The organism is Marinobacter sp. (assembly GCF_965229985.1).
Lineage (GTDB): Bacteria > Pseudomonadota > Gammaproteobacteria > Pseudomonadales > Oleiphilaceae > Marinobacter.
Genome location: NZ_OZ245935.1, coordinates 2236168 through 2466853 on the forward strand (window position 1 = coordinate 2236168; position 230686 = coordinate 2466853).

Genomic DNA, 230686 nt, shown 5'->3' on the forward strand with positions numbered 1-230686 from the left:
GCACATTAAAGCTGGACCCGATGGTTACAGCGGGCATCGCGCACAAGAGCGAATACCACGTTATCACCGCGGAAGTGGACCTGACTAAAAAGGAAGCCTTTGGCTTTGAGGACGACACCCAGTGGGCAGCTCTTGGCGCCGAATTCGACGCCTTCCGTTACGCCCAGCTGCGGGTGGGTGTTCGCCACAACCTGGCCAGCAACGATGACAACGACGGCATTGAAGAGAAAACCCAGTTCACTGCAGGTCTTGGACTGAACATTGTCGGCGTCCGCCTCGATATCGGTGCCCTGTACAGCGATGCAGATGTAGGCGCGGCTCTGGAGCTTGGCACCGCGTTCTGACGCAAACCTCTGTTAAAGCCCGCCCGGGCAATCCCGGGCGGGCTTTTTTTATGGCAGGCGGCGTCAGAGGTTTGCCTGCCCTGCCCGGGAACCGGATAATCCACCGACACACTCCCGAAAGGAATCAGCGATCTCATGCAGGCCTATCTGGTTGGCGGTGCCGTTCGTGACGAATTACTCGGCCTTGAGGTCAAGGACCGGGATTGGGTGGTGGTCGGCGCAACTCCAAGGGAAATGCTAGCCAACGGCTTCAAGCAGGTGGGCGCGGACTTCCCGGTATTTCTGCATCCCCGAACCCGGGAAGAATATGCCCTGGCTCGCACCGAACGGAAACAGGGTCGCGGCTACCACGGCTTCACTGTTTACAGCGCGCCCGACGTCACCCTTGAGCAGGATTTGAAGCGCCGGGACCTGACCATCAATGCGATGGCAAAAGCTGAAAACGGCGATCTGGTCGACCCCTTTGAAGGCCTCAGAGATATTGAAGATCGCAAGCTTCGGCATGTCTCGGAGGCCTTCGCGGAGGACCCCCTGAGAATTCTGCGCACCGCCCGGTTCGCAGCCCGCTTTCAACCGCTGGGATTTTCCGTGTGCGACCAGACCATGGCCCTGATGACGCGCATGGTGGATAGCGGAGAGGTGGACCATCTGGTGCGCGAACGGGTCTGGCAGGAATTCCAGCGGGCGCTGAATGAACAGGCGCCCAAGGCCTTTTTTAAAGTTCTTCGTGACTGCGGCGCCCTTGCTGTTCTTATTCCGGAATTAGCTTCGGAAAACGTTTTTCAACTCGCGATGGCGGCACTGTGCTGCGTCCACGACCAGCCCCACGCCGAGACCGAGGAGCGTTTTGCGGCCCTGCTCTCCCCCCTGGATGCCCCTGTCGCAAAGGACAGGGCCAAAGCCCTGAAGGCACCCAATGACTGTCAGAATCTGGCGCGACTGGTTACTGCCTTCACACCCCAGATCCGGGACATTGATGCGCAACGCCCGGGAGCCGAAACGCTTCTGGACCTGCTCGACCAGGCGGACGTCTGGCGCCGCCCGGAACGTTTTTCGCAACTCCTGAAAGTGCTCGAGTGCGCCTTGCCGGGCTATTCCCGCACACTGGACCTGCTGCGAACCGCCTCGAAAGCGGCTACCGGCGTTGAGCCGAGAACCCTCCTGGCTCAAGGGTATAAAGGCAAGGAACTGGGCAGCGCAATCCGGACTGAACGCCTGAAACGCATCGGCGACGCCGTCGCCCCGACCAACCACTGAGGAGGCACCATGCCGTCCACAACGCCTGTTGCGCTGATCACCGGCGCAGCCCACCGTCTTGGCGCACAGACTGCCCGGACACTTCACGAAAGAGGGTGGAACCTGGTGATTCACTACCGAAGCCGGGAAGAGCAGGCGAACTCACTGATTGCGCAGATGAACCGCCAACGGCCCGACTCCGCCTGCGCCCTGCAGGCGGATTTGAGCCAGTTAGCTGGAGTGGACCGATTGGCCAATGACGCTGTCGCACCTTGGGGCCGACTGGACGCACTGGTGAACAATGCATCGGTCTTCTACCCAACCCCGACCGCAGACGCCACCGAAGACGACTGGGACACAATCCTGAACACCAACCTACGGGCCCCATTTTTCCTGCTCCAGGGATGCCTGGCCGAACTTCGGCGAAACCGCGGCAGCGTCGTAAATCTGATCGATATTTACAGCGAAAGACCCATCGATGATCACCCGCTGTACTGCGCCACCAAGGCCGGCCTGGCTGCCCTGACGCGCTCCTGGGCAAAAGACCTGGCGCCGGAAGTGCGGGTGAACGGCGTATCGCCAGGCGCAATCCTCTGGCCAGAGGGCGAAGCCGAGATGGACCAATCCGCCCAGCAGGCAATTCTCCAGAAGACGCCACTGGCCCGCACCGGCAACCCCGACGATATCTCCGAAACCATTGCGTTCCTGATCTGCGATGCGCCGTTCATCACCGGTCAGATCATCTCTGTTGATGGCGGCCGTAGCCTGAACATGTAGCTCACTCTGCTCGCTCAAGGCCTGTTCTTTGGCCGGGCACCGCTTTCCGGATACAATGCCGGCAGATTTCAATCCTGCGCGCGCCGGGCCTGATTCCGCGCGTGCCTCTGATCCGGAGAATTCCCATGCGTGATGTCGTTATTGTTGCCGCCCGCCGTACTGCTATCGGAACCTTTGGTGGAGGGCTTTCCAGCCTGAGCGCAGACCAGCTGGGAACCGCCGTTATCAAGGCATTAATGGAAGAAACCGGCGTCGCCGGCGATCAGATCAACGAGGTGGTTCTGGGCCAGGTTCTTACCGCCGGTGTTGGCCAGAACCCGGCTCGCCAGTCTGCCATCAATGCCGGCATTCCCGCGTCGGTGCCAGCCATGACGATCAACAAGGTCTGCGGCTCCGGTCTGAAAGCGGTTCACATGGCGGTGCAGGCCATCCGCTGTGGCGACGCCGAGATGATGATCGCCGGCGGTCAGGAAAGCATGAGCCAGGCGCCCCATGTGCTGCCCAACAGCCGCAACGGCCAACGCATGGGCAACTGGTCCATGGTGGACACCATGATCAAGGACGGCCTGTGGGATGCCTTCAACGATTACCACATGGGCATTACCGCCGAGAACATCGTCGAGAAATACGGCATCAGCCGTGACGAGCAGGACGAATTTGCAGCTGCGTCCCAGCAGAAGGCCGCCGCCGCTCGCGAGGCCGGTTACTTCGACGGCCAGATTGTCCCGGTCTCCATTCCCCAGCGTAAGGGTGACCCGATCGTCGTTGACCGCGATGAAGGCCCCCGCGACGGCGTCACTGCCGAGGGGCTTGGCAAACTCCGTGCGGCCTTCAAGAAAGACGGCACCGTTACCGCCGGCAACGCCTCATCCCTCAACGATGGCGCCGCAGCCGTGATGGTCTGCAGTGCCGAGAAAGCGAAAGAACTGGGGCTGACTCCGATCGCCACCATCAAGGCTTACGCTAACGCGGGCGTGGACCCGACGATCATGGGTACCGGCCCGATCCCGGCCAGCCAGCGCTGCCTGAAACTGGCCGGCTGGAGCACGGATGATCTGGACCTGGTGGAAGCCAACGAAGCCTTCGCCGCCCAGGCCATTTCCGTAAATCGGGACATGGGCTGGGACACCAGCAAGGTGAACGTGAACGGCGGTGCCATTGCCCTGGGCCACCCCATCGGCGCATCCGGCTGCCGCATTCTGGTTTCCCTGCTGCATGAAATGGTTCGCCGTGATGTTCACAAGGGCCTGGCCACGTTGTGCATCGGTGGCGGTATGGGCGTTGCCCTGGCCGTCGAGCGCTAAGCTTCATGCTCCACGTTGTGCTGTACGAGCCGGAGATACCGCCGAATACCGGCAATATCATCCGGCTGTGCGCCAACACCGGCTGCCAGCTGCATCTGATTGAACCGCTGGGCTTTAACCTGGAGGACAAACAGATGCGCCGGGCCGGGCTGGATTACAGCGAGTACGCCACGGTAAAGATCCACAGGAACTACCAGGACTTCCTAGCCAGCGAGCAACCCCCACGCCTGTTCGGGCTGACCACCAAAGGCAGCACCCACTACCATCAAGTGGACTATAAGGAAGGCGACTACCTGATGTTCGGCCCGGAAACCCGCGGCCTTCCCGCCGATGTTCGCGATGAGCTGCTCCCCGAACATCGCCTGCGGGTTCCAATGCAACCGGATAGCCGCAGCCTGAATCTCTCCAACACCGCAGCCCTGGTGGTTTACGAGGCCTGGCGGCAGCTGGGATTCACGGGCGCGGTATAAGCGCCGGATGGCCCTCTGCGCCGTGGCACCACCATCGGGTAGCCTTCCTCCAGCTCGACTACTCTCGCGGTGAAACCGTAGACGGTGTCCAGCAGTTCAGGCGTAAGTACCTCTCGCGCCGAGCCTTCGTGGACACGTCGGCCCGCCTTCATCACCAGCAGGCGATCCGCAAACTGGGCCGCCAGGTTCAGATCGTGCACAACCGCCAGAACCGCCATGCCCTCGGCCTTGGCCAGCCGGCGCACCAGATCCAGCACCATCTGCTGATGCGCCGGGTCCAGGGCGGATGTGCACTCGTCCAGCAGCAACAATCTGTCGCCCGGGCTGTCGATAATCTGGGCCAGCACCCGCGCCAGCTGTAACCGCTGCTGCTCACCACCGGACAAACCCGGCACCAGTCTGTGCCTCAGGTGACCGATATCCAGCTCGTTCATCAGCTCGTCGACCACCAGGTCGCTTCTGCCTGACGCCATTTTAGGCCGCCCCAGCTGTACGACCTCCTCGACCGTCAGTGGAAAATTCACCTCCACCCGCTGGGGCATTACCGCACGCTGACGGGCCAGCCGTTCCGGGCGCCATTGCCCGAGTTCCCGGCCGGAAAGCGTCACGCTGCCGCCATAGGGAAGGTCACCACTGATCGCCTTGAGCAAAGTCGACTTGCCAGCGCCGTTCGGGCCCAGGAGCATCAACAGCTCCCCTGCCTTCAGGTGGCAATCAATGCCATCGACAATCCGGGAACGCTCCAGGGAAACACTGACCTTGTTAACGGAAAGAACCATCAGATCACCTTTGTTCTCAACAGAAGCGCCAGGAAGAAGGGACCGCCGATCAGTGCCATCATCAGGCCAATAGGCAGTTCCGCCGGCGCTACCACCACCCTTGCCAGGGAATCCGCGGCCACCAGAAGTGTGCCGCCCACGAGGGCACTTAGCGGCAACAGCACCCGGTGACTGGCACCAAGCAACTGGCGCACGAGGTGGGGCACAACCAGGCCAACAAACCCGATCAGTCCGCTGACCGCAACGGCGGCTCCCACCCCCAGGCCAACCACCAGGATCGCGGCCTTCTTGACGGTATCGGTGCGATATCCCAGGTGTCCGACCACGGACTCGCCCAGCAGAAACGCATCCAGGGGACGGGCCAGCCAGGGGGCGGCCAGTAACGCCAGCAGCATGAACGGAGCCCCAACCAGCAGATCATCCCAGCCGGCGTGGCCGAGGCTGCCCATGGTCCAGAAGGTCAGCGAGCGCAGCTCTTCATCGTTGGCATAGAAGGTCAGCAACCCGGTGGCAGCGCCAGCCACGGCGTTGATCGCAATACCGGCGAGCAACAGGGTGGCCACGGCGGTCTGTCCCGATCGATTGGCAATGCGCCAGGCCAGCAGCACCGTGCAACTGCCTCCGAGAAAGGCGGCGATGGGCAAAGCCCATTCGCCGGTCATGGCCAGCCAGCCACCCAGCCAGGTATTGCCCAGCACGATCACCGCAATGGCAGCCAGGGAGGCGCCGGCGGAGACCCCGATAAGCCCCGGGTCGGCCAGTGGGTTGCGAAACAGCCCCTGCAACAGGGCCCCGGAGACTGCCAGCACCGCTCCAACCAGAAAGCCCAGCAGGAATCTCGGCATCCGCACTTCCAGCAGCACCATCGAAGCCACTGGATCGCTCGCTTCCCGGCCAATGATCACGCTCAGGATATCCCCAAGTGCCAGCGGGTAAGCGCCACTGGTGATAGACACCAGAGCAACAAGCGCGGCGGCCAATAACGCGACCACCAGTGACGGCGCAAAACCCAAGCGGCCCGCGGCGTCACGAACCATGGGCTGCCACGTTCGAAGCTGCAGGCAAGACTTCGTTTACCGCAGCCATGGCGTCGGGCAGCCGCGGGCCGAAACCGAGCAGCATCATGCCGTCTGCCACCAGCCGGTGCCCGCTCTGCCAGGCGTCGAGACGCTCCACCTCCGGCCAAGAACCGATCGCGAACTGCCCCGGCGTGGATTCGGCAATCACAATGGCATCCGGTCGGGAGGCCAGGATGGCTTCCCGGTTGGCCGGCTTATAGCCCTGGATCCCGGACACGGCATTGACCGCGCCGACAGCGTCCAGCAACGCTGAAGCGGAGGTTCCTTCCCCCGCCAGCATCACGGAGTGATTTCCGGCAGCGAGAATGAACAGCACCGTCGGCGGGTTTCCCCGGGTTGCCGATGCCTGCTGAATACGGTTGATCTTCGACCGGAGCTCGGAGGCCAGGACCTCTGCCTTTTCCTCCTCGCCAAGTAATCCACCCACAGTCACAATCCGCTCCAGCGCAGCCTCCGGCGTCCGTGCCGAAGACAGTTTTTCAACCTGAACACCGGCCCTGGTCAGGCGCTCCAGATTTTCTTCCGGGGCGGCCTGCTCCGAGGTAATCAGCAGATCCGGCTTGAGGGCCAGTACTCCTTCAAAAGGCAACGCCCGCAGGTAGCCAATCTTGGGCAGAGACTCGGTCTGTTCCGGATACCCGCTGGTGGTGTCCACACCTACCAGCAACGACTCCAGCCCAAGTCGGTATACGATCTCGGTGATCGCTCCATCCGCCGTCACAACCCGCGGCGAATCCCCCGCCTGGGCAGAAGACCCGAACGCGGTAGCCAACAGGAGCCACACAAGGACCCGGGATATCATGACAAAGCCTCCAGGGTCGCCGCCTGCTCCCGCCAGAGTCCGGATTCAGGGATGCCAGGTTTGCGTTCACCGAACACGGTCAGTACCAGCTCACCGTCGGCGTTGAATGCCTCCAACGAGGTGATGATGCCGTCTGCAGAGGGGCGCCGGACCAGCCACCAGCACCGGATTGATTCGGTGTTGGCATGGAGGTTGAACCCGCGATCCAGAACGTTCATCCAGGGACCGGTTCGGCGCAGATTCGCCACCTTGCCCGTGAAGATCTGCACGATCCCGGGATTGCCGACGAAGAACATGGCCGGGCACTGATTATCCCGAAGCAGCTCCAGCAACCGGTCCAGCACGTCTCCATCGGCACGCTCAAGCTCGGTAGCCCATTCGCCTCTCAAGAGTTCCAGCGCCGTCAGCCGATCAGTGCCGGCCCGCTTCAGAAGCGCACCGAAATGATGGACATCCTTGAGTTCCCGCCAGCCCTCGCGGAGAACCTCTGTGTTGACCGCTTCTGGCGCCACCCGTTGAGGAACCGGGCGCGCGCCCTGAGGTTTGAACGGCCTCAGCTCTTGATCTGCGAAGGAACGGACCAGGCGCTCCCATGCCTCACCATCGGTATCGGCAACCCGGTAGATTTTGTGGACCGCAGCCCCGTACTGGTCAAAGAACTGAAGACTCTCCCTCAACCCGGAGCGGACCTTTTCCTGCACCCGGTAGCCATAGGCCCAGTGTTTGAAAAAGACGCGGATGTCGATCTCACCAACGGCCAGACCCATGGCGCCGGACCTTCCGCTGGTGAAATCCTTGAAGGTGCCGGTAACCTCATGAACCACTTCATTGTTGCGGCTCAGAATCATGACCGGGCCGACGCTTTCAAGGGCTTTGAGAAGAGCCCCGAAACTGTCCTTGAGAGGAATCAGTGCGTCGCCGCCACGCAGCCGAACCAACTCCATTTCGCTGACGCCCAACCTATCCGCCATCTGACGGATCCTCATATTTGGCTCTGCTTCTTGCAGTGTCCGCCAGCGTGCTGCGAGCGAATCGGTTGCGGTGCCTGTTGCCATCGCTGTCTGTTGCATGGGATTACTCCTGCGCCTGCTGAAGTTCAACGGCCAGCCAACGCACCGTGGGCTGGCCACTGGTTCCGTTCTGGTCGTAGTAACCGACAATCTGCAGCGCCCAGACCGTTGACTCAGGATCATCGGCATCCGCCTTGATCAGGAAGGTCCGGAAGTTCGGCCAGATCTTGTGCTGATCGGTCAGGTTGTAGGCATACCAGGTGTTATCCGTGAATACCCCGCCGGTTGAGTCCGTGTTGTACAGCTGCGGAACACCCGGATCGCTGTCATTGGCGGCAAGTTCGCTCCAGGTCATCGGGTCCGAGGCCCCGCCACTGCCGTTGCCGGATACCCCGCTGTTGGATTTCAGGTACCAGTCGCGACCGGAGAAGCCGACCTGGACATCCCAGACTTCGCTGGTTTCACAATCGACAACGGAAGCCGAGTCAAAATCGAAACATGCGTCGCCACCTTCATAGCTTGCAGGGGAAGTGAAAGTAATTACCGTGTCACTGAATCCCAAAGCGCCGGAGGCCTGCACGTCAAACTCGAAGGTGAAGCCTTCAATCCCCTGCCCTTCGCGGGTCGGAAAATCGAAGTCGACAACCCGCATACGGGCATAGCTGTTTCCCTCAGCAGAGCGCACCAGGTAGCCAACATCTTCGGCCTCGCTGATCACACCCGTGGCAAAGTCGTATTGAGACCAGGTATCCGAAGATCCAAACGCACTGGCAAAGGCATCCTCCTGCCAGCTCCCCGGCTCTTCGAGAATGCCCAACAAATGTTCCTCCTCAGAGTTGGCGGCCGCGTTGGTGAACACATTGGCGTCGGGATCGCCATTACTGTCGTAGAAATCGTCCTGGGCAATTGCCAGCGCGCCGACCACACTGCCATTTCCGGAAGCACCACTGTTCACCTTGAAGTTCAAACGGTTGGCGGCAATGTGCCAGTCGTCGCTTTCTTCCACCATCGCTCCGGTTTCCAGATTCAGGTAGACGGTCTCAGTTGCCGCGGGCATCAACTGCTCGGAAAACCTGCTCACGTTATCCGCATCGTCCTCCGCGATAGAGTTGTCGCTGCCTCCGCCACAGGCCGTCAGAGCCAGGGCGGCCAGCACAATGGCCGGGGGTCTGGTATCGAAAAGATCCATGGATATCTCCTTCATATCGTTTTTTGGTGGTCAGGCATCATTCGCCAAAGGAAACCGTGAGCCCGGCGTAGAGGAAGCGCCCGGCAACGGGTCTGAAATCTTCACTGGCATTGGAAAAATCGCGCTGTTCGTCGGTGATGTTGTCGGCCCCGGCAAACAGTCGGAGCTGGTCTGAAAACCGGTAATTCAGTTTCAGGTCGGACGTTGTATACCCCGGGGACTCGGTTCCGGCGGCAGCATCCACGAACTCCTCACTCTGGTACCGAAGCCGCGCACTCCAGGACAGGCCTGGCAGCCCAAGCGGACCATCCAGCCCGAGACGGGCCTGGTGCCTCGGGCGGCGATTAAGCTCATTGCCTGTTGCACCATCTTCGGTTCGGGTCAGGGTATAGCCGGCGGTAAGCCGCCAGTGCTCGGAAGGTTCCCAGCCAGCCGTGGTCTCGAGCCCCCAGGTCCTTGCTTCAGCAATGTTTTCGTAGGAGAAAACCTGAACGCCGTCGTTCCGCGCCTGGGTAGCCTCGGCATCCGGTGAAGTCTGGATCAGTTGCTCGATGTCATTAAGGAAGGCGTTAGCTTCCAGCCATACGGACCGGTTCCAGGACAGCCCCCCTCCAAACTGATAGCTGACGGATTCCTCCGGTTGCAGATCCGGAGTTCCCTGAACGATGTAGCCAAGCTGGCTGTGATCAAAGGTGAAGTACCTTTCCTTCAGGTTCGGCACCCGGTATCCGGCGCCAACGCCAGCACGCAGGAAGCCGGTCAGTGAATCGGTCCGGACCAGGTCGTAACGTGTATTGATCTTGGGAGCCGTGTGGGTTCCAAAGTCGGAGTCATTCTGGAAACGAACGCCGGGCACCAGCTCAAGATGTTCAGTGGGCATCCAGGTGTCCTGAACCCAGGCCTCCTGGCTTTCACGCTGTCGGCGAGGTTCCGCACCGAGCTCGGAAGCGCCGTCCTTGGTCTGCTCGAGCGTTTCACGGTTGACATCGACACCGCCCTGCAGGTGGTGACTGAGCCCTACCGGCTTGCCCAGATGGGCCGAAAAACGGGACAGAGTGGATTCGGCACGACGGTCATCAAAGACCCCGCTGCCGGTATACTTCAGGGTATCGTCATCGAGAATCTCATGGACGGCGGACCAACCGGCACGCAGATCGGCGTTGCGTCCATGATCTCCAGACAGGGTATAGCGGGTACGGGTGACCGTTTCATCCTTACCCTGATTGATCACAAAAGGCGGGTTGCGCTCGGTGTAACGTGACCCGGACTCCTCCTCGAACCGGGCGACCGCAGCGCTCAGTCGGTGATTCCCGTTCGGAGACCAGTCGGTGCGGAAGCTGAGATCGGTGCGATCGTATTCATCACCCGGTCGGGCCCAGGTCTTCGGCTCCGGATCGATGCCATCGGAATGCTGGTGAGATGCGGACAGACGCAGGGCCAGCTGTTCACTACCTCCCTGGACCGTGGCTCGGGCGGAATATCGCGCGGGGTCGGCTTCATCGCCCGAGGGATTCTGGTCACCATAGGTACCGGCATCGGTGGTGAACTGGCCGGAGAGCCCGGAAGCCGGCGGACGGGTAATGACATTAACCACGCCACCGATACCGGAGCTGCCATACTGGGCAGAGACGGCGCCCTTGACCACTTCCACCCGCTCAATATCGAGCACGGCCAACTGGCTGACGTCCACCGTCGATCCGGTAGTGGCCGTCATTGGCATACCGTCGATCAGAACCAGCACACGATCGGATTCGATTCCCTGAAGCCAGACCTCGTAACCGGGCTTGCCGTGGATCTCCCGGAGCTGCAAACCCGGCACGTTTTCCAGAGCCTCTTTCAGATTGCGAGCGTGGGTTTTCTCAAGCTCTTCGGCGGTAACCACCTCGGTCCGCACCGGGGTATCCAGCAACTGACGCTCACTGCGGGTTCCGGTAACAACAAGCTCATCCAGGTAACCGGCAGGCCGGCTATCTGCGAGTGTTGCCGTAGAGACCATGGCGATGAGGGAAGCGCAGGACAAAGATAGATGTGATATTCGAGAATACATAAACCAACCAAACGACTCAGATCTTAGTACGAACGATTATCGTTTGATTTTGGATTTACATCAATGCCCGGGCTGGAATTTTTGTGTAGGCACAAAAAAACCGGCCGGAGCCGGTTTTTCTATTACTGCTTCATCTGCTGCAGATCAGTGAGTCTGCTGCTCTTCGTTTGCCTCTCCCGCAGCTTCTTCCTGCTTGCGCTTGAGCGCCTGGGCATAGATGGCATCGAAGTTCACCGGCGCCAGCATCAGGGCCGGGAAACTGCCCTTATTGACTATGCCGTCGATTGCTTCGCGAGCATACGGAAACAGGATGGTCGGGCAGTAGGCGCCGAGCATCTGGCCCAACTGCTGGCCTTCGATGCCCTGAACCAGGAACACACCGCCCTGCTGGATTTCGACGATGTAAGCCACCTTCTCACCCACTTTTGCGGTGACAGTCAGGGAAAGCACAACCTCATACTGGTTGTCGCTGACCTTGTTGTGGGAGGTGTTCAGATCCAGGTTAACCTGCGGCTTCCACTGCTCCTGAAACACAGTTGGAGAGTTGGGCGACTCGAAAGACAGGTCCTTCACATAGATGCGCTGAAGGGCAAACTGGGGTTGGTTCTGGTTGTCACTGCCTGCTGCGGCTTGCTGATTCTCAGCCATTTTCAGTCCTTTCGTTCTCGATCGTGGGCTCGGGGCCCGTTGTTATGGGATGCTTTAGAGCGTGCTGCCGGGACATTTTACGTTCAGGCCGGGCCGGCTTATGTGAAACAGTGCGGCAGAATGATCTTCAGATCAAGGGCCGCCCTATTTCTTCACCAGCGGAAGATTGCTGGCTTTCCAGTCAGCCACGCCACCGTTCAGGCGAACCACATTGCTGAAGCCTTCCGCGTTCAGCTGCTTGACCGCCATCGCGGAATGCTGGCCCATCTTGTCGGCAACGATGATCTGCTTGTCCTTGAACTTGCTCAGCTCGCCAACGCGGCTCTTGAGACTGTTCAGGGGAATGTTGATCGAGCCGGTAATGCGACCCTCACCAAACTCCTTGCGGTCCCGGATGTCGACTACAACGGCTTCATCCTTGTTGATCAGGTTGACCGCGCCCTGGGCCGAGATCTTGGCGCCGCCACGACGGGATTCCAGAATAAGGATAGCGACCAGGAATGCCACGAACAGCGACACAAGAATGTAGTGGTTAACGACAAATTCAAACAACCGGTCCATGAATTTACCCTGATAATGAGTTTGGCGCGATTATACACAGCCTGCTCCCCGGACAGAAGGTGACGAAACTGGCCAGTAAATGCGAAAATAGATAAACTCCATTTTCGTTTTAGTAAATTTACTAACATTTTACTTCCGGACTTAATGATGACTGCAATGCGCAAGCCGACTGCACTGATTATCCTGGACGGCTGGGGCCACCGCGACCCGGCTGAAGACAACGCCATCAGCAATGCCAGCACCCCGTTCTGGGACCAGCTTTGGCAGAACCAGCCCAAGACCCTGATCAACACCTCAGGCATGTTTGTAGGGCTGCCGCAGGGGCAAATGGGTAACTCGGAAGTTGGCCACATGAACCTGGGCGCAGGGCGCGTGGTCTATCAAAGCCTCACCCGTATCGACAAGGATCTGGAAGAAGGTACTTTCCAGCAGAACGAGGTTCTCTGTTCCGCGATTGATAAAGCCGTCCAGAGTGGCCGCGCCGTTCATCTCATGGGCCTGATGTCTCCCGGTGGCGTCCACAGCCACGAAGACCACATCATTGCCGCTGCCGAACTCGCCGCCGCCCGTGGCGCCAAGGAAGTCTATATTCACGCCTTCCTCGATGGCCGGGACATGCCACCCCGCAGCGCCAAACCGTCACTGGAGAAAGCCGCGGCCAGACTCAAGAGCCTCGGTGTCGGCCGCGTTGCCTCGATCGTGGGCCGCTACTTTGCCATGGATCGCGACAACCGCTGGGACCGCGTGGAAGCCGCCTACAACCTGATGACCCAGGGCACCGCAGAGTTCACCGCAGCCGATCCGGTATCCGGGCTGGAACAGGCTTACGAGCGCGGAGAGAACGACGAGTTTGTAGCACCAACCCGCATCCACGCCGCCGGGGAGCCGGAGGGAACCATCAACGATGGCGACACGGTGCTGTTCATGAATTTCCGTGCCGACCGCGCCCGGGAAATGACCCGTACCTTCGTGGAGAAGGACTTCGACGGTTTCGAGCGCAAGAAGCACCCGGAACTGGCGGATTTTGTGATGCTGACCGAGTACGCGGCCGACATTAAAACCTCCTGCGCCTACCCGCCGGAGCAGCTTACCAACGGCCTTGGCGAGTACATGGCGAAACAGGGCAAGACCCAGTTGCGCATTGCCGAAACCGAGAAGTACGCCCACGTTACCTTCTTCTTCAACGGCGGCCTGGAAACGCCGTTTGATGGCGAAGACCGGATCCTGGTGCCCTCTCCAAAAGTCGCGACCTACGATCTTCAGCCGGAGATGAGCGCGCCTGAGGTCACCGACAAGCTGGTGGAGGCCATCAAGAGTGGCAAATACGACCTGGTGGTCTGCAACTACGCCAACGGCGATATGGTCGGCCACACCGGCAAGCTGGATGCGGCTATCAAGGCAGCCGAATGCCTGGACGAATGCGTGAAGCGCGTTGTCGAGGCCCTGGATGAAGTCGGCGGCGAAGCTCTGATCACTGCCGACCACGGCAACTGCGAACAGATGACCGATCCCAACTCCGGCCAGGTTCACACCGCCCATACGATCGGGCCGGTGCCACTGGTGTACACCGGCCATCGCAAGGTTGTGCTGAAAGACGACGGCAGCCTGAGTGATGTTGCACCCTCTCTGCTCGCCCTGATGGGGCTGGAGCAACCAGAGGAAATGACCGGGCACAGCCTGGTCGAGATCGGCTGATCCGGGAACGGAACCAACCTTTGCGACTTACCGCAATTCTGGCGCTCACCCTCACTCTGGGTGCAGCGCCCGCACTCGCCCAGCAGGAGGTCACCCCGGCCCAGATCGAGGAACTCAAGGAACGCATTGAGGACATCGACGACTGGCTGGAGGATGCCGAAGATGACCGCTCCGCCCTGGAGCGGCAGCTTGCTGCGACCGAGAAGAACATCAGCCGACTGACCCGCGAACGCCGTTCCCTCCGCCAGCAGGCGGAGCAACAGCAGCAAAGACTCCGTGAACTGGAAAACGAGGCGCAGGAGCTCACCCGCACACTCGACCGCCAGCGGGACAGCCTCAAGAAGCAGATCCGCGCCGCCTGGATGGAAGGGGATGCCCCAGCAGTAAAGGTTCTGCTCAATGAAATTGATCCGGACCAGATTGCCCGGACCATGACCTACTACGAATACCTCAGCAAGGACACGGTCGATCGCCTTGAGGCATTCAGGCAAAGCCTGCAAGAGCTAAGAAACACCCAGGCTGCGGTGCAGTCAACCAGGGTTGAACTGGCCAGAACCGAAGAAAGCGTCGCCAGACGCCAGCAGGAACTGACGGAATCCAGACAGGAGCGCCAGCAGACACTGGCCGCCCTCAATGCGGATATCCAGAACCGTCGCAGCGAACGGGAAGAGCTGGAATCGGATCGCAAACGGCTGGAAAACCTGCTTGAAGAAGTGCAGCAGGCGATCAACAACATTCCCTCGCCCAATGAATCCCAGCCCTTCGCGTCATTGCGCAACAAGCTGCCATGGCCAGTGAAAGGCCAGGTGTTGAGCCGCTACGGCGACCGCTACGCCGACGGCAAACTCCGGCGCAATGGCCTGCTCATCGCCACCGGGGACGAAGCAGAGATTCGTGCCATCCACTACGGTCGGGTCGTGTTCGCCAACTGGCTTAGGGGGTTTGGCCTGATTACCATCATTGATCACGGCGATGGCTACATGACACTGTATGGCCACAGCAGCAGCCTGTTCACCAGCCCTGGAGACTGGGTTGCCGCTGGCGAACCCATTGCCCAGGCGGGCCGCACCGGTGGTACCGATTCCCCGGCCCTGTATTTTGAAGTCCGGCACAATGGCAAGCCCGACAATCCAGGCCGATGGCTGGCAAACTGAGACGCCCCGGGAGGGCTGACAAACGCCGCGGGTAACGCCATACTGTCCGGAGTCAGGGAATCCAGTCCAACTATCGGAATAAAAACGGGATATGTGAATGAAACGGGTCAGAAGTACACTCCACGCCTTTCCATTACGCAGCATTGCGCTCGCTACCTGTTTCGCAACCGCTTCCGGACTGGCCTGGGCCCAGGATGAAGACGCCGCCACCGAGCAGCTGCTGGAAGGTATCCAGAACGGCGAACGGGTGGAAATCAGCCTGCCCGATCCCGAGAAACAGCTGCCGCTGGAAGACCTCCGGAAGTTCACTGAGGTGTTCAGCCGCATAAAAGATGCCTACGTAGAGGAAGTAAGCGATCGCAAACTCCTCGAAAGCGCTATCAAGGGCATGCTGTCAGACCTCGATCCTCACTCCACCTACCTGGCACCCAAAGACTACGAAGAGCTGGAAGAAAGCACCTCCGGCGAGTTCGGCGGGCTGGGCATTGAAGTGGGCATGGAAAACGGCTTCGTTAAAGTGATTGCGCCCATAGACGACACGCCAGCACAGAAGGCGGGCGTTCAGGCCGGCGACCTGATCATCAAGCTTGATGAAAAGCCGGTTAAGGGCATGAGCCTGGAAGAAGCAGTACAGCTTATGCGGGGCAAGCCAGGCTCCATACTGACGCTCACCATTATGCGTGAGGGCGAAAGCGCGCCTATCGAAATCGAAGTCGAGCGCGACATCATTAAAGTGACCAGCGTGAAATCCCGCATGCTGGAGAATGGCTACGGCTATGTCCGCATCACCCAGTTCCAGGCTGATACCGGCTCACAGTTCAAGGATGCCCTCAACGGCCTGGAAGACGAACTCGGCCGGGACCTTGATGGGCTCATCATCGACTTGCGCAACAACCCCGGCGGCGTGCTGCAGGCGGCTGTAGAGTCTGCTGATGCCCTGCTTGATGAGGGGCTGATTGTCTATACCGAAGGTCGCATCCAGAGTTCCCGCCTGCGCTTCAGCGCACGTGCTGGCGACATCATGGAAGGCACACCCATTGTAGTTCTGATCAATGGCGGCTCCGCCTCCGCGTCGGAAATCCTGGCCGGCGCCCTCCAGGACCATGAACGGGCCGTGGTGATGGGCACCAAATCCTTCGGTAAGGGCAGTGTTCAGACAGTGATTCCGCTGGATGAGACTCATGCCATTAAAATGACCACCGCGCGCTACTACACACCGGATGGCCGCTCCATCCAGGCGACCGGAATCAAACCGGACATTGAAGTACGTCCTGCGGAACTGAAAGAACTCGACAGCAAACCCTTCTTCACCGAAGCGGATCTGAGCGGGCATCTTGAAGGCCAGAATGAGGGCCAGCAGCAGGAGGATGAAAACAGCGCAGAGGGAGAATCCGCCTCCATGGCAGACCGGGATTATCAGCTGCGCTCGGCACTGAACCTGCTTAAAGGCATCCGGATTCTGAACCCGAACAAGAAGGACAAGGCAGAAGGAAGCGATCAGTGAGAGTAACGAGTACTCTGCTGGCCCTGGTATTCTGCATTGTCGCCGGCGCGGTGTCGGCCGAGCCGGCAAGGAAGGCACTGCCACCAACCATTGCCATCATTATTGATGACATGGGCCACAGCCTTGCAGAAGGTGAGCGACTGGCCAATCTGGATCAGCCGCTCACCCTGGCATTCCTGCCCTATCGCAGGCACACGGACAGCCTCGCCCGGCTCGCCCACAAGCAGCACAAGGAAATCATGCTGCATGCCCCCATGGCCAATACCCGCAACTATGGACTTGGCCCAGGTGGCCTGACACCGGATATGGACGAACAGAGCATGGTGATCACCCTGCGCAGGGCACTCCAGTCCATCCCACACGTGCAGGGCGTCAACAACCACATGGGTAGCCTGCTGACCCAGCAGCTGCAGCCCATGGACTGGGTCATGAAAGAGTTGTTCCGCTACCCGGTGTACTTTATCGACAGCCGCACCATCGCCTCGTCTGTTGCCGGTGATGTCGCCGCGGCCTACCGGATTCCAACCATGACTCGGGACGTGTTTCTCGACCATGAGCAAACCGAGGAGTTTGTGGACCGCCAGTTCAAACTGCTGATCAAGCGCGCCCGGGAAAATGGAAGCGCCATCGGCATAGGCCATCCTCATAAGGTCACCGTGGATTATCTGGAGAAGCATCTGCCAAAACTGGATGAACAGGGTATCGCCATTGCCACCGTCAGCGGCCTGTGGGCCATGCGCAATGGCAATCGGGAGATGTTTGCGGAGGGAGAGAAGCAGGCCATTCGACCTGCTTTTGCACAGAAAAAGTAACCTGGGCTGTCAAATTAGACGCAGGCTGTCGGATTACGGCTGCGCCTAATCCGACCTACGGTAGGAATGCACGCGGATGACAGTAGGTCGGATTAGACGAAGTCGTAATCCGACAAACCACCAAACTCACTCCCGTACTTCTATACCCTGAGCCTTCATAAAGGCCTTCGCTTCTGGAATGGTGTGCTGTCCGAAGTGAAAGATAGACGCCGCCAGCACCGCATCGGCACCGCCCTGGGTGACGCCATCTGCCAGGTGCTGCAGCTCTCCAACCCCACCTGAGGCAATCACCGGCACAATCACCGCATCGCTGATCGCTTTGGTCAGCCCCAGATCGAATCCGATCTTGGTGCCATCCCGGTCCATACTGGTCAGCAGTAACTCACCAGCACCCATTTCCACCATCTTGCGTGCCCATTCAACAGCGTCCAGCCCCGTGGGCTTGCGACCACCATGGGTAAAGATCTCCCAACGGGGCTCCTCGCCCTCTTCACTGACCCGCTTGGCATCAATGGCCACCACAATGCACTGGCTGCCAAAGCGCTCCGCCGCTTCCCGGACAAATTCCGGATTGAACACGGCTGCGGTGTTGATCGATACCTTGTCTGCACCGGCATTCAGCAGTTTGCGAATGTCATCCACAGTACGCACACCTCCGCCAACCGTCAGCGGAATAAAGACTTCCGCCGCCATCCGCTCCACAGTTTCATAGGTGGTGTCACGGCTCTCATGACTGGCCGTGATATCGAGGAAGGTGATTTCGTCGGCACCCTGCTCGTTGTAACGACGGGCCACTTCCACCGGGTCGCCGGCATCGCGGATATCAACGAAATTGACGCCTTTCACCACGCGGCCTTTGTCGACATCAAGGCAGGGAATGATGCGTTTCGCCAGAGCCATAAGTCGTCCTTATCCCTTCAAACTGTCGCAGAAGGCCTGGGCTTCCGCCACATCCAGGGTACCCTCATAGATAGCCCGGCCGGTGATGGCACCGAGGATGCCCTTGTCTGCCACGGTTGCCAGACGCCTGAGGTCGTCCATGTTGGTCACGCCGCCGGAGGCGATAACGGGAATCCCGCCTTCTTCGGCCAGTGCAGCAGTAGCCTCCACATTGACGCCCTGCATCATGCCGTCCCGGCTGATGTCGGTGTAAACAATGGCGTCCACGCCGTCGTTGGCAAAGCGCCTGGCAAGATCGGTGGCCATCACTTCCGAGACCTCTGCCCAGCCATCTGTAGCCACACGGCCGTCTTTGGCATCCAAGCCAACGATGATGTGGCCGGGGAATTTCTTGCACATCTCTGTTACGAATTCCGGCTCTTTCACGGCCTTGGTACCAATGATGACCCACTGCACGCCGGCCTTAAGATAGGCCTCGATGGTTTCCGCTGAGCGGATGCCACCGCCGATCTGGATCGGCAGATCCGGGTATTTGCGGGCAATGGCCCGAACGATTTCCCCGTTGACCGGTTCGCCGGCAAAGGCGCCGTTCAGGTCAACCAGGTGCAGCCGGCGGGCGCCGGCTTCCACCCAACGGGTGGCCATATCGACAGGGTCGTCACCAAACACCGTGGAGTCGTCCATGCGGCCCTGACGAAGCCGTACGCACTTGCCGTCTTTCAGATCGATCGCGGGAATTATCAGCATTTTCCAGTCCAGTTCGTAAAATTCTCAAGCAACTGCAAGCCCGCCCGGGCACTTTTCTCCGGGTGGAATTGCACCGCAAAAATATTATCTCGTGCCACCGCTGCCGCAAGGTCTACACCATAGTGGGTGCGGCCCGCCATATCAGCGTTGCCCTCAGCCTCTGCGTAGTAACTGTGCACGAAGTAGAAACGGTCACCCTCGGGAATGTTATGCCAAAGGGGGTGATCAATGGTCTGCTGCACCTGGTTCCAGCCCATGTGGGGCACTTTCAGGCGCTCGCCGTTTTCTGTGAGGTGGTCACCGAAATAGCGCACTTCCGAAGGGAACAGGCCGATACAGTCGACGCCGCCGTTTTCCTCACTACGGGACATCAGGGCCTGCATGCCTACGCAGATGCCCAGGAACGGGCGGTCCTGAGAGACCTCACGGACCAGGTCCACCACTCCAAGGCGATGCATTTCTGCCATGCAGTCGCGGATGGCGCCAACGCCGGGGAGGATGACACGGTCTGCTTCGCGAATTTTTTCGGCGTTGTCGGTGACCAATACGGTGGTGTCCGGGGCAACGTGCTCTACCGCTTTTTTGGCAGAGTGAAGATTGCCCATGCCGTAGTCGATTATGGCAACGGTTTTCATGGTTGTTGCGGTGTCCTTGATTGACCGGTCACAAGTGACCGGTTAAAGCGAGCCTTCTGGCGACGTGTCTTTTACAGAGAACCTTTGGTGGACGGCGTAATGCCGGCCATGCGCTCGTCCATTTCAATCGCCATACGCAGGGCACGGCCAAAGGCCTTGAACACGGTTTCAATCTGGTGGTGGGTGTTCTTACCCTTCAGGTTGTCGATGTGCAGGGTCACCATGGAGTGATTCACGAAGCCGTGGAAGAACTCCTCGAACAGGTCAACATCAAAACCGCCCACGGCGCCGCGCGTATAAGGCACATCCATCATCAGGCCAGGGCGGCCGGACAGATCGATAACCACACGCGAGAGAGCTTCATCCAGCGGCACATAGGCATGGCCGTATCTACGAATGCCCTTTTTGTCGCCAACGGCCTGTTTGAAGGCCTGGCCAAGGGTGATACCGATGTCTTCCACAGTGTGGTGATCGTCGATGTGCAGATCGCCCCTGGAAACGATGTTCAGATCCACCAGACCATGACGGGCAATCTGATCCATCATGTGCTCCAGAAAGGGCACGCCGGTGTCGAAACTGGATTTACCGGTGCCGTCGAGATCAATCTCAACGGTGATCTGGGTTTCAAGGGTATTTCGTTCTACCCGAGCCTTACGTTCGGCCATGGGGACTCCGTGACAATTGAGCGGCATATCGCCGGAAAAATTCTATCCGGCGATTATACCTTTTATGTCCGCTGGAGTCCCACAACCGGTTTAATCGCTACGATAGCGAAGCGCGGGTGAACGGCAAGCAAGGCTTGGTCAGAAGGCCTTCTTGAGGTTGTTCATGTAAGTATCCACGAGGCTGTTGAACTCGTGCTTGATAACCGGGCTGATGGCCAGTTTGAGCAGGCTGGGCAGGGGCACAGTCAACTCGGCACTGGTCTGGAACTTCACGGCAGTGGCATTGTCACCTTTGGACTTGATCGTCCAGGAACCGCTCACAACCCCGTTGCCCTCGCCTTTTACCGGCTCCCAGGTAATCCGCCCGGCGTCTTTGTCCGAATGGTACTTGCAGGCGTAGACCGACTGGATCGCGTGCTTGTCGACGCCGACTTTTTCCATTTCCCAGCGGTAGGTATTGTCGCCGAGATCGGTCAGTTTGTGGACCTTGGGAAAGTGACTGGCTGAACGTGGCACATCCGCCAGCAGATCAAACACTTCATCATAACTTCCCGGAATCTCAAGTTCGCGGTTCAGCTCAATCGAAACGGTAATAGCCACGGCCAACTCCTTTTTATGTTTATAGGTATCAATGTAGTCATAAAATTAAGGGGATGTATTTTGGCCCAACACTACCGCATTGTCATACTCCTGCGCTGTTAATTTGTTAACCCTGCGTTATCCTTTGGGTCATTGGCGTCGGTATTCGCCGCGAATATTGCAAGCTCCCAACATTAGGAAGGAAGCCTGAATCATGAAAGCCGTCCGTTATGTGCTGATTGCCGTCGTTGCACTGATCATTCTCGCGGTGGCCGCTGTTGCCATCGCCATGGCCGTGATCAACCCCAACGACTACAAGCCTCAGATTGAACAAGCCGTTGAAGATGCAACGAATCTGGATCTGATCCTGGAAGGCGACATTGGCTGGTCTTTTATTCCACTTGGTCTGGAGCTGAATTCTGTCGAAGCCACGTTAGAAGGTAATCGTTTTGTGGCCCTGGAGCAGTTGGTTGCCCAGATAGATTTCTGGTCGCTTATTGCCATGTCACCAAGGGTAAACACCTTCGTGCTGGACGGACTGGACGCCCGTCTTGAAGTAAACGAACAGGGCGAGGGCAACTGGACCCGCATCATGCCCGAAAAGCCAGCCGGGGCGGCAACGGAGGAGACAGCCGGGACCCAGGATGAGCAGGCACAGGATAGCGAGGGCGCCGGCGGCGAACCTCTGAACTTCAACGTTGAAAACGTTCAGATCAGCAATGCCCAGGTGCACTACACCGACAAAAGCACCGGCCAGTCAGTGACCCTTGAGAACTTCACGGTCAACGCCAGCAACATTACCCTGGGCTCCGAGTTCCCGCTGGAAATCGGGTTCCGGGTTGCGACTAGCCAGCCCAGCTTTGAAGTGGATGGCAGCATCAGCGCCCGCCTTGCTGCCAACGAGGCGCTCAACGAGTTCGCCGTATCCGGCCTGAATGCCGTGTTCGACATGACCGGCGAGCCGTTTGGTGGCAAGGAGGTCACGGCTGAACTTGAGGGCTCGGCCAGGGCAAACCTGGAAAACGAAACCGCCAATCTGAGCGGCTTTACCGCCAGCCTTGCCAATCTGAACCTGTCTACCGATCTGAATATCAATGGTTTCGGCGACAAGCCAACCCTGAGTGGCGAATTGTCCATCGCCGAGTTCTCGCTGAAGGAGCTGTTGAACAACCTCGGCCAGCCCGCGGTTGAAACCAGCGATCCGGACGTGCTGGAAGCTATCGCGTTCTCCACCGGCATTGGCGGCCCGGCCGGAAAGGTGGAGCTTACCGACCTGACCATCAAACTGGATGACACCACCTTCAATGGCTCCGGTAGCTACAACCTAGCCGACTCAGGCATCGTCTTTAATCTGCAGGGCGACCAGTTGAATGCCGACCGTTACCTGCCACCCCAGGCAGAAGGAGAAGCAGAGGAAGCACCCGCATCCCAGGAAACCGCTGCAGCCGGCCCCGAGGGCGACCTGCTGCCCCTGGAGACCTTTCGCAGCCTGTTGCTGGATATTGATCTGGGCCTCGGCCAGCTGATCGTCAGCAACCTGACCATCAGCGAAATCAAGGCCAGCACCACGGCGAAAAACGGACTGCTAAAGGTTGACGAGTTCAGCGGCAAACTCTACGAGGGCGGCTTTGGCGCCAACGTGACCATCGACGCCCGCAGCGATAATCCGAAATGGACCGTGGGTTCAGACGTCACCAACGTACAGACCCTGCCCCTGCTCACCGACCTGGCGGAAGTGGATATGCTCGCCGGCGGCGCAAACCTCAAAGTGAACGCCACCACCACCGGCAATCGGATCTCGGCCCTGCGCAGCAATGCTGACGGACAGATCAGCTTCAACCTGGCAGAGGGCGAGTTCCGTCGCATGAACCTCACCCGCATGGCCTGCCAGGGCATCGCTCTGGTCAACCAGGATGAGCTGACGACGACAGACTGGGGCACTACCACACCGTTCAACGACATGCGTGGCACTCTCGACATCAACGGCAACACCCTCAACAACACCGATCTGGTGGCGGCACTGGCCGGCATGCGCCTTGAGGGCAATGGCACCGTCGATATGGCCCAGAGCCAGCTGGACTATGAGGTGGGCCTGAGAGTCGTCGGCGAGATCCACAGGGACAACGCCTGCCGTGTCACCGAATACGTACAAAATGCGGTAATTCCTGTGGAGTGCCGGGGCAACTTCGCCGAGGACCCGGCTGGCCTATGTTCTTTCGACGGATCCCGCTTCCGGGACACCCTGAAGACCATCGCCGAAAATGCCGCCAAGGCCAAAGCCCGAGAGGAAGTGGACAAGGCAAAAGCCAAGGCAGAGGAAAAGGTGAAAGAAAAGGTCCAGGAGCAGATCGGCGACAAGCTAAAGGGTCTGTTCAACTGATGCCCGACCGTTTCGCTGACAAACTGCTGCAATGGTACGACAGCCACGGCCGGCATGACCTGCCGTGGCACCACAACCGAAACGCCTACCGGGTGTGGGTATCGGAAATCATGTTACAGCAGACCCAGGTAACCACCGTTATCCCCTATTTTGAGGCCTTCATGGAACGTTTTCCCGACGTCCATGCCCTGGCCGAAGCCCCTGTGGATGATGTGCTCAGCCACTGGTCTGGCCTTGGTTACTACGCCCGGGCCCGCAACCTGCAAAAAGCCGCGCAAACGGTCGTTCGCGACTTCGGTGGGGAATTTCCACAAACCCAGGCAGAGCTTGAAACCCTTACCGGAATCGGCCGCTCCACAGCGGCAGCCATTCTGGCCCAAGCCTTCGGCATTCGCGCCGCCATACTGGACGGCAACGTGAAACGCGTGCTGGCCCGCTATCATGCCATCCCCGGCTGGCCGGGACAGACCGCCGTGCTCAACCAGCTTTGGCAACGGGCCGAGGAGCATACTCCGGAACAACGGGTGCGCGACTACACCCAGGGCATTATGGATCTGGGCGCCATGGTGTGTACCCGCAGCCGCCCGGCCTGCGAGAGCTGCCCGCTGAAAGAGGGCTGCAGAGCCTACGGCCAGGGTGAAACCTCACTCTACCCCGGCTCCAAACCGAAAAAGGCCAAGCCGGAGAAAACCACCTGGATGGTGATTCTTGAGGACGGCGAGGGGCGCATTCTGCTTGAGCGTCGCCCGCCCAGTGGCATCTGGGGCGGCCTCTGGAGCCTGCCGGAACTGGACCCGGCCTACGGAGCCGATGAGCTTCAGGAAGCCTGCGAACAGAGTCTGGGGCTGGAATGCGCAGAGCCGGAGCTGATCAGCGGCTTCCGACATACCTTCTCCCATTACCACCTGCACATTCAGCCGGCCCGCCTGAACGTCACCGGCGACGCCAACACCGTTGCAGACAGGGATCATCTGAAATGGCTCCACCGCCATGAAGCCCTGAACCTCGGTCTGCCAGCGCCGATCCGGTCGCTGCTTACCGAACCGGAGCAAGCCGCCCTGCTTTGATCCGGTCCGCTAGCGCCTTCAGCCGCAACGATCTGTTATCATCACCGCCAGCAACATTTGCCAACAGGAGCCACCATGAGCCGTACCGTTTTCTGCCGCAAATACCAGAAAGAACTGGAAGGCCTGGACTTCCCGCCCATGCCCGGCGCCAAAGGCCAGGATATTTTCGAGAATATTTCGAAGCAGGCCTGGGAAGAATGGCAGGCCCAGCAGACCATGCTGATCAACGAGAAACACCTGAGCCTGATGGACCCGAACACCCGCAAGTACCTTCAGGCGCAGATGGAACATTTCTTCAACAACGAACCGTTCGACAAGGCCGAAGGCTACGTTCCACCGGAACAATAACCCCGGATTGATCAAAGCCTGAGCATGCCTGAAAAGATTCAGAAATTTTTCCGGCTCAGCCTTGACTCAAAACATCGAAACCGGTTTAATAGCGCCCCGTTGCACAGCAGTAGCGCAACATGCCCGGATAGCTCAGTTGGTAGAGCAGGGGATTGAAAATCCCCGTGTCGGTGGTTCGATTCCGCCTCCGGGCACCAAGATTCAACGACTTAGCCCGCCTTGTGCGGGCTTTGTTGTTTCTGGTGTCCACGAACTGTCCACCGAGGAAAACCCCTCAACCACGAAAAGTGATTCAGAGGGCAAAGAAATGCGATACCCCTTCTCAAGGTTTGCCAACAAGACCCTGTCTCCCATGCCCTGGAACAAGATATCGCCATCCTTGAGGTAGCAATGGTTATCGACATACTTGAGATCAAATGCATCACCAAGTAAAGGGCAATACTTTTTCTCAACGAAAACATCCTGGTCAAGCGACATCACACCAGCTTGCTTCATAGTCGCAAAGAGAAACGCATCCGGCCCTCCCCAAACAACTAATGCAGAAAAAACACCCAGAATTAACCCACCGAAAAGACTGTAACTTGAAACCGGACTGGTGAACCCAGACAAACTGTCATTCCCGTCGAAGTGTACAACCTCACTTTTCAGCATCACGGAATGAACGATTAAGAGCGAAGCCAAAACCGAAACAACAACACCTAGTGCTAACTGAAGTGAGACCTCAACAAACCCAAGCACAAGGAAAAACGGAATTGAGGAAGCCCCTAACACAGGAAATATCCTAAGATCGGTAGACTCGATTGTCCGATAAAGGTGAGAACACTGATAACTCAACGAAGACGAGGATAGCCTCGTTGTACCACGTAAAATGAGCGTCAATGGCACAGCACCTAAGCAAAAGGTGTAAAGAGTGAGCATTGAAAATGTAAAGGCTCCCACTGCTGAAATTACCAGCAACTTCGCAATGTCACCGACACTCAACGATGGAGGGAAAAAACTAATCGTGGCAGACCAGTAGTAAATGAGCAGAGCTATACCGACAAAGACACTAATTTCTGCCAGCACTTTGATGCTCTTGATAAGGCGAGCAAAACCATCAAGCATTCTAATTCCCTTTAATGAGCAAGTGGATTGAAATCAATTACTGATTGAAGATGGCCAGGAGAGAGGTGCGAGTATCTCATGGTTAGCTTAATATCTGAATGTCCTAGGATTTTTTGAAGCGTAAGAATGTCACCTCCTTTCATAAGAAAGTGACTGGCGAAAGTGTGCCGGCAGATATGGGTGAGCTGCCCCCTAGGCAGATCTATTCCGGCCCTCTCGATCGCTTTCCGGAATGCCGCGCTGCAGCTAACAAAGGGCACTTCCTCTATTAGATCTTTATAGAGCTGCTTTGAAATCGGGACGCTCCTGGACTTACCCGACTTGGTGTAGTTGTAGGTCACCCGGTGAGGCGTGAAATTCGACCTGGTTACACCTTCAGCTTCCGACCACCTGGCGCCAGTGGCCAGGGCCAATCGAGTGACGTGATACAGACTCGGATTCGATGATGCCCTGCACTCTTCCAGGAGACGGCTTATCTGTTCCTGGGAAAGAAACGCCAGCTCTTGCTCATCCAGTTTGAACTTCCGCAGCTTCTTTAACGGGTTCTCGTGTGTCCACTCGCCTTGCCGGATTAGCTCGTTAAAGACTGCACTCAGATACGTGTGCTCGTGATTCAAGGTGTTCTCCCCTACCCCGTCGCTTTCCAGCCTGAGACGGCGATAGGTGGCGAAATCGGATACCTTGAAAGACGTTGCCCTGGGGTTGCGTAGGCGATCGGCTATAGCATCCAGTTTCCGCTTTCGTTTCTCTCCATCTTTCAGGGTGTGGCCGTGGGCGTCGTACCACTGCTGAATGAGATCTTTCAGGCGCCGGCGATCCTTTGAAGGATTCCACACCTGGTCCTCAGACTTCCGGAGCAACAGATGCTGTTCATAGCGCCTGGCTTCTGCCTTGCTATCGAAGCTTTTTCTAATGCGTTTAGAACCGCGTCCATCCTGGCGGATATCAACCTGCCATCGTCCCGACGGTAGCTTTTTGATCATGCGGCCACCTTTGTGAGTAGGCGTCGTTTTATCAGTCCATCCTGGACGAGCTGGAACAGCTCGTTTTCATAGATCTCCCGTCGTCGGTAGTAGGCGCAGAGATCCTCCCAGAGTCCGGATTTCTTGAGGCAGTCCCAGGCCTGGCGTGGGTTAAAACGGTTGCGTGCATAGATGGACAAGAGATTGCCAAAGGCCAGGGAGACGTTCTTTTCGTTGCCGCAACCGGGTTCCTTTTTTGCGCGTTTGTACATCAGATCCGGGGCGCTGTAGCCGAAACCGATGTCGTCTCTTAGTTTGGTCCAGATGGGGTGTACCCATTCTCGTTTGACCTCGTAGCGATTGCTTTGCAGGGCATAATTCCAGAGACCAGTCAGGTGCGGTACCGCGTCCATGTAGGTGTAAATGGGCTTCATGTTGGGCGTGCCCTGGGAGATCTCATTCACGATGCGGTGATGGAACCGGATTTCCAGGCGCCAGACCGGCTTGTCCGGGTCATAGCAGGTGTCCGGGAAGCACTCTTCGTTGCTGGCGCATTCCCAAATGCTCTCCATGAAGGCGCGCTTGTCGGAGACGTCGACCTCTTTGGATTTGTCGTAAAGGCACACCTGCAGGCTGTTGGCCTTGCCGAAGGTGTAGGTTTCACCTCTGCCGTTGACGGTGGAACCTTCCAGGCCCTGGAAGTGAAAGTCGCTCATGCCGTTGTGGACACTGATGGTTCGGGCCCTGGTCACGAAGTGCTGGGCAAAGTCTTGCGGGGGTTCCCAGCCCTGGAAGTCCACGGCCAGGTGTAGCGCGATGCCAACCGGCTTGATGTTAGTGAGGAAGTACATACCCCACTCGGCAAGCTCGTCGTGGATCTCCTGGCTAGAGCGCTCATAGAGCCACCTGGGGGAGGTTTCGATTTTGACGTGCGTGCCCAGGGTGTCAGCTTCGGCGTAGAAGTTCTGAAGCAGGATTGTCAGGCCGTATTCGCGGTTTTGCAGGATGTATTTGAAGCCCCCTCGCCTGCCGGACTGAAGACGGAACGGGATTTTCTTGATGGTGACGGTAGCGTCATACCCGGATTCGTATTCGGTGGCGATATCGGCGAGGATTTCCGGCTTCAGGCGTCCCTGGAAAAGTTGGCGCACGGTATCCGTGCCGGTCCAGAGGACGTTGACGTTTTTCAGGTTCACTTGCTGGCCTTCGGGACCGATAAACAGGTCCCCTTTGCCGATTTCCCCAGTGTGGATATCCAGTCGTTCGAAGTCTTTGATTTTCATCTGTGGCTCACTGTGGTTCTAAGTGGTTAAAAATCGACTACCGTCGTTTTCTATGAGACGTGTTACAGGGACGTCTCCGGGCTTCGCCCGCTCCCTGCCGCTCCTCGCCATCGTCGCGGCCGTCCGCGGGCTACGCCTCTTCTTTGACTTTCTGAAGCGGGTTGATCGCCTCCAGTGGCGAGGTGTCCGGCTCAATGTTGGGTCTGGGTTCCGGTGCCTGGATGCGGATTCGTTGGCAGTAAATGTCCTGGACCTTTTGGCCGTTCCACCAGAGCTGGGCGTGACAGGGGCGCAGGTACAGGATGCGGTAGCCGAAATGGAACAGGTCTTTCTGGGTTATTGAGAAGTCGCCCTGGCGATCCTGGCCGTGGAACAGGTAGGCGCGGTTGAAGTTGCCGGCGATTCTCAGTGCGGCATCCTGGAAGGGGTGTTTGAGTTGGTTGTTATTGGCTAGGCGACCGCCGTTCTCAGTACCAGCTTGAGGATTGCGGACATCAGAACCATCAGACAGAGCATCAGGGCCAGCCGCATCGATACTCTGAATATCCGTCGGATCAACCGCATCGAAAGTTCTTTCCCTTTCGAAGATGCCGACCGCAAGGTAGGCAAACACCAGTAGAGAAAGGACTGACAGCGAAAGATAACCCACAACGCGTTTATCTTTAAAAACGCTCTGGGGGCCTTGATTGGACTGATGGTCGCCGGTCTTTGTGCTCTGGTAGGTGGCGAAGATCGTCGGGTCCGATTTGTATTCTTTCGGGACTCCGTATGCATGGCTTTTGGCTTTACCATTGTTCTCTGGGTCATGTTCTACTTCCCTCCATTTGCCCTTTTTCCAAGGCAGTAGCTCGCCCATGGAGTAATGACGGAAGGCCACCTGGGCGGCCTGTCGGATGTCCATGTGGACTTTGGATATGTTCGGGGTGCACAGGAAGACGTCCCAGTTGTAGTGACGGTGCATGTCGTAGGCTTCGAACATGTCGGCGGGGCGTTCGTCTTCCTTGGCCTGGTCGGCGCCACCGGGGTAGTCGAGGTTTTCCGGTTTGAAGTCTTTGCGTTTGGCCGGGTAGATGGCCTGGGCTTCGTCGATGATGACCAGGGCGCCTTGCGGGGCCCAGTGGAACCACCTTGCCATGTAGGCTTTCTCGTCCCTGCCCTCGGTGTTGACGTTGAGAATGGCGGCGTCTTCGGGGAGGCTTTCGTTTAAGGCCTCCTCGACTTTTTCCAGGGAATCGAAGCCTCTTATGTTGGTGACGACCGTGCGCCCTTCTTTTAAGGCCGGGATGGCGTGGCGTTGGAGGACGCCGAAGGATTTATAGGAACCGGGGTGACCGTGGTGGATAACGATGCTCATGGATGCTTCCTTAACCTGGTGTCTTTTCTGTTTTTCCCTTTAATCACGTTGGGTTGCCGAACCGGGTTAGCCGATCACGTCCATGACGTAGCGGGTGACTCTGGCGTTGATGATCATGTTGAAGGCCTCCGGGAGCTTGAGGTAAGTCGCGACGCCTAAGACCTGGGAATCAAGCTGGCCCCAGTAGGTTTCGATGGTGTCGGAGACGTTGAGCTGGCTCAGCACTTCCTGGGCGACTTCCCAGCTGTAGCCAATGAAGGCGATCTTGGCTTTGGTGGCGGATATGACGATCCAGGCGCCGGCCTTGACCATCCAGTCGTCGATCAGGGCCGGGATGCTGTTGAAGAACTGCCAGATGGCATCGAAGAAGGTGGCGATGAATTCCATGGTGATTACCCCCTTGAGGTGAACAGGATGCCGGCGCTGATGAACGCGGCACAGAACAGGACGATGGCCCCGAGGATGTCGAGGCCGGCTAAGAAGCGGTTGAGGGAGAAATTGACGTCGACGCCCATGATGGTTTTGGTGTTGTCGTCGACGGAGCCGCCACCGCTCAGGTTGGTACTGAACATGGCTTGGACCTCCCCTTTGATTTCGTTGATCTTGGCTTTGTAGTCGGCCATGACCTGGTCGTAGTCTTCGGTGGGATCGGTGAGTTCGGTGTCGATGGGGTCACCGCTCCAGGTAACGGGCTCTTCCTGTTCTCCGTCGCCTTCTCCGTCTCCCGATCCATCGCCACCGGATCCGTTGCCACCGCCACCACCGCCGGGGATGTTGCCGATGGCGTCGGTGATGGCGCTGGTGCCGTCTTTGATGTTTTTACCGATGCCCTTGAGGGTCTCGTTGATGGCGTCGGTGTTGGTGTTGCCTTCGATCTGGTTCTTGATGATTTCCTGGATCTGTTTGGCCATGCCGTTGCTGTCGGCTTCGCCGTCTCCGTCGCTGTCACCGTTAGGGGTGTCTTCGTCGCCCTCTTCGGGGTTCAGGCCTTCGCAGGCAAAGCCGCCGTCGGTGATGATGAGGGCGCCTTCGAAGCCATTGGGACAGACGGGCGGGTTGCTGTCGTTGCTGATGCATTGGCCGGACCAGGAGCCTTCGGCGTTTTCGCGGAAGGCGTAGGTTTCGTTGTCCTGGCACTGGTTGTCGCCGCTGCAGACGTTACGGCGGTTGCTGCCCCAGCCGATGGTGCCTTCGTAGTCGGGTGAGCTTTCGTCGCACTCGTTTTCAGGTTCAGAGAGGCATTGGCTGTCCAGGTGGCCGCTGGGGCATTCGGTGACGCAGTGCTGGGTGCGCGGGTCGTACATGTGGCCGTTTTCCCGGCATTCTTCGGGCTGCTGTTCGGGAATCTGGCAGTCAAAGGCGGCCACGCCTGGGGCTTGGCCACTGGAGACCCAACCGGTGGCGCAGGAGCAGTCTTCTTCGTTGGTGGAGCCGACGTTGCCGGTGATGGGGTCGGGTTCGTGTGTGAGCGCAGCGCAGGAGGTTTCTTGGGCAACGACACGGGCGCCACCACGCCAGACGTAATAGGTGACCTCTCCGATCACATAGCGCACTTCTTTGGGATCGCTGTAGGACTGAATGACGCATTGCTTGCCAGGGTATTCCGCCTGGCAACTAGGGAGGTAATCGGCGGCCTGTTCGGCAATGGTGTCTCCGGGGGACGGATCGCAACCACCGGAGGAGGTGCAGTTTTTACTGGCTGTTTTGGACCAGTGGACGACGGCGCCGTCTGTAAGTGGGGGAAAACCGGCTGCGACAGGCAGCGATAAGATGCAGAGCCAAAGGATGAGGCTGTGTTGAATGAGTGTGCGCATTGAGGTTCCTTTGGTTGGCCCTGTACTGAAAAGGGCCGGATGTCCGGCCCTCTGGGTTTGCGTTAATTGCCGTTGTATCCGAGGGCAAACATCGAGGCCCAGAGGGCCCCGATTAGTACACCGGTGAACATTACCGGCGCAGGATGCTGACGATCATGCCCAGGCCGGTCACGATGGCGACCAGGGCAATCACGCCAGTCACGGCGGTGGTGACGTTGGTGGAACCGTCGGTGAAGGCGTCGTTGATCGCGGTGCTGTGATCAACGGCTGCAGCGGTACCGGCCACGAGGCCAGCGGAGACTGCAACGCCCAGTTTGGCGGCACGACGGCCCCAGCGAGCGCGGGCCATGGCCCAGGTTTTACCGTTGTTTTGCTTTTCCATTTCGATGAGTTGAGACATAACGTTTTCTCCGAGTGTGGTTTAAGTGACCTTCCGCATGACCTGGACAACCCGGCTTAGTCCGATTCCGATGGCCCAGAAGACCAGGGCCGAACCCATAACCAAGCCGATCATTTCAGGATCGGGCGAAAGGTATTCAGCAAACACCGTTTCGATGTCTTGTTGCTGAATCTCTTGAACCGTCCAGGTACCGCCGTTGCAGGCCATGACTGCGTTGCCGTTGATGGTTTCGCTGGTCAGGGTGCCGGTGCATTGGTAGTTCTGGACGGTGTTTGCCTGAGTCACGCATTGGCCCTCAAGCTGATGTTGGCGGGAAGGTGCAGCGGCAGTTTCATCCGTTGCACTTTCACCTGGTTGGCCTTCCGGGCTTTCCGGGAAGGCAGTTCGCAGTAACAGGCTTTGCAGGGCTGCTGGATCTTGCCTCCACTGGTGTAGAAGAATTCGGAGTCTTCGGGCCAGTACTCGTTGCACTTGGTGCAGCGGCGTTCTGTTCCCAGTTCGGTGCTGATGACTCGTTTAACCATGTTGGTGATCTCCTTTTCCGGCAGCCTTGCGTGTCCTGGTTAGGCGGTTTTCTTGATGGGTTCCTGGGGCTTGAGCTCCAGGGCCTTGAAGGTGATCTTGCCGCCCTGCCCGGCTTTCATTTGGGCCTTGACGGTGAACATGCTTGGCAGGTTGCCGGCGTGGTTGCGCAGCTGGTCGATGTGTTTCCAGTCGCAGGCGATTTTCATGACTTCGTTGCCGACTCGGTTGTCGTCATCTGCTTCAGCGGGTGAATAGGCCCACAGGGAACCGCCCCGGTTGCCGTCGATGTCGTAGCGGGTGGCGCCGATGATCATGAGGTTCAGGTAGTTTTCCATTGCGTGTGTCCTCTGGTTTCGTTGGGTGTTGCTGTTGCTTGGGTTGCTGTTGACCTTCCGTTTCCAGGTGGGAAATCAGGAAGGGTGTTGAATCTGGTTTGCGACCCCTTCGGGGCGGGCTCTACTCGCTCTGCTCCTGGCCCCTGAGGTGGCCACCCTTACGGGTAACGATCCCTGTCGCCTGCCGCACTCCGTTTGCCGCCTTTGCTCATGGTTCGGAATCAAGGGGCGGGCGTCCTCCCCCGACATCCTCACCACTCCGGACGCGCACTGTGGACCAGCCAGAGCCCGCCACAAGGCCAGGGGGCCGTTGGCCCTGGCGCTGCGCGCCAGCCTTGTAACGGTCACTGTCCGGCCCCCTTTTCGTGCGCGAGTGGTGACGATGACGGGGGCGGACTCGAAGGCTTTTCAGGGGGTTGGTCCTGAGTGCCAAAGGTCGGGCAGCCAGCCTCCAGCCACGCAGTCAGGACGGAACCGCCGAGGGTCCAAAGGTCTGTTCCGCGTTGGATGGCTTCCTGCTGGAGCTGGAGGTAGATGGAAGACGGGGCGCAGACGTAGAAACGGCGCTCTTTGTCTTCCACCTGGTCTTTTCGTGGTGGGATATGGCTCATGGTTGCGTCTCCGTGACGTTGGGAAGATCCAGGTGGCCACAGTCCCAGGCGTCCCGCAGTTGAATAAGACGGTCAAAGGCCGGGCTGTGATGGCCGCTGGCTTCCAGTTCGTGGATCAGGGCGTCGGTGAAGCCGGCTTTGCAGCGGGCCATGTAGTCGCACGGGTAGTCGGTGCGGACTTCCTGCAGGTGGCTCAGGCGCTGCAGGAGATTGTCAAAAAGGCCTTCCAGAGCCTGGGCAGTGAGCGCAGAGGACGGACGAGGGCCCTGGAAGGCAAAAGCGTTATTCCGGATCTCTTTGGCCAGAATCCTGTTTGTGAGCTGGCCATGAAGACGCTGGGCGGCCACTTGATAATGGAGGTTGCCCAATACGAACAGACGGGCAGCGGACTTGATGGCTGCGTCTACATCGTCGTTATCCAGAGCCTTCAAACCGGTTTGGAACACGTTGACCGGCTCGGGTTTCGGGCGCTGAAACGCGAAGCTGGTTAGCTTGCGGGCGACGTTTAGACGTGACGTTTTCATGCTGCAGCCCTCAGTGCGATACAGGCCTGCCCTACTGCCCAGGCGTTGAAGTCGCGGGTGTCGTCCTGGAGGAAAAATTCAGCCCAAGTGATGGTGAGGTTGAGGCCGAACCAGTAGAGGTCGGAATCAACCCCCATATAAGAAGACACCATCTGGTGGATCTGGCTGATGCGCAGGGCGGCTAGTTCGTAGTCACCCGCCTCGTGGGCTTCACAGGCTTGCTGGAAGCGCAGCCGCATGATGGTTTTCTTCTGGTTGCGAACATCCGGAGTCATTGCCAATCCTCCTGGTCCAGGGCCTGCTGAGAGAGCGCAGCGATGTTGACCATGCGCACCCGGCCGATTTTGAGTGAAGGCAGATGTCCTTTTTCGATCTGACCCCTGACCTGCCCTTCCGTTAAGCCCGTAAGTTGGGCGTAGCGGTCCTGGGTCATGACAGGGGTTGCGATCAGAATGATTTGCTTTTGCTCGTCCACTGTTTTGCACTCTGCTACACTGTTAAACACAAACTGCTTTAGATTATGTGCATTGCACTATTTACAATCTATAGCCTAATTGCACTATATACAAATGACATATTGCAATGATTAGAGAACGCCTGATTGATTTTTTTAATGTCAGCGAAGTTACCTCCAAAGACATGGAGCGACTGACAGGCATAGATCGTGATAAGTGGAATGCAGTTCGGGCTCGGAGACGAAGGGTTAACGAGGACGACATAGAGGCGTTTAACGAAGCGTTTCCGCAGTTCGCTTATTGGCTTACTACCGGGAAGACGATTCCGGAAGCTGGTCAAATCAGCCCGGAAATGGAAAAAGCACGGAAAGAGAACAGCCTGAAAACAGGATAGGTTTCAGCCTGGCGGCAAGAATCGCCAGTTCCTGGTATGGAAACCGACGAGGGGAACGACAAAAACAAAAGGGCTGGCCGTCGTAGTGTGTGGTGGCGGTTTCAGGCAGATAAACTGAAAAGATAGCTTTCGAATAAGTAAAAGTTACTGAAGTGGACGCATTACTTTTTTGCCCTTTACGACTACAGGTTTAATGTAAAATAAGTTGTTAGAGTTTACCCTACCCGCTCGACCATCAATATCGAGCAAAAATCCGTAATTACTAGATTTCAAACTAGCAATTCCCGATTTATAATCTCGTACTTGTGACCCACCATCATACAGGGCAGATAGAGATGCAAATAGGGCTAAAAAGTGCTCACCTGCAGCTGCACCGGTAATTGCGGTTGCAGCAGATAATGCCATTTTTACATAACCATCCGCCCTTCGCTTCCTCTTTAAATTTTTCATTTCATCTTCAAGACTTTTCTTCATCCCTTCCAGATACACATTTATTTTATTCTGAGCAAAATCTAAGCTAGAAGAGCCTGCAATTTCATTTACCTTCAACCTGAAGTCCTGGAAACAGTTGCTCTGTTGCTCACGCATATCCAAAAGCCGATCCAAAGGAATATCAGCCATGACAGGAACCCTAGATGGAACAATATTTTGAGTAGAACGAGAGTCAACAGCAAATATTTTTTGCACAATTCTTAAATCGGAAATCTGATGCAAAACTGGAGAAAATGATTGCTCATGAGATATAAAAGCCATTTCTGAAAGTGAGTACAGTTGATCTTTGACAATACGCTCAACAGCCGCCTTCCCTCTAGGCTCCTCTTGAAGAAGCTCGTTAATTGATGAGGGGCTCATATCTTGAAATAGAGAGAATTGCTCCTTATTTTTAGGACCCCTAACCTTTTTATAAAGAATATTAAAACCAATGTCGGTCGATACCCTAAAAAACCGCGTAAGGGTACCATTACGGTCCCCAGCATATGTTTTTTCAACCTTTACGGATTGATAAACCTCCGAAATCAAACCGTCAATCCCCGAAAGCTCATCATAAACTGCCTCCACATCAGCCTCTTTCGGAGCTGGCATGTACCCTTTACCCAAGATCAAATAGCCTTGCTCTATCAAATCCCGAAACTGATAAAGCCATTGCAAGGTATCACGAAGCATCCACTTTCGATCTTCTATATTTTCAGGATTTGCATCACTGAGAATATCGAACACTGGGTCAGCTACGACTATACGATCATAATACCAGATGGAGTTAATAGCAGTAATATAGGCTTTCTTTCCAGGAGGAATATAGCCCCAAATCTCTTCTCTAGAATTTTCAGCTAACCGATCAACGTATTTTTGAAATTCATCAAAGTAGTTTTTATATGAACTTCTAAAACTAACAAATTGATCATCGGTGATAGGCTGAATACCACCAAATACAAGAGAGATATCATGATCATTAGCCAAATCAAAAATATAAGAGAAAGAGATACATGACATAGTTAACCCACTTTTCTGAAATAATTAAAAGTATTTGGAATCTAAAAGATTTATAAATGTTTATTTCATCAATCTAATAGGGTAGACCAAAAGATACTCTATGAAAATGTAAATGGTGAAGGAAGGAACCGGATAATATAGAACCAGAGCTCTCTCTGGTGTCACACCACTTTGCAGGTGTCGCGCTTGCCAGGCATCCTTGCCGGCGGTGAGCCCTGGTCGTCCTGACCGAATGGCTCAGGCGCTAATGCAACTGCCGAGGGGATTGAAAACAGAGTACAAATCCCACCAAATCGAAGCTGGCGAGCAAGCCCATTTATATGTATTTTTAATCGTGACCGATAGTATATACTACTTGCTTATAGCGGAACGCTACTGCCAAGCCCGTCAGCTTGACCAACTAATACAAATCAAAACGCCTTAGTGAAAAATCGGGACAGATTTATTTTAAATCGCATGCGAATTAGGCCCTCTGCACATATGGGGTTTACCCCAAAGGCGCGAAATAACAATCTCTTTCAAAGCTCGAGAAGATTAACCGTAAGCCCTTTTCCCTTCGCCGTTATCAGGATCATGGTGCTCGTCGTCGTCCAGGGACCGCATATCAGACGATTTCTCACGCAAGATGCGTCGCTTTTCTGAATCGGCGAAACGCTTGAGCACCTGGCGAATCAGAGGCTGATAACCGATGCCGTTAATCTCCGCGATCATCTTGAAGTCTTCAATCAATGACTTCTGCAGTCGAATAGAAATCGGCTGCAGCCCGGCCGCTTCGTTCAATGCAGCATCATCTACGTTTTTTGAAACGCGAACGAACTCCTCTTCCCGGCCGAGGGAACCGTCTTCCCAGGCTTCCGGAGTACCTACAATTTTCTTTCCCATGATGCGTGCTCCCCGTCGCTGTCGTTCTTCTGTTTCTTTCTCTGCGACTTGTCTCAATTAAAATGCGTACTTGGTATAGATAGCTTCTTCTTTTGGGTTCGGACCATAGGAAGTTTTCAGCAGTATGTCGCCATTCTTGAGGATGAAAACCACCTTCAGGCGGCGACCGTAGTCAGTTTCGGCAATGAACCACTGGGTCGGAGGATCTGTCTTATGGTCCTCCCTGGCATCTTCCAGTAGGCCACCTTCACGGTTCGCAAAACACTGCTGAACCTCTTCCAGGCTGACACCGTGCTTTTCAGCAAGTTTCTGCTTCACTGCAGATGAACATTTCAGCGCCATCGTATTCCTCAAGCCTTTTGTATATACAAAGTATATACGCTGACAGATCACTATTCAACGGCGTTGACGTGTCAACGAAGTGACAACATGGGAGCGATTTTATGTGGTGGCCTGTGGATCTGAATTTCGGTAACTGTTTGTTTTTCTGACTATTGTGGTTTTATGTGGTGCTACGAAAACCCGCCACAAGGCTCTCATAAACCCCTGCTAAAGAAAGTTTGCGGCTCCGGGCTCAATTCCCGCGGGTTCGAAACACCAACTCAGAGAGCCCCACTCAAGGGGCTCTCTATGGTTATAGTTGCGGATAGGCTATTGCTCTTTATGTTTACGTCGCCCAACGGTCACCAGTCCACCAAGGCCAAGCGCCAGTAAAGCTAACGTTCCGGGCTCTGGAACTTGTGTAGCCTGACGGAATGCCACCTCACCTATTGCGCAGGAATCGAAATCCCCGGGTTGCTGCGGGCATCGACTCATATCCAATCTGACATACTGAAGGAGTGCAGCCCCGAAGCCGAAAACATCAGCACTATAGTCGTATGGATGAGTGGGATGATCGGTCGGAGTCAGCCCCCCTGAGAGCAGCGAAAAGTTTACACCGTCCGAGGAACCGTAAAGATCCAGTAGACCAATCCCAGCAGCCTCTTCATTCCAGAGCGCCAATGCATCTATGCTGTAAACTGCCCCCAAGTCATAGGTTACGCTCGCAGTATTGGAGCCTGAGTTACTAAACCACTCATTGCCGGCGAAGGTGGATGTATGTAATGGGTTTGTGCCTATATATGTGTCGAAATCCGTTACACCACTGGTATAGCCACTCAGAAGTCCCGACTGATCAAACGTATCCTGAAGGGAACCAAACCCGGGGCCACTACTGTTAATGGTTCCACCAACAGCGCTAAGAATGGCGCCCGCATTAGCTGCACCTGTAAAGGCCACCATCAAGCTACCACCTAGAACGATACTTTTAGCCAGATTCAGACTTCCTTTCTTTTTCATGTCATGCTGTTTCATGTCGCTCTCCCTATTTCTGCCCAATCGCGAGCATCAAGGGATTTTTTTGCATAAAACAAGCCAGCCAAATAGTTCTTATCGAAAATCTATAATTTACTCATCTATCTACATCCTCAAAGGAGAGCTGCCCCTGGAAAGTGTTTATTATCTCGACACACAACTTGCATCATAAAGCATGCAAAGGGTCGTGTTAGCGAGGGGAATACATCTATCTGTGAGAGAATTGAACGCGATATTTAGCTCTATCTTTGATCCACAAAAGACAGCCCGATGAGCCGATCCTCAGCCCTACCAAAGCTCTTCCTTTTTACCCACTCGGCCTGAAAAACGATTAAGAAGCTTTCCGTGACTTTTTGGAGTGTTACAACAAGATGGATGTCCTCAGAGTGTCCACCTAATTGCGCTTTTCAGTGGTGGTATGTGGGCCTGAACTTCAGTAACTGCCTGTTTGTGCAGCCATGTGGTTTATTGAGCAGGTCCCGCAAGGATTGAAAATCCCCGTGTCGGTGGTTCGATTCCGCCTCCGGGCACCATTAAGAATTCAGACAAAACCCGCCTTGTGCGGGTTTTGTTGTTTCTAGGCCGCCCCAAGGGACATCCGCCCCAAACACTTAGCAACTCTCCCTGCCAACCCCCTGGCCTCGCAGCCCCGAAGTTGCAGCACAGGAATTACTGGCGACCCTAGCGACATTGGCATATCCTTTGTTTTTGGCTCCCAAAACCAGTAATGCGACGTTTCTGAGGGCATTACCATGAGAAATCTCCACCTTACCGTCTCTTTAGCGGTTTCTCTTTTGGTAGTTGGATGCGTCAATAACAATGTCGAACCAACGCTTAAAACTTCCAGCGCATCTGTGAGCTCCAAAGGGCTGTTTGAATGCATTAACCGCAATGGTAACGGTTACATCGACCGCTCTGAACACGTATACCTGCGCCCATGTGGAATCACCGAGGACCTCGCCTGCGGTAATGTTCCAGACTCATTTGACGAAAGCTCTAACACTGACACCGTGCAATTCGGATCGAGATTGCTTCAACTTGCCGATGCAGATGGTGATGAGAGGATAAGCAGCCTGGAGCTCCGCGCCCACTGCAATAACATGCCCGTGAAGAAATAAATCCTGGGTTCACTGGGGCGCAATTTGATGAGAAAAGAAAATGGTGCCCTACGGGCACCATTAAGAATTCAGACAAAACCCGCCACGTGCGGGTTTTGTTGTTTCTGACGCCCGAGAAGGCCGACTCATGCTGAGATTCTTTGGGCATTGCTAGTCCTGGGATCAATGCGCTCTTCCATCAGCTGTCGCTCACACATGGCCCTTTTCAGTTCCGAGTAATTGGTGGGGCTCGGGTCTTCTTTGTAGCGCTCCTGGGCCAGTCTCGCCAGGTCACACTTATCAAGCCACTTCTCGATCAACTCTGCAGTCTTCATAGCCACCTCGTTTAGTTGAATTCACTCGGTCAGCATAAAAGCCTGGGCCCTGCGCTATCTCAGTTGTATTTCGCATGAATTGTGGCGAATCATGTATGGGAGAAAGGATCAGGAATGAAAAAGCCCGCTTGATGCGGGCTTTGGAGTGTCTACCGAGCTTTGCCGTTTACTCACTAACCACCGTTACCGGGCGGTGGGCATGCCTGACGACCTTCTCACTGACACTTCCAAGAGTGAGGCTTCTCAGCATTGAGTCGCCGCGCCGCCCCAGAAACAGGTGGGCGCCGGAATTCTCGTCGAGATATTCGACGATCTCCTTGGCGGGGTCTCCCTTAAGCAGAACTTCTTCAGCAGGCTCAACAAGTCCGCTTACAGCCTGTTTCGCGGCATCAAATGCTTTGCGACCATACTCATTGGCTTCTTCATCAATGTCGCTCTGCAACACACCACTTACAATCAGTCTCTCGACCCTGGTGCCCGGAAATACCGCTAACAGTTTGAGTGGTTGGCCGGTAGCTTTAGCAAGCTCGGCTGCCATTTTCGCTGCGTGTGACGAATGCTCTGACCCATCACAGGCAACAACGATGCTCTGAGTTCCTTGTGCCATGATCCCCCTCCTTCTCTGATCAATGTTTAACCAAACTAACATTGCAGCGCCCGTCGAAGGGTTGACTGAAATCAATTACCGCAGGATCGGTTTTATGATCGAAGCGCATTTGTACCTATTGCAGGAACCTGTGGCACCATCGATTCTTGCGCTGCCGAGACGGCAATTGACCACAAGGAGTGATTGAAATGCTGATGGCCATTGGGGCGATCATCGCGGGTCTGATTCTGTTGGTGTGGAGTGCGGACAAATTTGTGGAAGGCTCGGCCACCACTGCCAGCCATTTTGGTATGCCCCCACTGCTGATTGGCATGGTTGTGGTTGGTTTTGGCACGTCTGCGCCGGAGATGGCAGTTTCTGCCCTTGCCGCATCCCAGGGCAACCCGGGGCTGGCGTTGGGCAATGCTTACGGTTCGAACATCACAAACATTGCCCTGATTCTGGGTATCACAGCGCTGATGGCCCCAATCGCCGTGCATTCGCAGGTCATGCGCAAAGAGCTCCCCATTCTGATTCTGGTAACCGCCTTCGCCGGCTGGCAGCTTTGGGACGGTGACCTGAGCCGTATGGATGCAGTTGGCCTGATGCTGGTTTTTGTGTTGCTGATCGGCTGGAGTATCTACCAGGGCTTCCGTCAACCGGACGATGCGCTCGCGAAAGAGATGAACGAAGAAGTCCATGCCATGCCGTTGCGCAAAGCGCTTCTATGGCTTGTGGTCGGACTGCTGCTGTTGATTGTCAGCTCCCGCATTCTGGTATGGGGCGCCGTTGATCTGGCCACCATGTTCGGCATCAGCGATCTGGTTATCGGCCTCACCATAGTGGCCGTTGGAACATCACTCCCGGAACTGGCCTCATCCATCATTGCGGCCCGCAAGGGTGAGCACGACCTGGCCCTCGGCAATATTCTGGGCTCCAACCTGTTCAACACCCTGGCCGTTGTGGGCATTGCGGGGCTGATTGCGCCCATGTCGGTGGCGCCGGAAGTGCTCACCCGTGACCTCCCGGTTATGGCTGCCCTCACCCTGGTTCTGTTTGCAATGTGCTATGGCTTCCACGGGCCGGGGCGCATCAACCGTCTTGAGGGCGGCGCCCTGCTGCTTGCCTTCGTGGCCTATACGGTGTATCTCTTGGCTTTTTCAGGAGCGTAATTTATGTCACTTGCAGCCTGGCTGACCTTCCTAGTTGCGGCCGTACTGATCAGCGTTTCCCCGGGGGCCGGGGCGATCAATACCATGAGTAATGGCATGCGTTACGGTGTTCGCCGTTCGCTGCCGGCCATCATGGGGCTGCAACTTGGTTTTGGCATCCAGATTCTGCTGGTGGGTGCCGGGCTGGGCGCCATCATTGCCTCCTCGAACATCGCCCTGTCGGTCATCAAGTGGCTGGGCGTTGCCTACCTGATCTGGCTGGGCATTTCCAAATGGCGCGAGCCGGTGATGGAATCCATCGACGATGACCGCCAGCCCGTTAGCGGTCACAAAAGGTTCTGGAATGCGGTGTTCGTGAACCTGACCAACCCCAAGGCCACTGTATTTCTGGTGGCCCTGTTCCCGCAGTTTCTGGTGGCCGGAGCACCCCATGGCCCGCAGCTGATTACCATGGGCGCCACCCTGATCCTGGTCGACTGCCTGGTGATGCTGGGCTATGCCCTGCTCGCCAGCCAACTGTTCCGGTTCATGACCACCGCCCGCCGCCAGCGACAAATGAACCGGGTGTTTGGCGGGCTGTTCGTCACCGCCGCCGTCGCCCTCGCGAGCTTCAAGCGCGCCTGATATCGGGCTGAATCAACGCAGGATGCACTCACGGCTCAGCTTCTGGCTGAGCGTCCTGCGTTGCTGCCTGAGGGCATTCCCCCGGTCGTTGCTATAACCCGCCCGCAGTTTGGATTGAATCCGCTCCAGCTTGCTCCTGTAGGTTGCACAAGTTTTCTCACGCTCGGCATCAGCTTTCTCTTGGGCGCTCATGCCGGAACTTCCCGGACGACCCGAGGCAAGCAGGCCTTCAACGTCTTTGCGGATTCCGGACACACGCTTGCCTTGCCTGAGGTTCTCGGACATGGGCACGGTGACAGGCGCCTGTACCTGTAGCTGCTTATGGGGAATTTCACCCGGCGGGTAATCGGAGAAGTGCGCTACGCCACGGCCGTCGATCCAGGTATAGACCTCGGCATTAGCTACTGCGACAAGCGAAAAAGACAAAACAAGACCAGCCATCATCCTTGGCATACGGTTCCACTCCCTGTGGTTCGGTAATTTGGTAGGGCAGTATAACGAAAAAAACCGTGGCCTTGGGGTATATGAAAAAAGGGTCAGATGGGAACTTCATCTGACCCCGGTTTAAGCTCTACTGATCCAGAAGCTCAATCCAGTGCTGCACCGGCACCGGTGATTTGGTCTCCAGGTGCATCTGGCAACCAATGTTGGCAGTTACAATGCGATCCGGATTGTCGACGGTCAAAGCCTTCAGCTTATTGCCCAGCAGCTTCTGGCTCATCTCCGGCTGGGTCACCGAATAGGTGCCAGCAGAGCCACAGCAAAGATGCTTGTCCTTTGTTGCCGCAAGATTGACGCCGGCCCGCGTCAGTACCTGCTCAACAACGCCATTCTGCTTCATGGCGTGTTGCAAGGTGCAGGGGCAGTGGAACGCCACCTTGCCCGGATCCTGACGCACCTTGAGTTTCTCCAGGTCCTGTTTCAGCAGGAAAGCACCAAGATCCGTGCACAGCTCGCTCACCTTCTGCGCCTTGGCAGCGTAGACCGGGTCGTCTTTCAGAAGATGACCGTAATCCTGCACCATGGCGCCACAGCCGGAAGCCGTCATCACAATCGCTTCCGCGCCCGCTTCGATAGCAGGCCACCAGGCATCAATGTTCTGACGCATCCTTTCCAGGCCTTTCTCATGCTCGGAAAGATGGTAGTTCACGGCACCACAGCAGCCAGCCTCGGGAGCTTCCACCATGGTAATACCAAGGCGGTCCAGAACCCGGGCGGCGGCCGCATTGGTGTTCGGAGTGGCCGAAGGCTGCACGCAACCGGCCAGTGCCAGCACAATCCGGCTGTGACTGGCCGCCGGCCATGGGCTGGCCTGCTTTCTCGGCGGCACCTTGGTGCGTAGCTTCTCCGGCAACACCGGGCGGAAGATCTGCCCAAGGCGGAGCAGTAAACCGAACAGCTGGCGGTTCGGAATCACCCGGGCCAGAGCCCAGCGCAGCCACTTGTCTTTCGGCTCCCTGGGCATTTCCTTTTCCATCAGGCCACGGCTGATATCTACCAAACGGCCGTACTGAACCCCGGAAGGGCAGGTAGTCTCGCAGCTTCGGCAAGTCAGGCAGCGGTCCAGGTGCTCCCGGGTTTTCTCGGTGACTTCCGCCCCCTCCAGGAACATCTTCATCAGGTAGATCCGGCCCCGTGGGCCGTCTCGCTCGTCGTTCAGTTCCTGATAGGTCGGGCAGGTTGCGGTGCAGAAGCCACAATGCACACAGGCCCGCAGGATGGACTCGGCTTCCTGGCCTTCCTTGGTGTTGGCAAATTGTTGAACCAGATTCGTTTGCATAATTACAACCAGCTGTATAAACGTCCGGGATTGAAGATGTTGTCCGGATCAAAGGCATTCTTGATACGGCGCTGAATGCCCTTCAGGGCCTCCGGCTGGTGATGCATCACCTCTGCGGTGCGATCGCCACCACGGAACAGGCTGACCTGGCCACCGGCCGCACGGGCGGCAGGTTCCATATCCTTGAGCTCACCAGCGCCCCGGAACCAGCGCTGGGAACCGGCCCAGTCGATAAACCAGGTACCTTCCAGTTTCGGCGTGGCCGCCGTCGAACCGACCGAGAAGCGCCAGAGCGGTACGTCGTTACCGGCAAAAAACTCATGCTGCATGTCCTGCACCTGCCGCCAGAACTCATCGCCCTGCTCCATCACCTCTCCGGACCACTTTTCAGCCGTCGCCTCCACGCCGGATTTCGCACCAGCCAGGCGCAGATAAACCTTACCGTCCACCCAGCAGGCGGCGGTGATCGGCTTGGGCTCTGCCGCCCGGCTGTTCATGTAGTGAATCACCTCGTCCATGCCCATTTCCTGAACCAGGGTCAGGGAGGCGGCAGGCTTGGGCATTACTTTCATGCTGATTTCGGTGATCACGCCCAGGGTTCCGAGGGCACCGGCCTGGAGACGTGAAACGTCATAGCCAGCCACGTTTTTCATGACCTGGCCGCCGAAGCGAAGGTGTTCACCCTTGCCGTTGAGCAGCCGGATACCCAGTACCTGGTCCCGAACCGAGCCCGCCCAGGGGCGACCCGGCCCGGAAAGATTGCAGGCCAGGGTGCCACCGATGGTGGAGGCCGCACCAAAATGCGGTGGCTCGAAGTGCAGGCACTGGCCTTCCTCGGCCAGTGTGGCCTCGATCTCGCTCAGCGGCGTGCCGGCGCGAACGGTCAGAACCAGTTCCACCGGGTGGTAATCCACAATGCCGGTGTGCTCGCCCACGTTGAGGGTTCCGGCATCGACGTCGGCTTCACGGCCCATGAAGGCCTTGGTGCCACCGCCGACAATATTCAGTTTGTGCCCGCTGTCCCGGGCCTGGAGCACCTGCTCCTTCAGTTGTTGGGAAATATCAGCCATGGGCGGCTTCCGTATGCTCGTGCGTGTGTTGTTTGTGCTCCAGGGAGCGGTATTCTTGGCAGAACCGCAGGGCCGGAACGCCCTTGCCCGGATTCAGGATGCCGGCGGGATCAAATGCGGCCTTTACGTCGTGGAACTGCTGGAGTTCTTCATCGTTGAACTGAACGGCCATCTGGCGAATCTTCTCAACGCCAACGCCATGTTCACCGGTGATGCAGCCGCCCACCTCCACGCACATTTCCAGAATGCGTGAGCCGAAGGCCTCGGTGCGCTCGAATTCCCCGGGTACGTTGGCATCAAACAGGATCAGAGGGTGCAGGTTGCCGTCGCCGGCATGGAACACGTTTGCGACACGCAAGCCAAACTCCTCGGACATTTTCTCCATTTCCGTAAGAACGTAGGCGATATGACGGCGAGGAATGGTGCCGTCCATGCAGTAGTAATCCGGGGAAATCCGGCCCACGGCCGGGAAAGCAGATTTACGGCCTTTCCATAACAGCGCGCGCTCTTCTTCACTCTGGGAAGTCCGGACAGATGTCGCCCCGAGCTTGCGGAACACTTCCTCGGCCTCGGCGATATGCTCGTGGACTTCCTCTTCGGTACCGTCCACTTCACACAACAACAGGGCCTTGGCGTCCCGCGGGTATCCGGCCTGGGCAAAATCATCCGCTGCGATGATGGCGTGGCCATCCATCATTTCCAGACCACCGGGGATGATGCCGTGGGAGATAATTCCGCCCACGGCGTCACCGCCTTTCTGGACGTCATCAAAGCCGGCCATGACAACCTGGGCCACTTCCGGTTTCGGCAGCAGTTTTACTTTGACTTCGGTTACCACACCCAGCAGACCTTCAGAGCCGGTCATCAGTGCCAGCAGATCCATGCCGCAGCTGTCCAGGCCATCGCTGCCCACATTCAGCACATCACCCTCGGCAGTGACCATTTCCACGCTGAGGATGTTGTGAACGGTCAGACCGTACTTGAGACAGTGCACGCCGCCGGAGTTCTCCGCCACATTGCCGCCGATGGTGCAGGCAATCTGGGAGGAAGGATCCGGGCCGTAATAAAGGCCGAACTGTGCCGCCTCTTCACTGATAGCCAGGTTGCGAACGCCGGGCTGAAGCCTGGCCGTTCGCGCCAGCGGGTCAATGTCGATGATGCGATTGAACTTGGCCAGCGACAGCACCACGCCCTCCTTGTTGGGCATGGCACCGGCACTGAGCCCGGTTCCGGCACCACGGGCCACTACCGGCACTGCGTTCTCGTTACAGATACGCATCACCCGCTGCACCTGTTCAACGGTCTCCGGCAGCACCACCAGCAACGGCATCTCGCAATACATCGACATGCCGTCGCATTCGTAGGGCTTCATGGTTTCGTCATCAGTGATGACATAGTCCGGGTCGATAAACGCCCGGAACTGCTCCGCCAGCTCGGCTTTGCTGACTTTCGGCTTGGTAGTCATAGCACTCTCTGGGTGTGAATTACGTCTGTGTGACAGTCATCAACCGCGTTTTGTTTCAAAGTGGTCAAGACCGGCCTGGGCGCAGTCCATATCCTGCTGGGGGGTACCGGAACTGATTCCGATACCACCCACTACTTCGCCGTCAACGATCACCGGCAGGCCACCGCCAACAGAGCTGATGCGCCCGCCAACTTCGGTATGAATGCCGAAAGCCAGACTGCCGGGCACGTTCACCTTGTTGTAGTCATGGGTGGCTTTCTTGGCTGCAGCCGCCGTGAAGGCCTTGTCCTGGGCGATGGTTACGCTGGTAATCTTGCCACCGTCCATGCGCTCGAAGGCCACCAGGTTGCCGGATTCGTCCACCACAGCGATGCACATGGGCACGCCGATTTCGCGGGCCTTTTCCGCGGCGCCCTCAATGAGGATGCGCGCCTCGGCAAGATCCAGTCGTTTGATCGTCAACATAAAGCATTACTCCTTGATTTGATTAACCGTAAACCAGCCCTGGCAGCCAGGTTACGATGCCGGGGATCAGGACACACATGAACAGTCCGAACGCCTGAATCGCCAGGAACACCAGGGACGACTTGAAGATGGTACCCATGGAGATTTCCGGAGGACAAACGCCGCGGATGTAGAAAAGTGCGTAACCGAATGGCGGACTCAGGAACGACATCTGCATGTTCACCAGGTACAGCACACCGAACCAGAGCACGACGTCATCACCTGCAACTGGCGGGAAGCCGAACAGGCCAGGAAACTCCAGCGCTTTCACAATCGGTATGAAGATGGGTACCGCCAGCAACAGGATACCAACCCAGTCAAGGAACATACCCAGGACTACCAGCAAAACCATCAGCAGGAACAGGATTCCGTATGCCGACATGCCCGTGCCCAGAATGGCGTCGGTTACGAACTGCTGGCCGCCCTGGAGGATGTAGAAACCAACGAAAACCGACGCACCGAACATGATCCAGAGAACCATGGCAGAGGCCTTGGCTGTGGTCACAGACGCCTCGCGAAGCCCCGCGATCGAGAACTTCTTGTGCATCATCGCAACGATAATGGCACCGAAGGAACCGATACCTGCCGCCTCAACCGGCGTGGCGATACCACCAAACAGCAGCCCCAGAACCAGACCAACCAGCGCAAGGGGCGCAATCAGATTTCCCAGAAGTTTGAGTTTTTCTTTCAGGCTGATCCGGTCTTCCACCGGAATCGGCGGGCCCAGCTTCGGATTCAGCCAGCTGCGCACCAGAACGTAAGTCAGGTACAGGCCGGAGAGCATCAGACCGGGCAACAGAGAGCCCAGATAGAGCTCGCCCACGGACTGCTGTGCTACCACGGCGTACAGAATGGCCAGAATCGAAGGCGGAATGAGGATACCCAGGGTTCCACCCGCCATGATAGAGCCGATGGCAATCTTGTGATCGTAATGACGCTTCAACATGGCCGGCAGTGCGATGATGCCCATGGTGACAACGGCGGCGCCGATAACACCGACCATCGCAGCCAGAATCGTAGAGGCGACAATGGTTGCAGCGGCAAGACCACCACTGATACCGCCCATCCACTTGTAAACCACGCTGAACATTTCTTCGATCAGGCCCGCACGCTCAAGCATCGACGCCATGAAGATAAACAGAGGGATCGCAGCAATGTCCGGGTTCGCCATCAGCGGGAAGATCCGGCCGGGGACAATGTTCAACATCATGGCGTCACCCACCAGATAGATGAACATGACACCAAGGCCACCGGTCACGAAGGCAAGCGGCAGCCCCATCATCAGGACTACAGCCAGAGATCCAAACATCAGGTAGGTCAGCGGCCCGATTTCGACACCGGAAAGGCTACCCGAAAGCTTGAAAAGGAATTTCTCATCACTCCATGGGTCGTAAAAGAGAATGTTGATCAGTTCAACACAGATGACAAACGCCAGACCCACGGTGGCGATGATCATTAACCATGTACCCAGTTTCCCGGCCATGCCGTTGCTGGGCGCTGCAGTTGTTGTACTCATGATGTGCGCTCCTGACCGAGACGGATGAACAGTACGATGTCTTTAAGCAGCTTCGAAAAGCCGGCGAGCAGCAACAGGATTGCGCCCAAAAACATCACGCCTTTCACTGGGTAATACTGGATACCCCAGGTCTCGACCGTGGTCTCTTGCATCATCAGAGAGTCCTGGAAGAAGGTCCAGGATGTGGTCGCCAGAACGGCCGCAAATATGAAAAAGAACATGGACGTAAAAATATCCATGCCCACGCGCCCGCGAACCGGCAGAAAGTTGTAGACGACGTCCACCCGCACGTGAGCACCATGCAACAGCGCGAAGGCGCCAGCGAGAATGTACTGCATCCCGAAGATCAGGAAGCTGGCTTCATGCACCCAGATCGTTGGCATGTTGAAGATGTAGCGCATCACCACTTCGAAGAAATAGAAAAGCACTGCGTTGATCGTCCAGAACGCAACGAAAAGGCCTGACTTCTCGCACATCCAGTCAACGATTTTCGTAAACCAGTTACCCTCATATTCAAAATGAGCGAGCGGATCATCTTCTTCGGTCTGTAACTCGGAAACCGTTTTCTCGGGTTCGGCATCATCCCCGCCATGCTTACTGCTCCACTTATCCCAAGCCATCATGAGCAGTGGCATTACGGCAAGCCAACCCCAGTAGAACCAGTGCGGCATGACAAAGCCAAATGCACTCAGATCAGACATGTTGCTACCACCTAGATCAAAGAGCGGGGAAGGCAGGGTTAATCCTGTGTCGGCTAACCCTGCCTTCCCCGATTATCGTTTTTTGTTTGAGCTTTGGAACTTAGAAGCCCTTGATGTCTTCTTCGGTAATGTAACCAACCGTGTCGTTCATCATGTACTTCAGCTGGATATCCAGAATGGCGCGTGCGTCCTCATTCTTGTTGGCCCAGTTGAACCAGATGGGGATTGCCGCTTTACGCCAGGTTTCAAGATCTTCCTGGCTCAGACGCGTAACCGTGTCACCCTCTGCCTTGAACTTCTCCATAGCCGCTATGTTGCGCTCCTGGATGGCCAGGTAGTGCTTCTGGGAGTAGATACGCACTTCGTCCTCAACCAGCTGCTGTAGCTCGGGCGAGATGGAGTTCCAGGCACGCAGGCTAACGGTCAGGTCCATCAGGTCGACCGGCTGGTAGATAGACATGACGCCAGGAGGTCCGAAGATGATGTAGTCGGTCACCTGGGAGAAGCCCAGTTCGTAGTTAACCGCAGGGCCTACGTAGTCCGCTGCATCAATGGTGCCCTTCTCGAGCGCCGGGAAAATATCTGACCCCGGCAGGCTTACGGTAGAAACCCCGAACTGCTGGAATACCTCGGCCACCATACCGCCCGGGACACGAATCTTCATGCCCTTGAGATCTTCGAGGCTGTTAACCGGCTGCTTGGAGTGAATGATGTTGGCGTCGTGCTGGATGGGGCCAACATAGAACAGGCCAAACTTCTTGTAGATCTCCCGGGTCTTTTCCAGCATGCCCATGGAGTAGAACATGGTGTCCCACTGGTGGGGCTGATCAGGTCCGGCTGGATAGGAGGACAGGAAAACGGAAGCAGGGATCTTCCCTGACCAGTACAGAGTGAACGGATTCATACCCTGCAGAACACCGTTACGTACCGCGTCAAAGAGTGCGTTGTTGTCTGCAGCGACAGCCTTGGCCGGGAAGCACTGGAACTTCAGCTCTCCGCCAGACTTGGCTTCAATACTCTTACACCACTCCTCGAAGAGCGTGTAACCCACGGTGCCCGCGTCCCAGGTGGACTGGATTTTCCACGTAGTGGCAGCCTGGGCCTGACCTGCACCCATCAGCATTGCGCCTGCCAGAGTGGCGCCCATGGCGATTGTTTTAAGGAAACTTCTGCGAGGTGGGGTCTCGCCAGTGTCACAGCTATTTCGGATGTTATTCTTCGAATTCATCGAAACGTCTCCGTTGGCTTTGTTGTTATCAGCGTCTATGGCAACGCCGGCAAAGGCCGACATTAGAATGATATTCGTAGTCGCGCCGGGTTTAGTCCAGTTCGGAGACCACTGGTCTGACCAGTTTTTGAAGTATTAAAAATGGACGAAATCCTCTGAATCGGCCATATTTAACGGGCTCGGACGCACATCAGCTGACAACGGAAACACCAACAATCAAAAGCATTCACTGGTCAGACCAGAGAGCGTAAACAGGCAGCCAAATGGCAATCTCCCAGGAAATCTCATACCGGCTTGAGCGCCTTATCCTTGACGGTGGGCTCGCTCCGGAGCAGAAGATACCGTCCGAACGTCAGTTGGCAACGCGGCTGGGCGTGTCCCGTGCGGTCATTCGGGAAGCCCTCCATGAGCTCCAGGGGCGTGGCGTGATCGAAACCCGCCATGGCAAAGGCTCGTTTGTGGCCAGCATGGTGCCCGGAGCCAACGAACTCGGGGAACAGAGCCCGTTGATGCATCTTTTCGAGGGGCACCCGCGAACGCTGTTCGATCTTCTGGAAGTGCGAGAGCAACTGGAGGGCCAGGCTGCCTACCTGGCTGCACAGCGGGCAACACGGCTGGACCGGCATCGCATTACCAAGGCATTCCGCGCCCTGGAAGACACTGACCCGCTCAGCAATGCCCGGCTCGACCACGGTTTTCACCTGGCGATTGTTGAGGCATCTCACAATCCGGTTCTGGTGCATGTACTCAACAGTCTGAAAAACATGATGTTGTTGACCGTTCAGGCTTCGGTTGCCAACCTGAACCCGAGGGAAGAGATGCGCAAGAAAATCGTCCGCCAGCACCGGCAGCTTTATGAAGCCGTGATCGCCGGAAAACCGGCCAGCGCTCAAAAGGCCGCCACGGCCCATGTCCGCTTCGTCAGCGAAGCCATGCGAGATATGGAAAAAGATGGCGGCACACTGATCAGGCTGCCAGTCAATCAGGAGGCGGCCAATGAATATTCCCGGGCAGGCACCTGAGCATGGCAAAAAGCTTGCATTGAACAATCATTCGACCACAATGACATGCAGCGAACGGCGGTGAAATTCGGTAAAACGCTCCCTTCAAGGGATTGATTTCCGGGTCCACAGTCCGTAAAACATGCGCCTTTGAATTACAGCCCCAGGAGTCACCCATGGCGGACCAAGCGCCTTTGATCTGCAGGGACATTCACAAGACCTTTGACCAGCTTGAAGTGCTCAAAGGTATTTCACTGGAGACCCGCAAAGGCGACGTGGTTTCCCTGATCGGCAGCTCCGGCTCCGGCAAGAGTACCTTCCTGCGTTGCATAAACCTGCTGGAAACTCCCACCTCCGGCGACATTATCGTGCACGGCGACCCAATAAGGTTCACAACCAACCGCAAGGGCGAACGTATTCCGGCGGATAACAAACAGGTTGAATTGATCCGCGCCAAACTTTCCATGGTGTTTCAGAGCTTCAATCTCTGGTCCCACATGACCGTGCTGGAGAACATCATTGAAGCTCCGATTCACGTGCTCAAGGTACCCAAGAAGGAAGCCATCGAGCGTGCCGAGGCTTACCTGAACAAGGTGGGTATCTACGAGCGCAAGGACTACTACCCGGCCCAGATGTCCGGTGGTCAGCAGCAACGTGCAGCCATTGCCCGGGCCCTGGCCATGGAACCGGAAGTCATGCTGTTTGACGAACCGACGTCGGCGCTGGACCCTGAGCTGGTGGGCGAAGTACTGAAAGTTATGCAAAGCCTGGCCGAGGAAGGCCGAACCATGATCGTGGTTACCCACGAAATGGCATTCGCAAGGGATGTGTCGAGTCAGGTCCTGTTTTTGCATCAGGGCGTGATCGAGGAACAGGGTACCCCCGAGAAAGTGTTTGATCACCCGGATTCGGAACGCATGAAGCAGTTCCTGACTCCCAACTTCTGACACTCGGTGCTATCTTGAACCGGTGAAGAAATAAAATGTTGGAACCAAAAACTTCCATCAAAAATAAAGCCCAAAAGGCAAACCACTGGAGAAGTGACACATGAAAAAAATGATTTTTGCAGCAAGCTGCGCCCTCGCCCTGATTGCTGGTGGAGCACAAGCCCAGGAACGGGATCTCCGCATTGCATTCGACGTGCCCTACGAGCCGTTTGAGTACAAGGACGAGAATGGCGAACTGACCGGTTTCGAAGTTGAACTGGCAGAAGCCATGTGCGAAGAGATGAACGCCAACTGCGAATTCGTGATCCAGGCATGGGACGGCATGATCCCGGGCCTGCTGGCACGTAAATTCGATCTGATTATGTCTTCCATGTCCATCACACCAGAGCGCGCAGAGCGGGTTCTGTTCTCCGAGCCGTACTACAACACCCCGGGTGGCTGGTTCGGCCCTGAGAGCTTCAACACCGACGTCACTGACATGAGTGCGATGGAAGGCAAGACCGTAGGCGTTCAGCGCGGCACCACCATGGACACCTACGTGACGGAAAACATGGGCGGCGTTGTCACCATCAAGCGTTACACCACTGCCGACGATATGGTCCTGGACCTTGAAGGCCAGCGCCTGGACGTTGTGTTCGTAGATTACCCGGTAGGGGAGCAAACCGTTCTCTCCAAGGAAGGCTTCAAGGAAGTCGGTGAGCCGGTCAAGCTGGGCGAAGGCGTGGGTGTTGCCATGCGCCAACGCGACACCGAGCTTGCAGAGGAAGTGAACGCTGCCCTTCGCACCCTGAAGGAAGATGGTACCTACGACACCATCATGCAGAAGTACTTCGCCTACGACATCAAGATGTAAATCTGCCGAGGGGTGGCCCGTTGGGGCCGCCCCTGCTTACCGGACTTTCCCATGCTTGATCTGAAAGGCTATGGCCCGGCCCTGATGGATGGGGCAATAGTCACCATTGAACTGGCCTTCCTGTCTCTTGCTCTCTCGGTTGCCCTGGGACTGGTTGGCGCGTCTGCCAAACTGTCGCAAAGCCGGGTTGCCAAAGGTATCGCCACCACCTACACCACCCTGATCCGTGGCGTGCCCGATCTGGTCATGATGCTGCTGTTCTATTATGGCGGCCAGGTGGCAGTGAACATGCTCTCGGATTACATCTGGGAAGCTTACGAAATCGACTTTTTCTTTCAGTTCGATCCGTTTATCTCCGGCGTTGTAACGATCGGGCTGATTTTCGGCGCCTATATGACCGAAACCTTCCGGGGCGCGTTCCTGGCCGTTGAAACCGGCCAGATTGAGGCTGCCCGGGCCTATGGTTTTACCCGTTTCCATACCTTCCGCAGAATCATGCTGCCGCAGATGCTGCGCCATGCTCTGCCCGGTCTGGGCAACAACTGGCAGGTTCTGCTGAAGACCACCGCCCTGGTTTCGATCATTGGTTTGACGGACATGGTTCGTGTGGCCGAGGAAGCCGCCAAGGCGGAGCGCATGCCGTTCCACTTTTTCATTCCGGTGGCGTTTGTTTACCTGGCCCTCACGGCGGGGTCTGAATTGTTTATCAAGTGGCTCGACAAACGAGCCAATGTCGGCGTGGTTCAGGGGAGTTAACGGATGCCTGATTTCATTGCCGAGTGGCTGAACCAGAACGAAATCTTTACCGCCATGACCATCATGGAATACTGGGATGGCATGGTCACGACCGTGCATCTGGTGTTCCTGTCCCTGGTTATCGGCCTGCTGGTGGCGGTCCCGCTGGCTATCCTCCGGACGGTTCGCAATCCATTCGTGTCTGGCCCGGTGTGGCTTTACACCTATCTTTTCCGCGGCACGCCGTTGCTGATCCAGCTTTACATCATTTATTACGGGCTGGCCCAGATTGAGGGCATACAGGAAACCTTCTGGTGGGAGATTTTCCGGGAGCCTTTCTACCCTGCCCTGCTGGCGTTTACGCTGAACACGGCGGCCTATACCACGGAGATTATCCGCGGTGCGATTGTGTCGACGCCCAATGGTGAGATTGAGGCAGCCAAGGCCTACGGCATGAACTGGTTTATGCGTATGCGGCGGATTGTGTTGCCAAGTGCCGCGCGGCGGGCGGTGCAGGCCTACTCCAACGAGGTGATCTTCATGCTGCATGCCAGTGCCATTGCCAGTGTGGTGACCATCGTGGATCTGACCGGGGCGGCCCGTAATATTTACTCGCGGTTCTATGCGCCGTTTGATGCGTTTATCTTTGTGGCGCTTTGCTATATGGCGCTCACGTTTATTCTGGTGTTCGCCTTCCGCAAACTCGAAAATCATCTGCTGAAGCATCAACGGCCGGTGAACGGCTGACTTCAGTGCGTTTTACCTAAGTGCCCGGGCAGGCAGGGTATTGCCTCCCGGGAACCGCTACGAGCACATCCATGTGCGCTTGACTGAAGCCATCCTTGGCTTCAGACATTCCCGGGAGGCAATACCCTGCCCGCCCCCAGACCTATTTCGGGGCTTCTATGTCGGCAAAACAAGACCTGTTCGGAACGAACTCTGACTGGCTTTCCCATACCCTCGACAACGCGGATGCATCACTTCCAGAAACCAAAGCCTTCCTCCCTGACGGCACGCGTATCAGCCGCAAAGCCGTAGGCGTTCTGGACATTGTCCCCCCGGCGGCACGCAGCAATCCGAATGCCGAGGCGATCATTGTTTCTGCCGGGGTTCACGGTAACGAGACCGCGCCGATTGAGGTTCTGAACGGGCTGGTTTCCGAACTGATCGAGGGCAATTGGGAGCTTGCCTGTCCGGTGCTGCTGATTCTCGGGAGTCCACCAGCGATGGTGGCCGGGGAGCGGTTTATGGAGGTGAACCTGAACCGGCTTTTCGATGGCGCTCATGGGCGGAGCGAGTATAAAGGGCTGGCCGAGGCTGCGCGGGCGCAGGAGCTTGAGGAGGCTTGCCGGCAGTTTGCCATGGCCAATCCCCAGGCGCTTTCTCACTACGATCTGCACACGGCCATTCGCCCGTCTCATCGAGAGCGGTTTGCGCTGTATCCGTTTGTTGAAGCGCGGACGGTTCCGGTAGACCAGTGTGATTTTCTGCTGGAGGCGGAGGTGGAGACGCTTCTGCTGCAGCATAAAGCGGGCACGACGTTTTCGTCGTTTTCCGCGTCGCTGCTAAGGGCCGAGAGCTTTACCGTGGAGCTCGGTAAGGTGCGGCCGTTTGGGCAGAATGATCTGGGACGTTTCTCGGGTATCCGGGACGCGTTGCGGCGGCGGTTCCGGGGGCTTTCTGTTCCGTATCGTAAACCGCCGTTTGATCACCTGACGGTATTCGAGGTGGTGCATGAGATTCTGAACACCGGGAAGAACTTCCGGTTCCATATTCCCGACGATGTGGCCAATTTCACCGAGTACCAGCCCGGCACGGTGATCTGGGAGGATGATGAAACCAGCTACCGGGTGGGGCATTCGCCGGAGGCGATTGTGTTCCCCAATCCGGAGGTGCCCATCGGCCACAGAGTTGGACTGATGATCCGGCCAAGAACGGGGTCAGATGAAAGTTTCATCTGACCCCACTTTCAGCTATTCAGGCCGGGGCGTTTTCGGGTTCCGGCACGCTGACTTTGATCAGTTGGGTACAGACAGCCGGGATGACCAGCAGTGTGAGCACCGTTGAGGCCAGCAGGCCGGAGATGATGGCCCAGGCCATGGGCGGCCAGAGTGTCGAGCTGGAGAACGCTAGGGGCAGCAGGCCGGCCACGGTGGTTGCGGTGGTTAGCAGGATCGGGCGGGTACGCTGCTCTACCGCGTTGCGCATGGCATCGCGGATGTCTTTTCCTTTCTCCAGTTCCCGGTCCATCACATCCAGCAGAACGATGGCGTTGTTCACCACGATTCCCACGAGGGCGATCACGCCAAGCAGAGACTGGAAACCGAAGGGTGAGCCGGACAGCACCAATCCGGGGAAAATACCGACGGTAGCCAGCGGCACCGTCAGAAGGATAATGCCGACCCGGCGGAAGGAGTTGAACTGCAGCAGCAGGAAGAACAGCAGCAACAGCATCCCGATGGGGGCTGCGGTGAGCAATGCGGTGTTGGCTTCACCGGAACCCTCGGCATCACCGCCCATGGCCATGCGGGTACCCGGTGGTAACGGGTTTTTCTCAAGCCCTGCGTAAAGGCCGTCCAGAGCCTGGCTGAAGCTGTAACCGGTTTCGAGGTTAGCCGTGACGGTATTCATTCTTACGCCATCACGCAGGTATCGAGCCGCCGGTTCCCAGGTGGTATCCACCGTCGCCACTGCTGAGAGCGGCACGGCGTCGCCCCGGTCATTGTAGATGTTCACTGACAGCAACCGTGACAGCGAGAGGGCCGTGCCCTCGCGGGAACGCAGCACCAGGGGGATGGGATCCTCTTCCTGGCGATAGCGCTCAGCCACCACACCAAAGCTCTGGCCATAGAGACTCTGGGCCACATCGGCCCGGGTCAGGCCGTAGCGGGCCGCCGTGGCATCGTCGACGTTGATGGCAATACTGGGAACGCCAATATCCAGGTCATGGCGGACATCAACCGTGCCCTCAACGCCTCTCAGAATGCTGAAGATCCGCTCCACCGCTTCGATCCGGGCACCATCATTGGCATGGTAGACACGGATTTCCACCGGCGCAGCCCTGGGCGGCCCCTGCCCGAGGATACCCACGGTCACATCCAGTTCCGGCATCTGGTCTTTCACGTGCGCGCGAATCCAGCGGATCATGCCGGTAGTGTCTTCCAGTGTGGGTGTGGTAACCACCAGCCGTGCCCGGTTCGGTGCCTGTGGGGCGCGTTGGAGGTTGTAATAGAAAGACGGCCCTGTGAAGCCCACAAAACGGTGAACTTCAAGGGCATCAGGCTGTGATCGGATAATTCTTTCGAGGCTTTCCGTTGCTTCAGCGGTGCGGGCCTGGTCGGTGCCCTCGGGCATGAAGACTTCGACAATCACCCTCGGGCGATCGGCATTGGGAAAGAACTGCTGGGCCATAAACGGGGTCATGGCCAGACTGATTCCGACCAGTATGGCGCCGGCGGCAATCAGGCGGCCAGGGTAACGGGACACCAGGCCACCAAGGAATCGAGCCACACCGATCAACCGGTCCTGCCCGGCTTTGCGGCGGGGTTTCAGGAACCTGGCCGCCAGCAGGGGAACGGCGGAGATAGCAAGCAGGTAGCTGACGGACAGTGTCAGCATGATCATCACCGGTACGCCACGGGTGAAATCGGCGGCCCCACCCTTGGCCAGAAGCAGGGGCGCAAAGGCCGCCAGCGTGGTTCCCGTTGAGGCACCCAGCGGGCCTGCCAGCTCACTGACGGCCTTGCGCAGGGCGTCCAGCCGGCGCATGCCCTCATCCAGGTGACCCTGAATGTTTTCGACGATCACTATGGCGTTGTCGATCAGGATACCCAGCGAGATCACCATGCCGATCACCGCAATCTGGTGCAGCACACCGCCCCCCAGATCGTAGAGCCCGACACTGATCAGGGCGACCATGGGCAGGATCGAGGCCACCAGCAGGCCCATCCGGATCCCCATGCCGGTAAAGACCACCGCCACGATGATCAGAACTGACAGCACCAGGCTCCAGGCCAGGTTATCGAGCCGTTCCTGCACTTTGTCTGGCTGGAAGAACATTTCCCGGATCTCGTAGGGTTCAAAATCGCCCCGAATCTGGTCCATGCGTTCACGCACGCGCTCGCCGAAGCGGATCGCATCGGTGGTGCCCTCTTCCATGATGATGGATACCAGCACCACCCGTTCGCCGTCGTACCAGGTTTCCGGTTGCCTCGGTTCCACGGGCCCACGCCAGACATCCGCGGCCGCGGCCAGCGGTACCTGGGAGCCGTCGGGCAATTCAATGGGCGTGGCACGAATCGCGTCAATATCGGCAAATTCACTGTTGGGAAGCACTGAGAGGCGGCGGCCATCAACCACCACGAAGCCACCGGGGATGGTCTGGTTGCGCCGTGCCAGTGTGTCCAGCACCCGCGCCGGGGATATGCCCAGGCGGTAAAGCGCGGCATCGTCCAAGGCCAGGGTAATCTGCTCGTCGGCATCGCCTTCCAGCTCAATACGCGACACTCCCGGTAGATCCGAGAGGTTCTGCTTGAGCCGTTCGGCGATGTCGGTTAATTCGGTGACCGAGGGCGAACCACCCACGGCCATGACAATGGCGGGAATATCAATCAGCCGATCATCAAGTACCATCCTTCCCACATCATCCGGGAAGTCCTGCTTGGCCCGTTCCATGGCCTGACGTACCCGGTCCCAGGCCGGGTCGGTGTCATAAATATCATCGTTCAGACGCAGGCGGACAAGGGCCACGCCGGTGCGAGCCGTTGACTGGGTGAAGTCCACCTCTTCCACCTGGCGCAGCTCTTCCACCAGGGGCCGAAGCACCAGCCGTTCGACAGCCTCGGCGCTGGCGCCGGGATAATTGATGCTGATCAGGCCCGCCCGATAGGGAAACGACGGATCTTCCTGGCGCGGCATGGTGCTGTAAGCGGCGATACCAAGCAGGCAGAGCATGGTCACTACCATGCCGAGAAGGCGCTGGCAGTTCAGAAGCCGGCGGGTCATCACCGCACCTCCACGGCATCACCGTCCGCCAAACGCGTCATACCGGCATACACCACCTGATCACCCGGGGACAGATCACCGGAGGTAACCACTACCCGCTCGCCAACAACCCGGTCGACTTCCACCATAACCCTGTTGGCCACGTTATCCCGAACCCGGAACACGCTGACGCCCTCGGCATTGCGGATCACCGACAGCAGAGGCACCGTGAGAGCCGACTCCCGAACTGGCGTGATACCGACCTCCACGGGTGCTCCGGGCTCAAGTGTGTTGACCGGAAGGCTCACCAGAACCGGGTGCAGTTCGCCGCGAATGGCGCTGGCCTGGGCAATCTCGACCACCGAGCCGGTTTGGGGTGGCAGGCTGCGATCTTGCACTGACCAAACGGGCAAGGTCTGCTCAAGCGTCACATGATCCAGCAGATACGCTGGCACCCTCACCTCCACCTCGCGCCCTTCCGGAGAGGAAAGCCGCATCACCGGCTGACCGGCCGCGACGAATTCATCCCGCTCGACCAGCAGGGCTTCTACCCGGCCGGAAAACGGAGCCCGCAGCGTGCTTTCTTCAAGCAACTGGGTTGCCTCCGCCAGCGACGCCCGCGCCGTTGCCACGCTGGCATCCAGGGAATCCCTCCGCGCCGCAAGCTGCTCCAGGGTCTGCTCCGACACAACACCACGCTCATGCAAACGACTGGAGCGCTCCCACTCCCGCTGGGCCTGCTGATACTGCGTTCTCAACTCTTCGAGCCGGGCCCGGGCAGAATCGCGGGCCGGCTCCAGGCCGGGATTGTAGACGCGGGCGAGAACATCACCGGCCTGCACTGTCTGACCCAGCTCCACCGCCCGCTCCTTCAGGTTACCGCTCACCTGGAATGTCAGTGTGGCGCGCTGAGTGGCGCGAACAATACCCGAGAACCGTAGCGGCATATCCTGGCTTTCACCGCCGGTAACTTCTGACACACGCACTGAAACCTTCTGCGGCCCGGATTCCGGGGCTACGTCGCTGGCTTTACAGCCCGACAGAAACAGTGAGAAAACCGCAAGCGAAACGATGGCGATGGGGATTCGAAGTGGTGTCATGACTCTTCCTTTCATCCATGCTTGTGTAGTTGGCGGGGTCCTGTCCCTGGAGAAACCCGATGGTCGATTTAGACATCATGTCATTCTTTGACATTTTGTCAATAATCGGGTTTGATTCGTTTTCAGGTATCCTATGCCTGCTGTTGCCAACTGACCGGATGATTGAATGAGCGAACCGCTGAAAACCCGCCGCGAGCGAGAAAAACAGGCCCGTTACGACACCATTCTGGATGCCGCCGAACTGGTGTTCTCAGAAAAGGGCTACGAGCGCACGTCCATGGACGACATCGCCCGTACCGCCAGTCTCAGCCGGGCCTTGCTGTACGTGTACTTCAAGGACAAGGCGGCGATACAGCGGGGCATCATGCTCAGGGCGGGGCACGCCCTGTTCCGGCGATTCGAAGAGGCAAGGCAGACCGCCGACAACGGTCTGGCCCAGATACGGGCAATGGGGGAATCCTACTATCGCTTCTATCTGGAGGAACCGGATTATTTCTCGGCACTGACCAAGGCATCCACCGCCATGGCCGAGGCCGATGAAAGCCAGGCTGAGGAAATGCTGTGCTCCAAATCAGACCTGATGGAACTGATGGTGGGGGCTATCGAACTGGGGCTTGAGGACGGCACCATGAACCGGGAACGGATTACCAACCCCGTGCAGACAGCCCTGTACCTGCGCGGCGCCCTGCATGGGGTAATTCTGCTCTGCCAGTCGGAAATGGGCGAGGGAAACCCGGAGTTTCCGGCCGAGCAGTTGATCCGGCACACCATGGACATGCTGACGTCGTCGATTTCCGCCTGACGGCCTTGGGCTCAACAAGCGTCTAAAGCTGGAAATCGTAGATGGAACCCAGGCCCATGATCCCGGTGAGTTCATCCAGGGCTTTGCGCACTTCTTCCAGCAACATCGGGTCGCCCAGCTCATCCTGGCTCAGCTTGTCCCGATAATGGGCTTCCACCCAGGTGGTCAGGCGCGCATAGAGTTCATCCGTCAGCAGCACGCCCCGATTGATAGCCCTTAGCTCATCGTCATTCAACACCACTCGCAACCGCAGGCAGGCCGGGCCACCACCGTTACGCATGGACTGTTTGACGTCAAACACCTCTACCGAGGTAATAGGCCCGCCGGACTTCACAAGGCTATCCAGATAACGACTGACGGAAGCCACTTCCCGGCACTCGCCGGGCACCGCCAGCAACATGCCATCCGGCGTGTTCAGTAGTTGGCTGTTGAACAGATAGGAGGCCACCGCATCTTCCAGCGGCACATCGGCACTGCTGACCCGAACCGCTTCCAGCTCGGCACCGGTAAGGCGCTCCCGGATATCCACCAGCACCTGCTCTTCGTTGAGAAACGCCATGTCATGGTAGAACAGGGTATTGCCATTGCCGACGGCAATCACATCGTTGTGAAACACGCCGCCATCAATGGCTTCAGGGTTCTGCTGGGCAAAGACCGCATGCTGATCCTTGAGGCCATGCAGTCGCGCCACTGCCTGGGATGCCTCGAAGGTCTGTCGCGCCGGGTATTTTTTTGGTGCCGGTGCATGCTCGTTGAATGCAATCTGGCCGTACACAAAGAGCTCCACCCCGGGCTCGCCGTACCCGGCGCACAACCGGGTGTGGTTGGCGGCGCCCTCATCCCCGAAGTGGCTCACTGATGGCAGCGCCGGATGGTGGGCAAAGTAGCTTTCGTCAGCAAAGATGGCTTTCAGGGAGCGCCCGGTCACCGTGTGTTCGATGGAACGGTGGAACTTGGCGCTCAGGTTCGCAGGAGTGAAATGCACGCGGTGGTCTGAGGTATCAGCACTGGGCGACACCGTGGCCGCATTGGCCGTCCACATGGGCGACGCAGAGGAGACTGCCGCCAGTATGGACGGGCTGGATTTGGCCGCCTGCTCCAGCACACGGGCATCTGTCCCTTCAAACCCCAGGGCCCGAAGCGTAGGAATATGCGGGCGTTCATGGGGCGGCAGAATGCCCTGCACATAGCCCCGGTCCGCCAGCCGCTTCATCTTGGCCAGGCCCTGCAGTGCCGCCTCTTTCGGGTTGGAGACGGAACTGACATTGGACTTGGAAGCCACATTGCCCCAGGACAGCCCCGCGTAATTGTGGGTGGGGCCAACCAGGCCATCGAAGTTTGCTTCTACCGCGTGTTTCACCATGACACTGGGTCCCGTTAATCGAAATTGAGGCCGGGTGCCAGGGAGTCTGGCAGCTCACTCTTGCCGGCCTCCAGAGAAGCCATGGGCCAGGCGCAGTAGTCGGCAGCATAGTAGGCACTCGGGCGATGATTACCGCTGGCGCCAACCCCACCGAAGGGCGCGGCACTGCTGGCGCCGGTCAGTGGCCGGTTCCAGTTCACAATGCCCGCGCGAACCTCTTCTACCAGCCGCTCATAGAGTTTCCGGTCGTCTGTGAGAATGCCTGCTGAAAGCCCGTAATGCGTGTCATTGGCCAGCTCCAGAGCGTCATCAAAGCCCTTGTAGCGATAGACTGTCAGCAATGGACCGAAGAATTCCTCGTCGGTCACATCAAGCCCGGTGGCATCAATGATGCCGGGCGACAGCAGGCCGGTTCCCGGCTTCAGGGACTTCATTTCCAGCAGGGATTTGCCGCCCTTCTCCAGCAGGCTGGACTGGGCAGCCAGGAGTTTTTCGGCGGCTTCGGCAGAAATCACGGAACCCATAAACGGCTGCGGATCGGCGTCGAACTCGCCTACCTTGATGCGGGCAGAGACTTCCACCAGCCGGTCGATGAACGCGTCACCTTTCTTGCCTTTGGGCACCAGCAGGCGACGTGCACAGGTGCAGCGCTGGCCGGCCGACAGGAAGGCCGACTGCAGGGCATGATGCACTGCACCATCCACATCGGCCACGTCCTGCACGATCAGCGGGTTATTGCCCCCCATTTCCAGGGCCAGGATTTTCTCTGGCTGGCCGCCAAACTGCTTGTGCAGAAGATGCCCTACGGTAGAACTGCCGGTGAAGAACAGGCCATCAATCCCGGGGTGGCTGGCCAGGGATTTGCCGGTAGCCGAGGCGCCCTGCACCAGGTTGATCACTCCATCCGGAATACCGGCCTTTTCCCAGAGTTTTACCGTCAGCTCGGCAACCCCCGGAGTCAGCTCGCTCGGTTTGAATACTACCGTGTTGCCGGCCAGCAGAGCGGGCACTATGTGGCCATTCGGAAGGTGCCCCGGGAAGTTGTAGGGGCCGAACACCGCCACCACGCCATGGGGCCGATGCCTGAGCACGGCGTGCCCACCGGCAACATCGGATTCGGATGTGCCGGTGCGGTCGTTGTAGGCTTTCACAGAAATGCCGATCTTGCCGATCATTGCCGCCACTTCGGTGCGGGATTCCCACAGGGGTTTGCCGGTTTCCAGGCCAATCTGATGGGCCAACTCTTCTTTGTGAGCCTCAAGCAGCTCACCAAAGGCTTCGACAACAGCCTGACGCTCGGCAAAGCTCTTGCGCTGCCACTTCAGAAACGCGTTGCGGGCCTCACGAACGGCCGCATCAACATCCTCCAGGTTGGCGCTTTCGCCATCCCATATTGTCTCACCGGTCACCGGCTGGACAGATTCGAATATCGGCCCATGGCCCGGCAGCCAGAGCCCGTCGATAAACAGTTCACCTGTCAGCTTTGCCATTTCGATGCACCTCCCGGTACTGAGCTTCTATAACTATGTTTGGTCAGCATCCCCGAGTCTTTCAAGGGGGCCAGACGAACCGGATCACCAGATTCAATCTGCAATGCCTCGACCACTTCCGGCGGCAGGCTGACGGTATCCGGCCCGATGCAATCTATCGGCAGGGTGGTCACCCGGAAATCCCGGAATGAGCGGTTCGACACCATCACCCGCTCATCGGCAGGCACGTCGAGGTTCACTGGTTTTCGAGTCACCATGGCGTGCCGGTTCATGCCTTCCCGTACCGTGCGGATGTTGTGCACGAAGGCTTCAACCACAGGGCCACCATCAAAAATGTCCACCAGCCCGTTAAAGTTGAACCCCTCTGACTGGAGCATGCGAAGCGCTGGCGCGGTATTGTCGTGAACCCGGCCAATCACTGCCCGGGCCGAATCGGGCAGCATGGGCAGGTAGATCGGATACTTGGGCATCAGCTCGGCGATAAAGGATTTATTGCCCAGGCCAGACAGCATGTCAGCCTCGCTGAACTCCATATCAAAGAACTTGGTCCCCAGCGCATCCCATAACGGGCTTCGGCCCTGAGCATCAGACACGCCGCGCATTTCCGCGAATACTTTTTCCGAAAAATGCTTGCGGAATTCATCCAGATACATGAACCGGCACCGGGAGAGCAGCAGCCCGTTGCCCCCGCCCTTGTAATCATCGGACAGCAGCAGTGAGCAGATTTCGCTGGTGTCGGTCATGTCATTGGACAGGTGCAGCGTGGGCGTGCGTACGTGAACACCCAGCTCTTTAGAGGCATTCACTGTGACGCTAAGACGGTAGTTGTAGAACACCTCGTCCAGACCGACCCGGGCCTGAATACCACTGATTCCGACGGTCTTCTTGCGCTGAATATCCTCAAGGGCAAACAGATACAGCCCCGCTTCCGGCGCAATGCGCTGGTTGAAGGTTTCACGGGCGTGATTGATCTTCTTCTGCAGCAGCTCGCGATCCGCCGGCAAGGTGGTCAGCCCCTTCCCGGCGCTCTGGGCCATGGCGTACAGGTCATCCAGATCGTTTTCCTGTAACGGGCGAATTACCAACATGCTATCGCCTCCCTGAGCCCGCTGGCTGCACGCTTTGCCATTCTGAAACTTGTCATAGCGGCGCAATCCTTACCCGGTCGCCCGCGGTCCTGTTCAGCGTCTTCCAGGTGGCAACCGGAACCTTGAGTTTGTCGTCCAGTGTCTCGGCCACCGGTGTCAGGGTGCAGCGAAACTGTTCCCGCTCGCCGGCAGCGATCAGACAGGTTTCGCCCACATCCTCATTGGTGCCATGAAGCTCCTTGGGGTGGCTGGTCACCAGGGTTTTCAGGCTATCGGTGCGCCCCTCCAGGACCGGACCGGCATCAAAAATGTCCAGATAACTGCCCGGCTGGAATCCCTCCCTCTGAAGCAGCTCAAAGTTAGGCACGGTTATCTGGTGCGGCTGCCCCATCGCCTTCTGGGCCGCCTCGCTCAGCAGCGTGACATAGATGGGATTTGGAGGCATGAGTTCGGCTATAAAGGTCTTGCTCAGCTGGCCGGAGTACTGATCGGCCGTCTCGAAATCCATATCAAAAAAGTGCCGGCCAAGACTGTCCCAGAAAGGTACGCTGCCATCCTCCAGCTGCACGCCCTGGATTTCCACCGCCATCCGCGGAGTAAACCATTCCCGATGATCTGCAATGAACAGAATCCGGGCCCGGGATAGCAACTCAAACGCGTCGGTATTCTGGAGTTCGGGCCGGATGGAGAACGAACACAATAGCGAGACATCGGTGAGTGAATGGGAGGGATACAGCACCTCCACCCGGCGCGACACCCCCAGCTCATGGGATGCATGGATCAGGGCATCCCGCCGGTAACTGTAAAAGGGCTGACCATTACCGGCGCGGGCATCAATGCCTGCGGTGCCGGCAATGTCTCCGGTTTCGGTGTTTTCCAGCACGAACAGAAACCTGGGCGGATCATCTTCGGCGCTGATCCTGCCGGCAAAAGACGCCAGGGATTGCTCGATCTTGTAGGCCAGGGCATCGCCCTGCTTGGGCAGAGTGGAGGAAAGACGGGCACACTGGGTGCCCGCCATGGCGAGAATCTGGTCCAGATCATCCGGCTGAGCCGGACGTACCAGCCACATAAAATCTCCTTAGGCCGTCAGTTTTTTCACTGCCGCTTCGAAACGCTCGAGGGCTTCATCGATGTCCGATTCCGGGATGATCAGGGACGGTGCCAGACGAATCACATTCGCGCCGGCGACGAGAACCATCACGCCCTCTTCAAGGCCGGCGTTCAGGAAATCCTTGGCCTTGCCCTGCCATTTCTCGGTCAACACACAACCAAGCAGCAGACCGGCGCCGCGAACCTCACTGAACACACCATAGCGCTCACCGATATCCATCATGCCCTTGCGGAGCTTGTCAGAGCGGGCTTTCACACCCTTGAGAATCTCCGGTTGGCTAACGGTATCCACCACCTTCTGGGCCACTGCACAGGCCAGTGCGTTACCACCGTAGGTGCTTCCGTGGGTACCCACACCCAGGCTGGCGGCAACTTTGGCGGTGGTCAGCATGGCTGCAACCGGGAAGCCGCCGCCAAGCCCCTTGGCGCTGGAGAGAATATCCGGCACCACATCGTACATCTGGTAAGCGTAGAAATGGCCACTTCGACCAACCCCGGACTGAACCTCATCAAACACCAGCAATGCGTTATTTTCGTCGCACAGTTCACGAAGCCCCTGAAGGAACGCCTGATCGCCGGGCATAACACCGCCCTCCCCCTGGATCGGCTCAACCACGATGGCGCAGGTTTTCTCTTTGGAGATCAGTTTCTTCACCGACTCCAGGTCATTGAACTCGGCGTGGTGAATACCACCCGGCGCTGGCTCGAAACCTTCCAGGTATTTTGGCTGGCCGCCAACGCTCACGGTAAAAAGGGTTCGCCCGTGGAAGGAATTCTTGAACGAAATGATCTCGTTCTTCTCTTTGCCATAGTGCTCCCAGGCATAGCGACGAGCCAGCTTGAAGGCTGCCTCGTTGGCCTCAGCACCGGAATTGGCGAAGAACACGCGCTCGGCGAAGGTGAGGTCACACAGGGTCTTGGCCAGACGCAGGGCCGGCTCGTTTGTCATCACGTTGGACAGGTGCCAGATTTTCTCGGCCTGATCGTGCAACGCACCCACCAACCCCGGATGGGAATGGCCCAAGCAGGTCACTGCGATGCCACCCTGGAGATCAATAAACTCGCGGCCTTCCTGATCCCAGATCCGGGAGCCCTCCCCTCGCACCGGGATGATGGAACCGGGAGCGTAGTTGGGCACCATGACTTCATCGAACAGTTCGCGGCTGACGGGTTCTTTATTCATAGATCTCTCTCGGGAAAGCGGCTAAGCAATTAAAAATAGTAGAGTGACCGCGCCAGACAAGTACGTAGGTGTGCGGACTCTTGCACCATAATACGCCACTCACGGCATAAGAACATCCGGTTCCCCGATGGCGGGCAATTCAATCACCCGGTGCTGCATGCCCCTACCCTTGTTCCGATCCATCAGGGCGCCGATCAAAAGTTTGTAGGAATCCAGGTCAAAGGTGACTGCCTGGCCGCTGAGTGAGAGATCCGCCAGCGCCTCCTCTTCATGGAGGGTGGCTACATGCATCCAGTTATAAACCACCAGGATGTCCGTGCGCCCGGACCGCTCATCCCGCTCAACGATCCCGACCGGCCCTTTCCAGGGCCAGGTTTTCAGTCGCAGGCCGTGGAAGGCAATCTGCACCCTGAGGTTATAGCGCTCGACATTCTCGAGTTCCTCACAGGCGCCCTTGCAGCGCCCCAGCGCGCGCTGGAAACAAGGACCCTCGTGCTCGGGCTCCAGGCCGAGCAGCCGGTTGCACAGTTCATTCTTGGCCGCGACGCCGCTCAATGCCCGCTCGGCATCCCGTTTGCTGCGGAACAACCCGAAATAATCCCCCAACCGGTGGGGCTCGATTTCGCGAACCAGCCGCGCCTGCAGATACCCGGCCTCGTTTTTCGAGAGCTCAATGCTTACCAGATTCTTGGCGGCCCTCGAGCGACGATTGAACAGGGGCTTCAGGGTTTTGATCTGTTTGAGCTCCAGTAGCAGCGCGCCAAGCTCACCGGCCGTTTCCGTCCACTCGACGCGACGCAGGCTTTCGGACATGCGCACACCACGGGCAGAGTTATGATCACCGGAAAAGTGCGAAGCCACCCGCTGGGCAATGTTGGTGCTCTTGCCCACATATAAAAGAACATCGTTCTCGCCATAAAAGCGATACACCCCCGGCCCCCGGGGCAGATCCTGCAGGATATCCGTCGGCAGGTGAGAAGGAATGCTCGGGCGTTGCAGCAGCTCCCGCAGGGCACTCTCGAACTTCCCATCCCCCTTCTCGGCACGGGCATGCTCGAAGAACGACAGCATGGCGGATACATCCCCCATGGCCCGATGCCGCTGAACCCGGGCAAGGCCATGGCGGGCGATCAGCGCATCCATGTTGTGGCGCCGGAACTCCGGGTACAGCCGACGGGACAGCTTTACAGTGCACAGCACCTTCGCCGAAAACAGTCTCCCCAGCCGACGAAATTCTGCTTTGATAAAGCCGTAATCAAAACGGGCATTGTGGGCGACAAACACATTGCCCTTAAGCTGCGCCTCCAGCTCATCCGCCATCTCTTCAAACACAGGCGCATCCGCCACCATCTCATTGGAAATGCCGGTAAAGTTTTCGATAAACGGCGAAATCCGCGTTTCCGGATTCAGCAGAGTCTGCCACTCGCCCACCACCTCACCGGCCCGCCAGAAGCGGATACCAATCTCGGTAATCCGATCCCGGGCTGAATTGCCGCCGGTGGTTTCAATATCAAGAAACGCGAACGTGGCTGACTCTAGAACTGTACTTTCGGACGTCATGGAACAAGTTTACGCCTCGTTGGCAACTGCAGATGTCTGTATATGAACGAAAAGCTGTTATAGACATTCGTCTAATTTCTGCATGAATTTATTTGAATTGTCACGAATTCGTAACTACCTTGTTTTTGGGTCCAACAACAAAAATGTGTGGAGACAACAACGATGCAAAGCAACAAACTGAGATTGGCAATTCGTGCGACGGCAGCAACAGTAGTAATGGGGGTTGCCTCTCAAGCGAGCGCACTTACGCTGAACGTAGGTGACGATACCGAAGCGAGCCTGTATGGCTACGCTCGTCTGAACATGAGTTACGACCTGGACGCTGACAGAGCGGTTTCTACTCGCGCCGGTTCGTTTACCGGTGGTGATGAAGACATCACAGGTCACTTCGGCGCTGACGTTCAACAGAGCCGTCTGGGCGTTAAGGTTAAGCACGCGTCTGGCGTAGCCATCACCGTGGAAGGTGACTTCCGTGGTTCAGGCAATAGCGCAGGCAGTCTGCGTATGCGTCACGCATACGGTGAATACAACGGCTTCATGGCCGGTCGTAACTGGTCCAACTATACCAGCTTCGTAGGTAACACACCGACTCTGGACTTCGACAGCTTGGCAGGTACTGCGGGCAGCCAGGATCGTACCGAGCAGATCCGCTACACCACTGGCGCTCTGTCCTTCTCTCTTGAAGATCCGAGTTCACAGGGCGTTCTGGGCGCAGGCGGAAACACTCGCACTTCCGCTCCAGCGCTGACTGCTCGCATTCAGGATTCCGCTGACGCACTGTCATACTCAGCTGCCGCTCTGATCAGCCAAGTGACTGCCGATGACGGCACCAACGATGACAGCGCCATGGGCTTCGCGGTGTTTGGTGCGGCCAAGTTTGCTCTGAGCGACATGATCTCTATCCAAGGCGCGATCAACTATACTGACGGTGCCAACGGTTACCTGTGGCGCTCAGGCAGCAACTACTTCGGCCCCAGTGCCTACGTAGACGGCAACAGCCTTGAAACCATCGAAGGCGTCGGCGGTTCGATCGGCACAAGCGTATCGCTCGGCGGTGGTCGTAGCATCAACCTGGGCTACGGTACCACTATGCTGGACCTGGACGACGCGATTGCAGCGGGTGCTACCACCAATGCTGACGCGGAATCCAACCAGAACGTGTTCCTGAACTACATGTGGTCACCAGTACAGAACGTCATGTTCGGTGTTGAATACGGCTACTTCGATCAGGAAACTGTTGCCGGTGACTCCACCGACGCAAACCGTGTTCTGTTCGCAGCGCAGTACAGCTTCTAATACTTCCGTTAGAAGTTAGTTAACTCAGCAGAAACCCCGGCTCCGGCCGGGGTTTTTGTTTGTGCGGAAAAGCGATCAGGAAGGAGCTAAAACGAGAGAGGCGGGCAATACGATTCAGGACTGTAGAGGGCCAGGGATGGCCCGAAACAAGCGCACAGGGATGTGCTTGTAGCGTGTCCTGAATCGTATTGCCCGCCTCTCGCCGCCCCCAAACCTCAAAGGCTGGGAGCGGATCCAGCAGCTATCACAGCAGAAGGGTACGAATATCGCCAAGAAGCTGACTGAGCACCGAAGTAAATCGGGCCGCATCGGCCCCATTCACCGCGCGGTGATCGTAAGACAGCGACAACGGCAGCATTAACCGGGGCTGGAACTCCTTGCCATCCCAAACCGGCTTCATCGCCGCCTTGGACACCCCAAGAATCGCCACCTCCGGCGTATTCACAATCGGCGTAAATGCCGTGCCGCCAATACCACCCAGACTGGTGATGGTAAAACAGGCACCCTGCATCTCTGCCGGCTTAAGCTGCTTGTCCCGGGCCTTCTGGGCCAGCTCGGCGCTTTCCGCCGCCAGCTCCCACAAGCCCTTCTTGTCCACATCCCGGATCACCGGCACCATCAACCCATGGGGCGTATCCACCGCAATCCCGATGTGAATGTACTTCTTGCGAACCACCTCCTTACGCTCCATGTCCAGGGACACGTTGAACTGAGGCAGTTCCGCAAGCGCCGTGGCACAGGCCTTCAGCAGGAACGGCAGCGGCGTCATCTTCACGCCCTTCTTCTCGCCGGCCGCTTTCTGGGCCTTGCGGAAATCCTCCATATCGGTGATATCCGCATCCTCGAACTGGGTCACGTGGGGCACGTTCAACCAGCTGCGCTGCATGTTGTTGGCCGTGGCGAACATCATCCGCGACATGGCCTCACGCTTCACCTCACCAAACTGGCTGAAGTCCGGCAGCTTGACCCCGGGAATACCGGATCCGGTGGCAACACCACCGCCCTGCTGAGCCTGCTTGAGCTGGCTCTTCACATAGGCCTGGACATCGTCCTTGATAATCCGGCCCTTGGGGCCAGAGCCCTTGATGCGGGCCAGATCAGCACCCAGCTCCCGAGCCAGCTTGCGAACGGCCGGGCCAGCGTGAACCTTGGCGCCCGGCGTCGGCGGCTCGTAGGTTGCACCCTGGGGCTCAGGGGCGGACTCTGCTTGCTGCTTTGGCTTCTCTTCGGACTTCGATTCCGCCTTTTCTTCCTTGGCCGGTTCTTCAGACGCCGACTCAGAGGCTTCTTCCTCTTCGCCACCGCCTTCCTGAACGGTCATCTCCAGCAGCTCATCGCCCTCGGAGAGCTTGTCACCCTCGGACACCAGGATCTTGCCCACCTTGCCGGCATAGGGCGAAGGAATCTCCATGGTGGCCTTGTCGGATTCCACCGTTACCAGCGGATCGTCGGCTTCAATGGTGTCGCCTTCCGACACGTTGATTTCGATCACCGGGACATTATCAAAGCCATCCAGCGCGGGAACCTTGACGGTCTCCTTGCGGGAGCCACCGGAAGCCTTCTTCGGCGCCGGTTTGCTCTCTTCGGATTTCTCTTCTTGCTTGGCTTCGCTCTTTTCCTCGGCTTTCTCCTCCGGCTTTCCTTCGGAGTCATCACTGCCGGCATCGTCAGAGCCACCGCCGTCGGCGCTGGCTTCCATCATCCCGACAACGTCGCCTTCCTTGACCTTGTCACCCACCTTTACGGTGATCTTGGTGATCTTGCCGGCACCGGGCGACGGCAACTCAACAGACGCTTTGTCTGACTCTACGGTCAGAATCGGATCTTCTGCTTCAACGGAATCTCCTGCACTGACGGTGATTTCGATTACCTCGACCTCATCCGCGCCGCCGAGATCCGGAACCTTGATTTCCTGTTCACTCATGGCGGTCTCCTTAGCTCAGCACCGGGTTCGTTTTGTTGCGATCGATTCCGTACTTGCGCATGGCTTCGAGAACCACATCGTTCTTAACCTCCCCATCCTGAGCCAGGGCTGACAGCGCCGTGACTGTTACGTAGTAACGGTCCACTTCAAAGAAGCTGCGCAGCTTCTCCCGGGTATCGCTCCGGCCAAAGCCGTCGGTACCGAGAGTCAGGTAGGTTTTGGGAATGAACGCCCGGAGCTGCTCGGAGTGCAGCTTGATGTAATCAGTCGAAGACACCACTGGTCCGTCCTGCTTCTCCAGGCACTGGGTTACGTAGGCCTTCTTGGGCTTGTCGTCCGGGTGCAGACGGTTCCAGCGCTCAATGTGCTGGCCTTCACGGGCAAGCTCGTTGAAGCTGGTCACGCTCCACACGTCAGAGGCTACACCCCAGTCGTCTTTCAGCATCTGGGCTGCTGCGCGCACCTCGTTGAGAATCGCGCCAGCACCGAGCAGCTGAACCCGCGGGGTTTTCTTGCGCCCCTTGGTTTCAACAGACTCGAACTTGTACATGCCCTTGATGATGCCGTCTTCACAGTCCTTGGGCATTGCCGGCTGTTCGTAGTTCTCGTTTTCGATGGTCAGGTAGTAGAAGACGTTCTGGTTGTCCTCGAACATCTCTTTCATGCCCTTGCGGAGCACCACGGCCATTTCGTAGCCGTAGGCCGGATCGTAGGCCTTACAGTTCGGAATGGTGTTGGCCAGCACATGGCTGTGACCGTCCTGGTGCTGCAGACCTTCGCCGTTCAGGGTGGTCCGGCCAGCGGTACCACCGATCAGGAAGCCACGGGCCTGGATGTCACCGGAAGCCCACGCCAGGTCGCCTACCCGTTGGAAGCCGAACATGGAGTAGAAGATGTAGAACGGAATCAAAGGGAAGTTGTTGGTGCTGTATGACGTTGCCGCTGCCATCCAGGCCGCCATGGAGCCATCCTCGTTGATACCTTCCTCAAGGATCTGACCCTTTTTGTCTTCCCGGTAGTACATGATCTGATCACGATCTTCCGGCACGTACTTCTGTCCCTCGGCCGTGTAGATGCCGAGCTGACGGAACATGCCTTCCATACCGAAGGTCCGGGCTTCGTCCGGCACGATCGGGACAACCCGCTTGCCGATGCGCTTGTCTTTGGTCAGGGCCGTCAGGATGCGGACGAACGCCATAGTGGTGGAGATTTTCCGATCACCGGAACCGTCCAGCACCGCCTTGAAGATGTCCAGCTCCGGAATCTGCAGCGGCTGGCAGTCCTTGCGGCGCTTGGGATAGAAGCCACCGAGCTCCTGCCGACGCTTCTTCATATAGACAATTTCCGGACTATCCGGCGCTGGCCGGTAGTAGGGAACGTCCTTGAGCTCTTCGTCCTTCAGCGGCACCGCAAAGCGGTCGCGGAATGACTTCAGCTGCTCAATATCCAGCTTCTTCAGGGAATGGGCTGTATTCTGCGCCTCACCGGCTTCACCGAAGCCATAGCCCTTGATGGTGTGAGCCAGGATAACGGTTGGCCGGCCACCGTTGTTATGGATGGCGTGGTGGTATGCCGCGTAGATCTTGTATGGGTCGTGACCACCACGGTTAAGCTTGTTGATTTCCTCGTCAGAGAGGCCCTCAACAAGCTTGGCCGTTTCCGGATACTTACCGAAGAAGTGCTTGCGGGTGTAAGCCGGGCCGTTACTCTTGAAGTTCTGCAGCTCGCCGTCGCAGACCTCGTCCATGGCCCGTTGCATCTTGCCGTCCTTGTCCTTCTCGAACAGCGGATCCCAGTGGCGACCCCAGACGACTTTCAGCACGTTCCAACCAGCACCCCGGAAGACACCCTCAAGCTCTTGCATGATCTTGCCATTACCACGAACAGGACCATCCAGACGCTGCAGGTTGCAGTTAACAACGAAGATAAGGTTGCTGAGATTTTCCCGGCCGGCCATAGAGATGGAACCCAGGGTTTCCGGCTCGTCGCACTCGCCGTCGCCGACAAAACACCACACCTTGCGGTCGCCCATCTCGATGAGTTCACGGCTGTCCAGGTACTTCATTACGTGTGCCTGGTAGATCGCCTGAATCGGACCGAGGCCCATGGAAACCGTCGGGAACTGCCAGTATTCCGGCATCAGCCAGGGGTGCGGATAGGAAGAGAGGCCAGTGCCATCGACTTCCTCACGGTATTTGTCGAGATCTTTCTCGTCGAAGCGCCCCTCAAGGAAGGAGCGCGCATAAATGCCCGGTGAAGAGTGGCCCTGGAAGTAAACAAGGTCGGACTCGCGCTTTTCGTCGCCACCGTGGAAGAAGTAGTTGAAGCCAACATCGTAAAGCGTCGCCGCCGACGAGAACGATGAAACATGCCCGCCAAGGTCACCGGGACGCTGATTGGCACGCATAACCATGGCCATGGCATTCCAGCGGATCAGGGAACGGATACGGCGCTCCATAAAGAGGTCGCCGGGCATCGGCGCCTGCTGGGAAACCGGAATACTGTTCCGGAACGGCGTGGTTATGGAATACGGCAGCTCGGTTCCATCGCGGCTCGCCCGCTCGGAGAGCCTCTCAAGAATGTATTTGGCCCGGTCTACGCCTTCGTTCTCGATCAGAGATTCCAGCGCATCCAGCCATTCACTGGTTTCAATGGGATCATCGTCCTGGTACATCAAACCCTCCCCTTGGCATCAAAAAGTGCAGCGCCGCCACGATCAGCAGCCTGGCGCGTTGCGGTGTCGATAAGCTGCGATGGAATGCAGTGTTTTGTTGTGGGTATTTTCAGCCTGACAGGTGTACCGGCTCCCAGTACACAGAACCTGTACAAAGCATAGAACAGCTTTCACACTTTTCCTGTCTGATCGCCCCCGATTCACGGGCTTTTGGCCCAAAGGATGACCGGCTCGCCGGCGAAGTGCGTGGATTGGCCCACCTGATTACGTAGTATTTTTACTACATTTTAGCTATCAAGTTCAATCAAAGCCCTACGAACATCCTTTTCGAGCGGACTTCTTTCGGTTACTTACGGAAGAATGACCGTTTTTGGACCAACAGACAACCAGATTGCGACCAATGTCGTAGCATTCTTATCAACAGAAAAATTGATTACCACGCTAAACGATCCACTTACTGCAATTCGCCGCTTATTCGCTGCATTTGGCGATTTTTATTGAATTTTCCGCCCGATACTCTCCTGCATTTTCCTGATTTACCGGAACTTTTTGATTAGACCTGAAAATAATTCCCGATTTATGTATACTCGCCTGCCTGATTTTTAACCACCGAAAAAGTGGTCGGACCACTTTTTTGTCATTGGCACCAACAGAGGGCGATCTATGAACTCCATCGTCACCTTTCCGAACCGGATTCCCACTACGGAGTTCGAGGAACGGCGTTTCAAGGTCTACACGGACCGCCAGCTCGACAAGATTGAAGTCATTCAGAATCTCCCTGAAGAGACCCTGTTTGAAATGAAAGTGGTAGCCAGCGTGCTGCCATTTCGAGTCAACGAATATGTGATCAATGAACTGATCAACTGGGACAAGGTGCCCAACGACCCGATCTATCAGCTTGTCTTCCCCCAGAAAGGCATGTTGAAAGACGAGCATTACGAACGCATGGCAACAATGCACCGGGAAGGTGCCGACAAGAAAGAGATCCAGGCCGTCGCCAAGGAAATCCGGGATGAACTGAACCCGCACCCGGCCGGCCAGATGGAAATGAACATGCCGGAGCTGGACGGTGAAGTGCTGGACGGCGTTCAGCATAAGTACCGCGAGACGGTGCTGTTTTTCCCGGCCCAGGGTCAAACCTGCCACTCCTACTGCACCTTCTGTTTCCGCTGGGCGCAGTTTGTGGGTGACAAGGACCTGAAAATGGCCAGCACCGAAGCCGAGAAGCTTCACGGCTACCTGCAGGAGCACACCGAGGTAACCGACCTGCTGGTAACCGGCGGTGACCCGATGGTCATGAAGACCAAGAACCTGGTGCAGTATCTGGAACCGCTGTTGCAGCCGGAGTTCGATCACATCCAGACCATCCGCATCGGCACCAAGGCCCTCACCTTCTGGCCCTACCGCTTCGTGACCGACAAGGATGCCGACGAACTGATCGACCTGTTCGCCCGTCTCGTGGATGCCGGCAAACACGTGGCGATCATGGCCCACTACAACCACTGGCAGGAAATCACCACCGAGATTGCCGAAGAGGCCATCCGCCGCATTCGTGCCACCGGTGCCGAGATCCGCGCCCAGGGCCCGCTGATCAAGCACGTCAATGACGACGCCGACGCCTGGGCCAAACTGTGGAAGAAAGAAGTGCAGCTGGGCATCATCCCCTACTACATGTTTGTAGAACGGGACACCGGCGCCAAGAACTACTTTGAAGTGCCCCTGGTTGAGGCCTTCCACATTTATCGGGACGCCATGAAAAAGGTCAGCGGCCTGGCCCGCACCGCCCGCGGCCCCTCCATGAGCGCCGGCCCCGGGAAGGTAGAGGTTCAGGGTATTACCGAAATCCACGGCGAAAAGGTATTCGTGCTGCGCTTCCTGCAGGGCCGCAACCCGGACTGGGTACAACGCCCGTTCTTTGCCAAGTACAGCGAGACAGCCACCTGGTTGCATGAGCTGGAACCGGCCTTCGGAGAAGAGAAATTCTTCTTTGAGGATGAGTATGAAGAGATGAAGAAGGGCAACGGCTAAAAGCTCATTGCCTTTGTGCAAAGAGGGCCAGATGGGAGCTCCCATCTGGCCCTCTTTCGTTCAGCCCCTTCGAAACTTCGGCACAAACCCCTCCGGCTTGTCCTTGAGCCACTCAACAAACGTCCGCATTTCCTCCAGCTCCAACAGCTTTTCCCGGGTGTTGAAGTACAGACCCAACTCGTATTCCGAACGGGCTTTGTGAATAGCGTTGTGGCAGGGACGGCACACCCAGAGCGTTCGGGTGATGAGATCTTCCTTGGAGAACAGCTTCTGAAAGCGTTTTTTGCGGTGCAGGTGTTTGGGTATCAGGTGGTGCCGGGTGAGCCTGGCAACCGGGCGTTCGCAAAGTTCGCAGTTGTCGGGTTGGGGCGGGAGTATGAGCATTGCGGAAATACCAGTCGGGTTTCGCCTTGGGCTCCACCCGACCTACGTCGTGTTTGGCTAACGCCAAACGATCAGTGCATCAGGGTATAGAGCTTCCGGCGATAGGTCCGTACATCCGGGTTGTTGTTGCCCAGCTTGTCGAACAGCTCAATCAGCGTTGTCTTGGCCACTTCGTCCTTGTATTTGCTGTCTACCCGCATCAGGCGGATCAGCAGGTCCATGGCCTCGGCGTTATTTTCCTGTAATACGTGATGAAGCGCCAACTGGTGCAGTGCGTTCGGGTCTTTCGGATCCTGCTCAAGGGCCATCTCAAGATCCTTGATCGGTGGCAACTCGGCAGACTGCTTGAGAAACTTGATCCGGGCCGCCAGTTGCTTGGCCTGATGCTGCATCTTCTCTTCCGGCGGCAGGCTATCAAGCACCTGTTCAGCCGTCTCCAGGTCCCCCATTTCTGCCTTCAGCTGGGCCAGATCGATCAGGACCTTCAGATTTTCCGGATCCTCCTGATTCATCTGGGACAGGATGGCCAGCGCTCCCTCGACGTCCCCTTCTTCCCAGATCCGATGGGCCTTTTCGTAAGGGTCTTCCTTGGGAGCTTCCACATGCTTGTCCAGAACCTTACGGATTTCGCTCTCCGGCAGGGCGCCGTTGAAGCCATCCACGGCCTGGCCGTTCTTGACCAGGATGACGGTGGGCAGGCTGCGCACACCCAGGCTGGATGTGAGCTGTTCCTGCTCGTCGGCATTCACCTTGGCCAGCATGAACGCGCCCTGGTAATCGTCGGCAAGCTTTTCCAGTAGCGGCATCAACTGCTTGCAGGGAGCGCACCACTCGGCCCAGACATCCACCAGGATGGGCGTGCTGGCAGAGGCTTCCATAACCTTCTGCTGGAAGTTTTCCATGGTGGCTTCAAAGATGTAGGGAGAATTGCTCATGCAGGGCACCTGAAAAAGTCGAATGAATCGTTCGGAGTTGTCAGGGACATGGGGCCAAGTCGTGGAAATTCAAGCGCCAGGTAGTCAAGGCCAACTCCTTGAAATCACCGTATCTGCCGTTACATAGCTAGTAAGCAACGCTCCGGGACAACCACTCAGCAGCCCGTCCCGGGCGGATTCACAACCTTTCCGGATGGATGCTCGCGGCATGAATGATGACACGCAAAACGATTCACTTGAGGAATTCGAAGAGGACGTGACCGAATACATCGGCAAGGACGAGCATAGCAAAAGCCTCGCCCTTCCCCAGCAGATGATGCCCCGGCGCATGTATGTGCTGCCGGTTTCGAACCGGCCTTTCTTTCCGGCCCAGGTTCAGCCGGTCGTGGTGAACCAGAATCCGTGGCAGGAAACCCTGAAACGGGTCGGCGAGACCGATCACAAGGTCATGGGCATCTGTTTTGTGGAAGAGCAGGAAACGGAAGACGGCATCCCTGCCAGTGAACAGCTGGAGACGGTGGGCTGCGCCGTGCGCGTGCATCATGCCCAGAACGACAGTGGTAAGGTCCAGTTTATTGCTCAGGGTTTGCAGCGCTTCCGGATCGTCCAGTGGCTGCGTCGCAAGCCGCCCTACCTGGTGGAAGTTGAATACCCGACAGAACCGGAAGAAGACGCAGACGAGCTCAAGGCCTACACCCTGGCCATAATCAGCGCGATCAAGGAGCTGCTGCGCACCAACCCTCTCTATGGCGAAGAAGTAAAACAATACCTGTCCCGGTTCGGCCCGGACGACAGCTCCCCGCTTGCCGATTTCGGCGCCTCTATGACCAGTGCCCCGGGCAATGAACTGCAGGACGTGCTCGACACCGTGCCCCTGCTCCGCCGCATGGAGAAGGTCCTGTTGCTGATGCGTAAGGAGCAGGAAGTCGCCCGGCTGCAGTCGGAAATCAGCGAAGAGGTAAACGCCAAGGTCCAGAAGCACCAGCGGGAGTTCTTCCTGAAGGAACAACTGAAGGTGATCCAGCGCGAGCTGGGCATGGCCAAGGACGACAAGACAGCCGATGTGGAGCGTTTCCAGCAGCGCATGGATGAGCTCAACCCGCCCGAGGCTGTTCAGGAGCGCTTCAACGATGAAATCGAAAAACTGCAGGTGCTGGAACAGGGTTCGCCGGAATATGGTGTCACCCGTAATTATCTGGACTGGCTGACCCAGGTTCCCTGGGGCGTCCACTCGGAAGACCACTTCGATCTGGCCGAAGCCCGCCGGATCCTGGACCGGGATCACGACGGCCTGGACGATGTAAAAGATCGCATCATCGAGTTCCTGGCCGAAGGGACCTTCAAGGGCGAGGTCAGCGGCTCTATCCTCCTGTTGGTGGGCCCGCCCGGTGTTGGCAAGACATCAATCGGCCATTCCGTGGCGGATGCACTGGGCCGGAAATTCTACCGCTTCAGCGTTGGTGGCATGAGGGATGAAGCGGAAATCAAGGGCCACCGCCGCACCTACATTGGCGCCATGCCGGGCAAGTTTGTCCAGGCACTGAAAGATTCCAAGGTGGCGAATCCGGTCATCATGCTGGATGAAATCGACAAGATCGGTGCGTCTTTCCAGGGCGATCCTGCTTCAGCCCTGCTGGAGACCCTGGACCCGGAACAGAACCGTGACTTCCTGGACCACTATCTGGACGTCCGCATGGACCTGTCCAAGGTACTATTCATCTGCACCGCCAACCAGCTCGATACGATTCCGCGGCCACTGCTCGACCGAATGGACGTTATTCGCCTGTCCGGTTACATCGCGGAAGAAAAGCTGGCCATCGCCAAGCACTACCTGCTGCCCAGGCTGCTGAAGCGGGCCGGTCTGCTGAAAAAGCAGTTCAACATCACAGACGCCGCCATCAAGCAGGTTATTGAGGGCTATGCCCGCGAAGCTGGCGTGCGGAGCCTGGAAAAGCTGCTTCACAAGATACTGCGCAAGGGCATCGTGAAGCTGCTGGAGAACCCGGATCAGCCGGTGAAGGTGGGTGTTTCGGATCTGCAGAGTTACCTCGGGCAGCCATCGTTCAAGAAAGAGAGATCCCTCAAAGGCACCGGCGTCGTCACCGGCCTGGCCTGGACCGCCATGGGCGGGGCCACGCTGAGCATCGAGGCATCCAGAATCCACAGCTCTCAGCGCGGCTTCAAACTGACCGGTCAGTTGGGGGATGTGATGAAGGAGTCCGCCGAGATCGCCTACAGCTATGTGTCATCCAACCTAAGACGCTTCAAGGGCGACCCGACTTTCTTCGACAAATCCTTCGTGCACCTGCACGTACCCGAGGGAGCCACGCCCAAAGACGGCCCGAGCGCCGGAGTCACCATGGCCACCGCACTGCTGTCCATCGCCCGCAAAGAAGCGCCGCAGCAAAACATCGCCATGACCGGTGAGCTTACGCTGACCGGACAGGTGCTGCCGGTGGGCGGTATTCGGGAGAAGGTCATTGCGGCGCGCCGGCAGAAAATCAGCAACCTGATCTTGCCGGAAGCGAACCGTGGCGACTATGAAGAACTGCCGGAGTATCTTAAGGAAGGTCTGGTGGTGAACTTCGCCAAGCATTACAGCGATGTGTTCCAGGTGTGCTTTGGCAATAAGCCCAAGAGCGGGTCTTCGGTGCATTGATGGAAGCGGGTTTGTCGGATTACGCTTCGCTAATCCGACCTACGAGTTTGGATAGCTGAATTGTAGGTCGGATTAGACCCAACGGGTCGTAATCCGACACCATTGCTCAGGCTTTCTCTTTCCACCCGTCGTCCTTCAGAACCGACCCCACGGTCAGCACCGGCGACGCATCAATATCATCGGCATCCATCATATTGGCCACCCGCTGAAGTGAGGCCAGAATCATGGTCTGCTCCCACTCTGCCAGGCTCTGGAATTTCTTGATGAAATCCTCCTGCAGCGGATTCGGCGCCCGGGCCAGCAGATCCGCCCCTTCGTCGGTCAGGTGAGCATGCACCTTCCGCTTGTCCTGAGTGCTGCGTACCCGGTACACCAGATTCCGGTGCTCGAGCCGGTCCAGAATCGTCGTTACCGTTGCCTGGCTAAGACTGACCTTGTCGGCAATGGTGCCGATGGTCACTTCGCCAAGATCCCGAATCGTTCTCATGATCAGCAACTGTGGCCCGGTCAGCCCGGCATGCTTGCTCAGCCGCTTTGAGTGAAGGTCTGTCGCCCGGATGACACGTCTTAAAGCCACCAGCACATCTTCATAACTATTCACAGCAATACTCCGATTCGGTATTGGCAATTTATTTATACCCCTAACTATTAGAGGTCTTTGTACCGAGAATTGCAAGTCAGGGAGATTCCCGGCATTTTTTCGGCCAGCCACTATGCTAAGGTCACGACTTTATTTCTTTTCGACAGACAGACGGACGGATTGCGCCCGATGATCAAGTTTTTGCTGCCTTTTCTTTTCATGACGACATTCGCCGGCACCCTCTATGGCCAGGATGAGCTGGGACCTGAAAAAGAGCTCACCGCGGAAGACCTGGAAGAGAGCATCAAGACCCTGGAAAAGCCCATGTACACACCCTTCGTGGAGCTGTATTTGCTTGAGGAAAGCAAGGCACTTCGCAAGGAGATGCAAAACACCAGGGCGGAACTGATCGAAAAGGTGGTCGACAAGGAACTGTCGGTTGCCGACAAAACCATGTCCTACGCCACTGACACTGTTACCTACTTCTTTTACCTGATAGCGGGCGCAACCTCCATTCTCGTGGTTATCGGCTGGAATTCCATCCGGGATATGCGGAACCAGCTAACCAGCCTGGCGGAAAAGCGGGTTAACGAATTGGTGATTGAATACGAGAAGCGACTCGAATTCATCGAAGAACAGCTGAAGCAGAAATCCGACATTATCCACCAGAACCAGGCCGAGATTGAGCGCACTAACGAAGTGCATTCCCTTTGGCTCAAAGCCAGCCAGGAAACCTCACACCAGAACAAGATCGCTGCCTACGATCAGATTCTGGATCTTCGCCCGGATGATGTGGAGGCTTTGAGCTACAAGGCCGACGCCGTTCTGGAAATGCAGGAACCGCTGTGGGCCATCAGTCTCTGCCAGCGAGCACTGAAACTTGCACCGGATAATGGCCACGCGCACTATCAGCTGGCATGCGCCTATGCGGAAATCGGCCGCTGGGAGGACGCAGTCAGTACCTTGAAGAAAGCTATTGAAATTTCGGAGGCATACCGCGACGATGCTTCCGTAGACGTGAGTTTTGACCAGCTACGTGAACATGAGAGCTTCCGGGCGCTGGTCTCACAGGATGAAGAAGACGGCACGGATGCGTGACACCGCTCAGAGCGGCACGGGATTTGCCTTTGCAGACAGGCCCGTGTTCCGGAGCAAACGCCAGCCCCCTGGCTTGACAAGCAGTGAGGTGTGGTGTTTGTTTAACTCTCTGAGAAGACAAGAATAACCCTGAAATAAAACAGGACAGACTCAATGAGAACTTCAGTAAAAAAACTCGTAACCGCTGTTAGTACTTCCGTAGCCCTGATGGGCGCCGGCCACGCCGCTGCAGAAATCCAGATCGGTATTGCCGGCCCCATGACAGGTCCCGTTGCCCAGTATGGTGACATGCAATTCTCCGGTGCCCGCATGGCGATCGAGCAGATCAACGCCAACGGCGGTGTTATGGGTGAAGAGCTGGTTGCCGTGGAATACGACGACGTGTGTGATCCCAAGCAGGCCGTTACCGTTGCCAACAGTCTGGTCAACGACGGCGTACGCTTCGTGATCGGTCACCTGTGTTCAAGCTCCACCCAGCCGGCTTCCGACATCTACGAAGACGAAGGCATTCTGATGGTGACCCCGGCTTCCACCAGCCCGGAAATCACCGAGCGTGGCTATGAACTGGTGTTCCGTACCATCGGCCTGGACAGCATGCAGGGTCCGGTCGCGGCCCGTTACATTGCCTCCCAGAGCCCGGAGCGCGTTGCTATTGTCCACGACAAGCAGCAGTACGGTGAAGGTATTGCCACCGCCGTTCGTGACACCCTGAAGGACGCGGGCGTTGAAATCGCCATGTTCGAAGGTATCACCGCTGGTGACAAGGATTTCTCCTCACTGGTCACCAAACTCAAGCAGGCTGATGTGGACTACGTCTACTATGGCGGTTACCACCCGGAACTGGGTCTGATCCTGCGCCAGGCTGACTCCGCTGGCCTGGACGCCCGCTTCATGGGCCCCGAGGGCGTGGGTAACAAGGACATCAACACCATCGCCGGCGAAGCCGCCGAAGGCCTGCTGGTAACCCTGCCACCGGCGTTCGACCAGAAAGCCGAAAACCAGGCGCTGGTTAAAGCGTTCGAAGACAAAGGCGAGGATCCCTCCGGTCCGTTCGTTCTGACCTCCTACACTGCCGTGCAACTGGTTGCCGAAGGCATTGAAGCCGCGGGCTCCACCGATCCGTTTGATGTTGCTGCCGCCCTGCGCGAAGGCACCTTCCAGACTCCGATCGGCACCGTTGAATACGACAAAGCGGGCGACATGAAGTCGTTCGAGTTTGTTGTGTACGAATGGCATTCAGATGGAAGCAAAACTCCGGTAAACTGAGCCAAAATCGTTAACAAACGGTAATCATGAGAGCACCTTCTCACCGCGATCCGGGAGAAGGTGTTTTTCTAGGCTCCTGTTGATCCTCCCCCACTTCCTGCCCGGATATCCCGGGCATGGGGTGTGGTAGCGGAGGGAGCAGGCTTTCGGAGTCCCATAACAATGCAAGACCTCCTTTATTTCTCTCAGCAGCTCATCAACGGGCTGACGATCGGGAGCACCTACGCCCTGATCGCCATCGGCTACACGATGGTTTACGGCATCATCGGCATGATCAACTTTGCCCATGGTGAAATCTATATGATCGGTGCCTACACGGCGCTGATTGCCATTACCGGCCTCGCCGCTCTTGGTATTGCCTGGCTACCTCTGATACTGATCGTCGCGCTGCTCTGCGCCATGATCGTCTCCAGCTCCATGGGCTGGGCAGTGGAACGGGTGGCCTACAGGCCTGTGCGGGGGCGTCATCGCCTGATCCCGCTGATCTCCGCCATCGGCATGTCCATCTTCCTCCAGAACTACGTTCATCTGGCACAGGGCTCCCGGAACATCGGTTTTCCGGCGCTGATCGACGGCGGTTTCAACTTCGGTTCCGGTGACGGCTTCCAGATGTCCCTGTCCTATATGCAGATAACCATCTTCATCACCACGTTGATCTGTATGACAGCCCTGTCCCTGTTCATATCACGCTCACGGACTGGCCGTGCCTGCCGTGCGGTGTCACAGGACCTGGGCATGGCCAACCTGTTGGGCATCGACACCAACCGCATCATTTCCGCAACCTTTGTAATCGGTGCGGCACTTGCGGCGGTTGCCGGCCTGCTCCTGGGCATGTACTACGGTTCGGTCGATCCTCTGTTCGGCTTCATTGCCGGGCTGAAAGCCTTTACCGCAGCGGTACTTGGCGGCATTGGCAGCATCCCTGGTGCGATGCTGGGCGGATTGATACTGGGCGTGGCAGAGAGCATGACCTCCGGCTACCTCAGCGGTGAATACAAGGATGTGATCTCGTTCAGCCTGCTGATCCTGATTCTGCTGTTCAAACCCACCGGCCTGCTTGGCAAACCGGAGGTTGAGAAGATCTGATGGCTGCTAATAATTTCAGACACGCGCTCTTCTGCGCGATCATTACACTGATCATTTCCTACCCGATCATCGGCTTCAATCTTGAGGCCCAGGGCATCAACGTGACCCTGACCGGGGCCGATGCCAGTACCATTGTCATGGTGTTGCTCGCTGCGGTGATCGTATTCCTGTTCCAGCTATTCCGGGACCAGATCATGGGGACCCTCAGGAGTCTCCCGCATCCCCTGCCCCAATCCAGCAAGGAGCCCATGGCGGAAAACCGCCGGGCCAAGATTGAGTCCTGGGTGCTGACCGGCATTGTGGTTCTTGCCTTGTTCTGGCCTTTCTTCGTATCCCGTGGTGCAGTGGATCTGGCCACGCTGGTGCTGATCTACATCATGCTGGCCCTCGGCTTGAACGTGGTGGTTGGTTTGGCCGGCTTGCTGGATCTTGGCTATGTGGCCTTCTATGCCGTAGGTGCGTATACCTTTGCACTACTGTCACAGTACCTGGGCATCTCGTTCTGGCTGGCACTGCCCATCGGCGCACTGCTCGCCGCCCTGTTTGGCCTTGTGCTCGGCTTTCCGGTACTCAGGCTACGAGGGGATTATCTGGCCATCGTCACCCTGGGTTTCGGCGAGATCATCCGGATATTGCTGAATAACTGGACAACCCTGACTGGCGGCCCCAACGGCATTGGTGGCATCCCTGATCCGACCCTGTTCGGCATGGAATTCGGTCGTCGGGTGAAGGAAGAAGGCAACACCTCGTTCCACGAAACCTTCGGTATCGCCTACAGCGGTGAGCACAAGGTGATCTTCCTGTACCTGATTGCCCTGGTTCTGGCGGTATTTACCGCACTGGTCATCCGTCGCTTCATGCGGATGCCCGTGGGTCGGGCCTGGGAAGCACTGCGGGAAGATGAAATCGCTGCCCGCTCCCTGGGCCTGAGCCGCACCGCGGTGAAGCTGTCCGCTTTTACCATTGGAGCCTTCTTTGCCGGTTTTGCCGGCACCGTGTTCGCCTCCAAGCAGGGCTTTATCAGCCCGGAATCGTTTGTCTTCCTCGAATCCGCCATCATCCTGGCCATCGTGGTACTCGGCGGCATGGGCTCACAGATCGGTGTGGTACTGGCGGCGATCGCCGTCACCATCCTGCCCGAACTGGCCCGTGAATTCTCCGAGTACCGCATGCTGATCTTCGGCGCCGCCATGGTGCTGATGATGGTCTGGCGTCCGCAAGGCCTGATGCCCATGCGCCGCATTCACATTGAACTGAAAAGGCAGGAGTGACAGACGATGCTTGAAGTACAGAATCTGTCCATGCGCTTTGGCGGCCTGCTGGCGGTAGACGAAGTGTCTCTGGACGTTCAGGAACACGAAATCGTGTCCATCATTGGTCCCAACGGGGCCGGCAAAACCACCGTATTCAACTGCATGAGCGGTTTTTACAAACCGACCGGCGGCAAGATCCTGTTCGAGGGGAGAGAAGTACAGGGTAAACCCGACTACAAGATCTCCCGACTGGGGATGGTGCGCACTTTCCAGCATGTGCGGCTGTTCAGCCAGATGACGGTGGTGGAAAACCTGCTGGTGGCTCAACACCGCCACCTGAACACCAACCTGATTTCTGGCCTGATCAAAACCCCCAGTTACCGGACCAAAGAGCAGAAATCCCTGGATCGGGCCGCCTACTGGCTGGATCGGGTTGGCCTGCTTGACCTGGCCAACCGGGAAGCCGGCAACCTCGCCTATGGCCAACAACGGCGTCTGGAGATTGCCCGCTGCATGGTGACCGAGCCCAAGCTGTTAATGCTCGACGAGCCGGCAGCCGGCCTCAACCCGGCGGAAACCAAGGAACTCAATCAGCTGATCGTCAGCCTGAAAGAGGACTACAACGTTTCCGTGGTGCTGATTGAGCACGACATGAGCCTGGTAATGGATATTTCCGATCGCATCAACGTCATCAACCAGGGTCGCCCCCTGGCCAGTGGCACACCGGAAGAAATCCGCCAGAACGACGACGTGATCAAAGCCTATCTGGGCGAGGCCTGAGGTAACCACATGCTAGTACTAGAAGATGTCCATACCCATTACGGCAAGATCGAGGCCTTGCACGGGGTGTCTGTCGAGGTCAAAAAGGGTGAGATCGTCTCGCTGATCGGCGCCAACGGCGCCGGCAAGACGACCTTGCTGATGACCGTTTGCGGCAATCCCCAGGCCAGTTCCGGTCGCATTTTCCTGGAGGGCCGTGAGATTACCCGCGAGCCCACCGCCCAGATCATGCGTTCCGGCATTGCCATCGTTCCTGAGGGACGGCGGATATTCTCCGGCCTTACGGTGGAAGAAAACCTCCACATGGGTGGTTTTTTCAACACCAAGGCAGAAATCCGCAAGAGCCAGCAGCACGTCTATGAGCTCTTCCCGCGCCTCAAGGAACGCGAGCATCAGCGCGCCGGAACCATGTCCGGCGGCGAGCAGCAAATGCTGGCCATCGGGCGGGCACTGATGAGCAGACCCAACATGATCATCCTCGATGAACCATCGCTGGGCCTGGCACCGCTGATCATCAAGCAGATCTTTGAGATCATCGGCCAGCTTCGCGAGGAAGGCATCACCGTCTTCCTGGTGGAGCAGAACGCTCACCAGGCGCTGAACCTGGCCGACCGGGGCTACGTGCTGGAAACCGGCAAGATTCGCCTGCACGACACCGGCAAGAATCTGCTGGAAAACCCGGATGTTCAGAACGCCTACCTGGGCGGCTGATCAAAACCTCCTGAAAGCAAGGTCAAAACCGGTGTGTGGCAACATGCACCGGTTTTTTTTGTGGGCCGAATCAATTACTCACCAATCTTTAAACTTGCGTTGGCTGGAGATCAACTATACTCAAATCAACGGTCAACCTGTCTCCACAAGACCAGTCAGGGCCGTTTTCGCAATGCTGCTCCACGTCAGGGGCAGCATTGTGTATTGCGACGAGAGCTTTAAACCACAGAAAGGAGTGGATAATGAAAAAACTGATCGCAGGTGCAATTCTTCTGGGTGCCTCCTCCATGGCCTTTGCCCAACCGGGCTGTGGAGTAGGCGCCATGATCTGGAAAGGACAATCCGGCATTGCCCCCCATGTACTGGCCGCTACCACCAACGGGACCTTTGGTAACCAGACCTTTGGCATGACTTCAGGCACCCTTGGCTGCCAAACCAACCAGTCCGTTCAGTCCATGGCTATGTACATGGACAGCAACATCGACAAGGTCGCCCGTGACATGTCCCGCGGTTCCGGCGAGAACCTGGACACTCTGGCAGTACTTCTGGGGGTTGACGAAGCGGATCGCGATGCCTTCCGGAAAGTCCTGCAGGATAACTTTGCCACCATTTTCCCGAGCTCTGACACCACCTCCGGCGAAGCGGTCGATGCCATCGTCGCGCTGCTGGAGAAAAACGAGTCACTCAGCAAGTACGTAGCAGCCTGATACTGACTCATTGAATGGACTCTCATGCGCCAGGGACGGCGCATTGTTCCATCCTCCATACCGTTCAACCCCGGATGCAGTAAACACCCATGGGCAACATGCTTCGCATTGGGCCAGCGCTGATCTGGCTTGCAGTCAGCCTGCCAACCCAGGCTAATACGCCTGAAAACACATCCAAAATCCATCTCGATCCTGCCTGGCTCACACTTATCCATTATCAGCCCGACACCTTTGGCGATGGATATACCAGCCAGGCCGACGATCCGGCCTTTTTTCTGAGCGAAGACGGCAAACACTCACCACAGGCAGAGCTGGAAGCAACCCTTGAAGCTATCCAGAGGCCCGGCGAAGGTGATGACCATGCCCGCTGCCGTTTCCCGGCCAGGGAAACCTGGCTAAGCCAGCAACTCGATCTGTCGCTCCCGGAAATCGAGTGCCCCGGTTACCGGGAATGGTCGGAAACACTGAACACCGAGACGGTAACCCTGGTGTTTGCCGCCTCTTACCTGAACAGCCCCTCTTCCATGTTCGGCCATACGTTTTTGCGCCTGGACCCACCCCAGGATGACGAAGAAACCAACCTGCTGCTGGCCAACACGATTTCCTATGCTGCCGATGCGGCAGCCCACGACAGTGAACTTCTGTTTGCCTATAAGGGCATTTTCGGCGGCTATCCCGGCATCACCACTGTCCAGCCCTATTATGAAAAAATACGGCTGTACTCGGACATCGAACATCGCGACCTGTGGGAGTACAAACTGAACCTCACACAGCACGAAGTGGACCTGATGATCGCCCACGCCTGGGAGATCAGAGATCGCAATTTCGACTATTACTTCTTCGACGAAAACTGCGCTTACCGCCTGCTGGCACTGATAGACATCGCGCGCCCGGGCACGGACCTGCTGGGAGAAGTAAGCACTCACGCCATCCCGTCGGACACGGTACGTTGGGTAGTGGACAAGGACCTGGTCAGCGATGTGTATTACCGGCCCTCGGCCGCCACGTCCGTGGCTTACAGTCTCTCGACTCTGCCCGACGATCACCAAACGCTTGCGGCGGCAATTGCCAATGGCTACGTCGCCCCCGATGCCAATGAAGTGAACTCTCTGCCAGCCGAGCAGCGGGCCCATGTTCTGGACGCCACCTACGACTATGTTCGCTACAAGAGCGAGGCCGACGGCTGGCCCCGTGAAATTGCCGCGCCGCTCTCCCATGACCTGTTGAGGGAGCGCAGCCAGATCACCAACGCCGCTCCACCGGAAGACCCGCCCAGGCCGGTTGTCAGAGACGACCAGGGCCATGACACGTTCCGACTGAGCCTTGGAGCTGGCCAGCAGGCCCACAGGGAATTCACCCAGTTGACCCTGCGCCCGGCCTACCATGACTTCCTGGACCCGCCGGCCGGCTACCGCACCGGCGCCCAGCTTCAGTTCCTCAGGCTCGACGCGCGCCTGTATACAGATAACAACGAGCTTCAACTGGAACAGCTGACCGGAGTGGAAATCCGCTCCCTGAGCCCGCGGAACGCCTTTTTCTCGCCACTGTCCTGGCAGGTAGGGTTTGGTGGCCGCCGAACCGACACCGGCACCGACCGGGTCCTGACCACCTACCTTGAGGGCGGAGCTGGCGGCAGCTGGCGCCTTGGCAACCAGACCCAGGCCTTTGCCATCGCCACCGCCGACCTGGAGATCGACGACGACCTGCGTCGAGGCTACGATGCTGCTCCAGGCGCGGATATCGGCCTGCTCCATCAGAACAACCAGTTCAGCCTGCTTGCCGGTGCCAAAACCAAGGCCTGGATTGTCAGCAGCCAGCACCGCCAGGACCAGCTCTACGCCAAAGCCAACTGGCACATCGGCCGCGAGTTCAGTCTGTTTGCCGAGTTTACCCGCGAACATCACTACGACAGGTACCAGAGCGCATGGCACGCCGGAATCAACGCCTACTTCTGACCGCCACCAAGGCCCGGTTAAGCGGGCTTTTGGTTGCCCTTCTGCTGCTATCCGGTTGCAGCAGCGTATTCTTCTACCCGGATCGGGTGACTTACATCACCCCGGACCGACTAAACCTCGAATACGACGACGTCTACCTTGATACCGCCGACGGCGAAACCCTGCACGGCTGGTGGCTACCCGCAGAAACGCCTGAGAGTGGCGCCAGGGGCACTGTCTATTTCCTCCACGGCAATGCCCAGAACGTCAGCAGCCACATCCTCAACGTGGCGTGGCTGCCCGAGAGAGGCTACAACGTCTTTACCATCGACTACCGGGGCTACGGCAAATCCACCGGTGACCCGGACATCGAAGGCGCCCTGCACGACGTCGAAACCGGCCTGCGTTGGCTGATTGAGAAGCCAGAAGTGAGTGAACGGCCTCTATACATACTGGGCCAGAGCCTCGGCGGCGGACTGGGAATCGCTCTGGCCAGTGAATGGACTCAGCGGGAAGAACAGCCCCGCCTGGATGGTGTCATTCTGGACGGCACATTCTCAGGCTTCCGTAGAATCGCCCGGGAGAAGCTGGGGGAATTCTGGCTTACCTGGCCGTTGCAGATTCCGCTGAGCTGGACGATTTCTGAGGACTATGAGGGCGTGGATCATATTCCGAGGATCAGCCCGGTGCCGGTAATGGTGATCCACAGCGTGCGGGATGGAATTATCCCGTTTCATCATGGGGAGGCCCTGTACGAAGCTGCAGAGGAGCCCAAGGAGTTTTTGCAGACGGATACGCCGCACGGGGCGACGTTTGTTATCCCCGGGTATCGGAAGGAAGTGATTCGGTTTATGTCGCAATAAAAAACCCGCCAATCCGGAGGAGCGGCGGGTTTTTCTTTGTCGGATTACGCCTTTGGCTAATCCGACCTACCGTTCAGGGGAAGTTCCCTCAGGCAGAGAAATCGGTCGGCTGATCGCCTTCCTTGATTTCCTTCATGGACAGCTTCACGCGACCACGGTTGTCCACATCCAGGACCTTCACCAGAACTTCCTGACCTTCGCTCAGCTCGTCAGTCACGTTCTCGATGCGGCGATCAGAGATCTGGGAAATGTGCACCAGACCATCCTTGCCGGGCAGGATGTTAACGAAGGCACCGAAGTCCACAATGCGCTCAACGCGGCCTTTGTAGATAGCACCTACTTCGATCTCAGCCGTGATTTCCTTGACCCGGTTCACCGCCGCCTGGGCAGCTTCCTGGTTGTCAGCGTAGATCTTCACGTTGCCGTCATCATCCAGATCGATGGAAGCACCGGTTTCGTCACAGATCGCGCGGATAACAGAACCGCCCTTACCGATAACGTCACGGATCTTCTCCGGGTTGATCTTGATGGTGGTGATGCTCGGAGCACGGGCAGACAGTTCGGCACGTGGGGTAGAGATAACCTTGTTCATCTCGGCCAGGATGTGCAGACGCGCTGCGTGTGCCTGCTCGAGCGCAAGCTCCATGATCTCATCGGTGATGCCATTGATCTTGATATCCATCTGCAGGGCAGTTACGCCCTCCTGGGTACCGGCAACCTTGAAGTCCATGTCGCCCAGGTGATCTTCGTCACCCAGGATGTCAGTCAGTACCGCGAACTTGTCGCCTTCCTTGACCAGACCCATGGCGATACCGGCAACCGGCGCCTTGATGGGCACACCTGCGTCCATCAGCGCCAGGCTGGAACCACAGACAGAGGCCATGGAGCTGGAACCGTTGGATTCGGTGATCTCGGAAACCGCACGGATTGCGTACGGGAATTCTTCCAGGGTCGGCATAACCGCCAGAACACCACGCTTGGCCAGACGACCGTGACCAACTTCGCGGCGGCCCGGAGTGCCCACACGACCAGCTTCACCCACGGAGTACGGAGGGAAGTTGTAGTGGAACAGGAACGGATCCTTGCGCTCGCCTTCCAGGGCATCAATGATCTGCACATCGCGGGAGGTACCCAGCGTGGTGGTCACGATGGCCTGGGTCTCGCCACGGGTAAACAGGGCGGAACCGTGAACGCTGGGCAGAACGCCCACTTCAATTTCAATCGGACGGACAGTCTTGTTGTCACGACCGTCGATCCGGGGCTTGCCATCGATAACCTGCTGGCGAACCACACTCTTCTCGATCTTGCCGAAGTACTTTTTAACTTCGTCTTCGGAAGGCTGGCCTTCCTCTTCACCGGCCAGTTTTTCAACGGCAGCGGCTTTCACCTCACCCAGGCGCTCGTAACGGGCCATCTTGTCGCGGATGCCGTAGGCTTCCTCGATAGCACCGGCAAAGTCGGCCTTGATGGCGTTCAGCAGCTCTGTATTCTCGGCCGCCGGCTGCCAGTCCCAACGGGGCTTGCCGATTTCTGCGGCAAATTCCTTGATGGCGGCAACCGCTGTCTGCATTTCCTGGTGGCCGTAAAGAACACCGCCCAGCATCTGGTCTTCGGTCAGGCCCTTGGCTTCGGATTCCACCATCAGAACCGCGTCTTCGGTGCCGGCAACAACCATGTCCAGCAGGGAGGTTTCCAGCTCTTCGAAAGTCGGGTTCAGGAAGTAACCGCGCTCGTTGGTGTAACCCACACGGGACGCACCGATAGGGCCGTCAAACGGGATACCGGAGATGGACAGCGCAGCAGAAGCCGCCAGCATCGCAGCTATATCCGGATCCTGGTTCTTGCTGGAGGACATAACCGTGGTGATGACCTGAACTTCGTTCATGAAGCCGTTCGGGAACAGCGGACGAATCGGACGGTCGATCAGGCGGGAAGTCAGTGTTTCCTTCTCGGAAGGACGACCTTCACGCTTGAAGAAGCCACCGGGGATTTTGCCCACAGCGTAGGTCTTCTCGAAGTAGTTCACGGTCAGCGGGAAGAACGGCTGGCCGGGCTTCGCTTCCTTGGCGCCAACAACGGTACCGAGAACGGAGATATCATCTACGGTTACCAGTACGGAACCGGTTGCCTGACGGGCAATACGGCCGGTTTCCAGAGTGACGGTCTTGCCGCCAAGCTCGAATGATTTCTTGAAAGGTTTCAGATCCACAAAAAACTCCTGGTCTATCTGTTCCAGATTGATTCGTCCCGAACGCCCCTGCGCTCGAAACCATAGGTCTGCAGATGATGTGCTGTGGTCTGAAGAGCAACCCGTCTGAAAGCTAACAGGCTGTTGCAAAACCCCGGTCTGAAGGGCGGCAAATGCGAGAGGCCGCCGGGCCCGGGCTTTTCAACAACCTGCTATCAATTTCGGCTTTCCATTACGACAGGGAATCCTTCGATAACACAGACAATCCAACTGCAGTGGGAGAAAAACACAACCAGCAGACCCCGCGAAGGGCCTGCTGGTTGACGGCTGCCACCGGAAACACCGGCGCGGCCCTCAGGTCGTAGAGACCCGGATTAGCGACGCAGACCCAGACGCTGGATGAGCTCCAGGTAACGGTCGGCGTTCTTGCGCTTGAGGTAGTCCAGCAGCTTACGACGCTGGTTTACCATCCGGATCAGGCCGCGGCGGGAATGGTGATCCTGCTTGTTGGCCTTGAAGTGATCCTGCAGCTTGTTGATGTTGGCGCTCAGCAGTGCCACCTGAACTTCAGGGGAACCGGTATCGCCATCACCTTGCTGAAAATCCTGAACGATCTGTGCTTTCTCGTTGGCAGAAAGTGCCATAACTCACCTCATTGTTTGCGATGCTTTCGAATACGGCCGAACCGCGCATCTCTACAGCCCGGCTAGACAGCGGCGCGCCTAACGCTTTCCGCTGCTCTTCACCAGTCGGCGTGGGACCAGATTGGTCTGCTCGCCTTCCGGGAATGCTTCTGCCAGCCCCACAAAGCTTTCGTTCGCGCTCTCATTTGCATAGAGACGTACGAAGCCTTCATAGGCCCGACCTGGTATTCTAACCGGTTGTCCGTTCAAGATCGATACCAGCGCCGGCCCCGCCAGACGGTGCTCGGGGAACATGGAAAGCGCGGCATCCGGCGCCACGAGCAGGCCATCGAGGCTTTCACCCCGTTCGCGCATCGCCTCGAGGTCGCTCACCACATGGGCGTTGGCCAGGGTAAACCCGGATGCCATGGTGCGGCGTAACGCCGTTACATGGGCACCACAACCCAGGGCCTCACCAATATCCTCAACCAGTGAGCGAATGTACGTACCTTTGGTGCAGCTGACCGCGATATCCAGCTCATTCTCCCGAATATCCAGGAGCGTCAGTTCGTAGATGGTCACCGGCCTTGCCGGACGTTCCACCTCGATCCCTTCCCGGGCGTATTCGTAGAGCGGACGCCCCTTGTGCTTGAGCGCCGAATACATGGAGGGAACCTGCTGGATTTCACCCCGGAAACCGTCCAGTAGGGGCTCCAGCACGTCGGCTGTCAGCCCTTCGGGTACCGGTTTCTCGGCAACAACAGCGCCCTCACTGTCACCGGTTTCGGTTCGGACTCCGAGCCGGGCGGTGGCAATGTAGGCCTTGTCGCTGTCGAGCATCATCTGGGAGAACTTGGTGGCCTCACCAAAGCACAGCGGCAGCACGCCGGTGGCCAGAGGATCAAGGGCGCCGGTGTGGCCTGCCTTGGCGGCTCCGAACAGGCGCTTGACCTGCTGAAGAATGCCGTTGGAGGTGACTCCGGCCGGCTTGTCGATAACCAGGATACCGTTTACGTCACGGCCTTTGCGTCTGCGGCTCAAGCGTTACGCTCCGGGTCGTCCTGGTCGTCGTTTTCATTTCGGTCCACGGCCGGCTTGTCGCCAACCGCCTCGCGAATGAGGCTATCCATCTTGCGGCTGTAGCCCTGCAGTGTGTCGAAGTGAAACCGCAACTGGGGCACTACCCTAAGCTTCATCGCTCGCCCTACCTGGCCTCTCAGAAAGCCCGAGGCCTTGTTGAGTACCGCGATCGATTCCCTGACTTCCGGAGACTCCTCCGTCAGTTCTTCGGTGGATAACAGGGACACATAGATATCGGCGTAGCCAAGGTCACGACTGACCTTGACCGCGTTTACCGTGACCATGCCCACCCGCGGGTCTTTCACTTCCCGCTGGATGAGCTGGGCCAGTTCCCGTTGCATCTGATCGCCGATGCGATCAATACGGCTGAACTCTCTTGGCATCAGGCTTCCTTCAAACTCGGGCGCATCACGCGCCGGTGGACTCAAGCTTGCGCTCGACCCGGACGCGATCAAAGACCTCGATCTGGTCACCGACTTTCACGTCGTAACCCTTAACGCCAATACCGCATTCCATGCCGTTACGGACTTCAGGTACGTCGTCCTTGAACCGACGCAGGGATTCCAGCTCGCCTTCAAAGATAACCACGTTGTCCCGCAGAACCCGGATCGGCTTGTTCCGGTAAACTGTGCCCTCGGTAACCATACAACCGGCGACCTGACCAAACTTCGGCGAACGGAACACATCGCGAACATCGGCGATACCAACAATGTCTTCGCGGAATTCCGGAGCCAGCATGCCGGTCAAGGCCGCTTTCACATCATCAATCAGGTTGTAGATGATGCTGTAGTAGCGCAGATCCAGGCCTTCCTGCTCAACCAGACGCTTGGAGGCACTGTCGGCACGCACGTTAAAGCCGAAGATAACCGCACTGGTGGCCATGGCCAGGCTGACGTCGGTCTCAGCAATACCACCGACACCAGAAGATACGATCTTGACCTGGACTTCCTCGTTACCGAGGTCCTGCAGGGCCTTGGTAATGGCTTCCAGAGAACCACGAACGTCGGTTTTGAGCACAACATTGAGGGTTTTGACCTCGTCCTTGCCCATGTTCTCGAACAGGTTCTCAAGCTTGGCCGCCTGCTGACGCTGGAGACGCTGCTCCCGCTCACGGCTCTGACGGAACTCGGCCAGCTCTTTGGCCTTCTTCTCGTCGGCAACGGCGAAGAACTCGTCACCGGCATCCGGTGTACCATTCAGACCGAGGATCTCGACCGGAATAGACGGGCCCGCTTCCTTGACCTGCTTGCCGGCTTCATCGGTCATCGCCCGAACCTTACCGAAGTAGGAACCGGCTACGACCATGTCGCCCTGACGCAGGGTACCGTTCTGAACCAGCACAGTTGCTACGGAACCACGACCGCGCTCAAGGCTGGATTCAACAACCACACCTTTGGCCGGCGCATCGGTTGCCGCTTCAAGCTCAAGCACTTCTGCCTGGAGCAACAGCGCTTCCAGCAGATCTTCAATGCCCTCACCGGTGTGTGCTGAAACAGGCACGAACTGAACGTCACCGCCCCAGTCTTCCGGGATGACTTCCATACCGGCCAGCTCGGTCTTGACGCGATCGGGATCGGCCTCTTCCTTGTCCATCTTGTTGATGGCAACAACAATGGGCACACCTGCAGAGCGAGCATGCTGAACGGCTTCCTTGGTCTGCGGCATCACGCCATCATCAGCGGCGACCACCAGAACAACGATGTCAGTGCACTGGGCACCGCGGGCACGCATGGCGGTAAAGGCCGCGTGGCCCGGGGTATCCAGGAAGGACACCATGCCGTGGTCCGTTTCTACGTGGTAGGCACCAATATGCTGGGTAATACCACCGGACTCGCCGGAGGCCACCTTGGTACGGCGGATGTAGTCCAGCAGGGAGGTCTTACCATGGTCAACGTGACCCATCACGCTCACAACCGGAGCACGTTTGGTTTTCTCGCCACCTTCGAAGGAGAATTCGCTCAGAACCTCTTCTTCGAATGCATCTTCGCTTACAGTTTTGGCTTTATGACCCAGCTCCTCGGTCACCAGAACCGCAGTTTCCTGGTCCAGTGCCTGGTTGATGGTGGCCATGACGCCCATGCCCATCAGGGTCTTGATGACATCCGCCGACTTGACCGCCATACGCTGGGCAAGGTCACCGACAGAAATCGTTTCCGGAATCTCTACTTCTCTGACCATTGGTTTGGTCGGCCTCTCGAAGCCATGACGCTTCTCTTTGGGTTTCTTTTTCGCACGCAGCGGCTTGCGCAGCGTGGTCTCTTCCTCATCCTCGGAGATAACCAGCGGCTCCTCCACCGGACGACTGCGAGGACCACGATGGCCAGCCTGCTTTTTCTTCGGCTTGCCCTCTTCAATCTCGTCGCCGCGCTCGCGAACTTTTTCTTTCTTTTTCTTCGGCTTCCGATCCTTGCCTTCACCCTCGGGCGGCGGCATCGGCATGTCTTCCGGAGCGGGAACCGGCTCGGGCTCAGGTTCTTGCTTCGGCTCGGCCTTCTCTGCCTGCTCCGGCTGTTCTGATGTCGCTGCCTCGGCGGGCTTCTCTGCCTCCGGCTGCGGTGCCTGTTCGGCCGCTACCTTTGGCGCCTCTTCCACCGGTGCTTGCTCCGGCTGCTGCTCAGCTACCGGCTCTTCCGGTTTTGCTGCTTCAGCCTCAGGCTGCAATTCAGCACGTTTGATGTAGGTACGGCGCTTGCGAACCTCAACATTGACGGTCTTTGCCTTGCCGGCCTTGAGCGTGGTGGTGGTCTTACGCTTCAGGGTAATCTTGCGCGGTTCGGCGTCGGCCTCACCGTGGGTCTTTCTCAAATAGGCCAGCAACTGCTGCTTCTCATCGCTGGAGACAGAATCATTCTCGGAGCGGGCTTTCAGGCCAGCCTCCACAATCTGCTTCAGCAAACGATCCACGGGAGCGCCTACATCTTCGGCCAGTTGTTTTACCGTTACTTCAGCCATACTGGTCCTCCTCCCGAATTAAGCCTGGTCTTCAAACCAGGGGGCACGTGCAGTCATGATAAGCTGACCAGCACGCTCTTCATCCATACCTTCAATCTCGAGCAGGTCGCCAACCGACTGCTCTGCCAGATCTTCCATAGTGCGCACACCCATGCCGGCCAGCTTGAAGGCCAGGCTACGGTCCATGCCGTCCATTCCCAGAAGATCCTCTGCCGGCTCAGCACCCTCGAGCGCTTCCTCGCTTGCCAGGGCCTGGTTCAGCAGGACGTCCTTGGCACGACGGCGCAGCTCGGTGACGGTCTCTTCGTCAAAGCCTTCGATCGCCAGCATCTCTTCCATTGGCACATAGGCCACCTCTTCGATGGAGGTAAACCCTTCCTCAATCAGCACACCGGCAAATTCTTCATCAACGTCCAGATTGCCAGTGAAATGCTCGACAAGCCGGCTGTATTCCTGCTCCTGACGCTCACCGGCTTCTTCCTCGGTCATCACGTTCAGGGTCCAGCCTGTCAGATCCGTGGCCAGGCGAACGTTCTGGCCGTTGCGGCCGATTGCCTGTGCCAGGTTGTCTTCCGCCACCGCCACTTCCATGGTGTGCCGGTCCTCATCCATAACGATGGACGCCACTTCTGCAGGGGCCATGGCATTAATAACCAGCTGGGCCGGGTTGTCGTCCCACAGCACGATATCAACACGCTCACCGCCCAGCTCATTGGACACGGCCTGAACCCGGGAGCCACGCATGCCAACACAGGCACCGACGGGGTCGATACGGCGATCGTTGGTTTTCACCGCAATCTTGGCCCGGGAGCCGGGATCCCGGGCAGCGCCACGGATCTCGATCAGATCTTCGGCAATCTCCGGCACTTCGATGCGGAACAGCTCGATCAGCATCTGCGGCGACGTACGGCTGAGGATCAACTGCGGGCCGCGGTGATCGGTACGGATCTCCAGCAGCAGCGAACGCACCCGATCACCCATGCGGAAGGTCTCGCGGGGGATCAGGAATTCACGTGGCAGCAGGGCCTCGGCATTGGCACCCAGATCAACAATGACATTGTCCCGAGTCACTTTCTTGACGGTACCGGAAACCAACTCACCAACGCGGTCGCGGTAGCTGTCGACAATCTTCATGCGCTCGGCTTCGCGCACTTTCTGGAAGATAATCTGCTTGGCCGCCTGGGCGCCAATCCGGCCAAAGGCCTCGGATTCGATTTTCTCCTCGTGGATGTCGCCAGGCTTCAGGGCCGGATCAATTTCCTCCGCTTCCTGCAGGGTGAGCTCGGTGCCCAGCGCAGGAACGGCGTCATTATCCACCACCAACCAACGGCGGAAGGTTTCGTATTCGCCGGTTTTCCGGTCGATTGATACCCGGATATCCGCCTCTTCGTCTTCAAAGCGTTTTTTGGCAGCGGTGGCCAGTGCCAGTTCGATCGCCTCAAAAATGACATCCTTCTCGACACCTTTCTCGTTCGAGACGGATTCAACCACCAGCAAGATCTCTTTACTCATTGGATTGCCCTGCCCTTAAAATCAACTGTGCGTCCACGGACTTCATTCAAATCGTTCACTCAAATACCGGCACGATGTGGGCTTTTTCAATGCTGTCGAATGGCAGCAGATACTCGTGATCATCAACGACCACAACCACATCATCACCTTCCACGCCTTTGATCAGCCCCTGAAACTTCCGGCGACCCTCAAACGCCATCCGGAGACGAATCTGAACCTGGTGACCAACAAAGGCCTCGTATTGCTCAAGACGAAACAGCGGCCGATCCATCCCCGGGGATGAGACCTCCAGTGTGTACTCGGTCTGGATGGGATCTTCCACATCCATCACACCGCTGATCTGACGACTGACTTTTTCGCAGTCGTCGATGCCGATGCCGTTCTCGGCATCGTCAATAAACACCCGTAACAGGGAATGATGGCCCTGTGAGCGGAATTCAATGCCCCAGAACTCATACCCCAAACCTTCCACTACAGGCTGAAGAATGTCTTCCAGTTGCTTAAGCTTGGCTGACAAGTTGTGCCTTCTCCGTTATCAATTTACCGGCCCCAAAAACAAAAAAAGGGCTGTTTTATCAGCCCTTTTTATGCACCAGGGCCCTTTGCGCCAGGCCCCTTAATCAAAAAGCCCCGAACAATGGGGCCTTTTGTTGCAAGAACTCGCAGGAAGCAAACCGGTGTACCGCTTCCTGCTGACAGACACCTGGCCTGCCAGAAACCCGCCAGCACCACGCGGCAGGTCCCAATATCCGCCGGAGTATAGAGACGCCGGGCAGACTGGTCAAGGACTGACCAAAAAAAACGGCCTGGAAACTCCAAGCCGTTTTTCTTCTAATATGGTGCCCGGGGCCGGACTCGAACCGGCACGGCTTTCGCCACTACCCCCTCAAGATAGCGTGTCTACCAGTTTCACCACCCGGGCAACATTCTTACTCGAGTTCAGGGAGATCAGACTCCCCACCCTCCGCTTCGCTGGCTGCGGCTTCGCCATTGTCAGCAGCGGTATCAGCAGGGGCGGCGCTGCTGGATTCCTGAACAACTGGAATACCGGCTTCGCCTGCCACTTCGGCACGCTGCTTGGCAAAAATCGCCAGCGAGAAACTTGTTACAAAAAATACCACTGCGAGCAGAGTCGTGAAGCGGGTAAGAAAGCTACCGCTGCCCTGACTACCAAACACAGTCTGCGATGCACCACCACCAAAGGCAGCGCCGGCATCTGCGCCTTTGCCCTGCTGGATCAGCACCAGACCCACCAGCGCCACCGCGATCACCACGTGCACAACGACTACCAGCGTTTCTACCCAATCCATAACGACTCTCGCGAACCTTTAAATTCAGGTACCCGCCGGAACACTCCGGCAAATACTTACAAAATCTTCTGCTTTGAGCGACGCTCCGCCGATCAAACCGCCGTCAATATCCGGCTCGGCAAAAAGAGCGGCTGCATTATCCGCTTTTACACTGCCCCCGTAAAGGAGGGAAATCTCATTGGCCGGCGCACCCATCTCTGAAAGCACCTGTCGGATCGACCCATGCATCGCCTGGGCGTCTTTCGCCGTAGCGGTTTTACCGGTGCCGATTGCCCAGACCGGCTCGTAGGCAACAATCACACGCTGCCACTGGCCCTCCGCAATCTTCGCCAATCCTGCCCTTACCTGGGAGGCGACAACCGCTTCGGCTTTACCTGCCTCACGCTCTTCCAGAGTCTCACCGACACAAAGCACCGCGTGAAGCCCGGCTGCAATGATGCGCTCGACCTTTTCGGCAACCACATCGTCTTTTTCACCGAAGAGCTGGCGACGCTCGGAGTGCCCGGCCAGGGCAAACTGACAGCCCTGATCCAGCGCCATTTCCGCAGAAATCTCGCCGGTGTAGGCACCGGACGCCCACTGCCCTACGTTCTGAACGCCAACTGCCAGGCTATCGCCTGCGTTAGCGACTACGTCTCCGACATAAATTGCGGGAGGAATAATAACAACCTCGACGCCATTATCAAGAGAGGCCGCCTGGGATCGCACATCGCTTACCAGCGCTTGTGCCAGGTCTTTCGACCCGTTCATTTTCCAGTTTCCGGCTACGATCTTTCGACGCATAACAGTTCCCGAACGTGAGGGAGGGCGAACTATACAGCACTCCCTCCCCGCAGACAACCGCCTGAAAACACAAAATTAAGCGGTGGATTTCTCCACAACTTTCGCCAATTCCTCGACCACTCGCAAAATCTCGGTGGCGTCTTGGCCTTCCGCCATCACCCTGATCAGCGGCTCGGTTCCGGAGGCCCTGAGCAGAATTCGTCCGGAGCTGCCCAGCTCCGTTTCGGCTTTACGAACAGCGGCTACGATATCGTCACGACTGAACGGATCAAAGCGCTGCTCTACGCGAACATTGATCATTTTCTGGGGCAGCTTGCTCATACCCTGTCGAAGATCGGAAAGCGTTTTGCCGGATTTCCAGACAGAAAGCAGAACCTGCAACGCCGAGACAATGCCGTCACCGGTACTGGTGCAGTCGCGGATAACCATGTGCCCGGAGCCCTCGCCACCCAGCACCCAGTTATTCGCGAGCAGACGCTCCATGACGTAGCGGTCGCCAACTTTCGCACGCTCGAATTCGATTCCGATTTCATTCAGCGCGAGCTCAACGCCCAGGTTGGTCATCAGCGTACCCACGACACCACCCTTCAGACGATCTTCCGCAAAGCGCTGGGAGGCGATCACGTAGAGCAGCTCATCGCCGTCGACTTCAGATCCGTCCCTGTCCACCATCAGGACCCGGTCACCATCACCGTCAAAAGCAATGCCCAGATCAGCTCCTTTTTCGAGCACTGCTGCCTTAAGGGCATCCAGATGCGTGGAGCCGACGTTCAGGTTGATGTTAAGACCATCCGGATCACCTCCGATCACCGATACCTTGGCACCAAGTTCACGAAACACCTTCGGCGCCACGTGGTAGGTCGCCCCATGGGCACAATCCAGTACGATGTTCATGCCGTCGAGGGTAAATTCGTTGGGGACGGTGCTTTTGCAGAATTCCACATACCGGCCGGGGGCATCGTCCACGCGGGAGGCCTTGCCCAGCTCGGTTGGCCCACAGACTTCAATGGGCTTGTCCAGCCAGCGCTCAATCTCTGCTTCCAGGGCATCATCAAGCTTGGTCCCGGCCGCCGAGAAAAACTTGATACCGTTATCGTGATGGGGGTTGTGGGAGGCACTGATCACGATACCTGCCGAGGCGCGAAAAGTGCGGGTCAGGTAGGCGATAGCCGGCGTCGGCATCGGGCCGAGCAGCTTTACATCAACACCCGCCGCGGACAGACCAGCCTCCAGGGCGGATTCGAACATGTAACCGGAAAGCCGGGTATCCTTGCCGATCAGCACACTGTTGCGCTGGCCATCCCGCTTGAAGGCCTGACCGGCGGCCCAACCCAGTTTGAGCATGAATTCCGGCGTTATCGGAAACTCGCCCACGCGCCCGCGAATACCGTCCGTACCAAAGTACTTTCTCTCGGACATTAACCTGCCTCCTTCACTGCCGCCACCACGCGGATAGCGTCTACTGTTTCCCTGACATCGTGCACACGAATAATACTGGCACCCTTCATGGCCGCTATTGTCGCGGCCGCAAGGCTTGCAGGCAACCTTTCATTCACGTCGCGGCCAGTGATAAGGCCCAGCATGGACTTCCTGGAAACACCAACCAACAGGGGATGCCCCAGGATACGCATCTGCTCAAGGGAGGCCAGCAACTGCAGGTTATGCTCGAGGCTTTTACCAAAACCGAAGCCGGGATCAAGCAGAATGTTTTCAGGGCGAATCCCGGCGAGTTCCGCAACTCGCATGCGCTCGGTCAGAAAGGCGCTGACTTCCCGACGCACATTCCGGTACTCCGGCCGATCCTGCATGGTATCCGGCTCACCCTGAATGTGCATGATACATACCGGCAGACCCGCCCGGGCGACGGCCTCCGCTGCACCTTCCCGCTGCAGCGCGCGAACATCATTAATAAGGCCGGCCCCAAGCTTTGCCGTCTCCGCCATAACTTCCGGAGCGCTGGTGTCTACCGAAATCACAGCATCGAGCTCGCGGGCAGCAGCTTCCACGATAGGACAAACCCGGTCAAGCTCCTCCTGGACAGACACCGGTGTCGCCCCCGGCCTCGTGGATTCGCCTCCGATGTCGATAAAGGTGGCTCCATCGGCAACCATCTGCATGGCCCGGACGAGGGCCGCATCCGGCCGGTTAAATTGGCCGCCATCGGAAAACGAATCCGGTGTTACATTCAGAACGCCCATCACGTGACAGCAGGACATATCGAGTTCCCGCCCGGCAAAATTCATTTTCATGGCAAACCTTTTATCAATGACAAAAACAAACGCCGCCCGGAATCCGGGCGGCGCAGGGAACTACACTATTTTCTGACCTGAGGTCGCTAGCCGTCAGTGCTCTCCGGCCGGTCGGCCAACACCGGGATGACGACCATCATCAGACGCTTTCGGCTCCGGCGAAGCTTCAGGCTCGTCGGCCTTGACGCCTCCAGCGGGGCCACTACCACCCCAACCTTTGGGCGGCCGCGGTTCGCGACCTTCCATGATGTCGTCGATCTGGTAGCGGTCGATGGTTTCGTATTTCATCAATGCTTCGGCCATCAGGTCGAGCTTGTCCCGGTTGTCGATCAGAATCTGCTTGGCTTTCTCATAGCAGCTGTCGATGATGTTCCGGACTTCCTCATCGATACGCTGGGCAGTTTCCGGCGAGTACACCGTCTGGGACTGACCCGCCGAACGGCCAAGGAACGGCTCTTCACTGTCGGTATCGTACTGCAAAGGCCCAAGCTTCTCGGACAAACCCCAGCGGGTCACCATGTTCCGAGCCAGGCTGGTCGCGCGCTCAATGTCGTTGGACGCACCGGTCGTGACACCGTCAAAGCCAAGCGTCAGCTCTTCGGCAATCCGGCCACCAAACAGGCTGCAGATCGAACTGATCAGGAAGCGCTTGCTGTGGCTGTACTTGTCCTCTTCAGGGAGGAACATGGTGACACCTAGGGCGCGACCGCGCGGAATAATGCTCACCTTGTACACCGGATCGTGCTCAGGCATCAGCCGGCCAACAATCGCGTGGCCAGACTCATGGTAAGCCGTGTTCCGCTTTTCCTTTTCGCTCATGACCATGGACTTGCGCTCTGCGCCCATCATGATCTTGTCTTTAGCGAGTTCGAACTCTTCCATGGACACCAGGCGCTGGTTGCGACGGGCCGCGAACAGAGCTGCCTCGTTTACCAGGTTGGCGAGGTCCGCACCGGAGAACCCGGGCGTGCCGCGAGCAATCAGAACCGGCTCAACACCGTCCGCCAGGGGCACTTTCTTCATGTGCACCTTCAGGATCTGCTCCCGGCCAATGATATCCGGCAGACCAACTACAACCTGACGGTCAAAACGGCCCGGGCGCAACAGCGCAGGGTCAAGGACGTCCGGACGGTTGGTTGCGGCGATAACAATAACGCCTTCGTTGCCTTCAAAACCGTCCATCTCAACCAGCAACTGGTTCAGGGTCTGCTCACGCTCGTCGTGGCCACCACCCATACCGGCACCACGATGGCGACCGACAGCATCGATCTCGTCGATAAAGATGATGCACGGGCTTTGCTTCTTGGCCTGTTCGAACATGTCACGAACCCGGGAAGCACCCACGCCCACGAACATTTCGACAAAGTCAGAACCGGAGATGGAGAAGAACGGCACCTTGGCTTCGCCGGCAATAGCCTTGGCGAGCAGGGTCTTACCGGTACCCGGCTGGCCGACCATCAGAACACCCTTGGGAATGCTGCCACCAAGACGCTGGAACTTGCTGGGATCCCGAAGGAAGTCCACCAGCTCTTTCACGTCTTCCTTGGCCTCATCAACACCGGCCACATCCGCGAAAGTGGTCTTGATCTGGTCTTCACTCATCAGACGAGCCTTGCTCTTGCCGAACGACATGGGGCCTTTGCCGCCACCGCCGCCCTGCATCTGACGCATGAAGAACACAAACAGAGCGATGATGATCAGTATCGGGAACGCGGCCACCAGCAACTGTGTCCACAGGCTCTGGCGCTCAGGCTCCTTACCGATAACCTCAACGTTGTTTGCGAGAAGATCGTCCATCAGCTTGTTGTCAGACACCTGAGGACGGATTGTCTGGAACTGGGAGCCGTCACCACGGGTACCCTGAACCTGCAACCCATCGATTGTGACCTGACGGACCTGGCCTTCCTGGACCATCTCCACAAACTGGGAATAGTTGACTTGTTGGCCGGTGGTGGTGGGAGAAAAGTTCTGAAACACCATCAGCAGCACGGCGGCTATAATTAGCCAGAGAACCAGATTTTTTGCCATATCGTTCAAGGATCATCACCTGTGAATTGAAGGGTAAACCTTTCGCAAAGCACCCTTTTCTGACACCTTACACCAATTGTACGCCCGTCCACCAGAAACGGCCCATCCGTATCGGCCACATGAGGCACACAGCTTTTCTGATGAAAAGTAGCCCTAACCCTCATATTGGGCGCCATATCTGAAATTACAACAGCAACCTCGGATACAGCCCCACTTGCTCGGACAATTTGACCCATTGCCCGCGGGTTGGTTCCTTCAGCCTGCTGCAACCGCGTTGATACGTGTTAACGGCCATTTTTACAGCAGGACGATCTGTTACAATCCACCGATTATACGTTCAAGTCAGCACTTTCGCCGCTGACCTTTTGTTAATTGCACCGATAAAGAGATCACATCATGAGTCTTTCACCGGAACAGCGCCGGGAATACCGGGCCATTGCCCACAACCTCAAGCCGGTTATCATCGTTGGCGACAAAGGCCTGTCTGAGGGACTCCAGGAAGAACTGGAGCGCGCGCTGAACGATCACGAACTGATCAAGATCAAGGTGGCAAGCCAGGATCGCGAAGCGAGGCAGGAAGCCATTACGGCCCTGTGCGAGTCCTCCGGCGCTGAACTGGTCCAGACCATCGGAAAGATCGCCGTTATCCTGCGCCGCGCCAAAAAGCCCAACCCCAAGCTTTCCAATCTGTTGCGGCACAAGCACTGACCCGACGCCCGGGAAAGCAGGAACAAAAAGCCGGCTGGGGAAACCCGAGCCGGCTTTTTGTTACCTGCAGATCGGATCAGACGTATTCGACCTGCTCGATCTCATATTCCACGGTACCGGAAGGCACGCGAATCGCGACCACATCGCCTTCGCTCTTGCCGACCAGCGCCCGGGCAATGGGAGAGGAAATCGACAGCTTGCCTGCCTTGATATCTGCCTCATCTTCACCAACGATCTTGTAGGTCACCTGCTCATCGGTGTCCATGTTGAGCAGATGCACCGTGGTACCGAAAATTACCTTGCCGGTGTTCTCCATGGTGGTTACGTCGATCACCTGAGCGGCTGAGAGCTTGCCCTCGATTTCCTGGATCCGGCCTTCGATAAAGCTCTGCTGCTCTCGGGCAGCATGGTACTCGGCATTCTCTTTCAGGTCGCCGTGCTCGCGGGCGTCGGCAATCGCCGCAATAACCCGGGGACGGTCTTCGGACTTCAGCTTCTGAAGCTCCTCGCGGAGGCGGGTCTCGCCCGCCTTTGTCATTGGTACTCTGTCAGCCATAGTCTCACTTTCCTGCGTGAAGATCCTGGAGGCGGCGTACAGTGCGCTCCGGGCCGAACTTGATGGCCCGACAGAAGGCTTCGCCGCCCGCCAGTGTCGTTGTATAGGTCACCTTGGTCTGCAATGCCGACTGGCGGATCTGGGCCGAGTCGGAGATGGCCTTGCGACCTTCAGTGGTATTGATGATCAGCTGAACGTGACCGTTCTTGATGGCATCCACAATATGCGGACGGCCTTCACGGACCTTGTTCACCCGATCAACCTCGATTCCGGCCTCTTTCAGGGCCTTGGCGGTGCCGGTGGTAGCAACAAGCTTGAAGCCGGCCTCAACCAGATCACGGGCCACTTTTGCGGCGCCGGGCTTGTCGACATCCCGCACCGACATGAACGCAGTTCCTTTGGCCGGCAGGCGCTCGCCAACAGCCAGAGCGGCTTTGGCAAAAGCCTCGTCAAAGCTGTCACCCAGGCCCATCACCTCACCGGTAGACTTCATTTCCGGCCCCAGGATCGGATCCACCGCCGGGAACTTGTTGAACGGGAACACCGACTCTTTCACCGCGTAGTAGCGCGGGATGATTTCCTGGGTGAACTCCAGTTCTTTGAGGGTCTTGCCAGCCATCACCCGGGCGGCCACCTTGGCCAGGGACACACCAATAGCCTTGGACACGAACGGCACGGTCCGTGAGGCCCGCGGATTCACTTCGATCACGTAGATCTCGCCATCCTGCCAGGCCAGCTGCACGTTCATCAGGCCGACCACATCCAGCTCGATGGCCATCTTCTTGACCGCATCGCGCATTTCGTCCTGAACCTGCTGGGACAGGGTGTACGGCGGCAGCGAACAGGCGGAATCACCGGAGTGCACGCCGGCCTGCTCAATGTGCTGCATGATGCCGCCAATCACCACGTCGGTGCCGTCGGAGATGGCGTCGATGTCCACCTCAATGGCGGCATTCAGGAAGTGGTCCAGCAGCACCGGGCTGTCGTTGGAGACCAGCACCGCGTTGCGCATGTAGCGAACCAGTTCTTCCTCGTCATAGACGATTTCCATGGCCCGACCGCCCAGTACATAGGAGGGACGCACCACCAGCGGGTAGCCGATTTCCCGGGCCGCCAGAATGCCTTCCTCGTGACTGCGCACGGTAGCGTTTTCCGGCTGCTTCAGACCCAGGCGGGTAATCATCTGCTGGAACCGTTCCCGGTCCTCGGCGCGGTCGATGGCGTCCGGGCTGGTGCCGATGATGGGTACGCCGGCCGCTTCCAGGCCTCGGGCCAGTTTCAGCGGGGTCTGGCCGCCGTACTGGACGATGACGCCCTTGGGCTTCTCGACGTGGATGATTTCCAGCACGTCTTCCAGGGTGATCGGCTCGAAGTACAACCGGTCGGAGGTGTCGTAATCGGTGGACACGGTCTCCGGGTTGCAGTTGATCATGATGGTTTCATAACCGTCCTCACGCATGGCCAGGGCCGCGTGCACACAGCAGTAGTCGAACTCGATGCCCTGACCGATCCGGTTCGGGCCGCCACCGATCACCACTATCTTCTCGCGGTCGCTGGCGTCCGACTCGCACTCTTCCTCATAGGTGGAGTACATGTAGGCGGTGTCGGAGGCAAACTCGGCGGCGCAGGTATCCACCCGCTTGTACACCGGGCGGATGCCCAGGTCGTGGCGCAGCTTGCGCAGGCTCACCTCGGAGATGCCCAGCAGTTTCGCAAGGCGGGCATCGGAGAAGCCCTTACGCTTGAGGCGGAACAGGGTGGCCTGGTCAATGTCGGCCTTGCCGGCACTCTTCAGCGCCTGCTCTTCCCTGATCAGGTCCTCGATCTGCACCAGGTACCAGGGATCCACGTGGGTATGCTCGTGCAGGTCCTCCACCGTCATGCCAGCCCGGAAGGCATCGCCGATATACCAGATGCGGTCGGCACCGGGCACATTCAGTTCGCGGGTCAGGGTTTCCTGGGAGTCCTGGGAACTGAGATCTTCCAGTTTCTCGTCAAACCCTTCGGAGCCCACTTCCAGGCCCCGTAGGGCTTTCTGCAGGGATTCCTGGAAGGTCCGGCCGATGGCCATGACCTCTCCCACGGATTTCATCTGGGTGGTCAGGCGGGCGTCGGCCTGGGGGAATTTCTCGAAGGTGAACCGGGGAATCTTGGTGACCACGTAATCGATGGACGGCTCGAACGAGGCCGGGGTCACGCCACCGGTAATCTCGTTGCGCAGCTCATCCAGGGTGTAACCCACCGCCAGCTTGGCCGCGACCTTGGCGATCGGGAAACCGGTGGCCTTGGACGCCAGCGCCGAGGAACGGGACACCCGCGGGTTCATCTCGATCACCACCATGCGCCCGGTGTCCGGGTTGATCCCGAACTGCACGTTGGAGCCGCCGGTTTCCACACCGATCTCACGCAGGACTGCCAACGAGGCGTTCCGCATGATCTGGTATTCCTTGTCGGTGAGGGTCTGGGCCGGTGCCACGGTGATGGAGTCACCGGTATGCACACCCATGGCATCGAAGTTCTCGATGGCGCAGACAATGATGCAGTTGTCGTTCTTGTCCCGGACAACTTCCATCTCGTACTCTTTCCAGCCGATCAGGGATTCGTCGATCAGCAGTTCGTTGGTCGGCGACAGGTCCAGACCACGGGTACAGATTTCCTCGAACTCGTCGCGGTTGTAGGCAATACCGCCGCCGGAGCCGCCCATGGTGAAGGACGGGCGGATGATGCACGGGAAGCCGATGTCGTCGGCCACTCGCCAGGCTTCTTCCATGGAATGGGCGATGGTGGCCCGGGGGCACTCCAGGCCGATCTTCTTCATGGCCTTGTCGAAGCGGTCCCGGTCTTCGGCTTTGTCGATGGTATCGGCATTGGCGCCGATCATTTCCACGCCGTGCTTTTCCAGGATGCCGTGGCGCTCCAGGTCCAGGGCGCAGTTCAGTGCGGTCTGGCCGCCCATGGTGGGTAGCAGCGCATCCGGCTGCTCTTTCTCGATGATCTTCTCGACGGTCTTCCAGGTAATCGGCTCGATGTAGGTAGCATCGGCCATGACCGGGTCGGTCATGATGGTTGCCGGGTTGGAGTTAACCAGAATAACCCGGTAACCCTCTTCGCGCAGCGCCTTGCAGGCCTGGGCTCCGGAGTAATCAAACTCGCACGCCTGCCCGATCACGATGGGGCCGGCGCCCAGGATCAGGATGCTTTGGATGTCGGTACGTTTTGGCATGTCTTGGTAAACCTGTCAGCAACTTTTGAATTCTGGCAGCGCAACACGCGGCGCCCGTGAGTTTTCCGTGGCGATCGGTCTCAGGCCGATCGCACCTCCATCAGGCGGATAAACTCGTCAAACAGCGGGGCCACGTCATGGGGACCGGGGCTGGCTTCCGGGTGGCCCTGGAAGCTGTAGGCCGGCTTGTCGGTCCGGCGAATGCCCTGCAGGGTGCCGTCAAACAGAGACTTGTGAGTCGCCTCGACATTGGCCGGCAGTGTTGCCTCATCCACGGCAAACCCGTGGTTCTGGCTGGTGATCATCACCGTGCCCTTGGCGATATCCTGCACCGGATGGTTAGCGCCATGGTGACCGTGGCCCATCTTCATGGTCTTGGCACCGCTGGCCAGGGCCAGCAGCTGATGGCCCAGGCAGATACCAAACACGGGAATGTCGGTTTCCAGCACTTCCTTGATGGCGGTGATGGCGTAATCACAGGGCTCGGGGTCCCCGGGGCCGTTGGACAAGAATACACCGTCCGGATTCATCGCCAGAACCTCGGAGGCCGGAGTCTGCGCCGGCACCACGGTGATGTCGCAGCCGCGAGAAGCGAGCATGCGCAGGATGTTCAGCTTCACGCCGTAATCCCAGGCAACTACCTTGAACCGGGACTCGTTGCGCTCACCATAGCCCTCGGCCAGGGTCCACTCGGTCTCGCTCCAGGACCAGATCTTGTCGGAGGTAACCTCTTTCGCCAGGTCCATGCCCTTGAGGCCGGGGAAGGCTTTGGCCAGTTCCAGCGCCCGCTCGGCGGTGGCGTTTTCACCCGCCACGATGGCACCGTTCTGGGAGCCTTTATCCCGGAGGATGCGAGTCAGGCGGCGGGTATCAATGTCGGCGATCCCAACAATGTTGTTGCTTCGCAGGTAGTCGTCCAGGCTTCCCTTGCTGCGCCAGCTGCTGGCGAGCAGAGGCAGATCGCGAATAATCAGGCCGGCAGCCTGGATGCGGTCTGACTCGATGTCTTCTTCGTTCACACCGGTGTTGCCGATGTGCGGGTAAGTCAGGGTAACGATCTGGCGGGAATAGGACGGATCTGTCAGGATTTCCTGATAGCCGGTCATGGCGGTGTTGAACACCACTTCACCGCTGGTTTCTCCGTCAGCGCCGATGGCTGTGCCGTAGAACAGGCTTCCGTCTGCGAGTGCAAGGATTGCTGGTGTGCTCAAGGCTTGTATCCTCATCGAGTGGCGTATCGGTTCGTCACGAACAGGAACGCAAGCGCAAATTCAGGTTGCAAAAAAGCGAGACGGAGTCTTAACTCGGTCCCGCTTTTTCAGAAACTTTGTGCAAAGGTACGCTTGGTGCAGTCAAACCGCCTTATTGTAAAAAATATGGCGCTTTGTGTCCACGAGAAATGGCCTCACTTGAGGTCCAGCACATCCTGCATATCGTAAAGCCCGGCCGGCTTATCCTTGAGCCACAACGCTGCCCGCATAGCACCTTTGGCAAAGGTCATCCGGCTGCTGGCTTTATGGGTTACCTCGATGCGCTCACCCTCGGTGGCGAACAAAACGGTGTGATCACCGACCACGTCACCCGCTCGAATGGTCTCAAACCCGATTTCCTTGCGGGTACGCTCACCGGTGAAACCTTCACGGCCATAGACGGCACACTCTTTCAGGTCACGACCCAGCGCATCGGCGACAACTTCGCCCATGCGCAGGGCCGTTCCGGAGGGAGCATCCTTCTTGTGGCGGTGATGGGCTTCGATGATTTCAACGTCGTAGTCGTCACCAAGAGTGGCCGCTGCAGTGCGCAACAAGTTGAGGACGACGTTGACGCCGACGCTCATGTTGGGCGCGAACACCACCGGGGTGGATTCAGCGGCCAGGGCCAACTGCTGCTTCTCGGCGTCGGACATGCCGGTGGTACCGATGACGAGCATCTTGCCGTTGGCCTTGCAGAACTCGGCATTTTCCAGGGTCAGGTCCGGGAAGGTGAAGTCGATAAGCACATCGAAATCATCCTTCACATCGGCCAGACTGCCGGCCATTTTTACGCCGGTTTTGCCGATACCGGTCATTTCGCCGGCATCGGCGCCGATCAGGCTACTGCCCGGCTCGACGACGGCGGCACCCAGCTCCAGGCCTTCGGTGCCGTCAACGGCTTCGATCAGGACTTTTCCCATGCGCCCGGCGGCGCCGATGATTGCTACCCTCATGCTCGCGTTCCTTTTGTCGGGCCGATCAGAATTTCATTTCGTCAAAGAAGCTTTTGACACCTTCAAACCAGGAGCTCTTCTTCGGGCCATGCTCTGTGCCGTTGCTGCCATCCAGGGTTTTCTGGAACTCTTCGAGCAGCTCTTTCTGGCGTTTGGTCAGATTCACCGGCGTTTCCACGATCACACGGCACAGCAAGTCACCAGCAGGACCGCCACGAACCGGGCTGACACCCTTGTTACGCAGACGGAACAGCTTGCCGGTCTGGGTCTCCGGTGGAATCTTCAGCTTCACCCGGCCATCCAGTGTCGGCACCTCGAGCTCTCCACCGAGGGAGGCATCAACAATGCTGATGGGAACTTCGCAATAGAGGTTGCGGCCATCGCGAGTGAAGATGGAGTGCTCGCGTACGGCGATCTGCACATACAGGTCGCCTGGGGGGCCACCATCGACGCCCATCTCGCCTTCACCGGAAAGACGAATGCGGTCGCCGGTGTCCACACCGGGTGGCACTTTAACCGACAGTGTTTTCTCTTCCTGAACCCGGCCCTGGCCGTGACAGGCCTTGCAGGGGTTCTTGATGATCTGACCCGAGCCGCGACAGGTCGGACACGCCTGCTGCACAGTGAAGAAACCCTGCTGCATGCGCACCTGCCCCATTCCCTTACAGGTACCACAGGTTTCCGGGCGGGAGCCTTTCTCGGCACCGCTGCCGTCGCAGACTTCACATTCACGATGCCCCGGAATCTTGATCTGGACTGTCTTGCCTTTCACGGCCTCTTCCAGATCAAGCTCCAAGGTATAGCGCAGGTCGGCGCCACGGGTGTTGCGGCCACGGCCGCCGCCACCAAAGATGTCACCGAACACATCGCCGAAGATATCGGAGAAGCTGGCACCGCCGCCTCCGAATCCGCCACCGCCAGCCTGGCCGTCAACGCCGGCATGACCGAACTGGTCATAGGCAGCCCGCTTCGACGGCTCTGCCAGTACTTCGTAGGCTTCGCTGGCCTCTTTGAACTTGTTCTCGGCTTCGGTGTCGTCCGGGTTACGGTCGGGGTGGTACTTCATTGCGAGCTTTCGGTACGCTCGCTTGATTTCCTTCTCGTCCGCGTCCCGGGAAATCCCGAGAATCTCGTAATAATCGCGCTTGGCCATGCTTTTAAAACCCTGTTTTTAAACGCGGAAAACGCGGGGGAACTCCCCGCGTTTTCCAACTGCCTGATGTACGTCAGATTTATCGCTTGTCGTCGTCTTTGACTTCTTCGAACTCAGCGTCGACGGCGTCGTCAGACTGCTGGCCCTGGGCTTCTTCCTGCCCACCGGCCTGCTGCGCCTGATCCGCCTGATCTGCATACATCTTCTGGGCCAGCTCGGAAGAGACTTCCGTCAGCTTCTGAGTTTTGGCTTCGATGTCTTCCTTGTCGGAACCTTCCAGAGCCTCCTCCAGCTCTTTAATGGAAGCTTCGATAGACTCCTTCTCGCTGTCGCTGACCTTGTCACCGGCATCCTTCAGGGTCTTGCGAACGGCGTGAACCATTGCATCACCCTGGTTGCGAACCTGGACAAGCTCTTCGAACTTGCGATCTTCCTCAGCATTCGCTTCGGCATCGCGAACCATCTTCTCGATTTCGTCATCGTTCAGACCTGAAGAGGCCTTGATCACGATGGACTGTTCCTTGCCGGTAGCCTTGTCCTTAGCGGACACGTTCAGGATACCGTTGGCGTCGATATCGAAGGTTACTTCGATCTGCGGAACGCCGCGCGGCGCCGGCGGAATATCTGCCAGGTCGAAACGGCCCAGAGATTTGTTCTGGTTCGCCTGCTTGCGCTCACCCTGGACCACGTGAATGGTCACGGCAGTCTGGTTGTCATCCGCTGTAGAGAAGGTCTGCGACTTCTTGGTCGGGATCGTGGTGTTCTTATCGATCAGCGGAGTTGCCACGCCACCCATGGTTTCGATACCCAGGGTCAGCGGGGTTACGTCCAGCAGCAATACGTCTTTCACGTCGCCAGACAGAACGGCCGCCTGAATCGCAGCACCCATGGCCACGGCTTCATCCGGGTTAACGTCCTTGCGGGCTTCTTTGCCGAAGAACTCTTTAACCTTCTCCTGCACCAGCGGCATACGGGTCTGACCACCAACCAGGATAACCTCGTCGATTTCACCAGCCTTCATGCCGGCGTCTTCCAGAGCCACCTTACAGGGCTCAAGGCTGCGCTGGACCAGGTCTTCCACCAGGGACTCCAGCTTGGCGCGGGTCAGCTTCACATTCATGTGCTTGGGACCAGACGCGTCTGCAGTGATGTACGGCAGGTTAACGTCGGTCTGCTGGCTGCTGGAAAGCTCAATCTTGGCCTTCTCGCCAGCTTCCTTCAGGCGCTGCATCGCCAGGGAGTCGCCACGCAGGTCGATGCCGCTGTCTTTCTTGAACTGGTCTGCCAGGTACTCGATGATTTTCAGATCGAAGTCTTCACCACCGAGGAAGGTGTCACCGTTGGTGGCCAGAACCTCGAACTGGTGCTCACCGTCCACATCGGCAATTTCGATGATGGACAGGTCAAAGGTACCACCCCCCAGGTCATATACAGCCACGGTGCGGTCGCCGCTCTTCTTGTCCAGGCCATAAGCCAGGGCAGCCGCGGTCGGCTCGTTGATAATCCGCTTCACTTCCAGACCGGCAATCTTGCCTGCATCCTTGGTAGCCTGACGCTGGCTGTCGTTGAAGTAGGCCGGCACGGTGATAACCGCTTCGGTCACTTTCTCACCCAGGTAGTCTTCTGCAGTCTTCTTCATTTTCTTGAGAACTTCTGCAGACACCTGCGGCGGCGCCATCTTCTCGCCCTTCACCTCTACCCAGGCGTCACCGTTGTCCGCCTTGGCGATTTTGTACGGCACCATCTTGATGTCTTTCTGAACCACGTCGTCTTCAAAACGACGACCGATCAGACGCTTGATGGCGTAAAGGGTGTTGTGCGGGTTGGTTACAGCCTGGCGCTTGGCTGACTGGCCAACCAGGGTCTCGCCATCGTCTGTGTAGGCGATGATGGACGGGGTGGTGCGATCACCCTCGGCGTTTTCAATAACCTTCACCTTATCGCCATCCATGATGGCAACACAGGAGTTGGTCGTTCCCAGATCGATACCGATAATTTTGCTCATTGAGTCACTCCGATTCTTCTGAATGCTTTCCCGGAGGGCATTTGCCTCCGCTGTCGCTATTTACTGGCTATATTGGCGCTTTAATCGGCTTTTCAAGCCTGCTCATCAATTTTTGGTGCATCTTCCGCTTTGGCGACCACCACCATGGCCGGCCGCACAACACGACCATTCAGCAGATACCCTTTCTGAACCACGGCAACCACGCTGTTCGGCTCGGCATCCGGCGCAGGCACCATGGACATGGCTTCATGATGCTGGGGATCGAACGGTTCGCCCACAGGGTTGATCTGCTCAACATTGAATTTCTTCAGGCTGGACATGAACAGACTCAGAGTCATCTCCACGCCTTCGCGAATGGAGGCAACCAGCTCGCCTGATTCCTCGTGACCCTCGGTGCTCTCAACCGCCTTTTCAAGACTGTCTGCAACCGGCAGCAGCTCCTTAACGAACTTTTCCAGGGCAAACTTGTGAGCTTTCTCCACGTCAATCTCGGCGCGGCGCCGAACGTTCTGCATCTCCGCCTGGGAGCGCAACATCTGCTCCTGGAACTCCTGAACCTGGGCCTTGAGCGCTTCTACTTCCGAGCCTTCACCCTCGCCAGCCTCTGCTTCAGCAGACTGGGCTTCCTCTTTAGCAGCCTCGAGGGCTTCGTTCAGTTCCTCGTGCTCATTCCGGTTCTCGTCAGTGCTCATGACTACTCCTGATTATTCTGAAGCGGCCCGCTGTCAGTGGCCGGTTAAACATGGGCTCCGGCCGCGGCGAGCCGGAAAATGTCGTTGCGAACGGATATGGGGCCCGCTCTTCAGGTTTCAACCACCAATGCCTGCAATCCTGAAGAAAATCCCCTCAACAGGTTTGCAAACAGCAAAAACCCTGTATATATTCACAGTAACTGTATACACAAACAGTGTTTTGCCGGTCTCAGGAAGAACGCGGAGGGTATCTGCATGCTGACTCAACTTACGGTTTCCAATTACGCCATCGCCGAACGGGTGGAACTCCAGTTCAGCAAGGGGATGACAGCGCTCACCGGCGAGACCGGCGCCGGCAAATCCATCGTGCTGGACGCTCTCGGGCTGGCCATGGGGGGGCGCGCAGATGCCGGCGCGGTTCGTCATGGCGCCAAGCGCGCCGATATCACAGCCACCTTCGACGTATCTGACATTCCCGAGGCCAGCACCTGGCTGGCAGAGCATGAGCTGGATGACGAGAACGACTGCATTCTGCGCCGGGTAATCAGCAAAGATGGCCGCTCCCGCGCCTACATCAATGGCCAACCCTGCCCGCTGAACCATTTGAAGGAACTCGGCGGGTTACTGATGGACATTCACAGCCAGCACCAACATCAGTCCCTGCTGCGCAAGGAAACCCACCGCAAGCTGGTGGACGAGTTTGCCGGCGTTGAGGCTCTGGCCGCCGACACCCGCGAAGCCTGGAAAACCTGGAACCAGATCCGCCAACGGCTGACCGAGCGCCGGCAGAATGCCGATGAAGCGGAGGCCAAGCTGCAACTGCTGCGTTACCAGGTGGAAGAACTGGACCGCCTGGCACTGGAAGACGGCGAGCAAGAACAGCTGGAACGGGAACAGGCCCAACTGAGCCAGGCAGACACAGTTCTGCACAACAGCCACCAGGCGGCCCTGTTTTGCACGGAAGATGAAACCAGCGCGGCTGATCTGGTTCGCCAGGCACTGCAACAACTGGAACAGCTTCCCGTGGATGTGCCTGCACTGGCCGACACCATCCAGATGCTGAACGAAGCCCAGATCCAGATCAGCGAGGCCGGCGACAACCTGCGCCACTTTGTCGAAGACTATGAGGCCGACCCGGCACGTCTGTCGGAAGTGGAAGAGCGGCTGAGCGCCATTTACCAGATGGCCCGCAAGCATCGGATCACACCCGAGGAATTACCGGAATTGCATCAGCGCCTGAGCGTCGAGCTGGCCGAACTGGACGGCGGCGAAGGCAGCCTGGAACAACTGGAAGCAGAGCTGGAAAGCCAGCGGGCACGCTTCGATGAACTGGCCGGCAAGCTTTCGGAGGCTCGAGCCACGGCGGCTGCCGAGCTGGACCAACGGGTCGCAGCCGAGCTTGCCCAGTTGAGCATGCCCAACATGCAGTTCATTACCCATCTGAATCGGAACAGCGGCGAGGAGCCGGCACCCCACGGGCTGGAAGAGATTGAATTCCTGGTCAGCGCCAATCCGGGCCAGCCGGCTCGACCCTTGGCCAAAGTGGCCTCCGGCGGTGAATTGTCGCGGATCAGTCTTGCCATTCAGGTGGTGGTTGCCCAGACCTCAACCACGCCCACCCTGGTCTTCGACGAAGTGGATGTCGGCATTGGCGGTGGTACGGCCGAAGTAGTTGGCCGACTACTTCGAACCCTTGGCAGCAACGGACAAGTACTTTGCGTGACCCACCTGCCGCAAGTGGCAGCTCAGTGCCACCAGCACCTGTTTGTAAGCAAGTTTACCGAACAGGATGCAACCTTCTCGAAAATCGAGACGCTGGATGACCAGGGCAGAATCAGTGAAGTAGCGCGAATGTTGGGAGGCGTGGACATGACCGAACACACGATCGCACATGCCCGGGAGATGTTTTCAAAGGGGCAGGCAACCCATCACTGAGCCGCGAGCAATTTTCCACTACCCCTCTCGATCCTGAGAGCTGTTGGGGCGGGCCAAAAGCCCGCCCCTTTTTTTCATCAGACTGACTGAACAAGACTCAGGACTTGATAGGCTTTACGTACAGAATCAGGCTGTGGTCAACGATTTCGTAGCCATTCTCTTCGGCGATTTTCTTCTGGCGCTCTTCAATGACCTCGTCGACGAACTCGATTACCTCACCAGTCTGTGTGCAGACCATGTGGTCGTGGTGATCATCTCCAGCCATCTCGAACACGGCATGCCCGCCCTCAAAGTTGTGGCGTAGGACGAGCCCCGCCGCCTCAAACTGGGTCAGCACCCGGTAGACTGTTGCCAGCCCCACGTCATCGCCTTGCTCCAGAAGCTTCTTGTACACATCTTCGGCACTGAGATGATGCTCCTCCGCTGTCTCCAGGATATTGAAGATCTTCACTCGCGGCAGAGTCACTTTCAGACCGACTTTTCGTAATTCGGCGTTTTCGGATGACATGTTACTATTCACTCTTTGGTGTGCCTCACGGCTTCCGGTATGATGAAGCCGCCATTGAACGGTTAACCCGTGTCACACCTGCCTCTGGCAGGCGATTTCAAGATAGAGGATTTCCCCCGGCGATGCAAAAGCTCACAGCTCTCATTCTCACTTTCGTTCTATCCGGTTGCGTTTTTCCGGGCGTCTACAAAATCAACGTCCAGCAGGGAAACATCGTTACCGATGAGGAGCTGACGCAGCTGACCGAAGGCATGCCTCGCAGCCAGGTGCACGCAGTTATGGGAACACCCCTCATGCTCAACCCGGTTGACCCCTCCCGCGAATACTATGTGTATACGTTTCAGAGAGAGGGCGGGGACATCCAGGAACAACGAATTATCGTTTACTACGAAGACGACCAGTACGCCTACTACGAGGCCCAGCTACTGGAAGAAACCCCGGCCTACTGAGCCTGGTCTTTCTTTTTCGCCCGGTTCAATCGCGCCTGCTTGGGATCGATCTTGAGCGGGCGATACAGCTCCACCCGGTCGCCTTCGCGAAGTTCGTGCGCCGCCGGGTCTTTGATGACCTTTCCGAACACGCCCATATCAATGGTGTCGGGATCAATTTCCGGAAAAATATCGGTGATTCCGGATAACTTGGCAGCTTCCAGAGCCGTGGTTCCCTCCGGCACGTTCACCGGCACAATTTCCTGCCGGTCAGGCCTGGCATAGGCCACTTCCACCTGCATTATGCACCCTCCTTCCGGTAAAGCTCATCGGCACGGCGACAGAACGCATCCACCATGGTATTGGCAGCCTGGCTGAAAACGGGCCCGAAGGTCATCCTTGAAAGCGATCCGGAAAACTCGAACTCCAGGGTCAGAATCACCTTGCAGGCGTTCTCGTCCAGGGATTTGAAATGCCAGCGGCCCGTCAGGTTGCGGAAAGGACCGTCCACCAGATTCATCTCAATCGCCTCCGGCATCAGCAACTGATTGCGGGTCGTCAGCTTGTGGCGCACCCCACCCTTGGCGATTTCCAGGGACGCAGTGACCTGCTCCGGCTGCCGCTCGTGAATCTCCGCGCCCGCACACCAGGGCAAAAACTCCGGGTAACGGGCAATATCGTTGACCAGGTGAAACATGCGCTCGGCGGAGTGCATAACCAAAGCTGTTTTATCAATCTGATGGGGCATTGGAACCGGTTGTCCTGCTTGCAAACACGCTGTGAAAAGATTGCAGACTTCTGGGAAGGAAGACAGCCTTAATCACACGCTATGATAAAGGATATCGTCCTGTTTTGGGGCTTTTTCGCCTGACTTACCATCGCCACCCTCTTCCCCCTGCGATTTCTGGTCCGCCGCAGGCGCTGTCTCGTCGCCCCCTGGCGTTTCTTCATCGGATTCTGCGCCTGTCGTGGCAAACGGCCGTTCTTTCGGTGGCGCCTCACCATTCTCAGAAATCATGGCGGCAGGCTGCTCACACCAGGCCGCAGCATTGCCGTTGCTGCAAAGGTTTACCAGTGAAAAGGCCGTGTATTGCACCCCTATCCAGGCGACAACAAGGGGCAGGACCAGGCGCATCACCCAGAACCAGATACCGGCGAACAGCCTTGGCGCAGCGCCCAGCATGGTACCGGAAAGATGCCTGGTCAGGCACCAGCCCGTAAACAGCGCGATCAGGATGGCCACAAGGGGAATCAGCAGGCCGCCGGTAACCAGCTCCAGCCAGCGAAACAGGGTAGCACCGCCAACCCGCTGTTCGGCCCATACATTAAATGACAGCAGAGAGGCGAGACCCGCTAGCCATACCGCCAGGCCAATGAGCAGCACCGACAGACTTCTGGGCGCGCCGGTCCACTCCCGGAACCAGCCAACAATCGGCTCGAGCAGGTTCAGCGACGTGGTCCAGACAATCAGCACCACCAACAAAAATACGGCCGCAATCACAAACTGGCTTGCTGGCAACTGGGCCAGTGTTACCGGCATGGAGACGAACAGCAGGCTGAAGCCCCGCTCACCGTCAAAGCTGTTGCCGTCGGTCGCCATCGCGAAAATCATCAGGCCCGCGAGGATGGCAACCAGGGTATCCATCAGCACCACCGCCAGAATCGAGCGCTTCAGACGGGTGTGGGGCGTGGTGTAGGAACCCAGTATGGCCCAGACGCCCATCCCCAGACCGAGCGTGAAGAAAGCATGAAACAGGGCCGCCTTCAGACTCTCCCAGGAAAGATCCTCCGGATGCATCGCCAGAATATGGTTAATGGCGCCATCGATCCGCCCGTGCCAGGCGGCCAGGGCAAATAGCACAAGCATCAGCACCAGGGCGCCCGGTACCACCACCCGCAGGGCCCGTTCCAGCCCCTTCACAACACCCTGGGCCGAGACCCACAACACCAGCAGCAGAAAAAAGACATGCCAACCCATGAAAACCCGGTATTCCCTGGGGTCTGACACCAGGCCCGCCAGAATGCCGGTTGCCTCGGACTCGCCAGCACCGGAAAACCGGCCAAGCGCCCCGAAAAACACGTAGGCCAGGGCGATAGCACCGAACACTGCAGTGAATGAGAGCACCAGAAAGGCTGCCAGTATGCTGAGCCGGCCAACCGCCATCCAGGCGCGGGACTGCTTGGCACTCCGGATCAGCCCGTCCATGGCCAGGACAATTCCGTGGCGGGCATAGCGACCTATGGCCGCTTCGGTCACCATCAGCGGCAGAGTAACCAGCAGCAGGCAGGCAAGATAAAGCAGGATGAACAGGCCACCACCATGCAGACTGGCCAGATAAGGGAACTGCCACAGGTTGGCAAGACCCACGGTAGCGCCCACCGCGGCCCAGAAGAAGGTTGATTTTCGGGTAAAGGACCCGATATGTGTCTGATACGGCGTAGGCATTCGCGTCCCTGAGGCCACTGAACAGGTCGGGGAGAAGGTCTGGGCCAGTATTGTAGCTGAAGGATCCCCCCGCGCACGAACCAGAAGCCGCCACAACGCTGATTTCGTGACCGGTCTGGCACTGTTGGGCTACAATGCGCCTTTTTCCGGCTGCAGCAAGGCCGGTCCGTTCATTCGTCCGACCCCGGATTCATTGATTCATGAGCAAGAAAAAACCCGGAACGCCGAGCAACACCATTGCGCTGAACAAGAAGGCGAAGCACGAGTACCACATTGAGGAACGCTTTGAAGCGGGTCTCGCCCTGCTGGGCTGGGAAGTGAAATCCCTCCGTGCGGGCAAGGCCCAGCTGGTGGACGCCTATGTTCTGCTCAAGGACGGCGAAGCCTGGTTGCTCGGCTCTCACATCACCCCACTGATTGCGGCATCCACCCACGTGATCGCAGACCCGACGCGCACCCGCAAGCTCCTGCTCCACGCCAAAGAGATTGCCAAGATCGTTGGCAAGGTGAACCAGGCCGGTTACACCTGCATTCCGCTGGCGCTGTACTGGAAAAACAACAAGGTGAAGTGCGAAATCGCCTTGGTGAAAGGCAAGAAGCTGTTCGACAAGCGCGCCACCGAGAAAGAGCGCGACTGGAACCGCCAGAAGCAGCGCATCCTGCGCGAAGCCAACGTTTGATCCTACCCGCCAGGAATTAACAAATACCTGACGCCGGTCATGGCCGGCGTCGACGGGTATGTCGCATACTCACTCTCTTTGTTCAGAATTCCAACAGGCCTATACTCGGGAATTCCGGTGCAGGGCAAAGGGAGCCGCTTATGTCACCCAAACAGATACCTATGTCCGCCGTAGACCGCGCGTGGCTGCGCATGGATTCGCCCCAGAACCCCATGATGATCTGTGGGGTGTGGACGCTGGAAAAACCGGTTTCGATGAGCCGCCTCAGGCACACCCTTGAGGAGCGGTTTCTCTGCTTCGACCGGTTCCGGCAACGGGTCATAGACACCGGAGACCGCGCCTACTGGCAGGACGATCCCCTGTTCGACCTGGACAATCACCTGCACCGCATCGCCCTTCCAGGCAAGGCCGACAAGGCGGAACTCCAGAAGCTGGTCAGTGACATGAACAGCACCTCGCTGGATTTCCGGCAGCCGCTCTGGCAAATGCATTACATCGACAATTACGGCGACGGTGGGGCTCTGCTGATCCGCATTCACCATTGCATTGCCGATGGCATTTCGCTGGTGCGCGTGATGCTGTCACTCACCGATAGAACGCCGGAACCCAGGCTGGGCAAAGTGGCTCGCAAGCGTCGCTCCAAACCCCGCCAGAGATCTGCAGTCCAGAACTTCCTGCACCGTGCCGTAGACAGCGCGCAAACGGCTACCAACCAGGCAAGACTGTTCATTCAGTCTGTTCGTGACGAGCCCAACTACCCCCTGAAACTGGCTTCCACCGCCAGCGGCGTAGCCTTCGATCTGCTCAAGCTCGGCCTGGCCCCCGTAGAGCCCAAAACCGGATTGAAGGAACCGCTATCCGGACGCAAGCAGGTGGCCTGGGCGGATCCTCTCGATCTTGCCGAAGTGAAAGCCTGTGCCAAGGCCCTGGGCGGCACCATCAACGATGCCCTGCTCTGCACGGTCACCGGGGCCCTACAGCGGCATTTTGCAGCCCATAAAGAGACGATTCCCGAGTGCGGAATTCGCGTGGCCGTGCCGTTCAACCTGCGTCCGCTGGATCAGCCCATAGAAACCCTCGGCAACAAGTTCGGCCTGGTACTGGTCACACTGCCGGTGGAAGTCATGGACCCACTGATGTGCTTCCGGCAGGTGCAGGAGAACATGAACCGCCTCAAGCAGTCCTATCAGGCCCAGGTTACCTACAGCCTGCTTGATATCTTCGGCCGGGGCCCCGATGTTATTGAACGGCGGGCGCTGGATCTGCTCAGCAACAAGGCCTCCGCCGTGCTGACCAACGTGCCCGGCCCGAAAGAGCCACTCTACCTGGCGGGCAGCAAGCTGACCCAGCCCATGTTCTGGGTGCCCCAGAGCGGCACGATTGGCATCGGCATGAGCATTCTGAGTTACGCTGGCACCGTGCAATTTGGCATTACCGTGGACAAGGCCATTCACGCCGACCCGGATGCCGTGATGGGCTACTTCCGGGAAAGCTTCGAGGCCCTGAGCCACGCGGCTCTGGCAGGCCGGCACGATGCCATTGAACGCAAGGCCAGCTAGGGCTGTAGGTACATCTACAGCCCTGTAAGCACAAAACTGCAACAAACAAACCTTGAAGTCCGGCAAACCGGACACATATACTGAAGGTAAGGGGACGACATGGCTTCGACGCTGGTGGCGAACCCTTGAGTGCATGTCGAGATGGCAGCCAATCTCGTTAATCCAAAGCTGCAACGCAATAGTCGCAAACGACGAAAACTACGCACTAGCAGCGTAAGCTGCTAGTCGTCCTGACCGGGTCGCCCGTAGCCCGGAAGCAACATCTCAGGACGTCATCGCTTACGGGATGCTCCGTTACCCAGAGTTCACTGGTTAACGGCTAAGATTTAAAGAACTCGGTTCTTGCACCCTGGCTCTCGGGTCGCTTGAACTTAAATCAATAGAGAGACGCTAAACATGTAGACCTCAAGGCTGAGTACTGGCGGACGCGGGTTCAATTCCCGCCGTCTCCACCAAACAACCAAGAGAAAGCCCCTGATTTCAGGGGCTTTTTTCGTTTCTAGGCTTAATAAATTCCCGTAGGTGTCAACGAAACGTCAACGCACCTGTAAATACAAAAGGACTTGTAGGTATGGACTCATCCCAAAGCTTTATCTTGGAACTATTCTCCTTAATCCCTGGTGAAGTTTGGGGCGCCATAATAGCTCTGACTACTGTCTGGATCTCATCAAGAAATGAAAAGACGCGGCTAATTACGCAACTACAAGCCCAAGCCGAAGAATCAGAAAAACAGAGGAAATCGGACCTCAGAAGAGAGGTATACCTGGAAGCTGCAGAATCTCTCAATAGACTCAATTCTCACCTCGCAAACCTTCCGAATCTTGACCCATCAAGCGAAGAAGCTACGTCTCCGAATGACATGCTACGCTTCACAGGTCTCTCGGCAAAAGTACAGCTGATTGGGGAGCCTGAGACATCGAAGTTAGCGTCGAGAGTAGCAACACAGTATGGAAGTTTGTTTCTCCAGGCGCTCCAGCAATTGCTTCCCCTCCACGAAACAGTCCAAGAGAAGGAGATAGCTGAGGAGGCTTATGCCAGTGTAGGTGATACCATGGAAAAAACGATGGCCCAAATAGACGCCCTCACCAGATCCGGCCAGCAAAGTTATTCAGTATTCGAGCCCCTAACCAATGATATTAATGCGCTAGTAAAACGAAGCGATGAACTGAAAGAACAGATTCATAAATTGGGCAACCAGAAAATCCGCTATCAGCAAGATTATATGCGCTGGTTGCTAACACGATTAAAAGAACTCTCCGAACCTACCATTGAACTTTCTTTGGCCTTAAGAAAAGAACTGGATATTCAAGGTGATATTAAAGAATTCAGGGAGACTGCGAAGCGGAATCACGAAGAAATACAAACAGAACTCGAGAGCCTAATAGCTTTAATAAGTGATCGCCTCGAACAAAGCCAACCCTTGAGCGAACCTGATAAATCAAACTAAAGCCGTGGTGCAAAATCCACAACGGTCTTTAAATGATCTGGAGACAAATGCGCGTAACGCATTGTCATCGAAATACTCGAATGGCCTAGAACCCGCTTTAGAGTCAGTATGTCCCCGCCATTCATCATAAAATGGCTCGCAAAAGTGTGGCGCAAGATATGTGCACACTGTCCTTGGGGTAATTGAACACCTGAGCGATCCACAGCACGTCTAAATGCTGAAATAGTGGATGTGCCGAAACTACCATGTTTTTCCAAATGCTTTTTGACAGTCATGTAGAGATCCTTTGAAATCGGCACAGACCTCTTCTTACCTGATTTAGTTTGGTCGTAAGTCACCCGGTAGGGCTTAAGGCGGTCAAGGGTAAGCCCCTCCGCTTCAGACCACCTGGCGCCAGTCTCCAGCGAGAGACGAGCAACCAGTAAAGCGTGGGGATTTGTAGTTTTCTCACTCAGCTCTGCAAAAATGGTTCGAATTTGACCATCATCTAAATAGCCCATTTCTCGTTCTTGGATCTTGATGGGCCGGATCTTTCCGAACGGATTCGGGTAACTGATTTCACCGGTTCGGTGAAGCTCGTTAAACACCGCACTAAGATAGCCGAGATCGTTATTGCACGTTTTCGGTGAGATCCCGTCTTCAATTCGCAGGGCACGATAGATCAGGTAGTCATTGGCCGTCAGTTTTTCTGCTGTCGGGTTTCCAAAAGATTCCGCAATCCGCTTGAGGTGACGATAGCGGCGCTCCCCATCCCTCAGGTATTTGCCGTGTGCCAGATACCAGGTTTCCAGGATTTCTAGGAGTTTGCGCCGATCTTTTTTCAGCTGGGGAATACTCGATCCGGAGTCGTGCTGACTCATTGCCCAACGCTCAAACCGTTGCGCTTCTGCTTTGGAGTCGAAGGATTTCCTGACGCGCTTCTGCCCTCTTCCACCCGGCTGGATATCAACCTGCCATCGTCCCGACGGTAGTTTCCTGATCATGCGGCTACCTTTGTGAGTAGTCGTCGTTTTATAAGGCCATCCTGGACGAGCTGGAACAGTTCGTTTTCATAGATCTCCCGTCGCCGGTAGTAGGCGCACAGATCCTCCCAGAGACCGGATTTCTTGAGGCAATCCCAAGCCTGACGTGGGTTAAAGCGGTTGCGTGCATAAATGGACAAGAGATTGCCAAAGGCCAGGGAGACGTTCTTTTCGTTGCCGCAACCGGGTTCCTTTTTTGCGCGTTTGTACATGAGATCCGGGGCGCTGTAGCCAAAGCCGATATCCTCCCGGAGTTTGGTCCAGATGGGATGTACCCATTCCCGTTTGACCTCGTAGCGGTTGCTCTGGAGGGCGTACTGCCAGAGGCCGGTCAGGTGCGGTACCGCGTCCATGTAGGTATAGATGGGCTTCATGTTGGGCGTGCCCTGGGAGATCTCGTTCACGATCCGGTGATGGAAACGGATTTCCAGGCGCCAAACCGGCTTGTCAGGGTCATAGCAGGTGTCCGGGAAGCACTCTTCGTTGCTGGCGCATTCCCAAATAGATTCCATAAAGGCGCGTTTGTCGGAGACGTCGATTTCCTTGGATTTGTCGTAGAGGCACACCTGCAGGCTGTTTGCCTTGCCGAAGGTGTAAGTCTCTCCTCTCCCGTTCACCGTTGAGCCTTCCAGGCCCTGGAAGTGGAAGTCGCTCATACCGTTGTGGACGCTGATGGTTCGTGCCCTGGTGACGAAGTGCTGGGCAAAGTCCTGCGGAGGTTCCCAGCCCTGGAAGTCCACGGCCAGGTGAAGGGCGATGCCGACTGGTTTAATGTTGGTGAGGAAGTGCATGCCCCACTCGGCCAGTTCGTCGTGGATCTGTTGGCTGGAGCGTTCATAGAGCCATCGGGGCGAGGTTTCGATTTTGACGTGCGTACCCAGGGTGTCGGCTTCGGCGTAGAAGTTCTGCAGCAGGATGGTCAGGCCGTATTCCCGGTTTTGCAGGATGTACTTGAAACCACCGCGTCTGCCGGATTGAAGCCGGAACGGGATCTTCTTGATGGTGAGGGTGGCGTCGTAGCCGGATTCGTATTCGGTGGCGATGTCGGCCAGGATTTCGGGCTTCAGGCGTCCCTGGAAGAGTTGCCGGACCGTATCGGTGCCGGTCCAGAGGACGTTAACATTGTTCAGGTTCACCTGCTGACCTTCGGGACCGATGAACAGGTCCCCTTTTCCGATTTCGCCGGTGGTGGTGTCGATGCGTTCAAAGTCTTTGATTTTCATCTGTGGCTCACTGTGGTTCTAAGTGGTTAAAAATCGACTACCGTCGTTTTCTATGAGACGTGTTACAGGGACGTCTCCGGGCTTCGCCCGCTCCCTGCCGCTCCTCGCCATCGTCGCGGCCGTCCGCGGGCTACGCCTCTTCTTTGACTTTCTGAAGTGGGTTGATGGCCTCCAGGGGCGAGGTGTCCGGCTCGATGTTGGGTCTGGGTTCGGGTGCCTGGATGCGGATTCGCTGGCAGTAGATGTCCTGGACCTTTTGGCCCTCCCACCAGAGCTGGGCATGGCAGGGGCGCAGATAGAGGATGCGGTAGCCGAAATGGAACAGGTCTTTTTGAGTTATTGAGAAGTCACCCTGGCGATCCTGGCCATGGAACAGGTAGGCGCGGTTGAAGTTGCCCGCAATTCTCAGGGCGGCATCCTGGAAGGGGTGTTTCTGTTGGTTGTTCGCTAGGCCACTGCTGTTCTCAGTACCAGCTTGAGAATCGCGGACATTACGACCATCAGACAGAGCATTAGGGCCAGCCGCATCGATACTCTGAATATTCGCCGGATCACCCGCATCGAAAGTTCTTTCCCTTTCGAAGATGCCGACCGCCAGATAGGCAAACACCAATAGAGAAATGACTGACAACGAAAGATAGCCCACAACGCGTTTATCTTTAAAAACGCTCTGGGGGCCTTGATTGGACTGATGGTCGCCGGTCTTTGTGCTCTGGTAGGTGGCGAAGATCGTCGGGTCCGATTTGTATTCTTTCGGGACTCCGTATGCATGGCTTTTGGCTTTACCATTGTTCTCTGGGTCATGTTCTACTTCCCTCCATTTGCCCTTTTTCCAGGGCAGCAATTCGCCCATGGAGTAATGACGGAAGGCCACCTGGGCGGCCTGTCGGATGTCCATGTGGACCTTGGATATGTTCGGGGTGCACAGGAACACGTCCCAGTTGTAGTGCCGGTGCATGTCGTAGGCTTCGAACATGTCGGCGGGGCGTTCGTCCTGTTTGGCCTGGTCAGCGCCGCCGGGGTAATCGAGGTTCTCCGGTTTGAAGTCTTTGCGTTTGGCCGGGTAAATAGCCTGGGCTTCGTCGATGATGACCATGGCGCCTTGTGGGGCCCAGTGGAACCAACGGGCCATGTAAGCCTTCTCTTCCCTGCCCTCGGTGTTGACGTTGAGAATGGCGGCTTCTTCGGGGAGGATCTCGTTTAAGGCTTCCTCGACTTTTTCCAGGGAGTCGAAGCCCCTTATGTTGGTGACGACGGTTCGCCCTTCTTTAAGGGCGGGGATGGCGTGTCGTTGGAGGACGCCGAAGGATTTGTAAGAGCCTGGATGACCGTGGTGGATAACGATGCTCATTTCTTCCCTCCTTAACCGATAACGTCCATGACGTAGCGGGTGACTCTGGCGTTGATGATCATGTTGAAGGCCTCCGGGAGCTTGAGGTACGTGGCGACGCCCAACACCTGGGAATCGAGCTGGCCCCAGTAGGTTTCGATGGTGTCGGAGACGTTGAGCTGACTGAGGACTTCCTGGGCGACTTCCCAGCTGTAACCAATGAAGGCGATCTTGGCTTTGGTGGCCGATATGACGATCCAGGCACCGGCCTTGACCATCCAGTCATCGATCAGGGCCGGGATGCTGTTGAAGAACTGCCAGATGGCGTCGAAGAAGTTGGCAATGAATTCCATGGTGTTACCCCTTTCCAGCGAAGAGAATGCCGGCGCTGATGAACGCGGCGCAGAACAGGACGATGGCCCCGAGGATGTCGAGGCCGGCTAAGAATCGGTTGAGGGAGAAGTTCACGTCGACGCCCATGATGGTTTTGGTGTTGTCGTCAACGGAGCCGCCGCCGCTCAGGTTGGTACTGAACATGGTTTGGACTTCCCCTTTGATTTCGTTGATCTTGGCCTGGTAGTCGGCCATGACCTGGTCGTAGTCTTCGGTGGGGTCGGTCAGTTCGGTGTCGATGGGGTCACCGCTCCAGGTGACGGGCTCTTCCTGCTCTCCGTCGCCTTCTCCGTCTCCTGATCCGTCGCCACCGGATCCGTTGCCGCCACCCCCGCCGGGGATGTTGCCGATGGCGTCGGTGATGGCGCTGGTGCCGTCTTTGATGTTCTTGCCGATGCCCTTGAGGGTCTCGTTGATGGCGTCGGTGTTGGTGTTGCCTTCGATCTGGTTCTTGATGATTTCCTGGATCTGTTTGGCCATGCCGTTGGTGTCGGCTTCTCCGTCTCCGTCGCTGTCCCCATTGGGGGTGTCTTCGTCGCCTTCTTCGGGGTTCAGGCCTTCGCAGGCAAAGCCGCCGTCGGTGATGATGAGGGCGCCTTCAAAGCCATTGGGACAAACCGGAGGGTTGCTGTCGTTGCTGATGCATTGGCCGGACCAGGAGCCTTCGGCGTTTTCCCGGAAGGCGTAGGTTTCGTTGTCCTGGCACTGGTTGTCGCCGCTGCAGACGTTCCGGCGGTTGCGGCCCCAGCCGATGGTGCCTTCGTAGTCGGGGGAGGTTTCGTCACATTCGTTTTCGGGCTCTGAGAGGCACTGGTTGTCTAGGTGGCCGCTGGGGCATTCGGTGACGCAGTGTTGGCTGCGCGGGTCGTACATGTGGCCGTTTTCCTGGCATTCTTCGGGCTGTTGCTCGGGGATCTGACAGTCAAAGGGGGCAACGCCGGGAGCTTCGCCACTGGAGACCCAACCACTGGCGCAGGAGCAGTCTTCTTCGTTGGTGGAGCCGACGTTGCCGGTGATGGGGTCGGGTTCGTGAGTGAGTGCGGCGCAGGAGGTTTCTTGAGCAACGACACGGGCGCCGCCTCGCCAGACATAATAGGTGACACCGCCACTTTCAAAACGCACTTCTTTGGGATCGCTGTAGGACTGAATGACGCATTGCTTGCCCGGGTGTTGTGCCTGGCAACTCGGGAGGTAATCGGCGGCCTGTTCGGCAATGGTGTCTCCGGGGGACGGATCGCAACCACCGGAGGAGGTGCAGTTTTTACTGGCTGTTTTGGACCAGTGGACGACGGCACCGTCGAGAAGCGGAGGAAATCCGGCGGAGACAGGCAAGGCAAGAATGCAGAGCCAAAGGATGAGGCTGTATTGAATGAGTGTGCGCATTGACGGTTCCTTTGGCTGGCCTTGAACTGAAAAGGGCCGGTTGTCCGGCCCTCTGGGTTTGCGTTAGTTGCCGTTGTATCCGAGGGCAAACATCGAGGCCCAGAGGGCCCCGATTAGTACACCGGTGAACATTACCGGCGCAGGATGCTGACGATCATGCCCAGACCGGTCACGATGGCGACCAGGGCAATCACGCCAGTCACGGCGGTGGTGACGTTGGTGGAACCGTCGGTGAAGGCGTCGTTGATCGCGGTGCTGTGATCAACGGCTGCAGCGGTACCGGCCACGAGGCCAGCGGAGACTGCAACGCCCAGTTTGGCGGCACGGCGGCCCCAGCGAGCGCGGGCCATGGCCCAGGTTTTACCGTTGTTTTGCTTTTCCATTTCGATGAGTTGAGACATAACGTTTTCTCCGAGTGTGGTTTAAGTGACCTTTCGCATGACCTGGACAACCCGGCTTAGTCCGATTCCGATGGCCCAGAAGACCAGGGCCGAACCCATAACCAAGCCGATCATTTCAGGATCGGGCGAAAGGTATTCAGCAAACACCGTTTCGATGTCTTGTTGCTGAATCTCTTGAACCGTCCAGGTTCCGCCGTTGCAGGCCATGACCGCGTTGCCGTTGATGGATTCGCTGGTCAGGGTGCCGGTGCATTGGTAGTTCTGGACGGTTGCCATTCTTTAGTTCCTGGTAATGGGTATCAGGCGGTTTTCTTGATGGGTTCCTGGGGCTTGAGCTCCAGGGCCTTGAAGGTGATCTTGCCGCCCTGCCCGGCTTTCATCTGGGCTTTCACGGTGAACATGCTTGGCAGGTTGCCGGCGTGGTTGCGCAGCTGGTCGATGTGTTTCCAGTCGCAGGCGATTTTCATGACTTCGTTACCAACGCGGTTATCGTCGTCGGCTTCTGCCGGGGAGTAGGCCCACAGGGAACCGCCCCGGTTGCCGTCGATGTCGTAGCGGGTGGCGCCGATGATCATGAGGTTCAGGTAGTTTTCCATTGCGTGTGTCCTCTGGTTTCGTTGGGTGTTGCTGTTGCTGGTTGTCCGGCTGGGCCGGGGTTGAATATTCAACTTTGGTTTTCGTTACGGCCTTTCCTGGTGCTGATGGTGGAAAGGGTTTGAATTGGGTTTTGCGACCCCTTTGGGGCGGGCTCTACTCGCTCTGCTCCTGGCCACTAAGGTGGCCACCCTTACGGGTAACGATCCCTGTCGCCTGCCGCGCTCCGCTTGCCTCCTGTGCTCATGGTTCGGAATCAAGGGGCGGCCGTCCTCCCCCGACATCCTCACCACTCCGGATGCGCACTGTGGACCAGCCAGAGCCCGCCACAAGGCCAGGGGGCCTGCGGCCCTGGCGCTGCGCGCCAGCCTTGTAACGGTCACTGTCCGGCCCCCTTTTCGTGCGCGAGTGGTGACGATGACGGGGGCGGACTCGAAGGCTTTTCAGGGGGTTGGTCCTGAGTGCCAAAGGTCGGGCAGCCAGCCTCCAGCCAGGCGGTCAGGACGGAACCGCCGAGGGTCCAGAGGTCGGTGCCTCTCTGGATGGCTTCCTGCTGGAGTTGCAGGTAGATGGAGGACGGGGTGCAGACGTAGAAACGACGGTCTTTGTCTTCCACCTGGTCTTTTCGTGGTGGGATATGGCTCATGGTTGCGTCTCCGTGACGTTGGGAAGATCCAGGTGGCCGCAGTCCCAGGCGTCCCGCAGTTGTATGAGGCGGTCAAAGGCCGGGCTGTGATGGCCGCTGGATTCCAGTTCGTGGATCAGGGCGTCGGTGAAGGCCGCTTTGCAGCGGGCCATGTAGTCGCACGGGTAGTCGGTGCGCACTTCCTGCAGGTGGCTTAACTGGTGTAGGAGATTGTCAAAAAGGCCTTCCAGAGCCTGGGCAGTGAGCGCAGAGGACGGACGAGGGCCCTGGAAGGCAAAACGGCTCTGGCGCAGTTGTTTGGCCAGAATGGCGGAACTGAGGTGGCCATTGAGTTTGTGCGCCAACGCCTGGTTGTGCAGGCTGCCGAGGATGAACAGGCGGGACGCAGATTTAATGGCGGCGTCTACGTCGTCGTTCTGCAACGCCGTCAGGCCGGTTTTGAAAACGTTGACCGGTTCTGAGTTGGGGCGTTGGAACGCAACAGTGGCGGCTTTTCGGACGGCGTCCAAGCGACGGTGTTTCATGCTGCGGCCCTCAGTGCAGTGCAGGCCTGCCCTACTGCCCAGGCGTTGAAGTCGCGGGTGTCGTCCTGGAGGAAGAACTCGGCCCAGGTGATGGTGAGGTTGAGACCGAACCAGTAGAGGTCGGAATCGACACCCATATAGGAAGACACCATCTGGTGGACCTGGCTGATGCGCTGGGCGGCTTCTTCGTAGTTGCCGTCCTGATGGGCTTCACAGGCTTGCTGGAAGCGCAGGCGCATGATGGTTTTCTTTTGGTTGCGAACGTCCGGTGTCATTGCCAATCCTCCTGGTCCAGGGCCTGCTGAGAGAGGGCCGCGATGTTGACCATGCGCACCCGGCCGATTTTGAGTGAAGGCAGATGTCCCTTTTCGATCTGGCCCCTGACCTGCCCTTCCGTTAAGCCCGTGAGTTGGGCGTAGCGATCCTGAGTCATGACGGGGGTTGCGATCAGAATGATTTGCTTTTGCTCGTCCACTGTTTTGCACTCTGCTACACTGATTTGCACGTTTATACGCTCACATGTAAGCGTTTAATTGCTTTATGAGCAAAATATAGCTCGCTACAGCGGCTCAGTCAACGTTATTTTGCTTGCGGTGCGCACTTGTTTGTTATTTTTGGTAATTTCTAGGCGGCTAGACATGAGCTCTGAACAGAACATTGACGAGACAGGCTTCTCGGAGAGGTTAAAAACGCTGATAGGGACTCAGTCGGCACGCAGCTTTGCACAGAAGGCAGGTATGGGGGACAGCACTCTGAGGGCAATACTAAATGGCGCTATGCCTAGACTAGACAATTTATTGCGCATTGCTGAGGCGGCGGAAGTTTCCGTTGAGTGGCTGGCAACGGGAAAAGAGGCGAAGAAGTCAGACTCTCAATTTGAAGAGGAATTCGCCTTAATACCTGGATACAACGTCCAAGTGGCAGCTGGCCATGGATCTATTGCAGGAGATGAAGCTCCAACAAGAGAGCTTGCATTTAGAAGAAAGTGGCTACGATTTCGGGGGTTCAATGAAAATGACTTGGCTCTCGTATTTGCAAAAGGCGACTCAATGGAGCCCACTATCTCGGACAACGAAACGGTGATGGTGGACACCAGCGAGAAGAAACTCCGAGACGGACATATCTATGTCATTAGAAATGGTGACCACCTTCTCGTCAAACGAATTCAGACCCTATGGAATGACGGTGTACAGTTACTGAGCGACAACAAGGAATATCCACCACAGGAAATATCTCTGCCAGATCTACAAAACTTGGAAGTTATAGGGAAAGTCGTTTGGGTAGGGAAGGACTTATAAATGTCTATCAAATATACAGTTAAAAACACTAAAGAGTTACACGAAATACTTACCGAATTGATTCGAAGGCTAACGGATCTTCAAGAAGCAACAAAGGGAACCAAAATTGTTCCTGCACTACTAAACACATCCCAAAAAAGCTGTACTCAACTATTAAATACGCTTAAAACGGATCTTCCCGGATCAATATTTATTGAAGAATACAAACACTTAAATTCGACGATAAACCGAGCCAGAGAGGAAATCATAAGAATAGGCTCAGAAAAAGATCGAATTGAGATAGACACCATTCTTTCCTTGGTTAACAAACTCGGAAACACAAATCTGTTATCGAGTAAAGAGCAAGATGAGGACACAATCAGAGAATATAGAGTTTCTGAAATGTCCAAAGCCATAGAAAGACTAGAGCATAAATTAAAGAACACTCAAGACATTTTACAGTCAATTCAAAGCGAGTCCGAACACAAGCTAGAAAAGGCTGAGATTTTTCTTACTGAAACACGCGACCGGCTAGCTCAGAAAGAGGAACAAGTAAACCAGATCATCGGCAGAACAACTGAGAAAGCAATCGCTGGAAACTATGAAACAACGGCTCGAAACGAAGCCGAAACTGCCGACAAAATGCGACAAGGTTCTTTGGCTTTTATGACAGTGATGGTTCTTGTCACTGCATTTACCTATTACCAATCGCTGTCTTCCAATATTGACATCGCTTCATCTCTATTTAAGATGTCAATAGTACTTATTCTATCGATACCAGCCGGATATCTGGCGAGAGAATCGGCAAAACATCGAAACCAACAACACAAATATGAGCAAATGGCATTGCACTTAAAAGCGGCTTCTCCATATGTCGAGAACCTTCCCGAAGATATAAAAAATGAAATCAAAATAAATCTTGCAGATCAGATCTTTTCCCAGAACCCTAAAAGCACTCAAACCGAAGAAAGCTTGAAACCAGGAATTGAACTAATAGTTAAGAAGGTTCTGGAACGATTAGAAAAAGAAAAATGACAATGCAAGTCAGCCCATAAATGGAAAGGCACGGCAATGAAACAGCCTGAAAACAGGACAGGGTTCCTGTCTGGCGGCATCAGGCAAAAAGCATTGATATCTGAAAAGGTCTAAAAGCGTATTTAGTGGAGCAAACTAAACCAACAAGAAGGGGGAGGCATCGAAGCACTACTAGGCGCTTTCATCCTCTTCATCATCTTGAGATGAATCCGCCCTGGTTCTACCGAGAACGAAAACACTTACGAGGGCAACGAGATCTAATACACCGATTACTCCTGCGACGCCTGGATAGCCAGCAAGGACCATGAGCAAAGCCGTTACGAAGCCGGCGATACCAATCGTTAGCCCGAAACGTTGACCACGCGCATCTCTCGCTATATCGCCATCTAGAGCCTTTTCATCCATTCGGTGACGGTGATCTTGCTCTTTCTCAGCAAGAGACATGATCCTGTCTGCACCGTTTGGAATGATTTCATTGTATTTACCCAGTTCAGCTGACGGCGGGAGAGGACCGCTGAACATTGCAGACTGCAGAAGTAGATCAGGGTCCCGCCTTTCAGATTTTTCAAGATAACGGGCATGATCGGGATCACCGGGATCGGTCAACTTCTGACCCCGAAAGCTAACCTCAGTAGGCTCAGACGACACTCTTCCCAGTTGCTCCTGCGTTTCCTGAGTGGTTAGTCTCTGTGTTTGACGGGTAAAGTCCATGTTCTAGGTCGTACCTCTTCCTTGCGCGACGAAGATTTTGTCCGACCTGAACCCAATCCGAGTAGAGTCTTTGGGCGTCGGTCATGGACATATCCAAACTTTCCGAATAACTCTTGGCCGGGTAAACGTTCAATGCAGAGCCAATAGCGGTCCTAAAACCATACTTCCTATATTTTTTAATCATCCTAGACATTTCTTGCCTCCTCGAGGCTTAACTGAAAGCAAAAAAACACTTCAGTCGACACAATCAAAATAGAATACTAGCAGGACTTTAGCCACTGTAAATTACGGAATTCACACATTTTTAGATGATTCTACACATTTACTGCGCGGGCATAGCAGGATATCCAAAAATGCAATTTTTGAGCCAAACCTTCCTATTTCGTTTAACGTGAGGGAGTAACCTTTCATCACTCTACCAATATAGCACTGTATGGATCAGCAAGATGAACAAAGACAAACCTAAAACGCTTCCACAAAGACTATCAAATTTAACTATCTAACAATGAAAAAGCAGGACTCTCCCTGGGGCCACACCACTATGCAGGTGTCGCGCTTGCCTAAGGCATCCTTGCCGGCGGTGAACCCTAGTTCTCCTAACCAAATGGCTCGGGAGCTATTTTGAAGGTCTCAGACAAGAGAACCAGAGTACAATTCCCAAGGCTGCGTAAGAGATTACCTACACGATCACTGACCTAAGAGGCACTTGCGGGAATACTCAAGGCTGACTTCCCTTCTCTCCCTTCTCCAACGAGCTACGTAATAGCCACTCCCACCGCGCCTAAGCAGTGAATCGTAATGGTCTATCTCCTCGCTCAACCCTTGGCAGTATTTCTCATGCTTGGCTTTCTGTTTAGCCTTGCGTTGTTCTTCAAGCTGCCGATCCCTTCGTTCCTGCCACTCTTGGTTACTTGGCTTCGAAGATAGCGATGAAGAGGAAGCCAGGTTCACTACGTTGCTGCTGTCTCGGCCAGAAAAGCGCTCATAGCGAGAACATGCGGCGTCCCGGTATTGCTTGCTCTGAGAGCTGCCATCTTTTCGATACTCAGCATTCCAGAAACGGCACATTTCCAGACTAGACCGAATAGCAGATAAATTTCGCTTCCGCTCTTGGGAAGGCTGGGAGGCCCTGTTCGAGGAAGATTTCTGGGGAGTTGAAGTCGTGGAACCTGGCCTAACCGTCATAGGCTTCATATCGGACAGTCTTTTCTGTGTGAAACTGTCCTGAGAAGCCTGCTCTTGGGCGTTGCTTCCAGGAGATCCGAGCACAGGGATGAATAGGGAATGAAGCCCCATTTCATAAAGCATCATCTGTCCGTGATCTGACTGGAGGTAGTAGTACGCACCATACAAGAGCGCGATGGTCAGCAAGTTAGCAAAGAGTACAGCGAGAACCGTCCCTGTAAATCTCACAATCAGCTCCTTTGATACTGTAAAAACACATCTAGTTCATAAGCATAGTAGCGATTTAATGGAAAGGATGGGAGGCAGTTTCCGTAACGAAAGGTGTCAACAAAGTGTCCACGCCGCTGTGATTTGTTGTGGTGTTGAGTGGCCTTCCGTTTTGCCAAGCGCCTGTTTTGACGGAGATAGTGGATTACTGTGTTCCTGCGAAAACCTGCGGCATCGGGTTCAATTCCCGCCGTCTCCACCAAACAACCGGTGGACGCCAAGTCTGGTAAGGCTGGCGGAGCTGAAAATGAAAAAGCCGTTTGGTTTTGGTCACGAAAGTGGTCACAATCAAGCGGCTTTTTTTATGAACGGCAAATACCTTTTGCAGACGGCCTCGGGCCAGTATCGATTCCGTATACGTATTCCTACGTACCTAGTCCTGGAACTCGGAACCACTGAAATTCGGAAGTCACTTGATACGGACTCTCGTCAGCTAGCAACCCTTCGGGCAGCCAAACTGGCGGCTGAGTACAAACTTGCGTTTAGAACAATGAAAAAGAAGCCATCAAAAAGAAGAAACGATCAGGAGACGTTCTCAACAGAGCTGATCACGTTTTTCGATGCAAACCACAACCCGGTAACTATCGACTTCGAAGGGGATGCAGAGAAAGAGCTTGAGGCTGCGAGAGAGCTTATGAGCCTCACGCAGAGCATTAGGCAACCCCAGACTAACGCCCAGGCAAAACCACTGCTCTCTGAAGCGATAGAGCGCTATATCGTAGAACAGACTTCAAGAGGCCTGAACCCACGATCCATAGCCGATTATTTAGCCATGCTAAAGGACTTTCTGGAGCTTCACGGCGACATGCCTTTGGCCAATGTGACACGCGAATCGGTAGTGAAGGCCTACGCTGCGTTTAAAAAGCTACCGCCAAATCGCAATAAAAAGCCACAATTTCGCCACCTGTCTCTCAAAGAAATCCTGGATACTGAGCCATCCGAGACCATTTCTGGGTCCACCACACGAAAATTCGCTTCGAGAATTAGTCAGTTCTTCAATTGGTGCGTCAAATGGGAGATGCTGGCTCGAAATCCCGCTTCCGGCCTAATGGAAAAGAGGGGCAACGAATCGACCGAGCGATTACCGTTTGAGGACGCCGACCTAGAAAAGATTTTCGGATCGAGCGAGTACCAGAACTCAGATTTCAAACATGGTTACCAGTACTGGGTTCCTCTGATTGGCCTCTTCACCGGAGCTAGGCTTAACGAAATCTGCCAACTTCGTATTGAAGACGTCATGATGGTAGATGGAATTCACTGCTTTAACATTACCGCCGAAGCTGGACGACTAAAGACATCAGCAAGTGAGCGCTATGTTCCTATCCACTCCCGACTAATAACTCTCGGACTATTAGACTACGTCAAATCTCAAAGACAGAAGGGTGCAGGGGTTTTGTTCCCTGAGCTTCGTGGGGAACGTGAGGGGCCTGGCCAGACAGCATCAAAATGGTTCGCTCGATATAGAAAAAGGTGTGGTGTAACCGATCGCAAAAAGCCCTTCCATAGCTTTCGACACACTGTCTGGACTAGGCTCTCCCGCTGCGGATGCCCTGACTATGAAATCGACGATCTCATTGGTCATGAGTCTCAGTCTGTTGGAACTCGAAGGTATCGAAGCCGCCTGCTCCCCGAACACCTCGCCAAAACGGTAGAACTACTGGCTTTCGACCTAGCGAGCATCAGCGCCTTGGAAAATTTAAATAACCAAAACAATAATTAAACATCACATCCTGCGCCCGAAAACCTAAGACTGAGGGATGTATCAAAAATACATTTAGCCATTTTCTTTAAAGTCGCTTTCGGCTAGCCTCCAGAGTTGTCTTAGACCAATAAAGCAGCAATGGACAGGGAGTAGTATATGCCGGAGCACGCAGCGCCCAACAAGATTGGGGTGAGTGAAATAGGTGAGTTTGTTCGTTTTGAGTCCTGCGAGCGGCGACTAAAGCTAGCCTACAACGACCGAGCTATTGGCAAAGATTTGCCTCATTCCGAAAGGCTATTCAACACCCTGGATCCAATTCTTCAGCAAATGGGCGCCGAATCTGAGGCGTTCTGGGAGAAAAACCTCCAGGAAGAAGGCTTTTACACTATTCCCCAAGGCGAGGAAGGTCTAAATCTAAAGCAGGTTCTGTCTGCTTTTTCAGGAATTGATCCCGGAACTAATGCCTACGCTAGAGAAGTAACTCTAGAGTGGACTTTTGGTTCCTTTCGCACCACTGGTAGAGCTGATTTCATTACTCTTATGTGGAACGAGGGAACACCAATAATCCGCATTGTTGAAGGGAAGGCCAGCAGGAAAGATAGAACCTATCACCGAATCCAGCTTGCAACTTACATACTGATCACTCGCAACCTTATCAACGAAGAAACGTATAACATTAACGGCCATGAGATAGACCCCGATTTTATCGAGGGCACCGTTGTACGTATCGACAAAGACACTAACGCATATCAAAACATCGTCTCTACCCCTCCCCTAAATCTAGACACAGAGATATCTGATGTGGAGAGACTATTCTCCTCAACGGGTCTCCTCGAGCGTGTTTCCCAAGCTCCACTGGATAGCCTGTCGTTTCAAATCAGCACCAAATGTGACGGCTGCGTTTTTAGTGTTCACTGCCTGCCAGAGAGCGCCAGACAGCGCAGGCTTGAGCTACTCGGAATAACACCTTCGGTAGTTCGGGCTCTCAATAGAAGGGAAATAAAAACCTTAGATGCTCTGGCTGGCATAGATCTGCAATCAGATTTGGCTAGCTCGGTCGTAGCTGATGAAGATTTCGATGAAAACCTAACTCAACTCCAAGCGAAAGCAAAAGCCAGGCTTTCCACTCTCCCAGATAAAGAAGCTCCTGAATTGAAGGGGTATACGGTTGAGACACTGCCTAACCAAGGCCTTAGCCAGCTGCCTCTCCACACAATGGGCGAGAATCGCTTGATTCGGGTCTATCTGTCAGTACATTACGACTACTCCGAGAACCGATTAGGGGCAATCTCGGCTCACATCTCCAGCAGCGATTTCGAGATCTCTACCCCATTCGAGACGACCCAAGAATCTCAGTATAGGCCCGCGGCAAAAATAGAAGAGAAATCGGAATCGAGTACTCGAGATATCCAGAACGCCAGTAGTAAAGACATAGCTTTCGTACAAACGAGTAAATGGACTAGATCTCTGGAAGAGGATACGGCCTCAGAAAGAGCCCTACTTGAACAGTTTTTCCAGGAATTACTCGAATCCATTACGGAAATTGCTCAATCCAGTCACGCCCCGGTTCATTTCTATGTCTATACCAGATCAGAGATGACACAACTCATTGAAGCATGCTCGCGGTGTGGCTCTCGCCTTCTTGGGCACCTTCGAGAACTGCTAGGCTGCAGAGAACCTACTGAACAACTAATTTTCTCGGTGCTCCAGAGTGAGATCTCGAACCGATTTGCTCTTGGGTGGACCGGTCAATCATTGAGCGTCGCGAGTTCTTTGAGGTGGTTTGGTAATACTTTCCATTGGACTCGGACTGTAGCTGGGAAAAGAGTAGAACTCGACAAAGTTTTCGAACAAGACATATTCGATTTTAAGTCGACTCTTCACCTCGATTCGAACAACGAATGGGCAGCTCCGGGTGATGAAGGGGCACAGCGATTTAGATTTGAAATCAGGAGTCGATTTAATGACACGCTCTCTGTGCCATATTGGCATGCTTTCTGGGGGACACTCCCCAAGCCCACTGAAGTAAAAGATGCAAAAGTAAGCGCCTCCATTAAACGCTACATGAGAGTGAAAGAAACACCGGGTCTTTTCAAGGCTTACCTTAAAGCCCGAGGCCATGCGCTACGCTGGCTAGAGGAACGCATAAAGTACAAAAACCCGGAGATTGAAAAAACCCCACTCAATCTCTCTCGATTGCACCAATTTCAACTCGGCATTCATGACACGTCTGCCGCAGCAATTGACTTCCTCCAACTTGATCACCACGTTGCCGTTACCGACTGGCTGGCAATCCATACCCAACCTCCTAGCCGTCGAATTCAAGGGGGACGGACGATCCCCGTGCGTGATGCTAAAAGAAATTCGGATGAAATCACCGCAGTTTTGGATGTCTGTGCACTTGGCCTAACCAATGAAGACTTCCATCGGCGAAGCTCTCTGGATACAGGCTCATTTGTCCGGTTGAACCCACGCAATGAAGACTTGAATGCACCGCAAACTATAAAGCAGCTTTGGAAAGCTGGGATAACAGGTATTGTTAAAAACATTGATTGGCAAGCAGGGACAATTTCTCTGGAACCCATCTTTTCCCGCGAGACAAACTACTGTCTTCCAAGCTGGGACCCGGAAGCTGGCAATGAAATTTTTTCATACGCAACAATCGATGAGAGTCCAAGCGACTACGTGGCATCAAAGGTAGAAAGTAGGCTCAAGGACAGCAAAGGCGCCCATGTCTTCCCGTGGTTTGATCCAACCTGCCCAGAACTACCCAGTGCCAGTCCTATCCCGAATAGTAAAGAAAAGAAGCTTGAGGATTGCTTAGATTGTTGGGTTTTGCCAAACGGTCATGGCCTAAAAGACGATCAAAAAACAGCCGTATTAAACAGCACAGCAACGACTGTTCACCTGCTCAAAGGACCTCCTGGAACTGGAAAAACGGTTACTACCGCATCCTCTATTTTGGCGCATGCCGCAGTAAGACTGGAAAAGGGCGCAGTAATTCTCGTCGGTGCGAACACACACTTAGCAGTAGACACTTTGCTTTCCAGGCTTCAGGAGTATTCAGCAAGCTTCGCAGGCGCAGCTGAATCTGTTGGATTGAAAGTAAAAGACTTAACCTTTTCTCGTGTTCACTCCAAAGATGTTCCCGATGAGCTAAAAGGCCTGACAGATGTAGTGCACATCAAAGCAGATGCGCCTACACGAGCAATCCAAAAGATGTGTAAGGGCGGTATCGCCGTAATTGGTGGAACAACATCAGCTCTCCTAAAAATGTGCGCGAAACACTCTAAGAGCTCGTCGTTCAAGAGTACTCCAACCGGTTTTCTAGCTGATTTACTAGTAGTCGATGAAGCAAGCATGATGGTCTTTCCACACTTTTTGGCTTTGGCATCCTTAGTCAACGAAAAGGCCCAAATATTGTTAAGCGGGGACAACCGTCAGCTACCGCCAATCGTAGCAAACGACTGGGAATCAGAGGATCGCCCACCGACCCAACTCTACCAGCCTTACGTGAGCGCCTACGATGCTGTATTGCGGCTCGTTGAGGAGAGCGAAGTGGATTCGAGACAATGCACTCAATCGCCACTTACCTTCACTTTCCGGCTTCCGCCGGTTATTCGTGATCTAATCTCACGGGTCTATAGTCTCGACCAGATTCAATTAGAGGGTCCTGATGAAACCACGCAGACACCGAATGGGCATAGCCAAGAAGACAACCCGCTAACCAAAATCTGGAGCAACACTGCAGGACTGATTCTTCTGGTACATGAAGAAAACGCTTCGAGAAAAAGCAATAGTTTCGAGGCCAGCCTGATAAAAGAGTTCCTATCAGTGCCACAGGAACTCCCAGATGGCTCTGTAGCAGTAATCACGCCTCATCGAGCCCAAAGAGCACTGCTCAAAGAAGAACTCAAAGCTTTCGAGCAATGCACGAACGTTATCGATACTGTTGAGCGGCTTCAAGGGGGTGAGCGGCCAATTATCATAGTGTCAGGCACTGAAAGTGACCCTGCAGCGATCGGCGCATCTGCCAGCTTTATACTAAACCTCAACAGGGCGAACGTTGCTTTTTCGCGAACACAAGAGAGACTAATTGTAGTCTGTGCTCAGTCTTTGCTCGACCATATCCCATCAGAACTTGATGACTATGAATCGGCAATGCTCTGGAAGTCGCTGCGATCCGCCTGCAAGCACCTCATATTTGAGTCATCAATGGATGACATCAAAATTCGCGGATATTCACCCGTGAGCTACTGAATGCTCCTTCGCCCACTTCGAGGCAGCGGGCCCTTTCCCGCTGCCTGGATGGCGACGATGTGGGCCGACTAAATCAAGGTACTTATCTGGCACAGAGGCTAATTCATATGCGGGAATACAAGCGCTTGTAGGGTTCAATGCCAACGACAGGGAAGAATCGTAAGGAAGTCTCAAAAGATCGCTCCACACCCTGCGAGCTACAGCTTCGGCCATTGCAGAAGGAACAGCGTTACCGATCTGTTTCCTCGCTTCACGGTAACTACCAACGATGTTCCAAGAATCGGGGAACGTTTGAAGCCTACACATCTCTCTCACTGACAAGTGCCTATTTTCCCAGTGAAAAGGACCTGTTGCCGGGCCGGGCGAAGCAGGCAGTGTCCAAGATGGGAGTTCTCTCGAGAGCTTTAACAAGAACGACCAATATCTGGTGCGCCATCCGAATAGCGGAACACCCTCTCCCTCCGGAGTATGGTAGAGATAATTTCGCCCCTCAGGTATCGAGGGCAGCAAGTCCGCCCATTTGCCTCCAAGCGCCAAATCTCGACGTTCCGCATCCCCGACTTCTAGCCCGTCAAAAGCATCGAAAGCTGAAATGAGCGGAGCCTTCTTTGACGAAGCGGAGGCGCTATTGGTCGTCACCGGTGAACGAAACCTCTTTCCGTCCCTGTAAACAACAATAAATGCCCTTTCTCTGCGCTGCGGCACCCCATAATGTACCGCATTAATAACAGTCAAAGTGCTACTGTAATTCGTGCCGTGCTTCTTATTGATTTTCCTCAAGGAGCTGCGTATCAAGCGGAGCCCTTCGTTTTGTTTTCGATAGGCAAACGCCGGAACGTTTTCAATGACTACGGCTCTAGGCAAAAGCTCCTCAACGAAATCCAGGGTCTTCATCAAGGTTGCTGCCCGAGGATCTGCCATGCTCTTCGCCTTACCATTACTCCAGTAAGAAGCTTTGGAGAACGGCTGGCATGGAGGCCCCGCTAACAAAAGATCTAGCTCGCCAACAGCCAAACCCAAAGCTTTACTGATTCGACCCGATTCCCACAGAGTGACGTCAGATGGGCTTAATAAGGGCCAACCAGGACGATTCAGCTTGAGCGTCTCTCTTGCATAAAAGTCGCTCTCTAAACAACCGACCGTCTCGAACCCTGCCTGCTCGAAACCAATATCCAAGCCGCCAGCGCCGGAAAACAAGGAAAGCACTTTGGGAATCTTAGTGTTGGACATAGCGCCCCAATCGGGATGATTTTATAGCGGCAGATAGTAATGCAACGTTACCTTAAGGTCGAGCTCATCACCGAAATTCCAATAGCAGATCGACAGTTTCGGCTCCAAACAGGGCTGTCAAACTGAAGTATACCCCAGTGTTACTCCCCCAACCTGTAACACCCGACTTCCTTTTCGGTCATTGTTACGCTGTTCTCGACGAGCTCTATAACTTCACTGTGACGCCGAGGAGGCACCATGACCGTTTTCGCCTACTGCAGAGTATCAACCAACGAACAAGACACTTCAGCGCAGCGAGAGGCCGTTTTAAAGCGCTACCCGAGTGCTGTAGTGAGAGAGGAGAAAGCATCCGGTACGAGTCGTTCTGGGCGTCCCGTGCTCGAGCTGTTACTCGAGGTGCTCACGGATGGCGATGTGCTCGTAGTGTGGAAATTGGATCGTTTAGCGAGAAATTTACTCGATCTGCAGAATATCGTTGCCGACGTCGAGCGCAAAGGCGCCAGCCTCGAAATCATCGATCAACAGATCAACACTTCGTCCGCCAGCGGGAAAGCGTTTCTCCAAATGCTGGGCGTATTTGCTGAATTTGAAAACAACCTCCGACGCGAGCGCCAAATGTCAGGCATCGCCAAAGCGAAAATTGAAGGCAAGTTCCGCGGAAGCGAAAAGCGCATTGATCGCGAGAGGGTATCGGCACTGCTCCAAAGTCACATACCGCCATCGGAAGTTGCACGGCAACTCAAAATTAGCAGGCAATCCGTCTATCGAATTATGAAAGAAGTCGTCACTACCCAATAAATACCATAATTTTATTGCATATTTTTCAAAGAGATACGCACATTAACGCACTTTACAGCGAGCCGTGCTCAGGTCAAAAATCAGGGTGGCAATTTCGCCACGATGATTGAGGCAAAAGCTATGAGTGCCAGACCTTCAAGCGACCACCTGTCAACTACCGAAGCTGCCAATTGGCTGGCCCTGACTGTGGAGGCCGCGAAAAACTGGATATACGCCCTAGAATCGAATCGCAGAGGCAATCGCTTCACTAAGTATGGCATCGTGCCGTTCGAAAAAGTGGGGACCAGGGTGTACTACCACAAAGACGATCTAGTCGACTTTGCCAGACGGCAGTTCGGCATCACTTGGGCCTGCTTCTAACGCTAGTTAAAAGGAAAAAAAACGTATGGGCCGCCCGAACAGAATCCTGCCCACGCCAGAGCTAATGGGCGTCGTAGCATCTCGCAGGTTACGTGAACCAGTAATAGGGGTATTAGGTAGTTCTTTCACAAGACTGGATTTCAAAAAATCTCAATGGAAGCGCTACCACACCAGACAAAAACTAACGGCGGCCAACATCACCCTTCATCGAATAGGCAAAGCCTACTCGCTGACCTTGAATCTAAGCCCTAAACTCAGCGCCAAACTGAACAATCCATGCACCGCCCAAGCAACGTTTGACTACGTTCGAGATCAGCTCAACCGGACGTTCAAAGCGGCGGGCGAATCTCGCCCGGTGTACTGGTACGTTTTAGAGAACCTTTCCAAGCATGCAGCTACCCGCAACACCTTTACCTATGGCAATTCATCCCCGATGACGGTCGAGCCCCACATCCACGCTGTGTTTAGCCTTCTAAACCCGCGAGCGAACATTGACGAGCTGTCGCAGCTTCTGAAGAAAAACCTTGGCGGTGGGCGGCCCAGGTCAGTTTGCATTCAACAGCAAGGGACCAGAGAAGGAGATCACATCGAACCTGACACCCTGAGAGGGCTGCTAGGCCCAGTCCGGTATGCCTGCAAGAACATCGCACTGAGATCTCTTTGGCCAGTGTCACGCCCCTTTGTGCTCAGCCGGGCCTTGCAGCAAGAAACCATCAGCACACTTAACTGGCTGTCCTACAACTCCAGCCGACCTAATACGTATAACCCCCTATAAGGGAAAGCCATGTCCGAACGGCTTTGCCCCTTCGAACTTCCTTTCGCCCATGGAAAATTTTACGGTGAGGTTCTGTCATTGCTTTAGAGCCTTACCTGCCTACCCGACCCTGTTGGTTTGGGTCTCCCGAGACTCAAAATCAGCGTCCTTATACCGCCAGCAAAGTTGAAAAAAGTACTAGAAAAGTATGACGAAAAACGCTTCAGGCCGGGGCCCAATCACAATGATCATCTGGCGATGATTCCATTGCACCGACAAAAACCCGTAGGATTGCCGGAAGAAAATGTTTCCGCGGAAACATGGAAAAATTGCAGAAGGACACCCAATGACAACCCCAGACGTCCGTATCAGAAGATTTATAATGCAACCAATGGACCCCGGGGTCAGGCTGTTTAGAACTTGGCAATTCCAGTGTTCAATTATCCTTCCAGGCCTCCTGGCGATCGTTTTCTTCATCTGGATTAGTCAGGTCGAGAATCTAGAATTCGAAATCTCATCTGAAGGCGTCCGGAATCTCTGGATTCACCACAAATTGTCGCTCACGCTCTTAGGCCTCACCTTTCCCCTAACGGCGCTCGTAGCCTCTCACCATCGGTCTGTCCAAGCGTCTGAACAAATCAAGCAGCAGCAATCTCAGAACTTGTTGATCAACCACTTTGCTCATACTGACAAGTTTGTAAACGTCTGGGAGGAGCTTGAGCTCCCCCCGCAACGAGAGCTGCGAATGAGCCTCAGGGCGATCCACCAGCGCATTTATCCAGGCTCATTGGAGGGTAATTTTTCAGTATCTAGCGATTTCGAAAACTTCCTAGGCGTCTTCGTTAATCTGTTCGAGGAAGTCATCGAGGCCGTGTCGGAGGAAGAAGGCCGTCTCGACTTGCAAGCAGAGCTCGACCAATTGGGCCAAAAATTCGCGTACCAAACAGGTATATCTTTATCGTTCAGAACCTCAGACAGCGCCCTAAAACCATTTTCGACATTGTCTTCGGCGACCCGGTCAGTCATCTCTACTATTGAGAAATTGGTAGAAGCTGCGTCATTTTTGCCGCCTTACAGTATTCGCTCGCTTAAATCGGGCCTTGAGCACCTTGAGGACCAGCGTAAGAGTGTGTGTGATGAGCCGGTGCACCGTGAACAACGTCTCTCTGCCATTGGATCGAGCATAGAGAGCCTGTTGGAGCCACTGGGAAGCCAGCACGTTGGCAATCAAGCGAATATCGATAGCATCCGCTCATTGTTCGCCGAACTGGTGGAAAGTGGCAACTATACGAATGAAGAAATCAGGCAGTGGTTCCCTTGGCCGCAAGCCCAACGGAGAGCGATGCACCTACCTGACGATCTCAATGGCTGGGTGATGGCTCACGCTCCTGAAAATTGGCGTCGCCGAATTGGGGCGGATTGATGGCGGATTAATCTCCAACTACCATTAGGTCACAGAGATAGTCACAAACGACGTGTGACCAAACCATCGGAAATGGCAAGACGCTGTTTTCGAGGTGCTTTTTTTCATGCCAGATTGAGGGAACAGACTCCCGCCGTCTCCACCAAACAACCAAGAGAAAGCCCCTGATTTCAGGGGCTTTTTTCGTTACACGCTCTCCAAAACCTGGCCGAACGTCAACGAATCGCCAACGGGCATGCGCCCCTATCCGCCTGCGCCTCTGCCAGCCCAGAGCCTCCGGGCACGCAAACATACCGATTCACAATGGCCGCAAACGTCCCGTCATCCAGCATCGCCTGCAGCACAAGATCAAAATCTGCCACAAACTCGGAGCCAACCGATGCTTTGGAGAAAACGAAGTACGCGGGTTTATTGGACACTACCAGTGAGCTGGGCATGATCTTGTCGGAAAGCCCCAGTTCCTGTATCTCGTACAGGCCGGTTAGCCTGCTGGCAACCACGCCATCGATTCGATTGCGGGCCAGCATTCTCCAGAGCGACTCCCGGCGGGAGAGATACTGAATGTTTTGTTCATAGTCCGGATTCTGGACAAGGGCGCTGTATTCGTCGCTATAAGACACGTTAATCTGGGCGCCGAGTCTGAAATCCGATTCCAGCAGTTCTCGCAACCCGCTCAAATCGAACCTGCCCTCGTCAGACCGCCGAACAAACAAGATATTGGGGGATACCAGGCCAACCACTTTCGAGTAGTGGGCATACTGTTCGCGCTCGGGCGTCTGATAGGCACCGGAGAGCATATCCACCCGCCCGTCACGCAGTTCCCGGAGCGCCCTTGCCCAAGGCAATTTTTCGAAAGAAAGGCCACATTCAAGGCGCTTCATAGCTTCACGAACCAGATCGGCATCAATACCAACCACCTCATCATCCTGGACCATGAAATACGGCGGGTCATCATCCCAGCGCAAGGTGATGTCGCAGTCGCCATAGGTTGGGGCCGCAAAACAGACCATAGACGCCAAGACCAAAGCAGATTTGCGAAAAACTGGTCCAAATAAGCGCGGGGGCAACGACTGTGAGAACGGGAATCCGCTACTCTTGCCTGTATACATCTTTGGTGCCGCTGAGGAAGGAAACTCTGTTCAATATAGACCAATAAGTCCCTGGCTCAAAACCGCTGAAAAACCAGATCGATGCTAACCCTTCCGTCATCTGATGGTCATGCACTCTTTACTCAATCAAGGTAGTGTCTGAGAAATATTGAAAGGAGCCTCAACCAACGCCATGAACCAGCCAGACGACCCAGCCAGCCTGACAGAGCTTCTGGAGCGCCTCCGCTCGAATACCGAGGGACAGGCTCAGGTGTCTGTGGGCGATGTACTGGAAGCCGTCGGTGAGCGCTCATTTGGCCCGCTCGTTCTGATCGCCGGCGTTATTACGCTGGCGCCGCTGATTGGTGACATTCCCGGGGTGCCCACCCTGCTCGGCCTGATGGTGTTACTTACCCTTGGGCAACTGATTTTCCAGCGACACTCGATCTGGATTCCGTCCAAGCTGGCGCGCCGGAACATTGAGAGAAAAAAGCTTGCCAAGGGACTGGACTGGATGGCAAAGCCGGCCCGTTTTATGGATCGCTGGACCAAACAACGGCTACTCTGGCTGGTTCGCGGGCCGGGCCAATATGTTATCGCCATCATCTGTATGGTTGTGGCCGCTGCCATGCCACTGATGGAGGTAATTCCATTCAGCGCCAACGGTGCCGGAATTGCCCTGATGGCGTTTGGCCTGGCCATTGTGGCCCGGGATGGCCTGCTCGCGCTGGTGGCAATTCTGGCGACCGGTGGCACAGCCTGGTTCGTTTTAAACAATCTTCCCTGGTGACGCCACGGCATAGAGAAACTCTGTCACCATTTGAAACAATCCTTCTGAATCCCCGTTCACGGTAAAGCTGCTACTATTGCTACATACCCCTGGTTTGCGGGCTGAACAATGTCCGGCAAACAGCCTGTTGAACCAACTTCTTGAAAAAGCTCCTGCTTCAGGGGCTTTTGCAGTTGAAAGGACCCGGTTTTATGTCCAGCAAAGCGAAGCAGACCCAGAAACTTCTGCTGTTCCGGCTTTCCGGCGAGCGTCTGTTCGGGATCGGTACCCTGAAGATCCGGGAAATCCTGCCTTTCATGCGGCTGACCAAGCTGCCTCACAGCCATCATGCGGTCATCGGCACGGCCACTTTCCGGGGTTCCGCCGTTCCTGTTATTGATATGGCCGCGGCCGTGGGCTACCCACCGCTGACCCGGGAAGAACAGGAAAAGGCCTCGATTATTGTCACGGATATCCAGCGCCAGGAGATCGGTTTTCTGGTGCGCAGCGTTCAGCAGATTATCGAAACCGACTGGAAGGAAGTAATGCCGCCGCCCAAGGCCCTGGGCAACAAGGCCTTTATCACCGGCCTGCTGGACGTGGAGGGCGATATCATCCAGTTGCTGGATGTGGAATTGCTGCTGGCCAAGGTGTACCCGGAATCCCTGGATACCCAGGAGGTAGTGCTCACAGATGTGCAGAGTGAGACCCTCAAGGCCCTGAACATTCTCATGGTGGACGATTCCCAGGTTGCCAGGAAGCAGCTCTCGGATGTGCTGGACAGCAAGGACATCCCCTATCAGGTAACGTCCAATGGCGATGATGCCCTGCAGATCCTGCTGCGGGACCACGAACTGGGCCGGCCCACAGACATCCTGGTGAGCGATATCGAGATGCCGGGGCTGGACGGGTACGAGCTGGCGTTCAATGTCCGGGACAATTCAGCGCTGAAGCAGCCCTACATCATTCTGCATACATCACTGAACAGTGAGATGAGCCTGAGTTATGCCAATCAGGTTGGTGCCAACGAGGCCCTGACCAAGTTTGATGCCGAAGAGTTGCTTCAGGCCATGTTGAGAGGCGCAGAGCAGGCCCGTTAAGGCCTGAGCTGCTCGATGAATTCGTCTGCGTCGGCGCGCATCTCAGCCAGCTTCTGTTGCCACTCATCCTGATAACGGTTCAGGGTATCCTCGCTCAGGCGGGTGAAGCGTTCGCCGGTTTCCGCCACGGTACGACTGGCGTTGGCGAGGGATTCCATGGTCGGATCGCTCAGCTCATCGGCCTGGCGATCCAGATCCCGGGCAGCCTGTTCCAGGATCACCCGGTCCTCCTCGGGTGTTGGCTCATTGTCTTTCAGGGCTTCTTCCACCGAGCGTTCAAGCTCCCGCATGGCTTCTTGCAGCTTTTTACCGAACTCGTCCATGGCGCTCTCTGCCTGCCGGCCCATTTCCTCAGAATAGGCCTCCAGGTCTTGAGCCAGCTGTTCCATTTGCTGCTCAAAGTCGTCTGAGGATGAGGAGAAACGGGCGCTGAGCTCGTCGCCAAGCCGGCTGAGCTCACCCATGATGCTGTTGAACGGGGAGGGATTGAGGATGGCCTCGCCGGTGCGGTCGTAATCCACCAGCCAGTGCTCCTGGACGCGCACAAGGTAGGTGACCAGCTCCAGCCGCTCGCCCTCGGTGCCCGCCTCGGGAGGCAGGCGGGTTACGATGGTGGCTTCACGGTCTTCGATGACCACCCGCCCGAACGATGGCACAGCATCCGTCCAGCTCCGCTGGTAACCGTCGAACGCGGCGGTGTCCGCCAGGGTGGAGTACTCCATCACGTCGCCGGCATCGTTCTCGGCCATGGCCTGCCAGAAGGCCGCCGCCACTTCCTGGGGCGTCTCGGGGTTGCTACAACCGGCGAGCATGGTCAGTGTCAGGGCGGCAATCAGGCCACGGGTAAGGAAACGGATCATTGCTGTGTTACCTCGGGTTCAACATCCGCAGAGCATGATACACCCCTTACAACCTGCAGGTCAGTTCCGCCAGCTCCTCATCAAACACCCGACGGTTTTCACTGTAATCCACCGGCACCTCGACCAGGTGGACACCGCCCTCTGCCAGGGCCTGCTCCAGCGTTGGCCGCAGGTCTTCCGTGCGGGTCACCCGGTGCCCCTTGGCACCATAGGATTCGGCGTAGGTGACAAAATCCGGATTGCGATAGTCCAGCCCGAAATCGGTGTAACCCTCCTGCCCCTGCTTCCACTTGATCATGCCGTAGGCACTGTCGTTGATAATCAACACCACCAGGTTAAGGTTCAGGCGTACCGCGGTCTCAAGTTCCTGGCTGTTCATCATGAAGCCGCCATCGCCGCAGACCGCCATCACCTTGAGATCCGGATACAGCATGGAAGCCATCATCCCGCTGGGCAGGCCGGCGCCCATGGACGCCAGTGCGTTGTCGAGAAGCACGGTGTTGTTGTCGTAGGCCGGGTAATTGCGGGCAAACCAGAGTTTGTACATGCCGTTATCCAGGGTGATGATCCCGTCCTCCGGCATCACCTGACGTACATCATGAACAATACGCTGGGGAATCACCGGGAAACGGGCATCCTCGGCCCGCTCCTGCAGGTGGGCGTCCACCGCCTCTTTCACTTCCATCAGGCGAGTGAAGTCGTGGTTGGCGCATTGGCCACAGTTCTCGGCCATGTATTCCACGCTGTTGGCGATATCTCCCACCACCTCGTGCTGAGGAAAATACACCGGGTCCACGTCGGCAGCACTGAAGTTCACATGAATGACTTTCTTGCCGCCGGGGGTCATGAAGAAAGGTGGCTTCTCCACCACATCGTGGCCGACATTGATCACCAGATCTGCCCGATCTATTGCACAGTGCACGAAATCCCCGGCCGACAGAGCAGCGTTGCCCAGATAACGGGGGTGACGCTCATCCACCACGCCCTTGCCCATCTGGGTGGTAAAGAACGGGATGCCGGTGACATTCACCAGGTGCAGCAGCGCCTGGGACACCCGCTTCCGGTTGGCGCCGGCACCAATCATGATCAGGGGATGCCGGGCTTCGCGAAGCATTTCGCAGGCCATCTCCAGGCTTTTGGGACTGGCTGAGGGCCGGCGGGCATCACTGGGTTTGAAAATATGGGTGTCGGATTCAGGCACCTCGTCGGCAATGTCTTCCGGCAACTCCAGATGCACCGCACCCGGGCGTTCCTCGGAAGCCAGACGGAAAGCTTCCCGAACCTTGGCGGGTATGGTGTTGGCATTGGTGATCTGCCGGGTGTACTTGGTAAGCGGACGCATCAGATCCACCACATCCAGGATCTGGAACAACCCCTGCTTGGAGGATTTGATGGGCTTCTGGCCCGAGATCATCATCATCGGCATACCGCCGAGCTGGGCATAGGCGGCTGCGGTTACGAAGTTGGTGGCTCCTGGCCCCAGTGTGGAAAGACACACACCCACCCGGCCGGTCAGGCGGCCATAGGTGGCGGCCATGAACCCGGCAGCCTGTTCATGGCGGTTGAGTACCAGCTTGATACTGGAGGTCCGCAGAGCTTCAAGGAAGGCGAGATTCTCCTCACCGGGCACCGCGAAAATGTATTCAACGCCTTCGTTTTCCAGCGCCCGGATAAACAACTCGGCCCCGTTACGGGCCGGGGAGTGTTCGTTGGCCATGGCCTTCCTCTTGATCTGTGGGTTCCGGGTAATCGGCAGGTTCCGGGATCAATCGGTTCTGGGCGGCTCCGCCTGAAGGGCTTCTGCCGGCAGGCGATCCTGACCCCAGCTGCGATATACACCTTCTGTTACGCGCCGGAGCGCGTCTTCGTTCACTTCCGCAGGCTCTCCTCGCTCCAGGGGATCATAGTGGAAGATGTACAGCCGCGATGTGAACTGCTCGAAAGGCAGCGACGACTCGCCAAAACGCTCGCCGTAGCCGGAGGTACTTACTTTGACGCCGTCGCCCCAGTTCTGGCCGCTGTCGTTATTGGGATTGAAGAAGTAAATCCGCATCTCACCATCCGGGTCCAGCGCCGCCCGGAGTATGGTGATGGCATGCCAGCCGATAAACCGGGCGGCACTGTCGGTAACGGCGATACCCGCCGGCTGCGGATGAATCAGTGGTTGATTACCGTTGTAGTAGGGGTGATAGCTGGCGTAGAAATGGCGGATAAAGCCTTCCAGCTCGTGCAGCTTACCAGTGCTCACGTCTACGTTGATGGCAAACCCCCGGCCGGCGGACCAGCCATGGAATTCCGGATTCACCCATTTATGAGGATCACCCTCGCGGCCAACGCACAATCGGCCCATCTCCACGTATATCCGGTCGAGGTGCGGCACAACCACCAGGGAAACCGGATCAAGATCCAGCGTCACCTCGGAAGCAACACCACCGACACTTCGTGCCGACGACACGGGCTGGCCCTCAAAGTGCATTACGATCTCGTTGTCCCGGGCGGCCCAGGCCACCATCTGCAACAGATAGTCCGGATCGTTATAGGCCCACATGGAAAGTGCACGGGCAGACTGGCAGGTGGGGTTGTTGCCCTGCCCCACACCCAGCGGCTGCCCCAGCATGTTCAGCACGCCCTGAATCAGCCAGGCATTGGGCTGGGGCTGGTAGCCATAGGCCAGCTCAAGGCGTTCTCGAGCATGGGAGCAGAGCGACAGGCGCGCCTGGCGCCAGAGCGCCGGCGCAACGGGCGGTTGATAGAGAATGCCGCGCTCCAGCAACAGCGCCAGGCCATAAATGCCCTGGGCCGTTTCCGGATAAATGCCTTCCTCGATCAACGTGTGCACCAGCTCCCGGTAACACAGCAGGCAATCCCGGCCGGTACTGGACAGACCCAATGCCTCGCTGAGGAGCGCGTCCTGGTCTGCCAGAATGAACCGTATGAACGAAGCGTGGTAGGGCGAAACCAATCCGGTATCGTGCATGGAGCGCGCAAAACCGGTGGCTTCGTTCTGAAGGGCCTGGGCATCCATGGTTTCCAGTCGTTGCTGGTACACCACGGTTCCGGGGTCTTCACTGCAGGCCCGGGTGGGTCCATACAGGCTTGAGATGAGTCGATCGGCACCGCGACCCGCGCTGCCCAGATCGGCTTGCGGATCGGCCCGGCAAAGCGCTATCTGCGTGATCATCTTGCGCACGTCCGATACCTGGATCGGACGCTGCTCGAGGATCCGCCAGATTTCCTCGATCAGACTGTCAATCACATGTTCGTAGCCAATGTGGTGCGCCACGTACTGGACAACAGCCTGACTGATCAGCGCGAGCTTGCCCTGCTCCCGTTCAGCCTCGCCGGTCATACCAAACAACAGGCCCAGGTTAATGGCCAGCACCTGGGTCAGATAGTGATGTGCCTGTTCAGCCGATACAGACGGATGCAGGTAGCTGCCCCGGGCCACGGCCAGCAACCTCAGTTCACTGAAAGCCTCGATGACGACGGTATCGGCATTCTGGCTCTGCAGCGAATGGGTTGTCAGCGTGGGGAGAAGGATACCGGGTTCGGCCCAGTCGGTACCGGCGAAAACACCCGCCAGCTCGAGTCGCTCGGCGCGCTCCTCGATGACCTGGCAGCCACCCGGCTGCAGCAGGACCCTGCGGGAAATGTCCAGCACGCGTGGAAGCTTGCCGGCCCTGGCAAAGGACCGGCTCTCTTCCATGGCCTGGATTGCATCATCCAGCCGTTGTACCAGCTTGTCGAAATTCACAGCTGGCGTTGCGCTGCCCGGTTGGTGATCGTTCAAACGATAATCCTCAGGGCCTGGCACCAAACCCGTTTGTTGTTAATGCTGCTCCTGATTATACATAGAAATCGAGGTCTTCCTGATGTTTCAGGAGGTCCCGCATGACGTAAGGATCTTCACCGAAGAAATACACCAGACCCCAGTGGGTACCGAAAGCAGTCCGTTTGGTGACCGTTTCTTCCAGCGGCGGCGTCAGCTCGTGAGACTCGAAATACTCGTGGTTTTCGGTCTCTTCCGGGATCTCCAGCTTGCTGACAACCCGGCGACGCGGATAGACACCGAAGCAACCGGCGTAACCCTTGGCATCCACCACTTCCTTCGGGAAGAAAGCCTTGATTTCCTCTTCCGTGGTTTTCGGGTCAAAGGCCAGAATCATGCCCTGGTAGGCGTTAAAGCCATAGGCACGCTCAAGCAGCTCGAACACCTTGAAGCCGGGCGGACGATAGGCCACCTCGCCAAAGTACATGGTGCGGTCGCTGGTCACGAAGTATTCCGGGTGAATAAACCCGAATTCGATATCAAAGGTCTTGATCAGCTTCTCGATTTCGCCGCGAATCTGGTCCCGGTACTTCTCAAGGTCCGGTGTTGCGGGAACGAATACGGAGTAACCCAGGGTCACATACTCGGAGATATTCAAAAAGGCGATTTTGCCATTATGGATCCAGGCCTCGACCGCAAACTCCCAGCCGTCCAGGTGCGATTCCATCAGTACCGGAAATTCTTCTTCCGGAATAGTATCGACTTCGTCGGGCGTACGGATAACCCGATGCCCCAGGCACCCGGCCTTGTCAAACGCCTTGAGGTGGATCGGGTCGTTGGGGTCGCCATCCAGTTTGAGCAGCGTCTGGTTTACCCGCTTGAGGAACCGGATAACATCGCCCTTATCGTGGGCTTCCTCAAAAATACCCACGCGGATGCCACCGAGCTGGGCACGGCGCTTCATCAGGGCCTTGTCACGCAACAACATCGCCTGACCAAACAGACGGGGCTTGTCCATCAACACCGAGTTGATGGCACCGGCCCACTCCACAGTCTCCTCAAACAACGGGATGGCAACATCAACGCCCATCTCCTTGAGGGTCTGGGAAATCTCCACAGAGCGGTCATTCAGGCGCTCGAAATTCCAGGGCACGTAGGGAATGTCATGCTCTTCGCAGTAGGCTTCTGCCCAATCCGGTGCCACAACAACATACCGACGATCAAACTTGTCGGCCGCTTCAACCGCATTCAGGCTCCAGCCTAACAGCGCGATATACCCTTTCTCAGGATTGTACTTTTGCTCACTCACAGGCTCTCTCCTTTCATAAGGGTTGCCTTATAACCCTACGCGGAAGCTGTGAAATCGCAAATTCCGGCCCTTCCAGAAACGCGAAAAGCACTGCGATCACTGGCGTTGAATCCAGCAGTCGCAGTGCCTTTCGGTTTCTTAGACCGTTTGGGAATATCAGCCCAATTGCAGGGTCGACAGGGTCCTCTCGCGGACTTTGGTCAGTAGTGCTTCGTCTTCGACAAGGGATTGACCGTAGGACGGCACCAGCTCTTTCATGCGCTCCTGCCACTCCGGGGTCTTGATCTTCTCCGGGAAGCACCGCTCGATGACGTTGATCATGGCGTTGGCTGCAGTGGAGGCTCCGGGAGAAGCACCCAGCAGCGCCGCCAGCGTTCCATCTTTTGCCGCCACGATTTCAGTGCCGAACTCGAGCTTGCCACCGCCGCCATCAACCTGCTTGATGATCTGTACTCGCTGGCCGGCCATACGCAGCTGCCAGTCCTCTTCCATGGCGTCCGGGAAGAAATTGCGCAGCGATGCCACCCGGTCACTGTGGGACTGGAACACCTCGCCAATCAGGTAGCGGGTCAGGTCCATGTTGCTCTTGCTCACCGAGAGCATCGGCTTCAGGTTGGTGGATTTCACCGAACCCAACAGGTCAAAGATGGAACCCTGCTTCAGGAAGCGGGTGGTGAAACCGGCAAAGGGACCAAACAGCAGGGCCGGTTCGCCGTTAATGATCCGGGTATCCAGGTGCGGTACCGACATGGGCGGCGCGCCGATGGGCGCCTTGCCATACACCTTGGAATTGTGCTGCTGAACAATGTCGGGCTTGCCACATACCAGCCACTGACCGCTGACCGGGAAGCCACCGTAGCCGCGGGCCTCCTCGATACCGGACTTCTGCAGCAGCGGCAGCGCACCACCACCAGCCCCGAGGAACACGAAGCCGGTCTCGAGCTTGGTCAGCTCGCCGGTTTTCTGGTTCTTGACCCGGATCTTCCAGCGGCCATTGTCCCGCTGATCGATGTAGTGCACCGGTGAGCTGAGCATCAGCTCGAAGTTGGGCTGGGTTTCCAGCCAGCTCACCATGCTGCGGGTCAGGGAACCGAAATCCACATCCGAGCCGTGCTTGATCCGGGTGGCGGCAACACGCTGCATCGGATCCCGGTTATTGACGATCAGGGGCATCCATTCTTCGAGATCCTTCGGGGACTCGGTGTATTCCATTTCCCGGAACAGGTGGTGGGCGCTCAGGCGCTCGTACCGGCGCTTGAGGAAGGCCACATCTTTCTCACCCCAGACAAAGCTCTGGTGCGGCGTGCGGTTAATAAAGGTGGACGGCTCCGGCAGAATGCCCTGCTCCACCAGGTAGGACCAGAGCTGCAGGGACACCTCAAACTGGGCGTTGATCTGCAGGGCTCGATCGATGGTCACATCGCCATCGTCGGTTTCGGGAGTGTAGTTAAGCTCACAGTACCCGGCGTGCCCGGTACCTGCGTTATTCCATCCGTCTGTGCTCTCATGGGCAACGTGGTCGAGACGCTCCACCATGACGATGTCCAGGGACGGATCAAGCTGCCTGAGCATCATGCCGAGAGTGGCGCTCATGACGCCACCGCCGACCAGCACTACGTCTGCCTGTCTAACGGCCATTGGTTTTCACCCTAGCTAGTGTTGAGCCTTTTTGCCCCCTCACGATCAGCAAGGAGGCCTGTCGAAAGCCGGTCGGGCGCGAGGTAAACGGCGCCGCCGTCTGCTTCCGGTCTGAATGTGCGCGCAATTATCCCGATTTTCGGCGGGATAATAAATTGCGATTGTCAATCGTTGCGTCTTTATCAGGCTTTTGCTGGTTTCAGTTGCCGATACGTGCACTTACGAACAGTGGTTTGCTACGGGTCAAAGGTCTAAAATCCGCCGGCATGATCTGTCTGGCCGGCTTCGGCCTCTACTCTGATAAACCAGGACGGGATTACCCCAATGTCTGCCCTTGATGCGTTTCTGATTATTCTTGCGGTTCTGGCGCTGTTGGGCGTCATATTTGAAGAGGTCATCCACATCAACAAGGCCAAGGTAACGCTGTTCTTTGGCACCATGAGCTGGATGTTGCTCTTCCTGTTCAGTGATAACGCGGATGAAACGTCTGCCATTTCCGCCGGCCTGTCCGAGAGCATTGCCGAAATCGCGGGACTGTGGCTGTTTCTCGTCGCAGCGATGACATTCGTCGCTTACCTGAACAAGAAGGGTATGATCGAAAACGTGATTTACCTGATCATGCCGAAACAGGTGAGCGAGCGGCGGCTACTGTTCCTGACCGGTCTTTTCTGCTTCATTTTCTCGTCTTTGGCAGACAATATCACCGCCACTTTAGTCTCATGCTCGCTGATTCTGTCGCTGGATCTGGAGCTGAAAAAGCGTATCCAGTTCGTCACGCTCGTGGTCTTTGCGGTCAACTCAGGAGGCGTTTCCCTGATCACCGGCGACGTCACCACCTTGATGATTTTCCTCGCGGACAAGGTGGAAATACTGACTCTGCTCACTCTGGCGATCCCGGCCTCGATTACGGTTTTCATCCTTGCCGTCTTCCTCTCACGGGGACTGACAGGCACCGTAACACTTCGTTCCAACACCACCCCGGTGCGACGGGTGGATGCGGTCATCAGCGGCCTGTTTTTGTTAACAATCCTGAGCACCATTGCCGGCAACGCCCTGTTCGGAATTCCACCGGTTCTGACCTTTCTGTTCGGCCTGTCCATCATGTTCCTGGTATCGCGCTTCATGAGCGACGACTCTGATCTGGACCCCATTCTCGAATACATCCGTATCATCGAGTTCGAAACCCTGTTGTTCTTTCTGGGCATCCTGTTGCTTGTGGGCATGCTCAAGGAGATTCACGCACTGGACTCGCTGGTGGCCATTTACGATATCCTGCCACCGCTCTACGCCAATTACCTGATGGGTATCTTCTCGGCCGTGATCGATAACGTGCCTCTGACGGCAGCACTGCTGAAAGCCGGCATCGATATGAGCCCTGGCGAATGGATGGGGCTGACCTACGCGGTGGGCGTTGGCGGATCACTGCTGGTGATCGGTTCAGCCGCCGGCATCGTGGCAATGAGCAAGATCCCGGGGCTGACCTTTGCGGCCTATATGCGGTATCTTGCACACCTTCTGGCGGCCTATACCCTTGGCTATGCCGGAGTTTTCATGCTCGGACGTTTCATCAACTGAGGTCTTTCTATGCTCATGGCATTTGGCGCAATCATCGCCGGCCTGGTATTGCTGGTCTGGAGTGCCGACAAATTTGTGGAGGGCGCCGCGGCGACCGCCAAACATCTGGGCATGCCCACCCTTCTGATCGGCATGGTGATTATCGGTTTCGGTACCTCGGCACCGGAACTGGCGGTCTCGGCCATGGCTGCGTCCGATGGCAACCCAGGCCTGGCCCTGGGTAACGGCTATGGCTCCAACATCACCAACATTGCGCTTATTGTCGGCCTGACCGCCATCATCGCGCCTATCGCAGTGCATTCCCAGGTGATCCGCAAAGAGCTGCCACTGCTGATCGTACTCACCCTCATTGCCGGCGCCCAACTGATCGACGGTGAGCTTTCGCGACTGGACGGCTGGGTGTTGCTGGCGGTCTTCGCCGCGGTTATGGGCTGGTCAATCTATCAGGGCCTGAGAGGCAAGGCGGACCCCCTGGCAGGCGATGCCGATGCCGAGATTATCGCCCATCCCATGCCCCTTAAAACCGCTGTTATCTGGCTGGTGATAGGCCTGGTACTGCTGATCGTCAGCTCCCGCATGCTGGTGTGGGGGGCGGTCACGATCGCCCAGAGCCTTGGCGTCAGCGATCTGGTCATCGGCCTGACGATCGTTGCCATCGGCACCTCCCTGCCGGAGCTTGCCTCAGCCCTGGCGGCGGTTAAAAAGAACGAGCACGACCTGATTCTGGGTAACATTCTCGGGTCAGGCATCTTCAATACCCTGGCCGTGGTGGGCCTTGCCGCCGTCATTGAACCGCTGGCGGTGGATCCCGAAGTGCTCTATCGGGACTGGACGCTGATGCTGGCGCTAACGGTGGGGCTGTTCCTGATGGGCTTTGGCCTAACCGGATGGCGCAAACTGGTGAGCCGGGTGGATGGTGGCATCCTGGTGCTGGTGTACGTGGCGTATACCGGTTATCTGTTGTCCACGGTAGTGGCCGCCGGCACCGCCTGATCTGCCTTACCTGTGTGAGGCCGGTGCTAACCGGCTTCACCATCTCCTAACAGCTCAGTCAGCCTTGAGCGCACCTCAGTCATCACCTCATCCAGGTTGGCTTTGGTCATGCCGGCCGTTTCCAGCGGCTCGCCAACCCGGACGTCCACCGGCTGCCCCAGGTTGATTTGCCAGGTCCGGGCCGGCAACACCCGATGAATGCCGCGCACGGCTACCGGCACAATCACCGCCTCGGTATCCAGCGCCAGGTGAAAACAGCCTTTCTTGAATGGCAAAAGCTTACCATCCGGTGACCGGGTCCCTTCGGGCGCGGCCCAGAGCACGATTCCGCTTTCCATCATCGCCCGGGCCTTTTCCAGGTCTTTGACCGCCCGTTGCCGATTGGAACGGTCCACGGAGGGAAATTCCGCTGCACGCATGGCCTGCCCCAGCAGCGGAATACTGAACAATTCCTTTTTCGCCAGCATGCGGATGGAGCCCGGCAACGAAACAAAGGTGACCGGGATGTCGTAGTGGCTGGCATGAGTGCACATGATGATGTAGCGCCGGCCATCGGTGAAATCCGGCACATGCCCACGCACAGTCAGGTTGGCACGAACCAGCCGTAACAGCGACGCCGACCACTCACGACAGTATTGATCAACGATGGGCCGGTTCAACCTTCCGAACAATGCCCTCAGCAAAACCAGCATGGAAAAGAGTGCTGTCAGCCCGACACTGCCCAGAACCACACCCGCCCGCCGAAGAAGCGTCGCCGACTCCGTTAGCGGATTCATCTTCAATCGAATCATCACAGCTACCCTTCTCTGTTTCCCGGGTTATTTCCCGGTCTTGCTGGGGATTTCAGTAGCGGCGAATTATAGCGATTGAAAAACCCATTGGATAACGCACAAAAGTATTGATTAATTTTTGAGCATTACCTATAAGATATAAGGATATAACCACTACGAATTGAAAGAGCAGTCCCACCGTCCGACGACAACCCTAAAAAGGAGACGGATCATGAAACAGGAAACAGCTCTGATGCGAGGCCCGAATGACCCGGGCCTGCAGAACCCTACCCGGCGCACCCTGCTGCTTGGCAGCGCCGGCGCCATGGCGGCGGTAAGCGTGCTGGGGTTTACCCCTCTTGCCAAGGCCGAGGAACCAAAATCGCTGCCTGATTACGCCGCCTGGAAAGAACGCAACGCCCTGATCGTTCACAGTACCAACACCATGGAAACCCAGCGGGGGGCGATCGGCAATGGTGTGATTACCGCGAGCGACCGGCTGTTTGTGCGCAATAACCTGCCCGCGCCACCCGCCTCGGTCACCGATAACCCGGATGTCTGGGAGGTTCGGATCGAGGGGGTCAAAAATCCCCGCACGCTTACTGTCGGTGAACTGAAGGCCATGGGCATTACTACCGTTGCCTCTGTGCTGCAATGCTCGGGGAACGGACGCGCTTTCTTCCCTCACGGAGCCAGTGGTACACAATGGTCAGTGGGCGCGGCCGGATGCGTGATGTGGACGGGCGTGCCACTTGCAGACGTGGTGGAAGCGCTTGGCGGGCCGGTTGATGGCGCCAGGTATATCACCGCCACCGGTGGCGAGTCCCTGCCTGATGGAATCGACCCCAAGACCATCATGGTGGAACGTTCGGTCCCGACCAAAGCGCTGGAAACCGCATTGCTGGCCTGGGAAATGAACGATGAGCCGCTCACCCATACCCATGGTGGGCCTCTGCGCATGGTTGTCCCCGGTTACTATGGCGTTAATAACGTCAAATACGTCAAGAACCTCGCCTTCACCGAGAATCAGACAGACGCCAAGATCCAGGCCTCTGGCTACCGGGTTCGCGATGTTGGCGTCAAAGGCTCACCGGACCAACCCTCCATGTGGGAAATGAACGTTAAATCCTGGGTGACCGCTCCCCTGGAAAGCGGTCGGACCGGCCGCAACATGATCTACGGCGTGGCCTTCGGTGGCACCGTTGCGCTGGAAAAGGTCGACGTCTCAGTGGATGGCGGCAAAACCTGGAAACAGGCTCGCTTCCTGGGGCCGGACCTCGGCCCCTATGCCTGGAGGCCTTTTGTCCTGGCAACAGATATGCCGGCCGGAGAGCACCGGATTGTCAGCCGGGCGACCGATGTCCGTGGCAATACCCAACCCGAGGGCCGGATCGAGAATGAACGTGGCTACGGCCACAATGGCTGGAGCGACCACGGAGTCACGGTTGCCATCAGTTGATCATTGGCGGAGCCGACCCCGGAACACGGCGGCTCCGACCTTTCCGGAAAGCAATCATATGAGAAAAACTGCAGTACTGGGCGTCATGGCCCTGACCGGACTGTCGCCCCTGACAATGGCCAGCGACCTCGAAAAAGGAAAACAGGTATTCAGTCAGGACGCACAACCCTCCTGCACCATATGCCATACCCTGGCGGACGCGGGTTCCGCTGGTGCCGTCGGCCCGGACCTGGATGAACTCAAACCCACAAAGGAACAGGTGGTCAACGCCGTAACCAGCGGGGTTGGTATCATGCCGGCATTCAACGAGTCACTGTCTGAGGAACAGATTCAGGCGGTGGCACACTATGTCGCCACTGTGACAGGCGGCAATAAATAGAATCGGGGGCCCTGGGCCCTCTTTCATTTCAGGCGTTTTCCTGGAACACCATGGCTACCGAGTTCAGGCAGTAGCGCTGCCCGGTTGGCGGCGGGCCATCGGGAAAGACATGGCCGAGGTGGCTGTCGCAACGGGGACAGCGTATTTCGGTGCGGGTCATGCCCAGGCTGGTGTCTTCGATATACCGGATATGTTCCGGATCAAAGGGCTGGAAGAAGCTTGGCCAACCGGTCCCCGAGTCAAACTTCGAGTCCGAGCTGAACAGAGGCAGATCGCAGAGCCGGCAGTGGTAAACGCCGGCTTTCTTGTTATCCAGCAGCGTCCCGCAGAACGGATGCTCGGTGCCATGGTCGAGCAGCACACGCCGCTCTTCCGATGTCAGATCCGCAGCCTTCTCCTCGACCTGTGCTTCATTCAGTGGTGTCAGGTCGTAACCTGCAGCGGAAACTCCCATAGTCTGCCTCCTCAGGCGGTACTGCCTGCGTCGTTGTCTGTAAATTCCGGCTTCAGGCGATCTGGATAACTGTCTACGAGTTTTTCCATTTTCGGCGCAGCCACGGCCATGATGTATGGCTGGTAGGGGTTCCGGGCGGCAAAATTCTGGTGGTATTCCTCCGCCGGGTAAAACGCTTCCAGCGGTTCCAGCGTGGTCACGATCGGGTCCGGGTATACCTCAGCCTGATTGAGCTGCTGGATGTAGGCCTCGGCCACCCGCCGCTGTTCGGCAGTCTCATAGAACACGGCCGAGCGATACTGGGTGCCCCGGTCATTGCCCTGGCGATTCAACTGGGTGGGATCGTGAGCAACCGAGAAGAACACCTTGAGCAACTCGCCAAAACTCACCTTGGCCGGATCATAGTGGACATCCACCACTTCGGCGTGACCGGTGGTACCCGAGCATACGGCCTCATAATTGGCGGAGCTGGCGTGGCCGCCGGCGTAACCGGATTCGACGCTGATAACGCCATCAATTGCCAGGAAAACCGCCTCTACACACCAGAAGCAGCCGCCGGCCAGCACAACCCGCTGTTCACCCCCGGCCGCGGGCAGATCCTGTTCGGGATCGGGGAAACGGCTACGGGGAACGTTGAGACCCGGGATACTGCATGATGTCGTCATGGTGACCTCTGCGTTCAAGTTTTCTGTCTGTGATGGCCCGATTGTGGCTGGAAACCCGCGGATTTGCCAACCCGTATGCCCGCTCGCGCCAGCAGGTTTATATGTACGCTGGTCAGGGCAGCAGGATCACCCCGCCCAGCGCACTCAACGGCGCCAGGAGCCAGACCGGAACCCGCCATACGGCGAGGCACAGCCAAAGAATCAATACCATTCCCAGATCCACTGCGCCATGGACCGCCGACGTCCATACCGGATCATAGAGCGCCGCCAGCAGCAGCCCCACCACCCCGGCATTGACACCCGCCAGTGCCGACCGGGCCCGGCGATGCTCCCGAAGCCAGCTCCATAATGGCAGACCTGCGAATACCAGCAGGGTTCCTGGCAGGAAAACCGCCAGTACTGCGATCACACCGCCGAGAGCACCGGCCTGGGAACCACCCAGAAATCCTGAGAAGGAAAACAGCGGCCCCGGCATCGCCTGGGCAACGCCATACCCCGCCAGGAACGTGTCCGCCGGCATGGCACCGGAGGCCACGAAACCTTCCTGCAACCAGGGCAGCACAACATGCCCGCCGCCAAACACCAGGGCACCGGCCCGGTACAATTCAGCAGCGATCCAGCCGGGGCTGCCTGTCGCCTGAGGCAGGAACGAAACCAGCAACAGGACCCCAAAGGCCACGGCAAAAAGCACAGGTTTCCGGGATTGCAGCGGCACACGCAGCGGTTCAGATGCCGCACTGTTCCCTAACTCCAGAAAGGAGCCGACAGCCCCGGCAATGGCCAGGGCCAGTATCTGCATCCAGGTTTCGCCCATCACCAGCAGGCTCACGGCAACCAGCAACGCCATAGCGATTCGGGGCCGGTCCGGGCACAGGGTTCGCCCCATCTGCCAGATAGCCTGGGCCACCACCGCCACAACAAACAGCTTGAGGCCGTGTATCCAGCCGCCGCTGGCAGCGGCGGGCCAGGCGCTCAACCCCAGTGCAAAGCTGATCATGATCAGTGCCGATGGCAGGGTAAATCCCAGCCACGCTGCGAAGGCGCCAGTGTAATGGCCTCGCAGGAAACCGATGGTCAGGCCCACCTGGCTGGAAGCTGGCCCGGGCAGCAACTGGCAAAGGGCCACTACCTCTCCGTAGGCGCTGTCTGAGAGCCACTGCCGACGCTTCACGAATTCATCGTAAAAAAAACCAAGGTGGGCTGCCGGACCGCCGAAAGAAGTCAGCCCTAGCCGGAGGAACAACAGGAAAATCTGCCAGGAAGACAGTTCTTCATCGCCTGGTGATGCAGCCATAAATCCCCTGGGTCTGGTTCTTGGACGGTTCGAATGCCAGTGTGTCATCAAACATGAACATTATGTCGTTTTGGTTGCATACCTTCGAGGGCCATCCATAATGTGAGACAGGGTTTGCCACTTTGCACATCGGCCACGCCCGGCTCGGCATACAAGGGAAGAAAAATGACGGCAAGGGCTCGCACACCGGAAAACCAGGATGAGCTCCTGGAATACCGCCTGAGCCTGCGGCTCGGCCCTGTTCACGCCCGCCAGAGACTCGGGATTGAACGGGAAGCTGAAGCGAAGGTATTCGGGCAGGATCACAGCTCCTTCCATCTGGAAAACTGGGCCACGGCGCCCGGCTTTATCCGTACCTGCCTGCGCATGGTCGGCCTGTGGGGCCGCGGCCAGAGCAACAGCCGACGCCTGAACACCGTGCATAACCGTTTCAACCTTCCCGGCCTGCCGGAAGCCTTTGAGGGCTTTCGTATCCTGCACCTGACCGACCTGCACGTGGATATGGACGAAGCAAACCTGCAGGCAGTGCTGCGCCAGATCGAACCATTAGACTATGACCTGTGCGTGTTGACCGGCGATTACCGGAAACTGACCTGGGGCCCGATCGAAGGCGCCCTGGACGGCATGGCACGACTGCGGGATGGCATTAAAGGCAAGCCGTATGCCGTGCTCGGCAACCACGACAGCGTTCGCATGGTGCCGGCACTGGAAGACATGGGTTACCAGCTGTTGATGAACGAAATGGCGCCCATTGAGCGCGACGGCCAGGCCCTCTACCTGGCGGGTGTAGACGACGCCCACTTCTTCAAGGTCCACAACCTGCACCAGGCCGGGGACAAGATCCCTGCCGGAGGCACCAGCATCCTGCTCAGCCATACGCCGGAGATCTGGCGCGAGGCCGCCCATGCTGGCTATGACGTCTTTCTTTGCGGCCACACACACGGCGGCCAGATCTGCCTGCCCGGCGGCATACCAGTAACTCTGGACTCTGACTGCCCAAGGACCCTCGGACGAGGCTACTGGCGGATGAACGGCATGCAGGGCTACACCTCACCCGGCTCGGGCACATCTGTTGTCAACGTTCGGCTGAACTGCCCGCCGGAGGTGACCCTTCACACCCTGACCCGGGGGCCGGATTAATGAGGCTGCCGACGAATTCCAAGACGGTACAGCAGCGGTGAGCCAAAAATGTTGGACAGGGTAAAAAGCATCACCACAACCAGCACCACCCACAGACTCACCGGCAGCCACCACATCGCCAGCAGCATGGGCAGCAGTGCTTCCGGAATCTGATCCAGCCCGACGGCACGGGCACTGGAGGCCATCCCAAGTCGACGTTTGATAAAACTGCTCAGCATATCGCCGGCCAGCCCCAGCAGCCCGAACAGAAGCCCGAAAACGAACCCCAGCCCGGTCACCAGGGCAAACAGGGAGCAAGCCATGGCGCCCGATACAACGCCCCGCCAGGTTTTGCTTTCACCAAATACGGGGCGGCCATCGGACAGCAGTCGACCGCCGTCCACCGGGGCCGACCAACGGTTTTTCAGCAGCCCGGCCGCAACTACCGGCGTGCCGTTGGCCAGCACCAGCATCACAAACAGCTCCAGGATGATCAGCAAGCGTTTGCGCCCCTCTGAAACGACCGATCAGGCGATACCGCCCCGGGTCAGCTTGAGCGGATCCATCAACTCCTCAAGCCGCTCCCGGCTCAGGCCGCTGCGTTCCTCCGCCACATCGATGACTGGCCGGCCCGTTTTATACGCTTCCTTGGCGATGTCTGCCGCCAGGCTATAGCCGATCTCGGGATTAAGCGCCGTCACCAGTACGGGGTTCTTGCCCACACCCGCGTTCAGGTTGTCGGCATTGACCGTGAAGTCCTTGATCGCCTTGTCCGCCAGCATGATGGCCGCGTTAGCGAGCAAGTCCGTCATATCCAGCAGGTTACCGCCCACCAGGGGCAGCATCACGTTGAGCTGGAAGTTACCGGACTGGCCGGCGATGGCCACCGTGCTATCCAGCCCCATCACCTGGGCACCTACCATGGCAACGGATTCCGGGATCACAGGATTGACCTTGCCGGGCATGATACTGCTTCCCGGCTGCAATGCCGGAAGACTGATTTCAGCCAGGCCGTGAATCGGGCCGCTGTTCATCCAGCGCAGATCGTTGGCGATCTTGGTAAGAACAATGGCCACACCCCGCAGTTGAGCGGAGAGCGCCACTGGCGCATCGACCGCGCTCTGGCCGGTAAACTTGTGTTCAAGAGACGTGAACGGATAGCCCGTATTGGCGCGCAGAAACTTGACGAACTGGCCGGCAAATTCCGGCAGCGCATTGATCCCGGTGCCCACGGCCGTTCCGCCCTGGGGCACCGCCAGCAGTTCATCAGCGGCGGCTTCCACCCGTTTCTCAACGGCCAACAGCTGCTCCCGCCATGTTTTCAGTTCCTGGCCGAGCGTCACCGGCATGGCATCCATCAAATGGGTACGGCCGGTTTTTACCTGGCTCGAAAACGCCGCCTCTTGTTCGTACAGCACTCCACAAAGATGGGACAACGCCGGCAGCAGCTTTTCCTTGGCCGCAATCACGGCGCTGACATGGATGGCTGTGGGAATCACGTCGTTGGAGCTCTGGCTCATGTTCACGTGATCATTCGGGTGCACCTCAAAGCCCGCGTTACGGGCGATGCTGGCGACCACCTCGTTCACATTCATGTTGGTGCTGGTACCGGAGCCAGTCTGGTAACGGTCCACCGGAAACTGATCCGCATACTCGCCCTTTACGATGTCCTCACAAGCCTGGGCAATCGCATCCCGCAGATCGTTATCGAGCAGGCCCAGGCTGGTATTGGCTTCCGCAGCCGCTCGCTTGATCTGTGCAACTGCGGCAATAAACGTCAGGGGCATCGGCTGGCCACTGACCGGGAAATTCTCCACGGCGCGCTGGGTTTGCGCGCCCCAGAGCGCATCGGCAGGTACCTGGACGTCTCCGAGGCTGTCGGTTTCCGTTCTGAATTCGCTCATATTCCCTCCTGTCCGTCCATTTGCAGATTGGGCTTTGTGGCGTTTACGCCAAAGGCCCGGCCATGGCTCAGCCGCCGCCCTGGGACCTAAGGCGAACATGGTCGCAGATGCCCGTAACCTGTTCAAAATTCAGGATCAGGGTATGAACCGTGTTGGTATAGGTATCGTGCAGGTGAAATTTGTAGCGGTGCTGTTTTTCACCCTGCAAAAAAGCGTCGTATTCGCGGACCAGTTCACGCACATCGCCCCCGGAATCCTTGCTCCAGGTGGCATTAAACGGGCCCAGCACAGCACCGCCAACGAGGCAGATTGTCACTTCGTGGTTCGTCAGACTATTTTCAGGAACGGTCATGATTTTCTCCCTTTCGATGAGCCTGTGGTAAGTGTAGTCGTTCCTGGCTTCGAAACAGTCCATAGTGCCAAGGCTGTCACAGAACAACGTTTCCACCATCAGAAAAACCACTTGAGAGTGTATGTAAGAAGGTCTTACAGGAGTGTCACGGATCTACTGCTTGCGGTTCTTCGATCCTTCCGGCTTTAGGCTTACGCCACCACACCACGGCGATCCGTGTGTATTGCAGGAAATAGCGTTGATTATTGATGCGGATCAGCGAACGGTAGAACTTCTGACCAGCCTGAATGTGCTTAGACTCGGGATTGCTATACTTCAGTCAATAGGAACGGTGGCCTGTGTCAAAATAAAGAAGGGAGGGGGGGGATATGCGCAAGTCAAATTGGCACAGGTCCGCAGGTATAGCTGCAAAAGCTGCGGGTCTCGCTATGCTAGCCTGCGGGCAATCAGTGGCCTGGGCAGAGCCGACAAATCCAGCACTGACGCAGCGTCACGAGTTCATTCTGGGGATTTACGAGCAGTCTGCAGATATTGCGGTCGCTGCAGCACTTCGGGGCAGGCCACTAGGAGGTATATCGCTCGACGACCTGGGAGTGGATGACACTTACGTTAGCGGACTGTTTGGTTATCGCTGGCGCTTTACCCCGCGCTGGACCCTGGTAGCGAACGCCTACATAAACCGGGTTAGCGGTGAGAGGGTGGTCAACGAGACCTTCGAGTACGACGGCGAGACTTATGAGGCGGGCGCCTCGCTGAACTCGCAGTTTTCCGCCGACATCTACATGCTTGATGTCATGTACAGTGTCCTGCAAACAGACCGTTTTGAATTGCAGCTAGGGGGCGGCCTTCACGCCTTCGAGCTTGGAGTCAGCTTTGACGCCACCGTTACTCTGAATGACGACAGCCTGCGCGTCACCAGCTCCAAGAACGACTTATTGGCGCCGCTGCCAAACCTGCGCATGCAGATCCTTTACGCGCTTTCGGATCGGTGGACAGCCTACTTCAACTCAGGATGGTTGAGCCTGAACGTCGATGATTACGACGGTAGATACCGGTTCGCTAGCGTCAGTACCGACTACCGCTTCGCCAACCGTTTCGGTATCGGGGTTGGGTACCAGTATACCTCCATGGATGTGAAGCACCAAAGCGACAACACGCGGGAGTCTTATGATGTGCAGTACGACGGCCCTACCCTTTACATAACGTACGGCTTCTGAGCCATCATCCACCGCCCGTTGCGCAACCGGTGAGTGCCATGACTAAAGCAAACGCTGCTGCGAAGCCTGATTCACGTAACCATCCGGGCATTACCCGCATTACTCTTTGCATGGTTGTCTTGCCTGCACGTCTCGGCGCATTCGCGCTCTCTCCCCACGCTCGTTCGGTCATCATATGGCAATTATTTGGGGCAGACTTAACATGAAACTCAGGCCCCCGATGAAGAGCACCGCGCCCATGACCAATATGGTGAGGCGAAGCTTCCTTCCTTTCACCTTGGTGCCCACGCCGGCACAAAACAGCACCGATGCCATGACGACCGCAACCAACACGAAATTATCGCCAATCCGGTTGGCTTCGGCCGCGTCGGCAGACAGTGCGTCAGCCTCCGCGTTGAGTCGCTCTGCTTTGCGCATGGCTTCGGGCCTGTAGACCGACAGATCAAAGGGCGTTCCCGGTGGTATCTCACCCTCAGGCACCAGCCCAATCCAGGCATCGAATGCGGGAACAAACTCCTTGCGAAAGCGATCTCTCAGAAACGCGGCTCCCTTTTCGTCTCCGGCCTGAATGTGTTCCAGAAAGGTGACCCAGGCTATGGCGTCGAGCTGAACCTGACTTGTGTAGATGGCGTTTTGTTGGGTGGCCTCAATCCGCTTGGCGGAAGCCGTTGTCATAATAATGGATTGCTCGCCACTCCACCGGGTCGACTGATAGGCCGACCATGCGGCCACGATCGTCGCCAGCGAAAGCAGAACGGTAGCTGCCAGCTCAATCCAGTCACTGCGGTCAAAGTGCTTTTGAGCGGCCTTGTCCCAGCTCTCCCCCCAGGGCAAGATCGGATCGGTCGACGAGCGGCGAGAACCTTTAGGCCGGGGAGATGAACTGGAATCACGATCATTGGGCATTGCAGCATCCGGAATAGGTGAACTTGCATGGCTCTTGAACAAGCGATGCCCTAATTTAATGATAGGGCAGCCGCTTGAGACGTCAATGGCTCCTCGGCTGCTTCGGGTCTTGCTGTGGCAGAGGAGCAACCGACATCTACGTCCCTATCTGGCGATTCCAGGTAGTGCCAGAAATGGACTTGGCTGTTGAATGCTGGAATCCTTTAGAAGGAGCGTCAGGACGACGCGGAGGTAAGCAGACTGGTCATCAGGGCCCTGAGTCGGTTGGGTTTCACCGGTTTGTTCAGGATCGGCAGGTACTGGGCGCGCAGTATCTTGCGGGTGTCGTCGCTGCGATCTGCGGTAATGATGGCGGCAGGAATATCCTTGCCAAGATAGCGGCGCACCCCGTGCACCGCATCATAGCCGGTTCGTTCGTTGTTCAGGTGATAGTCTGCGAGGATGATGGCCGGTATCTGGCCGGTTTGCTCCAGAACCTCCACGGCTTCGGTCTTGCTGGCAGCCGTCAGCACCTCACAGCCCCACCTCTCCAGCAGCAACTGCATGCTCTCCAGAACCGCCGGCTCGTTGTCGATCACCAGCACCGGCACACCGTCAAAGCCATCGGCGAAATTCTGGAGCGAATCTACGCGAGCCAGATCCGGTCTGGCCTGGGCTGGTTCAAGCGGCAGGGTCAGCACGAAGCGGGAGCCACGACCGGGCCGTGATGACACATCAATGTCGTACCCCAGCACCCGGACCATCCGTTCCACGATGGCCAGTCCCAGGCCCACACCCTGCCGGCCGCCGGTGCCCTGGGGCAACAGCTGGTGAAACTCGGTGAAAATGTCCCGGAGCTTGTCTTCCTCGATGCCAACACCGGTGTCCCAGACTTCAATCCGCAGACGGTCGCCGCGGGATCTCAAAGCCATGACAACACCGCCCTTGCGGGTGTACCGGAAGGCGTTACTGAGCAGATTTCGGAGGATACGGGTCAGCATGCGCTGATCTGTCCGGACCGTCGCTGGTATGGTGCGAACCCGGAAACCCAGGCCGGAATTGGCGGCAACGGCCTCGAACTCCTCCCCCAGGGATCTGGCCAGGGCGGCCACATCGGTGTACACCAGGTCCGGTTTCATGGCCTGCTGATCAAGCTTGGAAATATCCAGCAGGTCCGCCAGCAGGTCCTCGGCGCCCTCCAGAGCCCGATGCACCTGGTGAACCATGCGGGTTTCCTGTTCGGGAAGCGTGCTGTCCTGCAGCGCGGAGATCATCAGCCGGGCGGCGTTCAGGGGCTGGAGCAGGTCGTGGCTGGCTGCAGCAAGGTACTTGTCCTTGCTGCGATTAGCCTCTTTGGCAGCCTCCATGGCAATCACCAGCTCACGTTCTACCTTCTCACGCTCCTCGATCTGGTAGCGCAAGCCAACGTTGGCATTCTGCAGCGCCTCGGTTCGCTCTTCCACGCGCCGCTCCAGAGTGGTGTTCAGCTGCTCCAGCTTCTGCCTGGCGAGAACCCTTTCTGTGATGTCGGCCACGAAGGCCTCCACCACTTCCGGACCAAGATCCGGGCGCCGCAACAGGGTGACAGCAACGTGAACCGGTGTGCGATCGGCACGCCGGAAACGGGTCTCACGGGCGCTCAGGCTGCCTTCATCAAGCAGCTCCTGACGTATGGCATCGAATTCACTGGCACTGCAGAACAGCTGTTCCCGGAGCCGGATGACCTTTTCCGTGAGCGCCTCGGGGCTGTCGTAACCGCAGATCCTCGCCATGGCCGGATTGCAGGCCAGAAAACCGCCCCGCAGGTTGGCCTGGAAAATCCCGTGCAGGGCGTTCTCGAACAGCCACTTGTAGCGGTTGCGTTCCTGCTCCAGCTCGTCAATGCGCTCCTGCAGAGCGGGGTAATAGTTCTTGCGGACGGACTGACTGCCCAGCCCGAGAAGATCGCCAATTCCGTAGCTACTGTCCTGTTCGCCTTCCTTGAGTTCAGAGGGCTTCTTCATAGACAACCTGGACATCCCGCAGCGACGACTTCCGGGGGTTGGTGAGAATGCACGGATCCTGCAACGCAAAGCCGGACAGGTGGGGAATGTCGGACACCGAAACACCCAGCTGGGCAAGACGGGCCTCGAGACCAACCCGCCGCTTGAGCTCCACAATACGGTTCATCAGCCGCTTCTTGATTTCCGCTTTGTTCATACCCCGGGTATCGATATCCATGGCTTCGGCAACGCGGCGGAAACGGTCTTCGGCAGACTGGAAGTTGTAAGCCACCACGTGCTCCAGCAGAAGCGCATTACACAGACCATGAGGCAAATCCAGGAAACCACCCAGGCTATGGGACATGGCGTGTACTGCCCCGAGAATGGCATTGGAGAAGGCCAGCCCCGCCTGCATGGAGGCCAGCATGATCTGCTCCCGGAGATAGGGATCTGCCGTGTTGTCCACCAGCGGCTCGAGATTCCGGTTGATTAACCGGATTGCCTCCAGGGCATGGGTATCGGTCAGCGGGCCGCTGCCAGTCGACACGTAAGCCTCAATGGCATGCACCAGGGCATCTACCCCGGTGCACGCGGTGAGGTAGGCGTCCATGGTCTCGGTAACTTCCGGATCGATCAGGGACACATCCGGCACCACGGCCTTGCTGATAATCGAGAACTTGAAACGGCGGTTGGGGTCGGAAATGATCGCGAACTGGGAAACATCCGCCGAGGTGCCCGCCGTGGTCGGAATCAGTATCAGGGGCGGTGACGGGTTGGTGATGGTATCGACGCCCTCGAACTCCAGGATGCTGCGACCGTGGGTGGCTACAATACCGATGCCCTTGGCGCAGTCCATGGGGCTACCGCCACCGATGGCCACGATGACATCACATTCACTGGATTTGTAGAGCTCGGCCCCGGTCATCACCTCATCCACCTTGGGGTTGGGTGAAACACCGGTATAAATGGTCGAGCGGATACCCGAATCGGTCAGCAGCGTGACGATTTCATTGACCCAGCCGGCGGCAGCTACCCCCGGATCGGACACCAGAAAGACATGCCGGGCACCGAAATTACTGGCGAAGTTGGCCACGGACTTTCGGGAACCGGCACCAAACACAATTTCCGGTGAAACAAACTTTCGCAAGCTGGATATATCGTGACTCATCAGACTGCACTCGACCGTTTGTTGTTATAGGAATAGCCGAGAGTTTAACTCAAGTTCTCCGCCTGATCATTGGCCTTTTGGCTATGCTTTCGGTAGAAGCTGAACATCCATTCGAGCATGCCGGCCTGATTTGCCTGGCGGCGAAAACCATGCCCCTCGTCTTCAAACCAATGCAGCTCCGGCGCCCTGCCCGCGGCTTTCATTGCCTCTGTCATTGCCCGGGTCTGCTCAGGCACCACAACCCGGTCCTGTCCGCCCTGGAAAAAGATCATCGGCGCGGTAATACGTTCGGCGTGGAACAGGGGCGTTCTCTCCTGCCAACGCTCCGGGTATTTTTCTGGCGAGCCCAGCAGCCAATCCAGATAACCGGATTCAAAGCGATGGGTCATGGCCCGTAAACGCATGGGATCCGTTACGCCGAACATGCTGGCTCCGGCGGTAAAACGCTGGCTTCGGATCATCGCCATCAGGGCCGTGTAACCCCCGGAACTGCGCCCCTGGATAAACACCCTGCTGCCATCAGCCAGGCCGAAGGAGGCCAGGTGGTCTGCCGCCCGCTCCATATCCGCGACATCCACTTCACCCCACCGCCCTTCCAGGGCCAGGCGGAACTCACGACCAAAGCCGGTGCTGCCTCGATAGTTGATTTCAGCGACGGCAAAGCCCCGCTGACACCAGTACTGAACCTGGGGATTGAACACCGGATAGGCCGCCGACGTGGGTCCTCCGTGGGCAATCAGAATCAGTGGCGGGACGTCTGGCGTGGCCAGCTTGGGCGTGTAGAAAAACCCATGGATAGAGGCTTCGCCCGGGTTCAGGGCTGGAATCTCGATATCCAGCGGCAATGCCGCCCTCGCCTCTGGCATGGCTTCCTCGCCACCGGCGATGGTGCGGACCTGGCCGATCTCGAGATCAATCTGGAGGACGGCGTCCAGGCGGCTGGCGGCGCGTCCGATGCAGTAGAGATGCTCGCCAGCCGACTGCAGACAACGGAAGTCGCCAAAGTCCCGGGCAACCCGGATTTCTTCACCGGTTTGGCCGGAGCTTAGCCAGAGCTCACCCGTGCCATTACAATAACGAACCCTGGCCCAACCGCCCCTGCCGGTTGGGCAGTGGTGGGATTCGCCCAACTGCCAGGGGGCATTGGCATGATCCCGGGCTGGCGAATCGCTGGCGTGCCATCCTCCCTCGCCCGAAGTATCGATATGCCAGGGTTGCCACCAACCCTCCTGGTCTGACAAAACCCAGAGTTGGTTGCCATCAAACACCGGCTGCTGTACCGAAGCCTCAGAAAGTGTGGGCCATTCCCGGCATTGCTCCAGCCGCCCATCTGCAGAAAGATTTGCGGTCCACAGGCGGGTACGCAGCCACGGCATATCCGGCAGCTGCCAGCTGGTCCAGGCAACCTGGTTTCCGTCGGCCGAGACCGCGGGCGCGCTGTAAAAATCCAGTCCGGCATGAAGGACCGAGCGTTCGCCCTGCATGGAGACGGCAACCAGCTGCTGTTGACCTTCCGCTTCCCGCACCGCGAGCACTCGATTACGGGACTGGTCAGCGACCAACCCACCGTAGGCCGCCTCCGGGTCATCGGTCAGGCGAACGCACTCGCCGCCAGCCAGACTGACAAACCGTATCTGTTGATCCTCGCTAACCACGAACACGCCATTGTCGCCAGCTGCCAGGGCGCCGCCACCGTAGCCATTTACCCGGCTGCGGATGCCAAGAGAATCGGGTCCAAGACGAACCGGTCCCTGCTCAGTGAGATGACAGAGGATATTGCAGCCGCGTGCCGGATCCGTTTCCAGCCAGAACACACCCGCCGAGGATACCTTCAGCTCCCCGCGCTGGATATGGGCAGAGCAGGCCTCATAGGCACTCAGCACCGTTCTGTCGTTTTGATGGCCGCCCAGTGCAGATTCAATGACGGAGCTGTTAACCCCGAAAGAAAAGCCGTGAATTGTCCGCATTTCGATAAACCAGTTCAGTCAGGCCGGCCGTGGCGTGATCGGCAGCTTTCCGCGCTGCCAGTATTCGATCATGATACGACGATTTGCTGCATACTGGATCTGCGTTATCGGCATTGCCGGTCAAAAGGTAGGCTTGGCAGCGACAGCCACCAAAGTCTTTTTCCTTTTCATCGCAGGAACGGCAGGGCTCCGGCATCCAGCTGTCGCCACGGTAGTGGTTGAACCCCGGGCTGTCATACCAGATGCTTTGAAGATCCATGTCTCGGACATTTGGGAAGTCGATGGGTAGCAAACGGGCGCTGTGGCACGGAAGCGCGGTGCCGTCCGGCGCGACCGTCAGAAACAGATTGCCCCAGCCGTTCATGCAGGCTTTCGGGCGCTCTTCGTAGTAGTCCGGCGTGACGAAGATCAGCTTCATGGCCGAGCCGGATTGCCGCAGACGTTCGCGGTACTGATTCACCTCCTGCTCTGCCCTGACCAGCTGCGCTTTGGAAGGCATCAACCCTTCCCGGTTTTCGAAGGCCCAGCCGTAATACTGGCAGGTGGCCAGCTCGACGTAGTCCGCCCCCAGGCGCTCGCACAGGGACATGATGTCGTTCATCTGGTGGATGTTGTGGCGGTGGATCACGAAGTTGAGCACCATGGGATAGCCGGCTTCCTTCACGGCCCGGGCCATGGCCAGCTTCTGGTCAAAGGCCTTTCGGGAGCCGGCCACGGCGTTGTTCAGCTCCGGGTCGGACGCCTGGAAGCTGACCTGGATATGGTCCAGCCCGGCCTCGGCAAAGGCATCCACTTTCGCTTCGGTCAGGCCCAGCCCTGAAGTAATCAGGTTGGTGTAATACCCCAGGTGCCGCGCCTCGGCGATCAGCTCCGCGAGGTCCTGGCGGACCAGGGGTTCGCCCCCGGAGAAGCCCAGTTGGGCCGCGCCCATTTTCCGGCCCTGACGAAGCACGCTTACCCACTCCTCGGTGGTCAGCTCTTTTTGAGTCTGGGCAAAGTCCAGCGGGTTGGAGCAATAGGGGCACTGCAGCGGGCAGCGATACGTGAGCTCTGCCAGCAACCACAGGGGCGGCCCGGCATTATGAGGATTAGCCGGCGTGATCGGTTCGGCAGTCTCGATACGGCTCATGACAGTTCAATCCAGTGTTGTTGCCGGGCATCCTGCAGGAAATCGCTGACGTCCTTGCCAAGCGGGCCGGCGTCCGGGAACTGCTGTTCCAGCTTGGTGACGATATCCGCCACACTGCGCTGGCCATCCACTTCGTTGAGAATCGCGCCGGCGCTGCCATTGAGCTTCACCATTCCTTCCGGATAAAGCAGCACATAACTCTCTTGGGCCGGCTCCCACTGGAACCGGAATCCTCGCCGGAAACGCGGTACCTCATGCATACCCAGCTCCATTACAGCCCCCGGTGCCAGACCTGTTCGTCGGTCACGGTGTGGTACGGCGGGGTGCGGTGGCCGTATGCCATGGTCATGGCATCCAGCATGGTCCAGAGGATATCCAGCTTGAACTGCAGGATCTCCAGGGCCCGGGCCTGCTGGGCCTCGGTGGTGAAGTGGTCCAGGGTGATGGTCAGGCCATGTTCCACATCTCTTCTGGCTTCGGACAGACGTTTGCGGAAGTAGCTGTAGCCGCTCTCTTCAATCCACGGATAGTGGGCGGGCCAGCTGTCCAGTCGGGACTGGTGGATTTCCGGGGCAAACAGCTCGGTCAGGGACGAACAGGCCGCCTCCTGCCAGGTCGCCCGGCGGGCGAAGTTCAGGTAGGCGTCCACGGCAAAGCGTACCCCCGGCAGCACGTGGCGCTGGTCGATCACCTCTTCCCGGCTAAGGCCCACCGCCTCGGCCAGAGACAGCCACGCTTCGATGCCGCCAACGTCACCGTCGTGGCCATCGTGATCCAGAATCCGCTGTAGCCAGAGCCGGCGGACACCGGCGTCCGGGCAGTTGGCCATGATGGCGGAGTCTTTCTGGGGAATCTTGATCTGGTAGTAGTACCGGTTGGCCACCCAGCCGCGGATCTGTTCAGGCGTGCACTGCCCGCCGTACATGGCTTTATGGTAGGGGTGGTGGATGTGGTAGTACTGGCCCTTGGCGCGCAGGGCCTGCTCGAAATCCATCCGGTTCATGGCGGTGTTTGCTTTGGCGTTCATGGCTGCCCCGACAGGTCGATGTGCATCCCATCCCAGGACACCTCGATGCCGTGGCGGGTCAGCTCCGCCCGCTCCGGGGAGTCCTCGTTCAGGATCGGGTTGGTATTGTTGATGTGTATCAGGATCTTGCGCTGGGCCGGCATGGCGTCGAGCACCTCGATCATGCCACCCGGGCCGCTCTGGGCCAGATGACCCATGGCCTGGCCGGTCTTGGTGCCTACTTCCTGGCGGATCATCTCGTCGTCGTGCCAGACGGTCCCGTCCACCATCAGCACGTCGGCCAGGCGCATCCAGCCGAGAATACGGTCGTCCGGCTCACCCAGGCCCGGGGCATAGAGCACGGTTTGACCGGTGCGGGTGTCTTTCAGGAAAAGGCCAATGTTATCGCCCGGGTGCGGGTTGTCCCGACGCGGTGAATACGGGGGTGCGTTGCTCAGCAGCGGAATGGCGGTCAGCTCGATGGACGGTGCGCAGGGAATGGTAAAGGGCGCCTGCTCGGACGCCTCAATGCGTCGCCAGTTCAGGCCACCGTTCCAGTGCTCAAGCATGGTGAACAGCGGAAAACCACCGCTGAGGTCTTCATGCACCTGTTCGGTACACCAGACGTCCATCGGCAACCCCTCGCGCAGCGACAATAAACCGGTGGTGTGGTCCACCTGGCTATCCATCAGCACGATGGCATCAATGCCGGTATCGCGCAGAGCCCGGGCCGGCTGCATCGCTTCGAAAGAAGCCAGCTGGGCACGAATGTCGGGGGACGCGTTGAACAGAATCCAGTGCTCGCCGTCTTCACTGATGGCAATGGAAGACTGGGTGCGGGCCCGGGCGTTCAGGGTGCCCTTGCGGAAGCCGTCGCAGTTGGCGCAGTTACAGTTCCACTGGGGAAAGCCACCGCCGGCGGCGGAGCCCAGAACGTGAATCAACATGGTGGGTCATTCCACAAGCAAAACGGCCAGCTCGAGGCTGGCCGCTTCAGCACTCAGCGATTGGCGAAGTACATGGTGACTTCGAAACCGATGCGGAGATCTTCGTAGGCTGGTTTGGTCCACATAATGCTCACCTCTATTGTCATGATTGTTAGCGCATTGCGGGTGAATCAACGACATTGCCGATAACCCAGTTCCCATCCTATCGGCCGGGGCAAGGGGCCAATATGGTACTTTGGAACTGTTTTGGTGCCTCCCTAGGTCGCAAAAACCAGCTGCAGACTGGCGCCCTGGTCTGAAACGAAAAAAGGCCCTGGGAAGGGCCAAAAGAGAGTGACAGAAAAACCCGAACTCTCGTCAGAGAGTCGCCCCGGCCAGACACCGGGGGATGAAGGTGCACGTCCACTGTGCTGACTCACAGGCGGGCCCGTGTGGGAGGCCCGCTTACCGCTCACAGATTCAGAAGAAACCCAGCGGGTTGGTGTCGTAGCTCACCAGCATGCACTTGGTCTGCTGGTAGTGCTCGAGCGCCATCTTGTGGGTTTCACGGCCGACGCCAGACTTCTTGTAACCACCGAAGGCAGCATGAGCCGGGTAAGCGTGGTAGCAGTTCATCCACACCCGACCGGCCTGGATGTTGCGGCCCATCCGGTAGGCGAGATTGGTGTCGCGGGTCCATACGCCGGCACCCAGACCAAACTCGGTGTCGTTGGCGATGGCCAGGGCTTCTTCCTCGGTCTTGAAGGTGGTAACGCCCACGACCGGTCCGAAGATTTCTTCCTGGAACACGCGCATCTTGTTGTCACCCTTGAACAGGGTGGGCTGGATGTAGAAGCCATTGTTGAACTCTTCATCCAGATGCTCGCGGTCGCCGCCAGTCAGCACCACAGCGCCCTCTTCCTTACCAATGGCAAGGTAAGACATGATTTTGTCGAACTGTTCTTTCGACGCCTGGGCACCTACCTGAACATCGGTGTCCAGCGGGTTGCCACGCTTGATCGACTTGGTGCGCTGAACCACCTTCTGCATGAACTCTTCGAACATGTCTTCCTGGACCAGTGCCCGTGACGGACAGGTGCAGACTTCGCCCTGGTTGAAGAACGCCAGAACCAGACCTTCCACGCACTTGTCGATGAATTCCGGCTCGGCCTTCATCACGTCGGAGAAGTAGATGTTCGGGGATTTACCACCCAGCTCCACTGTGGACGGGATAATGTTTTCAGCCGCGCACTTGAGGATGTGGGAGCCAACCGGGGTTGAGCCGGTGAAGGCAATCTTGGCAATACGCTTGCTGGTGGCCAGGGCCTGGCCGGCCTCGATGCCGTAGCCGTTAACAATGTTCAGCACGCCCGGCGGCAGCAGGTCACCAATGATTTCCATCAGTACCAGGATGCTGGCAGGCGTCTGCTCGGCAGGCTTCAGCACGGTGCAGTTACCCGCAGCCAGACAGGGGCCCAGTTTCCAGGCCGCCATCAGAATCGGGAAGTTCCATGGAATGATCTGGCCAACGACACCCAGCGGCTCATGGAAATGGTACGCCACGGTGTTGTGGTCGATCTCGCCCATATGGCCTTCCTGGGCACGCAGACAACCCGCAAAGTAGCGGAAGTGATCAGCCGCGAGAGGAATGTCGGCGTTCAGGGTTTCGCGCACGGCCTTGCCGTTGTCCCAGGTTTCTGCAACTGCGAGCTTCTCGAGGTTGGCCTCGATACGATCCGCAATTTTCAGAAGGATGTTGGAACGCTCGGTGGGCGACGTCTTGCCCCACGCGGGTGCCGCCTTGTGCGCTGCATCCAGAGCCAGATCAATATCTTCTGCACTGGAGCGCGGAATTTCACAGATCACATTGCCAGTGACCGGTGTGATGTTCTCGAAATACTGGCCTTTTACCGGGGCAACCCACTCGCCACCGATGTAGTTCTCGTAACGGGATTTGAAAGAAACGACGGAGCCATCCTTTCCTGGTTGTGCGTAGATCATGATCTCGACCTCTTGTTGTGTTTGTCGCAGGGCAACGCGGCCTTTCGCGTTTACCCATTCAATGTAGACCCCAATTCCCAAGGTTTGAATGATGCGATGGAGGCGAAAAACTCCTCCCTTGGTAGTAGATGGCTTGAAGGCCATGCCATCAGTGGTCTGGCTCTGGAATCAGACTCCGAAAATAAATGCACTGGAAGCGCACTGACCGATGCACAAAAACGGTGCGCCCGCCCAGGCAGGAAGCAACACTGCCCCACCCCGGAACTTCCACCTTAATAAAATCAGTGACTTGCCGATTGGCATGGACTCTGCAGTACATTCAGCACGCAGCGAGACGTCGGTTACTGAAACCACAATCAAAGCGCCACAATCTGACCAATGGTCAACTAGGGTTCCGGTCTGCAACCACAAACGCAGGCGACTGGTCCGAGAGTTGACGACCTTTTCCAAGGTTACACGGCGGGACAAAAGCCCGGGAGGATCGCTCAGTTACTGACGCCTCTCGCTATTTTGGATGCCCTAACCAGGAGGAAAAGGCCATGTTGCAAACCGCAGCCCCCCTCTACGACGATCTGATTCCCGGCGGATCCCACTGGTCCTTTATCGTGCGCCGTGGCCATGTGCTGCGCCTGATTGACGAAACCGGCGGGACCAACGTCGGCATGTTGATGTACAACCCCGAGAACCCGCTCGAGCGGTACAACATGCCGGACACCCTGAAGAACCAGCACACCTTCCTGCTAACTAAAGGCCACGTGCTCCTCTCGGACATGGGCCGGGTGTTTGCCTCCATCATCCGCGATGATCTTGGCTGGCACGATACCGTCGCTGGCACCTGCAATGCCGATCTGGTGGAAAAGCGCTGGGGCAAGAAGACCTATCAGGAAGCTCACAACCATTACCACCGCAACGGCTTCACCAGTTTCCTGAACGAACTGGCCAAGTACGGCCTCGGCAAGAAAGACCTGACCGCCAATCTGAACTGGTTCAGCAAAGTAAAAACAGATGACGACGGCAACATGGTCTTCTCCGAGGGTCACTCCCACGCGGGCGCCACCGTCGACCTGCGCTTTGAAATGGACACCATCGTGGTGCTGCACACCTGCCCGCATCCGATGAACCCGGCCAGCGAGTATCCCAGCCATCCGCTGCGGTACCAGTTGTTCAAGGCGGCCCCGGTAACCGATGCCGATCCCTGCAAGACGTCGTCCCCCGAGGCCACCCGGGCCTTCGCCAATAACGCCCTGTACCACCTGTTCCAGTAACGGAGGCCGGAAATGATCAAGCAAAGCGTATTGAAGCCTGAAAACGCCGCCTTCCGTGAAACCGTACCGGCGGGCGAGTATTTCCTGAAAGTGGTAAAAGCCGGCGAGACCGTCCGGATCCTCGATCTGGAAGGCAACCAGGCCGCCGACACCCTGTTCTACAACGCCCAAAATCCGACCGAACGCTACAGCGCCGTGGACACCATCCGTGAGCAGGGCAACGTCTACCTGACCGCCGGCTCGAAGCTGATGTCCTCTGAAAACAACGTAATGCTGGAAATCACCGCCGATACCTGCGGCAGGCACGACACCCTGGGCGGCGCCTGCGCGGCAGAGAGCAACACCACCCGTTACGCCCTTGAGAAAAAGTGCATGCACGCCTGCCGGGACAGCTGGCTGGTGGCCGTCACCGAACATGAAGAACTGGGCATGAGCAAACGGGACATCACCCACAACATCAACTTCTTCATGAATGTCCCGGTCACGGCCGACGGCGGACTCACCTTCGCGGACGGGATTTCCGATGCCGGCAAATACGTGGAGCTGGAAGCGAAGATGGACGTTCTGGTGATGATCTCCAACTGCCCGCAGCTCAACAATCCCTGCAACGGCTGGAACCCGACACCGATTGAGGTGCTGGTATGGAGCTGAGCTGCAGATTCTCAAAGGTCCTGATCGCCAACCGCGGCGCCATCGCCTGCCGGGTTATTCGCACGCTGCGTGACATGGGGCTGACCTCGGTTGCCGTCTACGCCGAAGCGGATTCCGATTCGCTTCACGTACGGCAGGCGGACGAGGCGTATTCCCTGGGAGACGGCCCGGCAGCGACCACTTACCTGGATCAGGACAAACTGTTCGAGGTAATCCGAAAGAGCGGCGCCGGCGCCATCCACCCCGGCTACGGCTTCCTGAGCGAAAACGCCGATTTTGCCCGACGCTGTGACGCCGAGGGCGTGGTCTTCCTGGGCCCGACGCCCGAGCAGATGGAGCAATTCGGTCTCAAGCATACGGCACGGTCACTGGCTGAAAGCGCCGGCGTACCACTGCTACCAGGCACCGGTTTGCTGACCAATCTGGAGGAAGCGCTAAAAGCCGCCGACACCATCGGCTACCCGGTGATGCTGAAAAGCACCGCCGGCGGTGGCGGCATTGGCATGTCCCGCTGCTACAGCCCGGACGATCTGGGCAAGAGCTTCGAGTCGGTCCAGCGCCTGAGCCAGAACAACTTCAGCAACAGCGGCGTGTTCCTGGAAAAATTCGTGGAACATGCCCGCCATGTGGAAGTGCAGCTGTTTGGCAATGGCGAAGGTCAGGTGCTGGCACTGGGCGAGCGGGACTGCTCCGCCCAACGTCGCAACCAGAAGGTGATTGAAGAAGCTCCGGCACCCGGGCTCACCGAAGACGTCCGAACCCGCATGCACGCGACCGCCCGTCAGTTGGGCGAGAGCATTGCCTACCGCAGTGCCGGCACCGTGGAATTTATCTACGACCCGGACACCACCGAGTTCTACTTCCTGGAAGTGAATACCCGCTTACAGGTGGAGCACGGTGTGACCGAGCAGGTTTGTGGCGTGGATCTGGTCCGATGGATGGTGGAACTGGGCGCAGGTACCCTGCCCGACCTGGCAAAACTGGGCAGCAACCTCGCGCCTTCCGGCCACGCCATCCAGGCCCGGATCTATGCGGAAGACCCCAACAAGGATTTCCAGCCCGGAGCCGGCCTGCTCACCAACGTGGCCTGGCCCGAGGACGAGGCACTGCGAATCGATACCTGGATTCAGCCGGGCACAAAGGTGTCGCCGCTTTATGATCCCATGCTCGCCAAGGTGATTGTGCATGAGGCCGATCGCGAATCGGCCCGCCAGCGGTTGATGCAGGCACTCGACGACAGCCAGCTCTATGGCATCGAGACCAACCTGAAATACGTGCGCCAGGTACTGGACGACCCGCGCTTTGCCGAGGGCAGACTGTTTACTCGAACCCTCAACGAATTCAATTACCAGCCGGCCACCGTGGATGTGCTCAGTTGCGGCACCCTGACCACCATCCAGGACTACCCCGGGCGCATCGGCTACTGGGAAATTGGCGTACCACCGTCGGGTCCTTTCGACAGTTATTCGTTCCGGCTTGGCAATCGACTGCTGGGCAATCCGGAAGGGGCTCCAGGCCTGGAAATCACCCTGAAGGGACCAGTGCTCACTTTCAACCGCGCCACCCAGATTGCGCTGACGGGCGCCCAGCTGGACGCCACACTGGATGATCAGCCCTTGGCTTCCTGGCAGGTGATCGACGTGCCCGCCGGCGCTACCCTGAAGCTGGGCGCCACCAAGGCGGACGGCGCCCGGGCCTACGTGCTGTTCCGCGGTGGGCTGGACTGCCCCGAGTATCTGACCTCCTGCAGCACCTTTACCCTTGGCCAGTTCGGCGGCCATTGTGGTCGCGCCTTGCGGGCCGGCGATGTGCTGGCCCTGGCGGATTCGGAACCAACCGGTCTGACAGCCCTTCCTGCCGAACTGAAACCGACCATCGGCAAAACCTGGAAACTGCACGTCACCTATGGCCCCCACGGCGCGCCGGATTACTTCACTGGAGAAGACATAGACACCTTCTTCGCCAGCGACTGGGAGATTCACTACAACTCGAGCCGCACCGGCGTTCGCCTGATTGGCCCGAAACCGGAATGGGCGCGCAGTGATGGCGGCGAGGCCGGCATGCATCCGTCCAATATCCACGACAACGCCTACGCAGTTGGCACCGTGGATTTCACGGGCGATATGCCGGTCATTCTCGGTCCCGATGGCCCCAGCCTGGGCGGCTTTGTCTGCCCGGTGACCGTCATCAGCGCTGACCTCTGGAAACTGGGCCAGCTGAAAGCCGGTGACAAGGTGAAGTTTGTACCGGTAAGCCAGGACCAGGCCGTGGCTCTGAGGGAAGCGCTGGACGAGTCCGTAGCAACACTGACCGCCGCTACGGCCCACATCAAACCCATCAAGCCAACCACCCCGATTCTGGACTCGCTGAGCGTCAACGAGCATGAAACAGGGGTGGTCTACCGGGCCGCCGGCGACAATTACGTGCTGGTGGAATACGGCCCGATGGAACTGGATATCCGTCTGCGCTTCCGCGCCCACGCGCTGATGCTGTGGCTGCGCGATCAGGATCACGATGCCATTCTGGAGCTGACCCCCGGCATCCGCTCCCTGCAGGTGCATTACGACAGCCAGAAACTAAACCAGCGCACGCTGCTGGATCTGCTGATCAGCGCTGAAAAAGAACTGGAAAAGCAGCCCGAGTGGGATGTGCCAGCACGCATCGTGCACCTGCCCCTGTCCTGGGATGACGAGGCCTGCCAGACCGCCATCGCGAAATACATGCAGTCGGTGCGCAAGGACGCCCCCTGGTGCCCGAGCAACCTGGAATTCATCCGCCGTATTAACGGGCTGGACAGCATAGAGGAGGTGAAGAAGACGCTTTTCGAGGCGAGCTATCTGGTCATGGGCCTGGGCGATGTTTATCTGGGCGCGCCGGTGGCCACGCCGCTGGATCCTCGGCACCGGCTGGTGACCACCAAATACAATCCGGCACGGACCTGGACCGCGGAAAATTCCGTAGGCATCGGCGGCGCGTACCTGTGCATCTACGGCATGGAGGGCCCAGGCGGCTACCAGTTTGTTGGTCGCACCCTGCAGATGTGGAACCGCTACCGCACGACCGACCTGTTCGAGGCTGGCAAGCCCTGGCTGCTTCGGTTCTTTGACCAGGTGCGCTTCTACGAGGTCAGTGCCGAAGAACTGCAGCAGATCCGGCGGGACTTTCCCAATGGCGACTACCCGATAAAGGTCGAGGAAACCCGCTTCAACCTGAAGGATTACGAGCAGTTTCTGGCGAACAACGACGAGGAAATCCAGACCTTCACAGCGAAGCGCAAACAAGCCTTCGACGAGGAACTGCAGCGCTGGATCGAGTCTGGCCAGATCAACTTCAGTTCCGAGGCACCGATCGAGGACACCGGCGAAGACGACATTGCCAACCTTCCGGCAGGCCAGCACGCGGTGGAAAGCCACGTAGCCGGCAACCTCTGGGAGTGCCTGGTCAAGCCAGGCGACACCATCGATGCCCAGCGGCCTGTGGCGGTTATTGAATCCATGAAGATGGAAATCGAATTACTGAGCCCCGTAACCGGACGCGTGGTGGACGTGCGTCGGGAAGCGGGACAGGCGGTCTCGCCCGGAACGCCGGTCGTGATCGTTGAAGAGATTACCGAGTAATGCCAGCAACCAAAAAAACCTGAAAAAGACCAAACCTGCAAACACGGGCAAGGCCCGAGGAGAGACACCATGAATACACGCGACATCACCAAACGTCTGGCGGCCGGTCTGTTCACGGCCTCGCTGTCCATGGGTGCAATGGCCCAGGAAAAGGATTCCTTCAGCATCGCCTGGACCATCTATGCCGGCTGGGTGCCCTGGCAGTATGCCGAGGACTACGGAATCATGAAAAAGTGGGCGGACAAGTACGATATCGAGGTGGATATCGTGCAGGTGAACGACTACATCGAATCCATCAACCAGTACACCGCCGGCCAGTTTGACGGGGTGGTCGCCACCAGCATGGACGGTCTGTCGATCCCGGCAGCCTCTGGCGTGGACACCACCGCATTGATCGTCGGTGACTACTCAAATGCCAACGATGGCCTTGTATCCAAGGATGCGGAGTCCATTGCCGATCTGGAAGGCGAAACCGTGCACCTGGTTGAGCTGTCCGTTTCCCATTACCTGCTTGTCCGTGCGCTGAACACCGTTGGTCTGGAAGAGCGGGATATCAGCGTGGTGAACATTTCCGACGCCGATCTGGTTTCGGCGTTCCAGACCGATGATGTCCGCCACGTGGCTACCTGGAACCCGCTGCTGGCGGAAGTGGAAGCCTACCCGGGCACCACCAAGCTGTTCGATTCCAGCCAGATTCCGGGCCACATCAAGGATCTGACCCTGGTGAACACGGAAACTCTGGAAGACAACCCGAAGCTGGGCAAGGCGCTGGTCGGCGCCTGGTACGAAACCATGAGCATTCTCGCCTCCGACAGTGAAGAAGGTCAGGAAGCGCGGGCATTTCTCGGCGAGCTCTCCGGTACCGACCAGGCCGGCTATGAAGCACAGCTCGCGGGCATGAAGATGTTCTGGGAGCCGCAGATGTCGGTGGATTTCATCAACAGCGAAGAAGCGCGGGAAGCCATGGACAGCGTTCGTCAGTTCTCTTTTGACAAGGGACTGCTCGGCCAGGGCGCCATGAGCCCGGACTTCGTTGGCATCGAGTTTCCGGATGGTTCGATCATGGGTGACTCAGGGAACGTGAAGCTTCGGTTCAATGACAGTTATATGGAGATGGCGGCAGACGGGGAGATCTGAGCCTCTGATTGCTTGCCTTGATGGTTAGCCGAGGGCACGATGTTCGTGCCCTTTTTTGTGGGCTTCGGAGGTGGATTGGGTTTGGGGTGCCTTTCCAAAACACGCTCCTTGCGGCACATCCATGTGGCGCTTGGGCTCCGCCATCCATGGCTCCGCACAGTTTTGGAAAGGCACCCCAAACCCAATCGTCCAACCTCATGATCAGCCGCCGAGAAAAATCTATTTATGCGTCGTACCAAGGAAGATGCCGAAAAAACCCGCCAGACGGTCCTGGAAGCTGCTCTGAAACTGTTCAGCCGCGACGGTTACTCTCTGACCACTCTCAGCCGAATTGCCAAAGAAGCCGGTTGTAGCCGTGGACCGATCTACTGGCATTTCGAGAACAAGGATGATCTTTACGAAGCCGTTCTTGCCTACTCCCAGGAACCCCTGGAAGCCCTGGTCGCGGAATGTTCAGGCATGCGGGAAACGCCCATTGAGGCCATGGACCATTTCATCGAGCGCTGGCTGGGCCTGCTGGCCAATGATCGTAAATATCGCCAGTCGTTCGAGATTCTGTTGAACAAGACCGAGCTGACCGATGCCATGAGCCGAACGCTGAAGCGGGAGCGGGCGTTGACCAGGTCGATTATTGCGATGTTCCGGGATCTGGTGGGCCAGGCCGCTGAGCGAGGTCTGATCAGTACGCAGGAAGATCCTGAGGATCTGGGGCTGCTGAGTTACACCTATCTGATGGGGATTACCCAGACCTGGCTATTTGCGCCGAAGCTGTTTTCACTGAAACAGGAGACGGCGTTTTTCCAGCGACAGTTCTGGCGACTGCTTGGCCAGATGAACTGATTTACCCTTCCGAACAAGCCAATGCTTTTCAGTACCTGGCACCTCAAAAGCTTTTGCTTTATTTTACATTTCTGGCTCCATTGCTCCGCTAAGCTAACGCTGAGCAACCTTACTTCTTCCTGGACTGACCAAGACTTATGTCGCCCACCATATCGCCCATTAGCAGGGCGTTGGTGATTTATTCAAAAGGAATTTGTCGCTGTGACAAACGTCAGTATTCCCGGTTCTCCGGATTCCAACACAGAACTCGCTTTTCCTTTCCCCTCGCTTGGAGGTGAGGATCTTCAGGCCTATAACACGCTTGTCAGCACCCTTTACCGTTGCCTACATGACAACACCGGCTTCCAGCCTTTCTTTAATGCTTTCAAACACCATTTCAAAGCCCTGCAAGGTGGAATTCTCGGCCTGTCGAGCAATCCACAGCGTATGGTTTATGGCTGGACATTTGGCTATCCGGAAGGGTTTGAAGAGTGGTATATCAACAGTGATCTGCCTGAACGGGATGAAGCCCTGACCCGTTATCGCCAGCTTCCCCCACGCCAGTTCGACTCCTTTCTTCGAGGTGATACCAGTCGCACCATTCTCGATATTCTGGGCCCGGAAAGCCGTGCCTGGGCCGAGCAGGTCGGCATGGGCGATAGTGCTGGGATGCTTGTCACACAGGAAAACGGGAACAGCGTGGTGTTCATGGCCAACCGACACAAGGAGTTCGGCCCCTACACCGATAACGAACTTCTGCAGATGAATCTGTTGGCTCCTCATATCGAGAATGCCGTTGCTCTGCACCTGAAGCTGTATGAGACGCGCAGCGACAATGAAAACCTGGCGACAGCACTCAACCACGTGAAAAAACCGCTCATTGTCTTCAATGCACTGGGCAATGTTGCGCAGGCAAACGACGCGGCCCATGCGCTTATGGAAAACAGCGGGAGCATGTCCATTAATGATTCCGGGAGACTGCAGAGCACCGACCGCCAGATGACCCGCAAGCTTCAGGATGCCATCACCACCTGCATCGTCCTCTCTCACAAGGGCATTCTTTCGTCACAAACCGTCTTTACCAGTCGCGGCCAAGAACCTATCGCCGTCTGCCTGACGCCACTGATCGCCGATAGTGCCGAGAATAACGGCGTATTGGCAGAGCTGTTCAGTTTTGACCCCTCACTGGAACCGGACCAGGAACGACTGCAGACACTTTTCCACTGCACACCGACGGAAGCCGCTGTCGCCGGGCTTCTGGCCCAGGGCCTGAGCGCCAGCGATGTCGCCGAGAGAAAGCAGATTTCCATCCACACCGCCCGCCAACATATCAAGAGCCTGCTGGCGAAAAACGGCTATCGCAAACAGACCGAACTGGTGTCCATGCTGGTCCGGGCATTGGCCTGACACGAGCGCCTCCGTCGAAATCTGCAATTGTTTTGATGCTTTTACACTTGATCAACAAACAATTACAGATGACAAAAACGCTATTGGTTCAAAGCACTTACCAAAGCTCCGACTCGACAAACACCATGGAACCGGCCATTCCGTGCATCCTTATCCCCAAAATGGGGCATGTCTTGATGCAAACCCGATGCTAGTTTCGAACTGCCAAATCAATCGATTCTTAAAAAAGGCAGGATTATGAGCAAATTCAAGAAGTTGACTCTAGCGACAGCCATTTCCTCTGCATTCATTCTGACCGGCTGCGGTGGTAGCAGCGGTGGTTCTTCTGATGCTGTTGATAACAACGACACGGGTGACACCAGCACCACAGCCGAAACCGGCGTGTTCGTGGATGCCGCAGTTGCTGGCGTCAATTACACCACCTCACCAAGCGGTACATCCGGCCAAACCAACGCACTGGGCGAGTACAATTACGAAGCCGGCGATACCGTGGTCTTCAGCATCGGCGGCATCGACCTGCCGGCCGTCGAAGCCACCGGCCGCATCACCCCGGCCGACATGGGTAGCGGTGCTACCGACTGGAGTTCCGACCAGACTGTCGTGAACATTCTGCGTCTGCTGCAGACCCTGGATTCCGATGGCGATGCCAGCAACGGCATCACCATTACGGAAGATGTACATACCGCTTTGCAAGACATTGATCTCGATCCCTCTGTCAGCGAGACAGACTTCGAAACCCAGGCCAACACTGCGATTAACGCGACCGGCAAGACGCTGATCGCGACGGAAGATGCGGTTAATCACTTCCAGAGTTCCCAATCCGGCGATCTGGTTGGCAGCTGGGTCTTTGAAGAAACGAATGGCAACGTCAACGTGCTGACGTTCCTGAATGACAGCGAATACCTAATTGCCCACTCCAAAGCTGATGACGGTGACCAGCGGGCCGCCAGTGCAGAGTACGGCACCTACACCTGGGACAGTGCATCCGGTCAGTTGGAACTGACTCTGGTTGATGAGTCAGATCTCAGTGGTGGTCTGATCGACAACAACTCCCCCGCAACCTGGACAATGCAACTGAGCGACGGCGCACTCGTATTGACGTCTGTCGGAGAAAGCGAAGAAGTCAGGTTTGAAGCCGTGCGCAATACCCAGGACAGCCTGATCGGCAGCTGGTACCTCGGCGAAGGTTTTAACGAGCAGAAACAAATCGATCGTCACAACGTGCTGACCATTCTCGATGACAGCACCTACGTCATTGTTCACAACGACAATGGCGAAGTTTACGACGGCGACATCGTTGAGGCGGTTTCCTCCGAGTGGGGCACCTACAGCTTCAACGGTTCCACGTTTGCGGTAACCTCAGTATCGGCCGAACTGGACGGGCCTGGAGGACTGTTTGACGACCCAGTGAAAGACGACGGCGGAAATGGCTTCGTCAATGGTCCGGCGGAGCTCCACCCGACCGGACAGCTCACATTATCCGACAACCTTCCGGTTGCTGAAGGAGGCGAGCCATTCACCCTCCGTCGCCTGGGTCGCTATGCGGTCACGCTGAAGGACTTCGAGGGCGATACCAAGCAGGTCTACGTCGAGGCCAGCGGCAACGACTTTATCGGTGGGGTTACCCAGACCCTCAGCTTTGCCGATATCGATGGCCGAACGCCAGCCGAGGATGGCATCTTTAACATGGATGCTCCGGACAGCGCGACCATTGACCTGGTGCTGAACCAGGATGGCAGTGGTTACATGGACTTTGATGTCTCTGGCGACCAAAACCAAATCGACACCAACGGTTGGTCCGTCCTGACTTCAGGCTCCCTCACTTACGTGGAGGGCGGTGCGGAATGGACCTACCTGCCGATTAAAGGTAGCAGCCCCTACACCACGCTGGTTTATCAGGGTGACATGGATCTCATGTTCATCACTGAAGTTACTGAGGCGCCGCAGTAAAGCAGGTAGCTTCTGCTCAATCAGGGCCCGTAACGCGGGCTCTCGAATTACTGACGAACCCCGGTTAGCCGGGGTTCGCTTTGTTTGGGGCTACGCTCACGATTAAGAACCAGAACGTTCCCTCTCAAGCAGTTGCCGTTTACGATCCAGCCCCCAACGGTAACCGCCCAGGGAGCCGTCACTGCGCAGCACCCGATGGCAGGGAATCAGCACGGCGATGCGGTTTCGCCCGCAAGCGGAGGCCACCGCCCGAACGGATCTGGGCTCACCCAGTCGCTTTGCCAACTCTGTGTAACTCACCACCTCACCTTCGCGGACGCTCAGCAGGAGTTTCCAGACGCGTGTCTGGAAAGCGGTGCCGCGGATATCCAGAGGTACATCCGGGCGAGGCGTGTTCTGGCTGAGGTGTTCGTCCAGAGCGGCAATCCAGGCATCCAGCTCCGGCGATGCCTTTGCCTCAGAGGGAACCAGTCGTCCCTTCGGAAACTCTCTCTGCAATCGATCCTGAAGCGCCGCTTCGTCATCCCCGAATTCGGCAAAACACACACCCTGATCGGTGGCGGCCATCATCAACAGGCCGAGTGAGGTCTGCCGGCAGGCATGGGTGATGGTTTCACCTTCCCCACCCTTGCCGTAACGGGACGGCGACATGCCGACCTGTCGGTCCGCCTTTCCGTAAACGCGACTGACCGACCCAAAGCCGGCATCGTATATGGCGTCGGTCACCGTTTGACCATGCTTGAGGGCCTGTTTGAATGTCTTCAGGCGCAATGCATCCTGATAGGCCTTTGGCGAAACTCCGAAGGTTTTCTTGAACGCCCTTTGGACGTGGGATGCCGAGAGCCCTATGAACCCCGCCATGTCTTCGAGTGTCAGACGCTCATCCGGCCGGCTTTCAATAAACCGCGCCAGCTCGACCATTCTATCGGGCGCACTGGCAGACAGTTCCGGTTCGCGGTCCACCGCCGAGCGTTCATTGCGGGCCATGTGATGACTCCTTTATCTGCATCCGACCATTCGTTGAAAGGATGCGCGTTTGCGGCCGGTGCTGCCATCCGTTTCTTGCGGTGATCACACATCATTAATCAAGCGATTGGATATACGCCTGCAAGGCCCGGGGACTGCAAAGGGTAATCTGTCCGTAGCCCAAGGCGAGCAAGCTCCGGCTTTCGAGGGCCTTGATACGACTATGCACCCCTTGCCGGGTCATGCCCATCATGTTGGCCAGCTGCTCGCGAGTGAGTTTCAGGGCGACCGGTTCCACCGATGACGTACGCACGCCCTGGATTTCCGCCAGGAACAGCAAGCGCCGCCCAATCCGCGCGGTCACGCCTCGCAGGGCGTCATCCTCAATAATCGACATGGCTGACCAGAGTCGCCGGCTGACAAGGTCCAGAGCAATCGGATAGCTCTCAGGGTAGCTTGCCATGAGTTGCCGGAACCCTTCGCCAGGCAACTCAACGATGACAGCTTCCTCGTGGGCGGTCGCTCCATAAACTCTGGGCATACCCGGCGAGAAGACGGTATCCCCGAACCAGGATCCGGCATCAAAGATGATCAGCGTCGCCTCGCGGCCCGCTGCATTCACCGAGGTGATCCGCACGGTTCCGCTGGCAATCACGCAGAGTGTTGACTGCATCGATCCCCGATCATAAATGGGATCATCGGCGCCAAACCGTCGCGTTCGGGCCATGGCCGCCACTTCCCGAAACGCCGTATTCGGGAAGCCCGCCAATAAAGGGCAGGAACGCATCACCGCTTCCACGTCTGGCACCGCCATCAACAATCTCCAAAACTGGCAAGACAACCCCATCAAATGTAAACCATTTGACAGTTTGTTGACCATAAATAGGCCTAGACTCGGAGTTGATCCATTCCAACAACAACCGGACACCCCAGAGGTCACCCGAATGTCTGAACCCTTATCGATTCCGTCCAAGAAAGAACAGGTGAGTGCTGAAGAATGGCAACTGCGCGTTGATCTTGCCGCCGCCTACCGCCTGATTGCCCTCTACGGCTGGGACGATCTGATCTTCACGCATATTTCCCTGCGGATCCCCGGTGACGAGCACCATTTCCTGATCAATCCCTACGGCATGATGTTCGAGGAAATCACGGCCTCCAGCCTGGTACGCATCGACCAGGAAGGAAACAAGGTCAATCCTGACGATTTCGACATCAACCCGGCCGGGTTCACCATTCACAGTGCCATCCATGCGATTCGTGAGGATGCCGCCTGCGTAATGCATACCCACACCACTGCCGGCGTGGCTGTCTCAGCGCAGAAGGAAGGATTGCTGCCGTTGTCCCAGCAGAGCCTGTTCCCGCTCTCGGGTCTTGCCTACCACGACTACGAAGGCGTGGCTCTGAGGGAAGACGAAAAAGCGCGCCTGCAGGCGGATCTGGGCCACGCCCGTTTCATGATCCTGCGCAACCACGGCCTGCTGACCACCGGGCCCAGCGTAGCCGAAGCCTTCCTGGGCATGTACATCCTCCAGCGTGCCTGCGAAGTCCAGATCCAGGCCATGTCCGGGGGCCAGCCGCTGGTGCAGATTCCGGATAGCATTCTCAGTTCGATCCGAGAACAGGCCAAGCAGGTCACCAAGGGTATGGGCGGCAACCTCGCCTGGCCGGGACTGCTGCGCAAGCTGGATCGCATTGATCCCGGTTTCAGAGATTAATTTCGGAGGAAATACAGCATGAGTGACGTCAATGCGCCCCAAGCGCAGTTCACCCATATGAAAGATGGCACGGCAGAGGACTGGCAGACCATCGCAAAGTCATTCGGACAGTTTGCCAAAGGGCTTCCGGACAGGATCCTGGAGCACCTCAAACTGCTGGAGGGCGATTTTGGCGGTTTTCCGATCGACCGGCTGTCCCATTGCCTGCAGACGGCTACCCTGGCCTACCGGGATGGCAAGGATGACGAATACGTGGTCTGTGCGCTGCTACACGACATCGGCGACACCCTGGGCACCTACAACCACGCCGATGTGGCAGCCGTATTGCTGGAGCCCTTTGTCAGTGAAGCCAATCACTGGATGGTAAAGCATCACGCCATCTTCCAGGGCTACTACTTCTTCCATTATCTCGGCATGGACAGGGACATGCGTAACGAGTATCGGGACCACCCCCACTTCGAGCGCACCATCGAATTTGTGAGCGAGTACGATTCCCCGGCCTTTGATCCCGAGGGCGAAACCCTGCCCCTCGAGTTCTTCGAACCCATGGTGCGCAAGGTCTTTGCCCAGCCGGTAAAGTCGCTTTACAAGGACGCCGAAACCGCCACGGAATAAGCCCCGGACGGGCTATCAGAACATCTTCAGGTAACGATCCACTTCCCAGGAAGAGACGTGGTTCTGATAGCTCTCCCACTCGCCTTTCTTGAAGTCGATAAAGCTTTTGAACATGGCTTCACCGAAGACTTCTTTCGCCAGCGGATCGGCCTCAAAGGCCTCCACGGCCTCGCCCAGGTTCCGGGGCAGATACTCGATGCCCTGCTCGGCAATTTCAGCATCGCTGTAGTTGTACATGTTCTCGTGGTGGGGTGCGCCCGCGTCCAGACCTTCACGGATGCCTTCCAACCCTGCAGCGAGAATCAGCGCGCTGCCAAGATAGGGATTGCAGGCAATGTCTGCGGCACGGCATTCGATGCGCCCGCCCATGCCGGGAATCCGGATCATATTGGTGCGGTTGTTGGAGCCATAACACATGAACACCGGTGCCCAGGTGGAACCGGACATGCTGCCCTGGCGAACCAGACGTTTGTAGCTGTTCACTGTCGGCGCAATCACGGCACTAATGGCCGCGCCGTGTTTCAGCACACCTGCGGTGAAGTGATAGGCGATCTTGCTGATGCCGCAGTTGTGCAGATCGTCGCCCCTGGGCTCGAACAGGTTTTCGCCGGTTTTCAGATCCGCCAGCGACATGTTGTAGTGGGCGCCACTGCCGGTGCGGTCGGCAAAGGGCTTGGGCATGAAGCTCGCGAAAGCGCCATGTTTGCGGGCAATCTCGTTGGCCATCATCCGGAAGAACACCAGGCGGTCGGACATGGTCAGTGCGTCGGCATATTTGAAGTCGGTCTCGAACTGGCCGTTGGCGTCTTCGTGATCAAACGAGTACACATCCCAGCCCAGCTCGTTCATGGCGTCTACCAGCTCATCCATGATGGGCAGGTTGTCCATGAGCGTGCGGGGGTCGTAGCAGGGCTTGCCCAGGTTGTCGCGATCACTCAGCGGGGCAAAGCCGCCATCCTCGGTATCCCGGAACAGGAAGAACTCGGTTTCGATACCGAGATTGAATCGATACCCCATATCCGCCGCGGCACTCAGCTGACGCCGTAGAATATTCCGGGAACAGGCCTCAAACGGTTCGCCGTTCAGGAACAGATTGCCCGGGAACCAGGCCAGCTTCCGGTTCCAGGGGCAGATCGCCAGGCCATTGGGGTCCGGCATGGAGGCAACCTCGTCGTCGGAGATATCCTGGGGCACGCCATCCAGGGCAGCTCCGGTGTACAGCTCCGAGCCTTCCATCATTTGCCCCAGGTGAGCCACGGGCACGAACTTGCCTTTGGTCACACCGTGGATGTCCACGTAGCTGGCAATGGCGTACTTAACGCCTGCATCACCTAGCTTCTCTTTCAGGGCCTGGGTGTTGGTCAATTCCGTCATCCTGTTTTCGCTCCGGCCCGTCATGCGGGCAATCAGTTTGGGTTCTGGCACGTTTCTTTCTTTACTTTTGCCATTCAACATACATGCCAGTGTGTATATATAAGAGCGAGAACGAGAGACTTCAGGCAAACCGTCAGCCTGAAAGAGAGGGGAAAATGGCGTCGAAGCAATGGCTTGTAGACGATTATGAAGCAGGTGACCTGCCTCTGACTTCCGGCGAAACGTTGCACTCCGCGAGATTGCGGTACCACCGCATCGGCGAGCTGAATGCACCAAAAGACAACCTGATTATGCTGCCCACGTACTACGGTGGTGCAGCGGCCGGTAATTACCCGTGGGTTGGAAATACCAGCTCACTGGATCCGGACCGATACTGCATTGTGATTCCAGCTTTATTAGGGGCCGGTGAATCATCGTCACCCTCGAACACCGCCGGAGCACAGGGAGGCCCGGGCTTTCCCGCGGTGAGTCTGTACGACAACGTCATGCTACAAAAGCGGTTGGTTGAGGAAGTATTCGATGACGCCCGAATTGCCCTGGTGATGGGCTGGTCCATGGGCGGCATGCAGGCGCTTCAGTGGGGCTGTTTGTTCCCGGAGCAGGTGGGCGCGGTGCTGGCCACCTGCTGCACCGCACGGTGCCATCCCCACAACCGGGTATTTCTGGAGGGCGTAAAGGCGGCACTGACCTGTGACCACGCCTTCGAGAATGGCCGCTACCGGACTCCACCCGAACGCGGACTCCGGGCCTTCGGCCGGGTTTATGCGGGCTGGGCTTATTCCCAGGCGTTTTTCCGTCACGAGCTCTGGCGCGAACAGGGTTTTGGCTCTATTGAACAGCTGCTTCGATTCTGGGAGCAGGATCATCTGGACCAGGACGCCAATGATCTGCTCACCGTATTGAACACCTGGCAGAACGGCGATATCAGCGACAACCCCGTATTTTGCATGGATTACGAAGCGGCGCTCTCTGCCATTGCCATGCCTACCCGAATGATGCCCTGCACCACCGATCTCTACTTTACCGAGGAGGACGCCAGTGAGGATGGCCGCCGGATGCCCGGCGCAACCGTGGAACCGTTGGAATCGTATTGGGGTCACGTTGCCGGTGGTGCGGGCCGGGAGGCCGCCAGCCAAAATCGAATCCTCGCGGCCGCCCAGGCTTTGCTCTCAGGACAGGCGTCATGATCGAGCACCCAAACCTGTACCGCACCAATCCTGTGCACATTTTTGCCAACGCCTTCGCCGGAATGACCCGTTTTCGCCCGCTCTCCGGATCTGGCATGCCATCTGCACTGTTTCCCACTGACGGTTATCAAAACCCCGATCCGTTTACAGCACTGTTCACAACACCGCAGACAGAGCGGCGAACACAACGGACACAATGGGTGACTAGGGTTCCGGTCCGGGCAGTCAAGATTCCCGGATGGCTGGTCCGAGAGTTACCGACCTCTGGGGAGGTTACACGGCGGGACAAAAGCCCGGGAGACTGAATCGCAAGGGACACTGTTACCCGCGATGACCTTGCCGTGTTGTGTAACCAGAGGAGACTATTCATGCGAATGATCAACCATCATCCTGGGCGCGTTTCAGCCACCCTGGTGGGTCTGCTGCCCTTTCTGTTGATCATGCTCATCTACAGCCTGGCATCCCAGGAGCGCCTGGCAGACAACCCCAACGATAAACTTCTACCGGGCCTAGAGCAGATGACGGCGGCCGTGGATCGCATGGCGTTTCAGGAGGACCGTCGCAGCGGCGACTACCTGATGTGGCAAGACACGACCGCCAGTCTGGCCCGCCTTGGAATGGGCGTTGGTATCGCCGCCTCGCTGGCACTGGTGGTGGGTATTCTCAATGGCGTGTTGCCACTGGTCAGGGCCAACCTGGCACCTCTGGTCTCCGCGCTCTCCATGGTGCCGCCGCTGGCCATATTACCGATACTCTTCATTGTGTTCGGGCTGGGCGAGCTTTCCAAAGTCATGCTGATCGTGATCGGCACCGCCCCCATCATGATGCGGGATGTGGCTCAGCGGGTTCGCGAACTTCCGGGCGAGCAACTGATCAAGATCCAGACCCTGGGTGCCAATTCGTGGCAGGTGATCACCCGCATGGCCCTGCCCCAGGTGCTGCCCCGACTGATCGACGCCGTGCGCCTGAGTCTGGGGCCGGCCTGGCTGTTTCTGATTGCCGCCGAGGCGATAGCCTCCACGGAAGGGCTGGGCTACCGGATCTTCCTGGTAAGGCGCTATCTCGCCATGGATGTGATCCTGCCCTATGTAATCTGGATCACCATCCTCGCCATTGTCATCGACCAGTGCCTGCGCCTGGCAAACCGCAGGCTGTTCCCCTGGTACAACGCAGGAGGCCACTGATGAGCTTTATTACCGTCAACAATCTCTGGAAGGAATACGGTGACCAGGTGATCCTGGAAAACCTGAACCTGAGCGTGAAACAGGGCGAATTCTGCACTCTGGTGGGCGCCTCCGGTTGTGGCAAATCCACCTTCCTGAAAATGCTTCTGGGCCAGGAAACCCAGACCCGCGGCGAACTGCTGCTGGAGGGCGAGGCCTTCCCCGGCGAGCCGGACCGAAACCGGGGTATCGTATTCCAGCGCTACTCGGTTTTCCCGCACCTGACAGTGCGCCAGAACGTGCTGATGGGCCTGGAACTGGAACAGAAACCCTGGCTGGGCAAACTGTTCGGCAACGCCCGCCGCGAAGCCCTGGAGAAAGTGGATGCCATGCTGGAGTCTGTGGGCCTGAGCCCATCGGCCAACAAATGGCCCCACGAACTCTCCGGCGGCATGCAGCAGCGCCTCGCCATTGCCCAGTCGCTGATCATGCGCCCACGGGTTCTGCTGCTGGATGAGCCATTCGGCGCATTGGACCCGGGCATTCGGGGCGACATGCACGATTTGCTGTTAAAACTCTGGCAGGAAACCGGCACCACCATCTTCATGGTGACCCACGATCTGAAGGAAGGTTTTTACCTGGGTACCCGGCTGCTGGTGTTCGACAAGGTACGAAACGATCCCCACGATCCGCAGGCATTTGGAGCCACCATCACCTACGACTTGCCGATCGGGCAGACGGATCGAAAACTGTTCGAGGACATTCACCAGTCGGTCAGTGAGACGGCCCGGAATCAGGCAGCCTGATGCTACCGACCGCCCAATAAAAAGGTCGCCCGAGGGCGACCTTTTCTCTTCTGTTCGGATCAGTTGCTGGCAACCCGATCCTTCGGCAGTTTGAAGGTCCAGACCATACCGCCCTGGTTGAAGTCCTTCACCACCTTGGCAACCTCGCCACCCCAGAGCGGAACCGCACCGCCCCAGCCGGAAGCCACAGAGACGTACTGCTCGCCATCCATGGTCCAGGTGATGGGCGTGCCCACGACACCGGAACCGGTGTTGAAGCGGTAGAGCTCTTCTCCGGTCTTGGCATCAAACGCCTTCAGATGGCCCTCGGGTGTACCGGTGAAGACCAGACCACCGGCCGTTGTCATCACGCCACCCCACAGAGGAGCTGTGTTTTCATAGCGCCAAACTTCCTCACCGGTTTTCGGATCCATGGCCCGAAGCACGCCGATGTAGTCATCGTTGGCCGGCTTGATGGTGAACCCTGCACCCAGGAACGCAGCGCCCTTCTTGTAGGAAACAGGCTCGTTCCAGATATCCATGGACCACTCGTTGGAGGGCACATAGAACAGGCCTGTCTGCTGGCTGAAGGCCATCGGCATCCAGTTTTTGCCACCCAGGAAGGCAGGCTGGGCAACAACGGTTTCCCCTTTGCTGCCGTCCATATCGGCCGGGTTACCAGGACGACCGCCCTCGGTGTAAATCGGACGACCGGTTTCAGGGTCCAGGCCTTCGGCCCAGGTAATCTTGTCCACGAACGGGAAGCCACGGATAAAGTCGCCGTTCTCACGATTCAGAACATAGAAGAAACCGTTACGGTCCGCCGTGGCCGCCGCTTTGATGGTTTTGCCGTTCTCTTCGTAGTCGAAGGAGATCAGTTCGTTGACACCGTCATAATCCCAGCCATCATTCGGAGTGGTCTGGAAGTGCCACTTGATGCTGCCATCGTCCGGGTCGATCGCCAGACGGGATGAAGAGAACAGGTTATCGCCGGGGCGCAGATGCGAGTTCCAGGGCGCCGGGTTACCGGTACCGAAGAACAGGGAATCGGTGTCCGGATCATAGGTGCCACCCAGCCAGGTCGCTGCACCGCCGTTCTTCCACATTTCGCCGGGCCAGGTCACGCCTGCCTTGCCACCGGAAATGCCGTTTTCGATCTTTTTGCCGTCCTTGTATACATAGCCCATGTGGCCTTCTACCGTCGGACGGGTCCAGACCAGATCACCGGTGTTGGCGTCGTAGGCTTCCACCTTGCCAACAATACCGAATTCACCACCGGAAACACCGGTGATGACCTTGCCCTTGATGACCATGGGCGCGGCGGTGATTGCATAACCGGCCTGGTAATCGGCCACCTTCTTGATCCACATCGGCTTACCGGTGTCCTTGTTCAGGGCAACCAGTTTGGCGTCCAGGGTACCGAAGATAACTTTGTCGCCGTAGATGGCTGCACCACGGTTTACCACGTCGCAGCAAGGCATGATGCCGTCCGGCAGACGGGCATCATACTGCCAGATTTCCTCACCGGTTTTTGCGTCTATCGCATAAATTCGGGAGTAAGAGGCTGTCACGTACATTACGCCGTCTTTGACCAGCGGCTGTGACTCCTGCCCGCGCATTTTTTCGCTGCCAAAGGAGAAAGCCCAGGCCGGCTGCAGATACTGAACGTTGCTGGTGTTCAGATCTTCCAGAATGCTGTAGCGCTGTCCCTGAGTACCCATGCCGTAGCTGACAATGTCTTCAGGGGTCTTGTGATCGTTGATGATGTCTTCGTCGGTTACCGCATGGGCCCCGTAGGAAACTGCCATGGCCAGTGCGCTGGCCGCGATGCGAATCCCGAACTTGTTGGTTCTCATGGTTGCGCTCTCCAAGTCTCTTGTTTTCGGTTCTCTTGAGTTCGTTTCAGGCCGAACCGGGAACTTTTCCCGCCTCTGGTAAGATTCTTCGCTTTGTGGAAAAAACCAACAATTGCTCGCCGGAACAGGTTTTCTCATCACTTGGTAGTAAGACCACACCGGATCTTCCGGTCCGTGCGTTCGGGAATGAATCCTCAGAGATCCCCTTCAGCCCTGGCGATAGCCTGCTCATCCAGAAATTCCCGGTAGTACCCTGGCACGCTGTAGCGGAGTTGCTGGCTAGCCATCAGCTCGTTCATCTCGCCAGTCTTCACAAGCCTGTCGATGATGGCTTCAAGGGCATAGCCCAGTTGGCGATGGGTGTGTTTGATGGCCATTCCCACATCCCAGACCTGTTTGCCGATGCCCGGGAAACCATTGCCAGCAGCCTTGAATGCCTTGTTCTCGGATTTCGCCAGTTCGTGATCGACCTCCGATCGCATACCCATGACGGCACTCACCTCGCCATTGCGCATCGCCTCGAATGCATCCGCTACGTTGGTGTAGTGCCGCACCTGCTCACGCATGCGTCCGGCGAACGCGGAGGTCAGGTAAAAATCAGGCAAGGTATCTATCTCGACGCCAATACGGTTGTATTGAAAGACCGCCACGGTTTCGACGGCATCGAGCTTCTCGGGGTTGTAGGCAATTTGCCAGGTTTCCTGCTGATACGGGCCGAACAGAACGACCTGTTCGTTGATGTACTCGCCGGTGGAATCCTGCATGTAGGCGTAGGTCTTGTCGTAGGGCACCCGGAGCATCACATCGGCAAGCCGCTGTTTGGCTAGGTAGTGCCCTTTCCAGACGTTGTTACGCAAATCGTCTCCGAGATTCTCGTCGGGGATGATCCAGTGCACCTTGAACTCAACGCCCATTTCCTCGGCAATCCGTCGCCCGAGTTCGATGTCGATACCCCTGGGTTCACCCTCGACCTGGTAGGAATAAGGCGGGAAATTTTCATAGACACCGACCTTCAGGTAGCCGGAATCCAGGATGATGTCGTAGGTGCGCTCCGCAGGCCGGTTGAGCAATTCGTTCCCGTCGTTAACCTCCTGGGCCAGGACCACCTGGGCGAACAGCAACAGGGCAAGTATTCCAAGTAGACTTTTCATTGTTTTCTCCCACCTTTTCTCCCAACGACGAAGGGCCGGCACATGGCCGACCCGAATTCAGGCGCTCGTTTTAAAAGAAGCCGCGCTCATCACTCTGGCTTGGGCAGGGATTCCACATAGGTGCGGATTGCCCACATGGCGTTCTGGTCCATGCTCTTTTTCCAGGACGGCATTCCGCGATCGGTACCGTTCATAACGCGTCCGATGTAGTACTCGTCATCCCATTCGGTCAGTTCGCGAAGATCCGGCGTGAGACCGCCGGACATCGCCCGGATGCCATGGCACGCGGCGCAGTTGCCAGCGTAGGCACTCTCACCGATTTTGGCAGCCTGGGCATTGAACTCGCCGAATTCATTGCCCTCGCGGAAGGGGTTCTCGATGCGCACCTCATCGCCCAGCTCCGGCAGATTGCCCGTATCCACTTCCTGTGGTGTGACATTGCCATGCGCGATAGCGAAGCCGGCCAGGCCAAACATGGCCGAAGCCACGATTGCTTTGAGTGAAAAGGACATTGCCATTGGTCTTACCTCTGTTATTGGATTCCCCGTGGTTGGCTATTGGATTTGTCAGTTGCCAACTTGCTGATCACCAGTCTAGGAATCCCACAGTCCAATCCGAATGCCACTTTGGGGGTTTTGGTTTAGTTCCTTGGTAGTAGACGCTCAGAGCGAAGGCCAAAGCACGAGATGTAGGCCTGAAAACCAGAAAACATCCATTTTTCATGAAGAAGGGGACTTTTCGGGAAGTTTTCCCGGTTTTTGAGGCTAACTTCCCGATTCCGGGATGGGCTTTTCCGTCGCCACAGAGAATCGCCTGCGCCGATACTCGAAGCGTCGATGCCATGAGCAAGACGATGGTTACAACAAAAACCAAGGGGAAAGACTATGAACATCAAAACACGCAAACGCCCGCTGCTTCGCGGGATTGGACTGGCTCTCGCGCTGGGTTCAGCGGCGGGCTTGGCCAGCCAGGTTAGCGCCAAAGACGTGACCTGGGAGGATATCGCCAACGATGCTCAAACACCGGAAAACGTGCTGGGCTACGGCATTGGCCCCAAGGCCCAGCGGTACAGTCCAATGACCACGATCAACCGGGATAATGTCGAGCGACTGGTTCCCGCCTGGTCATTCTCGTTTGGCGATGAAAAGCAACGAGGTCAGGAATCCCAGGCACTGGTTCATGACGGTGTTATTTACGTAACCGGCTCTTACTCACGCTTATGGGCCTTGGACGCCAAAACCGGAGAACGCCTATGGGAATACAATCACCGGCTTCCAGAGGGCATCCGCCCCTGCTGTGACGTGGTCAACCGTGGCGCAGCCATTTTCGGTGACAAGGTCTTCTTCGGCACCCTGGATGCAGGCATCGTTGCACTCAACAAGGACACCGGCGACATCGTATGGCGTGAAAAATTCGCCGACCATGAAGCTGGCTACACCATGACCGGTGCTCCGACTCTCGTAAAGGATCAGAAAACCGGCAAAGTCCTGCTGATTCACGGATCTTCCGGGGATGAATTCGGCGTGGTCGGCAAGCTGTTTGCCCGGGATCCGGATACCGGTAAAGAAGTCTGGATGCGCCCGTTCGTTGAAGGCCACTATGGCCGTCTGAACGGCGAGAAAAGCACGCCCACCGGGGATCCTCGCGCACCCAGCTGGCCGGATGATCCCAACACCGAAACCGGCAAGGTGGAAGCCTGGAGTCATGGCGGCGGTGCCCCCTGGCAAAGCGCCAGCTTCGACGCGCAAACCAATACCATCATCATTGGTGCCGGAAACCCCGCGCCTTGGAATACCTGGAAACGCACGTCCCCCGGCGGTGACCCTGCCGACTACGACAACTTGTACACCTCCGGCCAGGTAGGTGTAGACCCAACCACCGGCGAAGTGAAATGGTTCTACCAGCATACGCCGAACGATGCCTGGGATTTCTCCGGTAACAATGAGCTGGTGCTGTTTGAATACGACGAGAACGGCGAAACCGTCAAAGCAACCGCCCATGCCGACCGCAACGGTTTCTTTTATGTCGTCGACCGCGAGAACGGTGAATTCAAGAAAGGCTTTCCGTTCGTGGACAACATTACCTGGGCCGAGCGCATTGGTGAAGATGGCCGCCCTGTGGAGAGAAAAGGTCAGCGTCCGCCACCCGTAGCAGAGGGTGAAACCCGTGGCGAGGCCATTGAGGTATCTCCACCTTTCCTCGGCGGCAAGAACTGGAACCCCATGGCTTACAGCCAGGATACGGGACTGTTCTACGTGCCCGCGAACCACTGGAAAGAGGATTACTGGACTGAAGAGGTCACCTACAAGAAAGGTGCCGCATACCTCGGCCAGGGTTTCCGCATCAAACGCATGTACGACGACCACGTGGGCATCCTTCGCGCCATGAATCCGCTCACCGGCGAGATCGAATGGGAGCACAAGGAACGCTTGCCACTGTGGGCCGGGGTGCTGGCCACCAAGGGCGGGCTGGTATTCACCGGCACCGGCGATGGCTTCCTGAAAGCATTCGATGCTGAAACCGGGGAAGAGCTCTGGAAGTTCCAGACCGGCTCCGGGATCATCTCCTCACCGATCACCTGGGAGATGGACGGTGAGCAGTACATAGGCGTTGCCTCCGGCTACGGCGGCGCGGTTCCGCTCTGGGGCGGCGACATGGCCGAGCTTACCAAGCCCATTTCCCAGGGCGGGTCATTCTGGGTTTTCAAGATGCCCTCCTGGGCACAGGCCTCCCGCTAAATGCCCTCCGGACTGGGCCTGGCGCTTCGCCAGGCCCCTTTTTCCGGCCTTGATTCAGGAGTGAAATCATGAGACCTCTGGCTACCGCCTCACTTTTGTTGTTCATGGCACCGGCACTGGCCGGCGATTACATGGCTGACCTGGACAAAGTCCCTGTCATCAACGGCTGCAAGCTGCAACGGGAGACCAGCTGTGCCGGCGCTGACCTGCAGGGAGCGGATCTGTCGAATATGGATCTGCGCTCTGCCAACTTCCGAGGTGCCAACCTGTCGGGCGCCAACCTGAGCCATACCAGCCTGCGAGGTGCCAACCTTGATGGCGCAAACCTTGACGACGTCACGGGCTACCGCCTTCAGGTCTACCGGGCCAGCATGCGCGGCGCATCGCTGAAGAATGCCCAATTACAGGGGATGCAGGGCGAGTATTTGTTCGCCCAGGGTGCGGACTTCAGCGGGGCCGATCTGACCGGCGCCAACTTCGACTTCTCCCGTTTCTCCGGTGCCACCCTGGTAAACGCCACCATGCCCTTTAGCAGCTTCGAGATTTCCTGGCTACCGAAGGCGAACCTGAAAGGAGCCAACATGAGAGGGGCGAATCTTCAGGAAGCCAAGCTTGGGCTGGCCAACCTGGCTGATGCAGACCTGACCGGAACCCGAATCCACTATGCCACCTTTGAGGGCACCTATATGGAGGGCTGTACGGCCTGCCCCTTTGACTGGTAATCCGGGGCGGGCTCAGACCCGCCTCGCTTCCTCAAGCTGACCATAACGAATCAGACCGGCATCCACCGCCAAATGAATCAGCTCCACGGACGAAGACACCTGAAGCTTGTTTTTCAAGCCGGCCAGGTGGTTGGAAACCGTTTTACTGCTGACACATAACCGTTCGGCGATTCCGCCGACACTCTCGCCCCTGGCGTACATCAGCAATACCTCCATCTCCCGCTGGGTCATATCCCTGAGCCGATGATCGACAGGTCGCTCCTGATTCATGGCCAGTCGAGTTGCAATCGGATGTTCGATATAGGGCTGTCCGGCGGCGACCCTCTTCACTGCTTCTGCAAGCTCCTCGGGGGCGCAGCTTTTGGAAACAAACCCCAGACCACCCACATCCAGGGCCTGCCTTACCATTGGCAGCTCATCGTGCATGGTAAAAAACAGGATAGCCGCCCCACGCCAGCGCTGACGCAGTCGACGCCCGACTTCCAACCCGGAGATGTCGGGGAGCCCCATATCGAGCAGCACCACGTCCGGTCGCAGTTCCCCGTAGCGGGCAACCGCATCCTGGCCGTTGTCGACTTCGGTGATTGCCACCGCCGGAAGCATCGAGCGCAAAAGATTGGCGATGCCCTGGCGTACCACTTGGTGGTCATCCACAATCATCAGTTTCACAGCACACCTCCGGTATTCGGGCTGAGCGGCACAGCAAGCCGAATGCGAGTTCCTTCGCCAATACGACTCAGAAACCTGACCTCACCACCCAGGCAGCGGGCCCGCTCACACATTGAACGTACGCCGAGACCCGCATTGCCGGGCAGCTGATCATTGCCGACACCGTCATCACGCACCTCAATGCTCAGCTCGTCGTCTTTGCGGGCAACCGCAAGCGTGGCGCAGGACGCGTTGGCATGTCGGGAAACATTGTTCAGGGCTTCCTGCAGGAATCGGTAAAGGTGGGTCTGCTGCTCACCGGTAAATTCCGGCAACCGCTCGTCCATGGCCAGGCGACATTCAAGCCCGCTGAGCTGCTGCCATTGCTCCGCCAAATGCCGGATTGCACTGCCAAGACCAAGTTGCTCCATCACCAGCGGATGCAGATCCTGTAACAGGTGCCGGAAATGTTTCTGGATGGTCTCGCAGTGTTCCGCCAGCTCCATGGCCTGCTGTTTTTGTCGATCACCCAGGTCCGGATCGTAGAGCAGACTGCGGGCCTGGGCGCGAATTCCGGTGAGGTACTGGCCCAGATCGTCGTGCAGTACCCGGGCTATGTGTTCCCGCTCCCGATCCTGTAACTGCAGCAGTTCATTAAGCAGACGGCTGACGGTCTGCTGCTCCGACTCCAGCGCCCCGGCCATGGAATTAAACCGACAAACCAGCGCATCCAGTTCCTGTTCGCCCTGACGCGGCAGCCGGGAAGTCAACTGACCCGCCGAGACCGCGCCCATGGCCTCGGACAGGCTGGCAAGCGTGCGCATGCCTCGCCCAACCATTACGAAAAGGGCCAGGAAACAGAGGCCCATACCGATTGCATAGGCACCCGAGATAAGTAGGAACCCTTCCCAGATTTCTTCAACCTCGTCGGCGGGATCAACCTGCCAGCCATTGACCTCCGGCCGGGACGACTCTCCGGCAATCATCGCCGAGAACCAGGCTGGCACGTCTCCGCCTACCCCGGATTCCATATCAGCCGGCGCCAGGTGACGCATGCTGCTGACGACGGATTCCGGAAGATCAGTAGGGCTTCCCAGGCTCTGTGCCAGACCGGCAACACCATCAAGCTCGCGCTGGACATCATGACGGGCCTGCTGTGTGTAGAGCAGCGCTCCAAGCAGATAGATCAGCAGGAAAACCGCCAGCATCAAGAGGGAAATCTTCCGGTATACGGTCATTGTTTTTATCCGTTGCGGGTAAACAGCTTTTCTATCTCCATGCTAAAGACGCCAGTTTTGACAGGAATAGTTCTTTAGTACCGCCACTTTCCTACTTTCTGAATATTTCCGGGGCTTTTTCCCTTCTCTAAGCTGAAAGCACAACAACAAACCGGAGAATCCCATGTCTTTTCTGTCCCGGACAGCGGCCACTTCACTGATCACACTAGCGGCAGCAAGCCCACTTCAGGCTGAGCCCCTGGATGTGCGGATTGGTTATCTCCAGTGGGTTCCGGATCAGGGACCGGTGCTTTCCAATGTAATCCCGGAACCTGAAGACGCCGGTCTGCGAGGCGCCGAGCTGGCCATCAACGACAACAGCACCACCGGCAAGTTTCTGGGCCAGACCTACTCACTCCGGAGTGAGATTGCCGATTCGGAAAACGCGGCCCTCGCGGCCTTTGATGCCATGCGTGAGAGCGGCATTGAGCTTTTCGTGGTGAACGCTCCGGCCCAGACCTTGAAGACCATCACGGGCAAGACCGGCGACAACACCCTGGTCTTCAACGCTGGCGCCAAGGACGATGCCCTGCGCACCGGCCAGTGCCACGTAAACCTGCTGCACACCATGCCCAGCTATTCGATGCTCACCGATGCCCTGGGCCAGTGGCTTAACCAGCGACGCTGGGATGAGGTTTTCCTGATTACCGGGCCGACCGAGGCCGACAAGGGCTGGGCCGATGCCTTCCGACGCTCTGCCAAGCGTTTCGGGCTGGAGATCGTCGAAGACAAGCCCTGGACCTTTGACGCCGATCTTCGCCGTACCGCCTCCAAAGAACTGCCGCTGTTCACCCAGGCCAGTGATTACGATGCGGTGGTAGTCGCTGATGTACGGGGCGATTTTGGCGAGTACGTGCCTTTCAACACCTGGCTGCCGCGCCCGGTGGTGGGCACGCAGGGCATGTCACCGGTCACCTGGCATCGGGTGGTGGAAAGCTGGGGTGCCGCGCAACTTCAAAACCGTTTCCGCGAATTGGCTGGGCGGGATATGAACGGTGAAGACTACGCGGCTTGGGCTGCCATTCGCTCAATGGGTACGGCAGTGACCGACCTGAACTCTGCGAACCCCAATGACATCCGAAATTTCCTGTTCAGCGACAAATTCCAGTTGGCCGCGTTCAAGGGCCGAAAACTCACCTTCCGTGACTGGAACGGCCAACTGAGACAGCCAATTCCACTGGTTCATCCCCGGGGGCTGGTAGCACGAGCTCCATTTGAAGGCTTCCTGCACCCGAATACCGAAATGGACACCCTCGGCTTCGACAAACCTGAAAGCGAGTGTCGGATTAACGGCTGAGCCCATGGCGGCCAACGTTCAAAACAAGAAGGAGTCACACCATGAAAACCCTGTTCAAACAGACGGCACTGGCCGCCATGATCGGCCTGTCGACACCGGTACTGGCCAGCGTGGCCTATGTGTCCAACGAGAAAGACAACACCCTGTCGGTGATTGATACCGAAACCCGGGAAGTGATCGAAACCATCGATGTAGGCCAGCGGCCCCGGGGTATCCTGCTGTCCAAGGACTTTACCAAGCTGTACATCTGCGCCAGTGACGACGACACGGTGCAGGTGCTGGATCTGGCCACCCGCAAGATTGTGGATACCCTGCCCTCTGGCGAGGATCCCGAGCAGTTCGCGCTGCACCCGAACAACAAGCACCTGTACATCGCCAACGAGGACGACGCCATCGTGACGGTCGTGGATGTGGATACCAAGGATGTTCTGGCCCAGATCGATGTGGGCATCGAGCCGGAAGGTATGGCTGTGAGCCCCGACGGCAAGTGGGCGGTCAACACCTCCGAAACCACCAGCATGCTGCACTGGATCAACACCGAGACCTTCGAGATCGAGAAAAACATTGTGGTCGGCCAGCGCCCGCGCCACGTGGAGTTCAGCAAGGACAGCAAGATTGCCTGGGCCTCGGCGGAAATCGGCGGCACCGTGCACATCATCGACGTGGACAACCTGGAGCAGATCCACGAGATGTCCTTCAAGGTGCCGGGCGTGAATCAGGACAGGGTCCAGCCGGTAGGCATTGAACTGACGTCCGATGGCAAATACGCCTTCGTAGCGCTCGGTCCCTCCAATCATGTAGCGGTTGTTGACGCCCAGACCTATGAAGTTCTGGATTACCTGCTGGTGGGCGCCCGGGTGTGGCAGCTGGATCTGGACAAGGACGAGAAACACCTCTACACCACCAATGGCGTGTCCGGCGATGTATCCGTGATCGATGTGGAAGACCTGAAGGTCATCAAATCCATCAAGGTAGGCCGCTACCCCTGGGGTGTGGTGATCGATCCGACGTCATGACCATCGAAGCGAGCAACCTCAGCTTTCGTTACGGCGACAAGCCGGTGCTCCGGGAGGTCAGCTTTACGCTGACCTCTGGCCGTTTTCACGCGCTGCTTGGGCCCAACGGCGCCGGCAAATCAACCCTGTTTGGTTTGCTTACCCGCCTGCTGGCCCTTCAGCAGGGGGATATTCTGCTCGCCGGGCAATCCCTGAAAAAACAGCCGGCCGAGGCCATGCGTCAGATCGGCGTCGTATTCCAGCAGAACGCCCTGGACCTTGATCTGACCGTGCGCCAAAACCTGCAATACCACGCCGCGTTGCACGGTCTGTCCCGCAAGGAAGCCAGGGTTCGGGGTGATCGGGAACTGGAACGCTTTAGCCTTAAGGACCGGGCCAACGACGCTGTCCGCCAGCTCAACGGCGGCCATCGTCGGCGAGTGGAAATAGCACGGGCCCTGCTTCACAACCCTTCCATGTTGTTGCTGGACGAGCCGACGGTGGGCCTGGATGTCGCCAGCCGCAAGGCGCTCAACGAGCACGTGCGAACCCTGTGCGACGAAGACGGACTGACCGTGCTCTGGGCCACCCACCTGATCGAAGAGGTCCGGTCAGACGACCGGGTCCTGATCCTTCACCAGGGCCAGTTACTGGCCGACGGCAACGGCCAGGCCATCTGCGAAGCCGAAGGAACCCGGGATCTGGCCGAGACCTTCCATTCCCTGACCGGAGCCGACTGATATGAAAGCCTCCCATTACTGGCACTGTTTTGTTGGCATCCAGACCCGTGAATGGCTGCGCTTCTGGCAGCAGCGCACCCGCTTTGCCAGTGCCCTGGTCCGGCCACTGCTCTGGCTGGTGGTGTTCGCCGCCGGGTTCCGGGCGGTTCTTGGCATTTCCATCATTCCGCCCTATGAAACCTACATCACCTACGAGACCTACATTGCCCCCGGGCTATGCGGCATGATCATCCTGTTCAACAGCATGCAGGGCGCCCTGTCCATGGTGTACGACCGGGAGCTGGGCAGCATGCGGGTTCTCCTGATGAGCCCCCTGCCCCGACCTTTCCTGCTGGTGACCAAACTGCTGGCCATGGGTGTGGTGTCCATCGGCCAGGTGTATGTGTTCCTGCTGCTGGCGCTGCTGGTGGATGTGGAGCCACCACTCTGGGGCTACCTGGCCGTACTGCCGGCGTTGATTCTCACCAGCCTGATGCTGGGCGCGTTGGGCCTTCTGATCGCCACCTGGATCAAGCAACTGGAGAACTTCGCCGGGGTGATGAACTTTGTCATCTTCCCGATGTTCTTCATGTCCTCGGCGCTCTATCCCCTCTGGCGCATGAACGAGGCCAGTCCCTGGCTGTACTGGATCTGCCAGTTCAATCCGTTTACCCACGCCGTGGAGGCAATCCGGTTTTCGCTGTATCTGGAATGGAATCCGATGGCTTTCGGGATTACGGCCGGCGTGACGGTGGTACTTGCATTACTGGCCACGGCCGGCTTCCGGCCGCAGCGCACCCGAATTCTGGGCAGCAAGGCCGCGTAAAACGAGCAACCAGAGCAGGGACATGGCGAGGGTCGCCACCACGATGGCCGGCCCGACTGGCACATCGAAAGCGACCGAAAGGCCAATAGCCGACAGGTGTCCAGCAATTGCGCAGCCGGCAGCCAGGGACGGCGTTTTACCAGCGAGCGTACCAAGGATCAACGGCGTCATGATCAGGGTCGCAAACACCACGTAGATGCCCGCCAGCGAGACCGAGTAGGTCACCGCCACCGCGAACACGGGCAGAAAGGCCGCACCTGTCACCCAAGTGGGGCGACACCATTCCAGCAACCAGACCAGAGCGGTGAGCGTGGCGACGGCCAGCACCAGAGGCCAATTGGCCCAGAGCAAATCGCCCGACGCGGCTCTATGTAGTGCCTGAGCCCCATGGAGATCACCACTGACCAGGAGCACGGCCAGGCTCGCCCCAACCACGTACAGAATACCGATCCAGGCTTCCTTCGCTTCCGCCAGGCGCCTGAAGATCAGGTGCACTGCCAGGGACGCGAGAAGCGCGAACATCAGGCTGCTGACCGGTGCCCCGGCCAGCGTGTGGTTGGGCAGAAAATAGAGCCCGGCCAGGGTGCCGAGAGCCGCCCACTGGGCAATGGCCAGGTCGGCAAAGATCACGCCTCGGGCAATCACCTGGTAACCCAACGGGACCAGCAGCAGGCAGAGCATGGCACTGCCGGCTGCTGGCAAGAGCAGCCATTCATATTCCGCCATCGGAGGCTCCGGGTTCGGCCGACTCAATCTGGCGGATAATTTCGCTGATCAGCCCGCTTAGGGTCTCAGTCGGCGCTTCGCCCGTGGCGGTGCCGGGCACCACCACAACCGGCAGCCCGGTTTGCTCCGCCAGCCATTCAGCAGGCTGAAGGTCCTGATAGCTGGTAATCAAGATGGCGCTCGCCTCCAAAAGGGCCGGATCGGCCAGAAGCTGAATCAGGTGGCTGGCACTGGGGGGCAGACCCGGCTTTGGTTCCAGATCCGCTGCCCTTTCCACATTCAGCCAGCGTAACAGGTAGCTGAAGCTGGAGTGCTGAACCACCAGGGATCGGCCTTCAAGCGCCTCCGCCCTGGCCCGCCATTCGGTTCTAGCCCGATTCCAGTTACCCCGCCAGCGGATATACCGGCCCTGAATCGCCGCCGCTTGCTCCGGCTCAATCTCGCCAAGGCGCTGGGCCAGGGCCCGGGCGATCTCTGGCAACTGATCGGGCGACAGGTGCACATGGGGATTACCTTCCGGGTGGACGTCGCCCATGCTGCGATCCACGTGATCGTGGGGCGCATGCAACTGAGCATGATCGGCGGCAAAGAACAGCCCGGCGCGTCCGGCCTGAATGTCCGGGTTCGAGGCCCGTTGAAGCAACATGGGCAACCAGCCGGCTTCCAGAGAAGCGCCGGTGCACACAGCAATATCCGCGCGCCGCACCGCCGCAATCAGGCTTGGCCGTGCCTCAATGTAATGCGGATCCTGGAGATGACTGGTCGCCGCGGTGATCTCAGCATCCGGCGCCAGCGCCCGAACCAGGGCCGCCCACTCCGGTTCACAGGCGAACACCCGAAGCTGGGCCTGGGCCGGCACGGATGCCACTATCAACAAAAGTGCCGCAACCGCGTTACGAAGTGTCATATCAGTACCCATGGGCGCCGTGGGCACCCAGTGACATGACGTACTGCACCATCACCGTGTTGTCGGCGTTGCTGAAGCCGGTCGCTTCCTGATGGGTGTACTGCAGCCGTACCGTGGAGAAATGGGAACGGGACCAGGACAGCATCACGTCGGTCTCTTCCAGGGTCTGGTTGTGGAAGTGATCGCCGTGGGCTTCCTGAAGATCCACCTCACCGTAACGAACACCCGCCGACCACTGGGGTGCGAACTGGTAAACGCCGGAAACGTACCAGCCTTCATTGGTATCGTCAGACGCCGCAAACTGATTCAGTTCGTCCGCATAGAGATATTCGCCGCTTAGCGTCAGTTGTTGTTCACGGTTGTTTCCGTTGGGAGACCACTTCCAGACCAGATCAGCGATATAGAGATTTTCGCCAGTGTAGGCCGCGCCGTGACTGTGGTCATGCCCGTCCTCGTGGTCATGATCGTGGCTGCCGTCGCCGGTATCCGCCAATTTCGCATGGCGATTCCGGAGCCAGGAGAGCCCCAGCTGCCAGCTCTGTGACAGACTGATATCTCCACCGAGTCGGGTATTGACGGTGTAAACACCAATGTCCTCGTCGCCCTCGGTCAGTTGGTCGCCGGCGAAGGCTTCTGCCCCCAACTGCCAGAAAAAGGGGGTTGGCAACAGCACATTCAGGCGCGCCCCGGTATCGTAGTAATGGCTGCCAAGCATCGCACGATACGCAGCCGGGCGTTCGACAAAATCGTCCTCATGCATGTGACGACCGTTCAGGTATCCAGCCTGCGACAGGAAACGACCGGCCCGCACGTTCAGTGCGTAAGGCAAGCCGTTCGTCTGCAGATACGCCTCTTCAATCAGCACCTCACTCTCACCGTCATGCTCTTCGAACACGGCGGTGAGTCGGCCGGAGAACAGGTCATCGATCGGGGAAGACAGGGACAGTTCTGTGTGGCCGAGGCCAAAGCCCTGTTCACGATGGGACAGAGCGGTCTCGTTCTGCTTGTAGTATCCGTCCAATGTCACACTGACGTCCGGATTAAGTTCGTTGGCGGTTGCGCCGCCTGCTGTCATGGCCAATGGGAGAATGGCAAAGGGTGCAAAACGTTTAAACATAGGTACTCCGGAGATAAAACAGCAGGGCGCGCCACCAGGTGTCGACGCGCCCTGCTGGATTCAAAGCAGATTAGTGTGAATGCTCTTCTTCGTGATCGTGGTCGCGTCCCGCTTCCGCCAGACCGAGCCAGGCGATAGCCGAAGCGCTGAAACCAAGGTTGATGGTCCGAACGATATCGCCATCGGTGGTATCAACTTCGATCACAGACTGGTTGTGCAGCACGAACAGGCGCTCCTGGGCGGCAGACGTGGTCACGGCCAGGGTGTCACCTTCGCCCGGCGCGTCCATCAGCTCAGCCGTGGTCATCAGCGCCCAGTCGCTGGCGGGGTCGAACAGCCTCAGGTCACCATCATCGCCGAGCACATAGAAGACCTCGCCGTGGGTGGTAAAGCCCTGGGCCAGGCGGCCCACGCCCTCGCCAAGTTCCAGTTCGTGGTAGACCTCAGTGGTTGATTCCGGATGGATCACGAACAGGCGGTCACCGGCAATGCCGACCAACTCCTCAACATCGTGATTGGCAACCACAGTTCCTATGCGAGAGCCATCCGCCAGACCTTCGGGGTTGTCCAGTTTGGAAGCTGGGTAACCAGCTTCGTGCAGATCAATTACCAGAACGCCATCACTGCAGCCGAAGCCAAGACTATGGGCGTTGGCGGCGGCGCCATGAAGCCTCGGGCAAGCCTGGCTGTAGCGTTCTTCAAATTCGAAGTCGGAACCGTCCAGGTGATAACGCTCAACCGCCGCCGGCAGGGTGGTGTCCGTAATCGAGCTGTCCCGGTAGGTCACGAACAGGTGGCCATCAATCATCTTGGCAACGCCGTGCATGTTGTTATCCAGCGGAAGGCTGGCCACGGTGGCGCCGCTTCCCAACGTCGCATCTGAAAACACGGTCACTTTGGAGCTTGCAGCCTCACCGCCGTCGAAGAAAACGACACCTTCCGCTTCACCAGAGGAGTAGTGCGTCGGTTTGTGATCGTTCAGCGTCAGGGACAGCATGCTCGGCGTATCTGCGTAATCATGCATGTGATCGCCGTGGTCCTCGGTGTAAAGCCCACCGTCAACAAACGACACCAGATCGTCGCCCCGCTGAATGGCGACGGCATACCGGTTGCCGGGGGAGGCATAAAGGCTCGGAGCCTCGCCATCCACCGCCATGGATGCGAGCACTTCACTGTTGTCGAGGTCCAGAACCTTGAGCTGCGAAGCGTCGGTGTCGAACAGGGCCAGACGGCCCGCGGTGTCAATATCCGTGTGCTCATGCTCATCCCCGGAGCTGCTGCTACCGCCACAGGCCGTCAACATCGCTGCAGAGACCAGTAGTAAAGAGGTAGCCATCGGGCGCAGCCTGGAGGGGAATTGGCAGGATCGATCAGACATCAAGAACTCCTTATTTAATGTTATAACATTGCTTTTATTGCTTCAGGAAAGCCAGTCCAGTCCCAGAACCAGCCTGGGGGTATCACCCGGCGCGGGCGAGCGGTGAACAAGGCCTCGGCCTTCATTGCCAATCCAGGCTTCCCCTTTCAGGATCGCAACCGACCCGGTAGGCATGACCTGGATGCGGTGTTCCGCTACTGGCTGCTCCGGCAACGGCCCCGGGCTTTCCGGACGTAAAACATCCGATTCTGCAAGCCACTCGGTTCCCCGTCCCGAATAGGTCACCAGCAATCGAGCCGGAACCCGGTCCGTGTGAAATCGGGGACACATGGTGTCAGCCAACACATGAACCCGAACCCCCACGGCGGCAGGCTCGAACAGGCATCGATACATGTCGATCAGTTCCCTGACATCCGCCAGCCACGCCCGGGCGCCGGGCAATTCCAGCGCCCAACGCGGGAGAACCTCATCAACGGGCCCGTCTTTCTCCTGCGCGACAAAGCGCTCGAAGCTGGAAACCTCTGACGCGAAATGGCGTGCAAAATCCAGACATTCAGTACGCGGCTCCCGCCGCCAGACGGCCAGATTGACCTCATCCCGGAATATCTCTGTCAGGCATTCAGGTTTGCCACCGTGAACAGCCACAGGGCCGGCAACCGAATTGGACTCTACTGTCATGGACAACCTCCCGCGCCTGCCGCATGCAGGAATGGACTTGGAAAAGAAATATTTCGAGGCGGCAAATGTTATGTTATAACATTACTTAAGTAAAGGGCAAAGGTTGCAGCGGATAGCGTAAAAACCAGGGGCTGTTTTTTATAGACCGGGGATTTGATCAGGACATAGTCGGATCGAGCCTGCGTAGTTTGCCGAGCAGCCCTTCGACGATGCCAGCCTCCCCAATCTGATCATCCCACTGCAGGCGCGCAGGTTTTCCGTCGAGGTACCAGAGCCGATTGGCCAATATCTCTGCATCACCACCATCGTGGGTCACACAGATCATCGCCATATCCGGTTGCGAGTCCAGGATCCCGGCGATCAAGGCTTTCAGTTCGCCGGCCATGATGGGGTCCAGCGAGGCAAACGGCTCGTCCAGCAAGAGCAAGTCGGGCTTCACCGCAAGGCAACGGGCCAGGGCGGCTCTTCGGGCCATACCGAGTGACAGTTGGTCCGGGAGATAATGGCCGTAGCCGGCCAGGCCAACCTGGCCCAGCAACGTCCCGGCCTCGTCATCGCTGGCACCAACCAGCCTGAGATTGGCATGTAAAGTCCGCCATGGCAGCAGGCGATGCTCCTGAAATAGGTAGCCCACCCGGAGTTTGTCGCGCCCGATAACCGCGTCTTCGGGAACCGATTTGTCGAGACCGGCAATCGCGTTCAGCAGGGTGGTCTTGCCGATACCCGAGGGACCCAGCAGGCAGATCCGGTCGCCTCGCGCAATGGTTGCGAAGACCTCTCCGAGCACCGGCTGGCCGAAATCACGGCCGGCGATTCTGAGTTCAAGCATGGGCGGCCTCCGGTTGTCGCCAGCGACTGGATCGGCGCTCAAGAGGCTGAAGTATGGCCAGTTCAATCAGCTGGACGATGGCAATGAACGCCAGGCTGTAGGCAAGAATGGCGGCCACGTCGAAAACCTGAAACGCCATGTGCAGCTGGAAGCCGACGCCGCTGGAGCGGCCCAGCAGTTCCACTACAAGGACAATCTTCCAGATCAGGGCGAGACCACCCCGGGTGGCGGCCATGAGGTAAGGAAACAGCTGCGGCACCCACACTTCGCGCAACCGTTGCCAGCGGGTGAACTCGTAAACGGTGGCCATTTCCTCAAGCCGGTAGTCGAGGCTGCGGGCGCCTTCACGAACCGTCACCGCAACGTTGGGCACTTTGTTGATCACGACCGCCATCACGGCAGCCACTTCCACCAGGCCGAACCAGACGTACATAAGGATGATGGTGACCAGCGCCGGCAGGTTGAGTAACAACACCAGCAGGGGATCGAACAGGGCATTGGTGGTTTGTGAACGGCCCATCACAATGCCGATGGCGGTGCCAATCGCCATCGCCAGAATGAATGCGACCACCACGCGGGCCAGGGTCGCCCCCAGGTGATGCCAGAGCTCGCCGGACGCCGATTCCCGAACCAGGGTATCCAGAACGTTCACCGGCGTTGGTAACAGGGGCGACTGAAGCAGCCAGGCCGTCAGCGCCCAGAGCACGACAAACGAGGGCAAAACTATCCAGTAGCTCCAGAGCGGCGGGCGGCCGGGAGGGCCTTTCACGGTTGGCTCCGGTAAAACAGATTGGCGGGCATCAGGCGGTCCGGATCGGCACCTGTGAGGGTCATCAAACGCTGCAGGTCTGCAATACGCTGGTCTGTTTGTGGAGCAGGCGTGCCGGCGACGAAGCCCTCGCGCAATGCCGTGAAGACGCCCTCTTCAGGATTACCCATCAGGGGACGCAGGCGTTGCCAGGGTGATTCACTGTCCGCCAGCTCGGCTTTGGCCTCTTGAAGGGAGGCCGCGAAACCATCTATCAACGATCCATGATCGGTCGCCCATTTCGCAGGGAAGACATAACCCAGCACCGGCAGGTTGCGATCCAGGTCCAGCTCAGTGAGCAGATCGGCCATGCTGAAGGCCGACCGCCAGCCGCCCTCACCCCGGAGACGGGCCGCGAAATGCCAGTAGGTGACGATCACGTCTACCTGTCCCCGCTTGAGAGCCTGGCTGAGCAGCGGCGGAGCAGCGAACTGGATCTCTGCGGATTCGTCCAGGTTGATACCCTGTCGCTCTGCGACTTTCTGGAGCAGTATCCAGCCCTTGCTGTCCGGCCCGCCGGCTACGCCGATGCGCTTGTCCGCCAGATCCGCCACCGAGCGGATCGGGGAAGTCTCGGCGACAACGATATCGCCGATCTGGGATGAAAAAGACACATAAAGGTAGGGCGCTCCTGCCTGAAACCTGGACTGCGCCCACAGCAGGTCGGCCACTGCGCCATTCACCGAACCGCTGGTGACCGCGAGCCTGGAGGCCGGCAGGTTGGCCACCGGTTTCAGGTCCAGCCGATAGCCATTCTCCCGATCCAGTTCCCGATGCAGGATATGGTCAAGCTCCCAGTGGGCCGTGCCGAACTGCAATACGCTGACGGACAGTACGGGCAGCTCAGAGGCTCCCTCCCCGGTCTGGGCACCACCTGCGAGGCTGAAGATAAGACACACCAGGGCGGTCACTCCCTTTTTGATCCAGCGATCGGCAAGAGAGGGTTGGGAGACTGGAGTTATTGTAGGTTGTAGGCTCATTGCTCCACGATACGAAGCCCACAGCCCGGCAAGAATAGTACTTTGGTGCCTGTTTTTTGGTGCGATGGTCGCATTCAACCCGAGACCAAGATGGCGTGTAATGAAACCATCACAATAATAAACAGAGGATCGGGGCCGAACCCGGTGATTCTCTGCACAGGAGGCCGCCATGCTGAACGAGCTCGAAGCCGCACTCTCTACCGAGAACTACCCTTCCGAAAACTGCCATCATGCTTCTGAAAAACGCTATCATGATTCGGAAGCCACACCCGATACTGAAAACAAACAGGTAGACCCATCCATGGAGCCGGCTTACAAGATTCTGATTGCCGACGACCACCCGCTGTTCCGCGAGGCCATCAGCAGCGTTATCGCCTCTGGCTTTGAGGGCAGCGAGATCATCGAAACCGACGATCTGGACAGCGCCCTCGATATCACTCGCGAGAACGACGATCTGGACCTTATCCTGCTGGACCTGAATATGCCGGGCATGCATGGCCTGAACGGCCTGATCACGTTGCGCAATGAGGCCCCGACCATTCCGGTAGTGATTGTTTCTGCCGAGGAAGACAAACAGGTGGTACTGCAGGCCATTACCTACGGCGCCTGCGGTTTCATTACCAAGTCCTCGCCCCGGGCCCAGATGACCGAGGCCATTCAGCAAATCCTGAACGGCAATGTTTACCTGCCCTCGGACATCATCCGCACCGGCAAGGAAAGCAACACCCGCCGTAGTCGCAATGAAGACAATCCGATTTCACCGGAGCTGCTGAATTCCCTGACCCGCCGCCAGCTGCTGGTGCTTGAACGCATGTCCAAGGGCGAATCCAACAAACAGATTGCCTATAACCTGAACATCGCCGAGACCACGGTGAAGGCCCATGTGTCTGCGATCCTTCGCAAGCTCGGGGTTCACAACCGGGTTCAGGCAATTCTGTCTGCCAGTGATGTGGATTTCAGTCAGTATTTGAAGCGTTAAGGTAGCGTGTTTGTCGGATTACGCCGTTGGCTAATCCGACCTACCTTTCGAGCACTCACCCCCGCGTAGGTCGGATTAGGCGAAGCCGTAATCCGACACCCATCTGCAACCTCAATTCCTGAGCAAATGACTCAGCGCGCTTCTCAGCTTCAGGGGCTTCACCGGCTTGTTCATAAGTAGGTGCCCAAGCTCGCGGATATGCTGCTTCAGCTCATTGGTGTAGTTGGCGGTAATCATCACCACCGGCGCCGGGCATCTCCGGCGGCCATTGATCTCAGCCACCACATCCACGCCGTTCTCGTCGTTATCCAGATGATAATCCGCCAGGATCAGGTCCACTGCACTGGTAGCCGGATCCAGCTGGCGCTCGAGATCCTCCAGGGACACCGCCGTCACCACCTGACAATCCCAACCCTCAAGCAGGGTTTTCATGCCCTGGCAGATCGACTGGTCATTGTCGATCACCCAGATTCGGGCACCGCCAAGACCGCTATCGAACGATACGGCACAGTTCTGATCAGCCGCTGGCTGTCTGGGCTTCAATTTGCCAATGGGGACCCGGACACTGAACACAGATCCCTTGCCCTCGATGGAATTCACCGTCACCTCGTGCCCGAGCATGCGGGAAATCTTGTCCACGATGGCAAGTCCGAGGCCAAGGCCCTTGTCGGGTTGTGAGCCGGCCGGTCGAATTCGTTTGAATTCCTGGAAGATCTCGGTGAGTTTGTCCTCGGGAATACCAGGGCCGGTATCCCACACCTGCAACAGAACATGATCCGTTTGTCTACGGCAGCCAAGCAGAATCCGGCCGTTGCCGGTATAGCGGATGGCGTTGGTCAGGAAATTCCGGAGGATCCGAGCCAGTAGCTGGGAATCCGACTCCACAATCGCGGAGCTGGCAACGAAATCCAGTTGCAGCCCCTCGGCCGTGGCCATCTGCCGGAATTCCCGGGCGATGTTATTGAGCAGGTCCCGAAGATCAAAGGCGGTGACATCCGGTTTGATAACGCCGGCATCGAGCTTGGAAATATCCACCAGGGTGCCGAGCAGGTTTTCGACATCGTCCAGGGACGTGCTGACCGAGCGAACCAGGCCTTCCGCCTTGGGCCCGAACGACTGTTCCAGCAGTGCACTGGTGAACAACCGTGCGGCATTCAAAGGCTGCAGCAGATCGTGGCTGACGGCCGCCAGGAACTTGGTTTTCGAGAGATTGGCCCGCTCGGCCTCCAGCTTGGCGTCCCGAAGCCGGGCTTCTACGGCAGCCCGCTCGGTGATTTCCTGGCGCAGCTGGTTGTTCAGGCCGGTCAGGGCAGCGGTGCGCTCCTTCACCCGTCGCTCCAGGTTGTCATAGGCCTGTTCCAGGGCCAGGGCGGTCTTGCGGCGGTCGGTGATGTCCCGGATCAACACAAAGAAACCGATGATGTCGCCCTGTTCATCAAAGTTCGGAACATAGGAGCGCAGCATGTGGCGCACCTCGCCCTGCTCGCCGGTCTCCTCGAATTCAAACGTGACATTGTGGCCGTCCATGACATCGAGAATCTGGGGCAGAAGCCGCTGGTAGAACTCGGGCGAATGCACTTCGTTGAGACGTTTGCCGAGTGGCGACTCGCCTTTGCGCCCGTACCAGGACTCATAGACCTTGTTGCAGAACTGGATGGTCATATCGGCCCCGATGTAGGCAATCAGCGCCGGCACGTGGTCGGTCACCACCCGAATCCAGCGCTCGCTCTCTTCGAGCGCCTTGATCCGGCGGGCCATTTCGCTGTTCTTCACATCGGTGATGTCGGAGTAGAGCACGACCAACCCCCCTTCCCGGGTCGGTCTCTCGGTAACCTGAACCCAGCGGCCGTTGGCCAGCAAGAACACCACGCCTTCCGAGTCCGGATGGCTGTGTTCCTCCAGAACCAGACCGCAGGCCACCGCCTGCCGCTTCACGTCTGAAATCCGGGTACCCTGGCCTGGCGCCTCAACACCGGCATGCCGCCAGTAGCTCCGGAACCGACTGTTGCTCTGGATCAGGCAATGCTGGTTATCAAACAGCACAAAGCCATCGGCAATGCTCTCGATGGCATCGCTCAGTCTCTGGCGAGTGGTTTCAGCTTCTTCCCGGGCCCGGTTCAGGGCCTTGTTGCTGCCCTTGAGCTGTTCCATGGCCTGGTTTAACGCCTCGGTTCGCTCCCGAACCTGCTCGGCAAGCACCACCGAGTGCTCGAAGGCCGCGTAGGGCTCCGGCTTGTGGGCAGAACCAGACTCCACCCGGACAATCAGGGCATCGCGAATCCGCCTCAGGCGCTCGTTCTCCGCCTCAAGCTCGGCAATTCGCTGGTCCCGCTCGTCCTCGACGGGTGCTTCAATCTTGTCCGGAACGGACATCAGGCTGGCCAATGACCACCCCCGTAAACGTCTGGTTGATATGCATACCGTCGAACTGCTCACCGTAGGTATTGAAGCCAATCACCTTGTGGTGGCGGAGGAACTCCGAAACCGCCTCTACTTCCCCGGTCAGTTCTGCCTCCAGCCGGCGCAGAAAACAGTCGCAACCGATGGTGACCAGGGGCGGCCCCACGACCCGTTCTGCCGCCTCAATCTGGGTGCGAACGCTGTCCAGCAGAGATTCCGGCTCCATGGCCGTCATCACGATTCCGGTTTCCACGGCGCAATAGAAAGTCAGACTCTTGTCCGGGTTCACCCGTTGCACCGAGCGGACAAAATAGTGGCCGCCGATTTTCACCCCCATGGGCCGTAGCGCGAACACCTTGCGATCCAGTGCTTCGACATCCACGCCAACGGCTCGGGCATAGGCATCGGCCGCCGGCTCTGCATTAAGCTCGAACACCGTGCGGCTTTCCGCACAGGCGTCCGTCACCACCAGCTTTTCACTGCGTTCGACCATGTGGTGCGTGGAAAACACGCGGAAATCCAGCGGTGTATTGACCAGCAACACCGTGGCGGCTCCGGTGTGGAACTGACCATCGTAGAACACATGGGTGTTGGCCAGGCGCTCATCGTCGCCAGCGGAGCCGCCGAACTGAGGAATGGTGCCGAGGGCCGAATTGAGCGTTGCCAGCACCAGCTCTTCACGGCTCGACAGACCGTCCAGCAGCGTGATGGCAAAGGTGTTGCCTTTGACCGGCGCGAGTCTGGCATCCCGACAGGTCGAAAGCAGGCCGTCGATTACCCCCTGGGCATCCTGCAGGGTGAACCGGTCCAGCTCCCGGATCAGCGCACAATCAATGGCGAAATAGCGGCGGTCAAACCCGATGGCGGTGATGCATCCGCGACCGTAACCCTCCGGCGTGATTTCCCCGGCGGAGGTACAGCCGCAAACGCGCACGCCCTGAAAGCTGTGCTCAAGGGCACTACCAAGTCGACCCAGGTCGTATTCCGCGGAACAGAAGAACAGCACACAACCAAGATGTTCATGGCTGAGCTGGCTGGCGAGATTGGTGGCGGCCAACATCGGATCGCGAACGCTGGAACTCGCTACCCGGACCGCAGGCAGGGTCGTCGCTGGCTTCATAAACGCGGTTCCCGAAAACGGATGACTTTTCACCGATTCTACGGCATCCGTAAACGCAGCCAATGCGACTTCAGTGCTTTTAATAGGCGCGCCAAAATGATCGTAAGCCATTGATTAAACTGCCTCCTGAATCAATGTCTGATGGCGCTGCCGGTTTCCATTCAGGCAAACCGGCACTTTAGTCTTAGACAAACCGGCGCTGCGAGGGGCCCTCCCGCCACCCGCAACGCCAGGTAGGGCTTAGAACATCACGATGGCGCCAAGGGCAATGGTGTCCGCCTCAGTGGTGGTTGCACCGGTGGTGCGGTTGTTGTCTTCGTACATGTTGTACTCGGCAACCAGCTTGAAGTTGCTGTTTACATCGTGGAAGAACCCGAGCGTTGTGCTTTCGGTTTCCAGATTCAGGATTTCAGCGTCCGTCTCGCCGTAGGAAAGCACCACGCGATTGGCGCCGAAGGCGTAGGAGCCCTGAACCAGGAAGCCGTCGGCATCGTCCTCGGTCACCGCTCCGTTGCCGATCAGAACCGGGTTGTCACCCTTGGAGGTAAAACCGGAAGCGGCCAGGGTCAGTCCCGCGACCGACGCCTTGATGCCGTAGCCAAGGCCTGTGCTGTCGACGGTCGTAGTGCCGTTTTCAGCAGACTGATAGCGGCCGTTCACCCAGCCGGTCAGGGCCACGTCGTTCAGGTTGGCGTTGTAGGTTACCTCGGACTCGAATCGCGGTGCGGCATTCTCGTCATTGGCACCGGTCACCGTGTCGGCGGGATCCAGCACACCGGCCGCAACTTTGAGGCCACTCATATCCGGCGATCTGTAGGTAATCTGGGCCGACGGTGTCGGGTACGGGTAGCCCGCGCGGATATTGCCAAAGGACACGCCACCGGCAACCCCCGGAGAGCCGAATCCCATCAGGATCTCGTCCAGAAAGATGTTGGAGCGTGCATACAGGCCGAAGTCCTTACCGATCAGAACCTGACCGAAATCACCGTCCACCGTGGCATAGAACTGGCGCACGTCAATGGCGGTGTCTGTGGGTGAATCAAGGCTGTCATTGATGGTGGTCCAGAACGAGGAACGTCCGCCCAGGGTCAGATCACCCATGTCCTTGCTGAAATTGAAGCCGATGGTGTTGGGCAGGAAGCCCATCTTGATTCGGGAATCGCGAACGTCGTTCTGCTTGTCGTCACGGTTTACATAGAACGCATTGAAGTAGCCATCCACGGAAAAGCTGGTGCCGTCCTGGTTATACAGCTCAACAGCGGCACTGGCTCCTGTGCTGGCACCCATGGCGGCTGCCATGGCAATGGCTAACCCTGACTTTCTGACGTTATTGTTTTTCATAGTTCCCCCGGTTGTTTTTGGAAATCTGGGATCGGAGATCCGGGTTATCCGGACTCTCCAGGCGCGGTCTGTCGCCTGAATTCCATGGTCGGTGATGCGAGGGGGGGGGGAAAATGCTTCCAGGGAGCAGGTTTTCTGCTCATTTGGGAGGCACTTGAATTGAAACTTTGGGAGTACGACCTGCCGGATCAGTCGCCGGGAAACTGGGCCAATTCCTGCAGGCAGTCGTTGAGAAAGCCTTCTGGATCGGCCATTACGGCCTCATCGGCAACGACGCCAAACTGCACCTGGCCGGCGTAGCTGACAATGCTGATTCCCAGACCAATATCCCCGGCCTGGGGCACCCAGAACATCTGCTCGGTGATCCGGCAACCGGCAATGTAGCGAGGCTCCGGGGTGCCGGGCACGTTGGACACCACGGCACTGGCCTTGCGATAGAACACATCGGCCAGAGGCTCCCGCCAGGGCTCCGGCACTATAGTGGCACTGGCCGCCAGCCCCCAGGCAATGCCGGGCTGCCAGCTTTTCTTCAGGCGGCGGGTTTCATGCTTGATACGGTACAGGCGTTCCAGGGGGCTTTCGCCATCCACCGGCAATGGCACAAACACGGTGCCGAAATAGTTGCCTAGGGCGCCGGGTGCCGGCTTCAGCTCGTCGGGCAAACGGCTGCGGATATCGACAGGCACGGCGGCATGCAGCACCGCTTCATCCAGGTCCGCACCGTCAATGCCAAGTCGGGTGCGCACCGCAGCCGCGACACAGCTCAGCAGCACATCGTTGATCGTAACGTTGGTGACCTGGGCAATGGCCCTGAAGCGCTCCAGGGGCACCGGTTCAGACCAGCGACAGTGCCGTCGCCCCAGCAGGGGGCGCCGGAGATCGGTGTCTGAATCCTCCGGCTCCACCAGGAATTCCGAAAACTCATGGACCAGCTTGAGACTTTTCTGGGCAACCCGCTCCAGCAGGCGCCCGGCATCCTGCCACTGGTTGCCAACGGATTCCTCCCCCCCGGCAACACCATGGGCTTCTTCTGCGGACTCTCCAGGGGCCATCAGCTCTCCGAGCCAGACTTTTGCTGCAGCGGTCCACCGTGAAAGCTCCGCGGTTTCAGGTGCGCCGTATATGGCAGGATGCTGCCGGGGCGACGGTGGGCAGAGGCGTTCAAAAATGCCCAGCAGGGAAAGACCATCCGCATAACAGTGGTGAATCCGCAGCAACAGGACCGCCCCGCCCTCGGCATTGGGCGCCAACCAGAATTTCCAGCGCGGGCGATACATGGGCAGAGGCTGGTTCAGCCGCACCGACACCCACTCCTGCAGGCTTTCCGGAGTGAAGCGATCTACCACCACATCCAGGTGGTGGCGGACATCAAACATCGGGTCCTGCTCCCACCACCAGGCGGGCGAGCGCTTGACCGGCATGTACCGGAAACGCTCCCAGGCCATCCAGTACACCCGGAGGAATTCCCGGAAACGGGGCGCAGTGAGGCCATCAACCCGCAGCATCACGGTGATGGTCATGGGGTTTTCCGGGCGCTCCAGGGCCAGCCAGGCCGAATCCGCAGGTAGCAGGAGATGCGATTGTTCGTGACTCAAACCCGAACGTCCCTGGAAAAGTGGTGAAGGTAAGTAAAAACCGAACTCTGCATTGTGCCAGACAAGCCCTTCCGGCTCCATATGCGGCACCAGCGCACGCTGTTACAAAAAATTACACGTGAGTAACTGTTCAGTCCTATACTGGTTATAAGCCTTGATGCAATGGTTATTAAACGCTGCCGATCCGTGATTGATTGGCCCTGAGGAATCAAAAAATCTGTACTCAGAGCCAGTAACATAGCGAGGTGATCGGGGTACAAAAGGCTTACCAGCACACCCTAATTCCAATAAAAGGCCATTGCCGTGCTGGAAGGGAGAGCAGTTATGAAAGCGAGCCATGTTCGCAAGCTGATAAAACCGATTGAGAGCGCCTACTCGGAAATGTTCTCCGGGCGGGTGTATCGCGTTGGCAAGGGCGCTGTGTCCGTTCGCAACCACAGCGGCAAGGCCGAGCAGACTGTTGTCGGCGTGCACGGCTTTCTGGAGAACCACTGCTACTTCACCCAGGCTTATGAAGCGCCCACCACCGAATTGATCCTGCTCACCTGCAGCAATTACCACATCCCGGTGAACGGCGTGACCCCGGAGACCCCGGATTGGGAAGTGCCGATCAAGCACCTGGAAGGCACCATCGAATACGACGCCTGCATTCTCAACCAGGCGCTTTCCAGCCTGCCCACCACTGACAACATTCGGGTTCATGGTCATTCCCGTGGCGGGGCGGTGATCCTTGAGGCCATCAAGCAATGGCCAGAGCTGTATGACGACGTGGAAGTGGTACTGGAAGCACCCGTGCTCCCCAACGGCAGGCTTTCTGCGCTGGTGACCACCATTCTGGAACCTGTAAGCCACGGTATGTGGCCCTGGCTGATACGCCTGATCAACAGCGCTCCGTCGTCCGCCTACGGCCAGACCTTCTTTGGCAAGATGAACCCGCGCAAGAAGCAACTGCTGAGCAAACTGTTTTCCGCCACCAAGGATCACCTGACCATTGTTCGTAACATCGAGAACATCATGGACTGGATGGCACGGACAGACACCAGCGTATACAGCCATGTACGCCACGGCACTTTCCTGATTCCTGCGGTAGACCGTATTCTCGATCGCTCATCCATGTTGGCCAGTGCCCGCCAGAGCCCGACCACCATGCGAATCGTCGAAACCGAGGCACCGAGCCACTTCATCACCCTGGACAGCAAGGAATGGGTGCCGGGGTTCGAAACGCTGCCCACTGCCGCACAGGGCTGATAACTCCCGGCAGTGCCTTACTGCAAGACCACCTCAGCTCCGCTAAACTACGCTCTTTTCTTCAGGTTTAGTGGAGCCATCGTCCATGTACCGTGAGCGCCTTGTCGCTACCGAAGCCCGCACCGAAAGCGCTCGCCAGCTGCAGCAACTGCTGTTGGACTACCATGATTTCCGGCATTTGAAAGCAGAACACCCACTGCTGGAAAGCGCAATCCACGTTGCCGACTGGCAGGCCGAACGGCTTAAGGCGACTCATGAAGACCTTTACCAGCACCCCGGTTACCATCACGGCCTCGAATTTTTGCTGACCGATCTGTATGCGCCGGCCGGAATGACCCGGCGGGATGACAATATTGATCGGGTCTTCCCCAAGATGGTGAAGTGGCTGCCGGACAACCTGCTGGACACCTTCGCCGGTCTGGTGGAGCTGAACCTGATCACCCAGCAGCTGGATCTCGAGCTGGCCGAGCTGTTCCACCAGCAGGGCGTGCCCGCCGACGCAATAACCACTGAGGACTACTGTGCCGCCTTTCGGGAAAGCCGACAGCTGGATCAGAGGGAGAAGCAGATCACCCTGGTGGCTGACGTGGGCCAGCAGCTTGATCGCTATGTCCGCAACCGCACCCTTGGATGGCTTTTGTCGATGACCCGGGGCCCGGCGGAAATGGCCGATCTGAGCGACCTGCACAGCTTTCTGCACCGGGGGTACTCGGCCTTCCGGAAGATGGACGATGTGGAGCTACTGATCGACCGGCTGGTTTCCCGGGAACAGCGGGTGATGCGCAATATACTCGACGGTCGTCCGGACCCGTTCAGCCTGCCGGACAACCTCTGAGTCGACGACAACCCGGCTGATCAGGCCTTGATGATCTGGTCCAACTGGGAGTGGATTTCCTGCTCGATCCGGGACTTGAAGGGCCGCAACATCATGCCCAGCTCCAGATGAATGTGCAGATCCGTCGGGGTAATGTTCAGGTGCCCCTTGACGCCGCTACGCTTGAATTTCAGGTGATCGCCTTCCCACTGGTAATGCACGTCGAACTGGCTGGACAGGTCTTTGGCCAGGGATTCGGCAGCCTCTCTCGCGTGTTCTTTATCCAGGGTATGCGGGCGGTGTACATCAATGACGGACATGAAAACGTTTTCTCTCGGATTTGGACGAATTTACAGTTTAGGGCGCTATTTAACTCACCGCCACCCTTGTAGCAACCCCGTCAGCGGTTAGAATACGGGGTTCAGATTCTGACAGGACATCTCCCATGAGCGAGCAGCAAACGCCAGCCAACCAGGCCGCAAACAATAACGGCCAGGATGACGTCACCCACTTTGGCTTTCGCAATGTGCCAAAAAGCCAGAAGGCTAGCCAGGTGGCCGAAGTATTCCACAGCGTGGCGGGTAAATACGACCTCATGAACGACCTGATGTCCATGGGGATCCACCGGCTCTGGAAGCGCTTCACCATCGAGCTTTCCGGGGTGCGTCCCGGCCATCAGGTACTGGATATTGCCGGCGGCACCGGCGACCTCACCATGAAGTTTTCAGACCTGGTGGGTCCGTCCGGCAAGGTGGTGCTGGCCGACATCAATGCCTCCATGCTGCAGGTGGGCCGCAGCCGGCTGACAGACCGCGGCTATGCCGGCAACATCGAATACGTGCAGGCGGACGCCGAGCACCTGCCGTTCCCGGACAACAACTTCAATGCGGTTTCCATCGCCTTCGGCCTGCGCAATGTCACCGATAAAGATCAGGCCCTGCGCGACATGGCCCGGGTTCTCAAGCCCGGTGGCAAACTGATGATCCTGGAATTCTCCAAGCCGACCAATCCTTTGCTGAGCAAGGCCTACGACACCTACTCGTTTTCCGCTCTGCCATTGATGGGCCAGCTTATCGCCGGCGACAGCGAAAGCTACAAGTACCTGGCCGAATCCATCCGGATGCATCCGGACCAGGACACTCTCAAGGGCATGATGGAGAATGCCGGCCTGGTGAACTGCAAGTACTACAACATGACCGGCGGCATTGTCGCCCTGCATGTGGGAATCAAGCCCTGATGTTTCCCGGCCCCACCCTGCTTTCCGCTGTCTCCGCGATCCTGGAAAGCGCCCTGAACCGGGCGCTGGAACTGGATCCGGCGGGGCATCATGCCTTGATGGAAGCACTGGCGGGGCCGGTGCAGTTCAATATCACAGATCCTTTCCCCCTGACCTACACCCTGGATCGCGCCGGAAACCGCGTTCGGGTTGGCAGCCAACCGGTCGACCAGCCTGCTCTTCAGGTTACCGGCAAACCCATCGCCTTTGCGGCGCTGGCCACCGGTGATGACCGGGTCTTTGCCGATGGTCGCGTCGACGTGACCGGAGACACGGCCCTGGCCCACCAGCTGCAGCGCGCACTGAACCAGCTTGAGCCGGATTGGGAAGCCGCCATGGCCCAGCATCTC

Annotated in this window: 213 protein-coding genes, 2 tRNA genes, 1 other RNA gene and 2 riboswitches (2 of these 218 running past the window's edge); of the genes, 80 read left to right on the forward strand and 136 right to left on the reverse strand. The window is 57.4% G+C overall.

What is annotated here, in order from left to right; genetic code table 11:
- The 5 genes from traF to trmL all read left to right on the forward strand — a co-directional run.
- Positions 1–344, forward strand: partial view of a conjugal transfer protein TraF gene (traF, locus tag ACO06L_RS10275; RefSeq protein WP_202348542.1) — the final stretch only. Its footprint begins 958 nt before the window's first position; only the last 344 of its 1302 coding nucleotides appear in the window; its start codon lies beyond the left edge, outside the window; the stop codon is at positions 342–344.
- Between the two features lie 135 nt (positions 345–479).
- The gene (locus tag ACO06L_RS10280) at positions 480–1601 is read left to right on the forward strand and encodes a multifunctional CCA tRNA nucleotidyl transferase/2'3'-cyclic phosphodiesterase/2'nucleotidase/phosphatase (RefSeq protein WP_202348543.1); all 1122 of its coding nucleotides are present in this window, start codon (positions 480–482) and stop codon (positions 1599–1601) included.
- Positions 1602–1610: 9 nt separating this feature from the next.
- Entirely contained in the window at positions 1611–2357 is a 747-nt protein-coding gene (locus tag ACO06L_RS10285; RefSeq protein WP_202348544.1) for a pteridine reductase, read from the forward strand.
- A gap of 125 nt (positions 2358–2482) precedes the next feature.
- A complete protein-coding gene (locus ACO06L_RS10290) occupies positions 2483–3661 on the forward strand; it encodes an acetyl-CoA C-acetyltransferase (RefSeq protein WP_202348545.1) in 1179 nt (392 codons plus the stop codon).
- 5 nt (positions 3662–3666) lie between these two features.
- Complete coding sequence (gene trmL, locus ACO06L_RS10295; RefSeq protein WP_202348546.1) at positions 3667–4131, forward strand: tRNA (uridine(34)/cytosine(34)/5-carboxymethylaminomethyluridine(34)-2'-O)-methyltransferase TrmL; 465 nt, start codon at positions 3667–3669, stop codon at positions 4129–4131.
- Here trmL and ACO06L_RS10300 read toward each other — a convergent pair.
- The 8 genes from ACO06L_RS10300 to ACO06L_RS10335 all read right to left on the reverse strand — a co-directional run bounded on the left by ACO06L_RS10300 (position 4089) and on the right by ACO06L_RS10335 (position 12246).
- Positions 4089–4910 carry a heme ABC transporter ATP-binding protein gene (locus ACO06L_RS10300; RefSeq protein WP_202348547.1) on the reverse strand — a complete coding sequence of 274 codons (822 nt, stop codon included), beginning with the start codon at positions 4908–4910 and terminating at the stop codon, positions 4089–4091. The genes trmL and ACO06L_RS10300 overlap by 43 nt on opposite strands.
- Complete coding sequence (locus ACO06L_RS10305) at positions 4910–5947, reverse strand: FecCD family ABC transporter permease (RefSeq protein ID WP_202348548.1); 1038 nt, start codon at positions 5945–5947, stop codon at positions 4910–4912. The genes ACO06L_RS10300 and ACO06L_RS10305 overlap by 1 nt, the downstream gene beginning before the upstream one ends.
- Positions 5937–6791, reverse strand: coding sequence for a heme/hemin ABC transporter substrate-binding protein (locus tag ACO06L_RS10310; protein ID WP_227716151.1), 855 nt, complete (start codon positions 6789–6791; stop codon positions 5937–5939). The genes ACO06L_RS10305 and ACO06L_RS10310 overlap by 11 nt, the downstream gene beginning before the upstream one ends.
- Complete coding sequence (locus ACO06L_RS10315; protein WP_202348549.1) at positions 6788–7861, reverse strand: hemin-degrading factor; 1074 nt, start codon at positions 7859–7861, stop codon at positions 6788–6790. Before ACO06L_RS10315 ends, ACO06L_RS10310 begins: the two co-directional genes overlap by 4 nt.
- A 4-nt stretch (positions 7862–7865) precedes the next feature.
- Positions 7866–8990 carry an HmuY family protein gene (locus ACO06L_RS10320; RefSeq protein ID WP_202348550.1) on the reverse strand — a complete coding sequence of 375 codons (1125 nt, stop codon included), beginning with the start codon at positions 8988–8990 and terminating at the stop codon, positions 7866–7868.
- Between the two features lie 37 nt (positions 8991–9027).
- Positions 9028–11010, reverse strand: a complete 1983-nt coding sequence (locus ACO06L_RS10325) for a TonB-dependent receptor plug domain-containing protein (RefSeq protein ID WP_227716678.1) — start codon at positions 11008–11010, stop codon at positions 9028–9030.
- 171 nt (positions 11011–11181) lie between these two features.
- On the reverse strand, positions 11182–11685 hold the full coding sequence (gene secB, locus ACO06L_RS10330) for a protein-export chaperone SecB (RefSeq protein WP_064227537.1): 504 nt from the start codon (positions 11683–11685) through the stop codon (positions 11182–11184).
- Between the two features lie 144 nt (positions 11686–11829).
- Complete coding sequence (locus tag ACO06L_RS10335) at positions 11830–12246, reverse strand: rhodanese-like domain-containing protein (RefSeq protein ID WP_008169323.1); 417 nt, start codon at positions 12244–12246, stop codon at positions 11830–11832.
- A 147-nt stretch (positions 12247–12393) separates the two neighbouring features.
- Here ACO06L_RS10335 and gpmM point away from each other — a divergent pair, with 147 nt between their 5' ends.
- The 4 genes from gpmM to ACO06L_RS10355 all read left to right on the forward strand — a co-directional run bounded on the left by gpmM (position 12394) and on the right by ACO06L_RS10355 (position 17411).
- The gene (gpmM, locus tag ACO06L_RS10340) at positions 12394–13941 is read left to right on the forward strand and encodes a 2,3-bisphosphoglycerate-independent phosphoglycerate mutase (protein WP_227716154.1); all 1548 of its coding nucleotides are present in this window, start codon (positions 12394–12396) and stop codon (positions 13939–13941) included.
- Positions 13942–13961: 20 nt separating this feature from the next.
- Positions 13962–15095: a murein hydrolase activator EnvC family protein gene (locus ACO06L_RS10345; RefSeq protein ID WP_202348553.1), complete on the forward strand. Its 1134-nt coding sequence runs from the start codon at positions 13962–13964 to the stop codon at positions 15093–15095.
- Positions 15096–15192: 97 nt separating this feature from the next.
- Positions 15193–16599, forward strand: a complete 1407-nt coding sequence (locus ACO06L_RS10350) for a S41 family peptidase (RefSeq protein WP_202348554.1) — start codon at positions 15193–15195, stop codon at positions 16597–16599.
- Positions 16596–17411, forward strand: a complete 816-nt coding sequence (locus ACO06L_RS10355) for a divergent polysaccharide deacetylase family protein (RefSeq protein ID WP_202348555.1) — start codon at positions 16596–16598, stop codon at positions 17409–17411. The genes ACO06L_RS10350 and ACO06L_RS10355 overlap by 4 nt, the downstream gene beginning before the upstream one ends.
- 126 nt (positions 17412–17537) lie before the next feature.
- Here the strand turns inward: ACO06L_RS10355 and hisF are convergent, their stop codons facing one another.
- From hisF to ACO06L_RS10380, 5 genes are all read right to left on the reverse strand, one after another.
- A complete protein-coding gene (gene hisF / locus ACO06L_RS10360; protein ID WP_064227532.1) occupies positions 17538–18311 on the reverse strand; it encodes an imidazole glycerol phosphate synthase subunit HisF in 774 nt (257 codons plus the stop codon).
- Positions 18312–18320: 9 nt separating this feature from the next.
- On the reverse strand, positions 18321–19058 hold the full coding sequence (gene hisA / locus ACO06L_RS10365) for a 1-(5-phosphoribosyl)-5-[(5-phosphoribosylamino)methylideneamino]imidazole-4-carboxamide isomerase (RefSeq protein WP_202348556.1): 738 nt from the start codon (positions 19056–19058) through the stop codon (positions 18321–18323).
- On the reverse strand, positions 19052–19693 hold the full coding sequence (gene hisH, locus ACO06L_RS10370; protein ID WP_202348557.1) for an imidazole glycerol phosphate synthase subunit HisH: 642 nt from the start codon (positions 19691–19693) through the stop codon (positions 19052–19054). Before hisH ends, hisA begins: the two co-directional genes overlap by 7 nt.
- A gap of 71 nt (positions 19694–19764) precedes the next feature.
- Positions 19765–20358, reverse strand: a complete 594-nt coding sequence (gene hisB / locus ACO06L_RS10375) for an imidazoleglycerol-phosphate dehydratase HisB (RefSeq protein ID WP_014578250.1) — start codon at positions 20356–20358, stop codon at positions 19765–19767.
- 138 nt (positions 20359–20496) lie between these two features.
- Positions 20497–20958, reverse strand: coding sequence for an SRPBCC family protein (locus tag ACO06L_RS10380; RefSeq protein WP_202348558.1), 462 nt, complete (start codon positions 20956–20958; stop codon positions 20497–20499).
- Between the two features lie 193 nt (positions 20959–21151).
- Between ACO06L_RS10380 and ACO06L_RS10385 the strand changes: the two genes are divergently transcribed.
- The 4 genes from ACO06L_RS10385 (at position 21152) to ACO06L_RS10400 (ending at position 24929) form a co-directional block, all read left to right on the forward strand.
- Positions 21152–23317: an AsmA family protein gene (locus ACO06L_RS10385; RefSeq protein WP_202348559.1), complete on the forward strand. Its 2166-nt coding sequence runs from the start codon at positions 21152–21154 to the stop codon at positions 23315–23317.
- A complete protein-coding gene (gene mutY, locus ACO06L_RS10390) occupies positions 23317–24384 on the forward strand; it encodes an A/G-specific adenine glycosylase (RefSeq protein ID WP_202348560.1) in 1068 nt (355 codons plus the stop codon). Before ACO06L_RS10385 ends, mutY begins: the two co-directional genes overlap by 1 nt.
- Positions 24385–24459: 75 nt before the next feature.
- A complete protein-coding gene (locus ACO06L_RS10395; protein WP_008169302.1) occupies positions 24460–24732 on the forward strand; it encodes an oxidative damage protection protein in 273 nt (90 codons plus the stop codon).
- 121 nt (positions 24733–24853) lie between these two features.
- Positions 24854–24929 (forward strand) — tRNA-Phe (locus ACO06L_RS10400).
- A gap of 4 nt (positions 24930–24933) precedes the next feature.
- On the opposite strand, the gene ACO06L_RS10405 is transcribed toward ACO06L_RS10400, so the two are convergent.
- The 14 genes from ACO06L_RS10405 to ACO06L_RS10470 all read right to left on the reverse strand — a co-directional run bounded on the left by ACO06L_RS10405 (position 24934) and on the right by ACO06L_RS10470 (position 34119).
- Positions 24934–25836, reverse strand: coding sequence for a hypothetical protein (locus ACO06L_RS10405; RefSeq protein ID WP_202348561.1), 903 nt, complete (start codon positions 25834–25836; stop codon positions 24934–24936).
- Positions 25837–25847: 11 nt separating this feature from the next.
- The gene (locus tag ACO06L_RS10410) at positions 25848–26819 is read right to left on the reverse strand and encodes a phage integrase (RefSeq protein WP_202348562.1); all 972 of its coding nucleotides are present in this window, start codon (positions 26817–26819) and stop codon (positions 25848–25850) included.
- Positions 26816–28081 carry a hypothetical protein gene (locus ACO06L_RS10415; RefSeq protein ID WP_336144622.1) on the reverse strand — a complete coding sequence of 422 codons (1266 nt, stop codon included), beginning with the start codon at positions 28079–28081 and terminating at the stop codon, positions 26816–26818. The genes ACO06L_RS10410 and ACO06L_RS10415 overlap by 4 nt, the downstream gene beginning before the upstream one ends.
- A gap of 130 nt (positions 28082–28211) precedes the next feature.
- Complete coding sequence (locus ACO06L_RS10420) at positions 28212–29435, reverse strand: zonular occludens toxin family protein (protein WP_421845649.1); 1224 nt, start codon at positions 29433–29435, stop codon at positions 28212–28214.
- Positions 29436–29501: 66 nt separating this feature from the next.
- Entirely contained in the window at positions 29502–29822 is a 321-nt protein-coding gene (locus ACO06L_RS10425; protein ID WP_202348827.1) for a DUF2523 family protein, read from the reverse strand.
- 5 nt (positions 29823–29827) lie between these two features.
- Positions 29828–31249, reverse strand: a complete 1422-nt coding sequence (locus ACO06L_RS10430; protein WP_202348826.1) for a hypothetical protein — start codon at positions 31247–31249, stop codon at positions 29828–29830.
- Positions 31250–31379: 130 nt separating this feature from the next.
- Complete coding sequence (locus ACO06L_RS10435; protein ID WP_421845652.1) at positions 31380–31649, reverse strand: hypothetical protein; 270 nt, start codon at positions 31647–31649, stop codon at positions 31380–31382.
- A gap of 21 nt (positions 31650–31670) precedes the next feature.
- Positions 31671–31934, reverse strand: a complete 264-nt coding sequence (locus tag ACO06L_RS10440) for a hypothetical protein (protein WP_104323505.1) — start codon at positions 31932–31934, stop codon at positions 31671–31673.
- Positions 31931–32173: a hypothetical protein gene (locus ACO06L_RS10445; protein WP_202348837.1), complete on the reverse strand. Its 243-nt coding sequence runs from the start codon at positions 32171–32173 to the stop codon at positions 31931–31933. Before ACO06L_RS10445 ends, ACO06L_RS10440 begins: the two co-directional genes overlap by 4 nt.
- Positions 32174–32212: 39 nt before the next feature.
- On the reverse strand, positions 32213–32509 hold the full coding sequence (locus tag ACO06L_RS10450; protein WP_014578317.1) for a hypothetical protein: 297 nt from the start codon (positions 32507–32509) through the stop codon (positions 32213–32215).
- Positions 32510–32853: 344 nt separating this feature from the next.
- Complete coding sequence (locus ACO06L_RS10455; RefSeq protein WP_048496294.1) at positions 32854–33120, reverse strand: hypothetical protein; 267 nt, start codon at positions 33118–33120, stop codon at positions 32854–32856.
- Positions 33117–33644, reverse strand: coding sequence for a hypothetical protein (locus tag ACO06L_RS10460; RefSeq protein WP_202348515.1), 528 nt, complete (start codon positions 33642–33644; stop codon positions 33117–33119). Before ACO06L_RS10460 ends, ACO06L_RS10455 begins: the two co-directional genes overlap by 4 nt.
- Positions 33641–33919 (reverse strand): hypothetical protein, encoded by a 279-nt coding sequence (locus ACO06L_RS10465; RefSeq protein WP_202348514.1) that lies wholly within the window; start codon positions 33917–33919, stop codon positions 33641–33643. Before ACO06L_RS10465 ends, ACO06L_RS10460 begins: the two co-directional genes overlap by 4 nt.
- A complete protein-coding gene (locus ACO06L_RS10470; RefSeq protein ID WP_041646358.1) occupies positions 33916–34119 on the reverse strand; it encodes a hypothetical protein in 204 nt (67 codons plus the stop codon). Before ACO06L_RS10470 ends, ACO06L_RS10465 begins: the two co-directional genes overlap by 4 nt.
- A 107-nt stretch (positions 34120–34226) precedes the next feature.
- Here ACO06L_RS10470 and ACO06L_RS10475 point away from each other — a divergent pair, with 107 nt between their 5' ends.
- Positions 34227–34493 carry a DNA-binding protein gene (locus ACO06L_RS10475; protein ID WP_202348513.1) on the forward strand — a complete coding sequence of 89 codons (267 nt, stop codon included), beginning with the start codon at positions 34227–34229 and terminating at the stop codon, positions 34491–34493.
- Positions 34494–34637: 144 nt separating this feature from the next.
- Here ACO06L_RS10475 and ACO06L_RS10480 read toward each other — a convergent pair whose 3' ends face one another.
- The 6 genes from ACO06L_RS10480 to ACO06L_RS10505 form a co-directional block, all read right to left on the reverse strand.
- The gene (locus ACO06L_RS10480) at positions 34638–35984 is read right to left on the reverse strand and encodes a hypothetical protein (RefSeq protein WP_421845656.1); all 1347 of its coding nucleotides are present in this window, start codon (positions 35982–35984) and stop codon (positions 34638–34640) included.
- A 534-nt stretch (positions 35985–36518) separates the two neighbouring features.
- Positions 36519–36866, reverse strand: coding sequence for a hypothetical protein (locus ACO06L_RS10485; RefSeq protein WP_202348511.1), 348 nt, complete (start codon positions 36864–36866; stop codon positions 36519–36521).
- Between the two features lie 57 nt (positions 36867–36923).
- A complete protein-coding gene (locus ACO06L_RS10490; RefSeq protein ID WP_202348510.1) occupies positions 36924–37208 on the reverse strand; it encodes an ADP-ribosyl-(dinitrogen reductase) hydrolase in 285 nt (94 codons plus the stop codon).
- A 309-nt stretch (positions 37209–37517) separates the two neighbouring features.
- Positions 37518–38219, reverse strand: a complete 702-nt coding sequence (locus tag ACO06L_RS10495) for a PEP-CTERM sorting domain-containing protein (RefSeq protein ID WP_202348509.1) — start codon at positions 38217–38219, stop codon at positions 37518–37520.
- 1243 nt (positions 38220–39462) lie between these two features.
- A complete protein-coding gene (locus ACO06L_RS10500) occupies positions 39463–39651 on the reverse strand; it encodes a hypothetical protein (protein ID WP_202348508.1) in 189 nt (62 codons plus the stop codon).
- A 166-nt stretch (positions 39652–39817) separates the two neighbouring features.
- Entirely contained in the window at positions 39818–40258 is a 441-nt protein-coding gene (locus tag ACO06L_RS10505; RefSeq protein WP_202348507.1) for a universal stress protein, read from the reverse strand.
- A 188-nt stretch (positions 40259–40446) separates the two neighbouring features.
- Here ACO06L_RS10505 and ACO06L_RS10510 point away from each other — a divergent pair, with 188 nt between their 5' ends.
- Both ACO06L_RS10510 and rhtB read left to right on the forward strand, forming a co-directional pair.
- Positions 40447–41409 (forward strand): calcium/sodium antiporter, encoded by a 963-nt coding sequence (locus ACO06L_RS10510; RefSeq protein ID WP_064230048.1) that lies wholly within the window; start codon positions 40447–40449, stop codon positions 41407–41409.
- A 3-nt stretch (positions 41410–41412) separates the two neighbouring features.
- Complete coding sequence (gene rhtB, locus ACO06L_RS10515; protein ID WP_064230047.1) at positions 41413–42033, forward strand: homoserine/homoserine lactone efflux protein; 621 nt, start codon at positions 41413–41415, stop codon at positions 42031–42033.
- A 12-nt stretch (positions 42034–42045) separates the two neighbouring features.
- Here rhtB and ACO06L_RS10520 read toward each other — a convergent pair whose 3' ends face one another.
- The 8 genes from ACO06L_RS10520 to dctP all read right to left on the reverse strand — a co-directional run bounded on the left by ACO06L_RS10520 (position 42046) and on the right by dctP (position 50216).
- A complete protein-coding gene (locus ACO06L_RS10520; RefSeq protein ID WP_202348506.1) occupies positions 42046–42486 on the reverse strand; it encodes a DUF4124 domain-containing protein in 441 nt (146 codons plus the stop codon).
- 118 nt (positions 42487–42604) lie between these two features.
- Positions 42605–43813: a glycolate oxidase subunit GlcF gene (glcF, locus tag ACO06L_RS10525; protein WP_202348505.1), complete on the reverse strand. Its 1209-nt coding sequence runs from the start codon at positions 43811–43813 to the stop codon at positions 42605–42607.
- 2 nt (positions 43814–43815) lie between these two features.
- Positions 43816–44883 (reverse strand): glycolate oxidase subunit GlcE, encoded by a 1068-nt coding sequence (glcE, locus tag ACO06L_RS10530; protein WP_064230044.1) that lies wholly within the window; start codon positions 44881–44883, stop codon positions 43816–43818.
- Positions 44876–46348, reverse strand: coding sequence for an FAD-linked oxidase C-terminal domain-containing protein (locus ACO06L_RS10535; protein ID WP_202348504.1), 1473 nt, complete (start codon positions 46346–46348; stop codon positions 44876–44878). The genes glcE and ACO06L_RS10535 overlap by 8 nt, the downstream gene beginning before the upstream one ends.
- 39 nt (positions 46349–46387) lie before the next feature.
- Positions 46388–46813 (reverse strand): GlcG/HbpS family heme-binding protein, encoded by a 426-nt coding sequence (locus tag ACO06L_RS10540; RefSeq protein ID WP_008169282.1) that lies wholly within the window; start codon positions 46811–46813, stop codon positions 46388–46390.
- A gap of 22 nt (positions 46814–46835) precedes the next feature.
- Positions 46836–48368 carry a TRAP transporter large permease gene (locus tag ACO06L_RS10545; protein WP_202348503.1) on the reverse strand — a complete coding sequence of 511 codons (1533 nt, stop codon included), beginning with the start codon at positions 48366–48368 and terminating at the stop codon, positions 46836–46838.
- A complete protein-coding gene (locus tag ACO06L_RS10550; RefSeq protein ID WP_202348502.1) occupies positions 48365–49069 on the reverse strand; it encodes a TRAP transporter small permease subunit in 705 nt (234 codons plus the stop codon). Before ACO06L_RS10550 ends, ACO06L_RS10545 begins: the two co-directional genes overlap by 4 nt.
- 100 nt (positions 49070–49169) lie before the next feature.
- Positions 49170–50216: a TRAP transporter substrate-binding protein DctP gene (dctP, locus tag ACO06L_RS10555; protein ID WP_230708116.1), complete on the reverse strand. Its 1047-nt coding sequence runs from the start codon at positions 50214–50216 to the stop codon at positions 49170–49172.
- 344 nt (positions 50217–50560) lie between these two features.
- On the opposite strand from dctP, the gene ACO06L_RS10560 reads away from it, so the two are divergent.
- The 6 genes from ACO06L_RS10560 (at position 50561) to ACO06L_RS10585 (ending at position 55794) form a co-directional block, all read left to right on the forward strand.
- Positions 50561–51319: an FCD domain-containing protein gene (locus ACO06L_RS10560; protein ID WP_064230040.1), complete on the forward strand. Its 759-nt coding sequence runs from the start codon at positions 50561–50563 to the stop codon at positions 51317–51319.
- 155 nt (positions 51320–51474) lie between these two features.
- Positions 51475–52245: an ABC transporter ATP-binding protein gene (locus ACO06L_RS10565; RefSeq protein ID WP_064230039.1), complete on the forward strand. Its 771-nt coding sequence runs from the start codon at positions 51475–51477 to the stop codon at positions 52243–52245.
- Positions 52246–52345: 100 nt separating this feature from the next.
- On the forward strand, positions 52346–53098 hold the full coding sequence (locus tag ACO06L_RS10570) for a transporter substrate-binding domain-containing protein (RefSeq protein ID WP_064230038.1): 753 nt from the start codon (positions 52346–52348) through the stop codon (positions 53096–53098).
- Between the two features lie 51 nt (positions 53099–53149).
- On the forward strand, positions 53150–53854 hold the full coding sequence (locus tag ACO06L_RS10575) for an ABC transporter permease (protein WP_064230037.1): 705 nt from the start codon (positions 53150–53152) through the stop codon (positions 53852–53854).
- Positions 53855–53857: 3 nt separating this feature from the next.
- On the forward strand, positions 53858–54580 hold the full coding sequence (locus tag ACO06L_RS10580; RefSeq protein WP_202348501.1) for an ABC transporter permease: 723 nt from the start codon (positions 53858–53860) through the stop codon (positions 54578–54580).
- 158 nt (positions 54581–54738) lie between these two features.
- A complete protein-coding gene (locus tag ACO06L_RS10585) occupies positions 54739–55794 on the forward strand; it encodes a succinylglutamate desuccinylase (RefSeq protein ID WP_202348500.1) in 1056 nt (351 codons plus the stop codon).
- Positions 55795–55810: 16 nt separating this feature from the next.
- On the opposite strand, the gene ACO06L_RS10590 is transcribed toward ACO06L_RS10585, so the two are convergent.
- A complete protein-coding gene (locus ACO06L_RS10590; RefSeq protein ID WP_202348499.1) occupies positions 55811–58837 on the reverse strand; it encodes an efflux RND transporter permease subunit in 3027 nt (1008 codons plus the stop codon).
- On the reverse strand, positions 58837–59916 hold the full coding sequence (locus ACO06L_RS10595) for an efflux RND transporter periplasmic adaptor subunit (RefSeq protein ID WP_202348498.1): 1080 nt from the start codon (positions 59914–59916) through the stop codon (positions 58837–58839). The genes ACO06L_RS10590 and ACO06L_RS10595 overlap by 1 nt, the downstream gene beginning before the upstream one ends.
- A 166-nt stretch (positions 59917–60082) precedes the next feature.
- Between ACO06L_RS10595 and ACO06L_RS10600 the strand changes: the two genes are divergently transcribed.
- Complete coding sequence (locus ACO06L_RS10600) at positions 60083–60718, forward strand: TetR/AcrR family transcriptional regulator (protein WP_202348497.1); 636 nt, start codon at positions 60083–60085, stop codon at positions 60716–60718.
- A 22-nt stretch (positions 60719–60740) separates the two neighbouring features.
- Here ACO06L_RS10600 and astB read toward each other — a convergent pair whose 3' ends face one another.
- From astB to ACO06L_RS10630, 6 genes are all read right to left on the reverse strand, one after another.
- Positions 60741–62081, reverse strand: a complete 1341-nt coding sequence (gene astB, locus ACO06L_RS10605) for an N-succinylarginine dihydrolase (protein WP_202348496.1) — start codon at positions 62079–62081, stop codon at positions 60741–60743.
- 14 nt (positions 62082–62095) lie between these two features.
- Positions 62096–63571 carry a succinylglutamate-semialdehyde dehydrogenase gene (astD, locus tag ACO06L_RS10610; RefSeq protein WP_202348495.1) on the reverse strand — a complete coding sequence of 492 codons (1476 nt, stop codon included), beginning with the start codon at positions 63569–63571 and terminating at the stop codon, positions 62096–62098.
- Entirely contained in the window at positions 63559–64659 is a 1101-nt protein-coding gene (gene astA / locus ACO06L_RS10615; RefSeq protein ID WP_202348494.1) for an arginine N-succinyltransferase, read from the reverse strand. The genes astD and astA overlap by 13 nt, the downstream gene beginning before the upstream one ends.
- A 52-nt stretch (positions 64660–64711) precedes the next feature.
- A complete protein-coding gene (locus tag ACO06L_RS10620) occupies positions 64712–65731 on the reverse strand; it encodes an arginine N-succinyltransferase (RefSeq protein ID WP_202348493.1) in 1020 nt (339 codons plus the stop codon).
- Positions 65732–65740: 9 nt separating this feature from the next.
- Positions 65741–66955, reverse strand: a complete 1215-nt coding sequence (locus ACO06L_RS10625; RefSeq protein WP_202348492.1) for an aspartate aminotransferase family protein — start codon at positions 66953–66955, stop codon at positions 65741–65743.
- 99 nt (positions 66956–67054) lie between these two features.
- A complete protein-coding gene (locus ACO06L_RS10630; RefSeq protein WP_202348491.1) occupies positions 67055–68515 on the reverse strand; it encodes an exonuclease domain-containing protein in 1461 nt (486 codons plus the stop codon).
- 162 nt (positions 68516–68677) lie between these two features.
- On the opposite strand from ACO06L_RS10630, the gene ACO06L_RS10635 reads away from it, so the two are divergent.
- A complete protein-coding gene (locus ACO06L_RS10635) occupies positions 68678–69811 on the forward strand; it encodes a DcaP family trimeric outer membrane transporter (protein WP_064230025.1) in 1134 nt (377 codons plus the stop codon).
- A 244-nt stretch (positions 69812–70055) separates the two neighbouring features.
- On the opposite strand, the gene aceF is transcribed toward ACO06L_RS10635, so the two are convergent.
- Both aceF and aceE read right to left on the reverse strand, forming a co-directional pair.
- Positions 70056–71735: a dihydrolipoyllysine-residue acetyltransferase gene (gene aceF, locus ACO06L_RS10640; protein WP_202348490.1), complete on the reverse strand. Its 1680-nt coding sequence runs from the start codon at positions 71733–71735 to the stop codon at positions 70056–70058.
- 10 nt (positions 71736–71745) lie between these two features.
- Complete coding sequence (gene aceE / locus ACO06L_RS10645; protein WP_064230023.1) at positions 71746–74409, reverse strand: pyruvate dehydrogenase (acetyl-transferring), homodimeric type; 2664 nt, start codon at positions 74407–74409, stop codon at positions 71746–71748.
- A gap of 663 nt (positions 74410–75072) precedes the next feature.
- Here aceE and ACO06L_RS10650 point away from each other — a divergent pair.
- Complete coding sequence (locus tag ACO06L_RS10650) at positions 75073–76437, forward strand: KamA family radical SAM protein (RefSeq protein WP_202348489.1); 1365 nt, start codon at positions 75073–75075, stop codon at positions 76435–76437.
- Between the two features lie 60 nt (positions 76438–76497).
- Here ACO06L_RS10650 and ACO06L_RS10655 read toward each other — a convergent pair whose 3' ends face one another.
- Positions 76498–76821 (reverse strand): hypothetical protein, encoded by a 324-nt coding sequence (locus ACO06L_RS10655; protein WP_064230021.1) that lies wholly within the window; start codon positions 76819–76821, stop codon positions 76498–76500.
- Positions 76822–76892: 71 nt separating this feature from the next.
- Complete coding sequence (trxA, locus tag ACO06L_RS10660) at positions 76893–77756, reverse strand: thioredoxin (RefSeq protein WP_064230020.1); 864 nt, start codon at positions 77754–77756, stop codon at positions 76893–76895.
- Positions 77757–77964: 208 nt separating this feature from the next.
- Between trxA and lon the strand changes: the two genes are divergently transcribed.
- On the forward strand, positions 77965–80415 hold the full coding sequence (gene lon / locus ACO06L_RS10665) for an endopeptidase La (protein WP_202348488.1): 2451 nt from the start codon (positions 77965–77967) through the stop codon (positions 80413–80415).
- Between the two features lie 106 nt (positions 80416–80521).
- On the opposite strand, the gene ACO06L_RS10670 is transcribed toward lon, so the two are convergent.
- Positions 80522–81016, reverse strand: coding sequence for a MarR family winged helix-turn-helix transcriptional regulator (locus ACO06L_RS10670; RefSeq protein ID WP_064230018.1), 495 nt, complete (start codon positions 81014–81016; stop codon positions 80522–80524).
- A 168-nt stretch (positions 81017–81184) separates the two neighbouring features.
- Here ACO06L_RS10670 and ACO06L_RS10675 point away from each other — a divergent pair, with 168 nt between their 5' ends.
- The 9 genes from ACO06L_RS10675 (at position 81185) to ACO06L_RS10715 (ending at position 90693) form a co-directional block, all read left to right on the forward strand.
- The gene (locus tag ACO06L_RS10675; protein WP_202348487.1) at positions 81185–82093 is read left to right on the forward strand and encodes a TPR end-of-group domain-containing protein; all 909 of its coding nucleotides are present in this window, start codon (positions 81185–81187) and stop codon (positions 82091–82093) included.
- Between the two features lie 153 nt (positions 82094–82246).
- Positions 82247–83359 (forward strand): branched-chain amino acid ABC transporter substrate-binding protein, encoded by a 1113-nt coding sequence (locus ACO06L_RS10680; protein WP_064230016.1) that lies wholly within the window; start codon positions 82247–82249, stop codon positions 83357–83359.
- Between the two features lie 162 nt (positions 83360–83521).
- A complete protein-coding gene (gene livH / locus ACO06L_RS10685; RefSeq protein ID WP_014578284.1) occupies positions 83522–84445 on the forward strand; it encodes a high-affinity branched-chain amino acid ABC transporter permease LivH in 924 nt (307 codons plus the stop codon).
- Complete coding sequence (locus tag ACO06L_RS10690) at positions 84445–85716, forward strand: high-affinity branched-chain amino acid ABC transporter permease LivM (protein WP_202348486.1); 1272 nt, start codon at positions 84445–84447, stop codon at positions 85714–85716. The genes livH and ACO06L_RS10690 overlap by 1 nt, the downstream gene beginning before the upstream one ends.
- Positions 85717–85722: 6 nt before the next feature.
- Positions 85723–86478, forward strand: coding sequence for a high-affinity branched-chain amino acid ABC transporter ATP-binding protein LivG (gene livG, locus ACO06L_RS10695; protein WP_148608916.1), 756 nt, complete (start codon positions 85723–85725; stop codon positions 86476–86478).
- Positions 86479–86487: 9 nt separating this feature from the next.
- Positions 86488–87189, forward strand: a complete 702-nt coding sequence (locus ACO06L_RS10700) for an ABC transporter ATP-binding protein (RefSeq protein ID WP_202348485.1) — start codon at positions 86488–86490, stop codon at positions 87187–87189.
- 242 nt (positions 87190–87431) lie between these two features.
- Positions 87432–87896, forward strand: coding sequence for a DUF3015 domain-containing protein (locus tag ACO06L_RS10705; RefSeq protein WP_064230012.1), 465 nt, complete (start codon positions 87432–87434; stop codon positions 87894–87896).
- Between the two features lie 89 nt (positions 87897–87985).
- Positions 87986–89851: a DUF4105 domain-containing protein gene (locus ACO06L_RS10710; RefSeq protein WP_202348484.1), complete on the forward strand. Its 1866-nt coding sequence runs from the start codon at positions 87986–87988 to the stop codon at positions 89849–89851.
- Complete coding sequence (locus ACO06L_RS10715; protein WP_202348483.1) at positions 89821–90693, forward strand: alpha/beta hydrolase; 873 nt, start codon at positions 89821–89823, stop codon at positions 90691–90693. The genes ACO06L_RS10710 and ACO06L_RS10715 overlap by 31 nt, the downstream gene beginning before the upstream one ends.
- Positions 90694–90781: 88 nt before the next feature.
- On the opposite strand, the gene pnp is transcribed toward ACO06L_RS10715, so the two are convergent.
- The 13 genes from pnp to ftsH form a co-directional block, all read right to left on the reverse strand.
- On the reverse strand, positions 90782–92896 hold the full coding sequence (gene pnp, locus ACO06L_RS10720) for a polyribonucleotide nucleotidyltransferase (RefSeq protein WP_227716147.1): 2115 nt from the start codon (positions 92894–92896) through the stop codon (positions 90782–90784).
- A gap of 359 nt (positions 92897–93255) precedes the next feature.
- Positions 93256–93525 (reverse strand): 30S ribosomal protein S15, encoded by a 270-nt coding sequence (rpsO, locus tag ACO06L_RS10725; protein WP_064230008.1) that lies wholly within the window; start codon positions 93523–93525, stop codon positions 93256–93258.
- Between the two features lie 78 nt (positions 93526–93603).
- On the reverse strand, positions 93604–94545 hold the full coding sequence (truB, locus tag ACO06L_RS10730; RefSeq protein WP_202348481.1) for a tRNA pseudouridine(55) synthase TruB: 942 nt from the start codon (positions 94543–94545) through the stop codon (positions 93604–93606).
- Positions 94542–94967, reverse strand: coding sequence for a 30S ribosome-binding factor RbfA (rbfA, locus tag ACO06L_RS10735; protein WP_202348480.1), 426 nt, complete (start codon positions 94965–94967; stop codon positions 94542–94544). The genes truB and rbfA overlap by 4 nt, the downstream gene beginning before the upstream one ends.
- Positions 94968–94992: 25 nt before the next feature.
- Positions 94993–97536: a translation initiation factor IF-2 gene (gene infB, locus ACO06L_RS10740; protein WP_202348479.1), complete on the reverse strand. Its 2544-nt coding sequence runs from the start codon at positions 97534–97536 to the stop codon at positions 94993–94995.
- 18 nt (positions 97537–97554) lie between these two features.
- Entirely contained in the window at positions 97555–99048 is a 1494-nt protein-coding gene (gene nusA / locus ACO06L_RS10745; RefSeq protein ID WP_202348478.1) for a transcription termination factor NusA, read from the reverse strand.
- A gap of 55 nt (positions 99049–99103) precedes the next feature.
- On the reverse strand, positions 99104–99565 hold the full coding sequence (rimP, locus tag ACO06L_RS10750) for a ribosome maturation factor RimP (RefSeq protein WP_064230003.1): 462 nt from the start codon (positions 99563–99565) through the stop codon (positions 99104–99106).
- 320 nt (positions 99566–99885) lie between these two features.
- A tRNA-Leu gene (locus ACO06L_RS10755) sits at positions 99886–99970 on the reverse strand.
- A gap of 7 nt (positions 99971–99977) precedes the next feature.
- Positions 99978–100358: a preprotein translocase subunit SecG gene (secG, locus tag ACO06L_RS10760; RefSeq protein ID WP_008171532.1), complete on the reverse strand. Its 381-nt coding sequence runs from the start codon at positions 100356–100358 to the stop codon at positions 99978–99980.
- A 24-nt stretch (positions 100359–100382) separates the two neighbouring features.
- A complete protein-coding gene (gene tpiA / locus ACO06L_RS10765; protein ID WP_202348477.1) occupies positions 100383–101141 on the reverse strand; it encodes a triose-phosphate isomerase in 759 nt (252 codons plus the stop codon).
- Positions 101142–101216: 75 nt separating this feature from the next.
- Positions 101217–102560, reverse strand: coding sequence for a phosphoglucosamine mutase (gene glmM / locus ACO06L_RS10770; RefSeq protein ID WP_202348476.1), 1344 nt, complete (start codon positions 102558–102560; stop codon positions 101217–101219).
- Positions 102560–103390, reverse strand: a complete 831-nt coding sequence (gene folP, locus ACO06L_RS10775) for a dihydropteroate synthase (RefSeq protein ID WP_202348475.1) — start codon at positions 103388–103390, stop codon at positions 102560–102562. Before folP ends, glmM begins: the two co-directional genes overlap by 1 nt.
- Positions 103391–103483: 93 nt before the next feature.
- On the reverse strand, positions 103484–105427 hold the full coding sequence (ftsH, locus tag ACO06L_RS10780) for an ATP-dependent zinc metalloprotease FtsH (RefSeq protein WP_230707856.1): 1944 nt from the start codon (positions 105425–105427) through the stop codon (positions 103484–103486).
- Between the two features lie 387 nt (positions 105428–105814).
- Between ftsH and yhbY the strand changes: the two genes are divergently transcribed.
- Positions 105815–106126 carry a ribosome assembly RNA-binding protein YhbY gene (gene yhbY, locus ACO06L_RS10785; RefSeq protein WP_202348474.1) on the forward strand — a complete coding sequence of 104 codons (312 nt, stop codon included), beginning with the start codon at positions 105815–105817 and terminating at the stop codon, positions 106124–106126.
- Between the two features lie 76 nt (positions 106127–106202).
- On the opposite strand, the gene greA is transcribed toward yhbY, so the two are convergent.
- The 7 genes from greA to grpE form a co-directional block, all read right to left on the reverse strand.
- Positions 106203–106682, reverse strand: coding sequence for a transcription elongation factor GreA (greA, locus tag ACO06L_RS10790; protein WP_082905172.1), 480 nt, complete (start codon positions 106680–106682; stop codon positions 106203–106205).
- Positions 106683–106686: 4 nt separating this feature from the next.
- Positions 106687–109905 carry a carbamoyl-phosphate synthase large subunit gene (carB, locus tag ACO06L_RS10795; RefSeq protein WP_202348473.1) on the reverse strand — a complete coding sequence of 1073 codons (3219 nt, stop codon included), beginning with the start codon at positions 109903–109905 and terminating at the stop codon, positions 106687–106689.
- 80 nt (positions 109906–109985) lie between these two features.
- Entirely contained in the window at positions 109986–111116 is a 1131-nt protein-coding gene (carA, locus tag ACO06L_RS10800; protein WP_227716143.1) for a glutamine-hydrolyzing carbamoyl-phosphate synthase small subunit, read from the reverse strand.
- Between the two features lie 194 nt (positions 111117–111310).
- Positions 111311–112111 (reverse strand): 4-hydroxy-tetrahydrodipicolinate reductase, encoded by an 801-nt coding sequence (dapB, locus tag ACO06L_RS10805; protein ID WP_008171519.1) that lies wholly within the window; start codon positions 112109–112111, stop codon positions 111311–111313.
- A gap of 25 nt (positions 112112–112136) precedes the next feature.
- On the reverse strand, positions 112137–113264 hold the full coding sequence (gene dnaJ, locus ACO06L_RS10810) for a molecular chaperone DnaJ (RefSeq protein WP_064229993.1): 1128 nt from the start codon (positions 113262–113264) through the stop codon (positions 112137–112139).
- Between the two features lie 79 nt (positions 113265–113343).
- Positions 113344–115269, reverse strand: coding sequence for a molecular chaperone DnaK (dnaK, locus tag ACO06L_RS10815; RefSeq protein ID WP_064229992.1), 1926 nt, complete (start codon positions 115267–115269; stop codon positions 113344–113346).
- Positions 115270–115361: 92 nt separating this feature from the next.
- Positions 115362–115961, reverse strand: coding sequence for a nucleotide exchange factor GrpE (grpE, locus tag ACO06L_RS10820; RefSeq protein WP_064229991.1), 600 nt, complete (start codon positions 115959–115961; stop codon positions 115362–115364).
- A gap of 255 nt (positions 115962–116216) precedes the next feature.
- On the opposite strand from grpE, the gene recN reads away from it, so the two are divergent.
- A complete protein-coding gene (gene recN / locus ACO06L_RS10825; RefSeq protein ID WP_202348471.1) occupies positions 116217–117896 on the forward strand; it encodes a DNA repair protein RecN in 1680 nt (559 codons plus the stop codon).
- Positions 117897–117993: 97 nt separating this feature from the next.
- Here recN and fur read toward each other — a convergent pair whose 3' ends face one another.
- Positions 117994–118404 (reverse strand): ferric iron uptake transcriptional regulator, encoded by a 411-nt coding sequence (fur, locus tag ACO06L_RS10830; RefSeq protein WP_064229989.1) that lies wholly within the window; start codon positions 118402–118404, stop codon positions 117994–117996.
- Between the two features lie 122 nt (positions 118405–118526).
- On the opposite strand from fur, the gene ACO06L_RS10835 reads away from it, so the two are divergent.
- The gene (locus tag ACO06L_RS10835) at positions 118527–118853 is read left to right on the forward strand and encodes an outer membrane protein assembly factor BamE (protein WP_064229988.1); all 327 of its coding nucleotides are present in this window, start codon (positions 118527–118529) and stop codon (positions 118851–118853) included.
- On the opposite strand, the gene ACO06L_RS10840 is transcribed toward ACO06L_RS10835, so the two are convergent.
- The 3 genes from ACO06L_RS10840 to ACO06L_RS10850 form a co-directional block, all read right to left on the reverse strand.
- Entirely contained in the window at positions 118847–119134 is a 288-nt protein-coding gene (locus ACO06L_RS10840; RefSeq protein ID WP_064229987.1) for an RnfH family protein, read from the reverse strand. The genes ACO06L_RS10835 and ACO06L_RS10840 overlap by 7 nt on opposite strands.
- The gene (locus tag ACO06L_RS10845; RefSeq protein WP_064229986.1) at positions 119134–119580 is read right to left on the reverse strand and encodes a type II toxin-antitoxin system RatA family toxin; all 447 of its coding nucleotides are present in this window, start codon (positions 119578–119580) and stop codon (positions 119134–119136) included. Before ACO06L_RS10845 ends, ACO06L_RS10840 begins: the two co-directional genes overlap by 1 nt.
- Positions 119581–119652: 72 nt before the next feature.
- Positions 119653–121278 (reverse strand): sodium-dependent transporter, encoded by a 1626-nt coding sequence (locus ACO06L_RS10850; protein WP_202348470.1) that lies wholly within the window; start codon positions 121276–121278, stop codon positions 119653–119655.
- 200 nt (positions 121279–121478) lie between these two features.
- Here ACO06L_RS10850 and smpB point away from each other — a divergent pair, with 200 nt between their 5' ends.
- The 4 genes from smpB to ACO06L_RS10870 all read left to right on the forward strand — a co-directional run bounded on the left by smpB (position 121479) and on the right by ACO06L_RS10870 (position 124964).
- Complete coding sequence (smpB, locus tag ACO06L_RS10855) at positions 121479–121958, forward strand: SsrA-binding protein SmpB (RefSeq protein ID WP_064229984.1); 480 nt, start codon at positions 121479–121481, stop codon at positions 121956–121958.
- 140 nt (positions 121959–122098) lie between these two features.
- Positions 122099–123517, forward strand: a complete 1419-nt coding sequence (locus tag ACO06L_RS10860) for a WS/DGAT/MGAT family O-acyltransferase (protein WP_202348469.1) — start codon at positions 122099–122101, stop codon at positions 123515–123517.
- A gap of 90 nt (positions 123518–123607) precedes the next feature.
- Positions 123608–123972: a transfer-messenger RNA gene (gene ssrA, locus ACO06L_RS10865) on the forward strand.
- Positions 123973–124088: 116 nt separating this feature from the next.
- Entirely contained in the window at positions 124089–124964 is an 876-nt protein-coding gene (locus ACO06L_RS10870) for a hypothetical protein (protein ID WP_202348468.1), read from the forward strand.
- Here the strand turns inward: ACO06L_RS10870 and ACO06L_RS10875 are convergent.
- The 12 genes from ACO06L_RS10875 to ACO06L_RS10930 form a co-directional block, all read right to left on the reverse strand.
- Positions 124961–125947, reverse strand: a complete 987-nt coding sequence (locus tag ACO06L_RS10875; RefSeq protein WP_202348467.1) for a phage integrase — start codon at positions 125945–125947, stop codon at positions 124961–124963. The two genes, ACO06L_RS10870 and ACO06L_RS10875, sit on opposite strands and share 4 nt — an antisense overlap.
- Positions 125944–127209 carry a hypothetical protein gene (locus ACO06L_RS10880; RefSeq protein WP_336144620.1) on the reverse strand — a complete coding sequence of 422 codons (1266 nt, stop codon included), beginning with the start codon at positions 127207–127209 and terminating at the stop codon, positions 125944–125946. Before ACO06L_RS10880 ends, ACO06L_RS10875 begins: the two co-directional genes overlap by 4 nt.
- A gap of 130 nt (positions 127210–127339) precedes the next feature.
- The gene (locus ACO06L_RS10885; RefSeq protein ID WP_421845678.1) at positions 127340–128560 is read right to left on the reverse strand and encodes a zonular occludens toxin family protein; all 1221 of its coding nucleotides are present in this window, start codon (positions 128558–128560) and stop codon (positions 127340–127342) included.
- Positions 128561–128571: 11 nt separating this feature from the next.
- Complete coding sequence (locus ACO06L_RS10890; RefSeq protein WP_202348829.1) at positions 128572–128892, reverse strand: DUF2523 family protein; 321 nt, start codon at positions 128890–128892, stop codon at positions 128572–128574.
- Between the two features lie 4 nt (positions 128893–128896).
- Positions 128897–130315 carry a hypothetical protein gene (locus tag ACO06L_RS10895; protein WP_202348828.1) on the reverse strand — a complete coding sequence of 473 codons (1419 nt, stop codon included), beginning with the start codon at positions 130313–130315 and terminating at the stop codon, positions 128897–128899.
- A gap of 131 nt (positions 130316–130446) precedes the next feature.
- The gene (locus ACO06L_RS10900) at positions 130447–130716 is read right to left on the reverse strand and encodes a hypothetical protein (protein WP_421845652.1); all 270 of its coding nucleotides are present in this window, start codon (positions 130714–130716) and stop codon (positions 130447–130449) included.
- Positions 130717–130737: 21 nt separating this feature from the next.
- The gene (locus tag ACO06L_RS10905) at positions 130738–130992 is read right to left on the reverse strand and encodes a hypothetical protein (RefSeq protein WP_421845680.1); all 255 of its coding nucleotides are present in this window, start codon (positions 130990–130992) and stop codon (positions 130738–130740) included.
- Between the two features lie 23 nt (positions 130993–131015).
- Positions 131016–131312: a hypothetical protein gene (locus ACO06L_RS10910; RefSeq protein WP_014578317.1), complete on the reverse strand. Its 297-nt coding sequence runs from the start codon at positions 131310–131312 to the stop codon at positions 131016–131018.
- A gap of 377 nt (positions 131313–131689) precedes the next feature.
- The gene (locus ACO06L_RS10915; RefSeq protein WP_336144444.1) at positions 131690–131956 is read right to left on the reverse strand and encodes a hypothetical protein; all 267 of its coding nucleotides are present in this window, start codon (positions 131954–131956) and stop codon (positions 131690–131692) included.
- Positions 131953–132480: a hypothetical protein gene (locus tag ACO06L_RS10920; protein ID WP_202348241.1), complete on the reverse strand. Its 528-nt coding sequence runs from the start codon at positions 132478–132480 to the stop codon at positions 131953–131955. The genes ACO06L_RS10915 and ACO06L_RS10920 overlap by 4 nt, the downstream gene beginning before the upstream one ends.
- Entirely contained in the window at positions 132477–132755 is a 279-nt protein-coding gene (locus ACO06L_RS10925; protein ID WP_202348240.1) for a hypothetical protein, read from the reverse strand. Before ACO06L_RS10925 ends, ACO06L_RS10920 begins: the two co-directional genes overlap by 4 nt.
- Positions 132752–132955: a hypothetical protein gene (locus ACO06L_RS10930; protein ID WP_041646358.1), complete on the reverse strand. Its 204-nt coding sequence runs from the start codon at positions 132953–132955 to the stop codon at positions 132752–132754. The genes ACO06L_RS10925 and ACO06L_RS10930 overlap by 4 nt, the downstream gene beginning before the upstream one ends.
- A gap of 163 nt (positions 132956–133118) precedes the next feature.
- On the opposite strand from ACO06L_RS10930, the gene ACO06L_RS10935 reads away from it, so the two are divergent.
- Both ACO06L_RS10935 and ACO06L_RS10940 read left to right on the forward strand, forming a co-directional pair.
- Positions 133119–133778 (forward strand): XRE family transcriptional regulator, encoded by a 660-nt coding sequence (locus tag ACO06L_RS10935; protein ID WP_202348239.1) that lies wholly within the window; start codon positions 133119–133121, stop codon positions 133776–133778.
- Positions 133779–134792 carry a hypothetical protein gene (locus ACO06L_RS10940; protein WP_421845682.1) on the forward strand — a complete coding sequence of 338 codons (1014 nt, stop codon included), beginning with the start codon at positions 133779–133781 and terminating at the stop codon, positions 134790–134792.
- Positions 134793–134963: 171 nt separating this feature from the next.
- Here ACO06L_RS10940 and ACO06L_RS10945 read toward each other — a convergent pair whose 3' ends face one another.
- Positions 134964–135503 carry a DUF2335 domain-containing protein gene (locus ACO06L_RS10945; protein ID WP_202348237.1) on the reverse strand — a complete coding sequence of 180 codons (540 nt, stop codon included), beginning with the start codon at positions 135501–135503 and terminating at the stop codon, positions 134964–134966.
- Positions 135504–137202: 1699 nt separating this feature from the next.
- Here ACO06L_RS10945 and ACO06L_RS10950 point away from each other — a divergent pair.
- Positions 137203–138675 (forward strand): site-specific integrase, encoded by a 1473-nt coding sequence (locus ACO06L_RS10950; protein ID WP_202348236.1) that lies wholly within the window; start codon positions 137203–137205, stop codon positions 138673–138675.
- A 138-nt stretch (positions 138676–138813) separates the two neighbouring features.
- On the forward strand, positions 138814–142917 hold the full coding sequence (locus tag ACO06L_RS10955) for an AAA domain-containing protein (RefSeq protein ID WP_202348235.1): 4104 nt from the start codon (positions 138814–138816) through the stop codon (positions 142915–142917).
- Here ACO06L_RS10955 and ACO06L_RS10960 read toward each other — a convergent pair.
- Positions 142900–144147 carry a DNA cytosine methyltransferase gene (locus tag ACO06L_RS10960; protein WP_202348234.1) on the reverse strand — a complete coding sequence of 416 codons (1248 nt, stop codon included), beginning with the start codon at positions 144145–144147 and terminating at the stop codon, positions 142900–142902. The genes ACO06L_RS10955 and ACO06L_RS10960 overlap by 18 nt on opposite strands.
- 237 nt (positions 144148–144384) lie before the next feature.
- Between ACO06L_RS10960 and ACO06L_RS10965 the strand changes: the two genes are divergently transcribed.
- The 3 genes from ACO06L_RS10965 (at position 144385) to ACO06L_RS10975 (ending at position 147482) form a co-directional block, all read left to right on the forward strand.
- Positions 144385–144945 carry a recombinase family protein gene (locus ACO06L_RS10965; RefSeq protein ID WP_202348233.1) on the forward strand — a complete coding sequence of 187 codons (561 nt, stop codon included), beginning with the start codon at positions 144385–144387 and terminating at the stop codon, positions 144943–144945.
- Positions 144946–145330: 385 nt separating this feature from the next.
- Positions 145331–146080 (forward strand): hypothetical protein, encoded by a 750-nt coding sequence (locus ACO06L_RS10970; protein WP_202348232.1) that lies wholly within the window; start codon positions 145331–145333, stop codon positions 146078–146080.
- A gap of 361 nt (positions 146081–146441) precedes the next feature.
- Positions 146442–147482 (forward strand): hypothetical protein, encoded by a 1041-nt coding sequence (locus ACO06L_RS10975; protein WP_202348231.1) that lies wholly within the window; start codon positions 146442–146444, stop codon positions 147480–147482.
- A 215-nt stretch (positions 147483–147697) separates the two neighbouring features.
- Here the strand turns inward: ACO06L_RS10975 and ACO06L_RS10980 are convergent, their stop codons facing one another.
- Entirely contained in the window at positions 147698–148492 is a 795-nt protein-coding gene (locus ACO06L_RS10980; protein ID WP_064229971.1) for a substrate-binding periplasmic protein, read from the reverse strand.
- Positions 148493–148763: 271 nt separating this feature from the next.
- On the opposite strand from ACO06L_RS10980, the gene ACO06L_RS10985 reads away from it, so the two are divergent.
- Together ACO06L_RS10985 and ACO06L_RS10990 are read left to right on the forward strand one after the other, a co-directional pair.
- The gene (locus tag ACO06L_RS10985; protein WP_064229970.1) at positions 148764–149360 is read left to right on the forward strand and encodes an exopolysaccharide biosynthesis protein; all 597 of its coding nucleotides are present in this window, start codon (positions 148764–148766) and stop codon (positions 149358–149360) included.
- Between the two features lie 191 nt (positions 149361–149551).
- Positions 149552–150439, forward strand: coding sequence for a chemotaxis protein (locus ACO06L_RS10990; protein WP_064229969.1), 888 nt, complete (start codon positions 149552–149554; stop codon positions 150437–150439).
- Here ACO06L_RS10990 and ACO06L_RS10995 read toward each other — a convergent pair.
- From ACO06L_RS10995 to mqo, 5 genes are all read right to left on the reverse strand, one after another.
- Positions 150436–151299, reverse strand: a complete 864-nt coding sequence (locus ACO06L_RS10995) for a hypothetical protein (protein ID WP_064229968.1) — start codon at positions 151297–151299, stop codon at positions 150436–150438. The genes ACO06L_RS10990 and ACO06L_RS10995 overlap by 4 nt on opposite strands.
- Before the next feature lie 46 nt (positions 151300–151345).
- Complete coding sequence (locus ACO06L_RS11000) at positions 151346–153016, reverse strand: acetolactate synthase large subunit (protein WP_064229967.1); 1671 nt, start codon at positions 153014–153016, stop codon at positions 151346–151348.
- Positions 153017–153064: 48 nt separating this feature from the next.
- Positions 153065–155089, reverse strand: coding sequence for a hypothetical protein (locus ACO06L_RS11005; protein WP_064230134.1), 2025 nt, complete (start codon positions 155087–155089; stop codon positions 153065–153067).
- A gap of 55 nt (positions 155090–155144) precedes the next feature.
- Entirely contained in the window at positions 155145–156377 is a 1233-nt protein-coding gene (locus ACO06L_RS11010; RefSeq protein WP_064229966.1) for an ATP-grasp domain-containing protein, read from the reverse strand.
- A gap of 156 nt (positions 156378–156533) precedes the next feature.
- Positions 156534–158015, reverse strand: coding sequence for a malate dehydrogenase (quinone) (gene mqo, locus ACO06L_RS11015; protein ID WP_064229965.1), 1482 nt, complete (start codon positions 158013–158015; stop codon positions 156534–156536).
- A 324-nt stretch (positions 158016–158339) separates the two neighbouring features.
- Here mqo and nhaD point away from each other — a divergent pair, with 324 nt between their 5' ends.
- Both nhaD and ACO06L_RS11025 read left to right on the forward strand, forming a co-directional pair.
- Positions 158340–159590 carry a sodium:proton antiporter NhaD gene (gene nhaD / locus ACO06L_RS11020; RefSeq protein WP_064229964.1) on the forward strand — a complete coding sequence of 417 codons (1251 nt, stop codon included), beginning with the start codon at positions 158340–158342 and terminating at the stop codon, positions 159588–159590.
- Positions 159591–159599: 9 nt separating this feature from the next.
- A complete protein-coding gene (locus tag ACO06L_RS11025) occupies positions 159600–160583 on the forward strand; it encodes a calcium/sodium antiporter (RefSeq protein WP_201257895.1) in 984 nt (327 codons plus the stop codon).
- 26 nt (positions 160584–160609) lie between these two features.
- On the opposite strand, the gene ACO06L_RS11030 is transcribed toward ACO06L_RS11025, so the two are convergent.
- A complete protein-coding gene (locus ACO06L_RS11030; protein WP_202348230.1) occupies positions 160610–161374 on the reverse strand; it encodes a lysophospholipid acyltransferase family protein in 765 nt (254 codons plus the stop codon).
- A 211-nt stretch (positions 161375–161585) separates the two neighbouring features.
- Here ACO06L_RS11030 and ACO06L_RS11035 point away from each other — a divergent pair, with 211 nt between their 5' ends.
- Both ACO06L_RS11035 and ACO06L_RS11040 read left to right on the forward strand, forming a co-directional pair.
- Complete coding sequence (locus ACO06L_RS11035) at positions 161586–162812, forward strand: sulfite oxidase (RefSeq protein ID WP_064229962.1); 1227 nt, start codon at positions 161586–161588, stop codon at positions 162810–162812.
- A gap of 58 nt (positions 162813–162870) precedes the next feature.
- Positions 162871–163191, forward strand: coding sequence for a c-type cytochrome (locus tag ACO06L_RS11040; RefSeq protein ID WP_202348229.1), 321 nt, complete (start codon positions 162871–162873; stop codon positions 163189–163191).
- A gap of 28 nt (positions 163192–163219) precedes the next feature.
- Here ACO06L_RS11040 and msrB read toward each other — a convergent pair whose 3' ends face one another.
- The 3 genes from msrB to chrA form a co-directional block, all read right to left on the reverse strand.
- Positions 163220–163645, reverse strand: a complete 426-nt coding sequence (gene msrB / locus ACO06L_RS11045) for a peptide-methionine (R)-S-oxide reductase MsrB (RefSeq protein ID WP_008171070.1) — start codon at positions 163643–163645, stop codon at positions 163220–163222.
- Between the two features lie 11 nt (positions 163646–163656).
- The gene (gene msrA, locus ACO06L_RS11050) at positions 163657–164310 is read right to left on the reverse strand and encodes a peptide-methionine (S)-S-oxide reductase MsrA (RefSeq protein ID WP_202348228.1); all 654 of its coding nucleotides are present in this window, start codon (positions 164308–164310) and stop codon (positions 163657–163659) included.
- Between the two features lie 112 nt (positions 164311–164422).
- Entirely contained in the window at positions 164423–165604 is a 1182-nt protein-coding gene (gene chrA, locus ACO06L_RS11055) for a chromate efflux transporter (protein WP_202348227.1), read from the reverse strand.
- A 165-nt stretch (positions 165605–165769) separates the two neighbouring features.
- Here chrA and ACO06L_RS11060 point away from each other — a divergent pair, with 165 nt between their 5' ends.
- Entirely contained in the window at positions 165770–166744 is a 975-nt protein-coding gene (locus ACO06L_RS11060) for a metallophosphoesterase (RefSeq protein WP_202348226.1), read from the forward strand.
- On the opposite strand, the gene ACO06L_RS11065 is transcribed toward ACO06L_RS11060, so the two are convergent.
- From ACO06L_RS11065 to ACO06L_RS11075, 3 genes are all read right to left on the reverse strand, one after another.
- Entirely contained in the window at positions 166741–167223 is a 483-nt protein-coding gene (locus ACO06L_RS11065; RefSeq protein WP_202348225.1) for a CDP-archaeol synthase, read from the reverse strand. The two genes, ACO06L_RS11060 and ACO06L_RS11065, sit on opposite strands and share 4 nt — an antisense overlap.
- A 27-nt stretch (positions 167224–167250) precedes the next feature.
- Positions 167251–168627, reverse strand: coding sequence for a class II fumarate hydratase (locus ACO06L_RS11070; RefSeq protein WP_202348224.1), 1377 nt, complete (start codon positions 168625–168627; stop codon positions 167251–167253).
- Between the two features lie 67 nt (positions 168628–168694).
- The gene (locus tag ACO06L_RS11075; RefSeq protein WP_202348223.1) at positions 168695–168979 is read right to left on the reverse strand and encodes a hypothetical protein; all 285 of its coding nucleotides are present in this window, start codon (positions 168977–168979) and stop codon (positions 168695–168697) included.
- A 368-nt stretch (positions 168980–169347) separates the two neighbouring features.
- Between ACO06L_RS11075 and ACO06L_RS11080 the strand changes: the two genes are divergently transcribed.
- Positions 169348–170196 (forward strand): hypothetical protein, encoded by an 849-nt coding sequence (locus tag ACO06L_RS11080; protein WP_202348222.1) that lies wholly within the window; start codon positions 169348–169350, stop codon positions 170194–170196.
- A 171-nt stretch (positions 170197–170367) separates the two neighbouring features.
- On the opposite strand, the gene ACO06L_RS11085 is transcribed toward ACO06L_RS11080, so the two are convergent.
- The 10 genes from ACO06L_RS11085 to ACO06L_RS11130 form a co-directional block, all read right to left on the reverse strand.
- On the reverse strand, positions 170368–171102 hold the full coding sequence (locus tag ACO06L_RS11085) for a hypothetical protein (RefSeq protein ID WP_202348221.1): 735 nt from the start codon (positions 171100–171102) through the stop codon (positions 170368–170370).
- 215 nt (positions 171103–171317) lie between these two features.
- The gene (locus ACO06L_RS11090; RefSeq protein WP_202348220.1) at positions 171318–173084 is read right to left on the reverse strand and encodes a PAS domain-containing hybrid sensor histidine kinase/response regulator; all 1767 of its coding nucleotides are present in this window, start codon (positions 173082–173084) and stop codon (positions 171318–171320) included.
- Entirely contained in the window at positions 173068–174231 is a 1164-nt protein-coding gene (ercA, locus tag ACO06L_RS11095) for an alcohol dehydrogenase-like regulatory protein ErcA (RefSeq protein ID WP_202348219.1), read from the reverse strand. Before ercA ends, ACO06L_RS11090 begins: the two co-directional genes overlap by 17 nt.
- A gap of 44 nt (positions 174232–174275) precedes the next feature.
- Entirely contained in the window at positions 174276–176198 is a 1923-nt protein-coding gene (locus ACO06L_RS11100; RefSeq protein WP_202348218.1) for a S9 family peptidase, read from the reverse strand.
- Complete coding sequence (pqqE, locus tag ACO06L_RS11105) at positions 176164–177327, reverse strand: pyrroloquinoline quinone biosynthesis protein PqqE (RefSeq protein ID WP_202348217.1); 1164 nt, start codon at positions 177325–177327, stop codon at positions 176164–176166. The genes ACO06L_RS11100 and pqqE overlap by 35 nt, the downstream gene beginning before the upstream one ends.
- Positions 177324–177599 (reverse strand): pyrroloquinoline quinone biosynthesis peptide chaperone PqqD, encoded by a 276-nt coding sequence (gene pqqD, locus ACO06L_RS11110; RefSeq protein WP_202348216.1) that lies wholly within the window; start codon positions 177597–177599, stop codon positions 177324–177326. Before pqqD ends, pqqE begins: the two co-directional genes overlap by 4 nt.
- Entirely contained in the window at positions 177599–178354 is a 756-nt protein-coding gene (gene pqqC / locus ACO06L_RS11115; protein ID WP_202348215.1) for a pyrroloquinoline-quinone synthase PqqC, read from the reverse strand. Before pqqC ends, pqqD begins: the two co-directional genes overlap by 1 nt.
- Positions 178351–179280: a pyrroloquinoline quinone biosynthesis protein PqqB gene (gene pqqB, locus ACO06L_RS11120; protein WP_202348214.1), complete on the reverse strand. Its 930-nt coding sequence runs from the start codon at positions 179278–179280 to the stop codon at positions 178351–178353. The genes pqqC and pqqB overlap by 4 nt, the downstream gene beginning before the upstream one ends.
- 53 nt (positions 179281–179333) lie before the next feature.
- Positions 179334–179405: a pyrroloquinoline quinone precursor peptide PqqA gene (gene pqqA, locus ACO06L_RS11125; RefSeq protein WP_007153157.1), complete on the reverse strand. Its 72-nt coding sequence runs from the start codon at positions 179403–179405 to the stop codon at positions 179334–179336.
- Between the two features lie 334 nt (positions 179406–179739).
- On the reverse strand, positions 179740–181260 hold the full coding sequence (locus tag ACO06L_RS11130; protein WP_104321811.1) for an aldehyde dehydrogenase family protein: 1521 nt from the start codon (positions 181258–181260) through the stop codon (positions 179740–179742).
- A gap of 375 nt (positions 181261–181635) precedes the next feature.
- Positions 181636–181741, forward strand: a riboswitch (guanidine-I (ykkC/yxkD leader).
- 58 nt (positions 181742–181799) lie between these two features.
- On the opposite strand from ACO06L_RS11130, the gene ACO06L_RS11135 reads away from it, so the two are divergent.
- The 7 genes from ACO06L_RS11135 (at position 181800) to ACO06L_RS11165 (ending at position 192106) form a co-directional block, all read left to right on the forward strand.
- Positions 181800–182525, forward strand: coding sequence for an urea amidolyase associated protein UAAP1 (locus ACO06L_RS11135; RefSeq protein WP_202348213.1), 726 nt, complete (start codon positions 181800–181802; stop codon positions 182523–182525).
- Positions 182526–182537: 12 nt separating this feature from the next.
- Complete coding sequence (locus tag ACO06L_RS11140; RefSeq protein ID WP_202348212.1) at positions 182538–183176, forward strand: urea amidolyase associated protein UAAP2; 639 nt, start codon at positions 182538–182540, stop codon at positions 183174–183176.
- Positions 183167–186793, forward strand: coding sequence for an urea carboxylase (gene uca / locus ACO06L_RS11145; RefSeq protein ID WP_202348211.1), 3627 nt, complete (start codon positions 183167–183169; stop codon positions 186791–186793). Before ACO06L_RS11140 ends, uca begins: the two co-directional genes overlap by 10 nt.
- Before the next feature lie 69 nt (positions 186794–186862).
- Positions 186863–187930 carry a putative urea ABC transporter substrate-binding protein gene (locus ACO06L_RS11150; protein ID WP_202348210.1) on the forward strand — a complete coding sequence of 356 codons (1068 nt, stop codon included), beginning with the start codon at positions 186863–186865 and terminating at the stop codon, positions 187928–187930.
- Positions 187931–188155: 225 nt separating this feature from the next.
- Positions 188156–188770: a TetR family transcriptional regulator gene (locus ACO06L_RS11155; RefSeq protein WP_202348209.1), complete on the forward strand. Its 615-nt coding sequence runs from the start codon at positions 188156–188158 to the stop codon at positions 188768–188770.
- 201 nt (positions 188771–188971) lie between these two features.
- Entirely contained in the window at positions 188972–190156 is a 1185-nt protein-coding gene (locus tag ACO06L_RS11160; protein WP_202348208.1) for a helix-turn-helix transcriptional regulator, read from the forward strand.
- Between the two features lie 237 nt (positions 190157–190393).
- On the forward strand, positions 190394–192106 hold the full coding sequence (locus ACO06L_RS11165) for a hypothetical protein (RefSeq protein WP_202348207.1): 1713 nt from the start codon (positions 190394–190396) through the stop codon (positions 192104–192106).
- A 102-nt stretch (positions 192107–192208) separates the two neighbouring features.
- On the opposite strand, the gene ACO06L_RS11170 is transcribed toward ACO06L_RS11165, so the two are convergent.
- Positions 192209–193093: a bifunctional transcriptional activator/DNA repair enzyme AdaA gene (locus tag ACO06L_RS11170; RefSeq protein WP_202348206.1), complete on the reverse strand. Its 885-nt coding sequence runs from the start codon at positions 193091–193093 to the stop codon at positions 192209–192211.
- A 94-nt stretch (positions 193094–193187) separates the two neighbouring features.
- Positions 193188–193886, reverse strand: coding sequence for a Crp/Fnr family transcriptional regulator (locus ACO06L_RS11175; RefSeq protein ID WP_202348205.1), 699 nt, complete (start codon positions 193884–193886; stop codon positions 193188–193190).
- A 130-nt stretch (positions 193887–194016) separates the two neighbouring features.
- Here ACO06L_RS11175 and ACO06L_RS11180 point away from each other — a divergent pair, with 130 nt between their 5' ends.
- A complete protein-coding gene (locus ACO06L_RS11180; RefSeq protein ID WP_082814060.1) occupies positions 194017–194787 on the forward strand; it encodes a class II aldolase/adducin family protein in 771 nt (256 codons plus the stop codon).
- 18 nt (positions 194788–194805) lie between these two features.
- A complete protein-coding gene (locus ACO06L_RS11185) occupies positions 194806–195402 on the forward strand; it encodes an HD domain-containing protein (protein ID WP_202348204.1) in 597 nt (198 codons plus the stop codon).
- 15 nt (positions 195403–195417) lie between these two features.
- On the opposite strand, the gene glnT is transcribed toward ACO06L_RS11185, so the two are convergent.
- On the reverse strand, positions 195418–196776 hold the full coding sequence (glnT, locus tag ACO06L_RS11190) for a type III glutamate--ammonia ligase (RefSeq protein ID WP_202348246.1): 1359 nt from the start codon (positions 196774–196776) through the stop codon (positions 195418–195420).
- A gap of 155 nt (positions 196777–196931) precedes the next feature.
- Here glnT and ACO06L_RS11195 point away from each other — a divergent pair, with 155 nt between their 5' ends.
- From ACO06L_RS11195 to ACO06L_RS11205, 3 genes are all read left to right on the forward strand, one after another.
- Positions 196932–197963, forward strand: coding sequence for an alpha/beta fold hydrolase (locus ACO06L_RS11195; protein ID WP_202348203.1), 1032 nt, complete (start codon positions 196932–196934; stop codon positions 197961–197963).
- A 193-nt stretch (positions 197964–198156) separates the two neighbouring features.
- A riboswitch (guanidine-I (ykkC/yxkD leader) is annotated at positions 198157–198265 on the forward strand.
- Between the two features lie 66 nt (positions 198266–198331).
- Complete coding sequence (locus tag ACO06L_RS11200; protein ID WP_202348202.1) at positions 198332–199147, forward strand: ABC transporter permease; 816 nt, start codon at positions 198332–198334, stop codon at positions 199145–199147.
- Positions 199147–199932 (forward strand): ABC transporter ATP-binding protein, encoded by a 786-nt coding sequence (locus ACO06L_RS11205; RefSeq protein ID WP_202348201.1) that lies wholly within the window; start codon positions 199147–199149, stop codon positions 199930–199932. The genes ACO06L_RS11200 and ACO06L_RS11205 overlap by 1 nt, the downstream gene beginning before the upstream one ends.
- Before the next feature lie 59 nt (positions 199933–199991).
- On the opposite strand, the gene ACO06L_RS11210 is transcribed toward ACO06L_RS11205, so the two are convergent.
- The 3 genes from ACO06L_RS11210 to pedF form a co-directional block, all read right to left on the reverse strand.
- Positions 199992–201767: a PQQ-dependent methanol/ethanol family dehydrogenase gene (locus ACO06L_RS11210; RefSeq protein WP_202348200.1), complete on the reverse strand. Its 1776-nt coding sequence runs from the start codon at positions 201765–201767 to the stop codon at positions 199992–199994.
- A 194-nt stretch (positions 201768–201961) separates the two neighbouring features.
- The gene (locus ACO06L_RS11215) at positions 201962–202918 is read right to left on the reverse strand and encodes a substrate-binding periplasmic protein (RefSeq protein WP_202348199.1); all 957 of its coding nucleotides are present in this window, start codon (positions 202916–202918) and stop codon (positions 201962–201964) included.
- 89 nt (positions 202919–203007) lie between these two features.
- Positions 203008–203436 (reverse strand): cytochrome c-550 PedF, encoded by a 429-nt coding sequence (pedF, locus tag ACO06L_RS11220; RefSeq protein WP_053113110.1) that lies wholly within the window; start codon positions 203434–203436, stop codon positions 203008–203010.
- 366 nt (positions 203437–203802) lie between these two features.
- Between pedF and ACO06L_RS11225 the strand changes: the two genes are divergently transcribed.
- Positions 203803–205656, forward strand: a complete 1854-nt coding sequence (locus tag ACO06L_RS11225; protein WP_202348198.1) for a methanol/ethanol family PQQ-dependent dehydrogenase — start codon at positions 203803–203805, stop codon at positions 205654–205656.
- Positions 205657–205724: 68 nt separating this feature from the next.
- Positions 205725–206378, forward strand: coding sequence for a pentapeptide repeat-containing protein (locus ACO06L_RS11230; protein WP_064229924.1), 654 nt, complete (start codon positions 205725–205727; stop codon positions 206376–206378).
- Positions 206379–206390: 12 nt separating this feature from the next.
- Here ACO06L_RS11230 and ACO06L_RS11235 read toward each other — a convergent pair whose 3' ends face one another.
- Both ACO06L_RS11235 and ACO06L_RS11240 read right to left on the reverse strand, forming a co-directional pair.
- Positions 206391–207047 (reverse strand): response regulator, encoded by a 657-nt coding sequence (locus tag ACO06L_RS11235; protein WP_092030413.1) that lies wholly within the window; start codon positions 207045–207047, stop codon positions 206391–206393.
- Positions 207044–208264, reverse strand: a complete 1221-nt coding sequence (locus ACO06L_RS11240; RefSeq protein WP_202348197.1) for a sensor histidine kinase — start codon at positions 208262–208264, stop codon at positions 207044–207046. Before ACO06L_RS11240 ends, ACO06L_RS11235 begins: the two co-directional genes overlap by 4 nt.
- A 163-nt stretch (positions 208265–208427) precedes the next feature.
- On the opposite strand from ACO06L_RS11240, the gene ACO06L_RS11245 reads away from it, so the two are divergent.
- From ACO06L_RS11245 to ACO06L_RS11260, 4 genes are read left to right on the forward strand one after another with little or no spacing between them, the layout of a single operon-like run.
- Entirely contained in the window at positions 208428–209600 is a 1173-nt protein-coding gene (locus tag ACO06L_RS11245) for an ABC transporter substrate-binding protein (RefSeq protein ID WP_202348196.1), read from the forward strand.
- Between the two features lie 41 nt (positions 209601–209641).
- Positions 209642–210616, forward strand: a complete 975-nt coding sequence (locus tag ACO06L_RS11250; RefSeq protein ID WP_202348195.1) for a YVTN family beta-propeller repeat protein — start codon at positions 209642–209644, stop codon at positions 210614–210616.
- Positions 210613–211335, forward strand: coding sequence for an ABC transporter ATP-binding protein (locus ACO06L_RS11255; RefSeq protein ID WP_202348194.1), 723 nt, complete (start codon positions 210613–210615; stop codon positions 211333–211335). The genes ACO06L_RS11250 and ACO06L_RS11255 overlap by 4 nt, the downstream gene beginning before the upstream one ends.
- 1 nt (position 211336) lies before the next feature.
- Complete coding sequence (locus ACO06L_RS11260; RefSeq protein ID WP_202348193.1) at positions 211337–212140, forward strand: ABC transporter permease; 804 nt, start codon at positions 211337–211339, stop codon at positions 212138–212140.
- Here the strand turns inward: ACO06L_RS11260 and ACO06L_RS11265 are convergent.
- The 8 genes from ACO06L_RS11265 to ACO06L_RS11300 form a co-directional block, all read right to left on the reverse strand.
- Positions 212078–212866 (reverse strand): ABC transporter, encoded by a 789-nt coding sequence (locus tag ACO06L_RS11265; RefSeq protein WP_202348192.1) that lies wholly within the window; start codon positions 212864–212866, stop codon positions 212078–212080. The genes ACO06L_RS11260 and ACO06L_RS11265 overlap by 63 nt on opposite strands.
- Positions 212853–213773, reverse strand: a complete 921-nt coding sequence (locus ACO06L_RS11270) for a metal ABC transporter solute-binding protein, Zn/Mn family (RefSeq protein WP_202348191.1) — start codon at positions 213771–213773, stop codon at positions 212853–212855. Before ACO06L_RS11270 ends, ACO06L_RS11265 begins: the two co-directional genes overlap by 14 nt.
- A gap of 1 nt (position 213774) precedes the next feature.
- A complete protein-coding gene (locus ACO06L_RS11275; RefSeq protein WP_202348190.1) occupies positions 213775–214890 on the reverse strand; it encodes a hypothetical protein in 1116 nt (371 codons plus the stop codon).
- A gap of 70 nt (positions 214891–214960) precedes the next feature.
- The gene (locus ACO06L_RS11280; RefSeq protein ID WP_227716081.1) at positions 214961–216268 is read right to left on the reverse strand and encodes a hypothetical protein; all 1308 of its coding nucleotides are present in this window, start codon (positions 216266–216268) and stop codon (positions 214961–214963) included.
- A 42-nt stretch (positions 216269–216310) separates the two neighbouring features.
- A complete protein-coding gene (locus ACO06L_RS11285) occupies positions 216311–216946 on the reverse strand; it encodes a DUF1826 domain-containing protein (protein WP_202348189.1) in 636 nt (211 codons plus the stop codon).
- A gap of 157 nt (positions 216947–217103) precedes the next feature.
- Complete coding sequence (locus ACO06L_RS11290) at positions 217104–217775, reverse strand: ATP-binding cassette domain-containing protein (RefSeq protein WP_202348188.1); 672 nt, start codon at positions 217773–217775, stop codon at positions 217104–217106.
- Complete coding sequence (locus ACO06L_RS11295; RefSeq protein WP_320407647.1) at positions 217768–218544, reverse strand: ABC transporter permease; 777 nt, start codon at positions 218542–218544, stop codon at positions 217768–217770. Before ACO06L_RS11295 ends, ACO06L_RS11290 begins: the two co-directional genes overlap by 8 nt.
- Entirely contained in the window at positions 218541–219494 is a 954-nt protein-coding gene (locus ACO06L_RS11300) for an ABC transporter substrate-binding protein (RefSeq protein ID WP_202348187.1), read from the reverse strand. The genes ACO06L_RS11295 and ACO06L_RS11300 overlap by 4 nt, the downstream gene beginning before the upstream one ends.
- Positions 219495–219864: 370 nt before the next feature.
- Here ACO06L_RS11300 and ACO06L_RS11305 point away from each other — a divergent pair, with 370 nt between their 5' ends.
- Positions 219865–220542, forward strand: a complete 678-nt coding sequence (locus ACO06L_RS11305) for a response regulator (RefSeq protein ID WP_062786421.1) — start codon at positions 219865–219867, stop codon at positions 220540–220542.
- A gap of 111 nt (positions 220543–220653) precedes the next feature.
- Here ACO06L_RS11305 and ACO06L_RS11310 read toward each other — a convergent pair whose 3' ends face one another.
- From ACO06L_RS11310 to ACO06L_RS11325, 4 genes are all read right to left on the reverse strand, one after another.
- Entirely contained in the window at positions 220654–222915 is a 2262-nt protein-coding gene (locus ACO06L_RS11310; protein ID WP_202348243.1) for a hybrid sensor histidine kinase/response regulator, read from the reverse strand.
- Positions 222893–224062: a nitric oxide-sensing protein NosP gene (gene nosP / locus ACO06L_RS11315; protein WP_413816180.1), complete on the reverse strand. Its 1170-nt coding sequence runs from the start codon at positions 224060–224062 to the stop codon at positions 222893–222895. The genes ACO06L_RS11310 and nosP overlap by 23 nt, the downstream gene beginning before the upstream one ends.
- 240 nt (positions 224063–224302) lie before the next feature.
- Entirely contained in the window at positions 224303–225403 is a 1101-nt protein-coding gene (locus tag ACO06L_RS11320; protein WP_202348185.1) for a porin, read from the reverse strand.
- 188 nt (positions 225404–225591) lie between these two features.
- On the reverse strand, positions 225592–226998 hold the full coding sequence (locus ACO06L_RS11325; RefSeq protein ID WP_202348184.1) for a WS/DGAT domain-containing protein: 1407 nt from the start codon (positions 226996–226998) through the stop codon (positions 225592–225594).
- Between the two features lie 324 nt (positions 226999–227322).
- On the opposite strand from ACO06L_RS11325, the gene ACO06L_RS11330 reads away from it, so the two are divergent.
- Complete coding sequence (locus ACO06L_RS11330; RefSeq protein WP_104321835.1) at positions 227323–228246, forward strand: alpha/beta hydrolase; 924 nt, start codon at positions 227323–227325, stop codon at positions 228244–228246.
- 85 nt (positions 228247–228331) lie between these two features.
- A complete protein-coding gene (locus ACO06L_RS11335; protein WP_202348183.1) occupies positions 228332–229081 on the forward strand; it encodes an FFLEELY motif protein in 750 nt (249 codons plus the stop codon).
- 20 nt (positions 229082–229101) lie between these two features.
- Here the strand turns inward: ACO06L_RS11335 and ACO06L_RS11340 are convergent, their stop codons facing one another.
- The gene (locus ACO06L_RS11340) at positions 229102–229380 is read right to left on the reverse strand and encodes a polyhydroxyalkanoic acid system family protein (RefSeq protein WP_202348182.1); all 279 of its coding nucleotides are present in this window, start codon (positions 229378–229380) and stop codon (positions 229102–229104) included.
- A gap of 125 nt (positions 229381–229505) precedes the next feature.
- Here ACO06L_RS11340 and ubiE point away from each other — a divergent pair, with 125 nt between their 5' ends.
- Positions 229506–230297, forward strand: a complete 792-nt coding sequence (gene ubiE / locus ACO06L_RS11345) for a bifunctional demethylmenaquinone methyltransferase/2-methoxy-6-polyprenyl-1,4-benzoquinol methylase UbiE (RefSeq protein ID WP_202348181.1) — start codon at positions 229506–229508, stop codon at positions 230295–230297.
- On the forward strand, positions 230297–230686 hold the 5' portion of the coding sequence (locus ACO06L_RS11350) for a ubiquinone biosynthesis accessory factor UbiJ (RefSeq protein ID WP_202348180.1). It continues 252 nt past the right edge of the window; the window shows 390 of its 642 coding nt (coding positions 1–390); the start codon lies at positions 230297–230299; its stop codon lies beyond the right edge, outside the window. The genes ubiE and ACO06L_RS11350 overlap by 1 nt, the downstream gene beginning before the upstream one ends.

Coding starts and splice junctions, on each gene's coding strand:
- hisA (WP_202348556.1), bottom strand. CDS start 19,058: ATGCTGATAATTCCCGCGATCGATCTGAAAGACGGCAAGTGCGTACGG.
- ACO06L_RS11340 (WP_202348182.1), bottom strand. CDS start 229,380: ATGTCCGTCATTGATGTACACCGCCCGCATACCCTGGATAAAGAACAC.
- astD (WP_202348495.1), bottom strand. CDS start 63,571: ATGGCAAAGCTGACAGGTGAACTGTTTATCGACGGGCTCTGGCTGCCG.
- ACO06L_RS11155 (WP_202348209.1), top strand. CDS start 188,156: ATGCGTCGTACCAAGGAAGATGCCGAAAAAACCCGCCAGACGGTCCTG.
- ACO06L_RS10880 (WP_336144620.1), bottom strand. CDS start 127,209: ATGAAAATCAAAGACTTTGAACGCATCGACACCACCACCGGCGAAATC.
- astB (WP_202348496.1), bottom strand. CDS start 62,081: ATGGTGAAACACGCGGTAGAAGCAAACTTCGATGGCCTGGTTGGCCCC.
- ACO06L_RS11175 (WP_202348205.1), bottom strand. CDS start 193,886: ATGGCGGTGCCAGACGTGGAAGCGGTGATGCGTTCCTGCCCTTTATTG.
- ACO06L_RS10430 (WP_202348826.1), bottom strand. CDS start 31,249: ATGCGCACACTCATTCAACACAGCCTCATCCTTTGGCTCTGCATCTTA.
- ACO06L_RS10385 (WP_202348559.1), top strand. CDS start 21,152: ATGAAAGCCGTCCGTTATGTGCTGATTGCCGTCGTTGCACTGATCATT.
- ACO06L_RS10675 (WP_202348487.1), top strand. CDS start 81,185: ATGATCAAGTTTTTGCTGCCTTTTCTTTTCATGACGACATTCGCCGGC.
- ACO06L_RS10455 (WP_048496294.1), bottom strand. CDS start 33,120: ATGAGCCATATCCCACCACGAAAAGACCAGGTGGAAGACAAAGAGCGC.
- ACO06L_RS10560 (WP_064230040.1), top strand. CDS start 50,561: ATGGCAATCTCCCAGGAAATCTCATACCGGCTTGAGCGCCTTATCCTT.
- ACO06L_RS10590 (WP_202348499.1), bottom strand. CDS start 58,837: ATGACCCGCCGGCTTCTGAACTGCCAGCGCCTTCTCGGCATGGTAGTG.
- ACO06L_RS11240 (WP_202348197.1), bottom strand. CDS start 208,264: ATGACCGTATACCGGAAGATTTCCCTCTTGATGCTGGCGGTTTTCCTG.
- ACO06L_RS10290 (WP_202348545.1), top strand. CDS start 2,483: ATGCGTGATGTCGTTATTGTTGCCGCCCGCCGTACTGCTATCGGAACC.
- ACO06L_RS10310 (WP_227716151.1), bottom strand. CDS start 6,791: ATGATATCCCGGGTCCTTGTGTGGCTCCTGTTGGCTACCGCGTTCGGG.
- ACO06L_RS10700 (WP_202348485.1), top strand. CDS start 86,488: ATGCTAGTACTAGAAGATGTCCATACCCATTACGGCAAGATCGAGGCC.
- ACO06L_RS10350 (WP_202348554.1), top strand. CDS start 15,193: ATGAAACGGGTCAGAAGTACACTCCACGCCTTTCCATTACGCAGCATT.
- ACO06L_RS10475 (WP_202348513.1), top strand. CDS start 34,227: ATGATTAGAGAACGCCTGATTGATTTTTTTAATGTCAGCGAAGTTACC.
- ACO06L_RS10450 (WP_014578317.1), bottom strand. CDS start 32,509: ATGGAAAACTACCTGAACCTCATGATCATCGGCGCCACCCGCTACGAC.
- ACO06L_RS10315 (WP_202348549.1), bottom strand. CDS start 7,861: ATGCAACAGACAGCGATGGCAACAGGCACCGCAACCGATTCGCTCGCA.
- ACO06L_RS10285 (WP_202348544.1), top strand. CDS start 1,611: ATGCCGTCCACAACGCCTGTTGCGCTGATCACCGGCGCAGCCCACCGT.
- tpiA (WP_202348477.1), bottom strand. CDS start 101,141: ATGCGTCGAAAGATCGTAGCCGGAAACTGGAAAATGAACGGGTCGAAA.
- ACO06L_RS10920 (WP_202348241.1), bottom strand. CDS start 132,480: ATGAAACACCGTCGCTTGGACGCCGTCCGAAAAGCCGCCACTGTTGCG.
- ACO06L_RS11335 (WP_202348183.1), top strand. CDS start 228,332: ATGTACCGTGAGCGCCTTGTCGCTACCGAAGCCCGCACCGAAAGCGCT.
- uca (WP_202348211.1), top strand. CDS start 183,167: ATGGAGCTGAGCTGCAGATTCTCAAAGGTCCTGATCGCCAACCGCGGC.
- nhaD (WP_064229964.1), top strand. CDS start 158,340: ATGTCTGCCCTTGATGCGTTTCTGATTATTCTTGCGGTTCTGGCGCTG.
- ACO06L_RS10690 (WP_202348486.1), top strand. CDS start 84,445: ATGGCTGCTAATAATTTCAGACACGCGCTCTTCTGCGCGATCATTACA.
- ACO06L_RS11310 (WP_202348243.1), bottom strand. CDS start 222,915: ATGTCCGTTCCGGACAAGATTGAAGCACCCGTCGAGGACGAGCGGGAC.
- ACO06L_RS11230 (WP_064229924.1), top strand. CDS start 205,725: ATGAGACCTCTGGCTACCGCCTCACTTTTGTTGTTCATGGCACCGGCA.
- ACO06L_RS10655 (WP_064230021.1), bottom strand. CDS start 76,821: ATGCTCATACTCCCGCCCCAACCCGACAACTGCGAACTTTGCGAACGC.
- ACO06L_RS11205 (WP_202348201.1), top strand. CDS start 199,147: ATGAGCTTTATTACCGTCAACAATCTCTGGAAGGAATACGGTGACCAG.
- astA (WP_202348494.1), bottom strand. CDS start 64,659: ATGTTGGTAATTCGCCCGTTACAGGAAAACGATCTGGATGACCTGTAC.
- ACO06L_RS10840 (WP_064229987.1), bottom strand. CDS start 119,134: ATGCAGGTGGAAGTGGCCTATGCCAGGCCTGACCGGCAGGAAATTGTG.
- fur (WP_064229989.1), bottom strand. CDS start 118,404: ATGTCATCCGAAAACGCCGAATTACGAAAAGTCGGTCTGAAAGTGACT.
- ACO06L_RS11185 (WP_202348204.1), top strand. CDS start 194,806: ATGAGTGACGTCAATGCGCCCCAAGCGCAGTTCACCCATATGAAAGAT.
- ACO06L_RS10305 (WP_202348548.1), bottom strand. CDS start 5,947: ATGGTTCGTGACGCCGCGGGCCGCTTGGGTTTTGCGCCGTCACTGGTG.
- ACO06L_RS10425 (WP_202348827.1), bottom strand. CDS start 29,822: ATGGAATTCATCGCCACCTTCTTCGATGCCATCTGGCAGTTCTTCAAC.
- ACO06L_RS10890 (WP_202348829.1), bottom strand. CDS start 128,892: ATGGAATTCATTGCCAACTTCTTCGACGCCATCTGGCAGTTCTTCAAC.
- ACO06L_RS10535 (WP_202348504.1), bottom strand. CDS start 46,348: ATGACTACCAAGCCGAAAGTCAGCAAAGCCGAGCTGGCGGAGCAGTTC.
- mutY (WP_202348560.1), top strand. CDS start 23,317: ATGCCCGACCGTTTCGCTGACAAACTGCTGCAATGGTACGACAGCCAC.
- glmM (WP_202348476.1), bottom strand. CDS start 102,560: ATGTCCGAGAGAAAGTACTTTGGTACGGACGGTATTCGCGGGCGCGTG.
- ACO06L_RS11035 (WP_064229962.1), top strand. CDS start 161,586: ATGAAACAGGAAACAGCTCTGATGCGAGGCCCGAATGACCCGGGCCTG.
- ACO06L_RS10980 (WP_064229971.1), bottom strand. CDS start 148,492: ATGGTCTGTTTTGCGGCCCCAACCTATGGCGACTGCGACATCACCTTG.
- ACO06L_RS10405 (WP_202348561.1), bottom strand. CDS start 25,836: ATGCTTGATGGTTTTGCTCGCCTTATCAAGAGCATCAAAGTGCTGGCA.
- pqqB (WP_202348214.1), bottom strand. CDS start 179,280: ATGTTGATTCACGTTCTGGGCTCCGCCGCCGGCGGTGGCTTTCCCCAG.
- ACO06L_RS10435 (WP_421845652.1), bottom strand. CDS start 31,649: ATGTCTCAACTCATCGAAATGGAAAAGCAAAACAACGGTAAAACCTGG.
- ACO06L_RS11000 (WP_064229967.1), bottom strand. CDS start 153,016: ATGGCCAACGAACACTCCCCGGCCCGTAACGGGGCCGAGTTGTTTATC.
- ACO06L_RS11245 (WP_202348196.1), top strand. CDS start 208,428: ATGTCTTTTCTGTCCCGGACAGCGGCCACTTCACTGATCACACTAGCG.
- ACO06L_RS10460 (WP_202348515.1), bottom strand. CDS start 33,644: ATGAAAACGTCACGTCTAAACGTCGCCCGCAAGCTAACCAGCTTCGCG.
- ACO06L_RS10955 (WP_202348235.1), top strand. CDS start 138,814: ATGCCGGAGCACGCAGCGCCCAACAAGATTGGGGTGAGTGAAATAGGT.
- nusA (WP_202348478.1), bottom strand. CDS start 99,048: ATGAGTAAAGAGATCTTGCTGGTGGTTGAATCCGTCTCGAACGAGAAA.
- ACO06L_RS10885 (WP_421845678.1), bottom strand. CDS start 128,560: ATGAGCATCGTTATCCACCACGGTCATCCAGGCTCTTACAAATCCTTC.
- ACO06L_RS10520 (WP_202348506.1), bottom strand. CDS start 42,486: ATGCCAAGGATGATGGCTGGTCTTGTTTTGTCTTTTTCGCTTGTCGCA.
- ACO06L_RS10715 (WP_202348483.1), top strand. CDS start 89,821: ATGGCACGCCGGAATCAACGCCTACTTCTGACCGCCACCAAGGCCCGG.
- ACO06L_RS11200 (WP_202348202.1), top strand. CDS start 198,332: ATGCGAATGATCAACCATCATCCTGGGCGCGTTTCAGCCACCCTGGTG.
- ACO06L_RS10280 (WP_202348543.1), top strand. CDS start 480: ATGCAGGCCTATCTGGTTGGCGGTGCCGTTCGTGACGAATTACTCGGC.
- ACO06L_RS10905 (WP_421845680.1), bottom strand. CDS start 130,992: ATGGCAACCGTCCAGAACTACCAATGCACCGGCACCCTGACCAGCGAA.
- ACO06L_RS10630 (WP_202348491.1), bottom strand. CDS start 68,515: ATGACGTCCGAAAGTACAGTTCTAGAGTCAGCCACGTTCGCGTTTCTT.
- trxA (WP_064230020.1), bottom strand. CDS start 77,756: ATGAGCAATTCTCCCTACATCTTTGAAGCCACCATGGAAAACTTCCAG.
- ACO06L_RS10990 (WP_064229969.1), top strand. CDS start 149,552: ATGTCCAGCAAAGCGAAGCAGACCCAGAAACTTCTGCTGTTCCGGCTT.
- ACO06L_RS11260 (WP_202348193.1), top strand. CDS start 211,337: ATGAAAGCCTCCCATTACTGGCACTGTTTTGTTGGCATCCAGACCCGT.
- ACO06L_RS10595 (WP_202348498.1), bottom strand. CDS start 59,916: ATGACACCACTTCGAATCCCCATCGCCATCGTTTCGCTTGCGGTTTTC.
- ACO06L_RS10710 (WP_202348484.1), top strand. CDS start 87,986: ATGGGCAACATGCTTCGCATTGGGCCAGCGCTGATCTGGCTTGCAGTC.
- ACO06L_RS10510 (WP_064230048.1), top strand. CDS start 40,447: ATGCTGATGGCCATTGGGGCGATCATCGCGGGTCTGATTCTGTTGGTG.
- ACO06L_RS11165 (WP_202348207.1), top strand. CDS start 190,394: ATGAGCAAATTCAAGAAGTTGACTCTAGCGACAGCCATTTCCTCTGCA.
- ACO06L_RS10705 (WP_064230012.1), top strand. CDS start 87,432: ATGAAAAAACTGATCGCAGGTGCAATTCTTCTGGGTGCCTCCTCCATG.
- ACO06L_RS10490 (WP_202348510.1), bottom strand. CDS start 37,208: ATGGCGCTGAAATGTTCATCTGCAGTGAAGCAGAAACTTGCTGAAAAG.
- carB (WP_202348473.1), bottom strand. CDS start 109,905: ATGCCAAAACGTACCGACATCCAAAGCATCCTGATCCTGGGCGCCGGC.
- dnaJ (WP_064229993.1), bottom strand. CDS start 113,264: ATGGCCAAGCGCGATTATTACGAGATTCTCGGGATTTCCCGGGACGCG.
- ACO06L_RS11320 (WP_202348185.1), bottom strand. CDS start 225,403: ATGAAAAACAATAACGTCAGAAAGTCAGGGTTAGCCATTGCCATGGCA.
- ACO06L_RS11180 (WP_082814060.1), top strand. CDS start 194,017: ATGTCTGAACCCTTATCGATTCCGTCCAAGAAAGAACAGGTGAGTGCT.
- rhtB (WP_064230047.1), top strand. CDS start 41,413: ATGTCACTTGCAGCCTGGCTGACCTTCCTAGTTGCGGCCGTACTGATC.
- ACO06L_RS10500 (WP_202348508.1), bottom strand. CDS start 39,651: ATGAAGACTGCAGAGTTGATCGAGAAGTGGCTTGATAAGTGTGACCTG.
- hisH (WP_202348557.1), bottom strand. CDS start 19,693: ATGAAAACCGTTGCCATAATCGACTACGGCATGGGCAATCTTCACTCT.
- ACO06L_RS11080 (WP_202348222.1), top strand. CDS start 169,348: ATGCGCAAGTCAAATTGGCACAGGTCCGCAGGTATAGCTGCAAAAGCT.
- ACO06L_RS10495 (WP_202348509.1), bottom strand. CDS start 38,219: ATGAAACAGCATGACATGAAAAAGAAAGGAAGTCTGAATCTGGCTAAA.
- ACO06L_RS10940 (WP_421845682.1), top strand. CDS start 133,779: ATGTCTATCAAATATACAGTTAAAAACACTAAAGAGTTACACGAAATA.
- ACO06L_RS11210 (WP_202348200.1), bottom strand. CDS start 201,767: ATGAGAACCAACAAGTTCGGGATTCGCATCGCGGCCAGCGCACTGGCC.
- ACO06L_RS11265 (WP_202348192.1), bottom strand. CDS start 212,866: ATGGCGGAATATGAATGGCTGCTCTTGCCAGCAGCCGGCAGTGCCATG.
- livG (WP_148608916.1), top strand. CDS start 85,723: ATGCTTGAAGTACAGAATCTGTCCATGCGCTTTGGCGGCCTGCTGGCG.
- ACO06L_RS10960 (WP_202348234.1), bottom strand. CDS start 144,147: ATGTCCAACACTAAGATTCCCAAAGTGCTTTCCTTGTTTTCCGGCGCT.
- livH (WP_014578284.1), top strand. CDS start 83,522: ATGCAAGACCTCCTTTATTTCTCTCAGCAGCTCATCAACGGGCTGACG.
- secB (WP_064227537.1), bottom strand. CDS start 11,685: ATGGCTGAGAATCAGCAAGCCGCAGCAGGCAGTGACAACCAGAACCAA.
- aceF (WP_202348490.1), bottom strand. CDS start 71,735: ATGAGTGAACAGGAAATCAAGGTTCCGGATCTCGGCGGCGCGGATGAG.
- smpB (WP_064229984.1), top strand. CDS start 121,479: ATGAGCAAGAAAAAACCCGGAACGCCGAGCAACACCATTGCGCTGAAC.
- dctP (WP_230708116.1), bottom strand. CDS start 50,216: ATGGGCGCCACTCTGGCAGGCGCAATGCTGATGGGTGCAGGTCAGGCC.
- ACO06L_RS10550 (WP_202348502.1), bottom strand. CDS start 49,069: ATGTCTGATCTGAGTGCATTTGGCTTTGTCATGCCGCACTGGTTCTAC.
- ACO06L_RS10845 (WP_064229986.1), bottom strand. CDS start 119,580: ATGCCCCATCAGATTGATAAAACAGCTTTGGTTATGCACTCCGCCGAG.
- ACO06L_RS11305 (WP_062786421.1), top strand. CDS start 219,865: ATGGAGCCGGCTTACAAGATTCTGATTGCCGACGACCACCCGCTGTTC.
- ACO06L_RS10565 (WP_064230039.1), top strand. CDS start 51,475: ATGGCGGACCAAGCGCCTTTGATCTGCAGGGACATTCACAAGACCTTT.
- ACO06L_RS10585 (WP_202348500.1), top strand. CDS start 54,739: ATGTCGGCAAAACAAGACCTGTTCGGAACGAACTCTGACTGGCTTTCC.
- ACO06L_RS11090 (WP_202348220.1), bottom strand. CDS start 173,084: ATGAAGAAGCCCTCTGAACTCAAGGAAGGCGAACAGGACAGTAGCTAC.
- dnaK (WP_064229992.1), bottom strand. CDS start 115,269: ATGAGCAAAATTATCGGTATCGATCTGGGAACGACCAACTCCTGTGTT.
- yhbY (WP_202348474.1), top strand. CDS start 105,815: ATGAGTCTTTCACCGGAACAGCGCCGGGAATACCGGGCCATTGCCCAC.
- glnT (WP_202348246.1), bottom strand. CDS start 196,776: ATGACGGAATTGACCAACACCCAGGCCCTGAAAGAGAAGCTAGGTGAT.
- ACO06L_RS11040 (WP_202348229.1), top strand. CDS start 162,871: ATGAGAAAAACTGCAGTACTGGGCGTCATGGCCCTGACCGGACTGTCG.
- ACO06L_RS10625 (WP_202348492.1), bottom strand. CDS start 66,955: ATGAATAAAGAACCCGTCAGCCGCGAACTGTTCGATGAAGTCATGGTG.
- pqqE (WP_202348217.1), bottom strand. CDS start 177,327: ATGAGCCGTATCGAGACTGCCGAACCGATCACGCCGGCTAATCCTCAT.
- glcF (WP_202348505.1), bottom strand. CDS start 43,813: ATGCAAACGAATCTGGTTCAACAATTTGCCAACACCAAGGAAGGCCAG.
- ACO06L_RS11170 (WP_202348206.1), bottom strand. CDS start 193,093: ATGGCCCGCAATGAACGCTCGGCGGTGGACCGCGAACCGGAACTGTCT.
- ercA (WP_202348219.1), bottom strand. CDS start 174,231: ATGAGTCACGATATATCCAGCTTGCGAAAGTTTGTTTCACCGGAAATT.
- pqqD (WP_202348216.1), bottom strand. CDS start 177,599: ATGGAGCTGGGTATGCATGAGGTACCGCGTTTCCGGCGAGGATTCCGG.
- ACO06L_RS11140 (WP_202348212.1), top strand. CDS start 182,538: ATGATCAAGCAAAGCGTATTGAAGCCTGAAAACGCCGCCTTCCGTGAA.
- ACO06L_RS10575 (WP_064230037.1), top strand. CDS start 53,150: ATGCTTGATCTGAAAGGCTATGGCCCGGCCCTGATGGATGGGGCAATA.
- ACO06L_RS10915 (WP_336144444.1), bottom strand. CDS start 131,956: ATGAGCCATATCCCACCACGAAAAGACCAGGTGGAAGACAAAGACCGT.
- ACO06L_RS11070 (WP_202348224.1), bottom strand. CDS start 168,627: ATGAGCGAATTCAGAACGGAAACCGACAGCCTCGGAGACGTCCAGGTA.
- ACO06L_RS11075 (WP_202348223.1), bottom strand. CDS start 168,979: ATGACCGTTCCTGAAAATAGTCTGACGAACCACGAAGTGACAATCTGC.
- ACO06L_RS11280 (WP_227716081.1), bottom strand. CDS start 216,268: ATGTCTGATCGATCCTGCCAATTCCCCTCCAGGCTGCGCCCGATGGCT.
- ACO06L_RS10900 (WP_421845652.1), bottom strand. CDS start 130,716: ATGTCTCAACTCATCGAAATGGAAAAGCAAAACAACGGTAAAACCTGG.
- ACO06L_RS10395 (WP_008169302.1), top strand. CDS start 24,460: ATGAGCCGTACCGTTTTCTGCCGCAAATACCAGAAAGAACTGGAAGGC.
- ACO06L_RS10545 (WP_202348503.1), bottom strand. CDS start 48,368: ATGAGTACAACAACTGCAGCGCCCAGCAACGGCATGGCCGGGAAACTG.
- greA (WP_082905172.1), bottom strand. CDS start 106,682: ATGGCTGACAGAGTACCAATGACAAAGGCGGGCGAGACCCGCCTCCGC.
- ACO06L_RS10985 (WP_064229970.1), top strand. CDS start 148,764: ATGAACCAGCCAGACGACCCAGCCAGCCTGACAGAGCTTCTGGAGCGC.
- ACO06L_RS11100 (WP_202348218.1), bottom strand. CDS start 176,198: ATGCGGACAATTCACGGCTTTTCTTTCGGGGTTAACAGCTCCGTCATT.
- dapB (WP_008171519.1), bottom strand. CDS start 112,111: ATGAGGGTAGCAATCATCGGCGCCGCCGGGCGCATGGGAAAAGTCCTG.
- ACO06L_RS10910 (WP_014578317.1), bottom strand. CDS start 131,312: ATGGAAAACTACCTGAACCTCATGATCATCGGCGCCACCCGCTACGAC.
- ACO06L_RS11150 (WP_202348210.1), top strand. CDS start 186,863: ATGAATACACGCGACATCACCAAACGTCTGGCGGCCGGTCTGTTCACG.
- recN (WP_202348471.1), top strand. CDS start 116,217: ATGCTGACTCAACTTACGGTTTCCAATTACGCCATCGCCGAACGGGTG.
- ACO06L_RS10600 (WP_202348497.1), top strand. CDS start 60,083: ATGAGCGAACCGCTGAAAACCCGCCGCGAGCGAGAAAAACAGGCCCGT.
- ACO06L_RS10335 (WP_008169323.1), bottom strand. CDS start 12,246: ATGGACCGGTTGTTTGAATTTGTCGTTAACCACTACATTCTTGTGTCG.
- ACO06L_RS11195 (WP_202348203.1), top strand. CDS start 196,932: ATGGCGTCGAAGCAATGGCTTGTAGACGATTATGAAGCAGGTGACCTG.
- ACO06L_RS10635 (WP_064230025.1), top strand. CDS start 68,678: ATGCAAAGCAACAAACTGAGATTGGCAATTCGTGCGACGGCAGCAACA.
- ACO06L_RS10895 (WP_202348828.1), bottom strand. CDS start 130,315: ATGCGCACACTCATTCAATACAGCCTCATCCTTTGGCTCTGCATTCTT.
- ACO06L_RS11270 (WP_202348191.1), bottom strand. CDS start 213,773: ATGACACTTCGTAACGCGGTTGCGGCACTTTTGTTGATAGTGGCATCC.
- glcE (WP_064230044.1), bottom strand. CDS start 44,883: ATGGCTGATATTTCCCAACAACTGAAGGAGCAGGTGCTCCAGGCCCGG.
- gpmM (WP_227716154.1), top strand. CDS start 12,394: ATGACTGCAATGCGCAAGCCGACTGCACTGATTATCCTGGACGGCTGG.
- ACO06L_RS10945 (WP_202348237.1), bottom strand. CDS start 135,503: ATGGACTTTACCCGTCAAACACAGAGACTAACCACTCAGGAAACGCAG.
- ACO06L_RS10480 (WP_421845656.1), bottom strand. CDS start 35,984: ATGTCATGTATCTCTTTCTCTTATATTTTTGATTTGGCTAATGATCAT.
- ACO06L_RS10420 (WP_421845649.1), bottom strand. CDS start 29,435: ATGAGCATCGTTATCCACCACGGTCACCCCGGTTCCTATAAATCCTTC.
- ACO06L_RS11060 (WP_202348226.1), top strand. CDS start 165,770: ATGACGGCAAGGGCTCGCACACCGGAAAACCAGGATGAGCTCCTGGAA.
- mqo (WP_064229965.1), bottom strand. CDS start 158,015: ATGGCCGTTAGACAGGCAGACGTAGTGCTGGTCGGCGGTGGCGTCATG.
- rbfA (WP_202348480.1), bottom strand. CDS start 94,967: ATGCCAAGAGAGTTCAGCCGTATTGATCGCATCGGCGATCAGATGCAA.
- ACO06L_RS11330 (WP_104321835.1), top strand. CDS start 227,323: ATGAAAGCGAGCCATGTTCGCAAGCTGATAAAACCGATTGAGAGCGCC.
- ACO06L_RS11290 (WP_202348188.1), bottom strand. CDS start 217,775: ATGCTTGAACTCAGAATCGCCGGCCGTGATTTCGGCCAGCCGGTGCTC.
- ACO06L_RS10935 (WP_202348239.1), top strand. CDS start 133,119: ATGAGCTCTGAACAGAACATTGACGAGACAGGCTTCTCGGAGAGGTTA.
- ACO06L_RS10875 (WP_202348467.1), bottom strand. CDS start 125,947: ATGATCAGGAAACTACCGTCGGGACGATGGCAGGTTGATATCCAGCCG.
- folP (WP_202348475.1), bottom strand. CDS start 103,390: ATGAAAATGAATTTTGCCGGGCGGGAACTCGATATGTCCTGCTGTCAC.
- ACO06L_RS11225 (WP_202348198.1), top strand. CDS start 203,803: ATGAACATCAAAACACGCAAACGCCCGCTGCTTCGCGGGATTGGACTG.
- ACO06L_RS11030 (WP_202348230.1), bottom strand. CDS start 161,374: ATGATTCGATTGAAGATGAATCCGCTAACGGAGTCGGCGACGCTTCTT.
- ACO06L_RS11255 (WP_202348194.1), top strand. CDS start 210,613: ATGACCATCGAAGCGAGCAACCTCAGCTTTCGTTACGGCGACAAGCCG.
- ubiE (WP_202348181.1), top strand. CDS start 229,506: ATGAGCGAGCAGCAAACGCCAGCCAACCAGGCCGCAAACAATAACGGC.
- ACO06L_RS10570 (WP_064230038.1), top strand. CDS start 52,346: ATGAAAAAAATGATTTTTGCAGCAAGCTGCGCCCTCGCCCTGATTGCT.
- grpE (WP_064229991.1), bottom strand. CDS start 115,961: ATGAGCACTGACGAGAACCGGAATGAGCACGAGGAACTGAACGAAGCC.
- ACO06L_RS10320 (WP_202348550.1), bottom strand. CDS start 8,990: ATGGATCTTTTCGATACCAGACCCCCGGCCATTGTGCTGGCCGCCCTG.
- ACO06L_RS10415 (WP_336144622.1), bottom strand. CDS start 28,081: ATGAAAATCAAAGACTTCGAACGACTGGATATCCACACTGGGGAAATC.
- ACO06L_RS10850 (WP_202348470.1), bottom strand. CDS start 121,278: ATGCCTACGCCGTATCAGACACATATCGGGTCCTTTACCCGAAAATCA.
- ACO06L_RS10410 (WP_202348562.1), bottom strand. CDS start 26,819: ATGATCAAAAAGCTACCGTCGGGACGATGGCAGGTTGATATCCGCCAG.
- ACO06L_RS10975 (WP_202348231.1), top strand. CDS start 146,442: ATGCAACCAATGGACCCCGGGGTCAGGCTGTTTAGAACTTGGCAATTC.
- ACO06L_RS10580 (WP_202348501.1), top strand. CDS start 53,858: ATGCCTGATTTCATTGCCGAGTGGCTGAACCAGAACGAAATCTTTACC.
- ACO06L_RS11215 (WP_202348199.1), bottom strand. CDS start 202,918: ATGAAAAGTCTACTTGGAATACTTGCCCTGTTGCTGTTCGCCCAGGTG.
- lon (WP_202348488.1), top strand. CDS start 77,965: ATGAATGATGACACGCAAAACGATTCACTTGAGGAATTCGAAGAGGAC.
- ACO06L_RS10925 (WP_202348240.1), bottom strand. CDS start 132,755: ATGACACCGGACGTTCGCAACCAAAAGAAAACCATCATGCGCCTGCGC.
- trmL (WP_202348546.1), top strand. CDS start 3,667: ATGCTCCACGTTGTGCTGTACGAGCCGGAGATACCGCCGAATACCGGC.
- ACO06L_RS10965 (WP_202348233.1), top strand. CDS start 144,385: ATGACCGTTTTCGCCTACTGCAGAGTATCAACCAACGAACAAGACACT.
- ACO06L_RS11025 (WP_201257895.1), top strand. CDS start 159,600: ATGCTCATGGCATTTGGCGCAATCATCGCCGGCCTGGTATTGCTGGTC.
- ACO06L_RS10860 (WP_202348469.1), top strand. CDS start 122,099: ATGTCACCCAAACAGATACCTATGTCCGCCGTAGACCGCGCGTGGCTG.
- msrA (WP_202348228.1), bottom strand. CDS start 164,310: ATGACGACATCATGCAGTATCCCGGGTCTCAACGTTCCCCGTAGCCGT.
- ACO06L_RS10970 (WP_202348232.1), top strand. CDS start 145,331: ATGGGCCGCCCGAACAGAATCCTGCCCACGCCAGAGCTAATGGGCGTC.
- aceE (WP_064230023.1), bottom strand. CDS start 74,409: ATGTACCAGGACGATGATCCCATTGAAACCAGTGAATGGCTGGATGCG.
- ACO06L_RS10505 (WP_202348507.1), bottom strand. CDS start 40,258: ATGGCACAAGGAACTCAGAGCATCGTTGTTGCCTGTGATGGGTCAGAG.
- ACO06L_RS10650 (WP_202348489.1), top strand. CDS start 75,073: ATGAACTCCATCGTCACCTTTCCGAACCGGATTCCCACTACGGAGTTC.
- hisF (WP_064227532.1), bottom strand. CDS start 18,311: ATGGCTCTGGCGAAACGCATCATTCCCTGCCTTGATGTCGACAAAGGC.
- secG (WP_008171532.1), bottom strand. CDS start 100,358: ATGGATTGGGTAGAAACGCTGGTAGTCGTTGTGCACGTGGTGATCGCG.
- ACO06L_RS10950 (WP_202348236.1), top strand. CDS start 137,203: ATGAAAAAGCCGTTTGGTTTTGGTCACGAAAGTGGTCACAATCAAGCG.
- ACO06L_RS11135 (WP_202348213.1), top strand. CDS start 181,800: ATGTTGCAAACCGCAGCCCCCCTCTACGACGATCTGATTCCCGGCGGA.
- ACO06L_RS11275 (WP_202348190.1), bottom strand. CDS start 214,890: ATGTTTAAACGTTTTGCACCCTTTGCCATTCTCCCATTGGCCATGACA.
- ACO06L_RS10300 (WP_202348547.1), bottom strand. CDS start 4,910: ATGGTTCTTTCCGTTAACAAGGTCAGTGTTTCCCTGGAGCGTTCCCGG.
- ACO06L_RS11285 (WP_202348189.1), bottom strand. CDS start 216,946: ATGACAGTAGAGTCCAATTCGGTTGCCGGCCCTGTGGCTGTTCACGGT.
- ACO06L_RS10995 (WP_064229968.1), bottom strand. CDS start 151,299: ATGATCCGTTTCCTTACCCGTGGCCTGATTGCCGCCCTGACACTGACC.
- ACO06L_RS10620 (WP_202348493.1), bottom strand. CDS start 65,731: ATGTGGCTGGTACGTCCGGCTCAGCCGGATGATCTGGACCAGATTCTC.
- ACO06L_RS11130 (WP_104321811.1), bottom strand. CDS start 181,260: ATGATCTACGCACAACCAGGAAAGGATGGCTCCGTCGTTTCTTTCAAA.
- ACO06L_RS10465 (WP_202348514.1), bottom strand. CDS start 33,919: ATGACTCCGGATGTTCGCAACCAGAAGAAAACCATCATGCGGCTGCGC.
- nosP (WP_413816180.1), bottom strand. CDS start 224,062: ATGAAGCCAGCGACGACCCTGCCTGCGGTCCGGGTAGCGAGTTCCAGC.
- chrA (WP_202348227.1), bottom strand. CDS start 165,604: ATGGCTGCATCACCAGGCGATGAAGAACTGTCTTCCTGGCAGATTTTC.
- ACO06L_RS10870 (WP_202348468.1), top strand. CDS start 124,089: ATGGACTCATCCCAAAGCTTTATCTTGGAACTATTCTCCTTAATCCCT.
- msrB (WP_008171070.1), bottom strand. CDS start 163,645: ATGGGAGTTTCCGCTGCAGGTTACGACCTGACACCACTGAATGAAGCA.
- hisB (WP_014578250.1), bottom strand. CDS start 20,358: ATGGCCGAACGTAAGGCTCGGGTAGAACGAAATACCCTTGAAACCCAG.
- pqqC (WP_202348215.1), bottom strand. CDS start 178,354: ATGAACGCCAAAGCAAACACCGCCATGAACCGGATGGATTTCGAGCAG.
- ACO06L_RS11085 (WP_202348221.1), bottom strand. CDS start 171,102: ATGCCCAATGATCGTGATTCCAGTTCATCTCCCCGGCCTAAAGGTTCT.
- ACO06L_RS10445 (WP_202348837.1), bottom strand. CDS start 32,173: ATGGTTAAACGAGTCATCAGCACCGAACTGGGAACAGAACGCCGCTGC.
- ACO06L_RS10835 (WP_064229988.1), top strand. CDS start 118,527: ATGCAAAAGCTCACAGCTCTCATTCTCACTTTCGTTCTATCCGGTTGC.
- pedF (WP_053113110.1), bottom strand. CDS start 203,436: ATGGCAATGTCCTTTTCACTCAAAGCAATCGTGGCTTCGGCCATGTTT.
- ACO06L_RS10540 (WP_008169282.1), bottom strand. CDS start 46,813: ATGTTGACGATCAAACGACTGGATCTTGCCGAGGCGCGCATCCTCATT.
- ACO06L_RS11250 (WP_202348195.1), top strand. CDS start 209,642: ATGAAAACCCTGTTCAAACAGACGGCACTGGCCGCCATGATCGGCCTG.
- rpsO (WP_064230008.1), bottom strand. CDS start 93,525: ATGGCACTTTCTGCCAACGAGAAAGCACAGATCGTTCAGGATTTTCAG.
- ACO06L_RS10680 (WP_064230016.1), top strand. CDS start 82,247: ATGAGAACTTCAGTAAAAAAACTCGTAACCGCTGTTAGTACTTCCGTA.
- infB (WP_202348479.1), bottom strand. CDS start 97,536: ATGGCTGAAGTAACGGTAAAACAACTGGCCGAAGATGTAGGCGCTCCC.
- ACO06L_RS10485 (WP_202348511.1), bottom strand. CDS start 36,866: ATGGGAAAGAAAATTGTAGGTACTCCGGAAGCCTGGGAAGACGGTTCC.